Here is a 227,930-nt window from a genome sequence, read left to right as displayed (position 1 = left end):
CCTTCTTCGCGTGTCCCGGCGGGCAGTGATAGCCGCCGCGATCGTCATGGCCGCGATGGCGCTGATGATCTTCCCAGTCGCGGCGTTCCCAGTAGCGGCGGCCGTCCCAGTAGCGGTCGCCATGCCAGCCGACGATGACCGCAGGCGCCGGGGCGACCATGACGGGCGCAGGCGCGACGACGACCGGCGCGGGCGTGCCGATATTGACGTCGACGTTGACGGCATGAGCGAGGCTGGACAGCGAGAGTCCGAGGCCGGCGAAGGCGAGGGCGATCAGCGAGCGTTGCATGTTCTTTTCCGTGAGATCGTTGTGAAGAGGCCGGCGCGACGCGATGGAAGCGAGGGGGGCCGTTCCACCGGGGGAAACGCCGCGCCGACGAAATGCAGTGTGCTGGCGTGCGACGGAAAAGGCGAGGCGTGTTTATTACGGCGGGTTGGCGGCCGGCAGGCGCGGGATGCAGGTACCTCGCCGCGCAATTTGACAATGGCGGGCCGCGGGTGTGGACGACCACGCCGCATTGCGCAGCGTCGGCTGCGCGGATTTGACATTCGGCGGCGCGCGGCCGCGAAGCGGGATTAACGGCGCGTTACAAAGTGACGCGCGGCAGGCGGCCGGATCGCGATGCCTGCCGCGCGGGAAGCAGTACGCCGGCCGTCGGGCCGGCTGTCGTCACGGACGGATTACAGATAGAACATCCGGTCTTCTTCGGGCCGCGGCGGATGCCCCTCTTCCTCCGAACCTTCTTCCTCGCCGCTGTCCTCGTAGAACGCGAGCACCGCGTCGAGCACCTGGTCGGGATCGTCGATCACCTGCATCAGATTCATGTCTTCCGGATTGATCAGGCCCATCGGAATCAGTTGGTCGCGGAACCATTGCAGCAGCCCCTGCCAGAACGTGCTGCCGACGAGAATGATCGGCACGAGGCGCGATTTTTTCGTCTGGATCAGCGTGAGTACTTCGGACAGCTCGTCGAGCGTGCCGAAGCCGCCCGGCATCACGATCACCGCATCCGAATTCTTCACGAACGTGACCTTGCGCGTGAAGAAGTGGCGGAAGCGCAGCGAGATGTCCTGGTAGTGGTTGCCGGCCTGCTCGTGCGGCAGCTCGATGTTCAGGCCGACCGACGGTGCCTTGCCGGCGTGCGCGCCCTTGTTCGCGGCTTCCATGATGCCGGGGCCGCCGCCGGAGATCACGGCGAAGCCGGCGTCGGACAGCTTGCGCGCGATCTGCACGGCCAGCTTGTAGTGCGGCGTGTCGGGTTTGAGGCGGGCAGAACCGTAGATGCTGACAGCCGGGCGGATCTCCGACAGGTACTCGGTCGCCTCGATAAACTCTGCCATAATCGTGAACATCTGCCACGATGCGCGGGCCTTCTTGGCCGTCGCGCGTTCTTGATCTGCGAGCGAACGCAGACTCGGAATCACTTTTCTCTTGTTCATAATGCCTGAAGAACGAAATCTGGAAGGTAAGACCCTGCTATTGGTTGACGGTTCGAGCTATCTGTATCGGGCTTACCATGCGATGCCTGATTTGCGTGGCCCTGGCGGGGAGCCGACCGGAGCGCTCTACGGAATCATCAACATGCTGCGCCGTATGCGCAAGGAAGTCAGTGCAGAGTATAGCGCTTGCGTGTTCGATGCAAAGGGCAAGACGTTCCGTGACGACCTTTATGCCGACTATAAGGCAAACCGTCCGTCGATGCCGCCCGACCTCGCATTGCAGGTCGAGCCGATCCACGGCGCCGTGCGCGCGCTCGGCTGGCCGCTGCTGATGGTCGAAGGCGTCGAGGCCGACGACGTGATCGGCACGCTCGCGCGCGAAGCCGAACGGCACGGGATGAACGTGGTCGTGTCGACGGGTGACAAGGATCTCGCGCAGCTCGTGACCGATCACGTCACGCTCGTCAACACGATGACCAACGAGACGCTCGACCGCAACGGCGTGATCGCGAAGTTCGGCGTGCCGCCCGAGCGGATCATCGACTACCTGGCGCTGATCGGCGACACCGTCGACAATGTGCCGGGCGTCGAGAAGTGCGGGCCGAAGACGGCCGTGAAATGGCTGTCGCAATACGACAGCCTCGACGGCGTCATCGAGCACGCGGGCGAGATCAAGGGCGTGGTCGGCGACAACCTGCGCCGCGCGCTCGACTTCCTGCCGCTCGGCCGCACGCTCGTGACCGTCGAGACGGCCTGCGATCTCGCGCCGCATCTCGAATCGATCGAAGCGTCGCTGAAGAGCGACGGCGAAGCGCGCGACCTGATGCGCGACATCTTCGCGCGCTACGGCTTCAAGACCTGGCTGCGCGAAGTCGACAGCGCACCGGCGGAAGGTGGCGGCGCCGATGCGCCGGAAGGCGAGCCGGCACCGGTGGTGGCGGCCGACATCACGCGCGAATACGACACGATCCAGACCTGGGAGCAGTTCGACGCGTGGTTCGCGAAGATCGACGCGGCCGCGCTGACCGCGTTCGACACCGAGACGACCGCGCTCGACCCGATGCTCGCGCGGCTCGTCGGCCTGTCGTTCTCGGTCGAGCCGGGCAAGGCCGCCTATCTGCCGGTCGCGCACCGCGGCCCCGACATGCCCGAGCAGCTTCCGCTCGACGAAGTGCTCGCACGCCTGAAGCCGTGGCTCGAATCGGCCGATCGCAAGAAGGTCGGCCAGCACCTGAAGTACGACGCGCAGGTGCTCGCGAACTACGACATCGCGCTGAACGGCATCGAGCACGACACGCTGCTCGAATCGTACGTGGTCGAATCGCACCGCACGCACGACATGGACAGCCTCGCGCTGCGTCATCTGGGCGTCAAGACGATCAAGTATGAAGACGTGGCCGGCAAGGGCGCGAAGCAGATCGGCTTCGACGACGTCGCGCTCGCGCAGGCCGCCGAATACGCGGCCGAAGATGCGGATGTCACGCTGCAGCTTCATCACGCGCTGTATCCGCAGGTCGCGCGTGAGCCGGGCCTCGAGCGTGTGTATCGCGAGATCGAGATGCCCGTCTCGCTCGTGCTGCGCAAGATGGAGCGCACGGGCGTGCTGATCGACGACGCGCGCCTGCAGGCGCAGAGCACCGAAATCGCGACGCGTCTGATCGAACTCGAAGCGCAGGCGTACGAACTGGCGGGCGGCGAATTCAACCTCGGCTCGCCGAAGCAGATCGGGCAGATCTTCTTCGAGAAGCTGCAGTTGCCGGTCGTGAAGAAGACGCCGAGCGGTGCGCCGTCGACCGACGAAGAGGTGCTGCAGAAGCTGGCCGAGGATTACCCGCTGCCGAAGCTGCTGCTCGAGCATCGCGGGCTGTCGAAGCTGAAGTCGACCTATACCGACAAGCTGCCGCGCATGGTGAACCCTGCAACGGGCCGCGTGCATACGAACTATGCGCAGGCCGTCGCGGTGACGGGCCGCCTCGCATCGAACGATCCGAATCTTCAGAACATTCCGGTGCGCACGGCCGAAGGCCGGCGGATCCGCGAGGCGTTCATCGCGTCGCCGGGCCACCGGATCGTGTCGGCCGACTATTCGCAGATCGAACTGCGGATCATGGCGCACATCTCGGGCGACGCGTCGCTGCTGCGCGCGTTCTCGCAGGGCGAAGACATCCACCGCGCGACGGCCGCCGAGGTGTTCGGCGTGACGCCGCTGGAGGTCAATTCCGACCAGCGCCGGATCGCGAAGGTGATCAACTTCGGGCTCATCTACGGGATGAGCGCGTTCGGGCTTGCGTCGAACATCGGCATCACGCGCGACGCGGCGAAGCTTTACATCGACCGCTATTTCGCGCGCTACCCGGGCGTCGCGCAGTACATGGAAAACACGCGCGCGACCGCGAAGGAGAAGGGTTACGTCGAAACCGTTTTCGGCCGCCGCCTGTGGCTGCCGGAGATCAACGGCGGCAACGGCCCGCGCCGCCAGGCGGCCGAGCGCGCGGCAATCAATGCGCCGATGCAGGGCACGGCGGCCGACCTGATCAAGCTGTCGATGATCGCGGTGGACGACTGGCTCACGCGCGACAAGCTTGCATCGCGGATGATCATGCAGGTGCACGATGAACTGGTGCTCGAGGTGCCCGACGACGAACTGTCGATCGTGCGCGAGAAGCTGCCGGAAATGATGTGCGGCGTCGCGAAGCTGAAGGTGCCGCTCGTCGCCGAAGTGGGCGCCGGCGCGAACTGGGAGGAGGCACACTGACGCACCGCTGCGCGGTTCCCGTTTCCTGCGGCATATTGTTGCAGGGATGCTGAATATCGAGATGGTTTGCTTGTGGTCAACGCGCAAGCTCCCGGACAATGCATGTCGGTCATGTCATTGATGCGGGGCGGCGCGTCCCGTCCCGCGTTCCGGGGGCGGGCGCATCGAAGTGCTTCGAACTGCACATCGATGATGTCCGAACCGGTTAATCCACCGGGCGTGACGAATGCATCGCGTTCGCAGCGTCCGGCGGCAGCAGTTTCGAATCGCAAAGGGGGGAATCAGATGCATCGGATCATCATCGTAGGCGGAGGCGCGGGCGGCCTGGAACTGGCGACGCGGCTCGGCGACCGTTACGGCGCGCGCGGCAATCGTCCCGCGCGTGCGCTTGTCACGCTCGTCGACCGCAATCCGACCCACATCTGGAAACCGCTGCTGCACGAGGTCGCGGCCGGCAGCATGGACCCGTTCACGCAGGAACTCGAATATGCGGCGCAGGCGCGCTGGCACGGCTTCGAGTTCCAGCAGGGCGAGCTGACCGGGCTCGACCGCGCGGCGAAGCGTGTCACGCTGTCGCCCCTCAACGATAGCGACGGCGCGGAACTGCTGCCGGAGCGCGAGCTGGAATATGACACGCTCGTGATCGCCATCGGCAGCACGACCCACTTCTTCGGCGTGCAGGGCGCGCCGGAAAACGCGATCGCGCTCGATACGGTTGGGGAGGCCGAGCGCTTCCGCAAGCGGCTGATCGCCGCGTGCATGCGCGCCGAGCACCAGGCGCCGGCGCCGACCGCACCGGGTGAGTCGGCCGAGCCGCGCATCCAGGTCGTGATCGTCGGCGGCGGCGCGACGGGCGTCGAGTTGTCCGCGGAACTGCGCAACACGGCGCAGGTGCTGTCCGTGTACGGCCTGCACAAGCTCGACCCGCGCCATGACGTCGGCATCGTGCTGATCGAATCGGGGCCGCGGATTCTGCCGGCGTTGCAGGAGCGCGTGTCGTCGGCGACGGCCGAGCTGCTCGAAAAGCTCGGCGTACGGCTGATGCTCAGCGAGCGCGTGACCGAGGTCGCGCCGGGGCTCGTACATACCGCGAGCGGCAAGACAGTACGCGCGGACCTGACGGTCTGGGCGGCCGGCATCAAGGCGCCGTCCGTGCTCTCGCATCTCGACGGCCTCCAGGTCAACAAGCTCGGCCAGCTCGACGTGCGCCGCACGCTGCAGACCTTCACCGACGACAACGTGTTCGCGCTCGGCGATTGCGCGGCATGCGTGTGGCCCGGCAACGAACGCAACGTGCCGCCGCGTGCGCAGGCCGCGCACCAGCAGGCAAGCTTCCTGCTGAAGGCGATCGGCTGCCGGTTCGAAGGGCGGCCGCTGCCCGAGTTCACGTATCGCGATTTCGGTTCGCTCGTGTCGCTTGGCCACTTCAGCGCGGTCGGCAACCTGATGGGCGGGCTGATCGGTGGCAACATGCTGATCGAAGGGCTGTTCGCGCGCTTCATGTACATGTCGCTGTACCGGCTGCATATCGCGGCGCTGCACGGCTATCCGCGGATGATCCTCGACACCTTCGCGCACTGGCTGCGCCGTACGACGCTGCCGCGGGTCAAGCTGCACTGACCGCGCGTTCGCGCTGGGAGCGGGCGGGGAGTGCGCACGTCGTGCGTGTTCTCCGCCCGTTGTTGTTTGCGGCAGCCGGACAGCCGTGCGCGCGCTTGCCGGGCGACATCGCCCGCGCGTTTTTCTTTTCAATTCGCAAGCATCCGGTCGCGCAACGGCGATCGACACACGCAGGCCGCGCCGCGGTCGGAGCGGCCGGATCGATCCGTCGTAATCGAGTCTTACATATCTGACAGTTGACGCCACAACGGATTATTGGGCATCTTGTTCGGGTTTCCGTTTGCGGCGGGGTGCCAACCGCCGCGACATCCGCGCCGCGCGCCGGCGCGATGCCCCGTCATGCCGCAATCGTCGTCGTGACGGCGGCACCCAATCGAGGAGTGCATTCATGTTGAAACCCGAAGTCGACAGCCTGGTCCCCCACGTTCCGTTCTCGCGCCGCAAGTTCATGCAGGCCGCGCTGGGCGGTACCTTCGCGGCGGCCGTGCTGCCCGTGTCGGCGCAGACGGTCACGACCGACAGCACCGGGCTGGACGTCGATACCGTCGAGATCCGCTCGGGCGATTCGAGCGTGCCTGCGTATCGTGCGCAGCCGGCAGGCAAGACGAACCTGCCCGTCGTCATCGTGATCCACGAAATCTTCGCCGTGCACGCGCACATCGCCGACGTCTGCCGCCGCTTCGCGAAGCTCGGCTATCTTGCGATCGCGCCGAACCTGTTTGCGCGGCAGGGCGATCCATCGAAATATCCGACGATCCAGGCGCTCAGCGAGAACATCGTCAGCAAGGTGCCGGACCGTCAAGTGACCGAGGATCTCGACGCGACCGTCGCATGGGCCGGCAAGAACGGCGGCGACCTGTCGCGCCTCGGCGTCACGGGGTTCTGCTGGGGCGGCCGCCAGGCCTGGCTGTATGCGGAGCACAATCCGCACGTGCGGGCGGCCGTCGCGTGGTACGGATTCGTCGAAGGCAAGACCGACGAGATGACGCCGTTCAATCCGGTCGATCACGCGTCGTCGCTGAAGGTGCCGGTGCTGGGGCTGTACGGCGAGAAGGACGCGAACATCACGCAGGCGTCGCTCGCGGACATGCGCAAGGCGATCCAGACGAGCGACTCGAAGCTCGCGCGTGCATCGGAGATCGTCGTGTATCCCGATGCGGGCCACGCGTTCTTCGCCGACTATCGGCCGAGCTACGTGAAGGGCGACGCCGAGGACAGCTGGAAGCGCGCGATCGAGTGGCTCCACAAGTACGGCGTGATGTAAACGGAACGCGGCGGCCGACTGGCCGCCGCTTCGCTTTGCCGGCGCGACGCGCGCCGGATTACGGGTTCGGGCCGGTCGCGACCGGCCGCGACGGATCGGCGCTCCATTCGCTCCACGAGCCGGCATAGAGCGATGCACCGTGCAGGCCCGCGATTTCCATCGCGAGCGCGTTGTGGCACGCGGTCACGCCCGAGCCGCATTGCAGGATCGCGAGATTCGGCTCGGTGCCGGCGAGCACCGCGGAAAATGCTTCGCGCAACTCGTGACCGGACTTGAAGCGGCCGTCCGCCGCAAGGTTGTCCTTGAAGAAGTGGTTGCGTGCGCCCGGAATATGGCCGCCGACCGGGTCGATCGTTTCATTTTCTCCACGATAGCGGTCTGCCGCACGCGCGTCGATCACGATGCGCGCGTGCGACGTCAGGTTCGCGAGCACGGCCGGCGTGTCGACCGTCGATTCGAGCGGTGCCTGCGCACGGAAGTCGCCGTGCGACGGGTGCTGCGTTTCAGTCGTCAGCGGCTGGCCGGCCGCTTGCCAGGCCTGCAGGCCGCCGTCGAGCACGGCGACCGAATCGTGTCCGAGCCAGCGCAGCAGCCACCACAGGCGGGCCGCATACGAGCCGCCCTGCGCATCGTAGGCGACGACCTGCTGGCCCTGCTTCAGGCCGCGATCGGCGAGTGTCGCGACGAGTGCGTCGCGCGTCGGCAGCGGATGGCGGCCGTTGGTGCCTGTCTTGCGGCCCGACAGGTCGCGGTCGAGGTGGAGATATTGCGCGCCGGGAATGTGGCCGGCCGCGTAGGCGGCTTCGCCGGCGCCCGGGTCGGCGAGATCGAAGCGGCAGTCGAGCAGCACGACGCTGCCGGGTGCGGCGGCGAGCCGTTCGGCAAGATTGGCCGCGGAGATGAGCGTGGTGTAGTGGGTGTGTGGCATGACGGCTCCCTGGAGTGCAAACGGCCTGATACCCCAAGTCTAAACAAAAAAAGACGGGCCGAAACCCGTCTTTTCGTCATGCAGGATGCCGTGCGGTGCCGGTTGCGCCGCACCGGCCGTCAGATGTCGCCGAGGTGGCGGCGCAGGAACTCGTGGAAGTGCTGCATGCCGTCTTCCATCGGGCTCTGGTACGGGCCGACCTGCGACTCGCCGCGTGCCATCAGCGCACGGCGGCCTGCGTCCATCCGCATTGCGATCTCGTCATCCTCGACGGCCGTTTCCATGTAGGCGGCGCGCTCGGCCTCGACGAATTCGCGTTCGAACAGCGCGATTTCCTCGGGGTAATAGAACTCGACGATGTTGGTCGTCTTCTGCGGGCCGCGCGGGATCAGCCACGACACGACGAGCACGTGCGGATACCACTCGATCATCAGGCCCGGGTAGTAGACCATCCAGATCGCCCCGAATTCCGGCGGCACGCCGTTGCGGAATTTCAGCACCTGCTCGTGCCATTTCTGGTAAGTCGCGCTGCCCGGTTTCGCGAGTGCGTTGTGCACGCCGACCGTCTGCACGCTGTACCAGTCGCCGAACTCCCACTTGAGGTCGTCGCACGACACGAAGCTGCCGAGGCCCGGGTGGAACGGGACGACGTGATAATCCTCGAGGTAGACCTCGATGAACGTCTTCCAGTTGTAATCGCACTCGTGCACTTCGACGTGATCGAAGTGGTACTCGGAGAAGTCGAAGTGATGCTTCGTGCCGAGGTTGGCGAGGTCGCGCGCGACGTTCCGGCCTTCGGCTTCGAACAGCAGCCCCTGCCAGTTCTGCAGCGGGCTCTTGCCGAGGTTCAGGCACGGCTTGTCGGGGAAGTGCGGCGCGCCGAGCAACTCGCCTTGCAGGTCGTACGTCCAGCGGTGCAGCGGGCACACGATGTTCTGCGTGTGCCCGCGCCCGTTGAGCATGATGGCCTGCCGGTGGCGGCAGACGTTCGACAGCAGGTCGATCTGGTTCGCCTGGTTGCGAACCAGCACGCGGCCTTCCTTCTCGGACGGCAGCGCAAAATAATCCCCCGCCTCGGGCACCATCAACTCGTGCCCGACGTAACGAGGTCCTTTCTTGAAGAGGGTTTCGATCTCGCGCTCGAGCAGCGCCTCATCGAAGTATGCAGTGACTGGAAGCTGGCTGTGAGCCGACTTCAACTGAAGCGCATCGCTCAGATTGGACATTCCCACTCCCGGTGTTAGCGTGAAAGCAGTGAACAACCCAACCATCGAAAAATCGATTTAGGGAAACGGGGAATTATACCCGGTTCGCCCCGCAAGGCTAGGATTAAGTGCCTGATTTGTGTCATTTTTTTGTCGGGCGACAATCGAGAGGCGCACAATGTGTATCGGTGATGGGGCCGGAATATGTGCCCGGGTGCCCAAGTCGTCAGGTCGGAAAATTCTCTTTTGCCGTAGAATGTCCGACTGTTTTGAAATTTGACACCCTCGTCCATGGCGAAAACCGCATCCCCAGGCGCCACGCCGCCCGGTAATGGCACCGAACCGTTGCCGGACAATTACGAGATGGCGCTCTCGGAACTCGAGACGCTGGTTGCCCGGATGGAAGGCGGCGCGTTGAGCCTCGAGGATTCGCTGGCGGCGTATCGCCGCGGTGCGACCCTCGTTGCGTTTTGCCAACAGCAGCTCGAGAAGGTGGAGCAGCAGGTTCGCGTGCTTGACGGCGCGACGCTGAAGCCGCTTTCGTCCGGAACGGCCGCCACGGACAGCGAAGACGACGATCTATGACATTCGAACAATGGATGCGGTCCGTGCTTGACCGTGTCGAGGACGCACTTGGCCACTATTTGCCCGCTGAAACCGCGATGCCTGCGCAACTCCACGAGGCGATGCGCTACGCGGTTCTCGGCGGCGGCAAACGCGTTCGCCCGCTGCTGTGCCATGCAGCAGGCGAACTGACCGGCGCGACGGAAGCGGCGCGCAACGCGGCGGCGGCGGCGCTGGAGATGATCCACGTCTATTCGCTCGTGCACGACGACATGCCGTGCATGGACGACGACGCACTGCGCCGCGGCAAGCCGACCGTGCACGTGCAGTACGACGAGCCGACGGCACTGCTGGTCGGCGATGCGCTGCAGTCGCAGGCGTTCGTTGCGCTGACCGATGCCGATGCGCTGTCGCCGGTGCAGCAGGCGGCGCTCGTGCGCGAGCTTGCGCTCGCGAGCGGCTCGCTCGGCATGGCCGGCGGGCAAGCGATCGACCTGGCGAGCGTCGGCCTCAAGCTGACGCGCGAGCAGCTCGAGACGATGCACCGGATGAAGACGGGCGCACTGCTGCGCGCGGCCGTGCGGATGGGCGCGCTGGCCGGCGAGACGCCGTCGTCGGAAACGATGGCCGCGCTCGATGTTTACGCGGGGGCCGTGGGCCTGGCCTTCCAGGTCGTCGACGATATTCTCGACGTAACGACCGATTCGGCGACGCTCGGCAAGACGGCCGGCAAGGACGCGGCGAACGACAAGCCGACCTACGTATCGATCCTCGGCCTCGAGGCGTCGCGCGAGCTCGCAGCGCAGCTGCGCGCCGAAGCGCACGACGCGCTGAAACCGTTCGGCGCACGCGCACAGCGTCTCGCCGAACTTGCCGACCTGGTGGTGAACCGGGTCAGCTGACGCGAAAGCCCGCCGCCGCGCACACGCTACGGTGCGTGCAAAAGAATGCGGGCGCGTTTGATTTCCTACAATGGAACGACGATGTACGACTTGCTGAAAACCATCGACGACCCGGCGGATTTGCGCCGCCTCGATCGTCGCCAACTTCACCCGCTCGCGGATGAACTGCGCGCGTTCGTGCTCGACAGCGTGTCGAAGACGGGCGGCCATTTGTCGTCCAACCTCGGGACGGTCGAGCTGACGATCGCGTTGCACTACGTGTTCAACACGCCGAACGATCGCATCGTCTGGGATGTGGGCCACCAGACCTATCCGCACAAGATCCTGACGGGCCGCCGCGACCAGATGCATTCGCTGCGCCAGTACGACGGCATCTCGGGCTTCCCGCGCCGCAGCGAGTCGGAATACGACACGTTCGGCACCGCGCACTCGAGCACGTCGATCTCGGCCGCGCTCGGCATGGCGATCGGCAGCCAGCTGAACGGCGACGACCGCTTCTCGATCGCCGTGATCGGCGACGGCGCGATGACGGCCGGCATGGCGTTCGAGGCGATGAACAACGCGGGCGTGTCGGAAGATGCGAAGCTGCTCGTGATCCTGAACGACAACGACATGTCGATTTCGCCGCCGGTCGGCGCGCTGAATCGCCATCTCGCCCGCCTGATGTCGGGCCGCTTCTATGCGGCCGCGCGCGCGGGCGTCGAGCGCGTGCTGAGCGTTGCGCCGCCGGTGCTCGAACTCGCGCGCAAGCTCGAGGAGCACGCGAAGGGCATGGTCGTGCCGGCCACGCTGTTCGAGGAGTTCGGCTTCAACTACATCGGCCCGATCGACGGTCACGATCTCGATTCGCTGATCCCGACGCTGCAGAACATCCGCGAACTGCGCGGCCCGCAGTTCCTGCACGTGGTGACGAAGAAAGGCCAGGGCTACAAGCTCGCCGAAGCCGATCCCGTGCTCTATCACGGCCCCGGCAAGTTCAATCCGGCCGAAGGCATCAAGCCGTCGATCGCGCCCGCGAAGAAGACGTACACGCAAGTGTTCGGCGAGTGGCTGTGCGATGAAGCCGAGCGCGATTCGCGCGTCGTCGGCATCACGCCCGCGATGCGCGAAGGCTCGGGTATGGTCGAGTTCGAAAAGCGCTTCAAGGATCGCTACTACGACGTCGGCATCGCCGAGCAGCACGCGGTGACGTTCGCCGGCGGCCTCGCGACCGAAGGGCTCAAGCCGGTCGTCGCGATCTACTCGACGTTCCTGCAGCGTGGTTACGACCAACTGATCCACGACGTCGCGCTGCAGAACCTGCCGGTCGTGTTCGCGATCGACCGTGCGGGCCTCGTCGGCGCGGACGGCGCGACGCATGCGGGCGCGTACGATCTCGCGTTCATGCGCTGCATCCCGAACATGACGGTCATGGTGGCGTCCGACGAGAACGAATGCCGTCAGATGCTGCACACGGCGTTGCAGCAGCCGAACCCGACCGCGGTGCGCTATCCGCGCGGCGCGGGCACGGGCGTGCCGACGGTGAAGGAATTCACCGAGATCCCGCTCGGCAAGGGTGAAGTGCGTCGCCGGACGTCGCAGCCGGAAGGCAAGCGCGTCGCGATCCTCGCGTTCGGCACGATGGTCGCACCGTCGCTCGCCGCGGCCGAGGAACTCGACGCCACCGTCGCGAACATGCGCTTCGTGAAGCCGGTCGACGCGGCACTCGTGCGCGAACTCGCCGAGACGCACGACTACCTCGTCACCGTCGAGGAAGGCTGCGTGATGGGTGGCGCGGGCTCGGCCTGCGTGGAAGCCCTGATGGAGAGTGGGGTTATCCGACCCGTACTACAATTGGGCCTCCCTGACCTGTTCGTCGATCACGGCGATCCCGCGAAGCTGCTGTCGCAATGTGGCCTCGATGGCGCGGGCATCGCGAAATCGATTCGCGAACGCTTCCTGAACCCGGCGGCCGATGTCGCCGGTCAGGCGAAGCGCGTCGCGTAAGCTGGCGCCGCCTTCGGGCGGTGCGGGTGCGACTGGCGCAACCGGTCTTCATTGATGCGGAAAACATGGGCCTGCGGGCCCATGTTGCTTTTCCGGCTGCCGCATGACGCGGCGTGCGCGTCGTCGAACGCGCGGCTTACAAGGATTGAACAAGAAGATGAACCAGATGAATCCCGCCTTCGTGATGCCCGACGTGCAGAGCACGGTGGATACCCGTCAGATTCCGATTCAGCGCGTGGGCGTGAAGGCGGTCCGGCATCCGTTGACGGTGTGTACCGAAAGCGGCGACGTTCAGCCGACCGTCGGCGTCTGGAACCTCGACGTCCGCCTGCCGGCCGACCAGAAGGGCACGCACATGTCGCGCTTCGTCGCGCTGCTCGAAGAGAACCGCGCGCCGCTGACGGTCGAGCGTTTCCGCGCGATGCTCGCGTCGATGCTCGAAAAGCTCGAAGCCGAGGCCGGCCGCATCGAGGTCACGTTCCCGTACTTCGTGAACAAGACGGCGCCGGTGTCCGGCGTGCAGAGCCTGCTCGACTATGAAGTGACGCTCGCGGGCGAAAGCCGCAACGGCGACACGCGCCTGTTCCTGAAGGTGCTGGTGCCCGTGACGAGCCTGTGCCCGTGCTCGAAGAAGATCTCGCAGTACGGCGCACACAACCAGCGTTCGCACGTGACGATCGATGCCGAACTCGCGGCTGACCTGCCGGTCGAGGCGCTGATTCGCATCGCGGAGGAAGAGGCGTCGTGCGAGCTGTGGGGCCTGCTGAAGCGTCCGGACGAGAAGTTCGTCACCGAGCGCGCGTACGAGAACCCGAAGTTCGTCGAGGATCTCGTGCGCGATGTCGCGCAGCGTCTCGATGCGGACGAGCGTGTGGTCGCGTACGTGCTCGAAGCCGAAAACTTCGAGTCGATCCACAATCACAGCGCGTATGCGCTGATCGAACGCGACAAGCGGCAGGCTGCATAACGCTGCGTCGTTTTGTCGTGCCGATGAAGAAGGCCGCTCGTTTGAGCGGCCTTTTCATTTTCTGGCGTGGGCGTCGCGTTGCGCGGCTCAGCGTGCAAGCGATGCGAGATCCCAGCGCGGCTTTACCGTGAAGGCGTAGTCGGCATTCGCCTGCTCGGGCCAGCGGCCGAGCCGCAGTGCGCCCGCGAGCGCGATCATCGCGCCGTTGTCGGTGCAGAGCGCGAGATCGGGGTAGTGCACGTCGAAGCCGCGCTTGGCCGCGGCAGCCGACAGCGCCGCGCGCAACTGGAGGTTCGCGCCGACGCCGCCCGCGACCACGAGGCGCTTGAGCTTCGTCTTCTTCAGCGCGGCGAGCGACTTCGCGACGAGCACGTCGACGGCCGCATCGACGAAGCCGCGCGCGAGGTCGGCTTTCGCGCGTTCGAGCGCTTCGCCGGACAGCTTCGCCGCTTCGAACTTCTTCATCTGCGTGAGCACGGCCGTCTTCAGGCCGCTGAAGCTGAAGTCGAGATCGCCCGAATGCAGCATCGGGCGCGGCAGCACGACCGCGCCCGGTGTGCCCGTTTCAGCGAGTTTCGACACTTCCGGGCCGCCCGGGTAGCCGAGGCCGATCAGCTTCGCCGTCTTGTCGAACGCTTCGCCGGCCGCGTCGTCGAGCGTTTCGCCGAGCGTCTCGTACACGCCGACGTCGGTCACGCGCATCAGTTGCGTGTGGCCGCCGGAAACCAGCAGCGCGACGAACGGGAATGGCGGCGGCTGCTCGACGAGCAGCGGCGACAGCAGGTGGCCTTCGAGGTGATGGATGCCGACGGTCGGTTTGTTCCATGCGAGTGCGAGCGCATTCGCGATGCTCGCGCCGACCAGCAGCGCGCCGGCGAGACCGGGGCCCTGCGTGAATGCGATCGCGTCGATGTCGTCGCGGTGCGTGCCGCTTTGCGCCATCACTTCCTCGAGCAGCGGCAGCGCGCGGCGGATGTGGTCGCGCGACGCGAGTTCGGGCACGACGCCGCCGTAGTCACGGTGCATCGCGATCTGCGAGTGGAGCGCGTGCGCGAGCAGGCCGCGCTGCGTGTCGTAGAGCGCGAGGCCGGTTTCGTCGCAGGAGCTTTCGATGCCGAGAACGAGCATGGGTGGGGGCGGGGCGCGCTGTATCGAGCGCGCCGCAGGAAGGTCAACGTAACCGGAAAGTATAGCAGGCGAGGGCCGGCCGCCGCTGGCGGCGGCCCGGGCCCGATGCCGGGCAGGTACAATCCGCGCCATGGAAACTTATGACATCGCCGTGATCGGCGCGGGCGCCGCCGGGATGATGAGCGCCGCGGTCGCCGGGCAGCTCGGCCGCCGCGTCGTGCTGATCGATCACGCGCCGCGGCTCGCCGAGAAAATCCGCATCTCGGGCGGCGGCCGCTGCAACTTCACGAACCTGTACGCAGGCCCCGACAACTATCTGTCGGCGAATCCGCATTTCGCGCGCTCGGCGCTGGCGCGCTATACGCCGCGCGACTTCCTCGGGCTGCTCAAGCGCCATCACGTGACCTGGCACGAAAAGCACAAGGGCCAGCTCTTTTGCGACCACGGCAGCGACGCGGTCATCGACGCGCTGAAGCACGAATGCGACGCGGGCGGCGTCGCGTGGCGCCGGCCCGTCGTCGTCGACGCGGTGCGCCACGCGCCGGCCGACGGCTTCACGCTCGACACGCAGCAGGCGGGGCCGATCGGTGCGCGCGCACTGATTGTCGCGACCGGCGGCCTGTCGATCCCGAAGATCGGCGCGACCGACTTCGGCTACCGGCTCGCGAAGCAGTTCGGCCACAAGCTCATCGATACGCGGCCCGCGCTCGTGCCGCTCACATTCGCACCGCAGGACTGGGAGCCGTTCGCGGCGTTGTCCGGCGTGTCGCTCGAAGTGCGCGTGTCGACCGGCGACAAGAAGCGCGGCGGCGAATTCGTCGAGGACCTGCTGCTGACCCATCGCGGGCTGTCCGGGCCCGGCATCCTGCAGATCTCGAGCTACTGGCAGCCTGGCGACCCGATTCGTGTCGACCTGCTGCCGCAGCGCGACACGGTGGCCGATCTGCTCGACGCGAAGCGCACGTCGAAACGCCAGATCGGTTCGCTGCTCGCGGACTGGGTGCCGTCGCGCCTCGCGCATGCGTGGCTCGACACGCATCGCGTCGCAGCCGACGCGCGGCTCGCGGACCTGCCCGACAAGACGCTGCGCCAGATCGGCGATGCGCTGTCCGGCTGGACGCTGACGCCGAACGGCACCGAGGGCTACAAGAAGGCCGAAGTGACGAAGGGCGGTGTCGATACGCGGGAACTGTCGTCGGCGACGATGATGAGCGCGCGCGTACCGGGGCTGTTCTTCATCGGCGAGGCGGTGGACGTCACAGGCTGGCTCGGCGGCTACAACTTCCAGTGGGCGTGGGCGTCCGGCACGGCGGCCGGGCAGGCCGCGGCGGAGTATTCGCGCGGCGCCTGACGCGTCGGGCAAGCCCCGTTTTAGTGGGACCAGGCCCCTGTGTCTTCAGGCAATCGCTCTGCTATACTCGGTAGTCTTTCCCTCCAAACCTTTATTCGTGTCGGATCATGACGATCATTCGCGTTAAAGAGAACGAGCCGTTCGAAGTTGCAATGCGTCGCTTCAAGCGCACGATCGAGAAGAACGGTTTGTTGACCGAACTTCGAGCGCGCGAGTTTTTCGAGAAGCCGACCGCGGAGCGCAAGCGCAAGAAAGCTGCTGCGGTGAAGCGTCATTACAAGCGTATCCGCAGCCAGACGTTGCCGAAGAAGCTGTACTGAATGATTGGGCGCCGCGTGGTTCGCTGAGCGGCGCACCGGCGGTTCCATGCGATCGGGCGTGATGACGGACGATCAAGCGCGATCGGCTAGCCGATCAGGCAGCGAGCCGCCGATGCCGGATTCGAGCAACCCGCTTGAGACACTGTCCCAAGCGGGTTTTTGTGTTGACGCCTGTTCACGGGCGTCGGATTCACGTTTCCATCCCGGGTGAAAGATGAGTTTGAAAGAGCAGATCAGCGAAGACATGAAGGCCGCGATGCGCGCGAAGGAAAGCGAGCGCCTGGCGACGATTCGGCTGCTGATGGCCGCGATCAAGCAGCGCGAGGTCGATGATCGGGTCACGCTCGGCGACGCGGACATCACGGCCGTGATCGACAAGATGATCAAGCAGCGCAAGGATTCGATCAGCCAGTTCCAGGCCGCCGGCCGCGACGATCTCGTCGCGAAGGAGCAGGCCGAACTGATCGTGCTGGGCGGCTACATGCCCGCGCAACTTTCGGACGCCGAAGTGGCGGCCGAAGTCCAGGCGGCGGTCGCGCAAACCGGCGCAGCCGGCCCGCAGGACATGGGCAAGGTGATGGGCGTGCTGAAGGGCAAGCTCGCCGGCCGCGCCGACATGACGGCCGTTTCCGCGCAGGTCAAGGCCGCGCTCACGAAGTAAAACCCGTGCCCGGCGCGCCCAGCGATGCGTGCGCCGGGCGTCGTATTGTCTTTTTTCGCTCGATCCCACGGTGATTCCGCATTCGTTCCTGCAGGATTTGCTGAACCGCGTCGATATCGTCGACGTGGTGGGTCGGTACGTGCAGCTCAAGAAGGGCGGCGCCAATTTCATGGGGCTGTGCCCGTTCCATAACGAGAAGAGCCCGTCGTTTACCGTCAGCCCGACCAAGCAGTTCTATCACTGCTTCGGATGCGGCGCGCACGGCACGGCGATCGGCTTCCTGATGGAGCACGCGGGGCTCACGTTCCCGGAAGCCGTGCAGGAACTCGCGCAGTCCGTCGGGCTGACCGTGCCGCACGAGCCGTCGATGCGTGGCGGCGGTGGGGGCGGGGGCGGCGACTATCCGGCGCCGGTGTCGAAATCGGTCGCGACCGCATTGTCCGACGCGATGTCCGCCGCGTGCGACTACTACCGCAAGCAGTTGCGCGGCGCGACCGTCGCGATCCAGTACCTGAAGAACCGGGGCCTGACCGGCGAGATCGCCGCGCGCTTCGGGCTCGGCTATGCGCCGGACGGCTGGCAGAACCTCGAAACCGCGTTTCCGGACTATCGCGACGAGTCGCTCGTCGAGTCGGGGCTCGTGATCGTCAGCGAGAAAACCGACGCGCAGGGCGTCGCGCGTCGCTACGACCGGTTCCGCGAGCGGATCATGTTCCCGATCCGCAACGTGAAGGGGCAGGTGATCGGTTTCGGCGGCCGCGTGCTCGGCAGCGGCGAGCCGAAGTACCTGAACTCACCCGAAACGCCGCTGTTCAACAAGGGCAGCGAACTGTACGGCTTATTCGAGGCGCGGCTCGCGATTCGCGAGCGCAAGTATGTGCTGGTCGTCGAAGGCTACATGGACGTCGTCGCGCTCGCGCAGCTCGGTTTCCCGAACGCGGTCGCGACGCTCGGCACTGCGTGCACGCCGATTCACGTGCAGAAGCTGCTGCGCCAGACCGACACGGTCATTTTCAGTTTCGACGGCGATTCGGCCGGGCGGCGTGCAGCCCGGCGCGCGCTCGAGGCATGCCTGCCGCATGCGGCAGACAACCGTACGATCCGGTTCCTTTTTCTGCCGACCGAGCACGATCCCGACAGCTATGTGCGCGAGTTCGGCGCGGAGGCGTTCTCCGAACAGGTCGAGCGCGCGATGCCGCTGTCACAATTTCTGCTGAACGAAGCAATTGCCGACAAGGCGCTCGATCAGCCGGAAGGCCGCGCGAAAGCGCTGTTCGATGCGAAGCCGCTGCTGCAGGCGCTGCCCGCGAACGCGTTGCGCGCGCAGATCATGCACATGTTCGCGGACCGTCTCGATATCCCGTTCGAAGAGGTCGCGGGGTTATCCGACGTCGATACGCGGATCGCGGCGCCGCCGCGCCAGGCGCCCGCGCGCAGCGATCGGCGCCGCGTGACGAACAGCGAAAAGCGTGCGTTGCGCACGCTCGTGATGCATCCGCGTATCGCGTCGCAGCTCGACGACGAACAGATTGCGACCCTGCGTGCGTTGCCGCGCATCGGCGAACTGTTCGCCGAAGTCGTCGATCATGCACGTGCGCTGGGCGAGGGCGCGGAGTTCCGGCTGCTGTCGGATGTCCTGCGGGCGTCCTCGAACGGGGCGACTTACGAGGAAATCTTCCGCGAAATTCTGGACTATGATGAAAACGTCCGCGATTTGCTGTTACAGAATCCGGAAGACGAGACGGTGCCCGAGCGGCAGCGTGAACAGGAACGGATCGCGGGGGAGGAGCTGCAGGCGGCGGTGCTCAAGATGCGCTATGACGCCTGCTGCGACCGGCTTGACCGGCTCGCGCGGCAATCCACTTTCACACCCGAGGAACTGACCGAATTGACGGGATTGAACCAGCAGCGAACCGACATGAAGCGTCGGCTCGGGCTGTAGGCGGCCGGGGCGCTTAGAGAGGGCTCCCCAGCGTGCTATAATATAAGGTTTCCAGCGGTTTGTTTTCTAAGCAGAGGCGAGAATCGCGATGGCAAAGACGACAGGCGGAAAGAAAGCAGCAGGCAAGGGCTCGACGGAGCCGACCAAGAAGGTCACAGCGGCCAAGTCTGCTTCTTCCACCAGGACAACGTCTTCAGCCACGTCAGCCCCTGCAGGAAAGAAAACCGCGGCCGGCACTGCTCAGGCTGCGCCGGCGCCGGCAGCCAGAACACGGGCTGCCGCCAGACCCGACTCCGGGCCGGCCAAGCCGGCGGCGAAGCGGGCAAGTGCGAAAAGCGCAAGGGACACGACTGCCGCCGCGGACGAAACGGCAGTACGTACTACTCATGCACCCACGGTTCAACCGGCTGTCGTCCAGCAGCCGCGAGTCGATATAGCCGGTACGGCGAACTCCATGACCAAAAAGCTGAACGAAGTATCCGTCGTTGACGACGCAAATCAGAGCGACGAGCAGCCCGCAGCCGCGGCTGTTCCGGGCAAATCCAAGGTGCGCGATCGTCGCGCCAAGGAAAAGGCGCTGCTGAAGGAAGCGTTCGCGACGAGCACGCCCGGCACGGCCGAGGAGCTCGAAGAGCGCCGCGTGAAGCTGCGCGCGCTGATCAAGCTCGGCAAGGAGCGCGGCTTCCTGACGTACGCCGAAATCAACGACCACCTGCCGGACAACTTCACCGAGACCGAAGCCCTCGAAGGCATCATCGGCACGTTCAACGACATGGGCGTGGCGGTTTACGAGCAGGCGCCGGACGCGGAAACGCTGCTCTTGAACGACAACGCGCCGGCCGCGTCGTCGGACGATGAAGTCGAAGAGGAAGCGGAAGTTGCGCTGTCCACCGTCGATTCGGAATTCGGCCGCACGACCGATCCGGTCCGGATGTACATGCGCGAGATGGGCACGGTCGAGCTGCTCACGCGCGAAGGCGAAATCGAGATCGCGAAGCGGATCGAGGACGGCCTGCGCCACATGGTGATGGCGATTTCCGCGTGCCCGACGACGATCGCCGACATCCTCGCGATGGCCGAGCGCGTCGCGAACGAAGAGATCCGCGTCGACGAGCTCGTCGACGGCCTGCTCGATCCGAACGCTTCGGACACTGCCGATACCGACGGCTTCTCCGCGAAGGAAGCGGAAGCCATCGAGAACGAGGACGAGGAAGCCGAAGAGGAAGAGGAAGAAGAGGAAGCGGAGGAAGATGACGGTGCCGCGCAAGCATCGGCCAACGCCGCCCAGCTCGAAGCCCTCAAGCGCGCTTCGCTCGACAAGTTCTCGCAGATCAGCGAGTGGTTCGACAAGATGCGTCGCGCGTTCGAGAAGGAAGGCTACAAGTCGAAGTCCTACCTGAAGGCGCAGGAAACGATCCAGACCGAGCTGATGACGATCCGCTTCACCGCGCGTACCGTCGAGCGCCTGTGCGACACGCTGCGTGCGCAGGTGGACGAAGTGCGTCAGGTCGAGCGCCAGATCCTGCACATCGTCGTCGACAAGTGCGGCATGCCGCGTTCGGAATTCATCGCGCGCTTCCCGGGCAGCGAGACGGATCTCGACTGGTCCGAGAAGATCACCGCCGAAGGGCATACGTACGGCGCGATCCTGTCGCGCAACATCCCGGCGATCCGCGAACAGCAGCAGCGCCTGCTCGACCTGCAGGCGCGCGTCGTGCTGCCGCTGAAGGACCTGAAGGAAACCAACCGCCAGATGGCGGCCGGCGAACTGAAGGCACGCCAGGCGAAGCGCGAAATGACCGAGGCGAACCTGCGTCTCGTGATCTCGATCGCGAAGAAGTACACGAACCGCGGCCTGCAGTTCCTCGACCTGATCCAGGAAGGCAACATCGGCCTGATGAAGGCGGTGGACAAGTTCGAATACCGTCGCGGCTACAAGTTCTCGACCTATGCGACGTGGTGGATCCGTCAGGCCATCACGCGCTCGATCGCGGACCAGGCGCGCACGATCCGGATTCCGGTTCACATGATCGAGACGATCAACAAGATGAACCGCATCTCGCGGCAGATCCTGCAGGAAACCGGTCTCGAGCCGGATCCGGCAACGCTCGCCGAGAAGATGGAAATGCCGGAAGACAAGATCCGCAAGATCATGAAGATCGCGAAGGAGCCGATCTCGATGGAAACGCCGATCGGCGACGACGACGATTCCCATCTCGGCGATTTCATCGAGGACAACAACACGGTCGCGCCGGCCGATGCCGCGCTGCATGCCAGCATGCGCGACGTCGTGAAGGACGTGCTCGATTCGCTGACGCCGCGCGAGGCGAAGGTGCTGCGGATGCGTTTCGGTATCGAAATGAGCACCGATCACACGCTCGAGGAAGTCGGCAAGCAGTTCGACGTTACGCGCGAGCGGATCCGTCAGATCGAGGCCAAGGCGCTGCGCAAGCTGCGTCACCCGAGCCGTTCCGACAAGCTGAAGTCGTTCCTCGAAGGGAACTGATTTCCGGCGTCTCTCCTGCGAACGCCGCCGGCATCTGCGTGATGCCGGTGGCGTTTGTCTCCTTGGTTCCCTTTGTTGTTACAATGCCGGCCCGGCGTATCTGCCGGGAGCGCGTGTAGCACGCTTCGCTTCTCATCAGGGCCTGTAGCTCAGCGGTTAGAGCAGTCGACTCATAATCGATTGGTCGCGGGTTCAAATCCCGCCGGGCCCACCAGATTCACTTCCAAGGTTATCCAAGGAAATCTGTGCCGTTAAGCATAAAGTGGCCACCTGGGCACGTTATGCTTTATTTCCCGATGGGACGCATTTTGTTTTATCGGGAATCGGTGGTAGCGTCGAACGTTCTGTTCGCGTTGTGCTGCCGCGAATGGACGTAAAAAAGCCGGCCCGTGTGGCCGGCTTTTGCGTTGCTGAGGTACCCGAGGTCGCCTAGCTCACGCCGAGCGCCTCCTTGACCTCCTGAAGTACGTCGATGACGCCTTGGATGCTGCCCGGGATCTTCTTGGGTATACGAACGTTGAGCTCGCACAGGTTGATGGGCTTGCTGTCGGCGAGGATGGTAAAGCCTCTCGTTCACCTTGACGCCGCGCTGCGGAGGAACCTGCCGCAGGCCTTCCCGGTCGACCGGGGGCATGTGGCAATCAGGAAATCCCGGTTGAACTGGATGTGCAGATGCCGTCCGCTCAATCGTGCGCGTCGGTCGGCGTCGGTGTGCTCGGCGGTTCGCCGTGGCGCTAAGCGCCGTGGTTGTAGCAGCGCCATCTGCGAACGCGCAAAACGCGAGCGACCCCACGACCGCGCCGGTTGACTCGGCCACTGCGAAGCAAGCGCAGAAGGCACAGCGGAAAGTTGAACGTAAGGCAAACGGCGCAAAGAAGAATGCGGAATTGAGCCAGTTGGAAAAGAATGGCTACAACCCGGGCGGCGACCAGGTTGACTATCCGCAGAATCTCCAGAACGCGCAAAAGCAAGGCGTTCGACCGGCATCTTCGCCCGCTCCCCAAGGGTATTGGACACAAGCACAGGGTGTCGGTGTCGGCCCGCATTGACGCTGGCAGCATCCACCAAGTCGATCATTTTCCGCTCATTTTTGCCTGTCGGTCGGTCATTTCACTCGTCCTAGTCCACCCGGAGACGCTATCGCGTTTCTCCCAACGCGTAGCTTTGCGCTCAGCCGTCCTCCTTTCAGGCTTGCAAGTTTCTAAACAGCCCGCCCGGCCGCGACTGCCGCTTTGACCCCGTGACTCGATGTCCGCCGGTGGCCCTCGGCTGCGTGAGCGACTCTGTCGAACGGCGAATCTTCTCGACCAAACTGCGCGAATTGGTCATTTTGTTCGTTTGGGTGACCCTATGAAATGACCGAATCGCGCGGATAAGGGTTTTTGTTGGGCGCAAAGTAATAATGAGCCACTTCGCGCGAAGTAAATCTGAGCCACCTTTCAGTACAGTCAGCCTTTTGCGCGCAAAGGCTGGCGATGCTCCAGAAGGAACAGTGGATGCAAATCCATGTGCTCAAAGCCCAGGGCGTATCGGAGCGCGAGATCGCGCGGCGCCTGGGTATTTCTCGCAACACGGTGGCGCGGTACCTGTCGGCCGAGGAAGTGCCTCGCTACAAGCCGCGTGAACCGCGACCAACCAAGCTCGGAACGTTCGAGGCGTACATCCTCGAGCGCATGAGCGCGGCAGCACCCGAGGTCATCGCCGCGCCGGCGCTATTGCGCGAGTTGCGTGCGCGCGGCTACGACGGCCAACTGCGAAGCCTGCAGGCCTTCATGAACGCGCATAAGTCCGTGCCGAAGCCGGATCCGGTCGTGAGATTCGAGACCGAGCCCGGCCGGCAGATGCAGTGCGATTTCGTTGTCTTCCGCCGAGGCACCGACCCGCTTTACGCCTTCACCGCCACGCTCGGCTTCAGTCGGTGGCGCTGGGCACGCTTCACCACCGATGAACGCGCCGAGACGCTGGTCGCCTGTCATCATGCGCTGTTCGAAGCCTTGGGTGGCGTTCCTTGCGAGATCCTTTACGACAACGCCAAGACCATCGTTGTCGAGCGCGATGCATATGGCGACGGTCAACACCGCTGGCACGCCGGCATGCTCGATCTGGCCAAGCGGTACGGCTTCCTGCCCAGACTGTGCCAACCGTACCGCGCGCAAACCAAAGGCAAGATCGAGCGATTCCACCGCTATCTGCGTGGCAATTTCTATGTGCCGCTGGCGAGCCAGCTCAAGCAATCCGGCTTAATGCTCGACGCCGTGACTGCGAACGTCGAGGTGAGTAAATGGTTGCGCGACGTGGCCAACCAGCGAGTGCATCCGGTTACAGGGCTGGCACCCGCGATTCTGTTGGAGCAACGAGAACGGGCTTGCTTGCGCGACATGCCAGGCTACGCGGTGCCCCGATTGCCGGCTCGTGCCGTCGCTCGGCCGCGCGTTGATCCCGCGATGTCGATCCAGCACCCGTTGTCCGTCTACCAGCAATTACTGACCGAGGTGCGCGCATGAACTTGCAGCAGGAACGCATCGACGGGCACTGCCAGAGTTTGAAGCTCGAGGGGCTCATGCACCGATACATCGCTCTGGCCAGCGACGCCGCGGCCAAGCAATGGAGTTTCCTCGACTTCCTCGAGAACGCGCTCGCGCACGAACGAGAGACGAGGCAAGTGCGTTCGCGGCAAACACTGGTGCGCATGGCGGGGTTTCCCGCTATCAAGACACTGGATGACTACGACTACAGCTTCGCCGTCGGGGCCCCACGCAAGACGATCGACGAGCTTGCCACCCTGCGCTTCATCGAGCGAGGCGAGAACGCCGTGTTGCTTGGTCCGTCAGGCGTGGGCAAGACGCACCTCGCGATCGCCATCGGATACGCCGCAACGCAGGCCGGCATCAAGACGAAGTTCATTACGGCGGCGGATCTAATGTTGCAGCTCGAGGCCGCACGCCGACAGGAGCGATACGACGCGGTACTTCGACACAACATTCTCGGCCCGAGGTTGCTCATCGTCGACGAGATTGGCTATCTGCCGCTCTCGGGCGATCAGGCCAGCCACTTCTTCCAAATCGTCGCCAAACGCTACGAGCGCGGTTCAATGATCCTGACCAGCAACCTTCCGTTTGCGCAGTGGGACGAAACCTTCGGCGGCAACACCACACTGACTGCAGCGATGCTCGACCGCATCCTGCACCACGCCCACATCATCCAGATCAAAGGAGACAGCTACAGACTGAAACAGCAGCGCCAGGCCGGTCACGTCTGGTCATCGAAGAAGTAACGACTGGCTCAGTTTTACTTTGCGCGATCAGGCGCGAAGTGGCTCAGATTTCAAATGCGTTTGACAGTTTTCATTGACTGATTTTGTCAGGAATACGGCTAGAATGCACGCATCGATCAATTTTAAGTGATTGAAACGAGCAGGCGTTGACTACTTCGTTTTCGAAGCGGACCGACGTCTACCTGACAGCAGGCTATCAGGACGCGAGCGGGATTGACTCAACGGGCAAGACGGCGACGGCCGCGCTGTGGCCCATGACCGCGTCGAGCAATGACCATCAGGTCGTGGCGGCCATTGGTCTGCGACACAAGTTCTAACCGCTAACAACACAAGGGAAAGATGAAATCAACGTCTTCCCTTCAGCGATGGAGTAAGCATGTCTATTTCGTTCAAAGGAATCGTTCCCGCTCTGATTACGCCGATGACGGCGGACGAGAGCATCGATGAGGACGGCCTGCGCGAACTTATCGAGCGACTCATCGAGTCGGGCGTGCACGGACTCTTTGTGCTTGGCACCAATGGCGAGTTCATTGCGCTGAGCGAAGAAGAGAAGCTGCGCATCGCAAGCATTGCGGTCAATCAAGCCCGTTCGCGCGTGCCCGTCATCGCGGGTACTGGCGCCTACGCCACGCGCGATGTCATCAATCTCAATCAGAAGATGGTCGATGTTGGCGTCGATGCCGTCTCAGTCATTACACCGTACTTCAATGGTGCGACGCAGCTGGAACTCTTCACCCACTACAAGAAGATTGCTGAGGCAACGCCGCTGCCGGTCATGCTCTACACGATTCCGGCCAAAGCCGGCATCACGTTGAGCGTCGATACCGTGCGCCGCCTGTCGGAGATTCCGAACATTCGCGGCATCAAAGACAGCGGTGGCGACTTCGACCGTCTGCTGCAACTCATCAACCTTCGCCGCGACGACTTCGCTGTGTTCACCGGTACGGATTCGATGATTCTCTGGACGTTGATTGCGGGTGGCGACGGCGCGGTGGCCGCGACGACGAACGCTGTCCCCAACGTCGTGATGTCCATCTGGAACAAGTTTCAATCGGGCGATGTCGCCGGCGCACGTGCTGCACAGGAGTCGCTCCGTGCGCTTCGAGACGCTTTCGCGCTGGGTACGATGCCGGTCGTTCTGAAGACTGCGGCGCAGATGCTTGGAATGCCGGCCGGTCCTGCGCGCGCTCCCGCTCAACCCCTTGACGCGAGTGCCCGTGAGCGGCTGTCCCAAGCGCTCTCCATCTACCGTGACGCGCAGTAACTGAAACAGGTGAACAGCATGGCAACTTACCACTTCCAGACGGTCAAGCACATTATTCATGGTGCCGGCAGCCTCAATGAACTCCCCGAAAAGCTGTCGTTGCTCGACACGCCGGTTCAGCGCATCGCGCTCATCACGCAGCCCATCATGGAAGACCTTGGCATCGTCGGTCGCGTGATTGAATTGCTCAAGTCGAAGGAAGTCGAAGTACGCATTGTCCGCGACGTCGAACCTGAGCCGACCATCCAAAATGTAGAGACGGTCTTTAAGGAGCAAATCGAGCCCTTCGCTCCTCAGGCAATTCTGTCCATCGGCGGCGGAAGCGTGCTGGACGCTGCCAAGCTCTTCGCGGTTCGCCTCACAAACGACGAACCGCTGCGAAACTGGCTCGGCATCGATCTCATCAAAAAGCCTGGCGTGCCGATGATTTTGGTCCCGACAACCGCTGGCACGGGTTCGGAGGTTACCCCGAACGCGATCGTGACGCTGCCGGATGAGTCCCTGAAGGTCGGCATCGTCAGCCGTCACCTCCTGCCTCAAATCGTAATTCTGGACGCCGAACTCACTCTCGGCCTGCCGAAGCCCATTACGGCAGCCACCGGCATGGACGCATTCGTTCACTCGCTGGAGTCGTACATCTCCACCAAGGCGAATCCCATCAGCGATATGTTCGCGATGGACTCGATGCGACTGATTGGAGCCAACATCGTTGAAGCGTACGAGAACGGTAATTCGCTCAAGGCGCGTGAGGCAATGATGCTGGGCTCGATGTACGGTGGGCTCGCACTTACCGCTGCAGGTACCGCCGCTGTTCACGCGCTGGCCTATCCCTTGGGTGGCATGTTCAACGTCACGCATGGTGTCGCAAATGCCATGCTGCTCCCGCACGTGATGGCCTTCAATTTAGACGCCATTGAGGACCGACTCGCCAACGTGGCACGCGCTCTCGACCTTGCGACCAAAGCCGAGTCGGACCAGATCGCGGCGCAAAAGTTGATTGACAAGATGGAGGAGTGGACTGCGGCAGTCGAGATTCCTCAGGACCTGCGCAAGTTTGGTGTGTCGGAAGAACATCTCGACGCACTCGCTGAAGCAGCATCGAAGGTGAAGCGCCTTCTTGGCAACAATCCGAAGACACTTACCCTCGACGACATGAAGTCCATCTACAGCCGTCTGCTGCCATGAATTCTGCCACGCACGACCAAGCGCAGCTTCTGATTGTCGCCGATGACCTTTCTGGCGCTGCCGATTGCGCCGTCGCAGGACTTCGGCACGGCTTGCAAGCCATGGTGCTGCTCGACACGAACGGTGCTCCGACTTCAACGGCGAACGTTGAGGTCCTTGCCGTCGACCTGGACTCACGCCGCGCGTCGAAGGAGGAAGCCGCGCAACGTAACGTGGTTGCAGTGAATGCGCTTGGTCGCGTTGGCACGCGGGTCTACAAGAAGATGGATTCGACTGTGCGAGGCAACTTCGCTCCTGAGGTAGCGGCTCTCGTTTCACGTATCGGAATGGCCGTTTTCTGTCCTGCTTACCCGGTAGCCGGTCGCACCACGCGTGACGGGCGTCAGTGGGTACGAGGCGTTGCAGTCGAGGAAAGCGAGTTCTGGCGCAATGAAGGCATTTTGGGCAAGGCAGACCTCGTTGCAATGCTGTCCGGTGAAGAACTTAAGGTGGGTCACATTTCAATCGACGCAGTCCGCATTGAGGCCGATGCGCTCGCGAGGCAGATGAAACAGATGCAAATGGATGGCGTGCAGGCCGTCGTTTGCGATGCGGAAACGGACGACGACCTGCGGCTTATCGCTTGTGCGTCTGCTCAGCTCGAGAAAGTCTTTTGGGTTGGGTCGGCCGGTCTCGCGTCGGCGGTGATGGACGCATTGAAGCTGAGCCGACACGCTTCTGAAGTGACGAAAAGCGACGAAGCAACGGGTGGCCCGGTACTCACCGTAGTGGGCAGCATGTCGAGCGTGTCGCATGCTCAACTGGACTGTCTGAAGGCGAATGCTGGCGACAACCTTCTCGCTCTTGAAGTTGCCACCTCCGCGCTCGAAACGCTCGATGCCGACTTCACGACGGTTGTATGTGAAGCGCTTCGTCGAGGACAACATGTCGTGGTGTCGTTAAGTCAAACGAACCGGGGCGATGTGAATGATGGATTGCGCTTCTGCGGGCGTCTTGCTTCCTTGCTGGCTCCGGCTGTGCCCATTGCCGGGGGAATCATCGCTACCGGTGGAGAGACGGCGCGTGCGCTTCTCGGCGAAGCCGGCGCAAGTGCCCTGCATGTCGTTGAAGAAATTGAAGACGGTATGCCTCTTCTCGCGTGTCATCTTGGTGGGAGAGCGCTGCCGGTAGTTACCAAGGCGGGTGGCTTTGGCCAACCCGAGTCACTCTACAACGCATGGCGTTGGCTCGCTGATAAAAGCAAGACGGCCAATACGGCTCAAGCAAACGTGTAAAGGAATCCAGCTATGAACAACCGTCCCATTATCGGCATCACCATGGGCGATGCAGCCGGTGTCGGTCCGGAAATCATCATGAAGAGCCTGGCTCACGCCTCGGTGTACGAGCAATGCCGCCCGGTAGTCATCGGTGACGCCGCTCGCTTGCGTGATGCCGGCCGTCGAGCCGGCGTAAGTCTGGACGTGCGGGCAATCAATGAGCCGTCTGAGGGCCAGTTCAAACACGGCGTTGTCGATTGCATCGACATGAAGCTGATTCCGGCGGACCTCCCGTATGGAAAACTTTCGTCTGTAGCGGGCGACGCCGCGTATCAGTACATCGCCCGTACGGTCGAGTTGACCACCAAAGGCGAACTCGACGCCATCTGCACGGCGCCGCTGAACAAGGAAGCTCTGCACGCTGGCGGCCACATTTTCCCTGGACATACTGAAATGCTCGCTCACCTGACGGGCATCGAAGAAGTGTCAATGATGCTTGTCGCGCCCAATCTACGAGTCATTCACGTGACGACGCACATCGGTCTGCTTGACGCGATTCGCAAAATTGAACCGGGCCTTGTCCAACGCACGATTGAGCGCGCTCATGAAACGCTCGTACGTGCCGGCATCTCGAATCCGTGCATCGGCGTTTGCGGCATCAATCCTCACGCAGGCGAGAACGGTCTCTTCGGGTACGGAGAGGAAGAGGAAAAAATTATCCCGGCAGTGAAGGTACTCCAGGAGCGCGGCTGGGATGTGGAAGGTCCTCTTCCTGCCGACACCTTGTTCTTCCGCGCCGGCCGGGGCGACTTCGATGTGGTGGTTGCGATGTACCACGACCAGGGACACGGACCGGTCAAGGTCATGGGCCTGGAAGCAGGCGTGAACGTCACCGTTGGCTTGCCCGTCATCCGCACTTCGGTGGACCACGGCACCGCGTTTGACATTGCTGGGACGGGTATCGCTGACGAACGCAGCATGCTGGAGGCGTTCAAGCAGGCTCTTGAACTGGCTACCCGACGCACCGAGCAATCACCGGCGACCAGCGACATGTGAACGTTTGGCGAAAGACACGCAAGGACAAAGCACCGAGCGACACCGGCAGGAACATGCCGGGTGGCTCAATGCAACCTGACGCGCATCAACCGAAGGCTATTTGGAGACAAGCTATGACCACCTTCAGTTACTGGGATACCGCCATCATCATTGGCATGGTCGTCGCCTATATTTTAGTTACTAGCCTGCTCAGCATTCGTCTGCGCAGCAAGAATACCGGCGAGTTCATGGTGGCGGGGCGCTCGATGCCTGCGGTGGTCGTCGCCATCCTGCTGATGTCGGAGTTCATCGGTGCGAAATCGACGGTTGGAACGTCGCAGGAAGCGTTTTCAGCGGGTATGGCTGCGTCTTGGTCAGTCGTTTCGGCGTCAATCGGCTTCCTTTTCTTTGGCCTTTTCATGGCCAAGCGCCTGTATTCATCGGGCGAGTTCACAATCTCCGGTTTTATCGCGAAGAGGTATGGCAAAGGCGCAAAGCTGGTCGTTTCAGCCATCATGATTTATGCACTCTTCCTTGTGAATGTGGGCAACTATGTCAGCGGTGCCGCAGCAATCTCCACTGTCATGCACATCGACCTGACCACGGCTGCAATCATCACGGCAGTTGTCAGTACCATCTACTTCGTCTGGGGCGGCCTGAAGAGCGTCGCCTATCTGACGATTATTCATAGTGCCGTCAAGATTTTTGGTATCGGGATTCTGGTGGCTGTGGCCTGGAACCTCTCCGGCGGCATCAAGCCGATGGTGCAAAGCATGCCCGCGCACTACTTCACGTGGTCCGGCTCGCTGTCGGGCGGTACGATTGGTGCATGGATTATTGGTACGGCCGGCGCGATTTTCTCGACGCAGTTTATTATTCAAGCCATTTCCGCGACCAAGAGTCCTGAAGGCGCGCGCGCTTCTTCGTTGATGGCAGCATTCCTGTGTTTGCCCATCGCACTGGCGCTCGGCTTCCTTGGCGTGACCGCCAAGTATCTGTACCCGAACATCAAGAGCCTGTATGCGCTGCCGGTGTTCCTCCAGCACATGAACCCCGTCCTGGCAGGCATCGTCACGACCTCGCTTGTAGCGTCAATCTTCGTGAGCGTCTGCACGGTCGCACTCGCAATCGCCTCGCTGATTGTGAAGGATTTCTATGTGCCGCGATTCAACCCCTCCCCGGAACTTGAGTTCCGTATGACGCGCTGGATTTCCTTGGCGGTCGGTTTCCTCCCGCTGGTCTTCGTCCTGTTCGCTCCGAAAATTCTCGCGCTGTCGTTCTTCACCCGTGCACTTCGCCTGTCTGTGTCGGTTGTTGCGCTGATTGGTATCTACATGCCGTTCTTCAGTGGCAAGCGTGCCGCAATCTGGGGCCTGGTGCTCGCCACGCTCGCTACGACGGCTTGGTACCTGCTTGGCAACCCGTTCGGCATCGACAACATGTATGTCGCACTTGTCACGCCGGCAATCGTCCTGGTCTTGAGCAAGCTCCTGTTCCACGGTGCATCAGAAGATTCAGACATCCAGAACAAGCGTCTCACGCATCGTGAATCGCACTGACCGCAAAGAACATCGGATATACATCATGAACTCGAGCAGGATTGAGAATGCCAACACGGCCCAGGACAATTGCGTCCGCACGGCCTACGCCGACGCAGAACGAAAGGAAGCTTTCCTCCCGACTTCTTGCGTCCAGAACCACGCCGCGAATCTGCATAGCCTCGACAACGGCGACTTGCTGTGCGTGTGGTTCGGCGGCACGCAGGAAGGTATCCCGGACGTATCGATTTACATGTCGCGTTTGGCAGCGGGGACTGAGGAATGGTCGGCGCCCCTGAAGCTCTCGGATGACCCGACGCGCTCTGAACAGAACCCCGTGCTCTTTTCGGCACCCGACGGTCGCCTGTGGCTAATCTATACAGCGCAGTTGTCCGGGCATCAAAACACCGCAATTGTCCGCCGTCGAGTCTCGACGGACGGCGGTTACACGTGGGGTCCGGTCGAAACGCTGTTCGATAGTCCGGGAACCTTCGTCCGGCAACCGATTATCTTTCTCGAAAGTGGCACCTGGATTTGTCCCGTCTTCCAGTGCCGCACGGAACCGGGCGAACGCTGGGTCGGCAACAACGACGTCAGTGCGGTCATGGCGTCCGATGACCAAGGTGCGTCGTGGACGCTGCATGAGGTCCCGGAGAGCGTCGGATGCGTTCACATGAACGTCCATGTTCTGCAGGATGGCTCACTCTTGGCGCTCTACCGCAGCCGCTGGGCCGACTTCGTGTACTCGAGCCGCTCGACGGACGGCCGAAAATGGAGCACTCCGCAGCCCACCGAGGTTCCGAACAACAACTCGTCTGTTCAATTCACGGTGTTGAACAACGGTCATCTTGCGCTCGTTTTCAACGAAAGCGACGCATCGCACAGCAAGGAGCGTCGGGCTTCTCTGTATGACGACATCGAGGATTCGGAGGACAGCGGTGAGTTGCGTGACCAGAAGGCCTCCGAGCGCGGAACCGCATTCTGGGGCGCGCCTCGCGCACCGATGTCTCTTGCAATTTCCGAAGACGGTGGCAAAACATGGCGGCGTCGGCGCAATCTGGAAATCGGAGACGGTTATTGCATGACGAACAACTCCGCTGACCAGCGCAATCGCGAATACTCCTACCCGTCCATCGTGCAATCAAAAGACGGCGCGCTGCACATCGCATTCACGTGGTTCCGCCAGAAGATTAAGTACGTATGCATCGACGAATCGTGGGTTCGCGGTCGATGAGCCTTTCCGGCGCAAATCGACAGTCGCCAGGGGGAGCGGATAAACTTGGTGGTCAGGCCGCGCGAACGCAAGCGCGAACTCGAATCGACCAAGAATACACGCACATGAAAGTGACCAAGCGCCGGGAGGCGATGCTGCAGGCAGTGTTGGGTGGGATGACGGACGTTGCGACGCTATGCGAGCACTTTGGTATGTCGGAAGCAACTGTCCGTCGCGATTTGCGCGCTCTTGCAAGCGACAACCGTATTCTTCGCACGTACGGCGGTGCTGCTGCGGTCGGCTCCCACGAGCGTGAGCCGTCGCTCGAAGAGCGCCGAGTCAGTTCTCAGGTGCAGAAGGAAGCGATTGCACAAGCGGCAAGCACGTTCGTCGAAGATGGCGACACGGTGTTCCTGGACGGTGGGACAACGACGGCGGCCCTTGCCCGACTGCTGTCCGGCCGGACCACGGTGCATGTCGTGACTAACAATCTCTTGGTGGTAGGTCCACTTGTCGCATCGGGAGTGAACGTGACGGTTATTGGAGGCGAGGTTCGGTCGACGAGCATGAGCACGCTTGGGCCGCTGGCGCAACTTGCACTAAGCCGTCTTAGTGTCGACAAGGCGTTCTTCGGCGCTGACGGCGTGGTCGCTGAACTCGGTTTGTGCGAGGCAAGTAGCGAGCAGTCGTATTTGAAGGAATGCGTGATGCGACAGGCGGCCCATCTATTTGTCCTGGTCACTGCCGACAAGCTTGGACGCGCAAGTCAGCAACACTGGACTCCATTGGAACGCAGCTGGACGCTAATTACTGACGATGCGGCGCAGCATGAGCAACTCGAACCATTCCACGCCCTAGAGCGCATCACCGTTCGCGCAGTCACTGTCAAACCTGCAACCTCAACTGACGGGTCTTTGCCGGTCCAATAGCAGCGGGAGCCATCGTGGATACATCGGAGCAGTCTAGCGCCGCATTGCGTCATGCAGTAGTGACCGGCGCCTCCTCGGGCATCGGCCGGGCAATCGTTGAGCGTCTGCTGTCTGACGGTTGGCGGGTAACTGGACTCTGCCGGTCGCAGGTTGCCGAGACCAACGATGCTTTGAGAATCGTCCCGGTCGACATCACAGACTTCGACGCGCTCGCGTCTGTCTGCGATGAACTCGGTCCGGTGGACGGGTTGGTGCATGCAGCGGGGTTTATGCGCACGGCACAGCTTGGTCACCTGTCAACCGACGATGCGGCGGGGATGTGGCGCCTGCACGTCGAGTCTGCGATGTTTCTCGCCGACCGGTTGATTGCCAGGATGCCAGACGGTGCGCGGATTGTATTAGTCGGTAGTCGAACTGCAAACGGCGCTGCTGGACGTAGCCAATATGCCGCGACCAAGTCGGCTTTGATTGGCCTGGCCAGGTCTTGGGCGGCAGAATTGGCGCCGCGTGGCATCACCGTGAACGTGGTGGCCCCAGGCGCCACGGACACCCCGTTTCTTCGCGATCCTGGGCGTGCCGCAACGCCGCCGAAACTACCGCCGATTGGACGCTTCATCGCTCCTGAAGAGGTGGCGGCGCTCACGACTTTCTTATTGAGCGAAAGCGCAGGCGCAATCACCGGACAACAAGTCGTTATGTGCGGCGGCGCTTCTCTTTAAGTTTTCCCGCAGGTCCTTGACGACGTAAAAGAACTTTCGAATCTTATCTGGCCCTTTGCGCGAGGTCGGAGGCATTCTCACGAGATCTCGCCATGAAAATCGTTGAAATCCGAGAGACCAATGAGCTGATAGATGCGCCCGGACTGCGTCTGGCCTCGCAAGGTGAGACGGTCGAACGTAACGACCTCGGAACTGACGCGACCCGTGAAATCTCGCTCGTCGGCGCCGACGAAATGCCGGGTTCCGCCATCATTCTCCAGCATGCTCCACTGGAGGAGCGAAACGCCTGGTTCGTCATTCACCGGGACGATTTTCCAGATAGGAATGATCCTCTCCTGTTCTCCGTCGAACTACCGACATGGGGGCGTGGTCCCCGGCACCGATAGCTCATCAGCATCGAACTGGAGTTCATGTTATTCGGAATCGCGCCACGTTAACGGCACGCATGCAGAAAACCCGTGATGGCTTCATGCATCGCGGGTTTTTCTTTGTGTGGATGCGCGCCCGCATCGATCTCCACCCTGAACATTTCCGCAAGCGTTTCTGCCGCGAGCGACAGCGGAATCCGATTCGCCTGCTGCACATAGGACTCAACGGCGAGCATGCCGGCCGGGCATGTCGCATCACCGCCATCGGGAAAATACGGAGAGGGTGCCGTGCCGATGGCAATCGAAGTATGCTGTGGCGCGGCACGGCCGGTGCGCGATGCCTGTCGGGCGCTCGGGCCGCCGACGAGCCCCGTGATCCATCCGGTGGCCAGAATAAACAGACAGACTTCGCCGGGAGTGGGGCGGCCATCATGATCATGCTGCGTTCGTGGGGTGCGATTCTTTCGTTGCTGGCGCTCGTTGCATGCGCCAGCCTTCCGCCGCAGGCCGATCGCGCGCCGACGCATGCGTTCACCGACACGGAAAACACGCGGCTGGGCGCTGCGTTCCGCCAGCAGGCCGGCACGCATCCGGGGCAGGACGCGTTTCATCTGCTGACCGATCCAGTCGACGCGCTGGATGCGCGCGTGCTGCTTGCCGATCGCGCAGACCGGTCGCTGGATCTTCAGTACTACATCTGGCACGACGACCTGACCGGGCATGAACTGGCCGACGCGATCATTCGTGCGGCCGATCGTGGCGTCCGCGTCCGCGCGCTGCTCGACGATCTCGGCACGAACGCGGACGATCGCAAGCTGCTCGAGATCAGTTCGCATCCGAACATCGAGATCCGGCTCTTCAATCCGGTTGCCACGCGCCGGTTCAAGAAGATCGGCACGGTGTTCGAGTTCTCGCGCATCAATCGGCGCATGCACAACAAGGCGATGATCGCGGACAACCAGGCGGCGATCGTCGGTGGCCGCAACATCGGCGACGAATACTTCGGCGCGTCGTCGATGCTGGAGTTCGGCGATCTCGATGTCGTCGTCCACGGTCCGGTCGTGAAGAACATCTCGACGGAATTCGATACGTTCTGGAATTCCCCGTATGCGTATCCGATCAGCGCGCTGGTCGGGCACGATGCGGCGCCGGGCGGGCTGGACCGCGAACGCGAACGGTTGCGCGACTACCTGAGGGCCATGGAGGACAATCCGTACGTGCTCGAAGCCCGGCAACGGCTCGACCGGATCGTTCATGGGCAGGGCACGGAATTGTCGTGGGGGCATGCGACGGTGCTGTACGACGATCCGTCGAAGATCGCGCACGCGCCGAAGGACAGCGACGGGCACCTGATGCCACAGCTGCGGGCGCTCGTATTGCAGCCCGAACATGACCTCTTGATCGTGTCGCCGTATTTCGTGCCGGGCAAGGACGTCGTCGAGCGGCTGCGCACACTCACGGCGCGCGGCGTGCGCGTGACGGTCCTGACCAACTCGCTCGCGTCGACCGACGTGGCGGCCGTGCATGCCGGCTACCGGCGCTACCGAAGCGCGCTCGTGGCGGCCGGTGTGCGGCTTTACGAACGGCGGCCATCGGGCGACAAGAGCATTTCGAAGCAGGTCATCATCGGGTCGTCGCGCGCGTCGCTGCATGCGAAGACCTACGTGTTCGACCACAAGAGCATTTTCATCGGGTCGATGAATCTCGATCCGCGCTCGCTGAACCTCAATACGGAGATCGGCGTTTACTGCGAGAGTCCGGCGATTGCGTCCCAGGTTGCCAACGATCTGGAATCGCGACTCGACCGGATCGCGTGGCGTGTCGAGCCGAGGACCGATCCGGCGGGGAAAGGGCGGCTCAAGTGGGTTCAGACCGATGCGGACGGGAAAGTCACCGAACTCGATCACGAACCGGAAGTTTCGGCTGCGCGGCGGATGGAAGTCTGGTTTCTCGGGTTGTTTCCGATCGAATCGCAACTGTGAGCGACGATGCGGCGTGCGACGCTCAGCACTGCGTGCGGCCGTGCTTCTCGATGACGGCCGCGAACTGCATCGTTGCTGCCTCGATCGTCGCGTCGCCCAGCCCGGAATACCCCAGCACGAAGCCGTTGTACCGGCGGCCGTCGCGCTTGCCGGTGCAGCCGAAAGCGCACCGGCACTCGATGCGAGGCCGATCAGGAGGCGCCTGAATCTGCCGCTGGCCGTTTCACTCCGGGCGATGCTCGCGCGACTCGTGCGGCGGATGCGATTGAGCAGGGTGTGGATGCGGCGCGGGCGCGTGCTCGGGCGCCGGTTGCCGCGGCGGCGCCGCCGCGTGTTCCTGCTGCGGCGCTTCGTTGCGTTGCTGCATCTCCTTGTGTTGTTGCTGCGCTTCCGCGTGTTGTTGCGCCTCCGCGCGTTGCTGCTGCTGAGCCTCGTTGTGTTGTTGCGCCTCCGCGCGTTGCTGCTGCTGAGCCTCGTTATGTTGTTGCGCTTCCACGCGTTGCTGCTGCTGAGCCTCGTTGTGTTGTTGCGCCTCCGCACGTTGCTGCTGCTGGGCCTCGTTGCGTTGCCGTGCCTCCGCACGTTGCTGCTGTTGTGCCGCGTTGCGTTGCTGCATCTCTTCGCGTTGCTGCTGCTGCGCGGCCGAATGGTTTTCCTGCGCGGCGCGTTCCTGCTGCATTGCCTGCTGCCGCTCCTCGTGCATCGCGCCGGGCGGATGCTGCGCCGGTGCTTCGGCATGCGGCGCGTTCGCGCGGTTCTGCGCGAAGCCTTCCGGCGCCGGCCGGACGCCGGGGCGCGTGTCGTTCGCTGCGAAGTGCGGCATCGTCATCGGCGCGGCGCCCGGGCGTTGCTGCATGGCCTGCCCGCGCATCGGCTCCGCACCCGGCGGCATCGCGTTGCGTTCGATCGTCGTATTGTTGGTGACGTTGCCGCCGTAGTTGTTCGTGATTCGCGTGTTATGGATATTGGTGATGTTGTTGATCACGGTGGTCGACTTCGACACGTACGTGGTGTGGTTGTACACCACGGCCGGGCGTTGCCAGCCGCCGTTCCAGCGCGGGCCGTCCGGATGCGGCGCGCCCCAGTTCATGCCCCATGCATGCCAGCCCCAGTCGTGGTGCCCGAAGATCGCGGCACCGACGGCGATGCCGACGCCGAACGTGATCACGCCGGCCGTAACGACTTCGCCGGTGCTGTATGCGGGCGGCCGATACACGTAGCCAGGGTAGGACGACACCGGCTCGCCGTAGACGACAGTCGGGTTGTACGACGGGACGTAGACAACGTCGGGCTGCGCGGATTCGATCTCGATCGCCTGCGCGGGCGGCGGCACGATCGCCGGCCCGGCGTAGACCACGGGCGCGTCGTTGGTCGGCGTATAGCCGGTCGGCGCGGCCTGCGCGACTTGCGTGACCCGCATCTGGCCTCCCGAGCGGAGATGGCCGGACGTCTGCGCGCGCTGGCGCATCACCTGGATCGCGTTCATCACGTCGGTCGGATCGTTGTAGTACGCCTGGCCGAGCGACGTGGCCCAGGCCGGGTTCGATGCCATTTGCGACAGCACCGCAGGGAACGCGGTCAACCCCTTGACGGACGGATCCCACGGTTGCGTATCGGCGGCAGTCGCGAGTGCCGGTCCCTTCAACGACGGATTCTGCGTAACCCAGGTATTGGCGGCCGTCACCTGGTCCGGATACGTTGCACCCGCAAGCACCAGTGCGACGAGCTTGTCGGGGAACAGCGCGATCGGCGAGACCATCTGGTAGAGCTGGTCGGCAGTCGGCGGCGTGTAGGCGACGGGTGTCGATGCGGGCTGCGCCGCGGAGGCTGCGCTCGCGTCGATGGCCGGCGCTGCGGCGCTGCTGTCGTTGTTCTTGTTGCAGGCCGACAGGCCGAGCAGCGACACGATGATGGACGACGCGATCAGCGTTCTGACGGGGCGGCAGTGTGCACGTGTGTTGTTCATGTAGTTCGCTCGGTGTTGTGGCGGCGTTGGCAGGCACGCGGGCCGCAAGGTCGTGTTCGCATGGGCGTTGTCCCGCGACGAATCGATATATTCTGTTAAACGCACGACACGCGCGGAAGGTGTCGGGGTGTTATGTAACAGTGTGTGTGCCTTGCAGTCCGTAAGCAGGCGGGCGCCGGCCGGGTAAGCGACATGAAAGTTGCTTGCGCAACGATTGAAAGGTGAATGGGCGCGTCGCCCGCCGGATGCTGCTCCGCGAGATGCCGCTGAATGCAGAAAACCCGCGATGGCTTTGCAGCCTTCGCGGGTTCTTTTACGCGGATGCATGCGGTTCCGGGCGCCCGGAACCGCGCCGATCATCGTTCCATCAGCGCGCGAAATCCGATGTGCTCTGGATGAACGCGTTCAGCTTCGAGATGTTCACGCTGCCGAAGCCCGTCGTCGCGTCCCAGCCGGCCTTGGCCTTGTAACCATAGGTGCCGCTGCCGTTGTTGCCGGACGTGACGTCGTGCAGCAGCGCTGCGTTGGCCGGGAAGTACTTGTAGATGCTCGACGCAGGGAACCCGAGCGCATTGTTGTTCGCCGACTGCAGCCGCGCCCAGATGCCCGTGAAGATCGGCGCAGCGAGGCTCGTGCCGCCTTCGTTGTTCAGATAGCCCGAGCCCCACAGCGTGTCGGACGTCTGGCCGTTCACGACGAGGATCGCGCCGGTGCGCAGGTCGGCATCGAAGCCGACGTCCGGCAGCGCGCGCTTGGTCGACCCGGTGAGGCTCGACGATTGCCACGACGGCGCGGCCTCGTACTTGCTGTACCCGCCGCCCGTCGACCACACGGTGCCCGGCTGCCAGCTCGGATCGTTCCAGACGATCTCGCTGTTGTACGCATTGGTCGACGTATTGGTGAACAGCGTCGTGCCGCCCACCGAGATCACGTACGGCGACGTTGCCGGCTCGCTCACCGTGTAGGTCGAGCGGGACGGCGTGCCGCTCGCGCATTCGTACGCACCGTGGTCGCCGGCGGATACGGAGAAGGTCTGCCCCTGCGCGACCGCCTGCTTGAAGATGGTGTCGTCGGTTGCCTGCGAGCCGGTGCTGTTCGCGGACGATTCGCACACGCCGAGCGACACGTTGATCACCTTCGCGAGGTTGTCGGTCACCACCTTGTTGTACGCGGCCGTGATCGCGGTCAGCGTCATCGACGGCGCGGCGTAGAACACGACCTGCTTCACGCTGCCGCCGGCCGAGCCGACGATCGACTGGCTGTCGAGGTTCCATTCGACGGTGCCGGATGTGTCGGTGTACGAACTGCCGGCAGGGCCTGTCTGCACGATGGTGCTGCTGATCGTGCCGAGGCCGTTGTTCGCGGCGAAGGTATTGAGGTCGCTCACCGTTTGCGACAGGTCGCCTTCGGAGATGATGCCGACGGTGGTTTGCGAGGCCGTCGGTGTACCGTCGCCGCCGTAGATCGACGAAAATTCGGTCGGGTTGTGCGGCACCGCCGAAGCGCCGGCCGGGATCGTCAGGTTGCTGGTGTTGCCTTGCGGCTTGCTGCCCGCGCCCGTATGCATCAGCTCGACGTTCTGCAGGCCCAGCACCGCGCCCACGATGCCGCCGATCGCGTTCGGAACTTGCGCGGCGTCGGTATTCGCATAGACGCTGCGGCCGTTGCGCGTGAAGCGCTTGAGCGTCGTGCGGAACGCGGACTTGATGGTCGCCGCGGTGCCGGACGCGGATACCAGCAGGCGGTTCGGCGCGACCACGATATTCACGAAGCCTTCTTTGCGCAGGTGCGCGACGACGGACGCGACCTGCTGGTCGGTTGGCGCATATTGCGCCGCGAACTGCGCCGGCGTGAGGAACTGCCGGTAGTGCGGCGAGCCGGGCGTATGCAGGTCGCGCAGGTACTGGTCGAGTTGCGCGTCGTTGCGCAGGTTCAGCCCGAGCACGATGTCCACCGACTCGCCGGGCGCCATTTCGATTGCCGCGGCTGCAGCGGCGGCCGTGCTCGCGGCAGGCGCGCCGGCAGCGCCGCTTTCACTCTGCTGCACGAGCGGCAGGAAGCCCTTGGTGCGCGTTTCCGTCCAGCCGGCTGCCGGTGCGGCGTGGGCGGTCGCCATGCCGAACGAAGCGGCCGCGGCGGCTGCGCATGCGAGCTTGACGATGCGAATGTGCTTTTGTTTCTTGTCTGCAACCTGATTCATTTGAATTACCCCTCCGGTTGAACATCGAACGGCACGAACAACAACGGTCGACAGCGGTGCGGGTCGTGCACCGCCGTTTTCTGTCGCACGCGTGCGGATGGCACGGACGCGACAGGGCCTTTCGCCCGATCCGGAAAGGTGGTTTTGCTCCGGGGGCGAAATACGGAAAACGCGGTAACGGGAGGGCTGCGCCGCGCTGCGGGGCAGCCGCGCCGGACATGACGCGGGCGGGATTGCTAGAGCAACAGCTTCGTTATCCTGCTCATTTGATTCGATCCTTCGGCCCGCTGCCGGATGGCAGCCGTCCAATGAGATGCATCGGGATGTTGCATGCGCCGGCGCGCAAACGACACAGCCGGCGGCGAGCACTTCGGTGCGGCGGAAGCGAAAAAACGTAGTGCGGAATCGATTGCGTGGTTTGCAATTCGTCAGATTGCTTGCATCGGACGGTATCAAGAACGAAAGCGGAGTGTCAAACTTTTTTTGATTATATGAAACAAAATTAAATCGAATAAGGCGCAATGTTTTTGAAAAGATCGGCAGTATTTTGTAATTTTCAAAACTGCCACCGCAGGTAATGCCGGAGGCGATTCGCCGATCATTTCTGATTTGTCCTGTAATGAGCGATCGTTATCGAGGAAACGCTCGAATTGCCGACGCGTGCCGGGGATGTCGAATTCGAGAACGGCTTGCCGGCTGCACGCACCGTTGCATGTCACGACGGTTGCTTCGGTCGCAGATCGAATGTCAGCGCGTGCGGTTGTTCGGCGACCTGAAGGTCGTCGACGAGCCGGAACAGCTCGTCGACACGGTGAAGCAGGGCTTCGCGCGACGATGCATCTGCTTCGGTGGCGAGCCCCTTGATCTCTTCGAGCCGGGTTTCGAGTTCCGCGAGCGGGGCGAGCAAATCGCTGCTACCGCTGGCGGCAGCGGCTGTCGCATTGAACGAAGTCGTGTGTTTCAGTTGAACGGTCATGGCATTGAAGTCTTCGATGAATCGCGACATGTCGGTCGGGCAGTCGTCGCGGGAAACCGCGTGCGCCGAAGGATCGCCGGCGACGCTGCGGCCGGCGCTTTCCGCCACTGAGTCGAGCGACCCGAGCGTGCGGCGAATCAGCCTGAACAGGTCGAACGCGGCCGCCAGCAGGCCGAGGAACAGCGTCGTCGCGAGCACGAGGTACGTGGGGATCGTTGCGTCGAGCGGCAACGCAAACGGCTCACGCAATGCGTCGATGAAGAATGCAACGGTGCAGGCAATCAGCATGACGACGATCGTGCTCAGGCCGATCGCCTGCCCGATTTGCCGGCCCGGCCTTGCCGGCACGCTCATTGCGCGCCCCGCAGCCGGTAGCCGACGCCGCGCATCACTTCGGGCATGCCCGGCGCGCCGGCCTGTTCGAGCTTCTTGCGCAGCCTGCTGATGTGGCTGTCGACCGTGCGCTCCAGCGCACTCACGTCGGCCATGCACGCGTCAAGCAGTTCGCCGCGCGTGAAGACGCGGCTCGGCGATCTCGCCATGTGCGCGAGCAGCCGGAATTCCGTCAGCGTCAGCGTAATCGGCACCTCGGCGGATTCCGTTCGCACGCGGGCCAGATAGCTGTCGGTGTCGATCTCCAGGCCGCCGACGCGAAGCATGCGCGCGGTCGGCGGCGTGCCCGACCGGTGCAGGATCGCGCGAAGCCGCGCGACGACTTCGGCCGGGTTGAACGGCTTGACGATGTAGTCGTCCGCGCCGGAGTGCAGTGCCTGCAGCCGGTCGAGGTCGCGGTCGAACGCGGTGACGACGACGACGGGTGTATTGCCGCGCCGCCGAAGCTCGGCGAGGACGTCCCAGCCGTTCTTTAGAGGCATCTTCACGTCGAGCAGGATCAGGTCGGGCTTCAGGTGCGGTTGCACGTCGAGCACCGCTTGCCCGTCGGCCACGCGGTAGGTGCGAAAGCCGTCATGCGTCAGATACGCGTCGAGGATGTCCGAGATGTCGGGCTCGTCTTCTGCAATCAGTATCAGGGAATTCGTCATGGAGTTTGCCGTGCGATGTCGAACAATCGGGGCAGCCCGTTGCCGGGCTGAATCGTGCTGTTCCGTCCCGCTGCTGCGCGGGACGGAACAGCGCCCTTCGTTCAGTTCTGCACCATGCTCTTCGACGGCGCGACGTCCGTTTCCGTCAGGCCGCCGCCGAGCGCCTTGTACAGCGCGACGGCATTGCCGAGCTCGCTGCGACGCAGGTCGAGCAGCGCCTGCCGTGCCGAGTAGAGCTGCCGTTGCGAATCCAGCAACTCCAGCCGTCCCTCGACGCCCGCGCGATAGCGCAGGTTCGACAGGTCGGTGCGGCGTTCGGCCGAGCCGACCACGCGCGTCTGCGCTTCGATCTGGCGGCTGAAGGTTTCGCGCCCGGCGAGGCCGTCGGCCACTTCGCGGAACGCGGTCTGGATCGAGCGTTCGTATTCGACGACCGCGCTGGACTTGCGCACTTCCGCGAGACGCAGTTCGGACCGCAGCCGGCCGCCCTGGAAGATCGGCACTGTGACCTGCGGCGCGAAGCTCCACACGCGCTGGCCGCCGTCGAACAGGCTGCCCATCGCAGGGCTGAGGAAACCGATCGACGACGTCAGCGACAGGCGCGGAAAGAACGCGGCGCGCGCGGCACCGATGTCCGCATTCGCGGCGACGAGGTTCTGTTCGGCCTGCTGGATATCCGGCCGACGGAACAGCAGCTCGGACGGCAGGCCGGCCGGCAGTTGCGTCATCACCGGCTGACGCTCCAGCGGCAGCGCATCGGGCAGGTCCTTCGGCGGCTCGGTGCCGAGCAGCAGGCGCAGCGCGTTGCGCGCCTGCTCGACGGCACGCGTGCGCGCTTCCAGATCGGCGGTGGCGCTCGCGACCTGGCCTTCGGCCTGCGCGATGTCGACGCCGCTCGCCTGATGCGCTTCCTTGAGGCGGCGCGCGAGATCGAGCGACTGCTGCCAGTCGCCGAGCGTGCGCTCGGACAGCTGGCGCTGCTCCTGCGCGAGGCGTTCCGCGAAATAAGCGTCCGCCACCGCGCCGACGAGCGAGATCTGCACCGCGCGGCGGCCATGATCGGTCGCGAGGTAGCGCGCGAATGCCGCATCCGACTGCGACTTCACGCGGCCGAACAGGTCGATCTCGAACGCGCTGATGCCGACGTTCACGCCGTACTGGTTCTGCGTTGTTTCGAACAGCGGTGGGTTCGACTGTGGGTCGGCCGCCGTGCGCTGGCGCGTGAAGCTCGCGCCGGCGCCGATGGACGGCAGGTGCGCGGCGCGCTGGATGCCGTACTGCGCTTCGGCGGCATCGACATTCAGCGCCGCCAGGCGCAGGTCGCGGTTGTTGTCGAGCGCGATCTCGATCAGGCGCTGCAGGCGGCGGTCGCCGAACATCGTGCGCCAGCCGAGATCGGCCGCGTTCGCGTGCTGGTCGGCGGCAGCGGCGGCCGTGTAGGCCGTCGGCACCGGCATGGCGGGCCTGACCAGCGTCGGCGCCAGCGAGCAGGCCGACAGGGCAAGGACGAGGGGAAGAATAAGCAATCGCATGGCATCAACCTTCTTGTCCGTGAATCGGGGCGGCGGGCTGCTTGCGGGAGGCCCGCCATGCGCCGATGCGCTCCTGGATACTCATCACGAACACAAAGAAAACAGGAACGAAGAAAATGGCCAGCACCGTGGCAGCCACCATGCCGCCGAACACGCCGGTGCCGATCGCGTGCTGCGTTTCGGCGCTCGCGCCGGTCGCGATCATCAGCGGCACCACGCCGAGGCCGAACGCAAGCGAGGTCATCAGGATCGGGCGCAGGCGCAGCTTCGACGATTGCACGGCTGCTTCGATGAGCCCCTTGCCTTCCTCGCGCAACTGCTTCGCGAACTCGACGATCAGGATCGCGTTCTTCGCGGACAGGCCGATCACGGTGATCATCCCGACCTTGAAGAACACGTCGTTCGGCAAGCCGCGCAGCAGCACCGCGCCGATCGCGCCGACCAGGCCGAGCGGCACCACCAGCATCACCGACAGCGGGATCGACCAGCTTTCATACAGCGCGGCGAGCACCAGGAACACGACGATCATCGACAGCACCATCAGCATCGGCGCTTGCGACGCCGACTGGCGTTCCTGCAGCGACTGGCCGGTCCACTCGACCGCGAAGCCCGGGGGCAGTTGCGCGGCAAGACGTTCCATCTCGATCATGGCGGCCCCGCTCGAGTAGCCGGGCGCGGCGGTGCCCGAGATGCGCGCGGACGGGTAGCCCTTGAAGCGCACCATCTGCAGCGGCGTCTCGGCCCACACGGGGCGGACCACTTCGGACAGCGGCACCATGCCGCCGCCCGTGTTGCGCACGTAGAGCTTCATCACGTTGTCGATCTGCATCCGCGACGGCGCGTCGGCCTGGATGATTACCTGCTGCATGCGGCCCGCGTTCGGGAAGTCGTTCACGTAGGTCGAGCCCATCGCGGCCGACAGCGTGTCGCTGATGCTCGCGAACGACACGCCGAGCGCTTCGGCTTTCTGCCGATCGATTTCCAGACGGATGCTGGTGCCCGGCGGCAGGCTGTCCGGGTAGACGCCGGTGACGATCTTGCTTTGCGCCGCGAGTTCGAGCAGCTTCGTTTCGGCGGCCTTGAGCGCCGCGGTGCCCTGGTTCGCGCGATCCTGCAGTCGCATCGTGAAGCCCGAGCTGTTGCCTAGTTCGTCGATCGCGGGCGGCATCAAGCTCATCACCATCCCCTCGGTCACGCCGGACATCGCCTGTTGTGCACGCATCGATTCGTCATAGGCGGTCGCGCCGTTGCGCGCGTCCCAGTCCTTCAACACGCTGAAGTTCAGCGCCGCGTTCGGCCCCGATCCGGAGAAGCCGTAGCCGATCACCGAGACGTTCGACTTGATCGACGGCCGCGACTCGAGATGCTTCTCGAGCGTCTTGACGACGTCGATCGTGCGTTCGGTCGTCGAATCCGCGGGCATCAGGAAGCTGGTGATGAAGTAGCCCTGGTCTTCCTCGGGCAGGAACGACGACGGCAGCGTGCGGAACCCGATCACGAGCGCGCCGCAGATCGCGACGAACAGCAGCATGACGCGGCCCGTGCGGCCGACCAGCCGGCCGACGCGGGTTTCGTACCATTGCGTCAGGCGATCGAAGCGGCGGTTGAACCAGCCGAAGAAGCCGCGCTTCTCGTGATGGCCGGGTTCGAGCGGCTTGAGCATCGTTGCGCACAGGGCGGGCGTCAGCGTCAGCGCGAGCAGCGCCGAGAACAGGATCGAGACCGCCATCGACAGCGTGAACTGCTGGTAGATCACGCCGACCGAGCCGCTCGCGAGCCCCATCGGAATGAACACGGCGGTCAGCACCAGCGTGATGCCGATGATCGCGCCGGTGATCTCCTTCATCGCCTTGATCGTCGCCTCCTTCGGCGACAGGCCTTCCTCCGCCATCAGGCGCTCGACGTTCTCGACGACCACGATGGCATCGTCGACGATGATGCCGATCGCGAGCACCATGCCGAACATGGTCAGCACGTTGATCGAGAAGCCGGTCGCCAGCATCACCGTGAAGGTGCCGAGCAGCGCCACCGGCGCGACGATGGCCGGAATCAGCGTGTAGCGGACGTTCTGCAGAAACAGGTACATCACGAGGAACACCAGCACCATGGCTTCGAGCAGCGTGTGCAGCACCTTCTCGATCGAGATCTTGACGAACGGTGAGGTGTCGAACGGAATCGAGTAGCTCATGCCGGACGGCATCGACTTGCTCAGTTCCGCGAGGCGCGTGCGCAGCGCGTCGGCGGTCTTGACCGCATTCGCGCCCGACGACAGTTGCACGGCCGCGAAGGTCGCGGGCTTGCCGCCCTGGCGGCTCAGGTAGGTGTAGGACTGCGAGCCCAGTTCGACGCGCGCGACGTCGCCCAGCACGACCTTCGAGCCGTTGGCGTTGGCGCGCAGCACGATTGCGGCGAACTGCTCGGGTGTCGTCAACTGGCCCTGGGCGGTCAGCGGCACGGTGACCCGCTGGCCCGGCAGCGCCGGCGACGCGCCGAGGCTGCCCGGCGAGATCTGCACGTTCTGCTGCGCGACCGCGGCGGTCAGGTCGGTCATCGACAGGCCATAGGTGATCAGCTTGTTCGGATCGACCCAGATGCGCATCGCGCGCTCGGAACCGAACAACTGCACGCGCCCGACCCCTTCGGTTCGCCGCAGTTCCTCGACGATGTTGCGCGCCATGTAGTCGCTGAGTTCGGCTTCGCTGAAGCGGCCGTTGGCGGACTGGAGGCTGACGAACATCAGGAAGCCGGACGACGCCGATTCAACGATCAGGCCGTTCTGGCGCACCGCAGATGGCAGGCGCGGCTCGACGGCCTTGATCTTGTTCTGCACGTCGACCTGCGCGAGCGCCGGGTCCGTGCCGGGCTTGAAGGTCACGGTGATCTGCGCCATGCCGGAGGTGTCGGCCGACGACTCGAAGTAGAGCAGGTTCTTGACGCCCGACAGTTCCCGCTCGATGAGGCTCAGCACCCCGTCGCTCATGGTCTGGGGCGTCGCACCCGGATAGGTGGCGTAGATCGTGACGGACGGCGGCGCGACCGTCGGATAGCGTGCGATCGGCAGTTGCGGGATCGCGATCAGCCCCATCAGGATGATGAAGAGGGCGATCACCCACGCGAACACCGGACGCCGGATAAAGAATTGAGCCATGATGCAGTGGTCCCCTCGATTCAGCGCGCAGCCGCGGTCGTTGCCGCGTCAGGCGACTTCCAGTCGGTCGCGGTCACGGCCGCGCCGTCGGTCAGGCGCTCCATCCCTTCGACGACGACCTTCTGGCCGGCCTGCAGGCCGGACTGGATGCGGTAGCTGCGGTTCGTCAGCTCGCCCACCTCGACGGCCTTCAGATGCGCATGCCCCTTTGCGTCGAGCACCCACACCTGCGGTTTGCCGTCTGCGCGCACGACCGCCTGCTGCGGTACCGTCAGCGCGTTCGCGTAGTGCGCACGCGGAATGCGGGCACGCACGTACATCCCCGGCAGCAACTGGCGCTTCGGGTTGTCGACCAGCACGCGCAGCAGCACGTCGCCGGTGCCCGGGTCGACGTTGACGCCCGAGAACAGCATGCGGCCCTTCACGTCGTAGCGCGTGTCGTCGCCGCGCAGCACGTCGACCGGCAGGCCGTTGCCCGAGGCTTCCGGCTGTGCCGCGAGTGCGCCGCGCAGCGATTCGAGCGATGCAGCCGGCTGGCGCACGTCCACGTAGACCTGGTCGATCTGCTGGATCCGCGCCATCGGCTGGCTGTCGCTGCTCGACACCAGCGCACCTTCGGTCACGAGCGCCTGGTCGATGCGGCCGGCGATCGGCGCTTCCACGGTTGCGAATTTCAGGTCGAGCTGGCGGCGCGCGAGCGTCGCGCGGGCCTGTGCGACGTCGGCGGCGGCCTGGTCGCGTTGCGACACGGCGTCGTCGTATACCTGGCGGCTGATCGCATCGGCCTCGACGAGCGGCTTGAAGCGCACCGTCTGCACCTTCGCGCGCTCGAGCGCGGCCTGCGCGCGCTGCAGCGACGCGGCGGCCGTGTCCATTTCGGCCTTGAACGGCGCCGGATTGATCTGGAACAGCGGCTGGCCCATGCGTACTTCGGTGCCTTGCTCGAACAGCCGGCGCTGCACGATGCCGCTGACCTGCGGCCGGATCTCGGCGACCCGCACGGCCGCGACGCGGCCCGGCAGGTCTTCGCTCACGTCGAGGCGCGAGGCTGCCAGGGTCATCGCCGCAACCGGGGTGGCCGGTGCGGCGGCCTGCTGTTCGGCGGGCCCGCAACCCGCCAGCATTGCCGCCACCAGCGCGCAGACGGCGCCGTAGCAGCATCGTTTTTGATTCTTCATAGCGACTCCAGGAAGCGCAGGCAGCCCACTGCCTGCTTTGACGGGTCGGAGTCTGCGTTGGATAGTTGGCGTCTTTTATGCGGAAAGATGGAGATTCGATGGAGCGGGCGAAAGGCGCGGAAATGCGGGTGTCGGCGGTCCTCGCAATGCTCGGACGAATGGGCGCGGCGCTGTATTCCCGCTCGATGCGCGCGACGGATCGTGCCGGTTCGTCAAGACCGAGCCGGCGGGGCGGGAGTGGACGCTGCTGAGTGCCGTGCGCGGCGAAAACCTCGAAATGATGCGGCTCGCGCCTTTCTTCGCGCGGTACGGGATCGAACATCCAGACCCGGAGCGGATCGCCTTCTATCGACTGCTCGACGAGTTCTTCTGAATCCGCAGGTGTTCGCGGGCGGCACGCGCGATCGTTTCCTTGTACCGCGCAGGCACCATCAACCTGCGTTCGCCTGCCACCCGAGCCCGAGGCTCTTCTGCAGCGATACGTAGTCCTTGATCAGCTCGGCTTGCCCGGCGATCACGTTCTGCTGCGCGGACAGCGCTTCGCGTTGCGTATCGAGCAGGTCGATCATCGATGCGACGCCCGCGCGATAGCGCTCGTCCATCAACGAACGGGAATGCACGGCCGACGTCTGCACCTTCGTCAATGCGACGACGTGCTCGCGCTGGTGCCCGTAGCGCTGCAATGCCGTGTTCGCGTCCTGCAACGCGCCGAGCACCGCCTTCTGATAGTTCGCTTGCGCTTCGTCGCGCGACGCTTCGGCCGCGCGCACCGCGCCGCGTGTGCGCCCGAAGTCGAGAATGTTCCATTGCAGGTATGGCGCACCGACCCACGTGAAGTTCTGCTTGCGGAACAGATGGCCCGGGTCCGTCGCGCTGAAGCCGAGATCGCCGAGCAGGGTCACCTTCGGGAAATAGTCGGCGACATGCTCGCCGATCTGCGCATTGCTCGACGCGAACCGGCGTTCGGCCGCGCGAATGTCGGGGCGCTGCTTCAGCAGCGCGGCCGGATCGCCGATCGCGACGCTGCCCGGCAGCGTCGGCAGCGGCGCGTCCGGTGCCGACAGCACCGCGTCGAGCGCACCCGGCGCGCGGCCCGTCAGGATCGCGAGCCGGTCGAGCGATTCCGTCACTTGCGCGTCGAGAGGGATCAGCGACGCACGCGTGGTTTCGACCTGCGTCGTCAGGCGTTCGATGTCCACATCGGCCGCGACGCCGCGCGCGCGGCGCTGCTGCGTGAGTTCGAGCATGGTCTGCTGCAACCGGGCGGTGCGTTGCGACAGTGCAAAACGCTGCTGCTGGTCGCGCAGGTCGACATACGCGTTCGCGACTTCGGCCGCGATCGACACCTGCGTATCGGCGAGATCGGCGTCGACCGCTTCCGCCTGGGCGGACGCGGCTTCGACCGCGCGGCGCGTGCCGCCGAACAGGTCGATTTCCCAGGTCGCGTCGAAGCCTGCCGAATAGAGCTGCAACGGCCCCGAGCCGCCCAGCGACGGGGACGTGCCGCTCGACGGGTTCGAACCGTTCGACGGCAGCAGCGAACCGAGCGCGCTGACGTCCGGCTCGCGCATGCGGATTGCCGCGACGGTGGCCAACGATTTCGGCAGCTGGGCCGCGCGCTGTTGCGAGAGCTGCGCGCGCGATGCGCGCAATCGTGCCTGCGCGGCGTGCAGATCGGGGTTGTGCGCGAGCGCGGCGGCGATCAGCTCGTCGAGCTGGCGATCGTTCAGCGCGTGCCACCACGCGCTCGGCGCGGGTGCGCCGGTGTCGATGCCGGATGCCGGCGCGCGCACGAAGGTCGGTGCATCCGGCGCGGCGGGCGCGCCGCGGTAGTCGGGGCCGACCGTGCAGCCGGCGAGCAGGCACGCGGTCGCGCACAGCGTGAGCGCAGGGCGGCGGGGCAGGGAGAAGGGTTTCATTGCGTAAGACGGTTCAATGGCCGGACGACATCGGCTGCGGCCCGCGCGGCGTTCTCAGCAGAAGCGCGAGCGGCACGCAGGCGAGCAGTGCGAGGCCCAGCAGATAAAAGGTTTCGGAATAGGTCATCACGACGGCCTGGATCTGGATCTGCTGCGCCAGCTGGCCGAGCGCGCGCATGTTCGAATACGCGAGGTCACCGGTGTGCGCGAACCAGTTGGCCGCATAGGCCGACAGCCGGTCCTGCCCGATCAGCGAATTCGCGGTCACCGATTCGCGGAGCGCGGCCGTATGGAAGGTCGTGCGCCGGTCGATCACGGTGCCGATGATCGCGAGCCCGATCGAGCCGCCGAGATTGCGGGCCATGTTGTAGAGCCCGGCTGCATCGCCCGAGTCCTCGCGCGCGACGGCCGCCATCGACGCCTGGTTGAGCGGCATCATCGCGAGCATCTGCGCGACGCCGCGGATCAGTTGCGACCACACGAAGTCGTGGCCGACGCTCTGCGCGGTCAGGCTGATGTCGAGCATGCAGCTCAGGCAGAACAGCAGCAGCCCCGAGATCACGAGGATGCGGAAATCGACCTTGCCGAGCAGGCGCGGCAGGATCGGCATCACGAGAAAGGCCGGCAGCCCCGACAGCAGCATGATCGCGCCGGCCTGTTCCGCGTTGTAGCCGGCGACGATCGCGAGGAACTGCGGCAGCAGGTAGGACACGCCGTACAGCCCGGCGCCGACCGCGGACACGATCACGATCACGCTCGCGTAGCGCGGGTTGCGCATCAGCGACAGCCGCATGATCGGCCGCTTCGCGAAGCGCTGCGACAGTGCGATCAGGATCATCCCGGCGAGCGACACGACGCTCAGCGTGACGATCATCTGCGATTCGAACCAGCGTTCGCGCTGGCCTTCCTCGAGCACGACGGTGAGCGAGCTCAACCCGATCGCGAGGCCGGCGATCCCGAGCCAGTCCGCGTTGAAGAACGCGCGCCATTGCGGGCGGTCCGACGGCAGCCCGAACACCAGCAACGCCATCAGCAGCAGGCACACGGGCAGGTTCAGGAAGAAGCACCAGCTCCAGTTCACGTTCTCGGCGAGCCAGCCGCCGAGCACCGGGCCGAACAGCGGACCGAGCAGCACGATCAGGCCGAACAGCGTCATCCCGACCGGCAACTGCGACAGCGGCAGCCGCGTGCGGATGATGGTCTGCGCGGTCGGGATCAGCGCACCGCCGGTGAAGCCCTGGCCGATCCGGCCGGCGATCATCATCGGGAGCGAATGCGACCAGCCGCACATCATCGAGAACGCGATGAAGAGTGCGGAGTTCGTCAGCAGGAAATTGCGCAGCCCGAACACGCGCGTGAGCCACGCGGCGAGCGGGATCATCACGATTTCCGACATCAGGTAGCCGGTCGAGATCCACGTGCCTTCGGTGCCCGTCGCGCCGATTTCGCCCTGGATCTGCGGCAGCGCGGAGTTCGTGATCGAGATGTCGAGCGTCGCCATCAGCGCGCCGAGCGCGCCGGCCGCGACCGCGATCCAGTCGGTCACGCTCGCGCGGCCTTCGTGCGGCGGCGCGGGCATCGTGGCGGGGGTATCAGCCATGGCGCGTCTCGTCGCGGGCCGAACGCGTATCGACATCGACCGTCACCGACAGCCCCGGCAGCAGCATGCGTTGCGCGCGAGCGTTCGCGGCGAGGCGGATGCGCACCGGCACGCGCTGGACGATCTTCGTGAAGTTGCCGGTCGCGTTCTCCGGCGGCAGCAGCGCGAACTGCGCGCCCGTGCCGGGCGCGAAGCTGTCGACGACGCCGGACAGCGTGCCGTCCGGCAGCGCGTCGACATGCAGTGCGACGGGCTGGCCGATGCGCATCTGGCCGATCTGCGTTTCCTTGAAGTTCGCGACGAGGTAGATCGAGTCGACCGGCACGACGGTCAGCAGGCGCGTGCCGGGCTGCACGTACTGGCCGACGCGCACCGTGCGATCGCCGACGCGGCCGCTGAGCGTGCTGCGCACGATCGTGTTGTCGAGATCGAGTTGCGCCTGCGCGGCGCTGGCCTGCGCGGCCTCGAGTTGCGCGCGCGCCTGCTGGCGCTGCGCGGTGAACGACGCGATCTGCGTGCGTGCGGCGGCAATCGACGCGTTGTTCGCGGCGAGCGTCGCGAGCGCCTGATCGCGCGTGCTCTTCAGGTCGGCGACGCGTTCGTGCGTTTCGGCGCCGGTCGCCGCGAGCGGCGCATAGCGTGCGTATTCGTCGCTCGCGTGCCGTGCGTTGATCTGCGACACCTTCGCCTGCGCGTCGGCCTGTTCGAGATTCGCGTGCTGCTGGCTGATGTCGGCTTCGGCGCGCGCGATATCTGCGCGGCGGGCGTCGACAGTCGCGAGCGATTGCGCGAGCGCGACCTTGTACTGGCGGACGTCGAGCCGCACGAGCGGATCGCCGGCTTTCACGGCCTGGTTGTCGCGCACATAGACGTCGGTCACGTAGCCGGCGACTTTCGGCGCGGCGGTCATGCTGTCCGCCTGCAGGTACGCGTCGTTGGTGCTTTCGATGAAGCGGCCGACCGTCCACCAGCGGCCGAGCCAGACGGCGCCGCCGATTGCCGCGAGCACGGCGGCGACGAGCAGGATACGTCGTTTCGATCGGGTGGTTCGCGGCGTTGTTTCGGTTTTCTGACGATCTGCTTTCTGTGGCGGGGCTTGCGTCGTCGACATGCGGGTATCCAATTTATTCCAAGTGGAAGAATTATTCCAGTTGATAAAATTGTGTCAAGTAGAATGTCGGTCGATCGAATGACGAGGAAGGCATGAACGAAGCGAAGAAGCTGCGCCGTACGTCGGCGGGCGGCTACGCGCGCGGCGACGAAACGCGCCAGCGGATCATCGAGGCGGCGATCGAGCTGTTCGGCGAGCGCGGGTTCGCGGGCGCATCGACGCGCGAGATCGCCGCGATGGCCGGCGTGAATGCCCCGGCGCTCCAGTACTACTTCGAGAACAAGGAAGGCGTTTACCGCGCGTGCGTGGAGACGATCGCCGAACATGGCTGGGAGGTGTTCGCGCCGGCGGTCGGCCATGCGTGGGCGATGCTCGATGCGGACGCGGACGTCGACGTGCTGATCGACGCGTTCATCGGGCTGCTGCGCGCGCTGTCGGACCGGATGTTCACGGCGCCTAAGACGATGAACCAGCGGATGTTCTTCGTGCGCGAGCAGGGCGGCCAGGAGCCGGCGAGCGCGAGCGAAATCCTGATGAAGCGCATGCGCAAGCCGCTCAACGACGTGAGCGCCGAACTGATCGGCCGCATCTCGGGGCGGCCGGCCGACGATCCCGTCACGCTATTGCGCGCGCTGAGCCTGTTCGGGCAGCTCACGGTGTTCCACATCGCGCAGCGTTCTGCGCTGCAGTTGCTCGAATGGGACGCGTTCGACGGCGAGCGTGCCGTGCTGCTGATCGAGACGATCGCCGACCAGACGCGCGTGCTGCTCGAGCAATGGCACGTGCAACGCGATGCGTTTGACGTCGGCGCTGAAGCTGGTGCGAAGCGAGGGGCGAAACGCAAGGCGACGCCCGTAGCGAAAAGCGCTCGGCGCGTGAAAAAAACCGCTGCGCGTTGAGCGCGGCGCGTCGTCAGCGCCGGCCGGTCAGCCCGGCTTGCGCTGCGGTTCGCCGGGCGACGGCGGCCGGGCAGCCGTTTCGGCGGCATTGCCGTTACTGTCTTGGCTGTCGCTTTCGCCGTTGCCGACAGGCCGCGATCCATTCGCGTATGCGACGAGGCTGCGCTGCGGATTGGCGATCCGGATGCCGCGTTCGCGGAACGTCTCCGCGATCCGCCGGTTGAATTCACGCTGCACGCTCCAGCGCGTCGAGTCCGTGCACTGTATTTGCCCCGCCAGCGCGAGCGCCGCGCCGTCGACCTGGTCGACGCCCCAGTAGCTGAAGTCCGACAGGATGCCGTCGTGATACTTCGGATCGTCGCGCAACGCGGCGCCGATTTCCTTCAGCGTCGAGATCGCGCGATCGAGGTCCTCGCCGTAAGCGATGCTGACCTTGACGGCTGCGTTGCCGAGCCCGCGATTCGTGTTGTTGACGGTCGTCACCGAACTGAACGGGATCGTGTACAGCGACCCGTCGCCCGCGCGCAGCCGCACGGTGCGGATCGACAGGTATTCGACCGTGCCCGACACGCCGGCGAGCGTGACCCAGTCGCCCACCTGCATCGCGTTTTCCATCAGCAGGAAGATCCCGGTGATGAAATCCTGCACGAGCTTCTGCGAGCCGAAGCCGAGCGCGACGCCGAAGATGCTGGCGCCGGCAAGGAGCGGCCCGATGTTCACGCCAAGCTCGCTGAGGCCCGTCAGCACGACGACGAGCGCGATCATCACGAACAGCAGCGAGCGCAGCATCGGCAGCAGCGTTCGCAAGCGCGCCGCGCGCACGAGATTGCCTTCGTGCGTCCATCGCTGCAGGCGGCGTTCGATTGCGATGTTCGCGGCTTCCCAGACGACGAGCGCGACGATGGCCGCGATCGCGATCGTCACCAGCGCCGATGCGAGCCGGTGGCCGATCGTGCCGGTCTCGAACGCGCGGAAGATCGGCACGCCCCAGATCTGCAGCAGCAGCACGACGGTCACGATGCCGATCGCGCCTGACACGATCTGGCGCAGCAGCGGGTAGTAGCGGTAGGCGTGCAGATGGACGAGCGTGCGGTCTTCGTCGCGGCCCTGGAACAGCCGCGCAAGCGCACCGAACACGACGATCGACACCATCCGCATGGCGATCATCACGGCGATCGAGCGGCCGCCGAGCGAGATCAGCACGCGGTAGCCATTGTGGACGTCGAGCGCCCACACGAACCACAGCGCCATCACGATGAATACCGAGACGGGCGCCCATGCGTCCGCGAGCGCGTTGCCGGCCACCGCGAAGGTCGGGCGGTCCGCGCCGGCTGCGCGGATCCGCGCGGCGACCGGCCGGCGGCACTGGAGGATCAGAACCGAGATCATCACGTGCCCGACGAGCGCGACGGCTTTCAGCAGCGCGACATGGCCGGCCTCGCTGAGGCCGAAGTTCGCGGCAATCTCGACTGCCGCCGTGCAGGCGCCGACCACGATCACGATCCGCGTGATCGAGCGTTGCGCGAAGTCGGCCCATGCATCGCTGATATGCAGCAACCGCAATTGCCGCGCGTCGGGCTGGAAGAACAGCCGGCTGACGATCGTGACGAGCCGGCAGATCAGGTAGATGTCGATCAGCGCTTCGAGCGCGGCTTCGATCGGTGAGCCTGCATCGCCGATTACCGACATCGTCAGGCTCGCGACACCGACGAACACGAGCAGCGGCACCGCGCGCAGCGCGAGACTGACGAGCGCGCGCGGCATCCGGTGCAGCAGCGTGGTGTGGCGCCGCGCGTGGCCGTGGTCTTGCGATGAGGCTGGCGCGGCGTCGGGCGGGTCGGACGTGTCCGGCGGCGGCGCGTTGTCGTCGTCGGGTGTGACGGAATCGGGCGCGGTGCGGCGCGACGTGTCGGCGCGCCGTGCGGCCACCGCGGCCAGCGCGCGCCGCAGCAGCCGCTTCGCGAACCATTCGACGAGGAGCGCGGGCACGAGCACGGCGATGATGATCCAGATCGCATGCGTGAGATCCGCGCGCTCGTCGGCGCGCACCAGCCTGTCATGCCACCAGCTTCCCACCGAGCCGACATCGAGCAGTGAGCGCAGCGATTCCTTCAGCGCGCCGCCGATTTCGGTGGTCCAGCGCGACCCCTGGCGGACGAGCATCGACGCGAGCCCGTTCGACGTGAGTGCGGTCGGGGCCGCGGCAGCCGACGCGCCGCTTGCTGCGGCCGCTTCGCTTGCGGCGATTGCAGGCGCGCTCAACGCGCCGACGGCCGCGATCGCGCGCAGCGTCGTTTCGACCTGAGCGCGATCGCGCGGGTTTTCGAGCACGTCGAGTGCCTGCTGGGCCTGTTGCGGCGTCAGCGCGGGCGCGGTGCCGGAGGCGGCCGACGCAGCGGCCGGTGCGGGAGCGGCCGCGTGGGCGGCCGAGACGATGGCTGCAAGCAGCCATCCGAGGAGGAAATGTCGCATGAGTAGGCATGCGGGCGCGCATTGGCGCGCGGCCCGCCGGGCTGAACGATGGACGGAAGTTAACATGATCGCGATCGGAACCGAATAGTTCCGTCGACTAATATTCGAATCGGGCATACGCGAGGCGGCACGGGCGTTTGCGGCCCGTTCGCGTACGCATGTATCTGACGCAGACTGGAGGCAGTCCGGTAGATGGGCATGTCGTTGTTGTCGGGTCGTAAGGTACTTGTAACGCCTGCTTGCCGGCGATGGCGAGCGGCGCGTCGTTACGTGAGCGTTCGCTCGCTCATGAGCGACGGACGCATCGCATCAGATGGATTCGGATTCCTGACGAGTCACGCTTGCCCATCGTGAAAAACCGGCAGCACGTGCTCGGCGATTTCTTCGATGACCGCGCGCACGGGCCGGTCCGATCCCGGATTCAGCGTGACGTGATGCGTGCCCGCCGCGCGCATGTCGCGCAGGATGTCGACCAATGCGCGGCGCCCGGTTGCATAGCCGAGCGGCAACGCCGTGGCCGGCGCATCGGGATGCGTGGCGAGGTCGAGCCGCATCGACACGCCGAACGCGCGAAAGTCCGGCGACGCGAGCCGGTCGACCGCCGCGCGCCACATCGAATAGCGTGCGCGCTGCGTGTCCGGATCGCGGTGGTACGTCATCCAGCCGATCGAGTGCCGTGCGATCCAGTCGACGCTCTGTCCGCCCGAGCCGACCGCGAGTATCGGCACGGCGTCGTCGCCGCGCGGCAGCAGCGTGAATTCGGGCGCGTCGGGCGGCGCTGCGTCGGGCAGCACGCGTGACGGCACATCGAGTGCGGCTGCGACGACGTCCCAGTGCGCGCGGTACCGGTCGCGCCGCGTTTCCGCGTCGACGCCGAAGGCCGCATATTCGGGCGGCCGATCACCGGAGCCGAGCCCGAGGATGAAGCGTCCGCCCGACAGCGTCGCGACCGACAGCGCGCCTTTCGCGATATGCAGCGGATGACGCAGCGGCAGCACGATTGCGCCGCTGGCGAGTGCGATCCGGCGCGTGCGCGCCGCCAGTGCGCCGAGCAGCACCCACGGGTCGAGGTGGCCGACCGGGTCGGGATAATCGGCGCTGTTCAGCGGCACGTCGCGAATCCACAGCGCGCGAAAGCCGAGCGTATCGGCAAGCGCCGCGAGTTCGAGCTGTTCGTTGAAGTCGGCGACGATATCGCCGCTGCGAAGCAGCGGAAGCGTAAGGCCGATCGACAGCCGCCCGGCCGAAAAGATGCGATGCGCGACGTCGGGGCCGGCGGGGGCGGGCGTGGTCATGTCGAATCCTTGGAGGCGTTGCAAAGCGAACGCGCGCCGGTTCGTGCGCGCGCGGCGTTCTGTGTCCGAATGCTAACGTGTTTGCGCAACGAGGAAGAAGGCGGCATGCGCCGAACCCGGCGCTATGCGATCCGCAACGTCATGCCGCGCAGCGCGAGGCCGAGGCGGGACGCCACGCGTTGCGACGCGAGGTTGTCGCGGTCGGTGCTGTAGAACAGCGTGCGCGTTTGCAGCGACGGCAGCCGCGACCACGCGGCGGTGACGGCCGCCGCGAGGCCGCGCCCCCGAAACGCGGGGGCCGTCGCGAGACCCAGTTCGGCACCGATATCGGACAGCCGCGCGGCGAACGCGACCGACGCGACTTCTCCGTCGACGATGGCCGCGCACCACGGCGCCCACAGATCGGCAGCGCTTCGAAAACCCGTCGAGAACAGGCCTTCGGGCATCCCGTGCGCGGACAGCGATTGCAGCAGTTGCCGGCCTGCGTCGCTGTCGCCGTCGATCAGCGCGATGCGCGCGTCGGTGTCGAAACCGAGCGCGTGCGGCAGTGCGTAGACGAGGCCAACGTTCCAGTGCGGAACGGGCGCGAGCATCGCGAGATAGCGTTCGAGATGCACGGGCTGCATGCGGTTCGCAAACGGCGGTTCGCTGTCGGCCACGCGCGCCAGTTCGTCTGCAATGTGGTCGGGCACGTCGGCGCGTACGCCCGACAGGTTGCCGTCCGCGCATCCGCCGAGCCAGAAGCGCGGCCCGGGCGAGCAGTCGGGATCGTTCTCTCGTTCGATCCGGCGATCCGGGCGCAGCCGGAACAGCGTGCGGTAGTCGATATCTAGCCAGTCTTTTGCGTCGGACATGTGTCGAGTACGGGGTTCCGGTCAGGGGCGGGGAGCCGCGCGAAGGATGCAAGGCCAGGCGCGCGCGTTCGGTCATGCGTGCGCCGCCACTGTCGGGCGATTGTAAGTCGATCGGCGGCGGCGCGCAGATGCAACGCCGTGATGGCCGCCCGGGCCGTGCCCGAACTGCGCGATGGCAGGCCCGGCCGGCCGGCGTCGATCGGGCGGGTCATCGTCCGTGTTTCAGTTTCGAAACATTCGCGCTTCTTGCCGGTGCGCAATGCGCGTCGACGGCATTCGGAGGCCCGTGTGGCCTTGCGGCGCGACGCATGGTGCGCTCCTTGCATATCTGTACGAGCCGTGAGCGCGATCGCGGGTGCAGTCGGTCCGGCGATCGCTTCAGTGGGTCGGACGTATCGAAGACGGGGACAAGACAATGAAAAGAGACCGAATCGCAACGTATCGTGTTGCAAACATGAATCGCCGACCTGCCAGGGTATTCGCTTCGCCGTTGATCGCGGCGACGTGAGCGCGCGGCTTTCCGTTCCATCCGAGCAATCGGGTTCGTTCTGAACGACGACGTGCATGTGTGACGCACGAGGCCGACTGGAGCCAGTCGGCCGTCGGGGATGAGCCGCGAACGCATGCGGATGGCCCGGCCCGGATCCCGGATCGTCATTCCGCAGCGCGCAACGAGAGTCGTCGCGCGGCGTATTCGTTCGCGCGCCGTGCATGGCGTCGGCGCGACGGGCATGAACCGGATCGCACCGGAAAGCCGGCGGCGCAACGATGCGCGCGACATCGCGGAACACGCGTAGTCCAGGGGAAGCGTTCGCCGGCCGCAGCGTGGCGGACGCCGCAAAATCGTGCTGTCAGTTGATCCACTACCCCGATGGATCAATTGTTGAAGCGCCCATCGCCGAGCGGCGAATGGGCGTCTTTTTTTGTGCGCCGGTTTGTCACGCGGGCCTTCCGCCCGATCGCGCGGCGTTCTGTATCATGTGCTGGCGTGCCTGGCCGCCCGTGCGGGCGCACGGCCTGCCGGCGCGCCCGATCACGCGTTGCCAACATGAACGATAAAGCCTTGCACGACCCCTCATCCGCTGACGTCGATCCGGCCGCGCTCGATGCGCTGCACACGTTCGTCGAGCGTCATCCGCATCTGCTCGTGCTGACCGGTGCGGGCATCAGCACCGATTCCGGCATTCCCGGCTATCGCGACCGCAACGGCCAATGGATGCGCTCGCCGCCGATCCAGCTCCAGGAATTCCTCGGCTCCGATGCCGCGCGGCGACGCTACTGGGCGCGCAGCATGATCGGCTGGCCTGTCGTCGGCCGCGCGCAGCCGAACGGGTCGCACGTCGCGCTGGCGCGGCTCGGCGGCGCGGGCCGGATCGAGCGCCTCGTCACGCAGAACGTCGACGGCCTGCACCAGCGTGCGGGCAGCGGCGACGTGATCGAACTGCACGGCGGAATCAACGGCGTAACGTGCCTCGCGTGCGGCGCGCATCATGCGCGCGCGACGATCCAGGCCGTGCTCGAAGCCGACAATCCCGAACTGCTGGGCGCGCAGGCCGAGCCGGCCGCGGATGGCGACGCGCACCTCGAATGGGCCGCGCTCGATACGTTCCGCATCCCGGGGTGCCCCGCGTGCGGTGGCCTGCTGAAGCCGGCGGTCGTGTTCTTCGGCGAGAACGTGCCGCGCGAGCGCGTGGCGCTGGCCTCGCAGGCGCTCGATGCGGCCGATGCGCTGCTCGTCGTCGGCTCGTCGCTGATGGTGTATTCCGGCTACCGCTTCTGCGTGTGGGCGCAGGCGCAGCACAAGCCGGTCGCCGCGCTCAATCTCGGCCATACGCGCGCCGATCCGATGCTGACGCTGAAGGTCGAGGCGCGCTGCGCACCCGCGCTCGACGCGCTGACTGCGCGGCTGGGTCTCACGGGCCACGCACCGGAGCAGGCATCGTGACCGGCGCGACGCCTTCGCCCGATCCGTCCGCGCGACTGTCGGCGCCGGCGGCCGAACGCAATCGCGGGCCGATCCTCGACGTATTGCGCCGCGTGCTGCCGGCCAGCGGCAGCGTGCTCGAAATCGCGAGCGGCACGGGCCAGCACGTCGTCCACTTCGCGCAGGCGCTGCCGGGCCTGCGCTGGCAGCCGAGCGATCCCGATGCGCAGGCGCGGCGTTCGATCGCCGCGTGGATCGCGCATGCGGGCCTCGCGAACGTCGCCGGGCCGCTGGCGTTCGACGTGCGCGACGCGTCCTGGCCGGTCGACGCACTCGACGCGATCGTCTGCATCAACATGATTCATATCTCGCCGTGGGCCTGCACCGACGCGCTGTTCGCGGGCGCGTCGCGTCTGCTGCGGCCGGGCGGCGTGCTGTTTCTGTACGGCCCGTATCGTCGCGAGGGCCGGCATACGGCGCCGTCGAACGAAGCATTCGACCTGCAGTTGCGAAGCCGCGATCCGTCGTGGGGCGTGCGCGATCTCGAGGCCGTCGTCGCGCTCGGCCTCGATCGCGGGCTCGACTGCATCGAGGTCGTCGAGATGCCGGCGAACAACCTGAGCGTCGTGTTCCGGCGGCTTCCGCACGCGGAGCAATGACACGCAAGCGCGCATCGCTGCCGGGTTTCCACTATCCTTTCGCCTGTGCGCGCGGCCCGGGTCGGGTCGCGCCCCGTTTTTTCCGGAGAATTGACTAATGGGCAAACAAGCAATCGGTGTGATCGGGCTCGCGGTGATGGGTCGCAATCTCGCTCTCAATATCGAGAGCCGCGGTTACGCGGTGTCGGTGTACAACCGCAGCCGCGAGAAAACCGACGAACTGATCGCCGAATTCCCCGGCCGCAATCTGGTGCCGACCTTTACGCTCGAAGCGTTCGTCGCGTCGCTCGAAACGCCGCGCCGGATCCTGATGATGGTGAAGGCAGGCGAAGCGACCGATGCGACGATCGCATCGCTCAAGCCGCTGCTCGAGAAGGGCGACGTGCTGATCGACGGCGGCAATACGCACTTTACCGACACGATCCGCCGCAACCAGGAACTCGCGCAATCGGGCCTGCACTTCATCGGCACCGGCGTGTCGGGCGGCGAAGAGGGCGCGCTGCGCGGCCCGTCGATCATGCCCGGCGGCCAGCGCGACGCGTATGACCTCGTCGAGCCGATCCTCAAGCAGATCGCCGCGAAGGCGCCGTCGGACGGCGAGCCGTGCGTCGCGTACATGGGCCCGGACGGTGCGGGCCACTACGTGAAGATGGTCCACAACGGCATCGAGTACGGCGACATGCAACTGATCGCCGAAAGCTATTCGGTGCTGAAGGACGTCGCGGGCCTGACCAACGACGAACTCGGTGCGGTGTACACCGAATGGAACCAGGGCGAGCTCGACAGCTACCTGATCGAGATCACGTCGAAGATCTTCGGCAAGAAGGACGAAGAGACCGGCAAGCACCTCGTCGACGTGATCCTCGATCGCGCCGCGCAGAAGGGCACCGGCAAGTGGACCAGCCAGAACGCACTGGATCTCGGCGTGCCGCTGCCGCTCATCACCGAGTCCGTGTTCGCGCGCGTGCTGTCGTCGCTGAAGACCGAGCGCGTCGCGGCCAGCAAGATCCTGTCGGGCCCGGCCGCCGCGCCGTTCGACGGCGATCGCGCCGCGTTCGTCGAAGCGGTGCGCCGCGCGCTGTACCTGAGCAAGGTGATCTCGTACGCGCAGGGCTTCGCGCAACTGCGCACGGCGTCCGAAGAATACGGCTGGAACCTCGACCTCGGGACGATCGCGAAGATCTTCCGCGCGGGCTGCATCATCCGCGCGCGCTTCCTGCAGAAGATCACGGACGCGTACGCGAAGGATCCGGCGCTCGCGAACCTGCTGCTCGATCCGTACTTCAAGGACATCGCCGCGAACTACCAGGCGTCGCTGCGCGACGTCGTGGTCGCCGCGGTGAAGGCCGGCGTGCCGGTGCCGGCGTTCGCGTCGGCGGTCGCGTACTTCGACAGCTACCGTTCCGAGCGGCTGCCGGCGAACCTTGTGCAGGCGCAGCGCGACTTCTTCGGCGCGCACACGTTCGAGCGCACCGACAAGCCGGGCAGCTTCCACGCGAACTGGTCGTAACTCGCCCGCGAGGGCCGCATTGTTGCGAAAATCTATTCTTTGAGTAGGGTTTTTCTGTCCCGGATGCCGACATTGTTGGCTCCGGGGAAACAGTGTTTTCGTTCTTTCATGGTTTTCCCTAGGTGCTCCCGGGACTAAACTCTGTTCCATCGCTGCAGACATGGTGTGTGCGGCGGAGCAAAAAAATCCCGGAGGTAATCATGAAATCGCTGATCGCAACGTTCGCTGCAGCTGCTGTCCTCGCCGTTCCCGCCGTCTCGTTCGCCCAACAGAACGCACCCGTCACCCGTGCGCAGGTGAAGGCCGAGCTGGTCGCCGTGCAACAGGCCGGCTACAAGCTGGGCAGCGACCGTACGAACTACCCGGAAGGCATCCAGGCTGCTGAAGCCCGTGTGAACCCGCAACAGAACGTCGCCGCCGCCGACACGACCGGCTATGGCGCGCAACCGGCCGCCGCGCAGGAATCGGGCGTACCGGCCGCGGCAAAGACCGGCTGGCAAGTCAAGCGTATCGCTGACGGCGCACCGGTCTACAAGGGTCGTTAATGGCACGGCCGCCTTGGCGGCCAGATCCGACCCCCTGTAGTACAAACAGCCCGTCGTTCCGCCATGCGGAACGACGGGCTGTTTTCATTGGCGGCGCGTGACGCGCCGGCGGTCAGTGCAGCGGGCGCCTGCCGCGCCCGATATCCCGGAACAGCGCTTCGGCCGGTTCCAGCACCTGCAGCCACGTTTCGTCGTAGCCGCTCAGCGTGTCGAGCGCGTCGCGCAGCCGTTCGATGGCGAGGACCGGCAACTCGACGCTGTGGCGCGTGGCGCCCGTCAGGTGCGCGACGCTCGCCAGCTGGACGAGCGCATCGGCCGCTTCGGCGACGTCGGTCGCGAACAGCAGGTGCCGGTTGAGCAATTCGACCAGGCCGCTGGAACCGGCGAAATCGTCGGCGTTGAGCTGCACGGAAAGAAACGTCGCGTTGTTCATTGTCATGCTCCTCGTTGTCGTTGGATCGCGCTGCGCATCACCGAGTATAGGCGGCGATCGCGGCGGGGCGGTGACGGGGCCGACGCGGCCGGGGCGAATGCGGCAAGATCCGCCGGGCGGCCCGCGCGGCGCGGCTCGCAGGCCGCCGGCACACCCCTGCGGCGGCGCAAGATTGTTGCCGGATCAGGCGCCTGTCGCGGTCCTGACCGCGACAAATGGTATCTTTGCCGATCGGAACGATGTGCGAAAGGGGCCGGTGAGCCCGTTCGCGCCGACGTTCCGCTGTGGAAACTGACGGCCGCGAGAGCGGTCGGATACTGGTTGATCCGGCCGTACGGCCGGACATCGTGCGTCGCGCGCCGGAGGGCGGTGGGCGGCGCCACGACGCAAATCCGGGAGGACCCTTGAGAGAAAATATTCCCATCCATGACGCGCTGACGCGCTGGCTGCCGCAGGCGGCGCTCGTCGCCGCGGCCGTCGCGCTGTCGGGCTGTACGATGACGCCGTGGACCGACAACTGGCAGCCGGCGCGCCAGTCGACACCGATGTCGGCCGCAACGCCGGGCGTGATCGCCGGCTATTACCGCGTGAACCCGGGCGATACGCTCGCAGGCATCGCGGGCGCCTACGGGCAGCGCGTGCAGGACCTGGCCAGCTGGAATCACATGGCGCCTACCGATGCCGTGTCGCCTGGCCAGGTGCTGCGCGTCGCGCCGCCGCCCGCCGCGACGTCGCTCGGGCAGTCTCCCGCGGCGGCCGCGCAGCCGGGCTCGCTCGCATGGCCGGCCACGGGTGTCGTCGCGGCGCCGTTTACGGCCGGCAAGACGCGCGGCCTCGTAATCGCCGCATCCGGGCCCGACCATTCGGTGCGGGCCGCGGCGAACGGGCGCGTGGTTTATGCCGGGTCCGGCGTCAAGGCCTACGGCCCGCTCGTGATCCTGAAGCACGACAACGGGCTCATCACGGCCTACGGGCACAACGGCAAGCTGCTTGTCAACGAAGGCGACGCGGTGCGCCAGGGCCAGCCGGTCGCCGAGATGGGCACCGACGCGAGCGGCCGTTCGACGTTCGAGTTCGAAGTCCGCCAGAACGGCAAGGTCGTCGATCCGCTGAACTTCCTGCCGCGCAACGGCGGCTGACAACCCGCACCGCCACGTGTGCGCCGGGCGGCGCACACGCTCCCGCCTTCGTCCGCCTTCAACCTTCCTTGAGCGTCGCGGTGCCGGACTGTCTCGCGTGATTGCCGAGCCAGCGGATGCCCAGTGCGAGCGCCGCCGCGCCGAGCGCGATCAACGAGCACTGGATCGCGACCGGCAGGTAGCCGTGCGGCCGCGGATCGACGAACGGGTAGGGATACCAGTTCTCCAGCGCGCCGCGCACGAGCGTATAGCCGAGATAGACGACCGGAAAACCGAGCCACGCGAACGCGCTGCGCCGCGGGATCGGCGAGCGCGGCTCCACGTACAGCCAGTCGCACAGCATGACAACCGGCACGATCCGGTGCAGCACCCAGTTGTTGAACGCCGGTGTGATGTGGCGCAGCGCATCGAGCCGCGCGAGCAGGAGTTCGTACACGATCGCGGTGATCAGCACGTACAGCACGGCGGCGCCGCGCATCGATTCGTAGCGGGCCGAGCCGGGGCGCGCGATGCGCCAGAGCCCCGCGGCCAGCATCGCGGCCGCATAGAGGCTGCTCAGTTGCGTGAAGTAGCTGAGGAAGTTACCGAGATGAAAGTTCGGCAGGCGCCAGTAGTCGGCGACACTGTGCAGCGTGGTGGACACCGCGAGCAACGCGGCGGTCAGCCGGTAGGCCGCAACGAAGAACGCTTTGCTCATGATGCCCGCGCGCCGTCGCACCAAAGCTTCATCGTGCCACAGCCGTCCGGGCGCGCGATGCGGATTTTCCATATGCCGGCCACGCGCGTTGACGATTCGTCGGATATTTGAGCGCATCGCACAAAACCGGACGCCCGTGCGGCTACAATCGTGGCAGCTCTGCCGGGTGCCGGCCGGTTGCGGCATGCGCCCCTCCCCGCATACAACACGAGACCACGCATGAGAAACATCCTCGCGAAACAGACGCGCTACAGCTCGCCCGCGATCTTCTTCCACTGGGCCATCTTCCTGCTGGTGGCGCTGGCCTACCTGGCCATCGAGATCCGCGGGCCGAAAGGCAGCGACAGCCGTGTGTTTTGGATGAACGTGCACCTCACCGCGGGTACGTTCGTGCTCGTGCTGTCGGTGCTGCGCGTGCTGTGGCGGGTCGTCAGCCGCGTGCCGCAAGCCATTCCGCAGGCGGCGCTGCTGCGCTGGCTCTCGAAGCTCGCGCATGTCGCGCTCTACGTCTTCATCATCGCGCAGCCGCTGCTCGGCATCATGATGATCAACATGAGCGGCAAGCCGGTGTCGCTCGACTGGCTCGGCGTGTCGTTCACGCTGTTCGGCCCCGACAAGGCGCTGCAGCCGACGATCAAGGGAGCACACGAGCTGATCGGCAACGCGTTCTACTTCGTGATCGGCCTGCATGCGCTGGCCGCGCTCTACCATCATTTCGTCCGGCGCGACGACGTGCTGCGACGCATGGCGCCCTGATCGCCGCGCTCCGCAAGCGCACGGCAGGCGGGGGCGCATGGTTGTGTTGACAACCATGCGCCCCCGGTCCGTTTACCGTCATGTGCGGCTGGTCAGCGCGGCGAACATTCTGTAACATCTCGGCTGTTTTTACATTCCGCTTACTTGCCGCCGCGCATGCTGCACCGACATCGTCACCTGACCGCCTGGCTTGGCGTGCTCGCGATCTGGTTCGCGATCGCGGCGCCGCTGGTGTCGCAGTGGCGCATCGCACAGGCGGCCACGCCCGACGCGATCGTCTGCAGTGCAGAGCATGGCGCGCATCGGTCGCCCGACGCGGGCCGCATGCACGATCATGCGCTGCATCTCGATGCGTGCGGCTACTGCGGCTTCTTCGCACACAGTCCAGTGATCGGCGCGCCTGCCGCCGCGTCGTTCGGTTCCGTTTCCGTCGTTTCGGTTTCCGCCGCCGCGCCGCTTGCCGTCGCGGCGCGCGCCAACCGCTATCCGCGCGCGTATCCACGCGCACCGCCCGAGCGCGCCTGACGCGCTTTTTTCCGTTCTTTCCACCGCCGATATCCGTGCGGCCCGTCGCGGCCGCGTGGAGGGCGTCACTCGGGCTTTCGATCATGACCAATTTCCAGTTGCGTGCGCCGCGGGCGTCACGCAATGCCTGTGCGCGGCGCGTGCCGCGGATGCTGAAACTTACCGTTCCCGCGCTGGCTGCGGGCGCCATGGCGGCGAGCGCCGCCGCGGCCGAAACGGCGCGCGCGGCCGGCGCGCCTGCGGACGACGCGGCCCTGCTGCTGCCGCCCGTCGAGGTCGTCGCGTCGCCGCTGACGACGCCGCTCGTCGTCGTCACGGACCCGAAGGCACCGCGCCAGCCGCTGCCCGCCAGCGACGGCGCGGATTACCTGAAAACGATCCCCGGCTTCACGTCGATCCGCAGCGGCGGCACGAACGGCGACCCCGTGCTGCGCGGGATGTTCGGCTCGCGGCTGAACATCCTGGCGAACGGGATGCCGACGCTCGGCGCATGCCCGAACCGGATGGATGCGCCGACTTCGTACATCGCGCCGGAAAGCTATGACAAGGTCACCGTCGTGAAAGGGCCGCAGACCGTGCTGTACGGCCCCGGCGCGTCGGCCGGCACCGTGCTGTTCGAGCGCGTGACGCCGCGTTTCGAGCGTCCCGGCATGCGCTTCGACGGCAGTCTGGTCGGCGGGTCGTTCGGCCGCAACGACCAGAACATCGACGTGACGGCCGGCACGCCGGACGTCTATGGCCGCGTGACCGCGAACCACGCGCATTCGCAGGACTACAAGGACGGCAACGGCAACACCGTGCCGTCGCAGTGGGACAAGTGGAACGCCGATGCGGCGCTCGGCTGGACGCCCGACGACCACACGCGCGTCGAGCTGACCGCCGGCACCGGCGACGGCTATGCGCGCTACGCGGGCCGCGGGATGGACGGCGCGCAGTTCCGCCGCGAGACCTTCGGCCTGTCGTTCGACAAGCGGCATCTCGGCGACGTGCTCGACCGGATCGAGGCGCGCGTGTACTACAACGAAGCCGACCACGTGATGGATAACTATACGTTGCGGCAGCCCGACCCGACCAGCAGCATGCCGATGCGGATGGCGGCCGACGTGCGGCGCCGCACGTTCGGCGCGCGCGCGGCCGTGACGTTCCGTTTCGGCGACGCATTCAAGCTCGTGACGGGTGTCGACGCGCAATCGAACCGGCTCGATTCACGCTCCGCGATGGGGCGGCAGAACTATGGCGACCAGCCGTGGGATGCGCAGGCGACGATGTGGAACGCGGGCGCGTTCGGTGAGCTGACGTGGTATGCGAGCGACGTGTCGCGCGTGATCGGCGGCGCGCGCATCGACTATGCGAGCGCACGCGACAAGCGCGCGACGACGAGCGGCATGATGACGAGCAAGCCGAATTCGACCTTCGACGACGATCGAGCGCGCGTGCTGCCGAGCGGCTTCGTGCGCTACGAGCGCGATCTCGCGTCGCTGCCCGTCACGTGGTACGCGGGGATCGGCCATGCGGAGCGCTACCCCGACTACTGGGAGCTGTTCTCCGCGAAGCGCGGGCCGGCCGGTTCGGTCAACGCGTTCTCGGCGGTGCAGCCGGAAAAGACCACGCAGCTCGACATCGGCGCGCAATACAAGAGCGACCGGTTCGATGCGTGGGTGTCGGCATATGCGGGTTACGTGCAGGACTTCATCCTGTTCAACTACGCGGCCGGCATGATGGGCCCGACCACGCAGGCGACCAACGTCAACGCGCAGATCATGGGCGGCGAAGCAGGCGTGGCGTGGCGGCCGGTTGCGCCGCTGCGCGTCGAGACGTCGCTCGCGTATGCGTGGGGGCGCAACGTGGCGAGCGGCGACCCGCTGCCGCAGATGCCGCCGCTCGAGGCGCGCATCGGGCTCGAATACACGCGCGGCGCATGGTCGGCCGGCGGCCTGTGGCGGATCGTTGCGCCGCAGCATCGCTATGCACTGAATGAGGGCAACGTGGTCGGCAAGGACTTCGGCCCGAGCGCCGGATTCGGCGTGCTGTCGCTGCATACGCAATACAACGTCAGCAAGACCGTGCAGATCTCGGTCGGCGTCGACAACGTGCTGAACAAGGCCTACACCGAGCACCTGAACCTCGCCGGCAACGCGGGCTTCGGCTATCCGGCGAACGTGCCGGTGATGGAGCCGGGCCGTACCGCATGGCTGCGCGTGAGCGCGAAGCTATAGCGCGTGGCGCATGTGCGTTGCAGCATGCGCGTGCATGAACGCGGCCCCGCCCGAACGGGCGGGGCGCGTCAACCGATTAGAGAACCGTGTCTAGTCAGGGCGCAAACGTTCGCAACTCGTGATTCACTCCCGCATTCGACGCACACGGCGCCCGCGCGGCCCCGTGCGCGTCGATCCGATCACATTCGCACCGGCAGCACAATAATCAGGAGAACATGCATGGCCAGATCGATGCGTTCCAGGGTGGTGGCAGGGGCAGTGGCATGCGCGATGAGCGTCGCGCCGTTCGCGGGGACGACCGCGGTGATGACGCTCGCGACGACGCGCGCGGCGATGGCGGCGACCGCGCCCGCCGACAACTACGCGGCGACGCGTTATCCGATCATCCTCGTGCACGGGCTCACGGGCACCGACAAGTACGCCGGCGTGCTCGAGTACTGGTACGGCATCCAGGAAGACCTGCAGCGGCATGGCGCGACCGTCTACGTCGCGAACCTGTCGGGCTTCCAGAGCGACGACGGCCCGAACGGGCGCGGCGAACAGTTGCTCGCGTACGTGAAGACGGTGCTTGCCGCGACGGGCGCGACCAAGGTCAATCTCGTCGGCCACAGCCAGGGCGGGCTGACGTCGCGCTATGTCGCGGCCGTCGCGCCCGATCTCGTCGCGTCGGTGACGACGATCGGCACGCCGCATCGCGGCTCCGAGTTCGCCGATTTCGTGCAGAGCGTGCTCGCGTACGATCCGACCGGGATTTCGTCATCGGTGATCGCCGCGTTCGTCAATGTGTTCGGCATCCTGACGAGCAGCAGCCACAACACGAACCAGGACGCGCTCGCCTCGCTGAAGACGCTGACGACCGCACAGGCCGCCACGTTCAACCAGAACTATCCGAGCGCGGGCCTTGGCGCGCCGGGCAGTTGCCAGACCGGCGCGGCGACTGAAACCGTCGGCGGCAACACGCATCTGCTGTATTCGTGGGCCGGTACGGCGGTCCAGCCGACGATCTCCGCGTTCGGCGTCACGGGCGCGGTGGACACGAGCACCATTCCGCTCGTCGATCCGGCGAACGCGCTCGACCCGTCGACGCTCGCGCTGTTCGGCACGGGCACGGTGATGATCAACCGCGGCTCGGGCCAGAACGACGGGCTCGTGTCGAAGTGCAGCGCGCTATACGGCAAGGTGCTGAGCACGAACTACAAGTGGAACCATATCGACGAGATCAACCAGCTGCTCGGCGTGCGCGGCGCGTATGCGGAAGATCCGGTCGCGGTGATCCGCACGCATGCGAACCGGCTGCAGCTCGCTGGCGTGTAATCGATGACGGCACGTGAAGGGCGCGCGCCGCTGGCGCGGCGCGCTGTGGTCTACGGTGTCGTGGGGCTGGCGGCGATCGCCGGCGTCGCGATGTGGAGCGGTGCGGGATGGCATCGCGGCACGGGTGGTGCCGGCGAGCCGCCGGATGCGGTAGCGGCAGGCGGCATGGCTGCCGCACCGCCGCAGGCGGCCGTGCCCGCGAGCGCGGGCCTGCCGTCGTCGCTGGCCGGTTCCAGCGCGCCGCGGCTGCCGCTCGATGCCGGCGGCCATCTTGCGAAGTCGCGCGCGGTGCGCGATTTCTTCGACTACTGCCTGACCGCGCAGAGCGACCTGAGCGCGGCCGCGCTCGATGCGTTCGTCGTGCGCGAGATCGCCGCGCAGCTCGACGGCACGGTCGCGCAGGCCGAGGCGCTCGACGTGTGGCACCGCTATCGCGCGTATCTCGACGCGCTCTCGAAATTGCGCGATGCCGGCGCGGTCGACAAGTCCGACCTGGGCGCGCTGCAGCTTGCACTCGACCAGCGCGCGTCGATCGCGTACCGCACGCTCGGCGACTGGAGCCAGCCGTTCTTCGGCGCGGAGCAGTGGCGGCAGCGCTACGATCTCGCGCGGCTGAAGATCTCGCAGGATCGCACGCTGACGGATGCGCAGAAGGCCGAGCGGCTCGCGGCGCTGGAGCAGCAGATGCCGGCCGACGAACGCGCCGCGCAGCAGCGGGTCGACCGGCAGCGGGCCGCGATCGACCAGATCGCGCAATTGCAGAAGAGCGGGGCGACACCCGATGCGATGCGCGCGCAACTGACGCAGACGCTCGGGCCCGAGGCCGCCGCGCGCGTCGCGCAGATGCAGCAGGACGACGCATCGTGGCAGGGCCGCTACGCGGACTATGCGGCGCAGCGTGCGCAGATCGAGTCGGCCGGCCTGTCGCCGCAGGATCGCGACGCCCGGATCGCCGCATTGCGGCAGCGCGTGTTCACGAAGCCCGGCGAAGCCGTGCGCGCGGCGTCACTCGATCGCGGGGCGGGCAGCGCGCAGTAACGCGGGCGGCGCTGCGTATGACTAACCCTATGCCGCGCGCGTGACGTGCTGCGGCAGATGTTGCTCGATGGTATTCGCGAGCGTGTCGAAGGCGGGGCCGATGCCTTCGTGCGCGACGCACGCATAACCGAGCAGCAGGCCCCGTCGCGCCGTGTCCTGGCGGCTGTAGTAGCTGGTGAGCGGGCGCACGATCACGCCCGCGTCGAACGCGCTCTGCGTGACCGCGCGATCGTCGCAGGCGTCGGGCAGGCCGAGCACCAGATGCAGGCCGGCCTCGTCGCCCATCACGGGCAGCGCATCGCCGAAACGCGCGCGGATCGCGTCGATCATCAGTTGCCGGCGCTCGCCGTACAGCGTGCGCATCCGCCTGACGTGCGAAGTCAGGTGGCCGTCCATGATGAATTCCGCGAGCACGGCCTGCTGCATCAGCTGGCCCTCGCGATACAGCTCCGACAGCCCGGTGCGGAAAGTGTCGACCAGATGCTCGGGCACGACCATGTAGCCCATCCGCAGGCCCGGGAACAGCATCTTGCCGAGGCTGCCGACGTAGATCACGCGGCCGCCGTCGTCGAGCCCCTGCAGCGATGCGAGCGGGCGGCTGCCGTAGCGGAATTCGCTGTCGTAGTCGTCCTCGATGATCCAGCAGCGGTGCTGGCGAGCGTATTCGAGCAGCATCCGGCGCCGCGCGAGGCTCATCACCATGCCGAGCGGGTACTGATGCGACGGCGTGACGAGCACGAGCCGCGGCGGATGCTGCATGTCGCTGGCACTCGGGTCGAGCCCTTCCTGGTCGACCGGCACCGGCGCGAGCGTGAGGCCGGTCGCCTGCAAGACGCTGCGCACGCCCCAGTAGCACGGTTCCTCGACCCACGCACGATCGCCGATGTCGGACAGCAGCCGCACCGCGAGATCGATCGACTGGTGGATGCCCGTCGTGATGATCACCTGGTCCGGCGAGCATTTGACCGAGCGCGCGACGCGCAGGTAATCGGCGAGCGCGCGCCGCAACGGCCGGTAGCCGCCGCCCGGCGCATAGGTCAGCAGCTCGGGGTTCGCTTCCTTCCACAGCCGCGCCTGCAGGCGGCTCCACGTGCGGCTCGGAAATTCCGACACGTCCGGCACGCCCGGCATGAATGCGCCCCACTGGCGCCGCGACACGCCCGCGTGCTCGATCAGTTGCCGGCCGCGCATCGACAGGCTGCCCTGCGCGTCCGGCAGCGGCGACTCACCGGCGTCGGACGGCGGCGGCGCGGCGCCCGGCACGCGGATCGCGGCGGCGTCCGGCCGCGTATCGGCCACGTAGGTGCCGCTGCCGGTCGTCGTCAGCACGTAGCCTTCGGCCGTCAACTGGTCGTACACGTGCAGCACGGTATTGCGTGCGATCGACAGGTCGGCCGCGAGCGTCCGCGAACTCGGCAGTTTTGTTCCTGGCCCCAATTCACCGGTCAGGATGGCCTGCTGCATCTGCTGCAGCAACTGCCGGTACATCGGCTCGGACGAACCGCGGTCGAGGCGGGTGGAGAGCCAGTCGGCGAGGATCACGGTATCCAAAGTGGTCCTACTAGTAATATTGAAATGGTTCCCTATTGTAGAACCGTGGGCGCCGTATAGTGGCTCGCATCTTGAAAACAATTGTCGCGAAGCAAGGGTCTGTTTACATATGGAACGCACATGCGAATGCCCGAAATCGCTCGGAGGGCAAGAAGTGAGGAGCGCCGTTTGGCCGAGCCAAACAAGCGACGAGCGACGCCGCCATACGGGCGATTTCGGGCATTCCCGTGACATGAGTTTTTTATTTGGGGTTGCCACGAGAACGGCCGCTCGCCGCGTTGCGCTCCTTGCGAATACGTCAGTATTCGCGGCGTCCCGCGCCTCGCGAGCGGCCGTTCTCGTGGCAACGCATGCGCGTTCCATATGTAAACAGACCCTGGGGGACAGCCACGATGAAGTCCGATGATGTGATCGTCAGCTTTCGCGGCGTGCGGAAGACCTACGACGGCGAGACGCTGGTCGTCAAATCGCTCGACCTCGATATCCACCGCGGGGAGTTCCTGACGCTGCTCGGGCCGTCGGGCTCGGGCAAGACGACCTGCCTGATGATGCTCGCCGGTTTCGAATTCCCGACCGGCGGCGAGATCCGCCTCGACGGCGAGCTGCTGAACAACGTGCCGCCGCACAAGCGCAACATCGGCATGGTGTTCCAGAACTACGCGCTGTTCCCGCACCTGACGGTCGAGCAGAACGTCGCGTATCCGCTGACCGTGCGCAAGCTGCCGGCCGCCGAGCGCGTGGAGCGCGTCGCGCACGCGTTGAAGATGGTGCAGATGGAGCGCTTCGCGAAACGCTATCCGGCGCAGTTGTCGGGCGGCCAGCAACAGCGCATCGCGCTGGCGCGTGCGCTCGTGTTCGAGCCGAAGCTCGTGCTGATGGACGAGCCGCTCGGCGCGCTCGACAAGCAGCTGCGCGAACACATGCAGTACGAACTGAAGGCGCTGCACGAAAAGCTCGGCGTGACCTTCGTCTACGTGACGCACGACCAGGGCGAGGCGCTGACGATGTCCGATCGCGTCGCCGTATTCGACAAGGGCATCGTGCAGCAGCTCGACACCGTCGACCGCCTGTACGAATCGCCGTGCAACGAATTCGTCGCGAACTTCATCGGCGACAGCAACCGGCTGCGCGGCACCATCGCGCGCGTCGACGGCGAATTCTGCGAGTTCCGGCTCGACGACGGCACGAAGCTCGTCGGCCGTCCCATCGGCGAAGCGGCCGAGGGCGCGTCGGCCGTCGCGTGCATCCGCCCCGAGCGCATGAGCCTCGCCGCGCACGGTGCGAACGGGCACGCGAACGGCACCGCCGCCAACCGGCTGACCGGCGAGGCGCGCAGCCTCATCTATTTCGGCGATCACGTGCGCATGCGCTGCGCGTTGCCGGGCCAGGACGAATGCTTCGTGAAGGTGCCGCTCGGCACCGGCGCGCTCGACGCGTTCTCGCCCGGCGCGCCGGTCTCGCTCGCGTTCGCGCCCGAACACCTGCGCGTGTTCGCGTGAGCATGGTTTCCCCGATTTTCCGCAGCACGTCGTCAACAACAACTGCCCACTTCCACCACCAGAGGAGAGGAACCACCATGAACCGAGCAAGCTTTACTGCGCGTCGCACCGCGCTGGCACTGGCGCTCGCCGTAGTCGGCGCATCGGCATCGGCCGCCGAGCTCACGGTCGTCAACTTCGGCGGCGCGAACGGCGACGCACAGAAGGCCGCGTTCAACCAGCCGTTCGAGAAGTCGACCGGCAACAAGGTCACGGCCGTCGAATACAACGGCGAGCAGGCGAAGGTCAAGGCGATGGTCGAGGCGAAGCACGTCAACTGGGACGTGGTCGAAGTCGAATCGGGCGACCTGAACCGCGGCTGCGACGAAGGGCTGTACGAGAAGCTCGACTGGTCGAAGATCGCGAAGAAGTCCGACCTGATTCCGGAATCGCCGCAGGTGTGCGGCGTCGGCTTCTTCGTGTGGTCGACGGCGCTGTCGTACAACGCGGACAAGCTGAAGGCGGCACCGACCGGCTGGGCCGATTTCTGGAACGTGAAGAAATTCCCCGGCAAGCGCGGAATGCGCAAGGGCGCGCGCTATAACCTCGAATTCGCGCTGATGGCCGACGGCGTCGCGACGAAGGATGTCTACAAGGTGCTCGGCACGAAGGCCGGCCAGGACCGCGCGTTCAAGAAGCTCGACGAGCTGAAGCCGTACATCCAGTGGTGGGAAGCGGGCGCGCAGCCGCCGCAGTTCCTCGTCGCCGGCGACGTCGTGATGTCGACCGCGTACAACGGCCGCATCGACGCCGCGCAGAAGGAAGGCAAGAACCTGAAGGTCGTGTGGAACGGCAGCATCTACGACCTCGACTACTGGGCGATTCCGAAGGGCTCGCCGAACAAGGCGCTGGCCGAGCAGTACATCGCGTATTCGCTGACGCCGAAGCCGCAGCAGGCGTATGCGCAGCACATCGCGTACGGCCCCGCGAACATCGCGGCGATCAAGTCGCTCGACGCGAAGACGCTCGCGAACCTGCCGAACTCGCCGGCCAACGGCAAGAACGCGGTGCTGGAGGACATCGGTTTCTGGACCGACCACAGCGACGAGCTCGAGCAGCGCTTCGCCGCGTGGGCGACGAAGTAACCGTTCAGGCATCCTGATGTAACTGGCCGCGCGATGCGTCGATTGCGTCGCGCGGCCTTCCACCGGATCGTGCCCGGCCGGAGACAACCGTTGAATACGATGACGATCGCTTCCTCCTCGCCGTCGACAGCCGCGCTCAAGCGCGAGCTGAAGGCCGCCGAGGCCCGCAAGCGCACGATGGCATTGCTGCTGGTCGCGCCGCTCGCGATTTTCCTGCTGCTGATCTTCGTCGTGCCGATCGGCACGCTGCTCACGCGCGCGGTGCAGAACCCCGAGATCGCAACCGCATTGCCGAACACGATCGCCGCGCTGTCAGGCTGGGACCGTAAGGCGCCGCCGGCCGACACCGCGTATGTGGCGCTCGCGACCGACATGACGAAGGTGGCCGACAGCGAGGCGATGGGCGCGCTCGCGCGGCGCCTGAACACCGAGATTCCCGGCTATCGCTCGCTCGTCGCGAAGACGGCGCGCGCGATGCCGCTGAAGGGCGATAGCGATGCCGCCGGCGCGGTGCTGACGCCCGCGCAGACGCGCGAGAAATTCATCGCGCTCGATTCGCGCTGGGGCGACGTCGCGTACTGGCAGTCGATCGCGAAGAACGGCAGCCAGGTGTCGCCGTTCTACCTGCTCGCCGCGCTCGACCACAAGCAGGACGGCTTCGGCCACATCGTGCAGGCCGATCCCGACCAGTCGATCTACCTCGCGATCTTCGGCCGCACGTTCGTGATCGGCGTCGCCGTCACGCTGTTCGCGCTGCTGCTCGGCTACCCGCTCGCGTACTGGATTTCGACGCTGTCGGAACGGCGCGCGAACCTCGCGATGATCCTCGTGCTGATTCCGTTCTGGACGTCGGTGCTGGTGCGTGTCGCCGCATGGATCGTGCTGCTGCAGAGCGAAGGGCTCATCAACACGGCGCTGATCGGCAGCGGGCTGATCTCGCATCCGCTGACGCTGCTGTTCAACCGCGTCGGCGTGTATATCTCGATGACGCACATCCTGCTGCCGTTCATGATCCTGCCGCTCTACAGCGTGATGAAGTCGATCCCGCCGACCTACCAGCGTGCGGCCGTGTCGCTCGGCAGCCACCCGTTCGCCGCGTTCTGGCGCGTGTACGTGCCGCAGACCTACCCGGGCGTCGGCGCGGGCGCGCTGCTCGTGTTCATCCTCGCGATCGGCTACTACATCACGCCCGCGCTGCTCGGCGGGCCGGGCGACCAGATGGTCAGCTACTACGTTGCGTACTTCACGAACGTGACGATCAACTGGGGCATGGCGTGCGCGCTCGGCGGGCTGCTGCTCGCGGCAACGCTCGTGCTGTACGCGGTATACGGGCGCTTCACGCGCACGAACGTGAGCCTCGGCTGAGCGCCGGGCACAGGAAAACGCACGGAAACGGGAAGGGATGTCGACCATGAAACTCGCCAGGCCGCTGTTCGCGCCGCACATGTCGTTCGTCGAGCGCGCGTGGTACGTCGCGCTGCGCGTGCTCGTCGTGCTGACGCTGCTGTACCTGATCCTGCCGGTACTCGCGATCGTGCCGCTGTCGTTTTCGTCGAGCACGTTCCTCGTCTATCCGATCCCGGGCTTCTCGATGCGCTGGTACGAGAACCTGATCGCATCGGACGAGTGGCGGATGGCCGCGAAGAACAGCTTCATCGTCGCGCCGTCGGCGACTGTCGTCGCGACCGTGCTCGGCACGCTCGCCGCGATCGGTCTCACGAAGGCTGACTTCCGCGGCAAGGGGCTGCTGATGGCCGTGCTGCTGTCGCCGATGATCGTGCCCGTCGTCGTGGTCGGCGTCGGCATGTACCTGTTCTTCGCGCCGCTCGGGCTCGCGAATACCTACACGGGGCTGATCGCCGCGCACGCGGCGCTCGGCGTGCCGTTCGTCGTGACGACGGTCGCCGCGACGCTGCAGGGCTTCAACCAGAACCTCGTGCGCGCGAGCCTGTCGCTCGGCGCGAATCCCGTGTCGACCTTCTTCCGCGTGACGCTGCCGGTGATCGCGCCGGGCGTGATGTCGGGCGCGCTGTTCGCGTTCGCGACGTCGTTCGACGAGGTCGTCGTCACGCTGTTCCTCGCGGGCGCGGACCAGACGACGCTGCCGCGCCAGATGTTCACCGGCATCCGCGAGAACATCAGCCCGACGATCGCCGCGCTCGCGACGATCCTGATCATCTTCTCGACGAGCCTGCTGCTTGCGCTCGAGTGGCTGCGCGGGCGCAATGCGCGGCGCGCGGTGACCTGACGCGTCGGCCTGCGCCGCCTGCGTCGCCGCGCGCCATGCACGGCGACGCGCCTTCTTTCATTTTGCTGACTGACGAAGCGGCCGGCTGCACGTTCGATGCGGCTCTGCAACAATACGGGGCGCGGCGGCGTGCGTTCCGTGCGGTGCGACCGGAACGCCGCCGCGAGTCCAATCCGCGACGCGGCGTGCGCGTCGCTCGTCAGCCGAGCCTCATCTTGTCCGAATTCGCTTCCCCCGCCGGCGCCCGTGAGCCGGCCGTCAACTGGCGCGCGATGTCCGCCGTGCTGCTGGCCGTCGCGCTCGCGACGCTCGACACCGCGATCGCGAACACCGCGCTGCCCGCGATCGCCACCGACCTGCATGCTTCGCCGGCCGCGTCCGTGTGGATCATCAACGCGTACCAGCTCGCGATGGTCGCGACGCTGCTGCCGTTCGCATCGCTCGGCGACATCGTCGGCCACAAGCGCGTGTATATCGCCGGGCTCGCGGTGTTCACGCTCGCGTCGCTCGGCTGTTCGCTCGCGTCGACGCTGCCGCAACTGACGGCCGCGCGGATCGTGCAGGGCTTCGGCGCGAGCGCGATCATGAGCGTCAACGTCGCGCTGATCCGCGGTTTGTTTCCCGCACACCGGCTCGGGCGCGGCGTCGGCTTCAACGCGCTCGTCGTCGGCGTGTCGTTCGCGGTGGGGCCGACGATCGCGTCGCTGATCCTGTCGGTCGCCGCGTGGCCGTGGCTGTTCGCGGTGAACGTGCCGCTCGGCGTGTTCGCGCTCGCGGTGGCGATTCCGTCGCTGCCGCAGACGGCGCGCGGCAAGCATGCGTTCGATCCGGTCGCCGCGCTGTTCAACGTGATCACGTTCGCGTCGCTGATCTTCGCGCTCGGCGAATTCGCGCAGCGCGGGCCGCTTTCCGTGGTGTTCGCGGCCGCCGCGGTGGCATTCGCGTTCGGCTGGCTGCTGATTCGCCGCCAGGCCGGACACCCGGCGCCGATGCTGCCGGTCGACCTGTTTCGCCGGCCCGTGTTCACGCTGTCCGCGCTGACGGCCGTGTGCGCGTTCGCCGCGCAGGGGCTCGCGTTCGTGTCGCTGCCGTTCTATTTCGAAACCGTCCTGCATCGCAGCGCGGTCGAGACGGGCTTCCTGATGACGCCGTGGTCGGCGATCGTCGCGTTCGCCGCGCCGATCGCGGGGCGGCTGTCGGATCGCTACCCGCCCGGCCTGCTCGGCGCGATCGGGCTCGCGTTGCTGAGCGCGGGCATGGTGTCGCTCGCCGCGCTGCCGGCGACACCGGACGTGTTCGACATCGGCTGGCGGATGATGCTGTGCGGCGCGGGCTTCGGCTTCTTCCAGTCGCCGAACCTGAAGGCGCTGATGTCGAGCGCGCCGCCCGAACGCAGCGGCGGCGCGAGCGGGATCATCGCGACCGCGCGGCTGATCGGGCAGGCGACAGGCGCGGCGCTCGTCGCGCTGTCGTTCGGGATCGCCGGGCGCCACGGGCCGACGCTCGCGCTGATGCTCGGCGCGGGCTTCGCCGGGGCCGCGAGCGTCGCGAGCGGGCTGCGGCTGTTTGCGCCGTCGCATCGGAACGGTGCGCCGGCCATGCCGGAGCGCGTGAAGGAGCGGGCGACGGAGTAGGGTCGTGCGCGATCGCGGCACACGCTGACGACGCTACGACGATCACGGGAAAGTCACTCACGAACCGGCGCGCGACCAACCATCGCCGCGCACCGGCCGTCACGCATCGCTCAGAACCCGCCCGACTTGATCAGCTGGTTGAGGTTCGCGATGTTCAGGCTGCCGAAGCCGGTCGTCAAATCCCAGCCGGTGCCTGCGGTGTAGCCATACCCCTGATACCCGTTGTTCCCCGACACGACGTCATAGCGCACGAGCGACGGGTTGGACGGAATCGCGCGATACAGGTTGCTGGCCGGGAAACCGAGGCCCGTGCCGTTCGCCGCGAGCAGGCGCGCCCAGAAGCCCGTGAAGATCGGTGCGGCGAGGCTCGTGCCGCCGATCTGCTGCAACTGGCCGTAGTTGTAGATGTACGCGCCCGTGCTTTGCGCGGCGTCGAACGCGACGTCCGGCAACTGGCGGTTGCTGCCCGACTGCCACGACGGCGCGGGCAGGATCGTGCTGACGCCGCCGCCCGTCGACCACAGCTTGCCGTTGCCGTCGAGCCCTTCGTTCCATACCGTCTCGTTCGAGAATGCGCCCGCCGACGTGGTGTAGAGCGTCGTGCCGCCGATCGCGAGCACGTGCGGCGACGAAGCCGGCCACGACACCGTGTAGTTCGCGCCGTCCGGATAGCCGCGGTTGTTGCACTCGTACACGCCTTCGTCGCCCGACGATACCGAGAACGTCTGGCCTTGCGCCGCGGCCGTCGTGAAGATCTGTTCCTCGGCGTCGATCGTGCCGTCCGCGTTCGCGTCGGTCTCGCACCAGCCGAGCGACACGTTGATCACCTTCGCGGTGTTGTCCGACACCGCGCGGTTGAACGCCTGCGTGAGGCCCGTGTTGCCGGCGGCGTTGAGGTCCGCCATGTAGAACACGAGCTTGCCGACCTGGCCGCCGGCCGAGCCGACGATCGACTGGCTGTCGAGATCCCATTCGCCCTGGCCGCTCTGGTCGTCGCTGTAGCTGCCGCTCGTACCGGCGCCATTGGTCTTGACGGTCTGCGTCGAGACCGTGCCGTAACCGTTGCTCGATGTGAACTGGTTCAGGTCCTGCACCGTCTGCGACACGCCGCCGATCGTGATGATGCCGACGGTCACGCCGGCCGCGGTCGGCACGCCGGTCGCGTTGTAGAGGCCCGGGAATTCCTTCGGATAGTGGCCCGTCGCCGTGCCGGCCGCGAGGGCCTGCGGCTTTGCCACGTTGCCGATGCGCAGCATCGGCCGCGCGCGCGCGACGCTCTGCAGCCCGAGCACCGAGCCGACGACGTCGCCGAGCGCGCGCGGCACCTGTGCGGTCGACGCGTTGGCGAAGCCCGAGCGGCCCGCGTACTGGAAGTGCACGAGCGACGTGTTGAATGCGGTCTTGACCGTGCCGGCCGTGCCGCGCGCGGACACCAGCAGCCGATTCGGCGCGACCTCGACGTTCACGAAGCCGCTCTTGTGCAGATAGTCGACCACCGACTTCACCTGCGCGTCGGTCGGCGCGTAGCTGGCGAGGAACTGCTCGGGTGTGAGGTACTGGCGGTAATGCGCGCTGCCGGGCCGGTTCACGTCGCGCGCCAGTTGCTTGAGCTGCGCGGCGTTGCGCAGCTTCAGGCTGACGACGACGTCGGTCGTTTCGCCGGCCGCGAGTTCGAGCGACGGCGCCGCGCTGCGCGCCATCAACTGCGGGCCGGTCAGAAAGGCCTTCGTGTGGGTATCGACCCAATCCGTCGTCGCGTGCGCCGCGCCGGCGGCGAGCACGAGCGGCCACGCGCACGCGAGGCGGCGGGGCGACGGAAGGGGACGGGCAAACCAGGCGTTCCTTTTCATCGGGAGTCCTTTTTTAGGAGAGGCGACGTTACTGGAACCCCCGGCCCTTGTGGGGCCGCGAGCGGTGACGAGCGTAGGGCGTCGGTGCCGTTCGGGTAGCTGCCAGTTTCCATAGCTGTCAGTTCTGACATCGGCGCCTGCGCACGCATGCGTTGCGTCGTACGCGCAAGCGATGGCGGCCGCGGCGAACGGAACCGGTTCGCGGCACGACGGCGCGACAATGCGCGACGTTCGCACGCACGAGTTGTTCGTTGCGGCATCGGAACGTGCGCGATCGCGGAGCGGATCGACGCGCGACCGGATGGCAGGTGATCAGACGTTGCCGTATGCCGGGTCGCACTATGTGGTCAAACGAAGCGACACGGCAGGAACGGATGCACGCGTGCACAACAAAAGGGTCGGCCGAGCGCAAACCTTTCCCGAACTGTGGAACAGCGCGCCGCGCAGTCTTGCAGGCGGCTTTCGGATCGGATGGCGCGATTGCCGATTAGAGGAAGCGCTCGAATTCGAAGGCGGGCACGAGCCGGTGCGGCGGACGCGATGCCCGCGCAAGATCGAACGACGTCGTTCGCGAAATTCCCCCCTTGACTCTCGCCGATCAGCGGATATCCTTCAATCCATAACCATCGGGTTATGGATTTGGATATGCAGAACGCTCACGACATGCTTTTCAGGACACTTGCCGATCCGACGCGCCGCGCGCTCTTCGAGCGACTGTGCGCGGACGGCGAGCTGACGGTTGCCGCGCTGACGGCCCATGCGGGCGTCTCGCAGCCGGCCGTTTCGAAGCATCTCGGCGTCCTGAAGCAGGCCGGGCTCGTGAGCGACCGCCACGAAGGCCGGCAGACGCACTACAGCGCACAGCCGCAAGCGCTGGCCCCGTTGATCGACTGGACAAGCCAGATGGCCGGCTTCTGGCAGAACCGGTTCGACGCCCTCGAAGATCTGCTCAAAAGGATGGATCAATAATGAATCAAGCCACTGCCGAAACGCGCTCCGTCGTCGTCGAACGGGAGCTGCCTCATCCGCCGGAAAAGATCTGGCGCGCGCTCACGCAACCGCACCTGATCGAGGCGTGGCTGATGAAGAGCGACTTCGAGCCCGTCGCGGGCCGCGCATTCAGCTTTCGCGCGGACTGGGGCTCGGTCGATTGCACGATCCTCACGATCGAGCCGCACCGCGCGCTGTCCTATACGTGGGCGGCGCACGGGCTCGAAAGCATCGTGACGTGGACGCTCACGCCGACGCCGGCCGGCACGCACCTGCGCATGGAGCAGGTCGGCTTCCGCCCCGACCAGGAGCAGGCGTACCGCGGCGCGCAGTATGGCTGGGTACGGTTCTTCGAATCGCTCGAACAGGTGCTGTCGCGTCCCGACGAAGGCACGGAGGCCCGCGCATGAGTGCAACGGACCTCACACCGTCGGCGCGCATCGATGCGCTGATCGCAGGCATCGCCGACTGGCGCGGCAAGACCTTCGCCGACGTGCGCCAGACGATCCTCGCTGCACAAGCGGGCATCGTCGAGGAATGGAAATGGATGGGCAGCCCCGTCTGGTCATGCGACGGGATGATCGCGGTTGCGAACGCGCACAAGGGCAAGGTGAAAGTGACCTTCATGCACGGCGCACAGCTCCCCGATCCGGACAAGCTTTTCAACGACGGCCTCGACGGCAATGCGCGACGCGCGATCGATCTGTTCGAAGGCGACAAGCTCGACAAGCGGGCGTTGAAGAACCTCGTGCGCGCGGCGATCGAATACAACCGCACGCACCTGAAGAAGAACGCGCGAGGGGCGGGCGCGAAGGCGCGCGCGGACAAGGCGGCGTAAGGCCGTATAAAGCGCGGGCGAAAAAATGCCCGACACGAGGTCGGGCATCCAAATCGGCCGCAACCGCCGCGAGGCGGCTGCGGCACCTGCAAAAGCAGGGCGCTTACGCTGCGAGCAGCGAGCGCAGCACGAACGGCAGGATACCGCCGTGCTTGTAGTAGTCGACTTCGATCGGTGTATCGATGCGCAGCAGCACTTGCACGCGCTGCGTTTCGCCGTTCTTGCGGTTGATCACGAGCGTGACGTCCTGCTGCGGCTTGAAATCGTCGCCGAGGCCTTCGATGTCGTACGTCTCGTCGCCGGTGATGCCGAGCGACTGGATGCTGTCCGCACCCGTGAACTGCAGCGGCAGCACGCCCATGCCGACCAGGTTCGAGCGGTGGATGCGCTCGAAGCTGCGTGCGACCACGGCCTTCACGCCGAGCAGTTGCGTGCCCTTCGCGGCCCAGTCGCGCGACGAGCCCGTGCCGTACTCTTCGCCCGCGAACACGACGGTCGGCGTATCGGCGGCGACGTACTGCATGGCTGCGTCGTAGATCGACTGCTGTTCGCCGCTCGGCTGGTGGATCGTCAGGCCGCCTTCGACGCGCGTGCCGTCTGCCTTCGCCGGGATCATCAGGTTCTTGATCCGGACGTTCGCGAACGTGCCGCGCATCATCACGTCGTGGTTACCGCGGCGCGAACCGTAGCTGTTGAAGTCGGCCTTCTGCACGCCGTTTTCCTTCAGCCACTTGCCTGCCGGCGAGTCTTCCTTGATCGAGCCTGCCGGGCTGATGTGGTCGGTCGTGACCGAGTCACCGAAGATGCCCAGTGCGCGCGCGCCCTTGACCGTCGGGATCGAAGCGGCCGGTTCCATCGAGAAGTCGTTGCCGAAGAACGGCGGCTCGGCGATGTACGTCGACTTCGGCCAGTCGTAGACCTGGCCCGATTCGCCCTCGATCTTGCTCCAGAGGTCGCCCTTCTTGGTCAGCTTCGCGTAGTTGTCCTCGAACTTCTTCGGATCGAGCGCGAACTTGAGCAGCGCGTGGATTTCATCGCTCGTCGGCCAGATGTCGCCGAGGTAGATGTCCTTGCCGCCCTTGCCCTGGCCGACCGGCTCGGTCATCAGGTCGCGCGTGATGGTGCCGGCGATCGCGTATGCGACGACGAGCGGCGGCGACGCGAGGAAGTTCGCGCGGATGTTCGGGTGGATGCGTGCTTCGAAGTTACGGTTGCCCGACAGCACGGCGGCCGCGACGATGTCGTTCGTCGTGATCGCTTCGTTCAGTTCCGGCGTCAGGTCGCCCGCGTTGCCGATACAGGTCGTGCAGCCGTAGGCCGCGACTTCGAAGCCGAGCTTCGACAGGTACGGCAGCAGGCCCGTCTTCGTCAGGTATTCGGTGACGATGCGCGATCCCGGCGCGAGCGACGTCTTGATGTGCGGTGCGACGGTCAGGCCGGCTTCGACGGCCTTCTTCGCGAGCAGGCCGGCAGCCAGCAGCACGCTCGGGTTCGACGTGTTCGTGCACGACGTGATCGCGGCGATCAGGATGTCGCCGTTCTTCACGTCGACGCCGTTGCTCGTCGTGTACTGCGCGTTCAGGTCGTCCGCCTTCTTCGCGAAGCCGTTGTCCGCGACCGGCTTCGAGAACAGGTCGGTGAACGTCGACTTGACGTTGCCGATCTCGATGCGGTCCTGCGGGCGCTTCGGGCCGGCCAGCGACGGTGCGACCGTCGCGAGATCCAGCGTCACCGTCTTCGTGTAGTCGATGTCGCCGGCCTTCGGAATGCCGAACAGCTTCTGCGCCTTGAAGTAGTTTTCGAACGCGGCGATTTCCGCCTTCGTGCGGCCGGTGCCTTCGAAGTAGTCGATCGTCTTTTCGTCGACCGGGAAGAAGCCCATCGTTGCGCCGTATTCCGGCGCCATGTTGCCGATCGTTGCGCGGTCCGGCAGCGACAGCGACTTCGTGCCTGCGCCGAAGAACTCGACGAACTTGCCGACGACCTTCTCCTTGCGCAGCATTTCGGTGATCGTCAGCACCAGGTCGGTGGCCGTCACGCCTTCGCGCAACTTGCCCTTCAGCTCGACGCCGACGACGTCCGGCGTCAGGAAGTACACCGGCTGGCCGAGCATGCCGGCTTCGGCTTCGATGCCGCCCACGCCCCAGCCGACCACGCCGATGCCGTTGATCATCGTCGTGTGGCTGTCCGTGCCGACGAGGGTGTCCGGATAGTAGACCGTGCCGTCTGCGTCCTTCTTCTTGTGGACGCCGCGCGCGAGGTACTCGAGGTTCACCTGGTGGACGATGCCGACGCCCGGCGGCACGACCTTGAACGTGTCGAATGCCTGCATGCCCCACTTCATGAACTGGTAGCGCTCGTTGTTGCGCTGGAATTCCAGTTTCATGTTCAGGTCGAGCGCGTCCTTCTGGCGGAAGTAGTCGATCTGGACCGAGTGGTCGACGACGAGATCGACCGGGACCAGCGGTTCGATCTTCTTCGGGTTCTTGCCCGTGCGCTCGGCGACGCCGCGCATGGCCGCGATGTCGGCGAGCAGCGGCACGCCCGTGAAGTCCTGCAGCACGACGCGCGACACCACGAACGGAATCTCGTCGACGCGCTTCGCGGTCGGCTTCCAGTTCGCAAGCTGCTCGATGTGCTCTTCGGTGATTTTCTTGCCGTCGTAGTTGCGCAGCACGGACTCGAGCACGATACGGATCGACACCGGCAGGCGTTCGATCTTCGTCTTCAGCTCCTTGCCGAGATGCGGCAGCGAGTAGAACTTGCCTTTGCCGGAACCGCTGTCGAATTCCTTGAGGGTCTTGTGGAGATTGTGGGCCATGGTGATTTTCCTGGGTTTAAGGCTAGGAAACAAAGAGTCCTGTAGATGACGGCTATATCACATACAAGTCGACGTACTCATTGACCGGCATCGCTTCGAGCTTTGCCTGATCCAGCGACACGTCGAGAATCGCTTGTTGCTGCTTGGCCGGGAAACGGCGGGCGAGGTTGGTCCTGAACTTCTCGACCAGGAGCGGGATGCCGTCGGCGCGGCGTCGCTGATGGCCGAGCGGATACTCGACCGCCACTTCGGCAAGCTTCGATCCGTCCGTGAACTCGATCGTCAGCGCATTCGCGATCGAGCGCTGGTCCGGATCGTGGTAATCCTTCGTGAACTGCGGATCCTCGACGCACACGGTTTTCGCGCGCAGTGCGTCGATGCGTGGGTCCGCTGCGGCCGAATCTTCGTAATCGGCCGCGGTCAGCCGGCCGAACAGCAGCGGCACGGCGACCATGTACTGGATGCAGTGGTCGCGGTCGGCCGGATTGGCGAGCGGGCCCTGCTTGTCGATGATGCGGATCGCGGCCGCGTGCGTGCGGATCGTGATCCGGCTGATCTCGTCGGTCGAGCGGCCCGCCGCGGCGAGTTGTGCGTGCAGCTGCAGCGCGGCCTCGGCGGCCGTTTGTGCATGGAATTCGGCGGGGAACGCGATCTTGAACAGCACGTTTTCCATCACGTACGTGCCGTACGGGCGCTGGAAGCGGAACGGCTGCCCGTTGAACAGCACGTCGTAGAAGCCCCAGGTCTTCGCGGTGAGCGCCGACGGGTAGCCCATTTCGCCCGTTTTCGCGATCAGCGCGAGGCGCACCGCGCGGGAGGTGGCGTCGCCGGCCGCCCATGATTTGCGCGAGCCCGTGTTCGGCGCGTGGCGGTAGGTGCGCAGCGCGTGGCCGTCGACGAACGCGTTGGACACCGCATTGATCAGCTCGTCGCGTGTGAGCCCGAGCAGCCGGCCGACGACGGCCGTCGACGCGACCTTCACGAGCAGCACGTGGTCGAGCCCGACCGCGTTGAAGGAATTCTCGAGCGCGAGGCAGCCCTGGATCTCGTGGGCCTGGATCATCGCGACCAGCACGTCGCGCATCGAAAGCGGCTTCCGGCCGGCCGCGACGGCCGTGCGGGAGAGCCAGTCGGCCGTCGCCAGGATTCCGCCGAGATTGTCGGACGGATGACCCCATTCGGCGGCGAGCCAGGTGTCGTTGAAGTCCAGCCAGCGGATCATCGCGCCGATGCCGAATGCGGCCTGGACGGGATCGAGCTGGAAGGACGTGCCGGGCACCTTCGCGCCGTTCGGCACGATCGTGCCGGGCACGACGGGGCCGAGCAGCTTGGTGCAGGCAGGGTAGGACAGCGCCTCGAGTCCGCATCCGAGCGTGTCGATCAGGCAATGACGCGCCGTCTCCAGCGCGAGCGCGCTGTCGATGCCGGTGTTCAGCACGTAGTCGACGATATCGACGAGTACCGTATCCGGAGCAGGGCGGACGTTGGAGACCGGGGCGGACATCGAGGGGCCGAGGGGAGCGCGCTTAGTTCGTTGCCGGCTTCAGCTCGTTCGATTGCGTCGGCGCCGGCGTGCCTTGCGTCATTTCCGGCGTCACGCACTCGTCCGCGAGGCGTTCGCCGCCGTTCGCGTCGGAGAACAGCATTGCCTTCGACGGGATCACGATCAGCTTGAAGCCTGCTGCCGGATCGTAGAACGTGTCGGCGCCCGTCGTCGTGGCCTGACGCGGCAGCTTGTAGTTCTTCTTCGCCCAGTGAACCGTGACGACCTGGTCGCGCTTCATGTCGCCGGCGAGGTCGAACGACAGGCCATCCTTGCAGGTCCACTTGACCGCGCCGTCCGGCACCGTATCGACCTTGGCTGCGGCACGCGCCTGGGCCTTCTTGCTGCGCGGAATGATGCGCTTGGCCGGCGCCGGGCGCTTGGCCTTCTTCGCGGTCGTGGTGGTCGTGCCCTGGGCAAACGCGCTCGGAGCCGACACCAGCATCGTGGCGGACAACGCGCCGATGGCGGTAGCGATCAGGAGTTTCTTCATGGAGTCAGAACCTTTCGATAATCAGTTGACAAGGGCCGGAAATCGAGAAACTGCCGGCCGGTTTGAAACTGCACGCGCCCCGAAAGCGCGCAGCGGCCGCTATTTTCACCTATTTGGCCGCGCATATATCAGGTTTTCGGGCTCCGTTACGTTTTTTGTCGTTTCGCAAACCTCTGTCTGGTTCGCGCGCTTGCGAATGCATGAAACCGCGCGTATCGGCTGGCGGCGCGCGCTCACGGCGTGTCGCCGGCGGCCGGGCCGAACAGCGGTGCGGCCTCGGCCGGTACGGGCTGGCCGGTGGCCCGCGCGCGGCGCAGCACCGACCAGTAATAACGATAACTTGCGCGATCGTGCAGCGTATCACCGTGGCGCGTCGGGCCCCAGTTGGCGGCCTGCGCGGCCAGCAGGATCTCGGCGGCCAGCGCGACCTCGTCGGTGCGGGGCGCGAATGCGTCGACGATCGGGCGGATCTGCGCGGGGTGGATGCTCCACATCCGCGTGAACGCGAATTCGTCGCGCGCGCGGCGCGCATCGCCGGCGACGACGCTCATGTCGCGCACCTCGGTCGTCACGTTGTGCGACGGCGTCTTGCCGTGCGCGTGGCAGGCCGCGGCGATTTCCAGCTTCGCGCGGCGCACGAGCGGGTGTTCGAACTGGCCGGGCGAGCGCATCGCGGAATCGGGAATCGCGCCGTGGTGCGCGGAGACGAAGTCCATCAGCCCGAAGCTCAGCGTGCCGACCGTCCGCAGCGCGGCGAGGGCGGCAGCCTGCGCGAGCGCGCCGTGCGTCTCGACCAGCACGTCGACCGGGATCGGCTGCACGATGCCGAGCTCGCGGCGCGCGCCCTCGATGAACGCGGTCATTTCGGCCGCGTCGGCGGCGTTCGCGATTTTCGGGAGCGTGATGTAGGCGGGCGCGCGCGCGGCGCTCAGCACGATGCGCACGTCGTCGCGCCAGTGCGGGTGGGAAAAGTCGTGGATGCGTACGCCGACGCGGCCGAAGCGGTTCTCGGCGCTGCCGAGCAGTTCGGCGACGAGTGCCGCATGCGCGGCTTCCTGGCCGACGGCCGCGCCGTCCTCGCAGTCGAGCGTGATGTCGAACACGGGGCCCGTTTCGGCTTGCAGCGCGAGCGACTTGCGCATCAGCTTTTCGCTGCCCGCGTAGTGATCGCAGCATGGCAGGATCGCGGGCGGGGGCGCCCCGTCGTACAGCACTTGTGCAGGAGTGAGCGAGGCCATCTCTTCGACGTCAGGGAAGCGGGTCAACGTGGAGAAAATCGGATTCGGGCGCGTTCTGGGCCGGTGCGCGGCGAGCGCGGGGCGGCAAAACGTGCACGGATCGGATCGGTCGGCAGGGCCGGCGGCATGCCGGCCGGTGCCAAACCGGGCGGCCCGAGGGCCGCCCGGCAAAGACGTCTGATGCTTAGTTCTTCAGCAGGTGGGCGACGCCATCGCGCTCTTCGAGCAGCTCGGCCAGCGTACCGTCCATCTTCTCGCGCGAGAACGCGTCGATTTCCAGGCCTTCGATGCGCTTGTACTCGCCGTTTTCGCAAACGACCGGCACGCCGTAGATGATGTCTTCGGGGATGCCGTACGAGCCGTCCGACGGGATGCCCATCGTGACCCACTTGCCGTTCGTACCGAGCACCCAGTCACGGACGTGGTCGATCGCCGCGTTGGCTGCCGACGCTGCCGACGACAGGCCGCGCGCTTCGATGATCGCCGCGCCGCGCTTGCCGACGGTCGGGATGAACGTGTCGCGGTTCCACACGTCGTCGTTGATCAGCTTCAGCATCGATTCGCCTTCGGCGGTCGCGAAGCGGAAGTCGGGGTACATCGTCGGCGAGTGGTTGCCCCACACGGCGAGCTTCTCGATCGATGCGACCGGCTTGCCCGACTTGGCTGCGAGCTGCGACAGCGCGCGGTTGTGGTCGAGGCGCAGCATGGCCGTGAAGTTCTTCTTCGGCAGATCCGGCGCCGACTTCATCGCGATGTACGCGTTCGTGTTCGCCGGGTTGCCGACGACCAGCACCTTCACGTCGCGGCTCGCGACTTCGTTCAGCGCAGCGCCCTGAACCGTGAAGATCTCGGCGTTCGCCGACAGCAGGTCCTTGCGCTCCATGCCCTTCGAGCGCGGACGTGCACCGACCAGCAGCGCGACGTCGGCGTCCTTGAATGCAACCTTCGGATCGTCGGTGATCACGACGCCCGCGAGCAGCGGGAACGCGCAATCGTCGAGTTCCATCACGACGCCTTTGACGGCGGCTTGGGCTTGCGGGAGGTCGAGCAGTTGCAGGATGACCGGCTGGTCCTTGCCGAGCAGGTCGCCGTTCGCGATGCGGAACAGCAGGGAGTAAGCGATTTGACCTGCGGCGCCGGTGACGGCAACGCGCTTTGCGGGCTTAGCCATTGAAAATCTCCAGGACGGGTGAAGCGTTGGACGCTAGCGAAAACGCCATTCTATGCGCGTTGTGCGTAGCGTTGCATTGAAGCAGGGCGGAGGACTCGCGATGGCAGACGCGGTGAACCTGGAGACGGCCGTGGCACGTAGCCGGGGACGCGCTCTTTGCACCCGCGAACCCTTGCTCGACCGGGAGTGTAGGAGCCGTGAAGCCCAATGTCAACGGTATCATATGTCTTATATAAGACAGATGTTTTGCGGAAATTGAGTGGACGAAAAAGTGCGGTTTGTGATGAAATGCGCGCCATGACATCGAACCAGGCGAATACCGCGAATCAGACCGGCGCAGGCGGCCCAGGGCAGCCGGGTGCGGGCGATCCCGCACCTTCGCCTGCGGCATTGCCGTCGCCGACGTTCAGCCCGTTGTACCAGCAGATTAAGTCATTAATCACGCAAAGTCTCGAAACCGGCGAATGGAAACCGGGCGAGATCATCCCCAGCGAAGTGGAGCTCGCGGCCCGCTACAAGGTCAGCCAGGGCACCGTTCGCAAGGCGATCGACGAGCTGGCCGCCGAAAACCTCGTGGTTCGGCGGCAGGGCAAGGGCACTTTTGTTGCAACGCACAATGAGGATCGCGCGCAGTTTCGCTTTCTGCGCCTCCTGGCCGACGACGGTGCCGAGCACCCGCACGTGAGTCGCCTGCTCGAATGCCGGCGCCTGCGCGCGCCGGCCGAGATCGCGCGGCAGCTCGACCTGAAGCCGGCCGATCCCGTCGTGCAGGTGCGCCGCCTGCTGGAGTTCGAGAAAGAAGCGACGGTGCTCGACGAGATCTGGCTGCCGGGCGCGATGTTCCGGGGGCTCACGTTCGAGCGGTTGAGCGAGTACAAGGGGCCGCTCTACGCCATGTTCGAGACGGAGTTCGGCACGCGGATGATCCGCGCGACGGAGAAGATCCGCGCGGTGGCGGCGGAGCCGGCGGTCGCCGACCTGCTGCACGTGCCGGCGGGTTTTCCGCTGCTGTCGGTCGAGCGCGTGTCCTATACATACGGCGACCGGCCGGTGGAAGTGCGGCGCGGCTGGTATGTCACAACCGGGTACTACTATCAGAATGACTTGAGTTGACGATGGTTCGGCTCAGGCCGCGTGCCTTCGCGTTTCCCACGCTCGCGAAGCACGTTTCGGGCCGCCTTTGTTCTAGTTCGCGCAACTATCCAGAGCAGACTTTCGCTGCAGCGCGATATAAAAAGGCGCTAAAATCGCGGATTAGTGTGACAACATAGTAGGGGTCTAGCATGACTGACGCAGTAAGAAAGCCGAGACCGGAATACCGGAACATCGGATTCGGCGATATCACGATGAAATATCGCATGCCGCTGGCGGCGATATTGTCGATTCTCCATCGAGTCAGCGGCGCGCTGCTGTTCCTGTTCCTGCCGTTCCTGCTGTTCCTCTTCGACCAGAGTCTCACCTCCGAGCTCAGCTTCGAAGTCTTCAAGGTTTTCCTCTCCAACATCGTCGTCAAGCTGATCGTCCTCGCGTTGTCCTGGGCGTTCTTCCACCATTTCTGCGCCGGCATTCGCCACCTGCTGATGGACGTCAACCACGACGCCGTCACGAAGGAAGGCGGCAAGCGGACGGCAGTCGTCGTCTTTGTCGTCTCGATCGCGCTGACGATCGCCATGGCACTCAAACTGTTCGGAGCATTCTAAGAAAATGGCAGCCAACAACCGAATCGGCTCGAAGCGCCTCGTCGTCGGCGCACACTACGGCCTGCGCGACTGGCTTGCGCAGCGTATCACCGCCACGATCATGGCAGTCTACACGGTCATTCTGCTCGTCCTGTTCTTCGGCGCGCACGACTTCTCGTACGAAGGCTGGGCGTCGATCTTCTCCGCGCAATGGATGAAGCTCGCGACCTTCGTGATGCTGCTTTCCCTCTTCTACCACGCATGGGTCGGCGTGCGCGACATCTGGATGGACTACGTGAAGCCCGTCGGTGTGCGCCTGCTGCTGCAATCGCTGACCATCGTCTGGCTGCTCGCATGTGCGGGCTACGCCGCGCAGATTCTCTGGAGAGTTTAAAGAATGGCTGCAATCAAAACTTCCCTCCCGCGCCGCAAGTTTGACGTAGTGATCGTCGGCGCGGGCGGCTCCGGCTTGCGCGCGGCGCTGCAACTGTCGCGCGCGGGCCTGTCGGTCGGCGTGCTGTCGAAGGTGTTCCCGACCCGTTCGCACACGGTGGCCGCGCAGGGCGGCATCGGCGCGTCGCTCGGCAACATGAGCGAAGACAACTGGCACTTCCACTTCTACGACACGATCAAGGGCTCCGACTGGCTCGGCGACCAGGACGCGATCGAATTCATGTGCCGTGAAGCGCCGAACGTCGTGTACGAACTCGAACACATGGGCATGCCGTTCGACCGCAACGCGGACGGCACGATCTACCAGCGCCCGTTCGGCGGCCATACCGCGAACTACGGCGAGAAGCCGGTCCAGCGCGCATGCGCGGCTGCCGACCGTACCGGTCACGCGCTGCTGCACACGCTGTACCAGCAGAACGTCGAGGCGAAGACGCAGTTCTTCGTCGAATGGATGGCGCTCGACCTGATCCGCGACGCCGATGGCGACGTGCTCGGCGTGACGGCCCTCGAGATGGAGACGGGCGACGTCTACATCATGGAAGGCAAGACGACGCTGTTCGCGACGGGCGGCGCAGGCCGGATCTTCGCGGCATCGACCAACGCGTTCATCAACACCGGCGACGGCCTCGGCATGGCTGCGCGTTCGGGCATCGCGCTGCAGGACATGGAGTTCTGGCAGTTCCACCCGACCGGCGTGGCCGGCGCGGGCGTGCTGATCACCGAAGGCGTGCGCGGCGAAGGCGGCATCCTGCGCAACGCGAACGGCGAGCGCTTCATGGAGCGCTATGCGCCGACGCTGAAGGATCTGGCGCCGCGTGACTTCGTGTCGCGTTCGATGGATCAGGAAATCAAGGAAGGCCGTGGCGTCGGTCCGAACAAGGACCATGTGCTGCTCGACCTGTCGCACATCGGCGCCGAGACGATCATGAAGCGTCTGCCGTCGATCCGCGAAATCGCGCTGAAGTTCGCGAACGTCGATGCGATCAAGGAACCGATCCCGGTCGTCCCGACGATCCACTACCAGATGGGCGGCATCCCGACCAACATCCACGGTCAGGTCGTCGGCACGTCGCGCGATCACAAGGAACCGGTCAACGGCTTCTACGCAGTGGGCGAATGCTCGTGCGTGTCCGTGCACGGCGCGAACCGCCTCGGCACGAACTCGCTGCTGGACCTTGTGGTGTTCGGCCGTGCGGCCGGCAACCACATCGTCGAGCACGTGAAGAAGCAGAAGGAACACAAACCGCTGCCGGCCGATGCAGGCGAATTCTCGCTGGCGCGCCTGGCCAAGCTCGACAAGTCGACGGCGGGCGAATACACGCAGGACGTCGCGAACGACATTCGCTCGACGATGCAGAAGCACGCAGGCGTGTTCCGCACGTCGGAACTGCTGAAGGAAGGCGTCGATCAGATGGCCGATCTGGCGGCGCGCGTGGAAAGCATCCACTTGAAGGACAAGTCGAAGGTGTTCAACACCGCGCGCGTCGAAGCGCTCGAGCTCGCGAACCTGATCGAAGTCGCCCGCGCGACGATGGTGTCGGCGGAAGCGCGCAAGGAAAGCCGTGGCGCGCACGCCCACAGCGACTACGAACACCGCGACGACGAGAACTGGCTGCGCCACACGCTGTGGTACAGCGAAGGCGATCGCCTCGACTACAAGCCGGTTCAAATGAAGCCGCTGACGGTCGAATCCGTGCCGCCGAAGCCGCGCACGTTCTAAGCCGAGTCAAAGGAATCCGAAATGGCAAAACGCATTTTTGAAGTCTACCGCTACGATCCGGACAAGGACGCAGCGCCGCGCATGCAGACGTACGAGCTCGAGATCAAGCACGAGCGCATGCTGCTGGATGCACTGATCAAGTTGAAGGCGCTGGACGAGACGCTGTCGTTCCGCCGTTCGTGCCGCGAAGGCGTGTGCGGTTCGGACGCGATGAACATCAACGGCAAGAACGGTCTCGCGTGCCTGACGAACCTGAACGACCTGCCGCAGAAGATCGTGCTGCGTCCGCTGCCGGGCCTGCCCGTCGTGCGCGACCTGATCGTCGACATGACGCACTTCTTCAACCAGTACCACTCGATCAAGCCGTACCTGATCAACGACGCGCCGCCGCCGGAGAAGGAACGCCTCCAGTCGCCGGAAGAGCGCGACGAGCTCGACGGCGTGTACGAGTGCATTCTGTGCGCGAGCTGCTCGACGTCGTGCCCGAGCTTCTGGTGGAACCCGGACAAGTTCGTCGGCCCGGCCGGCCTGCTGCAGGCTTACCGCTTCATCGCGGACAGCCGCGACACGGCCACCGGCGAGCGTCTCGACAACCTGGAAGACCCGTACCGTCTGTTCCGTTGCCACACGATCATGAACTGCGTCGACGTTTGCCCGAAGGGCCTGAACCCGACGAAGGCGATCGGCAAGATCAAGGAACTGATGGTTCGCCGCGCGGTTTAAGGCCGGGTTGCAATGAGCGACGATTCGCATCAATCCGACCCGCACCGCCGCGCGCGCCTTCGCTGGCGCGCGCGGCGGGGTCTGCTGGAGAACGATCTCGTCTTCGAGCGTTTCTTCGGCAGATACGAGCATGACCTCACCGATGCAGACGTAGGCGCGTTGTCGCGCCTGCTCGATCTGAGCGACAACGACCTGATGGACTTGCTCCTAGCGCGCAAGGAACCAGAGGGCGACCTAGACAGCCCGGATATTCACCGGCTGTTGGAGATGCTGCGCAACGTGTAACGCGTTACGCCCGTTATCGAATCCCGTTTCTTTATTTCGATTGAGGATGTGCCATGACTCCGTCTGATGTTAAAGCCACGCTATCGTTCAGCGACAACTCGCCGAGCGTCGAAATGCCGATCTACAAGGGCACCATGGGCCCGGACGTGATCGACATCCGCAAGCTGTACGGCCAGACCGGCAAGTTCACGTACGACCCGGGCTTCATGTCGACGGCAGCTTGTAATTCGGCGATTACGTACATCGACGGCGACAAGGGCGAGCTGCTGTACCGCGGCTACCCGATTGACAACCTCGCGCAAAACGCGGACTTCCTCGAAAGCTGCTACCTGCTGCTGAAGGGCGAGCTGCCGAACGCCGCGCAGAAGAAGGAATTTGTCGACACCGTCACGAAGCACACGATGGTGCACGAGCAGATGCACTTCTTCTTCCGTGGCTTCCGCCGCGACGCGCACCCGATGGCGGTGCTGGTGGCGGCCGTCGGCGCGCTGTCGGCGTTCTATCACGACTCGCTCGACATCAACGACCCGCGTCACCGCGAAGTGTCGGCGATCCGCATGATCGCGAAGCTGCCGACGCTCGTCGCGATGGCGTACAAGTTCAGCATCGGCCAGCCGTTCGTCTATCCGAAGAACGAACTGTCGTACAGCGCGAACTTCATGCACATGATGTTCTCGAACCCGTGCGAAGAGTACAAGGTCAACGACGTGCTGGTTCGCGCGCTCGACCGTATCCTGATCCTGCACGCCGATCACGAGCAGAACGCATCGACGTCGACGGTCCGCCTGGCCGGTTCGTCGGGCGCGAACCCGTTCGCATGTATCGCCGCCGGTATCGCGTGTCTGTGGGGCCCGGCGCACGGTGGTGCGAACGAAGCCGCGCTGAACATGCTCGAGCAGATCGGTTCGCCGGACAACATCCCCGAATTCATCAAGCAGGTGAAGGACAAGAATTCGGGCGTGAAGCTGATGGGCTTCGGCCACCGCGTGTACAAGAACTACGACCCGCGCGCGAAGCTGATGCGCGAGACGTGCTACGAAGTGCTGACCGAACTGGGCCTGCACGACGACCCGCTGTTCAAGCTCGCGATGCAGCTTGAAAAGATCGCGCTGGAAGACGAATACTTCGTGTCGCGCAAGCTGTACCCGAACGTCGACTTCTACTCGGGCATCGTCCAGCGCGCGCTGGGCATCCCGACGTCGATGTTCACGTGTATCTTCGCGATGGCACGTACGGTCGGCTGGATCGCACAGTGGAACGAAATGATTGCCGATCCCGAGCAGAAGATCGGCCGTCCGCGCCAGCTGTTCATCGGCGATGCCCCGCGCGAAGCGAAGCCGATCAACGCACGTTAAGTCGTGCGCGGCGCGAACGGCCTTGACGGGCCGTTTGCGTCGAGCGGCTCGCATCGTCACGACACCCCGACGGGTCATCCCGCCGGGGTGTTTTCATTTGCGCGCCGGATCGGCGCGGCGCTCCAGCGACGGCGGCCGCATGTCGAGCGCCGGCGCGTCGTCGTCGGGTGCGTGGCCGTGCTGCAGGAAGAACTGGCGATACGCGCCCGGCGTCATCCCGCGCGCGGCAAGGAACTGGCGGTTGAAGTTCGCGGCATTCGGAATGCCGCAGCGCGCGGCCACCGTCGCGATCGGCCAGTCGGTGCCGACGAGATGACGGCACGCGTGCGCGAGCCGCAGCCGCTGCACGTAGCGGCCGACGCTTTCGCCGAGATGCCGGACGAACAGGCGCTGCAGCGTGCGTTCGGACATGTGCGCGGCAGCGGCGAGTGCATCGATGCGCAGCGGTTCGTGGAAGTGCCGGTCGATCGCGTCGAGCACGCGATCAAGGCGCTCGGCTTCGGGCGCGGGAGCGTCGGCGGGCGGTATCGTGCCGCCGGGCCGGTCGTACGCATGCGCGGTGGCGAGCGGCTCGCCGCCGGCTTCCGCGAGGTCGGCGAGCGTGTCGAGTGCGGCCGCGAGCCGCGCGCGCGGCGACGGATCGAGCAACTGCGGCAGCCGTGCGCGCATCGCGCGGGCCGCGTCCGCGTCGAAGCGCAGGCCGGGCGCCGCGCGCCGCAGCAGCGAGCGCAGCGGCGCGTATTCGGGGCAACAGTCGGCAAGCCGCCGCACCCAGTCGCCATCGAACCAGACGACGAGCGCGACTTCGGGCGCATCGCGATCGATGCGCGCGTTCGACGACCAGGTATGCGGCAGGTTGGGCGGCACGAGCACCAGATCGTCGTCCGCGTAGCGCGCGACGTGATCGCCGATGAAGCGCTGGCCGCGGCTGTTGAGCGTCAGCGTCAGTTCGTATTCGGGATGGCGATGCCATTCGAACGGGATGCGTGCGAGCTGGCGGTGATACACGCGGATCGAACAGCCGGGGGCGAACGTCACGTGCTCGTACTGCGGTTTCATCGCGGCCTCCGGCGAGGGCAGGCGCCGCGCCGTGGCATGATCGTGAGCGATCGTCACAACGGAGCGATGCCATGTTTTCACATGTTTGCGTGGGCGTCAGCGACACCGCGCGCGCCTACGATTTCTACGCGCCGCTTTTCGCGGAACTCGGGCTGCGCCTGAAGTTCCGCGAGCCGGACGGCTGGTCGGGCTGGATGCCGGCCGACGCCGACCGGCCGCTGTTCTTCTTCGGCCAGCCGCTCGACGGCCGCGCGCCCGAACCGGGCAATGGCCACACGATCGCGTTCGCTGCGCCGACACGCGCGCACGTCGATCGCTGCCACGCGCTCGCGCTGCGGCGCGGCGGCGCCTGCGAAGGGCCGCCGGGACTGCGGCCGCACTACCACCGCGACTACTACGGCGCCTATTTCCGCGACCCGGACGGCAACAAGCTCTGCGTGGTCTGCCATCATCCCGGGTAACGCACGTTTGTCAGGATTGTATCGATAGTTGGCCGGATCGAGGTGATGGCGGCCGTGCGCCGGCCGTATGCTGACAGCACATCACGACACGCTTCAGCGAGGAGACCACGATGCAACTGACGATAGACGATTTGCCCGCCGCGATCCGCGCGGCGAAAAGGGCGCTGCGCGCCGGCCTGCCCGGTTACGCGGCCACGTTCCGCGAGCTGGAGGGCGACATCGCGCGGCAGGTCGACGCGATCCGGCGCACGCACGCGCATGGCCGCGACGTGATTCCGGTGGTGCCGTTCGCGGATATCGCAGGCGGGACGGTCGATCTGCACGCAATTGCCGCGATCCGCACGCATGGCGCGGTCGTGATTCGCGGCGTATTCGACGCGCGGCAGGCGCGCGACTGGAACGACGAGATCGGCGCATATCTGGAGTCGAACCGCTTCGCCGACCGGCTGCAGGCGCGCGCCGAGGACAGCTATTTCGGCAACCTTGCGTCGGGCAAGCCGCAGATTTACGGTGTTTACTGGTCGAAGCCGCAGGTGGCCGCGCGCCAGTCGCCTGCACTCACGCAGGCGCGCGTGTTCCTGAACCGCCTGTGGCGGCATGCGGACGGCACACGTACGCATTTCGATCCCGACCAGGTGCCCGCTTACGCGGACCGGATTCGCCGGCGGCCGCCGGGTTCGACGTCGCTCGGGCTGTCGCCGCACGTCGACGGCGGCTCCGTCGAGCGCTGGCTCGGCGCGAACTTCCGCCAGGTCTACCGTCACGTGCTGGCCGGCCGCTGGCGCGATTACAACCCGTTCGATGCCGCGTTCCGTCCCGACGTCGAGGAAATTCCGTCGCCGGCCGTGTGTTCGATGTTCCGCACGTTCCAGGGCTGGACCGCGCTGACGCCGCAGGGGGCCGGCGACGGCACGCTGCAACTGATCCCGGTGGCGAACGCGATGGCCTATGTCGTGCTTCGCGCGCTGCAGGACGATGTCGCCGACGACGACCTGTGCGGCGCGCGTCCGGGCCGTGCGCTGTCGATCCGGCCCGAATGGCACGCGCTGCTGCTCGACGCGCTGGTGCCGATCCCGCACATGGAGCCGGGCGACGCGGTGTTCTGGCACGGCGACGTCGTGCATGCGGTCGAGGATGCGCATCGCGGCAGCGGCGACAGCAACGTGATGTACATCGCGGCCGCGCCGGGTTGCGCGAAGAACGACGCGTACCTGCGGCGCCAGTTGCCCGCGTTCGCGCGCGGCGAGAGCCCGCCCGATTTCCCGGCCGATCATTTCGAGGTCGAATTCGACGGGCGTGGCGGGGAAGGCGATCTCACGGCGCTCGGCCGCTCGCAGATGGGGTTCGGGTCCGGCGTGTGACGTGCGCGCCGCGCGCGAAAGCGGCCGTTCGCGATGCGGCGAACGGCCGTCTGCCGAATCCGCTGCCTGCTGCGCGCAATTCGACGCAATCGGCTGTCGGCGCAGCCGAAATCGACACGAATTGCACAATTTGGCTTCCGATAATGGTCCGGACACAACGCAGCTGCCCCGTGCGCCGCACGGGTGTGGCGATGACCATGGAGAAGTCGATGCAATTCACGCAAGCGATCGTTCGCCGTCCCGCGCCGTCCTGTGGCGCAGGCCTGACCACTGCCGAACTCGGCGCACCCGACCACGACAAGACGCTCACGCAGTTCCACGCGTATTGCGACGCGCTGCGCACGCTCGGCGTCGAACTGACCGAACTGCCGCCGCTGGACGCGTTTCCCGATTCGCACTTCGTCGAGGACGTCGCCGTCGTGACGCCGGAATTCGCGGTGATCACGCGCCCCGGCGCGCCCGCTCGGCGCGGCGAGACGGCGCACATCGAAGCGGCGCTCGCCGCGCATCGTGACCTGCTGCCGATGCAGGAAGGGCGTCTCGACGGCGGCGACGTGATGCTGGTCGGCAAGCGCTTCTACATCGGCCTGACGGGCCGCACCGACGCGGAAGGCATCGCCGCATTCGAATCGCTCGTGTCGCGCTACGGCTATTCGGTCGTCGCGGTGCCGGTGGGCGCCGGCCTGCACCTGAAGTCGGTCGTCAACGCGCTCGGCGACGACACGCTGCTCGTGACCGAAGCGCTGGCCGCGCATCCCGCGTTCGCCGACTATCGCCGGATCGCGATCTCGGCCGCCGACGAATACGCGGGCAACACGCTGCGCGTGAACGGCACGCTGATCACGCCGGCCGGCTATCCGCGCGTGCACGATGCGATCGCGTCGCTCGGGCTGCCGCTGCACGTGATCGACACGAGCGAATTCCGCAAGATGGACGGCGGCCTGACCTGCCTGTCGCTGCGGTTCTAGCCGATTGGCGCGCGGCCGCTTCGGCCGGATAATGTGGCCCCCGCGCGGAAAAGGAGACGTTCCGCGCACCAGCCACGACCCGACCGGAGCGAACGCGGATGACCGACAAGAAGATGCAGCTCGACAAGATCGATCTCCGGATCCTCGACATCCTGCGCACCGACGCCCGGATTTCATACCGGAAGCTGTCGGAGCTCGTGAACCTCACGCCGCGGCCCTGCCAGGCGCGCGTGGAGCGGCTCGAGGCGCTCGGCGTCATCGAAGGCTACCGTGCGGTGATCAAGGCGCCGCGCGCGACCAAGCCGATCGTCGTGATCGCGCAGATCGTGCTGGCCGACCACGGGCGTTCGCAGGCGCCGTTCGAGGACGAGATGCGGGCGAATCCGGCCGTGCTCGATTGCTGGCTCGTCAGCGGCACGTTCGATTTTCTCGTGCGGCTCGCGTGCGAGGATCTCGACGAGTACCGGCGGATCGCGAACGTGTGGCTGGAAAGCCCGCGGTTCCGGATCGAAAAGATCGTGACGACGGCTGAACTGCAGGCGATCAAGCGCAGCGTCGTTTGACGCGCGGGCCGGGAAGGCCCGGTTTCGATGCGAATGACCAGGTCGAACGATTTGCATTCCGAATCAAATCAGACGAACCAGAATCCAATCAAGGTGAACACTATGGATGCTTTGCAAGCGGCAGCGGAGACGGCCGCACCGTCCGGGACGACGCTGAAGCGCCGTCTGCAGGGCCGCCACATCGCGATGATCGCGATCGGCGGTTCGATCGGCACGGGGCTGTTCGTCGCGTCGGGCGCGTCGGTCGCGCAGGCGGGGCCGGGCGGTGCGATCGCCGCGTATCTCGCGATCGGGATCATGGTCTACTTCGTCGTCACGGGGCTGGGCGAGATGGCGGCGCTGATGCCCGTGTCGGGCTCGTTCGCGATCTACGGCGAGAAGTACGTCGACGAAGGCTTCGGCGTCGCGCTCGGCTGGACCTACTGGTATAGCTGGGCCGTGACGATCGCGATCGAGCTGGTCGCCGCGCAGATCGTGATGCGCTACTGGTTTCCCGCCGTGCCGGGCGTGTGGTGGGGCGCGGGCTTCCTCGTGCTGATCTTCCTGCTGAATACGCTGTCGGTGCGCGGCTTCGGCGAATCGGAGTACTGGTTCTCGCTGATCAAGGTCGTCACCGTGATCGCGTTCATCGCGGCCGGGCTGTTGATCGCGGCCGGTATGCTCGGTAGCGGGAATCCGGTCGGCTGGCACAACTTCACGACGGGCGATGCGCCGTTCGTCGGCGGCGTGCACGCGATGCTGAGCGTCGCGCTGATCGCGGGATTCTCGTTTCTCGGCACCGAGCTGGTCGGGATCACGGCCGGCGAATCGGAGAATCCGCGCAAGACGATCCCGCGCGCGGTGAAGCAGATTTTCTGGCGGATCATGCTGTTCTATGTGTTCGCGATCTTCGTGATCGGCCTGCTCGTGCCGTACACGGACCCGAACCTGCTGAAGAGCGACGTGACCGACATCGGCGTGAGCCCGTTCACGCTGGTGTTCAGCCACGCGGGCTTCCCGCTTGCCGCCGGCGCGATGAATCTCGTGATCCTGACGGCCGTGCTGTCGGCCGGCAATTCCGGCACCTACGCGGCGACGCGGATGCTGTACAACCTCGCATCGGAAGGGCGCGCGCCGGCGATGTTCGCGACGCTGTCGCCGGGCGGCGTGCCGCGCAACGCGCTGTACGCGACGATGGCCGTCGGCGGGCTGTGCTTCCTCACGTCGCTGACCAACAATCAGGGCATCTATCTGTGGTTGCTGAATACGGTCGGCATCACAGGCTTCATCGCATGGCTCGGCATCGCGGTCTGCCATTACCGGTTCCGCAAGGGGTTCCTGAAGCAAGGCTACCGGCTCGATCAACTGCCGTATCGCGCGAAGTGGTTCCCGTTCGGGCCGTTGTTCGCGATCGCGATCTGCATCGTGATCTCGCTCGGGCAGGATTACCAGGCGTTCTTCGCAGCCCGCGTCGACTGGATGGAGGTGCTGTCGATCTATGTGTGGATTCCGCTGTTCGTCGCGATCTGGTGGGCGTATCGCCGCGCGCGCAAAAGCCGGTTGGTGCGCTACGAGGAGATGGAGATCGGGCCGTGGCTGACGCGCTCGGTCGAGGCCGTCGACGCGGCGGCCGCGCAGCACGGGCAGCCGCACTGATCGCTCGCCCGCGAATACGCGGCAACGGGAGCCGGCTGCAACGCGCGGCCGGCATCGATGCAACTGCCGGTGCGGCCACGTGCGCAATAATACCGGCAGCGCTGATGCTGCCGTGGGCGATCGCGGCGTTCTTCGCGATCGTGACGAGAGGCGCGGACCTTGCCCGCGTTACTTGTCCAGCTCCGGATAGTGCCGGAAGATCCCCATGTCGTTGAACGGGATGCGGCGTTCGGACTCGAGATAGCGTGCGACGGGCGGATGTTGCGCGACGCGGTCGTGCAGGCCGACGAGTGCCGCGACCTGCCGCTCCGCGCGCTTCATCGCCTTCGGAAATGCATAGCGCAAGCCCTCGATCAGCTGGAACATCGACAGGTCCGCGTAACTGAGCGCGCTGCCCGCCATATAGCCGCTCTTGTGCGAATTCTGTTCGAGCACGCGATCGAAATAGCCGAGGAATTTCGGCAGCCGATTGTCGAGGAAATCGGCCGCGCGCTCGGCGGCTTCCGCTTTCTGGTCCTCGTAGTACAGGCCGCTTCCGATCGGATGATGCGTGTCGTGGATCTCGGTGATGAAATCGGCGACGGTCAGCTGGATCTGGTGCACCCACAGCCGGCCGGCTTCGTCGTCGGGCGCGAGCCCGAGCCGCGCACCGAGAAACAGCAGGATGTTCGCGGTTTGCCCGACGACGAGATCGCCGGCTTTCAGGAACGGCGGCGCGAACGGCACGCATTCCGCCTTCGTGCTGTCCATCATGCGCATCATCGCCGACACACCCATCCCGCGCCCCGATTCGCGCGCGACGTCGACATAGTCGGCTTCGGCTGCCTCGAGCGCGAGCCGAACGTATTCGCCGCGGCCCTGGATCTCGGGCCAGTAATAGAGTTCATATCGCATGTTGTTCTCCTGTCCGCTGAACCGGATGCGGCCGGCTTCGTGACGACCGGGCGGCCGTGCGTCGCCGGTTGCGAATAGACAGTCTAGAAGATCTTGCGAAAAGTGCTGCGTGCATCACGCATCGCGTTCACCGCCTTCCGGGCCGTAGAAGAACACCCATGTCGAGAAGTCGCTGGAGAAGCCGACGAAGCGATGCTCCGCGTGCGCGGGGACGAACAGCGCGTCGCCGGCCGCGACGTCGCACTCGCGTCCGTCGACGACGAAGCGCGACGTGCCGGTGGCGATCACGTAGACCTCGTCGCGGGTATGCGGCGTCTGCTGGTCCTCGATGCGCGGCCGGTACAGCTCGACGTCGAGCGTGCCGTGGCGAAACAGCGTCGTGAACAGCGTGCCTTCTTCATCGAGGCGCGCGAGCGATTCGTTCAGGCCGAGCTTCATCGTCGTGTGCTCCGGGTCCGGTCGTGGGAACGTGGGTTGCGCCATCGTATCGCGAAATCCGGAGATCGACGTTCAGCGCGCGACGATGTGCGCGAATCACATGCTCGCCACCGATGAAACGGTGGCTGCGTGCGCCCGCCATGGATGAAACGTATTCGTCCATCGGTGAAACGGCGTGACGATCGCCCGCGTTTGATCGACAGGTTCACTGCAATTTAATAAACGCCCACTACGATCCGGCATCGTCAATCGACAGATTCGCATGTCGACTCTGCCGTCGGCCGCCCAATCGCGCGACTCGCCCGATTGCCATTTCCCGTGAACCCGCGATTTGCGACGCTGCGATCCGCTGCCGGCGTTGTTCGCATCGCATCAATTCGTATTTCTGATGAATCTGATTCCGTCGACTTCTTCACGCAGAAAATTTCTTGCCGCCGCGCCTGCCTTTGCGGCGGCACCGCTGCTGAGCGCATGCGGCGGCGACGACATCACGTCGGCGCCGATCACCGATGCGGCGCTTGCCGCACAGATGTCCGCGAAGCTGAATGCACAGCTCGGCGATGCGGCGACGGTCAATGCGATCGTGCCGGTGTTGACCGATGTCGGCTTCACCTGGGACCTGCCGACGGCGCCGGCCGCTCAGGTCGGCGCGATCGTCGCGTACAGCTTCGGCAATCGTCCGAACGCGGCGAGCGGCAACACGTCGAGCACGGGCGGCAACCAGTCCGCGCTGCCCGATCCGGGGCCCGTCAACGAGGCGCTCGCGGATGCCGTGTACCGCATTCGCCAGTTGAAGCCCGTCAAGGTCTACGCGCAGTGGGAAATCGCGCGCTTTCTCGTGTCGAAATACGGGATGGGCACCGACGTGTTGTCGTCGATCGAACCGGTGATCGCGAGCGACGGCTCGATCGTGTACCTGAGCACGGCAGGCGTCGCGGCCGTGGCCGTGTCGCGCGCGGGCGGCGCGGCCGCAATGGGCACCGTCGCGGTGGTCGGCCATCGCGACCATGCGAAGCGCTGCATCCAGACCTCGCAGCAGGCGGGCATGAAGGCGGCTGCCGTCGCCGAGGTGCCGCTCCCGACGATGTACGACCCGCAATCGGGCCAGCCGTGGACGCGCAACCGCAGCCTGTATCTCGTGCACGACATGTATGCGCAGATGCTCGGCCGCGCGATGGCCGCGACGATGCAGGCGTTCCCGAAGGGCTGACGCCTTCCGCTCCCCACTCGAATCCCATGACCATGAAGACCCGCCGCCATTTCCTGACTTCCACTTCGGTACTTGCCGCGTCGTGCGCCGCCGCTGCGCCCGCTTTTGCGAGCGATGCCCCCGTTTCCGATGCGGAACTGCAGCGTCAGATGCTCGGCAAGCTGATGAACGAGCTGAACGACCGCGCGGCTGCCGCCGACGAGACCGGTTACCTGTTCGATACGTTTTTCTCGTGGACGCCGCCGACCGTCGAGGCTGCCGGCGTCCACACGATTGCCGCGTTCAGCTTCGGCAGTCGCGCCGCACCGGTGCCGGGCCCCGTGAACGAGGCGATTGCCGACGCCGTGTTCCAGCTTCGGCAGAAGGTCGCGGCGCCGATCTTCGCGCAGCAGGAAGTCGCGAGCGTGCTCGCGTCGAAATACGGGCTGACGGCCGGCGTGACGTCGATCGCGACGCCTGCCGCGATCGCCGGCAGCCCGATACCGACGCCCGACGGCGTCGCCTCAGCGATCGTCCGGCAGGCCGGCTCGGCCGCGGCGCTCGGCAAGGTCGGGGTCGTCACCCATCGGGATCAGGCGTCGATCGCCGTGCGTGTGTCGAATGCAGCGGGGATGCAGGCGGCGGTGCCGGCCGGGCTGGCGCTGCCGTCCGTCTACGACACGTCCGCTCAGCAGCCGGCGATGCGCCGCCGCGATCTCTACCTGATGAGCAACGCGGGCATGCAGCTAGGCATGCTGCGGCTCGACCTGATCGCCCGCGAATATCCGAACGGGTGAGCCGCCGTCTCCGTTTGCCGGGTAATGCCGATACAGGTATTGGCACTACCAGCCAAACCACTGTTTTTAATGGGTTTTTTCTCGCCCGGCCTGCGCCGCGGCGCGTTCTGCGTGGCATAATCGACCGCATCCGCAAGGCTTGAAGTCACAACGACCCCGCATACCCATGGCACAGACTCTCTACGACAAACTGTGGAATACCCACGTGGTCCACACCGAGGACGACGGCACGACTTTGCTGTATATCGACCGTCAGCTGCTGCATGAAGTCACGAGCCCGCAGGCGTTCGAAGGGCTGAAGATCGCGCAGCGTCCGGTGTGGCGCATCAGCGCGAACCTGGCCGTATCGGACCACAACGTGCCGACGACGGACCGCAGCCACGGCATCGCCGATCCCGTCTCGAAGCTGCAGGTCGACACGCTCGACGCGAACTGCGATGCATTCGGCATCACGCAGTTCAAGATGAACGACCTGCGCCAGGGCATCGTCCACATCATCGGGCCGGAGCAGGGCGCGACGCTGCCGGGCATGACGATCGTGTGCGGCGATTCGCATACGTCGACGCACGGCGCGTTCGGCGCGCTCGCGCACGGCATCGGCACGTCGGAAGTCGAGCACGTGCTCGCGACGCAAACGCTGTTGCAAAAGAAGAGCAAGAACATGCTCGTGAAGGTCGAGGGCGCACTGCCGCGCGGTTGTACCGCGAAGGACATCGTGCTCGCGATCATCGGCAAGATCGGCACGGCCGGCGGCACGGGCTACGCAATCGAATTCGGCGGCTCGACAATCCGCGCGCTGACGATGGAAGGCCGCATGACCGTCTGCAACATGGCGATCGAGGCTGGCGCGCGCGCGGGCATGGTCGCCGTCGACGATACGACGATCGATTACCTGAAGGGCCGTCCGTTCGTGCCGACCGGCGCGGAATGGGATCAGGCCGTCGAGTACTGGCGCCAGTTCAAGTCGGACGAAGGCGCGCAGTTCGACCGCGTGGTCGAGTTGAATGCGGCCGAGATCGTCCCGCAGGTCACGTGGGGCACGTCGCCGGAAATGGTCACGTCGATCGACGGTCGCGTGCCCGATCCCGAGCGCGAGAAGGATCCGGTCAAGCGCGACGCGATGGAGCGCGCGCTGGCCTACATGGCGCTCGAGCCGAACACGCCGATCGAAGCGATCAAGGTCGACAAGATTTTCATCGGCTCGTGCACGAACGCGCGAATCGAAGATATTCGCGCGGCCGCGTATGTCGTGAAGAAGCTGAACCGTCGCATTGCGTCGAACGTGCGGCTCGCGATGGTCGTGCCGGGCTCGGGCCTCGTGAAGGCGCAGGCCGAGCGCGAAGGGCTCGACAAGGTGTTCACGGACGCCGGTTTCGAATGGCGCGAGCCGGGCTGCTCGATGTGCCTCGCGATGAACGCCGACCGGCTCGAGCCGGGCGAGCGCTGCGCGTCGACGTCGAACCGCAACTTCGAGGGCCGGCAGGGCGCGGGCGGTCGCACGCACCTCGTGAGCCCCGCGATGGCAGCGGCCGCGGCGATCGAAGGTCACTTCGTCGACATTCGCCAGCTGGGGTAACGCGTGACGGCATCGAAGGTTGTTGCGCGGCTGGTTGCCGCGCTGGCGCTTGCGGGGCTGGGCTTCGGTCTTGCGGGCTGCAACACCGTCCAGGGCTTCGGGCAGGACGTCAACTCGGCCGGCAGCGCATTGAAGCGCGCCGCGGAGTGATGTTTCCCGCCGAGAATTTGTCGATGTGCGCCGGCTGAACGCCGGCCCTCCAACCGGATAGACGGATCATGGAAAAATTCACAGTACATACCGGCGTCGTGGCGCCGCTCGATCGCGAGAACGTCGACACCGACGCGATCATCCCGAAGCAGTTCCTGAAGTCGATCAAGCGCACGGGCTTCGGTCCGAACGCATTCGACGAATGGCGTTACCTCGATCACGGCGAGCCGGGACAGGACAACTCGAAGCGTCCGCTGAATCCCGACTTCGTGCTGAACCAGCCGCGCTACCAGGGCGCATCGGTGCTGCTCGCGCGCAAGAACTTCGGCTGCGGCAGCTCGCGCGAGCACGCACCGTGGGCGCTGCAGCAGTACGGCTTCCGCGCGATCATTGCGCCGAGCTTCGCGGACATCTTCTTCAATAACTGCTACAAGAACGGTCTGCTGCCGATCGTGCTGACCGAGCAACAGGTCGATCACCTGTTCAACGAGACGGTCGCGTTCAACGGCTACCAGCTGACGGTCGATCTCGACGCGCAGGTCGTGCGCACGGGCGACGGCCGCGAGTATCCGTTCGAGATCGCCGCGTTCCGCAAGTACTGCCTGCTGAACGGCTTCGACGACATCGGCCTCACGCTGCGCCACGCGGACAAGATCCGCCAGTTCGAAGCCGAGCGGCTCGTGAAGCAGCCGTGGCTCAACACCAAGCTGGTCGGCTGATATCGCCTGTCGGGCGGGCGCGCTTTCGGCGCGTTCGCCGGCCTGCCTCCATAACCTACCCAGTCAGGAATTACGCATGAAGATTGCAGTGCTGCCCGGCGACGGCATCGGTCCGGAAATCGTCAATGAAGCGGTGAAGGTGCTGAACGCACTCGACGAGAAGTTCGAACTCGAACAGGCGCCGGTCGGCGGCGCGGGCTACGAGGCGAGCGGTCATCCGCTGCCCGACGCGACGCTGAAGCTCGCGAAGGAAGCCGATGCAATCCTGTTCGGCGCTGTCGGCGACTGGAAGTACGATTCGCTCGAGCGCGCGCTGCGCCCCGAGCAGGCGATCCTCGGCTTGCGCAAGCATCTCGAGCTGTTCGCGAACTTCCGCCCGGCGATCTGCTATCCGCAGCTCGTCGATGCGTCGCCGCTTAAAGCCGAGCTCGTCGCGGGCCTCGACATCCTGATCGTGCGCGAATTGAACGGCGACATCTACTTCGGCCAGCCGCGCGGTGTGCGCGCCGCGCCGGATGGCCCGTTCGCCGGCGAGCGCGAAGGCTTCGACACGATGCGCTACTCGGAACCGGAAGTGCGCCGCATCGCGCACGTCGCGTTCCAGGCGGCACGCAAGCGTGCGAAGAAGCTGCTGTCGGTCGACAAGGCAAACGTGCTCGAGACGTCGCAGTTCTGGCGCGACATCATGATCGACGTGTCGAAGGAATACGCGGACGTCGAGCTGTCGCACATGTACGTCGACAACGCGGCGATGCAGCTCGCGAAGGCGCCGAAGCAGTTCGACGTGATCGTCACCGGCAACATGTTCGGCGACATCCTGTCGGATGAAGCGTCGATGCTGACGGGTTCGATCGGCATGCTGCCGTCGGCGTCGCTCGACAAGAACAACAAGGGCCTGTACGAGCCGTCGCACGGTTCGGCGCCGGACATCGCGGGCAAGGGCATCGCAAACCCGCTCGCGACGATCCTGTCGGCCGCGATGATGCTGCGCTATTCGCTGAATCGCGCGGAGCAGGCCGATCGCATCGAGCGCGCAGTGAAAACGGTGCTCGAACAGGGCTACCGCACGGGCGACATCGCGACGCCGGGCGGCAAGCAGGTCGGCACGGCGGCGATGGGCGACGCAGTGGTCGCGGCGCTGTAAGGCAATGCGGCAATAACGTAGAAAGGGCGCGAACGGGCCGTAAAATCGGCCGGTTCGCGCGCGGTTGGCCGTTGTGCGGGCAACCGGCTTTGTGTAGACTCGAATGATGGCGCTGATTTCCCTGATCTCCCCGGTCCTGAAACTCCACGGCAACATTGCCCGTGCGGGTGCGCGCGCCATCGTCATCACGAAAACCATTACCACGAAAACGATCATTAAACGCTGATCGTCCGTCGTGCCCGCCTTTTTCCCCGCGCGGTCACAGCGGGGACGGAAATGGCGGGGAAGCTCCATCAAAGGGTTAGTCATGAACGTAGGTCTCGTAGGTTGGCGCGGCATGGTCGGCAGCGTGCTGATGCAGCGCATGCAGGAAGAGGGCGATTTCGACCTGATCGAACCGGTGTTTTTCAGCACCAGCAACACAGGCGGGAAGGCGCCGTCGTTCGCGAAAAACGAGACTACGCTCAAGGACGCGACCAACGTCGACGAGCTGAAGAAGTGCGACGTGATCATCACGTGCCAGGGCGGCGACTACACGAACGACGTGTTCCCGAAGCTGCGCGCGGCCGGCTGGAACGGCTACTGGATCGATGCGGCTTCGTCGCTGCGGATGAAGGACGACGCGGTCATCATCCTCGATCCGGTCAACCTCGACGTGATCAAGGACGCGCTCGTCAAGGGCACGAAGAACTTCGTCGGCGGCAACTGCACGGTCAGCCTGATGCTGATGGCGCTCGGCGGCCTGTTCCGCGAGAACCTGGTCGACTGGATGACGGCGATGACCTACCAGGCCGCATCGGGCGCGGGCGCGCAGAACATGCGCGAACTGCTGTCGCAGATGGGCGCGCTGCACGGCGCGGTGCAGGAACAACTCGCCGATCCGGCTTCCGCGATCCTCGACATCGACCGCCGCGTGCTGGCCACGATGAACAGCGACGCGATGCCGACGAGCCAGTTCGGCGTGCCGCTCGCGGGCTCGCTGATTCCGTGGATCGACAAGGATCTCGGCAACGGGATGTCGAAGGAAGAGTGGAAGGGCGGCGCGGAAACCAACAAGATCCTCGGCAAGCCGGCCATGGGCGAGCCGGGTTCGATCCCGGTCGACGGCCTGTGCGTGCGGATCGGCGCAATGCGCTGCCACTCGCAGGCGCTGACGATCAAGCTGAAGAAGGATGTGCCGCTCGACGAGATCAACGGCATCCTCGCATCGGCGAACGACTGGGTGAAGGTCGTGCCGAACGAGCGTGAAGCGTCGATGCGCGACCTGTCGCCGGCGAAGATCACGGGCACGCTGACGGTGCCGGTCGGCCGCCTGCGCAAGCTCGCGATGGGCGGCGAATACCTGTCGGCGTTCACGGTCGGCGACCAGCTGCTGTGGGGCGCGGCTGAACCGCTGCGCCGCATGCTGCGCATCCTGCTCGACAAATAAGCCCGCTTGCCTGTCCGGCCCGCGGGCCGGGCTGCACAAGATTACGCGTCGCGTCGGCCTTGAAGACATCAAGGCGGGCGCGGCGCGTTTTTCATGCGTGGCTGGCCCGCGGGATTTGTTTTTGATTGGCGGCCGTTAATCCATTAATCGCAGGCGGCGTGGATTGTCGAGCGACCGGGCCCGATTTGGCGGTCGAGGTTCTACGTGTGACCCCGGCGTGTGGAAGCCCGCCCGGCGAAAGCGCGAAAGCCGCGTCATTCGTTCCGGATGCGATGTTGTCACGACGACTTTCATCAATTGGGGCCGCGTTTTTCAATCAATCTGGCGCGCTGGCTGCAGCGTGCAGACCCGTGCGTCGGCTCGACGCGATCGCCCGGCGCGCCGATGCGCGAGCGCGGCCTGCTGCACCCGCCGGCGACGAATTCGGCCCGAACCCGATCGCGTGAAGTAAACTACGCGGTTACGACGCACAGACCCGCCGAAAGCGTCGCGTTCCGCGCGACGCTTTTGCATTTCTGCGGCAAATTTATTGACGCTTCCAACCGCGAATCCGAGCCGCGCCCGTGCGCGGCGATAGAGCCAACGATGTCCCGAATTTCCTTGTTTCCGCGTCAGTCCCGTCTGTCGCGCGCCGTGCGTGGCGCGCTGGCGATCCTGGCGCTCGGCGCAGCCGCGTCGGCCTGGGCGGCCGACACCGGCGAACTGCCGGCGTCCGCTGCCGGCGGCGCAGCGCCGCTTACCGTGACGGTCCAGCCGGGCCAGTCGCTGAACGACATCGCGAAAGCGGCCACGCAATCGCACGATCCCGGCGTGCTCGCGCGCGCCGGCCGCGCGCTGTTCGACGCCAATCCGCAGGCGTTCATGAAGCGCGATGCGAGCCGCCTGAAAGTCGGCGCGACGCTGACCGTGCCCGCGCTCGACGCGACAGGCGCGGCGCTCGCGCCGGCCGGTGCATCCGGTGCATCCGGCGCGACGGCAGCCTCCGCGCCCGTCGCTGCATCGGGCGGTGCATCGGGCGGTGCATCGGGCGGTGCGGCGGTCGCGCAGCATGGCGCGTCTGCGCCGCATCCCGGGTCGGCCGTGCAATCCGCGCCGGTGGCGCCGGCCGTGCATGCGGCTCCGGTGAGCGGCGCGAGCGTTGCTACGGCTACGGCTGCGGCTGCAGCTGCGGCTGCGGCTGCGGGGGCTTCGGCTTCGGCTTCGGCTTCGGCTTCGGCCGCGCACGGTGCGTCGGCCGTCGAAAGCATGCAGCCGGCGGCGCCCGCTGCCGGTGCAAGCGGTCCGCATGTATGGAGCGGCTCGATCCAGTCGGCGCCGTCGTCCGCAAGCGAGGCCGCGGTCCAGCCCGCGCCGGGCAGCCAGGTTTCGGGCGCGAACGAACCGGCCGGCGCGGCACCCGTCACGGGCGCGTCGCAGACGCGGCCGTCGAGCCTGCAGCAATTGCTGGCGCTGAAGAACCGCGTGCTGATGGAGTTGCAGAAGCACGGCATCGGCAAGCCGGCCACGACGAACGACGTCGCGCCTGCGCCTGCTCCGGCGCCCGCCGCGCCGCGTCCGGCCGCGAACGATGCGGGTGCGTCGGCTGCTGCGTCGACGGCAGTCGAGGCCGCGTCCGGCGTTGCCGCCAGCGCGGTGCAGCCGGCATCGGCGCCCGCGCAACCGGTCGCACCCGCGGCGGCGCCTGCGCGCGGTACCGAGCAGATGGACTGGCGTCCGGCCGCAGTGGCTGGTGCGGCCGTGATCGTCCTCGCGGCCGGCTTCGCGTGGCGCAAGCGCCGGAAGGGCCGGCGTACTGACGATACGGGTACAGCGGCTGCCGCTGCCGCAACGGGCGGCGCCGCAGCTGCAGAAGCCGAAGCCACACCGTCCGTCGAACGCGAACTGCCGATCCGGCCCGAGATGCCGGTCGCCCGTGACGCGGCTTCCGACATGAGCATTGCCGCGGCGACTGCCGCAGCGGCGGAGACGGTCGAGACGCCTGATGCGGATACAGAGCCGGCGCCGGAGGTGACAAAGCCGCATGACGGGCAGCCGGAATTGCCGTCTGCCCACGCCGCAGTACCGCCCGCAGGCGAGGTGGCTCCGGCTCCGCACGACGCAGAACCGGTAGAAAACGCCGCTGTCGACAAGCCGGCCGAGACGCCCGCCGCGCCTGTGGCGGCCGAAGCACAGCATGCGGCACTGATGCAGAACGCAATCAGCGCACTCAGCAGCCTCGACATGCCGCTGCCGCCGCGCACACCGGACGAGCCGTCGCTGGCGGCGGACGAGCCGGCTGCGCGGGCAGGGCAGTCCGATACCGGTAAAATCGCAACTAACGGTCAAGCCGCCCCGCGCCCGCCAATTGGCTCGAGCGATCCGGCCCCGGAACATCCGGCCGACCAGGACGACGAGTTCGATTGGGATCCGGACGCGGCGACGCCCGCCGGCCACGCGGGCAGCCCGTCCGCGACGTCGTCGCTGCCGCCGCTCGGCGGTGCGCAGTTCGGCGCGCTGAAGCTCGATTTCGATCTCGATCTGCCGTCCACGCCGGGCGCTGCGTTGCCCGCGCTGACGCCGGACGAGCTCGCGCGCATCGCACGCAACAAGCTCGACCTGGCGGCCGAGTACGTCGAACTGGGCGACCTGTCCGGCGCGCGGACGCTGCTGCAGGAAGTGGTCGACGCGAACGACGCCGCGACGCGCGACGATGCGCGCGCGCTGCTCGCGAAACTGGCGGACGAGGCGTGATGCGGATCGCGCTGGGCATTCAGTACGACGGCGCGGCGTTCTGCGGCTGGCAGGCGCAGCCGCACGGCAAGACCGTGCAGGATGAGCTCGAGCACGCGCTGGCCGAGTTCGCGCGGGTGCCGTTGCATACGACGGTGGCCGGGCGGACCGACACGGGCGTGCACGGGCTCGGGCAGGTCGTGCACTTCGACACGGACCTCGATCGCGACGATTTCTCGTGGGTGCGCGGCACCAACGCGTTCCTGCCGTCGACCGTTTCGGTGCAATGGGCGAAGCCGATGCCGGAGACGTTCCACGCGCGTTTCTCGGCGTTCGAGCGCACCTACTACTACGCGCTGTACGTGCACCCCGTGCGTTCGCCGATGCTGGCCGGGCGCGCGGGCTGGATCCATACGCCGCTCGACGACGACGCGATGCGTGCCGCCGCCGCGCACCTGATCGGCGAGCGCGACTTCTCGTCGTTCCGGTCGTCGGAATGCCAGTCGAAGACACCGGTCAAACACCTGTACCAGATCGACGTGCGGCGCGCGGGCCATTTCATCCATTTCCGCTTCCGCGCCAACGCGTTCCTGCACCACATGGTGCGCAACCTGATGGGCTGCCTCGTCGCGGTCGGGCGCGGCCGCTATCCGGCCGACTGGGTCGTCGACGTGCTGGCCGGGCGCGACCGCAGCCTCGCGGCGCCCACGTTCATGGCCGACGGGCTGTACCTCGCCCACGTCGGCTACCCGGCGGAATTCGCCGTCCCGCCCGCGCAGCTCGGCAGCGTGCCGTGGAGCGGCGTCTGGGCCGATCTGGACCCTCAATCATGACGGATCACGCCGTTTCTCCTCCGACTTCCGCCGCGGCGGGCTTGCCGCCGCGCACGCGCATCAAGCTGTGCGGGCTGTCGCGTCCCGAGGACGTGCTGCACGCGGCGGCGCTCGGCGCCGATGCGATCGGCCTCGTGTTCTACCCGAAGAGCCCGCGCGCGGTGACGATCGCGCAGGCGGCCGAACTCGCGCGCCTGGCGCCGCCGTTCGTGTCGGTGGTCGGGCTGTTCGTGAACGCGACCGAAGCCGAGGTCGAGGCCGTCGTGCGCGACGTGCCGCTCACGCTGCTGCAGTTCCACGGCGACGAGACGCCGGAGCAGTGCGATGCGCTCGGCCGCGCGGCACGCGTGCCTTGGCTGCGCGCGGTGCGCGTCGGCCCCTCGACGCAGCCGTCCGATTTGGTAGAATCGGCTCTTCATTATTCGAAAGCGCGCGGCCTCCTGTTCGACACCCTTGTGCCGGACTACGGCGGTAGCGGCAAGGTCTTCGATTGGTCTCTTATTCCCGCAGAGCTCGCGCGTCGGGCCGTTTTGAGTGGTGGCTTGAACGCGCAAAACGTCGGTGATGCGATCCGCCAGCTGCGCCCGTTTGCTGTCGATGTCTCGAGTGGCATCGAAGTGGAGGGCGCGAAGGGCGTGAAGGATCACGCCCGAATGGCGGCGTTCGTGCGCGCGGTGCGCGAAGCGGACGCCGGGTGATGCAAGCCGGTGCGGCCCCGAAAGCGGGGCGCATCGACCGATCGAGAGAGACACCATGTACAACCTTCCTGATGATCGCGGCCACTTCGGCCCGTACGGCGGCGTGTTCGTCGCCGAGACGCTGATTCACGCACTGGACGAACTGCGCGCAGCGTATGAAAAATTCCAGAACGATCCCGACTTCGTCGCCGAATACGAGCGCGAGCTGAAGCATTTCGTCGGCCGTCCGTCGCCGATCTACCATGCGCAGCGCTGGAGCGAGACGCTCGGCGGCGCGCAGATCTACCTGAAGCGCGAAGATCTGAACCACACCGGCGCGCACAAGATCAACAACGTGATCGGCCAGGCGCTGCTCGCGAAGCGGATGGGCAAGAAGCGCGTGATTGCCGAGACCGGCGCCGGCCAGCACGGCGTCGCGACCGCGACGATCTGCGCGCGCTTCGGGATGGAATGCATCGTCTACATGGGTTCCGAAGACGTGCGCCGGCAGGCCGCGAACGTCTACCGGATGAAGCTGCTCGGCGCGACGGTCGTGCCGGTCGAGTCGGGTTCGCGCACGCTGAAGGACGCGCTGAACGAGGCGATGCGCGACTGGGTCACGAACATCGAGAACACGTTCTACATCATCGGCACGGTCGCGGGCCCGCACCCGTACCCGATGATGGTGCGCGACTTCCAGCGCGTGATCGGCGACGAGTGCAAGGTGCAGATGCCCGAGCTCGCCGGCCGGCAGCCCGATGCGGTGATCGCCTGCGTCGGCGGCGGCTCGAATGCGATGGGCATCTTCTATCCGTACATCGACGACCAATCGGTGCAGTTGATCGGCGTCGAAGCGGCCGGCGACGGCCTCGACACGGGCCATCACGCGGCGTCGCTGATCGCCGGTAGCCCGGGCGTGCTGCACGGCAACCGCACGTACCTGCTGCAGGACGACGACGGCCAGATCATCGAGACGCATTCGGTGTCGGCGGGCCTCGACTATCCGGGCGTCGGCCCCGAGCACGCCTGGCTGAAGGACAGCGGCCGCGCGCAGTACGTGCCGATCACCGACGAGGAAGCGCTGAAGGCGTTCCACGATTGCTGCCGGATCGAGGGGATCATTCCCGCGCTCGAGTCGAGCCACGCGATCGCGTATGGCGTGAAGCTCGCGCCGACGTTGCCGAAGGACAAGATCCTGCTCGTCAACCTGTCGGGCCGCGGCGACAAGGACATGCACACGGTCGCCGAGCGATCGGGCATCGAACTCTGACCCCGACCGATGCGTGACCTGATCGAAGAACCGGGCGGTGGTGCCGCGAGCGAGGCGGAGGCGATTCAGCCTGCCGCCGCCGTGCTGCGCGCGCTGCCGTCCGGTATCGAACTGCATAACCGCGATTTCCTGACCGATGCCGCGCACCTGCCGGATGCGTCGATCGACCTGATCGTCGCCGATCCGCCGTACGGGCTCGGCAAGGACTACGGCAACGACTCGGACAAGCGTTCGGGCGACGACTTTCTCGCGTGGACGCGCGCGTGGCTCGAGCTCGCGATTCCGAAGCTCAAGCCGAGCGGGTCGATGTATATCTTCTGCACCTGGCAGTACGCGCCGGAAATCTTCAGTTTCCTGAAGACGAAGCTCACGATGGTCAACGAGATCATCTGGGACCGTCGCGTGCCGAGCATGGGCGGCACGACGCGCCGTTTCACGTCGGTGCACGACAACATCGGCTTTTTCGCGGTTTCCAGAGCGTATTACTTCGATCTCGATCCGGTCCGCATCCCGTACGACGCCGACACGAAGAAGGCCCGCTCGCGCAAGCTGTTCGAAGGCAGCAAGTGGCTGGAGATGGGCTACAACCCGAAGGACGTCTGGTCGGTCTCGCGCCTGCACCGGCAGCACGCGGAGCGCGTCGATCATCCGACCCAGAAGCCGCTGGAAATCATCGAGCGGATGGTGCTCGCAAGCTGCCCGCCGGGCGGCCGCGTGCTCGATCCGTTCATGGGCAGCGGCACGACCGCGGTGGCCTGCGCACGGCAGGGGCGCGACTTCGTCGGCTACGAGATCAACGAAAGTTATTGTGCGATCGCGCACGAGCGCGTGAGCGCGCTCGCCGCGCAGGCATGCGCGTGAATCGCGCCGCCGCATCGCCGAACTCTTACTTTGTATGGGACCGGAGTAAGCGCTAAAGCGCCAACTCCGGATCGACATAGGAAAATTGCCATGTCCCGTATCCAGCAGACCTTTGCCGCGCTCGCCGAACAAGGCCGAAAGGGCCTGATCCCGTTCATCACGGCCGGCGACCCCGATCCCGCCAGGACCGTCGAATTCATGCACGCGCTCGCCGAAGGCGGCGCGGACGTGATCGAACTCGGCGTGCCGTTCTCGGACCCGATGGCCGACGGCCCCGTGATCCAGCGCTCGTCGGAACGCGCACTCGCGCGCGGCGTCACGCTGAAGAGCGTGCTCGCCGACGTGAAGCGCTTTCGCGAAACCGACCCCCAAACCCCCGTCGTGCTGATGGGCTATGCGAACCCGATCGAGCGGATGGGCGTCGACGCGTTCGCGGCCGAAGCGCAGGCGGCCGGCGTCGACGGCGTGCTCGTCGTCGACTATCCGCCGGAAGAGGCGGGCGTGTTCGCCGAAAAGATGCGCGCCGCGCAGATCGATCCGATCTTCCTGCTCGCGCCGACGTCGACCGACGAACGCATCGCCGACGTCGGCAAGATCGCGAGCGGCTACGTGTACTACGTGTCGCTCAAGGGCGTGACCGGCGCGGGAAATCTGGATGTTTCGAGCATTGCGGGTAAAATCCCGGCCATCAAGTCGCGCGTGCCGGTTCCGGTGGGCGTCGGCTTCGGCATCCGCGACGCCGAAACGGCGCGCGCGGTGGCCGAGGTGTCGGACGCCGTCGTGATCGGCAGCCGCCTCGTGCAGCTGCTCGAAAGCGCCGCGCCGGAAGGCGCAGCCGCCGAGCTGAAGGCATTCATCGCCGAGCTGCGCGCCGCGCTGGACGGCGCGGGCAAGACGGCCGCATAAATAACAGATGAAAGCGGGCCCGGGCGCATGTCGCCCGACCCGCCACGGAACAGGAAACCATACGATGAGCTGGCTCGACAAACTGCTGCCGCCGAAGATCAAGCAGACCGATCCGAAAAGCCGCAAGGGCATTCCGGAAGGCCTGTGGGTCAAGTGCCCGTCCTGCGAGGCCGTGCTGTATCGCAACGACGTGGACGCGAACCTGCACGTGTGCCCGAAGTGCGATCACCACATGCGCATCGGCGCGCGCGAGCGTCTCGACGGGCTGCTCGATCCGGAAGGCCGCTATGAAATCGGCCAGGAAATCGTGCCGGTCGATACGCTGAAGTTCAAGGACAGCCGCAAGTATCCCGATCGTCTGAAGGAAGCGATGGACGAGACGGGCGAGACCGACGCGATGGTCGTGATGGGCGGTGCGATCCACACGCTGCCCGTCGTCGCGGCCTGTTTCGAATTCTCGTTCATGGGCGGCTCGATGGGCTCGGTCGTCGGCGAGCGCTTCGCGCGCGGCGCGCAAAACGCGCTCGAGCAGCACGTGCCGTTCATCTGCTTCACCGCATCGGGCGGCGCGCGGATGCAGGAAAGCCTGCTGTCGCTGATGCAGATGGCGAAGACTACCGCGATGCTGACCAAGCTCGCCGAAGCGAAGCTGCCGTTCATCTCGGTGCTGACCGACCCGACGATGGGCGGCGTGTCGGCAAGCTTCGCGTTCCTCGGCGACGTCGTGATCGCTGAGCCGAAGGCGCTGATCGGCTTCGCCGGCCCGCGCGTGATCGAGCAGACGGTTCGCGAGAAGCTGCCGGAAGGCTTCCAGCGCGCCGAATTCCTGCTGACGACGGGCGCGATCGACATGATCATCGACCGTCGCAAGATGCGCGACGAGATCGCGCAATTGCTCGCGCTGCTGCAGCGCCAGCCGGCCGACGCGCTGGCCTGAGCGCAGAAGGTGTGAACCGCGCGCGTCGCCTGGCTTCAGCGTCAGGCGGCGCGCTTCGTTTTTTGGCGTAGTGGCGGTACCGATTCAGATTTGATCCGATGAGCACTTTTCCCACTCTCGACGCGTGGCTCTCGCACCTCGAACGCGCACACCCGGTCGGCATCGACATGGGCCTGACCCGCATCGGGCAGGTCAAGGCGGCGCTGCAGTTCGAATTCGCATGCCCCGTCATCACGGTCGGCGGCACGAACGGCAAGGGCTCGACCTGTGCGTTCCTCGAGACGATCCTCGTGCGCGCGGGCTACAAGGTCGGCTGCCACACGTCGCCGCACCTGCTCGAATTCAACGAGCGCGCGCGCGTGAACGGGCAGAACGTCACCGATGACGAACTGCTGCCGCACTTCGAGGCCGTCGAAGCCGCACGCACGTCGCTGCCCGAGCCCGTGTCGCTCACGTACTTCGAATTCACGACGCTCGCGATCCTGCATCTGTTCGCGTCGCGCGGGCTCGACGCGGTGATCCTCGAGGTCGGCCTCGGCGGCCGGCTCGATGCGGTCAACATCATCGATGCCGATTGTGCGATCGTCACGAGCATCGACATCGACCACACCGAATACCTCGGCGATACGCGCGAGAAGATCGCGTTCGAGAAGGCCGGGATCTTCCGCGCGGGCAAGCCGGCGATCTGCGGCGATCCGGCCGCGCCGCAGACGCTGGTCGACCACGCCGAAGCGATCGGCGCCGACCTGTGGCTCGTCGGCCGCGACTTCCGCTACGAGGCGCAGCCGGGCTCGGAGCGCCAGCAATGGAGCTACCTCGGTCGCGAGAAGCGCTATCCGGCGCTCGCGTATCCGGCGCTGCGGGGCGCGAATCAACTGATCAATGCATCGGCCGCGCTGGCCGCGCTCGAGGCGCTGCGCCCGCTGCTGCCGGTGTCCGCGCAGGACATCCGGCTCGGGCTCGCGAACGTCGAGCTGCCGGGGCGCTTCCAGGTGCTGCCCGGCAAGCCGGCGATCGTGCTCGACGTCGCGCACAATCCGCACGCGGCGGCCGTGCTCGAACAGAATCTCGGCAACATGGGCTTCTTCCCGTACACGTACGCGGTGTTCGGCGCGATGCACGACAAGGACATCGACGGCGTGCTGCGGCACCTGAAGGGCGAGATCGATCACTGGTGCGTGACCGACCTGCCGCTGCCGCGCGCGGCCTCAACGGAGCAGCTCGAAGCTGCGCTGCGCAAGGCCGGCGTGGAGGAGGGCCCCGATTCGAGCGTGACGCGTTACGCGTCGCCCGCAGAAGCGTTTCGCGATGCACTAAAAAGAGCATCCGAGAATGATAGAATCGTGGTTTTCGGCAGTTTCCATACGGTTGCCGGCGTGCTGGCCTACCGTAAATCGCAGCAACACTGACTGACGGGCAGTTTCGGATTCAGCCATTCATGGGAATTTTCTCCTTCGGCAAAAAAGACGACGACGCGCCTACGCGGCGCGGCGGTCGTACCGGGGCCTCCCGGAACGTGCGCACGGAGCGCACTGAACGCGTCGAGCGACGCTCGCGCCGCACCGAGCGTCCGGAATCGGACGCACTGCTCCTCGATCCGACCCTTCCAGAAAAGCAGCGCGCGCGCCGTCGCCTCGTCGGCGCGATCGCGCTCGTCGTGGGTGCCGTGATCGTGTTGCCGATGGTGCTCGATTCGCACCCGAAGCCGGTGACGGACGACATCGCGATCGACATCCCGAACCGGCCCGCGCACCAGGCGGTCGCGCCGCGCGACGACGCGTCCGACGTGCAGGCGGGCGTCGCGCACGACGAGCCGCCGGCGTCCGATGCCACCGTCGCGGCAGTCCCGGCGCCTGCGCCGAAGGCGGCCGACAAGCCAGCCGCGAAACCCGATACGACGACCACGGCGAGCGTGACGCCGCCGAAGCCCGCACCGAAGCCGGCCGCCCCCGCGGCGAAACCGGCCGCGCCGAAGCCTGCGCCCGCAACCGTCGCGAATGCCGACGTCGCAAGCCCGGACAGCGGCGACGCATCGTCGCCGTCGTCGCCGGCCGGTGCGCGCTTCGCGGTGCAGCTCGGTTCGTTCAAGGATGACGCGACGGCCCGTTCGTGGGCCACCAAGTTGAAATCGGCGGGTGTGCCCGCATATGTCGAGCATCGCAAGCAGGCGGACGGCAGCACGGCTACACTGTTGCGTGCGGGCCCGTTCGCGGATCGCGCGGCGGCTTCCGCCGCGATCGCGAAGGTGCGAGATGCCGGGCTGACGCAGTAACGCACGATGCTGACGGCTTTCGACTACGCTGTATTGGCGGTGATCGTGTTGTCGGCGCTACGCGGTGCGTGGCGCGGCTTCGTCTCGGAGATTTTCGGGCTGATCGGCTGGATCGCGGCGATCGTGATCGCGGGCCGCTACGTCGGGCTGGTCGTGCCGTACATTCCGGCGAATTGGCCGGGCGGCGCGCTGACGCAGTGGGTGATCGCATTCGCGTTGCTCGTGATCGGCGTCGTGCTGGTCGCCGGCGTCGCGAACGCGCTGCTGTCGCGGATCGCGCAGGCGAGCGGCCTGGGCGGCGTCGACCGCTCGCTGGGCATGATGTTCGGGCTCGTCCGCGGCGGCGTGCTGGTGGTGCTGCTGGTCGCGGCGGCCGGGCTGACCGAGCTGCCCAAACAGGATTTCTGGCGCAATGCGCTATTGCGTCCTTTCGCCGAGCAGGGCGTGCACGAGCTGAAGCAGCTCCTGCCCGACGGCATGGCCCAGTACGTACGCGTGTGACGACGCGGCCGGGCAGGACGTAACCGATTTTGTCATCTTGAAGGACATGCCATGTGCGGCATCGTAGGTGTTATCTCCCAATCCCCGGTCAACCAGCTGATCTATGACAGCCTGCTGCTGCTGCAGCATCGCGGTCAGGACGCGGCGGGCATTGCGACGGTGGACGGCAGCAATTTCCACATGTACAAGGCGAACGGCATGGTGCGCGACGTGTTCCGCACGCGCAACATGCGCAGCCTGCCCGGCACCTACGGCATCGGCCAGGTGCGCTACCCGACGGCCGGCTCGGCGTCGAGCGAAGCCGAGGCGCAGCCGTTCTACGTGAACGCGCCGTTCGGGATCATCCTCGCGCACAACGGCAACCTGACGAACTGGCAGCAACTGAAGGACGAGATGTTCCGGATCGACCGCCGGCACATCAACACCAATTCCGACAGCGAAGTGCTGCTCAACGTGTTCGCACACGAGCTGCAACTGTCGACGACGGACCTCGAGCTCGATCCGGCCTCGGTGTTCAAGGCTGTCTCCGGCGTCCATCGCCGCCTGCAGGGCTCGTATGCGATCGTGTCGCTGATCGCCGGCTACGGCCTGCTCGCGTTCCGCGATCCGTTCGGCATCCGCCCGCTCTGCATCGGCAAGCTCGAGACCGAGCACGGCACCGAGTGGATGGTCGCGTCGGAGTCGGTGGCGGTCGAAGGCATCGGTTTCGAATTCGTGCGCGACGTGCGGCCCGGCGAAGCGATCTTCATCGACCCGGCCGGCAACTTCCACAGCCAGCAATGCGCGGAGCAGCCGACGCTGAATCCGTGCATGTTCGAATACGTGTACCTCGCGCGTCCGGATTCGTGCCTCGACGGCGTGCCGGTCTACAACGTGCGCCTGCGCATGGGCGACTATCTCGCCGAGAAGATCAAGCGCGAGCTGCCGAACGTGCCGATCGACGTCGTGATGCCGATTCCCGATTCGTCGCGCCCGGCCGCGATGCAGGTCGCAGCGAAGCTCGGCGTCGAGTATCGCGAAGGCTTCTTCAAGAACCGCTACGTCGGCCGGACGTTCATCATGCCGGGGCAGGCCGTGCGCAAGAAGTCGGTGCGCCAGAAGCTCAACGCGATGAGCATCGAGTTCAAGGACAAGAACGTGCTGATCGTCGACGATTCCATCGTGCGCGGCACGACCTCGCACGAAATCGTGCAGATGGCGCGCGATGCGGGCGCGAAGTCGGTGATCTTCGCGTCGGCGGCGCCGCCCGTGAAGTTCCCGAACGTGTACGGCATCGACATGCCGACGCGTGGCGAGCTCGTCGCGCACGGCCGCACCGACGACGAAGTCGCGAAGATCATCGGCGCCGACTACCTGATCTACCAGGACGTCGACGACCTGCGCCGCGCGGTGCGCGACATCAACCCGAAGCTCGAACATTTCGAGGCGTCGTGCTTCGACGGCAACTACATCACCGGCGATGTCACGCCCGAGTATCTCGACAGGATCGAGCGCGCGCGCCTCACGCCGGCGTCGCAGGCCGATCGCGACACGGCCGGCGACACCGAGCGCTCGCAGATGAACCTGCAACTGTCGGTCGAGTGACACCGGCGTACGCTTTTGCACGAGCGTGATAGGATGTGGCCTTGCGTCGATTTGATATCAGCTTGCGGACGCGGGGCCCTTTCCCCAAACAGCTAAAGCGAAGGCCGGCGACAGCCGGCCCGAGTCGATCGCTGTCGTACCGCCCCGAAGCCCGCTGATGCCGACGCATAGCGGGCTTTTTGTTTGGTCTGGTTTGCGCGACACGCGCGGCCATCGAATACGGAAAACGGAACATGGACGACTCCCTCAACTTCGACACGCTCGCGGTGCGCGCGGGCACGCTGCGCAGCGACTTCAACGAACACTCGGAAGCGCTGTTCCTCACGTCGAGCTTCTGCTTCCAGAGCGCGGCCGACGCGGCCGAGCGCTTCGCGAATTCGGAAGACTATTTCACCTATTCGCGCTTCACGAACCCGACCGTCACGATGTTCCAGGAGCGTCTCGCGGCGCTCGAGGGCGGCGAGGCGTGCATCGCGACCGCGTCGGGGATGGCCGCGATCATGTCGGTCGTGATGGCCGCGCTGCAGGCGGGCGATCACCTCGTCAGCTCGCGCAGCCTGTTCGGCTCGACGCTCGGGATGTTCTCGCAGATCTTCAGCAAGTTCGGGATCACGACGACCTTCGTCGATCCGACCGACCTGAACGCGTGGCGGGAAGCGGTGCGCCCGGAAACGAAGATGTTCTTCCTCGAGACGCCGTCGAACCCGCTGACCGAACTCGCCGACATCGACGCGATCGGCAAGATCGCGAAGGCCGCGAACGCGCTGTTCGTCGTCGACAACTGTTTCTGCAGCCCGGTGCTGCAGCAGCCGCTGAAACTCGGCGCGGATGTCGTGATGCACTCGGCGACGAAATTCCTCGACGGGCAGGGCCGCGTGCTCGGCGGCGCGCTGGTCGGCTCGAAGGAATTCATCATGGGCAAGGTGTTCCCGTTCGTGCGCAGCGCGGGCCCGACGCTGTCAGCATTCAATGCGTGGGTGCTGCTGAAGGGGATGGAGACGCTGTCGCTGCGCGTCGAGAAGCAATCGGCGAACGCGCTGGAGATCGCGCGCTGGCTCGATTCGCATCCGGCGGTGGCGCGCGTGTTTCACCCGGGCCTCGAGTCGCACCCGCAGCATGAACTCGCGAAGCGTCAGCAGAAGGCGGGTGGCGCGATCGTATCGTTCGAGCTGAAGGGCGACACGCCCGAGCAGCAGCGCGCGAACGCGTGGCGCGTGATCGACAGCACGAAGCTGATCTCGATCACCGGCAATCTCGGCGACACGCGCACGACGATCACGCATCCGGCGACCACGACGCATGGCCGCATCACGCCGGAAGCGCGCGCGGCGGCGGGGATCAGCGAAGGGCTGATCCGGTTGTCGGTCGGCCTCGAGGATGTGGGCGATCTGCGCAACGATCTCGCGCGCGGTCTGGGCGGTTGAGCGACGCCGTCATTTCGCCCCGTCAACGACAACGGGCCGCCTGCAGCGCAGGCGGCCCGTTGTCGTTTTTGCTTGAAACCATCCGGCGCACCGCGTTCGCGCCTGCGCTGCCGGTTCAGCCGGTGAGCCCGTGCGGCGCGTCGCGCATCGCATCCACCATCCACCGCAAAGTTTCGTCGAGCGGCGTGACGGGCAGTTCGCCCACCGCGCGACGCAGCTTGTCGCGCGATCCGCTCAGGCTTTTCACCTCGTTGTGCCGCACGAAACGCGGATCGATCGTCACGTCGATCACGTAACCGGCGATACGCGACAGCATCGCCAGCACTTCCTTCAGCGAATACGCGCGCTCCGAGCAGACGTTGAATGTCTCGCCGGCCAGCGCGGTTTCGACCAACTTCAGATAGGCGGCCGTTACGTCGCGCACGTCGGAGAAATCGCGGCTCACGTCGAGATTGCCGAGCGAGATGCGCGGGGCGTTGCGCGCGTAGTGCGCGACGAGCTTCGGCAGCAGATACGCATCGCTCTGGCCGACACCCGTGTAGTTGAACGGCCGCGCGATCACGATCGGCAGCCGGTCGGCCCACAGCTTCGCCGCATATTCCATCGCAAGCTTGCTGACCGCGTAGTCGTTCGCGGGGGCGGGCGGGACGGTTTCGTCGAGCACGCCGGCCGTCGAATTGCCGTAGATGTTCGCGCTGCTCGCGAGCAGCACGGCCGACGGGCGGCGGTCGAGGCCCGCGAGTGCGGCCAGCAGGTTGCGCGAGCCGACGATGTTGACCGCATAGGTTTGCGACGGCTCGTCCTGCGCGACATGCGCGCGCGCGGCGAGATGCACGACCGCATCGGGTCGCGCGTCGGAAGCGGCCGCACGCATGGCATCCGCGTCCAGCAGGTCGACGGGTACCAGCGTGCAGTTCGCGAACACCGGATCGTCGGACGGCGGCGCGCCGGGCGCGACCGTGCCCCAGACTTCGTAGCCGGCCGCTGCGAGGCGTTCCGCCATGTAGCGGCCGGTGAAGCCCGTCAGGCCCGTGACGAACGCACGGCGCGACGGGCGTCCGGTTTCAGAACGTGTCATGGTGAAGATTCCGCGTCAAATCCGCTTCGACCATCATCTGGCAAAGTTGTTCGAGCGTCGTCCCCGGCACCCAGCCGAGCTTGGCTTTAGCCTTGTCCGCGCAGCCGATCAGCAGGTCGACCTCGGCGGGGCGGTAGAACTTCGGGTTGATTTCGACGAGCACGTTGCCCGTAGACGCATCGAGGCCGCGTTCCTGCTCGCCCTTGCCGGTCCATTCGATCTGGTAGCCGGCGGCCGCGAATGCCATCCGCACGAAGTCGCGCACGGTCTCGGTGCGGTTGGTCGCGAGCACGTAGGTGTCGGGTTCGTCGGCCTGCAGCATCCGCCACATCCCTTCGACGTATTCGAGTGCGAAGCCCCAGTCGCGCTTCGCGTCGAGGTTGCCGAGCTCGAGGCGGGTCGCCTTGCCGAGCTTGATCTTCGCGACGGTGTCGGTGATCTTGCGCGTGACGAACTCGCGGCCGCGCAGCGGCGATTCATGGTTGAACAGGATCCCGCTGCTGCCGAACAGGCCATACGACTCGCGGTAGTTCACGGTCATCCAGTGCGCGTACAGCTTCGCGACGCCGTACGGGCTGCGCGGATAGAACGCGGTGGTTTCCGTTTGCGGGATCGCCTGGACCTTGCCGAACATCTCGGACGTCGACGCCTGGTAGAAGCGCGTCTTCGGGCTCACGACGCGGATCGCCTCGAGAAGGTTCAAGGGGCCCAGGCCCGTCACTTCGGCGGTGGTCGTCGGCTGGTCGAACGACACGCCGACGAAGCTCTGCGCGGCCAGGTTGTACAGCTCGTCGGGCTGCGTGCGTTCGAGCAGGCGCAGGCTCGAGCCGGCGTCGGTCAGATCGTGCTCGACAAGCGTGAGATTCGGGTGCGTGTCGACGCCGAGCTCGGCGATGCGCCAGAAATTCACCGAACTGGTGCGGCGGTAGGTGCCCGTGACCTCGTAGCCCTTGTCGAGCAGCAGTTTGGTCAGGTAGGCGCCGTCTTGCCCCGAGATCCCGGTAATGATGGCCTTTTTGCGAGTTTGGCTCATGGCGTTGTCCTAGTCGAAGCGATAGAGAAAATCAGGCGGTCGTGCTTGCGGCGGCCGGCAGTGCGCGGCGTGCGGGGCCGCGCGTCAGGCGCCGTTCGAAGCCGTACCAGCTCAGGGTCGCGTAGGCGAGCGTGATCGCGAGTGCGAGCGCGGCCGTGACGAAGCGGTTCAGGTGCAGCGGCCACAGCGCATACAGCACGCTCAGGTGGATCAGGTACACGGTGTAGCTGACGGTGCCGACGTAGACGAGCATCGGGTTCGTCAGCACGCGCTGTACGATGCCGCGCCCGCGCAGCGCGATCACGACGATCGACGTGCACAGCAGCAGCGAGATGCTGTAGAGCGCCGCATTCGACAGCGGCGTGTTCGCGGCGCGAAAGCGCGGGAACGACAGGTGCAGCCAGCCGAGGATCGCGAGCGACACGAGCGCGCCGACGATCGCGAGCGGATAGAACGGCTCCAGCGCGCGCCGGTCGCGGCGCAGCACGATCGCGAGCAGCGCGCCGGCCGCGAGCAGGTCCATCCGGAACGGCGTCAGGTAGTAGATCGGCCAGAACGAATCGAACCACGGCGTCGCGATCGCGCGCAGCACCGGCGCGGCGACGATCAGCGCGGCGGCGACCCACAGCAGCGCGCGCTCCGAGCACCACAGCACGACGAACGGCCAGAAGATATAGAACTGCTCCTCGACAGCGAGCGACCACAGCACGTTCAGGCTGTCGTGGCCGATGCTGCCGAGCGACAGTCCGATATTGGTCGAGAAGAACGCGAACCACGGCCAGTGCGGCAGCCAGCTCGCGCCGAACAGGATCGTCGACGCCACCAGCAGCAGCACGTACGGCGGCAGGATGCGGCGCACCCGGCGCGCGTAGAAGTGGCTGAAGTACGACTGCCCGCGCGCCTTGCGCTCGAGCAGGATGCCGGTGATCAGCAGGCCGCTCAGCACGAAGAACAGATCGACGCCCATCCACAGCGGCGCCTTCAGCGCGTGCTGCAGGAATACGGCGCCCACGGCGATCGCGCGCAGTCCGTCGAGCTGCACGATGCGGCCGTGTTGTGGCGGGGCCAGGTCGGCGGGTCGCGAAATGCTCGTCATCGCGCCGCTCCTTCGCGACGCGCGGCGGGGGCCGGGGCGTGTCGCACATCCGATGCGTGAACGTAATGCATGCCTTTAAATGAAATATCGAATCGAAAACGATTCTAGGGAAAAGAAATCGGCAAAAAAACGCGCGTCATTTATCTGACGACAAACATTCAAATGCCGATTATTCCGGTCGAAGAATGAAAGGTGGGTGCCCGGGCTGCCGCGACAGGCGGCGCGAGGCGGCATTTTCTACGGAACGATGAGTGAAATGCGGTCGTTATTGCCGTTTCCGGGCGCCTTTTCCCGCCTGTTCCGGTTCGATATTTCAGGCGGAAACATCCCCAAATATTTCCAAATTTCTTGTGATTATTTTTGCTTGTAACCTGCATCGCGACGTTTGAAACCCATTTAGCGACAGGGTGCGCCGGCGGCAGTCCGCGACGGCGCCGGTCGCTTCCGCATCAAGTCTGGAGAAGCGCATTGCGACGTCTGATTCTGGTTGGCATGACGGTATGCGCGGCGCTGCTGACGAGCGCCGCACCGGCCGAAACGGTGTTGCCCGCGACGACGTCGTGGATCGGCAACACGTCCGGCTATGGCGACGGCAGCTGGACGCAGATCGATATCCGCGCGATCGCGGTGACGCCTGAAGGCAAGGTGTATACGAATGCGCCCTGGGACGAAAGCGGGGCCGAAGCAAGCGTCTACCAGGACGGGAAGATGCTCGGCTTCGCCGGCGGCACGCACGGCTGGGGCAACCTCGGCGGCAACGCGATCGCCGTGAACAGCAAGTATGCGTATGTCGCGATTGGCGTCGGCAACGAGCGCGGCCACCTTCAGTCGCCCGGCATCTGGCCGGACAAGGGCAAGCAGTGGTTCGGCATCTCGCGGCGCACGATCGGCGACATGAAGCAGCCCGCGCCGTTTCGCGCGGCGCCGCAGGTGGCGCCGGGCGGGCGTGCCGATGCCGGCCGCGCGCGGATGGCCGCGAGCTTCATGATGCTCAACGAGGTGCCGGCCGCCACGCGGCCGGAAGTGGGCGAACTGAAGGCGGAAGTCGGTGGCCTCGCGGCCGACGACAAGACGCTGTTCGCGACGAATCCGTCGCATGACGAAGTCGACGTCTACGACGCCGAGACGATGCAGAAGAAGGGCACGTGGAGCGCGCACGAGCCGGGCCGCATCGCGCTGGCGGGCGACGGCACGCTGTGGCTGCTCACGGACACGATCAACGGGCCCGCGCACCTCGTGCACGTGCGCGCGGACGGCCGCAAGCTCGACGACGCACCGGCGCTGCCGGAAGGCACCGACGCGGTGGACGTGGCAGTCGACACGAAGGGGCGCGTGCTCGTCGCGGATAACGGGCCGCGCCAGCAGATCCTGATCTTCTCGAAAGGCGGCAAGGGCTATGCGCAGTCCGGCACGCTCGGCGAGCGCGGCGGCATTTTCGCAGGCCCCGTGCCGGGGCGGCCGGGGCCGCAGCGCTTCAACGGGCTGACGGGCGTCGGCGTCGATCGCGCGGGCAACGTCTACGTGTCGATGAACGGCATCGGGCCGCGCCACGACACGATCGGCGCGGGGCTCGGCGCGGTGCTCGAAAGCTACACGCCTGACGGCAAGCAGCGCTGGCAGGTGCAGGGGCTGCTGTTCGTCGACGGCGCGTGGCTCGACCCCGCGCGGCCGAACAGTGTGTACACGGGCAACAAGCGCTTCGAGCTCGACCTGTCGAAGCCGCCGGGCCAGGACTCGAAATACGTCGGCTTCCTGTCGAACCGTTTCAAGTATCCGGACGACCCCGTGTTCCATACGGACCAGTGGCCCGGCATGCCGATCGCGCGCCGCGTCGATGGCCGCACGTTCCTGTACCTGACCGACATGTACGCCGATCACCTGAAGATCTACCGCTTCGACGCGAAGCGCGATGGCGAGGTCGCGATTCCGTCGGGCCTGATCGCGGGCCGCGCGCGGCCGGTCGACAAGGTGCCGAACAAGCCGCCCGGCGGCGACTGGCTGTGGCGCGACGCGAACGGCAACGGCCGTCTCGATGCCGACGAGGCCGAGATCAACACGACCGGCAAGGCGAAGGCAGGCGGCTGGGGCTGGTGGGTCGATACGAAGGGCGACATCTGGCGCACGAGCGACGTGCGCGGCATCCACCGTTTCCGGTACGGCGGCGTCGACAAGGCCGGCAACCCGATCTACTCGTACGACAAGGTCACGACCTACCCGATGCCGCAGCCGTTCACGCAGTTGCGCCGCTCGATCTACGACGCGCAGACGGACACGCTGTACGTGACCGGCTATACGGCCGAAGCACCGCCGCAGCCGGGCATCAACAAGGAAGTCGGCCGCGTGCTGGTGCGCTTCGACAAGTGGTCGACCGGCTCGCCGGTCGTGCGCTACTCGGTCGCGCTGCCGTGGCAGCTCGACGCGAAGCCGATCCTGGACCTGATCGGGATCACGGTCGAGGGCCGCTACATCTTCACCGTGGAGCCGGTCGGCAAGATCCACGTGTACGACAAGGACACCGGCAAGGAAGTGGGCGTGATGAGCCCGGGCACCGAGGTCGGCAAGGCATCCGGCTGGGTCGACGTGCCGTTCGGCATCAGCGCGTTCCGGCGCGAAAACGGCGAATACCTCGTGTTCGTCGAGGAAGACGCGCGCGGCAAGGTGCTGATGTATCGCTGGAAACCGTGACGGGCGGCGCGCCGTCGTCGTCGCCGTCACACAAGGCATAAGCATGGACAAAGGCATACTCAAGAACGTTTCGATCAACTTCATCGGGCTGATCCTGCCGACCTTCGTGTCGCTGGTGACCGTACCCGCGTATATCCACGCGCTCGGCGTCGAACGCTATGGCGTCGTCAGCCTCGTGTGGACGCTGATCGGCTATTTCGGGATCCTCGATCTCGGGATGAGCATGGCCGCGCAGAATCACATCTCGAAGGCGCTCGCGAGCGGCAACGACGACGAAAGCGCGCGCGTGTTCTGGAGCGCGTTCTGGCTGAATCTCGGCACCGGCATCGTGGGCGGGCTGCTGATCTATTTCGGCGCGTTCGTCTACACCGCGTATTTCACGAAGGTGTCGGCCGAGATGCAGCACGAGGTGTATCTCGCGCTGCCGTGGCTCGCGCTCGCGATTCCGCTGGCGAACGTGTCGTGGGTGTTCGCCGGCGCGATCAACGGCGCCGAACGGTTCGGCGTGTTCAACACGAACCAGACGATCGGCACGTTCCTGTTCCAGTTGCTGCCGCTCGGCGCCGCGTGGTGGATCGCGCCGAATCTGCAGACGGTGCTCGCCGCGGCAGTCGTCGCGCGCCTGATCGCGGCGGTGATGCTCGGCCACGCGAGCATCAAGGTGCTCGGGATCCGGCGCATCGATCCGCCGCAGTGGGGCACCGCGAAAGGGCTGTTCAACTTCGGCGGCTGGATGCTGATCGCGAGCACGACGAGCATGATCGCCGACACGCTCGACCGCGTGATGCTCGGTGCCGGCATGGGCGCGAAGTTCGTCACCTACTACACGGTGCCGCAGAACCTCGTCACGCGCCTGAACATGCTGCCGAACGCGCTCGTGCGCACGCTGTTTCCGCGCCTGTCGGCGGTCGGCCGCGACCACGCGGATACGCTCGCGCGCCAGTCGCTCGAATTCCTGAACGGCGTGTTCACGCCGGTCGGCATCGTCGCGATCTTCGCGCTCGCGCCGTTCCTCACGTTGTGGGTCGGCGCCGACCTGGCCGCGCATTCGGCGCCGGTCGGCCGCGTGCTGGTGATCAGCGTATGGCTCGTCGGCCAGGCGAGCGTCACGCGGATCCTGATCCAGTCGCAGGTCAACCCGGCCCGCGCGGCGATGGCCGGGCTCGTCCAAATGCCGTTCTTCGTCGGCGGCCTGTGGTTCGGCATTCATCACTTCGGGCTGATCGGCGCGGCGGTGGTCGTCGCGGCGCGCGCATTCGTCGACTACGGCGTGCTGCTGTACCTGTCGGCGATCCGGATGCGCGCGATCGTGCTCGACATGCTGGCGCACCTTGCCTTCCTGCTCGCGAGCCTGTTTCTGGCGCAGGCGTGGACGGGGCTCGGCGAGTCGATCGGCATGTGCGCGGTCGTGCTGGTACTGAACGTCGCGTGGTCGCTCACGATGACGCCGGGGCTGCGCGCGCTCGTGCGCGACCTGTTTGTCCGTCTCAATGCGAGGAAAACCGTATGAATCGCGATCTGGCGGAACACGCCGTATTGAATCTCGCCACGGCCGATGCTGCCGTGGCCGAAGCCGGCAATGCCGCCGCGCTGCGCGGGCCCGTGCCGGCCGAGCGGGCCGGTGCGCGCCATCCGGCGCGCACGCTGCGCGTGGCAATCGTCCACGACTGGCTCGTCACCTATGCCGGTGCCGAACGTGTGCTCGAACAGATCGTCGCGTGCTTTCCCGACGCGGACCTGTTCAGCCTCGTCGACTTTCTCGACGACCGTGCATTCGTGCGCGGCAAACCGGTGACGACGTCGTTCATCCAGAAGCTGCCGTTCGCGCGCACCAAGTACCGCAGCTACCTGCCGCTGATGCCGCTCGCGATCGAGCAACTCGACGTGTCGGAGTACGACCTCGTGATCTCGAGCAGCCACGCGGTCGCGAAGGGCGTGCTGACGGGGCCGGACCAGGTGCACATCAGCTACGTGCATTCGCCGATCCGCTATGCATGGGACCTGCAGCACCAGTATCTGGAGCAGTCGAACCTCACGCACGGGCCGAAATCGCTGCTCGCGCGGATGATCCTGCACTACATCCGCAACTGGGACACGCGCACCGCGAACGCGGTGGACGGCTTCGTCGCGAACTCCGCGTTCATCGCGCGGCGCATCCGCAAGGTCTACCACCGCGACGCGGCGGTGATCTTCCCGCCGGTCGACGTCGACGCGTTTTCGCTGAACGCGGCGAAGGACGATTTCTACCTGACCGCGTCGCGGATGGTGCCGTACAAGAAGATCGACCTGATCGTCGAGGCATTCTCGAAGATGCCCGAGCGCAAGCTCGTCGTGATCGGCGACGGCCCCGAGATGCAGAAGATTCGCGCGAAGGCCGGCCCGAACGTCGAGATCATGGGCTACCAGCCGTTCGCGGTGCTGCACGACCGGATGCGGCGCGCGAAGGCGTTCGTGTTTGCAGCCGAGGAGGATTTCGGAATCTCGGTCGTCGAAGCGCAGGCATGCGGCACGCCGGTGATTGCATACGGCAAGGGCGGCGCGCTCGAAACCGTGCTCGACCCGCAATCGGACGCGAACCCGACCGGGCTGTTCTTCGACGAGCAGACGCCGCACGCGATCGTCGCGGCCGTCGACGATTTCGAGCGCGCGCCGCAACGCTTCACGCCGAACGCATGCCGCACGAACGCGGAGCGGTTTTCCGCCGACAAGTTCCGGCGGCGCTTCCTCGACTATGTGGAGGAAGCGCTGCCCGGTTCGACCGCGCAGCGCGGTGCAGCTGTCGCGCCGATGCCGGCCGCGCGCGGCCCTGCGACGCTCGTGCTCGACCAGAGCGGCGTGCTCGGCGGCGCCGAACTGTCGCTGCTCGAGATCATGAAGCACATGCGCGCGAACGCCGACGTGCTGCTGTTCGACGACGGCCCGTTCCGCGCGGCGCTCGACGAGATCGGCGCGCGCGTCGACGTGGTCGACCAGGGCGCGCTCGCGGGCGTGCGCAAGCAGGGCGGCGTGTCGGCCGGCGCATTGAAACAGCTCGTGCGGCTCGTGCGCGACGTCGCGCGGCGCGCGCGCCGCGCCGAGGTGATCTACGCGAACACGCAGCGCGCGATGGTGGTTGCCGCACTCGCCGGGCGGCTCGCGCGCAAGCCGGTGGTCTGGCACCTGCGCGACATCGTCAGCACCGACCATTTCGGCAGCAAGCAGTTGCTGGCGATCAAGGTCTGCGCGCGGCTCGGCGTCACGCGCGTGATCGCGAACTCCGACGCGTCCGCGCAGGCGTTCCGCGCGCTGACGGGCTTCACGCCGCAGCACGTCGACGTCGTGTTCAACGGTATTTCGGCCGAGCCGTTCGATGCGCTGGAAGGCGTCAGCCAGGCCGCGCTGCGCGCGCGCCTCGGGTTGCCCAAGGATGCGTGGCTGGTCGGGTCGTTCAGCCGTCTCGCGCGCTGGAAGGGGCAGCACCTGCTGCTGGAGGCCGCCGCGCGGCATCCCGACATGCACGTGGTGCTGGTCGGCGCGCCGCTGTTCGGCGAGGACGAATACGCGGCGCAGCTGCACGAATACGTCGCGCGGCACGGGATGGACGAGCGTGTGCACTTCCTCGGGTTCCAGCGCGACGTGGCCGCGTGCATGACGGCAGTCGACGTCGTCGCGCACACGTCGATCACGCCCGAGCCGTTCGGGCGCGTGATCGTCGAGGGGATGCTCGCGCGCCGGCCGGTCGTCGCGGCCCGCGCGGGCGGTGTCGTCGAGATCATCGAGGATGGCGACAACGGGCTGCTCTGCGAGCCGGGCGACGCGACCGCGCTGGCCGATGCGCTGGATACGCTGAAGCGAGACGGCGCGCTGCGCGAGCGGCTCGTCGCGAGCGGGCGCGCGACGGCGGTGCGTCGGTTCGGGACCGAGACCTACGTGCAGCGGGTCGAGAAGATCCTCGCGGATACGGCGAAGGCCGCGAAGGCGAAGAAGCAGTCGTAGCCGGCGGCGCGAGCCGGCGGGAAACGAGCCCCCATGCGGCATGGCGCTGCGTGGGGGCTTCGCTTTTCAGCGCGTGTACTTTCGGGCGAGTGGCGGGCAGGTGGTCGCGTGCCGCGTCGGGTGCGAGATCGACCGGTCGTCGTTTCGATCGGGATTGCGCGGCTCGCGAGCGGTAACGCGACGCCGAGGCAGTCGTGTTGGCGGAAACCGGCAAGGGGCGGCCAACGCGGGCCGTAGCGCGGTCGGATAGCGGTGGGCCGCACATCCCGCTCAACCCTGCGTTCAACCGCGCTCCGGCCATGAAAAAGCCCCCGCGCAGCGAGACGCCGCGCGGGGGCTCCGGAATCGGACCGGCCGGGTCAGGCGGCCCGCTCGGGCGCCGGCGTGACGACGCGGGCGGTGCGCGTCGGCTTGAAGCTGGCCGACCACGTCATCGCGGGCCGTTCGAACATCCGGTAGAACAGGTAGGCGACCGGGATCGCGGCGGCCATGAACGCGAACGACGGCCAGATCGACAACTGCAGTTCGGAGTGGAACAGTACCGAGCCGAGGCAGACGAACAGCGGCAGGTGGATCAGGTACAGCGAGTAGCTGAAGTCGCCGAACCAGCCGAGCACGCGCAGCGGCGGCGTCGGACGCGGCGGGCGGGCGAGCGCGCGGTACAGGAAGCATGCGAAGCCGGCCGACCACAGCTGGAACGCGCCGTACTGGCCGTAGTGGAACGCACCGCAACCGGCGGCCAGCAGCACGGCGGCCGCGACGTACCACGCGCGCGACGGCACGGCGGCCGCGCCGCGCGCCTGCTGCGCGCGCACGTCGGCGATCCACGCGCCGATCGTCCAGGACAGCCAGTACGACGTGAAGAACTGCAGATCGTGCCGTTCGAGCAGCCACGCCGACGCGACGTTGACGAGCGCGACCGCGGCCACGACGGCCGGCATGCCGATGCGCCGGCGCAGCGCGAACAGCAGCGGGTAGATCGCGTAGAACTGTACTTCGAGCGACAGCGTCCACAGCGCGCCGTTCGACCCGTACGTATAGCCGGCAACGCCCTGCAGCGAGAACAGGTTCACGAGGAACGCCGTGATGCCGATGTCGCGGATCTTGTGGCTGACGGGCTCGATCTGCAGGCTGACCGCGTCGAGCGCGAGCGTGAACAGCAGCGCGGCGAGCAGCACCGGGTAGATGCGCGCGAACCGGCGCGCCCAGAAGTTCGGCGCGTCGAGCCGGTAGGCGGGATCGGCCGCGAACTTGAGCGCCGCGTTGCGGTGGATGCAGTAGCCGCTGATCACGAAGAAGATCGGCACGCCGGCCGAGCCCCACGCGAACGGGAAGGTCAGGTAGCCGGCGATCGCGCTCGGGTTCAGCGCATGACCGTAAGCGTGATGGAAGCTCTGCATGCCGACCCAGACGACCTGGCGGCAATGGAAATAGGCGACGAGCAGCGCTGCGAAGCCGCGCATCGCGTCGATCACGTGTTCCTTGTGATCGGCGACGGGCGGCGCGGTCAGAGACGATCCGCTGAAAGCTTGCATGCGATTCGATTCCTTGCGACGGATGGAGGGAAGTCTGGATCCCATCGTAATCCGCAAGAATTCGATCAATGAATAAAAAAATACCGCCGCGTATTAACGGTATTCCGCATGATGGTTTTATCCGGATCTGAAAGCGGTTTCGCAGGCGCCTCAAATTATTTGCCGATTTTTTTCTGATAGTTTGAAGCTCCAGATGATTGATGCAAGGAGCGGCAAGATGGACATGCATTGGATCGCGAGCGCGGCAGTACTGCTGGTCATGGCCGTGCTGTCGGCGTACCGCGAGGCGCTGAAGAACGAGCCGATTCGCCCGGGTCTCGAACGGGGCGGTGTGCCCTATATCGAGGAATTCGAATCGTAAGAATTTGTATCCGGAAAATCGGTAATTTGTTTCTGCTTCGGCAATCGGTCCGGCAATATCGACCGAGTTGAAAGGATTATATTTTTTCTGGAATCATTGGGCAATCGTCCATATCGAAAATGAGCGGAGTGGAATTGGCAGTACCGTCGATTCTCGATATGCCGTTCGGAAAAACATCGCGCCGGGTCGCTGGTCGACGCGGCGCAGTCAACGCAATCAGGATGCGAACATGTTGAAAGTCACCAAGGCCGTGTTCCCCGTTGCCGGTCTCGGCACGCGGTTCCTCCCGGCTACGAAGGCGAGCCCGAAGGAAATGTTGCCCGTCGTCGACAAGCCGCTGATTCAATACGCGGTCGAGGAAGCGATCAACGCCGGTATCACCGAGATGATCTTCGTCACCGGGCGCAGCAAGCGCGCGATCGAGGATCACTTCGACAAGTCGTACGAGATCGAAGCCGAACTCGAGGCGCGCGGCAAGGACAAGCTGCTCGATCTCGTGCGCAGCATCAAGCCGAGCAACGTCAATTGCTTCTACGTGCGCCAGCCGGAAGCGCTCGGTCTTGGCCACGCTGTGTTGTGCGCGGAAAAGCTCGTGCACGGCGAGCCGTTCGCGGTGATCCTCGCCGACGACCTGCTGCACGGCGAGCAGCCGGTGCTCAAGCAGCTCGTCGACGTGTTCGACCACTATCACAGCTCGGTGATCGGGGTCGAGACGATCCCGCGCGAGGACAGCCGCTCGTACGGCGTCGTCGAAGGCCGAGAATGGGAAGAGGACATCATCAAGCTGTCGGGCATCATCGAGAAGCCCGCGCCCGAGGATGCGCCGTCGAACCTCGGCGTGGTCGGCCGCTACGTGTTCATGCCGACGATCTTCGATCACCTCCGCAAGCTCAAGCCGGGTGCAGGCGGTGAACTGCAACTCACCGATGCGGTCCAGTCGCTGCTCGCGAACGAGCAGGTGCTCGCGTATCGCTACTTCGGCACGCGTTTCGACTGCGGCAGCAAGATCGGCTATCTCAAGGCAACCGTCGAGCTCGCGCTCCAGCATCCGGAAGTGAGCCGCGAATTCGAGGCGTACCTGCGTACCTGCTTGCCCGCGCTGGCTGCTGTCGCCTAAGCAGCCGCGCGCTCCGTCGTTTCAGGTGGTGGTTGTTCCGTTGGCCCCGGCCGCTCAGGCGCCGGGGCATTTTTGCTTTTGCGGGTGCGCGATCGTGGTGCGAGCGGTCGGCGTGGCCGGCGTGTCGTGTCGGGTTCGCATGGCGAGTGGTGCCGTGTGTGGAGCAGGGCGCGCCGGCGCGGTCTGGCGCCACGCCTGAAGCCGGTGCCGAAGCGCTCTCCCGGGCGAGCGGATCAGCGGTTCCTTTGGCGCGATGCACATTGACGCGCGTGCTGGCGTCGGTCCACCGGTGTCGGTTCATCACGCAGCGCCGCTGCGCGTCAGCTTCTCGACGCTGTCGATATCACGGCTTTCCCGTGTATTTCCCGCTCCGTCTTTTCCGCGCCTGCGTGGCGCTCAACGCGCCGACGTGCTCGGCCGTGCGACGAAGTGCCGAGCCAGCTTCTCGGCGATCGGCTTCTTGAAGTCGAGCAGCCGCTTTTCGAGATAACGCCAGGACAAGTGCGCGAGCAGCACGGCGAGCGAGAATTGCAGCATCTCGGGCAGCGCGTCCCGGACGATTTCCGGCATCGGCACGTGCGCGAAGCGCGCGGGCAGCACGCCGAAGCGCGCCGGAATCAGGTTGTGGAACAGGTAGAAGCCGTAGCTGATCGTGCCGAGATAGACGAGCGGCGCCCAGTCGAGCAGCGACACGACGGGATGCTCGGGTTCGCTGACGATCCACAGCATCAGCGCGCCGAGCGACGCGGACAGGCCGAGATCCGCGAGCCCCGCGACCGCATCGGGCAACGCCGTGCACGCGGGCAGCACGAGGAAGAACACGACGCCTGCCGCGCCGAGCCAGCCGGGCGGAACGCGGCGCACGGCGGCCGGGCCGTGATCGGCGAGCGCCATCGCGCCGACGCCGCCGAGCGCGATCAGCGCGAAATTCCACGGGGAAAACGCGTAGATCAGCACCGGCGACGCGTCCGACAGATAGAGCGCGAGATGCGCGACCGCGCACAGCGCGATGGCTGCGATGCCGAGCGCGACGTGTCGCGCGGCGGGTACCGCGAGCAGCGCGAGCGGCGCGATCAGATAGAACTGCTGTTCAACCGCGAGACTCCAGAAGTGCGACGTGGAGCCCGGCCAGCCGTCCTTGACGACGCCGATCCAGTAATTCGACAGGAACACCGCGTGCCACGCGAGGCCGAGATCGACACCGCGCTGGTAGACGAGCGCGTGCGAGATCGCGAGCGCGGCGAGCAGCAGGTAGTACACGGGGAAGATTCGCAGCGCGCGCTTCGCGAGGAACAGCGCCAGCGCGTGGCGGCGCGTCATCGTGCCGCGCTCGACCGCGTGGCGGTTGCGATGCAGCTCGCCGACGATCAGGAATCCGCTGATGAAGAAAAACGTCCACACGCCAAGCTTGCCGACGTCGACGGCAAGGACGTGGCCCTTGTGGGACAGGAAAACGAGGATGACGGCGAGGGCTCGCAGGCCGTCGAGTCCTTTGACGTATCTGGCTTCGCGCATGGAGGAATCCGGGCATTGAGCGAGGCCAGTATAGGTGCGCAAATATCGAACGTAATTCGCGTTCGGGCACATACGTGAAGGCGTTTTTTGATGCTGGAGCGTCGGCGAAGTCGGTCGCGCGCAACAAAACCTGCGGGAAACCCCGCAAAAACGCATAAAAGTACTGCACGAAGCGTCAAGGCGCTTGTAGAATCCGGCGTTGAAGCGCGCGCATTGCACGCTTCGTGTATCCAACGAACGACCACACCTGGTAGGAGAAACATGGCGACTTCCGCAAAAAAGGTGGCCAAGAAGGCTGCCGCACCGGCCAAGAAAGTGGCTGTCAAGAAAGTAGCGCCGGCAAAGAAAGTAGTGGCGAAGAAGGCTGTCGCGAAGGCGCCTGCTGCTCCGACGCCGCTGAAGGACAAGTTCACGAAGGCATCGCTCGCAACGCACATCGCTGAGCGCGCAGCCGTGGAAGTGAAGGCAGTCAAGGCAGTGCTCACCGCACTCGAGAACGTCGTGCTGGGCTCGGTCCACAAGAAGGGCGCAGGCGAGTTCACGCTGCCGGGCCTGCTGAAGATCACGGCACAAGTCGTGCCGGCGAAGAAGAAGCGCTTCGGCAAGGATCCGTTCACGGGCGAAGAGCGTTGGTTCCCGGCGAAGCCGGCCAGCGTGCGCGTGAAGGCACGTGCGCTGAAGAAGCTGAAGGACGCGGCTGCGTAATGCCGCGTAACGGCTGCCGATTGCATGTCGGCAGCCGTTACGATGTCCAACGATCCCCGTACGCGAAAGCGTGCGGGGATTTTTATTGCGCTGCGCAAATTGTGCGGCAGCGAAGAGGCGAAGCGGTGGCGATGTCCGGTTCGACGCATGACGTGCGACGCATGACGTGCCGCGCACGCGCAATGCCGAACGGCAATCTTCATCCGCGCTTGCCGTTTTTCCGCCACTGCCCGCCACTGCCCGCCGCTCTCGCTGCGCTCGTTGCGTGCGCATCGTGAGGTTCGTGCATCGTAACTGAATGCGTCCCGGCCGAAATCGCCGGACAGGTGGCCGCCGCGCGCGCCGCGATCGAGCAGCATCTCGGCGCGACGCTGGAAGCGATCCACCTGTTCGGATCGGCGCTCGACGGCGGCTTGAAACCGCGCAGCGACATCGACCTGCTGGTGACCGTGGCGGTGCGGCTCGACGAACCGGCGCGGCGTGCACTGATGTCGGACCTGCTCGCTGCGTCGGCGTCGCCCGGTTGCGCAGGCGGCGTGCGCGCGCTGGAGGTCACCGTCGTCGCGCACGATTGCGTGGTGCCGTGGCGTCATCCGAAGCCCGACGCGCTGCTTCAATTCGCCGTGCCCGCATAGGCAGCCTTCAGCGCGGCGGCGTCGAACTTGGTCATCTGCATCATCGCTGCGGCCACGCGCGCCGCCTTGACCGCATCGCGGTCGGCCATCATCGGAATGAGTTCTTCCGGAACGATCTGCCATGAGACGCCGTAGCGGTCCCTCAGCCAGCCACAGCCGTCGGCCGTGCCGCCGTTGTCGAGCAGCGCGTTCCAGTAGCGGTCGAGTTCCGCCTGATCGCCGCAGTTGACCAGCAGCGAGATCGCATGGTTGAACGACTCCGTGCGCGGGTGGCTCATCGCGATGAACGGCTGCCCGAACAGCTCGAATTCGACCATCCGGGTGCCGTCGGTGCCGGACACCGACGTGACGCGCACGACGCGCGAATCCGGAAAGATGCCTGCATAGAAGGCCGCTGCTTCTTCGGCTTCCGTCGAGTACCAGAGAAAAGGCGTGATCTTCTGAATCGTCATGGCGAATCTCCTGTCTGTATTGGCCGGGGTGCAAACCGCGTGCCGACATCGAGACGACGAACGACTGCCGCCGAAATCGACCCGTGGGGACGAATGGACCGTTGCAGCAGATGAACGGCGCCGGCAGTGCGGATGGTAGTCGCCCGGCGGAGAAACGGCGACCTGTCCGGGCATCCGGAACGGCATTGCCGGCGCTTTGCAGCCGCCAGGCGCGGCTGCTGGCCGGATGGCGCGCCCTTGGGCTCAGGCTCCAGTTGCGGGCCCGCGCAGGCGCTGCCGGCTCGCTGGAGACGGACGAAAAAAAAGCCAGCCACGGCCGAAACCGATGACTGGCTTTCCAGGTCGGCGGCAAGGCGTCGGAGACGCCATGCACGCCGGATACGTCGTTTTTAGAACTTGTGGCGCAGGCCGAGGGCGACCAGTTCTTGCGACTTCGTGCCGGCGATGCCGTACGAGCCGATCGATGCTTGCGCTGCCGACGTCGTGCCGTCGGTGTTGAGTTGCGTGCCGCTCGCGTGCTGGTAAGCGCCGACCAGGTAGATGTCCGTGCGCTTCGACAGCGAGTAGTCCGCGCCCAGCGAAGCCTGATGGTACTTGGCGTTCGTGTTGCCGCTTGCCTTCGTGTACGAGTAGCCGACGCCCAGCAGCAGCGGCGGCGTGACCTGGTACGTCACGAAGCCGCGGCCCGTGTTGTACTTCTCGGTCGAACCGAAGCCCGACGATGCGTCCGGCTTGTACTGCGCGTTGCTGTAGCCGAGGCCGAGCGTCACCGGGCCGATTACGTACTGGCCTGCGACTTGCGCGATGGCGATCGACTTCGCCGAGACGTAACCCTGGTTGATCGGGCCGTCGATGATGTTGTCCGACGTCGTCGAACCCCAGCCCGTGCGGATGCCAGCAGCCGTCGGCGTCGGGTTGTTCGCGTAGAAGTAGCCAGCAGCAACGCCGACCGGGCCGTTGTTGTATGCAGCTGCGACCGACCAGGTCTGGCCTGCGCCCGTCTTGCCTGCGACGCCGCCGAGGGCGTACATGGCTTCAGCCTGGAAGCCGGCGAACACCGGCGACGTGTACTTGATCGCGTTGCTGACGCGCAGGCTGTTGTCGTTGTTGTCGACGTCGCCCGGCGTTGCGAACGTGCTGCCGAAGTAGTTGTCTGCCGTGACTGCCTGGACCAGATCGACGACCGGGTCGTACTGGCGGCCGAGCGTCAGCGTGCCGTACTGGTTGCTTTGGAGGCCGACGAATGCCTGACGACCGAACATGCGACCGCCCTGGTTCAGGTGGCCCGTGCCCGGATCAAAGCCGTTTTCCAACTGGAAGATCGCCTTCAGGCCACCGCCGAGGTCTTCTGCGCCTTTCAGGCCGAAGCGGCTGCCTTGCAGGTTGCCCGACAGCATTTGCCACGCGTTGTTGCCTTTGCCGTCATTGCCGTGAACATAGGCGATCGACGTGTCGATCACGCCGTACAGCGTCACGCTCGATTGAGCGTGAGCAGCGCCAGCGGCGCCCAGCAGGGCGAGCGAGAGGGTCGAGAGAGCGAGTTTCTTCATCGTTGAGTTTCTCCACGCAAGTGATTCATCGTTATTTGTTGCGGATTGGAGAATAGCTCAGTGCCATAGACGCAAGAAAGCTTAAAAAATAAAGTGTCTCGAAAAGGTAACAGAGTGAAAAAGTCTATATATATCAAGCACATCAACGACTGTTCCTGTTTTTGAAATAGTTGACAATTGCTGCGGTGCGATTGTTTCAATAGCTGATGCGTATTGCAGCAGACAGCCCGTTTCGGCCCGTTGAAGCACGGAAACGAGAGCTTGCAAACGTTTGCGGTTGCAGCAACGAACGTGCCGGCATGCAAAGAACGCGTCAACGCCGCGCGAATGCGCGGCGGACAGCGTGGTTGCAAAGAGGCGGGCGGTGTGCGAGGCCATGCCGCGGCGCGCGCGAGGCCGGTGCGCGGCCGTTTTGCGGAGGGTGGGTGAATCAGTCGTCGCGCAAGCGGTCGGCGGCGCGATCGGTTTGAGCGGGCGCGGCCGGTGCGATGCCGGCGGGCCGATGCGCGTTGCCGCGGGCCGCCGCGAATTCCGCGCCGAGCAGCAGCACGACCGCGGAGAAGTACAGCCACATCAGCAGGACCGCGAACGATCCGGCCGCGCCGAACGCGCTCGCCGTGCCCGCATGCGCGAGGTACAGCGCGAACAGCTTCTTACCGCCGGAGAACAGGATCGCGGACACAACACCGCCGATCGCGGCGTCGCGCCACGCGACGCGCGCATCGGGCAGGAACTTCATCAATGCGGCGAACGCGCCCGCGAGTACCGCGATGCCGACGAAGAACTGCACGAGGTTCGTGACGACGACATACGGCGAATTGCCCAGCAGCCATGTGCCGACAAACGTGATCGCGGTGTCGAGCACGAGCGACACGATCAGCAGGAACGCGACGCCGAGCACGAGCCCGAACGAGATCAGCCGCACGCGCACGAGCCCGAGCATGCTCGACCAGCGGTTTTCGGTGGCCGGCCAGATCACGCTGAGCGCGGCGCTGAGCGACGCGAAGGTGGCTGACGCGCCGATCGCGAGCGCGGCGAACGAGATCAGCGTCGCGATGCTGCCGCGCTCGCCCGCGCGGTGCGCGTTCTGCACGATCGTCTGGATGCTGGCCGCCGCGTCGTCGCCGATCAGCTGGTGCGCCTGTTCGAACACCTGGCCGCGCGCGGCATCGTCGCCGTAGAACCAGCCGGCCACCGCGATCACCATCACGAGCATCGGCGCGAGCGAGAACGCGGAGAAAAACGCGATGCCCGCGGCCATCGCGGAGCAGCGGTCGGATGAGAAGCGCTTGAACGCGGTGAGGGCCCAGTTGGCCTGTCGTTGAGCAAGACGGGTTGCTTCGGAAGTGATCGGTCGTTTCATGACGGTTCGGTTGCGCGCGGAACGCGGATCATCGTGGGTAATCAGACAATTCGGTATTGATCCGAACATTCGATCATAGTTGCTTGAACTGTCTATACTTCCTTTCAGTTTCACCCCCAACCCCACCCCACAATAACGCCGAGACCGCCATGCTACAAATGTCACGGCGCCAGTTCCTGAAGGTGACGGCCACGTCGCTTGCCGGATCGAGTCTTGCCCTGATGGGCTTCTCTCCGTCCGAAGCGCTTGCCGAAGTCCGACAGTACAAGCTGGCGCGCACAGTCGAAACGCGCAACACCTGTCCTTACTGTTCAGTGGGTTGCGGCATCCTGATGTACAGCCTCGGAGACGGTGCGAAGAACGCGCAGCCGAGCATCATCCATATCGAAGGCGATCCCGATCACCCTGTCAATCGCGGCACGCTGTGCCCGAAGGGCGCGAGCCTGATCGACTTCATCCACAGCCCGAGCCGCCTGACGCACCCCGAGTACCGGGCGCCCGGCTCGGACAAGTGGGAATCCATCTCGTGGACCGATGCGCTCGACCGGATCGCGAAGCTGATGAAGGCCGATCGCGACGCGAACTTCGTCGAGACGGCGGAAGACGGCTCGAAGGTCAACCGCTGGCTCACGACCGGCATGCTGGCCGCGTCGGCGGGCAGCAACGAGGTCGGCTACCTGACGCACAAGGCTGTCCGCAGCCTGGGAATGCTCGCATTCGACAATCAGGCGCGTGTCTGACATGGCCCGACGGTGGCAGGTCTTGCCCCGACGTTTGGCCGTGGAGCGATGACGAACCATTGGGTCGACATCAAGAACGCGGACGTGATTCTCGTGATGGGCGGCAATGCAGCCGAGGCCCATCCATGCGGTTTCAAGTGGGTAACGGAGGCGAAGGCGCACCGCAAGGCGCGGTTGATCGTCGTCGACCCGCGCTTTACGCGTACGGCCTCGGTGGCCGACTACTACGCGCCGATTCGCACCGGCACCGACATCGTCTTCCTGGGCGGTGTCATCAACTATCTGCTGACGAACGACAAGATCCAGCATGAGTACGTGAAGAACTACACGGACTTCTCGTTCATCGTGCGCGAGGATTTCGCGTTCAACGACGGCATCTATTCCGGCTACGACGCGGAGAAGCACGCGTACCCGGACAAATCGAGCTGGGACTACGAGCGCGGCGACGACGGCTTCGTGAAGGTCGACCCGACGCTGCAGCATCCGCGCTGCGTGTACAACCTGCTGAAGCAGCACTACGCGCGCTATACGCCGGACATGGTCCAGCAGACCTGCGGCACGCCGAAGGAGAAGTTCCTGAAGGTGTGCGAGATGCTCGCGACGACGGCCGTTCCCGGCCGCGCCGGCACGATCCTGTACGCGCTCGGCTGGACGCACCACTCGATCGGCTCGCAGATGATCCGCACCGGCGCGATGGTGCAGCTGCTGCTCGGCAACATCGGCATCGCCGGCGGCGGGATGAATGCGCTGCGCGGCCACTCGAACATCCAGGGGTTGACCGACCTCGGGCTGATGTCGAACCTGCTGCCGGGCTACATGACGCTGCCGATGCAGGCCGAGCAGGATTTCGACGCCTACATCAAGAAGCGCGTGCAGCAGCCGCTGCGGCCGAACCAGTTGAGCTACTGGAAGAACTACAAGGCCTTCCACGTCAGCTTCATGAAGTCATGGTGGGGCGATGCGGCGACCGCCGAGAACAACTGGGGCTACGACTACCTGCCGAAGCTGGACAAGCAGTACGACCTGCTGCAGGCGATCGAACTGATGAATGCCGGCAAGATGAACGGCTACATCTGCCAGGGCTTCAACCCGCTCGCGGCGGCGCCTTCGAAGGTGAAGACGGCCGCGGGGCTCTCGAAGCTCAAGTGGCTCGTGATCATGGATCCGCTCGCGACCGAGACGTCCGAGTTCTGGAAGCATCACGGCGACTACAACGACGTCGATGCGTCGAAGATCCAGACCGAGGTGTTCCGTTTGCCCACCACGTGCTTCGCGGAGGAAAACGGCTCGCTCGTGAGTTCGAGCCGCGTGCTGCAATGGCACTGGAAGGGCGCGGCGCCGCCGGGCGAAGCGCGCAGCGATCTCGAGATCATGTCGGGGCTGTTCCTGCGCATGCGCAAGATGTACCAGACCGACGGCGGCAAGTATCCGGACCCGATCGTGAACCTGACCTGGCCGTACGCGAATCCGGAAAGCCCGACGCCCGAAGAGCTCGCGATGGAGTACAACGGGAAGGCGCTCGCCGATCTGCCCGACCCGAAGGATCCGGCCAAGACGCTCGTGAAGAAGGGCGAGCAGCTGGCCGCGTTCGCGCAACTGAAGGACGACGGCACGACCGCGAGCGGCTGCTGGATCTTCTGCGGCGCATGGACGCAGGCCGGCAACCAGATGGGGCGGCGCGACAACTCGGATCCGACCGGCATCGGCCAGACGCTGAACTGGGCGTGGGCCTGGCCGGCGAACCGGCGGATCCTGTACAACCGCGCATCGTGCGACGTGAACGGCAAGCCGTTCGACCCGACCCGCAAGCTGATCGGCTGGAACGGCAAGGCGTGGACGGGCCCCGACGTGCCGGATTTCAAGGCGGACGAACCACCCGAGAACGGGATGGGGCCGTTCATCATGAACCCGGAGGGTGTCGCGCGCTTCTTCGCGCGCGCGGGGTTGAACGAAGGTCCGTTCCCCGAGCACTACGAGCCGTTCGAGACGCCGCTCGACGCGAACCCGCTGCACCCGAACAACCCGCAGGCGCTGAACAACCCGGCCGCCCGCGTGTTCCCGGACGACCGCGCGTCGTTCGGCAAGGTGTCGGAGTTCCCGCACGTCGCGACTACCTACCGGCTGACCGAGCATTTCCACTACTGGACCAAGCATGCACGGTTGAATTCGATCATCCAGCCCGAGCAATTCGTCGAGATCGGCGAAGACCTCGCGAAGGAAGTCGGCGTCGCGCATGGCGAGCGCGTGAAGGTGTCGTCCAAGCGCGGCCACATTGTCGCGATCGCGCTCGTCACGAAGCGGATCAAGCCGCTGACGGTCGACGGCAAGAAGGTCCAGACGGTCGGCGTCCCGTTGCACTGGGGCTTCAAGGGTCTGACGAAGCCCGGCTATCTCGCCAATACCCTGACTCCGTCCGTGGGTGACGGCAACTCGTACACACCGGAATTCAAGTCGTTCCTGGTGAAGGTCGAAAAGGCGTAAGGGGAAAGAGATGGCATTGCAATCGCTGGATATCAAGCGCGTCTCGGCCACCACAACGCCACCGCCCACGGTGCGCGAACCGGTGACCGGGAGCGTCGCGAAGCTGATCGACGTGTCGAAGTGCATCGGCTGCAAGGCATGCCAGACGGCGTGCATGGAGTGGAACGACCTGCGCGACGAGGTCGGCACCAACGTCGGCGTGTACGACAACCCGGCCGACCTGACCGAGCACTCGTGGACGGTGATGCGGTTCTCCGAATACGAGAACCCGGCAGGCGACCTCGAATGGCTGATCCGCAAGGACGGCTGCATGCACTGCGAGGATCCGGGCTGCCTGAAGGCGTGTCCGTCGCCGGGCGCGATCGTGCAGTACAACAACGGGATCGTCGATTTCCACGAGGAGAACTGCATCGGTTGCGGCTATTGCGTGACCGGTTGCCCGTTCAACGTTCCGCGGATCTCGAAGAAGGATCATCGCGCGTACAAGTGCACGCTCTGTTCCGATCGCGTCGCGGTCGGCCAGGAACCGGCCTGCGTGAAGACCTGCCCGACCGGCGCGATCGTGTTCGGCACCAAGGAGGACATGAAGCAGCATGCGGCCGAGCGGATCGAGGACCTGAAGGAGCGCGGCTTCGAGCATGCGGGGCTGTACGACCCGCAGGGCGTCGGCGGCACGCACGTGATGTACGTGCTGCACCATGCCGACCAACCCTCGCTGTACCACGGGCTGCCCGACAACCCGTCGATCAGCCCGATGGTGAAGCTGTGGAAGGGCATCGCGAAGCCGCTCGCGGTCGCCGGCATCGCGCTGACGGCGCTCGCCGGGTTCTTCCACTACGTCCGGGTCGGTCCGAACGAGGTGAGCGAAGAGGAAGAATCGGCCGCGCGCGACGAGGCGCGACGCATCAAGGAGGACGCGAAATGAAACACGACGACCCCAACCTGATCGTCCGCTACTCGGCGAACGAGCGCACGAACCACTGGATCACCGCGATCACGTTCGTGCTGCTCGCGCTGTCCGGGCTCGCGCTGTTCCATCCGTCGATGTTCTGGCTGACCGCGCTGTTCGGCGGCGGCCAGTGGACGCGGATCCTGCATCCGTTCGTCGGCCTCGTGATGTTCGTGTCGTTCGCGATCCTGGTGGTGCGCTTCTGGCACCACAACGCGCTCGACGCGGACGACCGGCAGTGGCTGAAGCAGATCGGCGACGTGCTGACCAACCAGGAAGACAAGCTGCCGCCCGTCGGCCGCTATAACGCCGGGCAGAAGCTGCTATTCTTTACGTTGGTGGCGTGCCTGCTGCTGCTGCTGTTGTCGGGGATCGTGATCTGGCGGCGCTACTTCTCGTTCTACTTCCCGATCGGGGTGATCCGCGCGGCGGCCGTCGTGCATGCCGTGGCGGCCTTCGTGCTGATCGCGAGCATCATCGTGCACATTTACGCGGCGTTGTGGGTGAAGGGCTCGATTGGCGCGATGGTGCGCGGCACCGTCACGCTGGGCTGGGCACGCAAGCATCACCCGAAGTGGTTCCGTGAAAGCGTGAAATAACGCACCGGAGCGGGGCGGTTCGCCGATCGCGGCGGGCCGCCCCGTCAACCGTCGGAACTGCCTGAAGCGCCGATCTGTCGGCGCTTGTTTATTTGGAAGACATATTTGTGACACAACGCATTCTCGAACCGACCGAGATCTCGGCACTCGATCATTCGGCCATTCCGCGCTTTCGCCTGCCGGAGCGCGCCACCGCGTTTTCGGCGCGCGCCGCGCGGCTGCGCAAGCTTGCCGACCTGAACCCGATCAGCGGCTACCTGCGGCTGATGGCCACCGTCGCCGACGCGCAGCACGCGACGCTGCAGACGCTGGACCTGCCGCTGCCGTCGCAGGAAGCGATCGCGCGCGCGCAGCAGCATTCGATGCCGCTCGTGCCGGCGCTCGACGGCGAGCGCGATCCGCGCTGGCGTGCCGTGCTGTACGAACTGCTCGACCGCGTCGACGGCGCCGGGCTCGTCAACCCGTCGCTCGCGAAGCTGCTCGACCGGCTGCGCCTGATGGCGCCTGCCGAACTCGACGCGCAGGCCGATGCGATCCTCGCGCTGCGCTTCGCCGAAGTCGACCCGGCCACTGCGCCGTTCCTGATGGCCGCGCTGCAGGTTGTCTGGACCGATCTCGCGAGCCGCGTCGCGCCGGCCGAAGTGCCGTATCTCGACCAGCCGGGGCTGTGCCCCGTGTGCGGCACGCATCCGGTCGCGAGCGTCGTGCGGGTCGGCGGCCAGTTCCAGGGCTACCGCTTCCTGCAGTGCGGGCTGTGCACGACCGAGTGGCACATGGTGCGCACGAAGTGCTCGCACTGCGACTCGACGAAGGGCATCGCGTATCACGGGATCGAGGGTGGCAGCGAAGCCGTCAAGGCCGAATCGTGCGACGAATGCAAGACCTATCGCAAGATCGGCTATCAGGAGAAGGATTACGAGTTCGAGCCGCTGGCGGACGATCTCGCGAGTCTCACGCTCGACCTGCTGATGAACGAGGCCGGATACCAGCGCAGTTCGCCGAACCCGCTGCTGTGGCCGGATGTCTCGCGGGAAGCGGATTGACGGCAGGGAGCCGGGGGCGGTGCGCGAGCGCCGGCTTCGGCCGGCTGCGAAGCACGTGACTGGAGCCACTACTACGTGACCGAACCGGGTGTGAATGAACTGAATGCCGTGCTGGCGCGGGTGCCGTCGGTCGAGCGCGTGCTGTCGTCGGCACCGCTGCAACCGCTGCTCGCCGACTACGGCCGCACGCGCGTGCTGAACGCCGTGCGCGCCGAGCTCGAACGCTGGCGTACCGCCGCGCAGCACGATCCGGAGGCGGCCGAACCGCTCGACGAGCCGCGTATTGCCGCGGCCGTCGCGCGCACGCTGGCCGCGCAGAGCGCAGGCGCCGTGCGCGCCGTGTTCAACCTGACCGGCACCGTGCTGCACACGAACCTCGGGCGCGCGTTGTTGCCCGACGACGCGGTGCGTGCGGTGGTCGACGCGCTCACGCGGCCCGTCAACCTCGAATTCGATCTCGCCACGGGCCGCCGCGGCGATCGCGACGACCTGATCGACGATCTGCTGTGCGAACTGACGGGCGCGGAAGCCGCGACCGTCGTCAACAACAATGCGGCGGCCGTGCTGCTGACGCTGTCGGCGCTCGCGGCGAAGCGGGAAGTCGTCGTGTCGCGCGGCGAGCTGGTCGAGATCGGCGGCGCGTTCCGGATTCCCGACATCATGAGCCGCGCAGGCGCCAAGCTGCGCGAGGTCGGCACGACCAACCGCACTCATCTGCACGACTACGCGAACGCGCTCGGCCCGCGCACGGCGCTGCTGATGAAGGTGCACTGCAGCAACTACGCGATCAGCGGCTTCACGAAGGAGGCGACGCTCGCCGAACTCGCGCCGCTCGCGCGTGAGCACGGGCTGCCGGTCGCCGTCGATCTCGGCAGCGGCACGCTCGCCGACCTGTCGCAATGGGGCCTGCCGCACGATACGACCGTGCAGGAAACTGTCGCCGCCGGCGCAAACGTTGTCACGTTCAGCGGCGACAAACTGCTCGGCGGGCCGCAGGCCGGCCTGATCGTCGGCGATCGCGCACTGGTCGCGAAGATCAAGAAACATCCGCTCAAGCGCGCGCTGCGCGTCGGCAAGCTGACGCTCGCGGCGCTCGAGCCCGTGCTGCGTCTCTACCAGGCGCCCGAATTCCTGCGTGACCGGCTCACGACGCTGCGCCTGCTGACGCGCCCGCAGCGCGAGATCGCCGAGGCCGCCGAACGCGTGCGTCCGGCGTTGCAGGCCGCGCTCGGCAGCGGTTTCGACGTGACGGTCGAGCCGGTGTTCAGCCAGATCGGCAGCGGCGCGCTGCCGGTCGACCAGTTGCCGAGCGCCGGGCTCGTCGTGCGTACAGCGGACGGCAAGCGCGGCGGCCGCGCGCTTGCGCAGCTCGAGAAACGGCTGCGCGAATGGCCGAGGCCAGTGATCGGCCGCGTTGCCGACAACGCGCTGCGGCTCGACCTGCGCTGCCTCGAAAACGCCGATGAAGCAGCGTTCGTTGCGCAATGCGCGCCGGTCGCGGGGCCCGCTGCATGATCGTCGGTACCGCGGGACACATCGACCACGGCAAGACGACGCTTGCGCGTGCGCTGACGGGCGTCGACACCGACCGGTTGAAGGAAGAGAAGGCGCGCGGCATCTCGATCGAACTCGGTTACGCGTATACGCCGCTCGACAACGGCGACGTGCTCGGCTTGATCGACGTGCCGGGCCACGAGAAACTGGTTCATACGATGGCGGCCGGCGCGTGCGGGATCGATTTCGCGCTGCTCGTGATTGCCGCCGACGACGGCGTGATGCCGCAGACGCGCGAGCATCTCGCCATCCTGCAACTGCTCGGCGTCATGCACGGCGCTGTCGCGCTGACGAAATGCGATCGCGTCGACGCCGAGCGCGTCGACCAGGTGCGCGACGAGATAGCCGCATGGCTGCACGACTCGACGCTGGCCGGTGTGTCGATCTTCGAAACCCGTGCGACGGCCGCGGACGATCCGGGCGTCGCCGCGTTGAAGCGTCACCTGGCCGACGCGGCGATCGCATGGCGTGCGCGCCGCGACGACGGGTTGTTCCGGCTCGCGGTCGATCGCGTGTTTACGCTCGCGGGGCAGGGGACCGTCGTGACGGGCACTGCGTTCGCCGGCCGGGTGAAGACCGGCGAGACGCTCGCGGTCGTGCGCACGGGCGGCGCGGCGCGTGTGCGCAGCATTCATGCGCAGAACCGGGCGGTCGATACGGGGCACGCGGGGGAACGCTGCGCGCTGAATCTGGCGGGCGTCGACAAGGCCGATATCGAGCGCGGCGACACGATCGCCGATGCGCGTCTGATCGCGACTTCGCCACGCCTCGATGTCGAGCTGACGCTGCTCGAGGACGCGGGGCTGACGCTCACGCACTGGGCGCCGCTGCACGTGCATCTCGGCACGCTGCATCGCGTCGCACACGTTGCGTTGCTCGACGGCGATACGCTCGCGGCCGGCCAGCGGATGCGCGTGCAACTGGTGTTCGACGAACCGGTGTTCGCGCTGCCGGGCGACCGGTTCATCGTCCGCAATCCGCAGGCGACGCACACGGTCGGCGGCGGCCGTGTGCTCGATCCGTTCGGGCCGGCGCGGAAGCGCCGCACGCCCGCGCGCCGCGCATGGCTCGATGCGCTTGCCGCGTGGCTCGACGAAGGGCGCCTCGACGCGCTGCTCGCGCAGGCGCCGCTCGGCATCCCGCGCGCGATGCTCACGCATCTCACCGGTTTTGCGCCGGACGCGTTGGCGCTGCCGGACGACGCACTGGCGATTGGCCAGCGCGATGGCGCGTCGAACGACGGCACGGTGATTTCGCAAGCGCACTGGCGTGCGCTGCAGACGCGGGCGATCGACACGCTGCGCACTTATCACGAGCGCATGCCCGACGAGCAGGGGCTCGACGCGGCGCGTTTGAGGCGGATGGCCGCGCCGCTCGTCGGCGATGCGCTGTGGCGTGCGCTGGTCGACACGCTGGTCGATGACGGTGAAGTCTCGCGAAGCGGGCCATGGCTGCATCTGCCGTTGCATTCGGTGAGTTTCGATGCGCGCGAGGAAGCGCTGGCGCAGCAACTGCTGCCGCTGATTCATGCAGGACGCTTCGATCCGCCATGGGTGCGCGACCTGGCCCGCGATACGGGCGCGGCCGAAGACGCGGTGCGCACGCTGCTGCGCAAGCTCGCGCGGCGCGGCGACGTGCACCAGGTCGTGCGCGACCTGTTCTATCACGCGGACGTCGCACGCGAGCTGGCGGAACTGGTCGCGCATCTCGCGCCGTCGCACGGCGGCGGGCTCGATGCTGCGACGTTTCGCGACGCGACGGGGCTCGGCCGCAAGCGCGCGATCCAGATTCTCGAGTTCTTCGATCGGGTTGGGTATACTCGCTTCCACCGCGATCTTCACTTCCTGCGGCCTGACAGCGGTTGGGTGGGTATTCAGGCGTAGGCGCTCGCTGTTCTTTTTGTTCTGTTCCCCGAGGAAGGCATTCGTATCCGGTGGTACGGCTGGGCTTCAAACCCGGTTGGGGGTGTCAGACACTCCCGGGTAGGTTCGACTCCTGCTGCCTTCCGCCCGTCAAGGCTTCCGGGCTATTCCGACCTCTTCCGCAAACTTCCGCTAGATCACTGATTTTAAAGTGATTTATGGGTAACGGCGTGCTTGCGGCTACCGTTGACGTCCCGCACAATTTCCTCACGAAGTATGGGTAGCGATGTGGGTTTGTGGGTAGGGAGGACAACATGGCTGGACGACAGTTGCATCGACTCAGTGCGCTGCGGGTCGCGAAAGAGGTGACGCCGGGGCATTACGCGGATGGCGGTGGCCTCTATATGCAGATCGCGGACAGCGGGGCGCGCTCATGGGTGTTCCGGTTCAAACTGAACGGTCGCATGCGGGAGATGGGGCTGGGTCCACTCTCGCGAGTTTCTCTAGGCGAGGCGCGGAAACTGGCCGCCGGGTACCGCGATATGGTCAGGGACCTGATCGATCCCATCCTCGCGCGGCGTGAGCAGCAGCGAAGGCAACTGCTCGACATATCGCCGGATGCCAACGTGACGTTTCGTGAAGCAACTGAAGCGTTTATCCGCACGCACGAACCCCAGTGGCGAAATCGCAAGCATGTTCAGCAGTGGGGTAACACGCTCAAAAAGTACGCGTATCCGGTGATCGGTGAGGTTCGGGTGCGCGACATCGACACCGCGATGATCGTGCGGATCCTTCAGCCGATCTGGACGAAGAAGGCGGAGACCGCGCGCCGCGTACGCGGCCGCATCAAGGCGATTCTCGACGCTGAGACGGTGTTGGGTCATCGCATCGGCAGCAACCCAGCACGATACGTTGACCATCTGCAACTTGTGTTGCCACGGTCGAAGAAACGCTCGCAGGTGAACCACCATCCTGCACTACCCTGGGAGGACTTGCCAGCGTTTATCCGCGAGCTTGAGCAACGTCCCCGGCGTGCGGCGCGTGTGTTGCATCTGCTCATCCTCACGGCGACCCGCACGAACGAGGTGCGTTTTGCGCGTCCGGAGGAGTTTGACCTCGCGGCCCGCACATGGTCAATTCCTGGTGATCGTACCAAGAGCGGCCGACCGCTTCGCGTACCGCTTTGTGACCGCGCTGTCGAGATCGTGCGCAGCGCATTGCCCAAGGCAAAATACGGTTATCTGTTCCCGGGTTGCAAGGAGGGGCGTCCGTTGTCGAACATGGCGATGCTGACGCTTCTGAGGCGTATGTCGCGACACGGAATCACCGTACACGGTTTCCGGTCGACGTTCCGCGACTGGGTTGCTGAATGTACGGACTATCCCGATTCGCTCGCAGAGGAAGCTTTGGCTCACGTCATCGCATCTCAGACAGTGGCAGCCTACAGGCGTCGCGACCAACTCGAGCGTCGGCGCCTGATGATGGCAGACTGGGGACTTTATTGCGGAAGCCAGCGTGAGAACGTTGCGACGGTTAGGGAGCCTGTGCCGCAACCAGTTGCTGCCTAGATGTCCTCCGGAAATGCGGCAAGCCTTCACCACTGTGTGCCGCTCGCGATCAGTTGCTCTGGATGCTTGACGACCAGTTCTCCACGTGATTGAGCCAGAAAAGTAGGTCGGTGTGAAGTGCGACCGATGATATCTCGAAGAGATTGTCGAGTTGATGACGTATCTTCGATGCGCATGGTATCTCGTTAAGTTCGGATATTCCTGCCGTCTTCCATGATTTGGTTTAAAAGGACTTTGCTAGAAGCCCGTTGGTCCTACTGATGGGGGCAGGTCACGTCAAATGCCGAATCGTCACTTCCGCTTTTTTGTGTTTAGTTGGCGATTGTGCCCGAATGATCGAAGCCGAATTTCAAGGGGCGGCGCGCAAAGCCAGATATTTTCTCGCGGTGGATGCGTGATTCAAAGAGAAATCATTTGCGGCTATGCATCGAGCTCGACGGACGCCGGATTGAGGGGCCAGAATTTGGTTCATCTGAGGTATCAACACGATGTCGGAAGCCGAGTCGCAGCGCATACGTGCATAGCAGGAGGTTGAAGAAGCGGGGGGCGTCTCCAATGTGGAACTGATGTTAGCGGATCGGGATCAATTGCCCTGGCACAGCTCGGTGCGTTGTCAGCGGGGGCCTCCAGCCGATAAAACTGGGGCCCTGGCGGCGACGCAGAACAATCGATCGTTAAGCCGTAGTGAATCAGTCCGCGATCAAGAAACGCTCACGTTTCTTGCCCTTGATCCACGAGGGTTCGCGGCCACGCCCGCTCCACGTCTTGCCCGTCTTTGGGTCTTGATACTTTGGTGTCGCGGGTTGACTGCCATTCCCACTACGTGCGCGCTTACGGCCAAAGATCTGTTCCGGCGTGAGGCCGTACTCTTCGACACGTGCACGAACTTCTACAAGTACAGTCTCTAGTTCGGCCTGCCTAGCTTCTTCCGCTTGCGCCAGCAGTGCTTCAGCCTTGGCTTTCAGCTCATGATATGTTGCCATTCTTCGCTCCGCGTGTTTAACAGGCTGTTGAAGTATCCCCCTCGTGACGCGACGGTAGCTTTCCAAACAGCTACTGCGCCGATTTGGGGGTGTCGATTTGATGCTGGATTTCCTTAATTCGGGCCGATTCGATGTCGTTTCCTCGCCGACTTTCGCCTCTATGCCGCTTTCGCCGCGAGCGTTCGCATGCGCGTGAGGTTGTAGGCCGCCTGCGTCAGCAAGAACAACTGCTCGACTCGCTCTCGCCCTCGACACATGACCTGCCGTATCCGGCCAATCGTCTTGCCCCAGCCAAACACCTGCTCGATACGTTTGCGCTTGCGCTGACTGATGGCGTAGCCCGCCCAGCGTGTCGTGCGCCCGTCGATGGCCGAGCCGCCCGCGCGCGCGTCGTTTTGGGCGACATGTGGGGTTACGCCATTGGCGCGACACGTCGCGACGAATCCCGCCGTGTCGTAATTCTTGTCGGCACCCACCGTAATCGGCCTCTCGGCAAGGCGCGCCGCGTCGGCAAGCATGTCGGCCGCCGCATCACGTTCGGCCGTACCGTTGGCCTGCGTCACTTGCGCGTTCACCACCAGGCCATGCCGGTTGTCCGTCAGCACGTGCCCCATATAGCAAAGCATCGCGCCGGTGTTGCGACTCTTGCGGAACAGCCTGGCCTGACTGTCACTGCTCGATTCATGCGTTTCGTTGCTGCGCTTCTCGCCGTGCCAATCCTCGCGCCGGCGAACTCCGCCCTTGGGCGGCGTATCGTCGTCGGACTTGCTCTTTCGCACGAAGCTTTTATGGCCCGCCCACGCCTGAATCAACGTGCCGTCGACGCTGAAGTGCTCGCCCGAGAGATGACCGCGTGCCTGCGCCGTCTCCACCGTCTCGTTGAACAAACCCACGATGACATCGTGCGCGAGCAGTCGGTCGCGGTTCTTGCTGAACGTCGAGTGGTCCCACACCGCATCGTCCATCGCCAATCCGACAAACCAACGAAACAGCATGTTGTAGGAGATTTGCTCCATCAGCATGCGCTCGCTGCGAATCGAATACAGCACTTGCAGCAACAACGCGCGAATCAGCTTCTCAGGCGCGATGCTCGGCCTGCCGCCTTTCGCGTCGCTCTCGTACATGCGCGCGAACACACCATCCATGCGCTTCAGAGCCTCGTTCAGCCAGAGGCGAATCGGCCGCAGCGGATGATTGGCCGGCACGAAGTCATCGAGCTTCGCCATCGTGAACATCGTCTCCGTGTAGCCGTCCGCTCCGCGCATCGTTTCGCTCTCAGTGTTGGTCGATTCCTTGTTTCAACGTTTACCCCTCCCGCTCGGATGACGCCTGCGGGAGGTACTTCAACAGCCTGCTAGTTGGAAATAACCTCAGTTATGCAAATCCATATGCGTTAGACGAAGCTACAGACGCAACTAGAGCATGGGTGGAGGATGTCGTCCATCAAGCAAGTATTACTGGATATAGATATGGAAAGGGACGTGCGGTTCATGTGCATGGGACAACGCAGGGCCTAATGCCTTCTAGGCCAGATCCCTATTCCATAGAGATCCCAGATTCATACAATCAATAATCTGTTGAGAGTGTTATGAAAAAAGTCATTTTTTTTGTTTTTTTATTGTTGCCTTTGAGTTCGTTTGCCGAGGCGTGCATTGGCGGCGGGAATGTTTATGATGATTTGTCTTGTGCGGATCGCGCCCTGGATACATCAAAAAAGGAACTTAATTCAATTTACCAAAAGATATACGCATCCACGCAATACAAGGATGAGTTTGATAAATCACAGAAGGCTTGGCTTAACTATAGAGAAAAGCAATGCAATGGGTATATTGCGGCCGAGGCATCGCAATCTCAAGGCGCTGGACCTGGTCTAATTACGAAAGATTGTCTCGTCACAATCACTAAGCAGCGAGTAGATTATTTGAAAACTCTTCTCGTGAAATAGAAATTTAATATGATGAATTTAATTCGTGTCGGGGACGATACCGACCACGGAGGCAAGGTCGAAACGGGTTCCACGTCGATGCGCTTCGATGGACGCTACGTCGCCCGCAAGGGCGACCATGTGTCGTGCCCGCAGCATCCCGAAGTTTCACCTAACGTTATCGAGGAGGGCGATTCGTCGATGACGGATGGCGGCATCCCGATCGCCCGACACGGCCATCGGGCGACGTGTGGCTGTCACCTGATTTCGAGCCTCGTCTGAACCTCGAATCGCCCCACACCGGGGGCGCTTTGACTCTCTCGCATTTTTCCGGTTAGGTCTCTCTAGACCCAGTATGCCCTTGCCTTGTGCCCCCAAAATATTCCTATTAAAAATCAATGTTTTGCTGACTGCCCACCAGATCAGTGCTGTTTCGTCCGCCGGTACCAGCGATCGGGCGCTGCATCTCTTCAATGGAGTGGCAGTGTGAACGTGGGTGTGCAGTCAGGCCCGTCGGCTGGACGAGGGTGAGGGCTGATCGACCGAACTGCCCGGAAGGATTCGCTTTGAATACAGCGAGACCGGGAAGCTGAATATGCCGCGCAGGACGATGCCTTCCAGATGCGTCGGCGCGATTCGCCGAAGCCGGCCTGACTCCATTGGTCGGCCTCGCACTGCTTCAAGGCTCTTCAGGGCGTGTTCGATGTGAGTGGTGTTCCACGCCGTGAGGATGTTCGACAGCAATGTCAGTGCCGACGAAAACTTCGCCGGAGCGACGCGCCGAACACTATCTGTGGCACACCCGGCGGGCGCGCTTGATATGTGTCAACCACGCCCTGCGATGCGGCAATACAGTCAACATCAACGCCACACGTATTGCGGTGCGTGATTCAGATCCTCACATGTGCATTGAACCTGGCCGTACGAGGCGTTGGCGATGAAACTGGGATTTTCGGTTGTTGCCTTACTGCTCACGCTGAGCGCTTGTGTCGGAGAAGAGCAGAGCAGCGCATTCAGAACGTCGGAAACGCAATTGCTTGCAACGCGCCGGACTGCGTCACTGCAGTGTGCGACGGAATCGGAATGCGACCGCGCTTGGAATCTCACACGGCACTACATCGAAGATCATTCGTCAACCCGAATCACGCGGTTCGATACGGATCTGATCGAAACAGCGCAGCCGTATCTGCCTGGAAAACTCTATCTCTGGGCATCTCGTGTTGCGTCGAGCGACGGAAGCTCGGTGATCCGGCTCAAGGTTATGTGCAAGGGCATGTACGGCAGCGATGGCGGTCCAGGTTGGCAATACCAGGCATGTGCGTCGAAAATCCTTGCAATAGAACGAGGCTTCCGATCGTACGAGAACCAGTTGTCGGTGCCGGGAACGTCGACGCCATCGGGCATGCCACTTCGATAGCGACCCGGCTCTCTAGATTCGTCAGAGACGTTTTCGGCGCAACGTAGTGCGATTGGTATTCGCACTCGCTTGTTCGTATCGTTTTGCGGGTTGCAAGCTATTCCCCTGCGCTTTCAGACCGTTGACCTTGGTCAACGCAGAATCCCCGTAAGCGCTGATGATGAAGACAAATCCGAACGCCACAAGCGCGATTGTTCATCCAGCGAGGTTCGTATGTACACGAAGATCATGGTCGCCGTAGATGGTAGTGGCTCATCGAAACAGGCGCTCGACGAAGGCGTGAAGTTGGCCAGAATGTGCGGCGCGCGTTTGTTCGCCGTTTTCGTTGTCGACAAATCCATCCTGATCACTTACGCCGGACGAATGGATCCGGACGCGTTGATCGACGAGGTCCGACGGGATGGCGTAGCGGTCTTGCGAGCAGCCGAGCGGTCGATTTCGCGCGCAGCAGTGAATGGCGATACGGAAATCGTTGAGACGGACCTCGGTCAGGATATCGCCGATCGCCTGCACCGTTATGTCGTCGATCGTTCGATAGATCTGGCCGTGATCGGCACGCACGGACGGCGCGGTGTACGGAGACTGGTGCTCGGCAGTGTCGCCGAGCGTTTTCTGCGTGGATCGAGTTGCCCGGTCCTGCTCGTACGCGGCGACGATGCCGCACATCCTGCCGTTGCGGCAGCTTAGCGTCGGCTGGCGGTGAAGTGGCAGGCCGCCGGGCGGCACGACCCAGGTGACGCCCCGCAAGCCGATGCCGGTCAGTGAGCAACCTGTGCAGGTGATCATCATGCAAATATCTTTTCCTTCCGAAAATCCCGCGTACTGCGGCCAGAATCCGGCGCTGACGTTTCCGGCGCTGGTCGAAGGCCGCCGTGTGCCTTGCGCGATCACGGCGGAAGCGCTGGAAGATCACTTCCGCGCGGCATCACCTCGAGAGCAGGATCTCGTGGTCGCTTTTTCCCGCCATCGTCCCGCCATCGAGCGCGCGGCACGCCGCCTGCTCGAGGAGGTCGGCGGTCGGCCAATACTGCTCCACAGCGGATTTTTCCGGTTCTGCACCTGACCGCCTGCTGCCATTGACGCGTATCAAGCCCGTGCCGGTGCGGGCGGGTACGCTGGATTCCGAAAGATCATTCGTCCCTTGCGCGGCAAGCAGTGTCGCGCCAATCCGGTCTTCATCACGGCTCTGCGCGGGCGGGACGAGAGCGCAGGCCGTATGTCAGCCGTTCGAGGAGTGCGAACCATGAGCAATCTCACGCATTACGATCCGTTTTTGATCGAACCAGTCTCCGACCTGTTTCAGGGGCTGTTCAGGCCACTGCGCGGCATGGCGATGACGACCGAACCCGATCTTGCGTCGATGAAGATCGACGTCACGGAAAGCGATGACGCCTATAAGGTCAACGCGGAACTGCCGGGTGTCGCAAAGGACGACATCGACGTCCAGGTGACGGGCCGGACCGTCTCGATCAATGCAAAGATCGAGCGCAACAACGAGCAGAAGGAAGGTGAGCGTGTGATCAGGCGCGAGCGCTACAGCGGAGCGATCAGTCGCTCGTTCTCGCTGTCCGGCGAGATCGACGACGCGAACGCGACGGCAACGTATCAGGATGGCGTCCTGTCGCTGACGCTGCCGAAGAAGGCGCCGGTCGGACAGAAGAAGCTGACGATCAGCTGATCGGGCGACAGGCAACGGGCGATGCAGGCGGGCACCGCCCGACGGGAGTAATCGGCGCGCGGAGCGATCCGCGCGCTGTTTCATCGAGGCGGGCGGGCCGAAGGGTTTCGCCGGATGCCCGCTCACCCATTCGATACCGCACCGTCAGCCCGGTAGCCGACGGTCTGCGCGAGGATAGGAAGCTCGTCCTCGTTCAACCGGAGCGCGTCGGCAAGTGCGCGGTGGTTGATCCAGCCGCGAACGACGGTTCCGAGACCGGCCGCCGCACAGTAGAGCGAAACGTTCTGTGCGATGGCTCCGGCCGCGATTGCCGAGAACACATCGCGTTGTGGCGGCGGTATGTCGAGTATCGCGGACGCCCGGACGACGAAGACGAGATCCAGCGGGGCGCGTCCGACGAAGTCCTGATAACCCGTCAGGTTGCGTGCATCGACCGCGTGCTTCAGCACGAGTCGATGCGCAGGCGCGTCGTAACGATAGACGCCATACGGCAGCGCGACATAGACGTCGATTTCATTGAATGCATGCGCAGACGGTGCCGTACGACCGCCGCTCGCCGGCCGGTTGACGCCGTCCGCGGCCCACAGCAGCGTGCCGAGCGTCGTGGGCGGGAGCGGCGTGGCGGCGAACTCGCGCGAACTCATCCTTGTCGAGAGTGCCGTCATCAATGGCGTGCCGCCATCGAGGCGTGGATGCGGCAAATCGATGATTGCCGGCGATTCGCCTTGTGGCGGCGCCGGCAGTGCCGGAGGCGCCGGCGAATAGGCCAACAGTTGCTGTTCCGTCATTCGAGTCTCCTTGGCGCATGGCTGCGCGTGCGTGAAAACGTCGCGCATCGACGATCTCACGATAAGGCGACCGGGTCGCGTCGGCTTGACCTCTGTCAAGCGGCGCATCCGCAAGACGTCCGTTGACCTGTATCAGCGATCCGGGCCCGCGTGTGTGCAAATCTGGCTGCATGCGGTGGATAGGCGCGCCGCGGCTCACGGGAGTGCTGGCGATGAAAACCGACAAGCAGTTGAAGAAGGACGTTCAGGATGAACTGGAGTCCGACCCGGCGATCGACTCGACACGTATCGGTGTCGAGGTAGCCGACCGGATCGTGACGCTTTCGGGCCACCCGCCAAGCTACGCGGAGAAACTGGCGATCGAGCGCGCGGCGAACCGCGTGGCCGGTGTCAAGGCGCTGGTCGTCGACATGACCGTGCACCTGGAGAACGACGACGTCCGGACCGACGAGGACATCGCCAACGCAGTGCGTTCGGTCCTGCACTGGACGGTCGGACTGCAGGACGACGCCATCAAGGTGCAGGTCGAACACGGCTGGATCACGTTGTCCGGCAAGGTCGAGTGGGCATACCAGAGCCATCTGGCCGTGCGTGCGATTTCGCAGATGCGCAGCGTGACCGGCGTGACCGACCACATCGGTGTGCAGGGTGCGGCGGACTCGGCCGACATCGGCGGAAACATCAAGCGCGCGATCATGCGTCACGCGGAGCGTGAGGCGAATCACATCGCGATCGAGGTCCGCGACGGAGCCGTGCGGCTCTCCGGCAAGGTCGGCTCGTTCTCCGAGCGCAAGGCCGTGCGCGGTGCCGCGTGGTCCGCGCGGGGCGTGCGTGCCGTCATCGACGACCTGGATGTCGAGTGAACCTGGTCAATGGCAACCGGACACGAAGTCCACGCGGATGAAGGAGGGAAGTCAGATGGCACTTTCAGGCGAGGTGCACAACGCGGACTGGTCGGTGGCGATCGAGACGATCGCCGCCGAAACGGGCGGCTATCATTGCAGGATCCATATCACGCTCGCGTCCCCGGACGGCGCATGCGAGCGGACGTTCGCGCATGACAGGGCCCATGTCTCCGAGCGTGAGGCCGCGGTCGAAGGGCTGCGAGCCGGGATGACATGGATCGAGATGAAGAAATCGAACACCTTCACGGTCTGAATCGCCGGCTGTCGCGGGCGTATCGCATCGACGATTGGCGCTTCCTCTGTCACGCGATGCGATGCGCACCGGATGTCACATGCATTCATGTGGCTAGCTTTGTTCACCGGCGCGCACATGTTCGTTTTGTCGCTGAACATGATGCGCGACGGCGTCGGTCACGGTCGGAAAGAAGCTGGCTGGTCCGAATACGTCGAACAAGCCGTAAGCGCGCAGGCGATCCTTCACAGGCCCCTTCATTTCCGCGAAATTCAGCGCGATTCCTTGCTCACTGAGTTCCTCGCGAAGTGCCACGAGCCTATCCGCGGCGCTGACATCGATATCGGTGACAGGCTCCGCCGCGACGACGATTCGATCGACCGGGCTTGCCGACCGCGCGAGCGCGGCGCGCAGATGCTCGCAGAAGATTTCGACGTTCGCATAGAAGAGCGGGGCATCCCAGCGAAACAGCACGAGCCCCGGTGTTTGCACGGCGTCCGGATGTCGCGCGATGTCGTGATAGCCGCGCACGCCCGTCAGCCGGCCAAGCACCGCATCGTACGGATGCCAGGCCCGCCAGACGAATGACAGTAGCGACAGCGCACTGGCGAGCAGGATGCCGGGTACGACACCCATGCCGATGACGCCTGCAAAACACAGCACCGAAATCAGGCATTCTCCACGGCGCATTCGGTACAGTCGGACGACGCTGCGGACGTCGGCGATGCCGAAGGCAGCGTAGATCACGACAGCGGCCAGTGCCGCGCGCGGGACGAGCGTCAGCAGCGTCGGCGCGGCAATGAGCAGTATCGCGATGCAGGCCGCCGCGACGAGATTCGTGACCTGGCTTTGCGCGCCCGCGGCAATCGCGACCGGTGTGCGCGACGCGCTGCTGCTGACCGCGCAGCCCTGCATCACGCCGGCCAGCAGATTGGCGGCACCCAATGCAACCAGTTCCTGGTTGCGGTCCGGCGTGTCGCCTGCACGAGCGGAAAGGGCGCGCGACAGCATGCTGATGTCGGCGAACGACACCAGTGCAACGGCGATCGCGCCGGACGCGAGCGCCGTCACGTCGGCGAGCGAGACCGCCGGAAGATGGGGTGCGGGCGTGCCGGCAGGCAACGCACCGACCGTCGCGATCCCGTGCAACGGTGACACGCGTGCGGCCAGGGTCGCCGCCAGCACGGCGATCAGCACGCCGGGCCACCGCGGCATCAGGCGCTTCATCACCGAGATCGCCGCGAGAGCGCCCACGCCGAGCAGACAGGCATCGGTAGAAAACCGGTGCTCGACGAGCGCTCGCACGATGTGAGGCAGGCTGGAGAACACGTCGTTGCCCGGTACAGACATGCCGAACAGCTCGGGCAGCCTGCCCACTGCGAGGGCGATGGCGATCCCGTTCAGGTAACCATACTGGATCGGGCGCGACAGCAGGTCGGTGACGAAACCGAGGCCGAGCGTACCGAGCAGGATGCAGATCGTGCCGGCCGACAGTGCCAGCGCGCCGGAAAGCGCGATGGCCCGCTGCGGATCATGGCCGGCGAGCGGTGCGATGGCCCCGGCAATCAGCGCGGCCAGTGCGGAATCCGGGCCAAGGACGAGGATCCGGCTCGGGCCGAGCACCGCATAGGCGAGCAACGCGGCGATCGATGCGTAGAGCCCAGTGACGGCGGGCAGGCCGGCCGCCTGCGCATAGCTCATGCCGACCGGCACCAGCACCGCGGAGAGCGCCAGGCCCGCATAGAGGTCGCGCGCGAGCCACGCGCGCCGGTAGTTCGCGAGCAGCGCGATTCCCGGGAGCAGTCGGGCGACGCGTTGGGAAAGGGGCCGGTTCATCACGGCTTCATCAGGGAGAAGTCCGGGCGAAAAGGATGGCTTGCTGCGGCAAGCGCGCGTTCATCGGGAGGCGGCCAGCCCCGGACGATGCACGAAATGGCGGTGCGCGCGGGGCCATCGCGTCAGGCGACGGCGCCGATGCGGTCGAAACGGACAGGGGTGCCGCGGCGCGACACCACGACGATTCGGCATCACGCCGCCTTGAGCGCCGAAAGCTGCAGCGCCTGTGCGAAACGGGCCAGCGTGGAGATCGATCCCGTCACACTTTCGTACCGCTCGCGTCCGATCTGTCCGTCGAGTATCACCAGCATGCCGGCTTCGCGGGCGAGCGCGACGAGCGCCTGCGTGTCGAGTGCGGCCGTGTCGGCCTGGCTGACGGCCCGGTTGCCCGATTCGGAACGATAGATGGCGTGTGGCATGACGTCTCTCCTGATGGCCCGCGACCGGTGTACCGTGCAGCCGGTATCCGTGATTTCAGTATCGTTGTCACGCCCGTGCGATTCAATCGGCGTGTCCTGAAGCTGCGGTAGGAATCGTGCAAATGCCGTCGGCAGATTCCTACACGACACGCGGCTTCGGTGAAGCGGTGCGACGTGCCGGCCGCTTGGCGCGACGCCGCGCATACCAGCATCCGATCGCGCGCCAGATGTCGGCAGCGGACTCGCAATAGGTGAACAGGTCGAGGTCACGGCGATCGATCATCCCTTCGTCCGCGAGAAACGCCAGGTCGACCGCACGGCGCCAGTACGCTTCGCCGACGAGTATGACCGGCAGCGGTGCGATCTTGCGCGTCTGCAACAGCGTCAGGACCTCGAACAACTCGTCGAACGTGCCGTATCCGCCGGGGAAGAATACGGCCGCTTTCGCGCGCTCGAGCAGGTGCAGCTTGCGAATCGCGAAATAGTGAAACCGGAAGCAGAGATCCGGCGTGATGTACGGATTCGGCGCCTGTTCCCGCGGTAGCTCGATATTGAAGCCGATGCTCGGCGCGCCCCGCTCGTAGGCGCCGCGGTTGGCGGCCTCCATGATGCCCGGGCCGCCGCCGGTGACGACGGCGAGCCGCGCGGCGCGTGTGCACCGGTCGGAGCGGCCGACGATGCGCCCGAATTCGCGTGCGACGCGGTAATACACGCTGTGTTCGACGAGCCGGCTCGCGACCGTGACGGCACGACGCCGGCCCGCGTCGTGCGGACGCTCGGCGAGCAGGCGGTTTGCTTCGTCCAGCCGCGCGTTCGCTTCTGCCGGAGAAACGATGCGCGTGCTGCCGTAGATCACGACGGCATGACCGATGCGTTCGTGCTGCAGGCGCTCCTCGGCTTTCCAGTAGTCGAGTTGCAGCCGGATGCCGCGCATGCCCGCGCGCTGCAGCACGGTCGCATCTTCGTCGGCAGGTGTGCAGTTCGGGCCGTTGGCGAGTCGGCGTGCGCGACGCTGGACGCGCTGGGTGCCGTCGTTGCCGATGAGCGCATCTGGCCGCGTGCGTAGCCGTTTGCCGCTCGCCTGCGCGAGCGTCGCGTCGGGTGCGGTGCGGCGGCGGGTGCTGCGTTGCGCCAGGCCGGCAGGAACGCGTTTGGCTACGGTCGACATGAGCGGAAGGGCGGCCGGGCGATCACTGGCTCAGCACCCATTGCACGAGCTGATGCGCATCGTCGGGAGGCAGCGGCCCGCCGCGATCGACGGCCGACGGCATGGGCGTATCTCCCCAGTGCGCACGGCCGCCGACGCGCAGCTTGCGCTCAAGTTCGCCGGCGGCGTTCGGAACACCGCGGTACCGTTGCGCGATCTGGTGGAATGAAGGCCCGAGGAACGGCACGTCGGACGTATGGCAGAACATGCAGTGCTGCGCGTTGACGAGTTCGGTCGGTTCGGGCACGGCCGTCTGCGCGGCAGCCATACCGGCCGTCGCGGCAATCAGGCAGAAGGCGGAGCAACGCATGACGTTCATGTTTTTTTCCTCGTCCGGATCAGAGGCGGCGTACCGCGTAACCGGGTACGATCAGGCGATCACTTCGTCGAGCGGGCGACGGGGCGAATGCGGCGTATGCGGGCCGCGCCCGACACGCAGCAGCAACTGCGGCTCGCCGCGAAGCCCTAGCATGTGGCACAGGTTGGCGCGCAACCCGGCTGTCTCGATCGGCTGATTCAGGTACGACGCCGTATAGCCCGCGCGCGTCGCGACGAGCAGGATTCGCTCCAGCGCTTGGCCCGCGGCGAGCCACGCTTCGCGATCGTCGCGCACGGTCGCGATGCAGACGATCAACGGTGATGCACCGACGAGTTGGTGATGCAGCGCGGCCAGCCCGTTGCCGAGATCGAACGTCCGTACCGCCATCGTCAAGACCGGCGCTGCGAAGTCCAGCAACGTCGGCACACCGGCCGCGAATGCCGGCATGCCGTCGACGTGCCGGCGCGGATCGATCCAGCTCGCCAGTTCGCGCCGGAAGCGCGGATCCGCAAACTGCTGGTGATCGGCTTCCGCGACCAGTTCGGCGACCCGTGCGCGATGCGCGATCGAGTCAACGCAGGCGACGTCGGCACCTTCCGCGACGCCGGCTGCGGTTAGCTCATGCTGGATCTCGTCCGGAACAGTCGTCGATTCGAAAGGCGCGCGCGTCGTGACACGGTCCGGAATCGCGTCGAACAGCGCGCCGAGGGCTGCGTCGGAGTAGCCGTCGTTGCAGACCCGGACCAGCGCAAGGAGATTCGGGTCGACTTCGGAAGGAAACGTGCTGATGGTATGAGCGAGCCGGGCGTGATTGAGCGCGACACGCAGATTGAGCAATGCCGCGCCGCAACTGATGATCAACTCGCGGTCGAACGGATCGACCACCGGTAAGGCACGCACGCGGTCTGCGCAGACCGCGATCGTGGTCCCGTTGACGAGGAACCGCCACGGCTGGGAATTGTGGCTGGATGGAGCCAGTACGGCATAGCCCAGCAGCGACCTCAAGTGATCGCCGGGATGGGTGCTTGCGGCAAGTGGGGGAACGGATATCATTCGGGGATCTCCAGGTAGCCAACCGGCGGCATGACGTCCTTTCATCGTGTCAGCAACCGTCCGGCGGCCGTTGACGCACGTCAAGCGCCTGTCAACGGGTCGTACGGATGCGGCGCATGGCGACTAGCCTTGGAAGGCGAAGCGCGCGAGGAGGCGAGCATGCTTGCGATGATGTTTGACGGCACGACACCGAATTTGCGCGAGGCGCGCATGCCGGACCCGGTGCCCGCGGCGGGCCAGTTGCTGATCGACGTGCATGCATGCGGTGTATGCCGGACCGATCTCCACGTCGTCGACGGTGATCTCGCGCATCCGAAGCTGCCGCTGATTCCGGGGCACGAAATCGTCGGAACGGTGCGCTTGCTCGGCGAAGGCGTGACGGGCTTTTCCGTCGGCGACCGGGTGGGCGTTCCATGGCTCGGATCGACGTGCGGGCATTGCGCGTATTGCGCATCCGGGCGGGAAAATCTGTGCGACAGCCCGGGATTCACCGGTTATACGATCGACGGCGGCTATGCCGAGTGCGCCGTCGCCGACCATCGGTATTGCGTGCATCTGCCGCAGCGCTATTCCGATCTGGAAGCCGCACCGCTGCTGTGTGCCGGCCTGATCGGTTATCGGACGTTGCGAATGGCCGGCAACGCTCGCCGGATTGGCATCTACGGTTTCGGCGCGGCAGCCCATCTCGTCGCCCAGGTGGCGCATCGCGAAGGACGGAAGGTGTTTGCGTTGACGAAACCCGGAGATACCGTGGCGCAGCAGCTCGCGTTGTCGCTGGGTGCGGTATGGGCTGGCGGCAGCAACGAAACGCCGCCGGAGACACTCGATGCCGCGCTCATTTTCGCGCCGGTGGGCGCACTGGTGCCGGTCGCGCTGCGCGCAGTCGACAAAGGCGGGATCGTCGTGTGCGGCGGCATTCACATGAGCGACATCCCGACCTTTCCCTACGCGTGGCTTTGGGGCGAGCGTCGCATCGCGTCGGTGGCCAACCTGACGCGTGCGGATGCGGTCGAATTCATGCGGATCGCCGATGCCATGCCGCTGCAGGTCGAGGCAGTGCGCTACGCGCTGACCGATGCGAACCGCGCACTCGACGACTTGCGCATGGGGCGTGTGTCGGGTGCCGCCGTGCTGAGCATGCGGGGCTGATCCACTCGACGCGCCCGCAGTGAGGTCAGATCCGCCCGAGGCTTTCCGAATCGACGATGCGAATCTGCTTGCCTTGCGCCGCGACGAGCCCCTTGTGCTGGAACTTCGACAGCATGCGGCTGACCGTTTCGAGCTTCATCCCGAGATAGTCGCCAATCTCGTCGCGCGTCATCCGCAGCACGAATTCCGCGGCCGAGTAGCCCCGTGCCTTGAAGCGCGTGGAAAGATTCAGCAGGAACGCAGCCACGCGCTGCTCGGCGGTCATCGTGCCGAGCAGCAGCATCAGCGCGGATTCGCGGACGATTTCGCCGCTCATCATCTGGTACACGTGATGTTGCATCGGCCGCACTTCGCGGCACATCTGCTCGAGCTGGCCGAACGGAATGATGCAGACGGTGCTGTCCTCGAGCGCGATCGCATCGCCGTTGTGGTGCCCGGTGTGCACGCCGTCGAGCCCGAGCGATTCGCCGACGATCTGGAAGCCGGTGATCTGCTCGTCGCCGTCGCGGTGCATCACGATGGTCTTGAACGACCCGGTTCTTACCGCATAGATGCTGTTGAACGCGTCGCCCGCGCGGAAAAGCGTCTCACCGCGTTTGACGTGGCGCGTCGTGCAGATCATTGCGTCGACGCGTGCGAAATCATCTGGTGAAAGGTCGGATGGCATGCAGACGGTACGCAATGCGCACGTCGAACAGCGGGATGTGGCGCGCTTCGGCTGGTCCGCCCGGTTGACGGAATGCAACGGGATGAACGGGCGTAACGGCATGGTCGTCGAGACATCGGCATTGCTTTGCATGATCGGCTCCAGTTGGGGGCAGCGGCGAGCTCCCGTGGGGCGGGGTCGCGCTGGCCGTTGTTCCGGCGGCTTTGGTCTCTGCCGCCTTCCTGATGGGAGCGCCACACCGGGCAGGCCGGGAGACCGGTACGCCAGTCTCGACGATGATGCTGCCTTTGCTCCGGGAGGCACGCGTGATTGCTTTTCTTGATCAGGAGTATGGATGTTGCGCGACGTCAAGAAAATCAGCAGGCATTGAAGATGTGGTAGGAGACGTGGAAGTGCTGTAGGGCATTTCCTACAGGGGTGAGGCATCTTGTCGCGATCGTCATTGCAGGGGGCGAGCGCATATCGCGGCGACGAGAGCCGTCAGCTTGCGGTCAGCAACGCAGTGGCAATGGGCGGAGATCCCATTGACCTGACTCAATGCCTGTGGCGACGCCAGGCACTATGTTCAGTAACACGCGACACCGCGTAGAGGCATCGGACGCCGGTACTGCGGGCGCGTGTCGCGGAATCGATTCCGACCTCTGGAGGAAACCGAAAATGGACGAAGAGCGTGTCATCGTCGATGTGATCCAGGTCGAGCGGTTTCGCTTCCGCGTCGAATTTCCGGACACGGCCGCACCGGCTCTTCTCACCGACGAACTCCAGCCGCTCGGTGACGGACGCGCGCCGAATCCGGTCCGGTTACTGGGAGCAGCAGTCGCGAACAGTCTTGCCGCCAGTCTTGTGTATTCGTTGCAGAAGTATCGCGACGATCCACACCCTGTTACCGCGCACATCGACATCGAACTGATCCGCAATGCGGCGGACCGGTTGCGGGTCGGAAGCATGGCGGTCGAACTGCAGGCCGGAAAGAAATGGGGGGAACTGGCGCATGCCGCTCGCGCGCTCGCACAGTTCGAGGAGTTTTGTACCGTGACGGAGAGCGTTCGTCACGGCATTACGGTGACGGTGAACGTCACGGATATCGATGGCCAGCAGCTTGGCGCTGCCCGGTCCGCACGCGCAGTTGCAAGCCGCTAACGCGGCCGGGGAAGAGTGCTCGCCGGAGAACACCAACTAACAGCCTTGGCGCCATCAGATTTCGTCCGGGTCGTCGAACAGCTTGTGGCGCATCGCATAGCGCACGAGCGCCGTGTCGTTCGGCATCTGCATCTTCTCGAGGATCCGCGTCTTGTACGTGCTGACGGTCTTGACGCTGACGCAAAGCGCCTGCGCGATTTCCGAAATCGACTGGCCGGTAGTGACGCGCCGAAATACGTCGAACTCGCGATCCGACAGGCGCTGGTGCGGCAGGAGATCGGTCGGCTCGTTGAGACTCTGCGCGAATTGCTCGGCCATGGTCAGGCTGACATAGACGCCGCCGGCCGCGATCTTGGTCAGTGCCGCGACCAGCTCGGCGCTGGCGCTCTCCTTGGTCATGTAGCCGGACGCACCCGCACGGAACGCGCGTACCGCGTATTGCTGCTCGGCATGCATCGTCAGCACGAGGATATGCAATGCCGGTTTCTCGTCCTTGATCTGCTTGATGAGTTCGACGCCGTTCCGGCCGGGCATCGACAGGTCGAGCACCAGCACGTTCGCGGCCGTGTCACGCACGAGCGCGATCGTGGAAGCACTGTCGCGCGCTTCGCCCGCGACCTCGAAACCGCTTGCGCTCTGCAGGATGTGCCGCAGGCCGTCCCTGACGAGTGCGTGGTCGTCGGCGATGAGTACCCTGATCATGACAGCACATCTCCTTGCTGGATGGCGTGCAGTGGCAGCGCCACCGTGATCGTGAATCCCGCGCCCGGCCGGTTGTCGATCGTCACCGAGCCGTCAAGCATATGCGCGCGCTCACGGATGCCGATCAGGCCGAACGAAGGGCGATCGTGCACGTCTTGGTCGCTCTCCGGCACGCCGTGACCATTGTCCGCGATGCGTAGCGTGCAGTAGCCGTCTTCCATTTTCAATGCGAGCTTCACGTGCGTCGCATCGGCATGCCGCGCGACGTTGGTCAGCGCTTCCTGCACGATGCGGAACAGCGTGGTGGCCCCGGCGCTGGTGAATGCGCTATCGATGGGGGCGATGTCCCGGTCGACCGTGATCCTGTAGCGATGCGTGAAATCGTTTGCAAGCCATTCGATCGCCGGGATGAGACCGAGGTCGTCGAGCATCACCGGCCGCAGATCGGCGGCAATGCGCCGAACCGACGCAACGGTCGAATCGATCAGGCGATGCAAGCCGCCCAATTGCTCGCGCACGCCGGTGTTGGGGGCGACAACGCCCGCCAGCCCCAGCTCCACGGCGGAGAGATCCATCTTGAGCGCGGTGAGTTGCTGTCCGAGGTCGTCATGCAACTCGCGTGCAATCCGCGTTTTCTCTTCCTCGCGCACGTTCTGCAGATTGGCGGACAGGTCGCGCAGTTCCTCGCGCGACTGCTTGAGGGCATTTTCCGCTCGCACCCGCTCGGTGACGTCGCGCAACATGACCGTGTACAGCTTGTCGGTGCCGTCGCGAATCTGCGATATCGACGCCTCGATCGGAAACTCCGTGCCATCGCTACGCAAGCCGAACAGCACGCGTTGTCGCCCCATCTGGCGCTCCGACACACCCGTCACACCGAATTTCTCGACGTGGCTGGCATGCGCGGCGCGGAAGCGCTCGGGGATGAAGCGGGAGAGCGGCGCACCGATCGCCTCCATCGCCGAGACGCCGAACACGCGTTCGGCGGCCGGGTTGAAGATCACAATCGTCTGACTTTCGTCGATGGTAATGATGGCCTCCATCGATGACCGGATGATGCCCATCATCCTGGCCTCGGTGGGTTGGCTGTCGCCGGCGGGCGTAGCGGGGAGCGTTCGCTTCGCGGCGACCTGCTGCACAAGCGCGGCAAGTATCAGCGATAACGCGATACCGGCCAGCAGCACGGCCATCGCGGCCCCGAACATGTCGGTGCGCGGCGCGCTGTAGCGCAGCGAGAGCGGCGTGCCGCCGAACATCAGCGAATCGGTTCGCCTCAGTGCATCGTGGGCGCCAGTGGCGTCGTCGGCGCCGAAGCCGCCGGAATACACGGGCGCAGCCGGATTGTCGGCCGCGATTTCCATGCGCAGCCGATCGAGCACGGACGGATCGACGAGGCGCTCCGGATCGAGTGCGGCGTAGACGTACCCGGTCACGATCGCATGCCGTGGCCCGGAGGACATCCCGTCTTCAGAGTTCGCATAAATCGGCAAATACAGCGTCAGCTCCGTGCGGGCGATCGTCGTATCGGTGCTGTCCTGGATCGCATTCGCGGCCAGCGCGACCTTGCCGGTCTCGGCCGCCCGCTGCAGTGCCCGTCGGGTCGCCTGATCGTCGTCGGCGGCGCTCGGCTCGATTCTCCCGAGACCGCGGACTGGCGACTGCAAGCCGTCCAGATTGAGACTGGCGACATAACGGCGCCACGCGTCGCCGGATTGCGGCGCTGCCAGCGCCGAAGCGAAGCTGCGCGCGCCGCGCAACACGGCAGCGGCGCCGAGGAGGCTGCGCCGGAGGTCGGCGGTCGCAAGCGTCGCAGTTTGCTCGAACCGTGCCTGGGCGGCCTCCTGCATCCGGTTCTGTAGCAGTCGGCTGGCGACGAACGATGCTGCCAGGCCAAGCGCCAGCGTCAGCAGCGCCGCCACGGCTGCGTATCGCGCGGGCCGGATCCGGGGCGGAGCTGGTCCGGCCTTGAAGGAGGGTGTATTGACTGTCATTGCCAATCATCCTGACGGATTTCGCCGGCGGCCGGCTTGCGGCGAGCCGGACGCGAGGCACGAAAAGCGGGGCGTGCCGGAACTGCGATGTCGCCCGAAATTGTGCGCGCTTTGCCGACGTTCGCCAATCGGGACCGATGCGTACGGCTGCCGCCCTGCGTGCTTGACCGGTGTCAACGGAAAGGCTCTCGTCGGGCCCAGACTGGTTTAGCAATTCGATCGAAACCCGACGACACCAGGGAGGCGTCATGTATGAACGAATCTTTGCAGCACTCGACGGCAGCCGCAGTGCGCGGCTCGCGCTTGACGAGGCGATCTCGCTCGCCCGAGAATCGGGCGGCCTGATCGTCGCCGTGTGTGTGGTATCGGATGCGCCAAGGCTGACGGATGTCGACAGCGGCTATATCGACCAGCGCGACCCGGCGGGACTGGACGCGGACAAGGCCGCGATCGCAGTCGCGGACGCCGAAACCGCATTCCGCCTGTGTGGCGTACGCGGGACGGCGCAAACGATTGACGCGTGCGGCGAGGATGTATCGTCCGTGCTGGCGCGAGCCGCAACCGAATGCGATGCAGATCTGATCGTGATGGGCACGCATGGTCGTCGCGGCGTTCGCCGGGCGTTGCTCGGCAGCGTCGCCGAATCGCTGGTGCGTACCGCGGACCGACCGGTGCTGGTCGTGCGGGAGGGGCCGGGCGCGTGCACAACCGTGTTGTGACAAAGTCACGGGGCAGCCGTAAGCGGCTGCCCCGTATTCGCTAGCTCAATGAGACAGCAGTACCGGCACCGTCATCGTTTCGAGGATCGTGCGCGTCGCACCGCCCAGCACACGTTCGTGCATGCGGGTGTGGCTGTACAGGCCCATCACGAGCAGATCCGCATGCAGGTCGGTCGCCCGGTTCAATAGCGTCGCACCCACGCTGACCGAGCGTTCGCGCGGTGTCGTCGAGAACGACGCGCGAACACCGTGTCGTTCGAGATACGCGGCGACGTCGACGCCCGCCGGCGTCTTGTCCGGATCGGGTTGCCCGCGGGCGACCGTCTCGACGTTGACGAAGCGCGCGCGGGCGAGCAGCGGCAGCGCGTCGGCCATCACGCGAGCGGCTTCGCGTCCGCCATCCCAGCCGATCAGCACGTTCTCGCCGAACGTTCGCACGTCGCCCGCGTAGGGCACGACGATCGCCGGACGGCCGCTGCCCATCACGACATCCTCGACGAAATGGCGAGCCACGTAGGTCTTGCGGTCGTCGGGGTCTTCCTGGCCCAGCACCAGCAGATCGGCATGGCGCGCATGCAGGACCGCAGCGGCGGTCGCTTCGCCCGACGGCGCCTGCCACTCGACGCTGCGGCCCGCGCGTTCGGCGGCCATGAGGAATTTCTCCTCGGCATCCTTGCGCCGCTGCTCGCACAGACGTTCATAAACGGCAAGCTTGAGCGGTTCATCGGGTCGTCGCAACGGTTCGAAGAGGTCCTGGCAGACCACGTAGAGGCCGATCAGGTGCGCGTTCCAGCGCCCCGCGAGTTCGAGCGCGAGGTCGACACGCGTGGTGCAGCGTTCGCTATCGTCGAGATGGACGAGCAGGGTCTTGTAGCTCATGACGGCTCCTTTTCGGTTGATGCCGCAGTGGTTTCGGCGCTCGCCTTCGATGCGCCGCTCGCCGGAATCATCAGGACCGGGCACGTGGCCTGACGCAGCACGCGCTCGGCCACGCTGCCGAGGAACAGGCGCTGAAAACCGCGCCGGCCATGCGTGCCCATCACGATCAGGTCGGCTTCGATCTCGCCGGCAAGAGTGACGATCCGGCGCGGAATGTCCTCGCCCGCCGGCGCAACGTTGGAGATCTGAGGCGTGCCGGCGACGTCGCGCGCTTTCATGCGTCTCGCCGCGTCCTCCGTGACGCGCAGCCCCTCTTCGCGGAATGCGTCGATCAGGATCGACGGGTCGTATCCGTACATGTCGTAGGCCGGCACCAGGAAATCGACGACGTAGACGGGGGTCAGCCGCGCACCCGTTTCCGACGCGAGCGTCAGCGCGGCATCGAGTGCGCGGGACGACGTGTCGCTGCCGTCGAGCGCAACCAGAATGTTCGAGTACATGGCGTTTACCTTGAACGGATGTCGATGGAATCATCATCGACGCGTGCGCGTCGATCGCGCTGATCTGGATCAAGCGTCTCGACCGCTGCGAAGCACGCGGGCCGCGGCGCGCGCCGCGATCCAGGCTTCGTTGGTCGGCTCGACAACGACCGTGACCGCGCTCGACGCGGACGACACGACATGCGCATCGGCCGCATTCGCGCCAGCGTCTATTTCAATGCCGAGCCAGCCGAGCGACGCGCAGATCCGCTCGCGCAATACCGCGGAGTGTTCGCCGATGCCGGCCGTGAAGACCAGCATGTCGATGCCGCCGAGCAGTGCGGTCAGCGCGCCCGCTTCACGCACGATGCGATGGACGTACAGTGTCAGCGCATCGCGCGCCAGCGCGTCGCCGGCCGCCTCGCACGCGAGCAGCACACGCGGATCGCCGGACGCGCCCGAGACGCCCTTGAGCCCCGACTCGTGATACAGGAGGCGGCCCAGTGCGTCGCCCGACAGCTTCCCGACCTCGAGCAGGTAGAGCACCACACCGGGATCGAGCGTCCCGCAACGGGTGCTCATCATCAGTCCGTCGAGCGCCGAGAAGCCCATGGTCGTCGCGACACTGCGGCAATCGTGCATCGCGCACAGGCTTGCGCCGCTGCCGAGGTGGGCGGCGATGACGCGGCCGTGCGCACGCGCGCCGAACAACTCGTCGAGTGCGACGGCCAGATATTCGTACGAAAGGCCATGGAACCCGTAGCGACGCACACCCCGGTCGAACCACGCGTGCGGCAGCGGCAGCAACTGCTCGGCGCGCGGCAGCGTGCGATGGAACGCCGTGTCGAACACGGCGATTTGCGGAACGTCCGGAAACGTGTCGCGCAGCACCTCGATCGCGTCCAGGCTGTGCGGCTGATGCAACGGCGCCAGCGGCGTCAGCGTGCGAAGCGTGTCCAGCACTTCGTCGTCGACGACCACCGGCTCCATATACCGCGCACCGCCGTGGACGACCCGATGCGCGATCGCGCCCAGCGCGATATGCGGCAGCTGCACGCGTATCCACAGCGCGATTTGCTCGAGCACGGCGCGATAGGGATCGCCCGCGACCAGCGGCAGCGAACCGGCCGGTTCGGCATCGAAGCGGATCGACACGCTGTTGCCGGTCTCGACCGCTTCGCCCTCGTGCAGCGGCCGCCGCGCGGGATCGCCATGTGGCGGGAACGCAAAGAGCGCGAACTTCACGCTCGACGAACCGGCATTGACGACGAGCAGCGCGAGCGTACGCATCGGCCGGCTCAGTGCGACATCAGCACCGGCAGCGTCATCGACGCCAGCACCGTGCGCGTGGCGCCGCCCATCACCAGTTCACGCCAGCGCGGATGGCCATAAGCGCCCATCACGAGCAGATCCGCGCCCGTTTCATAAGCGCGCGACAGCAGTGTGTCGCCAATTGACGCGCCGACGCCGGTATCGATATCGAGCACGTTGACGTCGGGCGCATGGCGCGCAAGCATCAACGCGGCGTCGGCCGCCGGAATGCGCGTGGTCGCGGCTTCCGAATCACCGTCGACCACGGCGACGACCGTCGTGCGCTTCGCATGCTCGAGAAAGGGGATCGCATCATGTGCGGCGCGGACGGCTTCCCGGCTGCCGTCCCACGCGACGACGACCCGTTCGCCGATCGACGGGAATTCTCCGGTGTACGGCCAGAACAGCACCGGACGGCCTGCGGACAACACGAGGTTCTCCGGAAACTGGTCATCGATATAGGTCTCGGGATCGTTGGGGTCGCTTTGACCGGCAATCACGAGGTCGGCAAGGCGCGCGGCGCGCGGCACGGCGACATTGGCGCGCTCGTCCGCGCAAACCCAGGCCGACGGCACTTTCGCGCGTGCCGTCTCCGCGTGGAACAGGCGTTCCAGCGCGGCAAGCCGTTCGTCGCGCTGTTCGCGGTGCTCGCGGAAATAGTCGGCGGAACCGGCCATCACGTAGAACGAATGCGGTTCCGGCGTGTAGACGGCAAACAGTCCGGTCAAATGCGCACCGAAGCGCCGGGCGAGACGCAACGCGAACTCGAGGCGCGAATGCGCGCGGGCGCTCGTATCGAGGTGCACGACCATGCTTTTGTAGCTCATCGGAATCGCTCCATCGACGGGTGATCCGCCTGTGCAATCCAGTCTACGAAGCAGGCTCTCCGCGCGCTTGACTCAGATCAACGGCAGCCGTGCGCCATGGCCGCACAGTGAAGCGGTCGCGATGCCGACCCGGGCGGGCGGCACGAGGCGGATGCCAACCCATTGATGGGATCGAACGAGGGAAGACGATGAGCACCGACGCTTTGACGACACCGAATGACGTTTGCCGCGCGGAATGCGATCTCGCGTTGCGCATGGTCGCGCTGAACCGCGACCGGCAGCACGAATGGCATGCGCTGGCGGGGCGATGCATCGAACGGGACCGTGACGCGCTGCGCCGTCTGCAGCAGGCGTTCGCCGAAACGAACGCGTGGACAGCTTTCGGCGAAACCACCCGGCAGGTGATGCGCGACTACGCGATCGCAAGTGTCGCGATCTGGCAGGACGCCACCGAGCTCTGCATGCGCGAGCAGTACGAAGGCGCCGGCGTATGGCGCACGTGGTTGCGTGAATACGGCGCCAACGCGCTGTCGCGCTACCAGACCGACTGGTTGCCCGATTTGGGGCGACTGGCCGTGATCAACGAGGCCAGCATGCCGTGGAGCGACTGGATGGCGGCATTCGAGCGCGGGATCACGGACGTCGTCGGGGCCAACGACGGCATACCGAATGATGCCCGTCGTCTGGCCGGTATCGATGGCGAACGGGAGCACGATCATGTCCGCTAAGCGCGTTGCGTTCGTCACGGGCGGAATGGGCGGCCTTGGCGCCGCGATCAGCCGCCGCCTGCACGAAGCCGGGATGACGGTGGCGGTGTCGCATTCGGAACGCAACGACCACGTCGCGACGTGGCTCACGCACGAACGCGAGGCGGGTCGCACGTTTCATGCGTTCGAGGCAGACGTTGCCGACTACGATTCGTGCCAGCACTGCGCGGCACGCGTGCTGGCCGAGTTCGGGCGCGTCGACGTGCTCGTCAACAACGCCGGGATCACGCACGACGCCACTTTCGTGAAGATGACCAAGAGCATGTGGGATGCGGTGCTGCGCACCAATCTCGACAGCATGTTCAACATGACGAAGCCGTTCGTGCCCGGCATGATCGACGCCGGCTTCGGGCGGATCGTGAACATCGGTTCCGTGAACGGTTCGAGAGGCGCCTTCGGGCAAGCGAACTACGCGGCCGCGAAGGCCGGCATCCATGGCTTCACGAAGGCGCTGGCGCTCGAGCTCGCACGGCACGGCGTGACGGTCAACACGGTTTCGCCCGGCTACCTGGCCACGGCGATGCTCGAGTCGGTGCCGAAGAACGTGCTCGATACGAAGATCCTGCCGCAGATTCCGCTCGGGCGTCTTGGCGACCCCGACGAAATCGCCGCGCTCGTCGCCTTCCTGTGCTCCGACGCGGGGGCATTCGCGACCGGGGCGGAATTCGACGTCAACGGCGGGATGCACATGCGATGAAAGCGTCCGTCATGCGCGCACCGCTCCCGCACGAATCGACGCAGCGATCGGGCAGGGAAGAGCAGCACGCGAGCCCGGCCGAATGCGTGCGGGCCCAGACGACCGCGGCCGAACAGTGGAACCGCGCGGCTCATGCGAACGTTGCCGCGATGACCTTCGGGCTGTCGCCCGTGTCGCTGGCGCTGGCCATGCTCGACTGGAGCGCGCATCTGGCCGTGTCGCCGGGAAAGTGCTTCGGGCTCGCGATGCAGGCGTGGCTGGCGGCAGCCCCATCGACCGCGGACAAAGGCATGGCGGACGAAGCGGACGCAAGCGGGCTGGCCGTGCATGCGGGGGAGGCCGATCCGCGCTTCGCCGCGCCCGCGTGGGCCGGCTGGCCGTTCCGTACCTATCGGGACGGCTTTCTGGCAATCCAGCGCTGGTGGCGCGACGCGACACGCGGCGTACCGGGCGTCGAGCGCCACCACGAGGAACTGGTCGGATTCGTCGCGCGTCAATGGCTCGACGCGTGCTCGCCCGGCAATTTCCTGGCGACCAATCCGGTCGTGCTCGACGCGACGATGCGCAGCGGTGGCGCGAATCTCGCGGCAGGCATCCGGCACTGGCTCGACGACGCGAACGCATTGCTTGATCGTGCTGGCGGCACGCGTGCCCATGACGCGTGTGCCTATCTGCCGGGGCGCGACGTGGCAATCACGCCCGGCAGGGTCGTATGGCGCAACGCATTGTGCGAATTGTTGCAGTACGACCCGACGACGCCCCGCGTTGCGCGCGAGCCGATCCTGATCGTGCCGTCGTGGATCATGAAGTACTACATCCTCGATCTGCAGCCGCACAATTCGCTGATTCGCTTCCTGGTCGATTCCGGCTACACCGTGTTTGCCGTGTCGTGGCGCAACCCGGGCGCGGAAGCGCGCGACCTCGGGCTCGACGACTATCTGCGCGACGGGTGCATGGCGGCGCTCGACGCCGCACGGTCGATCTGCGGCGAAGCCGTCCACGCGGTCGGATATTGTCTCGGCGGCACGCTGCTGGCGATCGGCGCGGCAGCGCTCGCGCGCGACGGGCGGCAACACGAAGCATTGCGGTCCATGACGTTGCTGGCGGCCCAGACCGACTTCAGCGAACCCGGCGAGCTTGGCCTTTTCATCGACGCCAGCGAGCTGTCCGCACTCGACGCGCTGATGTGGCGGCAGGGCTACCTGGACGGCGCGCAAATGTCCGCTGCGTTCGAACTGCTCAACGCACGCGACCTGATCTGGTCGCGCATGATGAGCGAATACCTGCTCGGCAAGCGCACGAAGCCGAACGACCTGATGTCGTGGAATGCGGACACCACGCGCATGCCGTATCGCATGCATTCGGAATACCTGACGCGGCTCTTCCTCGACAACGATCTCGCGGCCGGCCACTACTGCGTCGACGGGCGGCCGGTCGCGTTGTCGGATATCGGCGTGCCGACGTTCGTGGTCGGGACCGAGCGCGATCACGTGTCGCCCTGGCGCTCCGTCTACAAGCTCCATCTGCTCACGCACCACGCGCTGACCTTCGTGCTGACGGCCGGCGGCCACAACGCCGGCATCGTGTCGGAACCCGGCCATCCGGGACGCCACTATCGCTGCGCGACCCGCGAGCCCGACGCGCCTTACCGTAGCCGGCACGACTTCGTGAGCGAGACGCCTGCGGTTAACGGATCGTGGTGGACGTGCTGGCGCGACTGGTTGCACGCGCGGTCGTCGGGCGAGGTGCAGGCGCGCACGCCGGACGCCGGACTCGCCGCGGCCCCTGGCGCCTACGTGCTCGAGACATGAACGGGAACATGCCTCCGGATACGTCCGACGGCGCGTGCCTGCCCGGACTGTCGCCGCGCGCGGACGGCGAGCTGCCGTCGCTGATCGCGCGTGCATGCAACGCGTCGCCGCTCGTGATCGCCGTCGTGCATCCGTGCGATGTAACCAGTCTCGGTGCGCTTGCCGCGTTAAGCGCTTCACCATTGGGTGGATTGATCGAGCCGCTGATCGTCGCGCCGCGCGAGAAGGTATTGCGCATGGCGGACGAGGCGGGCGTCGATCTTGCCCGATGGATGATCGAAGATGTGCCGCATAGCCATGCGGCAGCGGCCCGCGCGGTCGAACTCGCGGCAGCCGGCCACGCCGGCGCGCTGATGAAAGGCAGCCTGCATACGGACGAGCTGATGGGTGCGGTCGTCGCGGCGGAATCAGGTCTGCGCACGGACAAGCGCATGTCCCACTGTTTCCTGATCGAGACGCGGGCGTATCCGCGGCCGTTCATCCTGACCGACGCGGCGGTGAACATCGCGCCGGACCTCGCGCAGAAGGCGGCCATTACGCAGAACGCCGTCGACGTCGCGCATGCGCTGGGCGTTGCCTGCCCGCGGGTGGCCGTACTGTGCGCGGTCGAAACCGTCAATCCGGCGATGCGCTCGACGCTCGATGCCGCGGCACTGGCGAAGATGGCTGAACGCGGCCAGATCGCGGGGGCAATCGTCGACGGCCCGCTCGCATTCGACAACGCGATATCGCAGCGGGCGGCACTCGACAAGGGGATTGATTCGGCGGTTGCCGGCCGCGCCGACATCCTGGTCGTTCCCGATATCGAAGCGGGCAACATGCTCGCGAAGCAGCTCGAATACCTGGGTGGTGCCGCCAACGCGGGCATCGTCGTGGGCGCGCGCGTACCGATCGTGCTGACGAGCCGCGCCGACAGCGTCGCCGTCAGGGTCGCTTCCTGTGCGCTGGCGGTGCTGCTGGCGCAGGTTCGGCGCGCATCGGCCCCGCCTGCCTGCGAAGGCGAAGCAGGGACGGTCGGCATGCGCCAGTTGTGATGAATGAACGGGTAACCCTTTCGACGGAGGAATAGCGATGAAAGCACTCGTCTACCACGGGCCGGGGCGCAAGGCGCTCGAACGGCGGCCCATGCCGGAACTGCAGTCGCCCACTGACGCGATCGTTCGCGTGACGCGCACGACGATTTGCGGTACAGACCTGCACATTCTCAAGGGTGACGTACCGACGTGCGAACCCGGCCGCATTCTCGGTCATGAAGGGGTCGGGGTCGTCGAGCAGGTCGGCGCCGCGGTCGACTCGCTGAAGCCGGGCGATCACGTGCTGATTTCATGCATCACGTCGTGCGGCCGCTGCGAATACTGCCGCCGGGGACTGTATTCGCACTGTACGACCGGCGGCTGGATCCTCGGACACCGGATCGACGGGACGCAGGCCGAGTACGTGCGCATCCCGCACGCGCAGACGAGCCTGTACCCGCTTCCGGCAGGGGCGGACGAGGACGCGCTCGTGATGCTGTCGGACATCCTGCCGACCGGGTTCGAATGCGGCGTGCTGAACGGCAAGGTACAGCCGGGCTGCACGGTCGCGATCGTCGGCGCCGGCCCGATCGGGCTGGCGGCATTGCTGACCGCGCAGTTCTACTCGCCGGCGCAGGTCATCATGATCGACCCGGACAGCAACCGGCTCGACATCGCGCGCCGCTTCGGCGCAACCGAATGCTTCGACGGCCTAACTGGCGACCCGGTTGCGGAAGTCATGAAGCTGACCGACGGCGTCGGCGTCGATTGCGCGATCGAGGCGGTCGGCATTCCGGCGACGTTCGAGATGTGCACTTCGCTCGTGGCGCCGGGCGGCGTTGTCGCGAACGTCGGCGTGCATGGCGTCAAGGCGGACCTGCACCTCGAGAAGCTGTGGGATCGCAACATCTCGATCACGACGCGGCTCGTCGACACGGTCAGCACGTCGATGCTGCTGAAGACCATACGCGCCGGGCGCCTCGATCCGAAGCGCCTGATCACGCACCGGTTCTCGCTCGACGATGTCGAGCGTGCGTACGACACGTTCGGCCGCGCGGCGGAAACTCATGCGCTGAAAGTCATCATCGAAGTGGGCTGATTACCGGGTGGCGGGAGCCGACATACGATGTTCGGTTCTCGCCGCGCCCGGCCTGCGTCCACTGGCGCGGCCGTCAGGATGAAAGCGCGACCGGCTCATGCATGTCGCCGGACTCGACCTCGTCGAGATCGACGCGCTGTGCGTAGGTCGGCACTTCGCACGGCCAATGCAGCCTCTCCGAGATGCGCCGCCGCAATGCATCGGCCGCGGCCGGTTCGCCGTGCGTGATGAAGGTCCGCACGGGGGCGCGCTGCATCGTGCCGAGCCACTTGAGAATCTCTTCGTAGTCGGCATGCGCGGAGAGTGTCGTGATCGACTCGATCTGTGCGCGCACGCGGACGTACTCGCCGTGAATCTTCAGCGTCGGCTCGTGTGCGGCCAGCGCCGCGCCGCGCGTGCCGGCGGCCTGGTAGCCGACCAGGGCGATCGTGTTGCGCGCATCGGGCGCGTAGCGGCTCAGGTGATGCAGCACGCGTCCGCCCGTCGCCATGCCGCTTCCGGCGATGATGACCATCGGCCCTTGGTGTTCGGCAATCGCCTTTGACTGGTCGACCGATCGGATCATCGTTGCCGCGTGGCCGAGCGCGTTCGCCTCGGAAAGGGTCAGGCGGTGTTCGAGGATATGGTGGCGATAGATCTCGGTCACGTCCGTCGCCATCGGGCTGTCGAGAAACACTGGGACGCGCGCCATGCGGCCGGACGCTTTCAGGCGTGCGATGTAGTGCAGAATTTCCTGCGCGCGGCCGACGGTAAAGCAGGGCATCACGACGACTCCGCCCCGCGCGAAGGTCTTTTCGAACACCGAGGCCAGCTCGCTCTCGGGATCCGAGACCGGATGCAAGCGGTCGCCGTACGTCGATTCGACGACCAGGTAGTCCGCATGAGCGGGCGGCAGCGGCGGGTGCATGATCGGGTCGTGATACCGGCCGAGATCGCCCGAGAACGCGAGCACCTTGTGATTCCAGTGCATCACGACGCTCGCCGCGCCGAGAATATGCCCGGCCGGCAGCAGACGGAACGACAGGCCGCCGCCCAGCGAGGTGCACTCGTCGAACGCGACGGGCGTCAGCAGGCGCAGCGCGCGCTGCGCGTCGTCCACCGTGTAGAGCGGTTGCGCCGGATGATGCTTCGAGTAACCGTGCCGGTTCGCGAAGTCGGCTTCTTCCTCCTGCAGCCGCGCGCTGTCGCGCAACATGATGTCGCAGAGTTCGGCCGTCGCCGCCGTGCAGTACACCGGCCCGCGATACCCTTCGCGCACCAGTACTGGAAGATAGCCGGTATGGTCGATATGCGCGTGGGTGAGAACGACCGCGTCCAGCGTGTCGGGTGCAAGCGGCAACGGGGCCCAGTTGCGCAGCCGCAGATTTTTCGTGCCCTGGAACAGGCCGCAATCGACCAGAACGCGCCGGTTGCCATGCTCGACCAGATACTTCGAGCCGGTCACGGTTTCGGTCGCACCGAGAAATGTCAGTTTCATGGATCGTCTCACTGGGAGTCGAGGGAGCAGTGAGTCGATTACATCGCGAACGCGCGTACGATGGTTGATGGAAATCAGGGATTGCCGCATCCCTTTTCCGGTCGGGCGAGGTTCGCAAGCAGGGTGCCGTTCTGGAGGTTTGACGTCAATCAACCCCTGGGCTGGGCGGCAGCACGATAGTGGCCCTGTGCGCGGATGCAGTGTCTTGACCCCGCTATCCGCGCATGCCATGCGCGTCATGCGCGGCGGCATCACGACGCTTTCGGGACGAACACATCATGACGTTGATTGCCAATCTGGACGGTGCCCGGACCTGCTACCGACTGTGCTTCGTCCGCACGCCATGGGCGTGGTTTACGTGCTTGCCGCTCGATCTGCAATGCGGCGAGAGCTGGGCGGACGTGCCCTACCAGGACGTTGCGAAGCCGCCGTACAGCGATTCGCGCGCCCAACTGCTGCGGGTTGCGTTCGACGCGCCGCGTCTGTTGCCGCCCGAGGCCGGGCGACATGGGCATGCGTGGAGCGTCGAGCAGATCAACCGCGGCGCGGCGCCGTGGCTGCGCAGCGAGGATTTCGTCGATGCGATGACGCTGGCCGTTCCGGCCGGGGCGACGCTCGGCGCATTCGTCGAGACGATCGAGGCCGCCGGCGGCACCGTCTACGGCCCGCTCGGCTGGGCGGAGCTGCCGCCTTGGCAGCGGCCCGACATCGTGACGCAATCGGGCTGAACGCCCGCGCCACGACGTTTCAGCCCGCGTCGCCCCAGCCGCCGCCGAGCGCAACATAGAACGCGACCGTGTCCTGCAGCCGCTGCGCGACCGCCTGCAGCCAGGCAATACGCGCCTGATGATATTGCACGTCGGCGACGAGCAATTGGACGTAGCCGGCGATCCCCGCGTCATAGCCGGCCTGCGTGAGCTTCAGTGCATCGCGGGCCGCCGCCATCGCGCGTGCCTGCGCGTCGAGCGCCGTCGCATCGTTCGCGAGCGCACGCAACGTGTCGGCCACCTGCGAGAGCGCCGACAGGACGACCTGCCGATAGGATGCGTCGGCTTCGTCATACGCGTCCTGCGCCGCGCGCCGCTGGTGCCATAGCGTGCCGCCGTGAAAGAGCGGCGCGGTGAGTCCGGCGCCGACACTCCACGCGCGGCCGGCCGGCGCGAACAGCTTGCCGGCGACGATACTGTCGAACCCGCCCGACGCGGACAGCGTGACGTTCGGATAGAGCGCGGCCGTCGCGACGCCGACCTGTGCGCTGGCCACGTGCAACTGCGCTTCCGCTTGCAGGATGTCGGGCCGGCGGCGCACCAGCGACGACGGCGCCGTATCCGGCAGGCTGGCGGGCAATTCGATCCTGTTGAGCGACAGGTCGGGCGTGCGCCAGTCGACCGGGTAGCGGCCGGTCAGCAGCGCGAGTAGATCGTCGGCCTGCGTGCGCTTCTGGTCGAGCGCCGGCAGCGTCGCCTCGAGCGATGCCCGCTGCGATTCCAGCGTCAGCACCGCGACGTAGGCCGCCGCGCCGGCCGTCACCTGCGCGTGCGTCAGGCGAATCTGCTCGTCGAGCAGGCCGACCATTTCGCGCGTTGCGGCGGCCTCGTCGCGATAGGCCGCGCGCGCGATCATCGTATTGACGACGTTGGCGGTCAACATCAGGTAAGCGCCCGCCAACGCCTGGCGCTGCGCGTCGACGTCGGCCGCCAGCGCTTCGACCTGACGCCGTTCGCCGCCCCACAGGTCGAGCGTGTAGCTGACCGTTGCCGACAGCGTGAACAGGTTGAAGATCGACGCCGGCAGGGCCTGGCCGGTGCGCAGCGGCGCATAGCGTTGACGTGCCGCGCCGGCCTGTGCATCCGCCTGCGGAAAGAAGATCCCCTGGCCGGCCCGCAGCGCGTGTTCGCTGCGCCGCAGCGTCGCCTCGGCGAGATCGAGCGTCGGACTGCCGGTCAGTGCGTCGCCGACGGTCGAGTCGATGTCGCGGCTGCCGAAGCGCGTCCACCAGTCGCGTGTCAGTGTCGTACCGGCCGACAAGGCCTGCGTGTGATCGCCAACGGTCCACGCGCCGGATGCCATGCCCGGTTCGTCGGTCGGCACGAAGCGCGCGACGCGCGGCGCGGGCGGACAGACGAAGTCGGGCCCGACCATGCACCCGGCGAGCAGCGTGGCGATCGCCAGCGCGCCCGTTGCATGGCCCAGCGCATGCCCGCGACGGGCCAGGTTATTTGCCTGCAACGTAGACATCGACGATCTGCCCGGGGAACAGCCGCACATTCCTGTTCGGCACGATACGGAAAATCACCGGCAGCACGCGCACGTCGACGCGTTCGGTGCGCTGGTCGGACAGTTCGATCTTCGGCGTGACGTACGGCTGCACGCGGACGAACTGAAGGTCGGCCTCGACCGACGTGCCGCGCACGAACATATGCGCTTTCAACGCATGCAGATCGGGCAGCTGGTGGATCAGGATTTCGTCGATGTAGCAGCGCACCTGCAGGCGGTCGACCGGCGTGCCGAGCACCGCGACGGGTGCGTTACCCTGGGTATAGGTGTCGTAGAGTCCCTGCGAAGTCAGGTACGACCCGACGGCCGCGTTCATTGCCAGTACGGTGCCGTCCGCCGGCGCGTGCAGCGTGTAGCGGGCGAGCAGTGCGGCAGCCGCGTCGGCCGCGCGCCGCAACGCGATGGCTTGCGCCTCCTGGTTGCGCACGTCGTAGCGCCACGCGCCGGCTTTCGTCAGACGATACTGCCGCGTTGTTACATCCAGGTTGGCCGCCGCGACGCGCACGGCGTTCGCGGCCGTGTCGAGCGCATCGCGGCTGACGGCCTTCGGGTCGATGTCGTACGCGCGCCGCTGCTTGTCGTACTGATCCTGTGCCAGCTTCAGGCTTGCCTGGGCGGCCGTCGTCTGCGCGCCGGCCACGTCCAGCACCTCCCGGCGCGGCTGCGCCTTCAGCTCGTCGAGCAGGGCGGCTGCCGCGTCGGCCTGTGCCGCGAGCTGGGCGGCCGTTGCGCGTTGCACCGAGTCGTCGATCGTCAGCAGCGGGTCGCCGGCCTTCACCGGATCGCCGTCGTGCACGAGGATGCGCGTCACCGCGCCCGATACGTCCGGATAGACGTTCACGTTGGCGCCGGCCGGCTGCTCGCTTTCGACGATGCCGTTCGCATAGACGCCGCGCACGTACGGATTGGCGGCCGGCTTGAACACCGGCGGCTGCGGTGGCTCCTGACGGCTGTAAACCCACGCGGCGACGAGACTCGCCAGGAAGCCGAGCAGGGCCGCCGCGAACACGAGCCTGTGTTTCATCGCGCACCTCTGCGGTCGATGCCGTTCAGCTTGCCGTCTTCCATCCGCAGGATGCGATCCGCGTACTCGAAGATCCGCGCGTCGTGCGTGACGATCACGATGCAGCGCGTGTCGCTCAGCACCTTGTGCTTGACGAAGTCGATGATCATTCGCCCCGTGTCGCCATCGAGCGACGCGGTCGGTTCGTCGAGGATCAGCAGATCGGGCTTGCTGACGATCGCGCGCGCGATCGCCACGCGTTGCTGTTCGCCGCCGGACAGCTTGACGGGCGGCAGGTGCGCACGATTCCGGAGGCCGACGACGTCGAGATAGTCGAGCGCCTCTTTCACGGCTTCGTCCCATGGCCGGCGTTTCAGGATCAGCGGGATTGCAACGTTCTCCGCGGTCGTGAGCCTCGGGAACAGGTGGTAGTCCTGAAACACGAAGCCGATCCGGTTCAGCCGGAAATCGGCGATCGCGTCGTTCGGCTGCGCCCATAGATCGACGCCGTCAATCGACACCGAGCCGGATTCCGGCCGCAGGATCCCCGAGATCACGCTGAGCAGCGTCGTCTTGCCGCTGCCGGACGGTCCGACGATCAGCAGCATCTCGCCGAAGCTGGCTTGCATCGACACGTCGCACAGGGCCTGCGTGCGCGCTTCGCCGTCGCCGAACCATTTGCTGACGCCGCGTGCATCGATCGCGATGTTCGACATCGTCAGCCCCGGAAGATGTCGAACGGTTCGATGCGCAGCACGCGTCTCACTCCGAGATAGCTCGATAGCGTCGCGATCACGACCACCATCCCGAACGCGAGCGACAGGTTGCCGAACGTGATGAGCGCCGCGTAATCGGGAATCTGCAGCTTCGCGAGACTGATCATCAGCACGCACAGGCCGACGCCGATTCCGTATCCCGTCAGCGCGGTGAACGTCGCCTGGAAAAGAATCATCGTGACGAGTTCGCGGCTTTTCGCGCCGATCGCCTTCAGCGCGCCGAACTTGTCGAGGTTTTCGAGGATGAAGGCGTAGAACGTCTGACCGGAAATCGACAGTCCGATGATGAAGCTGATGATCGTCATCAGCATGATGTTGGTGCCGAGCCCCGTCTCGTACTTGTAGAAGCGCGCGATCTGCGCGATGAATTCGTCGCGCGTATACGCGAGATACCCGAGCGACTTCACGACGGCCTTGATGTGCGCGATGTCCGCATCCGACTTTGGCTCGACGAGGATGTATGAGGTCGTGAAGCGCGGCGACGGAATGTAGCGGATCGCGCGCGCGTACGTGGTGTAGAGCGTCGGCGTGCCGAACAGCCCGCTCGCGGCAACCTTCGCGATGCCGACGATGACGCCGCGATGATCGTTCAGCTCGAAATCGGTGCCGACGGACGGATGCTCGAGCTTGCGAAACTCGGTGTCGTCGATCGCAATGAACCCGTTTTCCGCGTAGATGTCCTCGATCCGACCCTGCAGCATCGTCGGGCGGCCGAGCAGGCTGGCGTCGTCGAGGCCGACGACCGTCACCGCCTGGTAGGTGCCGGAGCGCAGCTTGACGAGTGCGGCGCCCGAATAGAGCGGCACCGCGTACTTGACGCCATCGATGCTGCGCACGGCATCGAGCACGTAGTCGGGCATGCCGATGCTGTTCGCGATCGTCTTCACGGCCGGGTCCATCACCCAGACCTTCGCGCCGATATTGATGACGGACGCCGACGATTTGTTCAGGATCCCGGCGAACAGCGAGGTCATCTCGATCATTAGCAGCACCGAGAACGTGATGCCGACGGTCAGCGCGGTGAACTTCGCGCTGTCGTTGACGAGCAGCTTGAACGCAAGCTTGAGGATGCCGTTCATGATGTCGACTGCAACGGGGCCGGGCGTGTCACGGACGGTCGCCCGGAGTGGGGTTCAGCAACGCGACGAACGCGAGGATGCTCGAGATCAGCGTGACGATCGAGTACCTGAAAACCCGCTCATCGGACAGCATCCCGTGCACGATGCCGAACAGCGAGGCAAGCGCGATGAACACGCTTAGCGTCGCAAGAACGATTCGGTATTGCTTTCGGATCATGACGGGCTCCCGGGAAGCGTTCGTGTTGCCACGGCTTTCGCAGCGTCTGGCGTCATGATCGCGTGGCGCTCTGCCGCACGGTTGATCTGTATCAACGGACAAATTCGGCCGTCGCACGCCCGACGACCGCGGCGGCAAGCCCGGTGTTGATTGATCCTCGTCAAGCCGCCGGCGTCGCCGTGCGTGATGCTGAATCCGGTGCGGCACGCATGCGGTCGCAAACCTTGCGATCGACACGGGCCGACGGGAGACCGACATGAAGTCCGATGCAGCACTCAAGCAGGATGTCGAGCAAGCGCTGTTCTGGAATCCGGCGATCGATGCGCGCCGGATCGACGTCGACGTACGCGACCGGATCGTCACGTTGCGCGGCACGGTCGACAGCTGGGCCCAGAAACTCGAGGCGCAGAAGACGACACTGCATGTCGCGGACGCGCGGGCGCTAGTGCTTGAGCTGAACGTTGCCCCGCCGGAGAATGCCTGCGCGGACCAGGAGTTGGCGATCGCGATCACGTTCGCGCTCGGCTGGCAGGAGGCGTTACGCGATCACAAGATTCGCGTCGAGGTCGATCACGGCTGTGTGACGCTCGACGGCGAAGTCGATCATGCGTTCCAGAGCCGTGCGGCGGAAGCGATGGTGAGCCGGATGATCGGCGTCGTCGGCGTGGCGAATCGCATCCAGGTGCGTACCGACCATACGGTGCCGGACGTCGGAACCCGGATTGCCGAAGCGCTCGCCCGTCGCGCGCAGCGCGAATCCGCGGGGATTTCGATCGAGGCAACCGACGGCATTGTCACGTTGACGGGCACGGTCGCATCGCTGGCGGAAAGGCGTGCCGCGTGCGGCGCGGCGGGGTCGGTCAGGGGTGTTCGCGAGGTCGTCGACCGGCTGACCGTTGCCTGACCGGCGTGCCTACACGGTCCACTATCAGGGAGAAGCAGCGATGAACCGTTCTAATTCCGTCCCCGGCCGAAATTTCCTGCGCCGCGACAAGCGCATGCAACCGCATACGAAGGACAGCTATCGCGATCCGAAGCGGCCGAAGGGCGACCGGATCTGCGAAGGCTGCGGCGCCGTCTGCGACGAGGGCCGCTGGACCTGGTACGCGACCCCGCTCGACCGGCGGCAGCTCGAATGCCCGGCCTGCAAGCGCATGCGGGAAAACGCACCGGCAGGCGAGCTGGTATTGCGTGGCGACTACCTGCGCGCACACCGGTCGATGATCCTCGACCTGCTCGAGCGACAGGCTGATCTGGAGACGAGCGAACACGCGCTCGAACGCATCATGGAGATCGAGAAATCCCGCGATGCGCTCATCGTTCGGACCACGGGCGTGCACATGGTGCGACGCCTGGGTGAGGCGTTGCTGCACGCGCACCACGGCGATCTCGCGCTCAACTATCGCGACAGCGAAAACGTGCTGCGAGCGGAATGGAAGCGCGACGCTGCATGAGCGGGCATTTTCCCGTCCTGCAGGCTCGATCCCATGAAAAAGTCATTCGACTACTCCGGGCTGCTGATCCCGATCGCCTTCGCCGTGCTGATCGCATTTCAACTGCTATCGGCCCGGCCGGCGACGACATCGATTTCGTACAGCGACTTTCACCGTCTGGTCGACGCGCGGCTCGTCGACGATCTCGAGATCGGGCAGGCGTCCATCTCGGGCGTGCTGCGCATGCCCGAAGCCGCCGCGCCGCTGCAGGCCTCCGACGCGCAGGCCGTGACGAAGGCCGGCGCGCCGTGGCGCTTCACGACGAACCGGGTAGCCGACGACCATCTGGTTGCCGATCTGACGGCCGCCGGCATCCGCTATCGCGGGATGCCGGATTCGGGCTGGATCGAGACGCTGGCGACGTGGGTGTTTCCCGTGATCATGCTCGTCCTGCTCTGGAATTTCATGATGCGCAGGCCGGGCGGGATCCGGGACCTGAGCGGCATGGGCAAGAGCCAGGCCCGCGTCTATGTGCAGCAGGAAACCGGCATCACGTTCGACGACATCGCGGGCATCGACGAGGCGAAGGCCGAGTTGCAGCAGATCGTCGCATTCCTGCGCAGTCCAGAACGCTATCAGCGGCTCGGCGGCAAGATTCCGAAGGGCGTGCTGATCGTCGGGGCGCCCGGTACCGGCAAGACGTTGCTCGCGCGCGCGGTGGCTGGCGAGGCGGCCGTGCCGTTCTTCTCGATCAGCGGCTCGGCGTTCGTCGAGATGTTCGTCGGCGTCGGCGCGGCGCGCGTGCGCGATCTCTTCGAGCAGGCCCAGCAGAGTGCGCCGTGCATCGTGTTCATCGACGAGCTCGATGCGCTCGGCAAGGCACGCGGCGTCGGTTTGATGTCGGGCAACGACGAGCGCGAGCAGACGCTCAACCAGCTGCTCGTCGAGATGGACGGCTTTCAGGCCAATTCGGGCGTCATCATCATGGCCGCGACCAACCGGCCGGAGATCCTGGATCCCGCACTGCTGCGCCCCGGGCGTTTCGACCGGCACATCGCGATCGACCGGCCGGACCTGACCGGACGAAAGCAGATCCTGGCCGTGCACACGAAGCGCGTGAAGCTTGCCCCAGAAGTTGACCTGGCCGAACTGGCGCAGCGCACGCCAGGCTTCGTCGGCGCCGATCTCGCGAACGTCGTCAACGAAGCCGCGCTGCATGCGGCCGAACTTGGCAAGCCTGCGATCGGAATGGCCGATTTCGACGAGGCCATCGATCGTGCGATGACGGGCATGGAGCGCAAGAGCCGCGTGATGAACGAACAGGAGAAGCGGACCATCGCGTACCACGAATCGGGGCACGCGCTCGTTGCGCAAAGCCGCGCGCACTGCGATCCCGTGAAGAAGGTATCGATCATTCCGCGTGGGATCGCGGCGCTTGGTTACACGCAGCAGGTGCCGACCGAGGACCGCTATGTGCTGCGCAGGAGCGAACTGCTCGACCGGCTCGACGTGTTGCTCGGCGGGCGGGTGGCCGAGGAAATCGTGTTCGGCGACGTCTCGACCGGCGCGCAGAACGATCTCGAACGGGCGACCGCGCTGGCGCGTCACATGGTGATGCAGTACGGGATGAGCGAGAAGGTCGGTCTGGCGACGCTCGACGATGGCGCCATCCAGGGCGGGGCGCCGGGCGTGTGGACGCCGGGCGATGGCCACTGCAGCGAGCACACGGCGCAACTGATCGACGAAGAGGTGCGTGCGCTGCTCCAGGATGCGCATGCGCGGGTCACGTTGACGCTCGGCGAGCACCGCGATGCGCTCGAACGGATCGCGCGCAGCTTGCTGCAGCACGAATCGATCGATCACGACATGCTGGTGGCGCTCATCACGCCGCCGGACGATGCCGGCGAGGCGCCCCGGCCGGCGGAAACCGACACGGAAACGACCGCGAGCGCCTCCGACTGAAAGAGCGATTGCCGGTATCGCGCCAGACGCTTGCCGCCAGCCGTCGGGTCGCTCAACAGCCGATGCAGACCGGGCCGTCGCGCCGCGCGTGCGCTTCGTCATCGGTCACGACCGACGCGAGCCGCGGATCGGGCCGGAAAACCGTGATTCCCTTGAGCCCGTCGCGCCAGGCCTGGAAGAATAGCGCGTCGACCTCCGCGAGCGAACACTGACCAGGCATCGTCACGGTCTTCGAGATGCCGGCGTCGACGCACGGCTGCAGGGCCGCGAGCATCGCGACATGATCGGCCGGCGCGATATCGGCAGCTGTGACGAAATAGCCCGGCAGCTTGACGCTATCGCCATGCAGTTCGCGAAACAGCCGGTAAGCGTGATTCTCCGCACGAAACGGCCGGACCCGCCCGTCCGCGGTGCGGACCATGCGACGCTGCGTCCAGCCGACGGCCGGCTCGATCCCGTTCGAACAGTTGTCGCAGAACGCGAGGCTCACGCTGCCGGCCGGCGCGAACGACAGCAGATGGCTGTTGCGCAGCCCGTGCCGCGCGATCGCGTGATGTACCTTCAGCGGCAGGAGCATGCGGCGCGCGGGGCTGGCCAGATAGGCGGCCGGGTCGTAGGCCGGAAACACGCCGCGCTCGGCGGCAAGCGCGGCCGATGCGGCAAACGCATGCTCGCGCATCGTCAGCACGATCCCGCGTGCAAACGCGCGCGCTTCCGCGCTGTCGTAGCGCAGCCGCAGCATCGTCAGCGCGTCGCCCAGCCCGGTCACACCGACCCCGATGCGGCGCGTGCGCCGCGCCTCGTGTTCGTGCGCGGCGAGCGGCCACGCGGTCAGGTCGAGCACGTTGTCAAGCATGCGGACCTGGATGCGTACCGCGTCAGCGAGCGTCGCGAAGTCGAAGCGCGGCTTGCCGTCTGCACCGAACGGGTGGAGCACGAACCGCGACAGGTCGATCGGTCCGAGCACGCAGCTGCCGTAGGACGGCAGCGGCTGCTCGCCGCACGGGTTCGTCGCGTCAATCCGTTCGTGCTCGCGCAGCGGATTCGCGTCGCGGATCGTGTCGAGGAACAGCAGCCCGGGTTCGGCGCTGTCGCGCGCAGCGTGGACGATCGCATGCCAGAGCGTGCGGGCCGGCACCGTCGCGTAAAGGTAGCGTCCGTCCGGCCGCCGGGGCAGTGCGCCGGATGCGCAGCCGGGCGGTGCGTGATGGACGAGCGCCCACGGCAGGTCGTGCAGGACTGCCTCCATGAACGCATCCGTGACGCCGACCGACAGGTTGAACGTCGGCCAGCGCGAGCGTCCCCGCTTGGCCGCGACGAATGCGACGAGGTCCGGATGATCGCAGCGCAGCACACCCATTTGCGCGCCGTGGCGCGGGCCGGTGAACGGCAGCGCCCGGCACATCGCATCGAAACGGTCGATCGCCGCGCATGCGCCGCGTCCGGACGACAGGCGTCGTTCGTACGCGTCGGCGGGCGGCACCGGCGAGAAGTCGTAGCCGATGCCGCCGCCCATCGACAGCGTGACGCGTGCGTCGTCGAGCGCATGCGCGAGCGCCGTGTCGACGGTCTGCACGGGGGTGTCGGCCGGAATCGCGAGCGGATGGACGAAGCAGTTGACCATCGTCCCGCCGTTGTCCGCGCCGGCATTCGCGAGGATGCGGCCCGCGCCGATCGCGCCGCGCTGCAGGTTCAGGAGGAACGCGCGCGCCACCGGCGCACGGAGGTCGGCTGGTTCGGCGAGCGACAGTGCATGGGCGACGCGATGGAAGACGGCCGCGCGAGACGTTTCGCCGGGCTGCGCGTAGCGTTCGGCGAACACGGTGGTGCAAAGTGGCTGCTCGTCCATGGCGGGGCTCGGCAACGATGAATAATTCACTGTAAGAGCCTGCCTGGACGTGTCGTTGATCGAGCGCAACCGGGCGCCTTCGCGGCTTGGCTTGACGGTGGTCAACGCCGTGACTGGCGTCGAACGTAAGGTGGAGCCACGGTCGGCACGCATCGGTTGCCGGGGAGCGCCGCGCCGGCGTTCGTCGCGCAAGCCGGCGGATCGCGCCTGCCATCGACTGCGAGCGTCGCACCATGTCCGATATCGTTACTGTCACCGTGAATCCGGCCGTCGATGTCGCGACGTCGGTCGAGCACATCGTCGATACGCACAAGCTGCGCTGCGCACGGCCGCGGCGCGACCCCGGCGGCGGCGGGATCAACGTCGCCCGGACCATTCACCGGCTCGGCGGCGACTGCGTCGCGCTGTACCTGGCCGGCGGGCCGACCGGCGACGTATTGACGCTGCTGCTCGAAGCCGAGCGCCTGCCGGCGGTGCGCATCCGGATCGCCGGCGAGACGCGCGAGAACGTCTGCGTGACCGAGACCGCGACCGGTTGCGAATACCGCTTCGTGATGCCGGGGCCGTTGGTCACAGAGGCCGAGTGGCGCGACTGCGCGGCCCGCATCGATGCCATGCAATCGGCGCCACGCTATCTCGTGCTGAGCGGCAGCCTGCCGCCCGGCGCGCCCGACGACCTGTATGCGACGCTCGCGCGGACGGCCAGGGCAAGGGGCAGCCGGGTGGTCGTCGACGCGGCGGGCCGGGCGCTGCAAGCGGCCCTCGAGGCCGGCGTTCATCTCGTGAAGCCCAGTCTCGGCGAACTGAGCGCGCTGGCGGGCGAACCGCTCGACGACACGTCGGCGTGTCGGAAGGCGAGCGAACTCGTGGCACGAGGGCAAGCCGATATCGTCGCGCTGACGCTCGGCGCGCGCGGCGCATGGGTCGTCACGCGCGATCGCGTGCTGCGCCTGCCCGGCAGGCCGGCAGCGGTATGCAGCACGGTCGGCGCCGGCGACAGTTTCGTCGGCGGCATGGTCTGGGCGCTGGCGCGCGGCGTGCCGTTCGACGATGCGTGCCGTTACGCGCTGGCGGCATCGGCCGCATCGGTCGAGCATCCGGGGACGGCACTGTGCACACGCGACGATGTCGAACGGATTCATGCCGAACTGGTTGCGCAGGCAAGCTGACGAGCAAGCGGCCGGACGCGTGCACGCATCTCGTTGATGCGCGATCGATCGTTGATCTGGCTCAGCGGGTGCCGCGCCGCGATCACGAAAAATGGGGCAGTCATTTCACGAGGTCCGCCATGGCCTTTCGCCTGATCGTCTGTCTGCTCCTGCTGTCGTGTGTGCTGCCGGTTTCGTCCGCCGACGTCGCGACCGTCGATTCTCCACCGCAGCGTGTGCTGATCCTGGTCTACCACCGGTTCGCGACCGCACGCGTGGATTCGATGACGGTGCGTACCGAAACGTTCCGCAACCAGCTGCAGGCGATCGAGGCGAACGGCTACCGCATCGTGCCGCTCGCCGACGTCGTGCGCTGGCATGACGGCCAGGCCGATGCCATGCCAGCGCGAGCGGTCGCGATCACTGTCGACGACGGTCATCGCTCCGTCTACGACGTGCTGCGCCCATTGCTGGCCGCCCATCCGATGCCGGTCACGCTGTTCATCTATCCGTCGGCCATCTCCAACGCCAGCTATGCGATGACATGGGACCAGTTGCGCACGCTCGGGCAGTCCGGCGTGTTCGACATCGAGTCCCACACGTACTGGCATCCTAATTTCCGCACCGAGCGCGCCCGACTCACGCCGGACGACTACCAGCGCTTCGTGTCGTTCCAGTTGAGCCGGTCCCGCGAACGGCTCGAGTCCGAAACCGGCCAGCCGGTCCGGATGCTGGCCTGGCCGTTCGGCATCCATGATGCGCAGACCGACCAGCTGGCCGCTCGCGAAGGCTACGTCGCGGCATTCACGCTCGACGCGCGCCCCGTTCGTATCACCGACCCGGCAGTGGCGCTGCCGCGCTATCTGATGACGGACGCCTGCGACACACGATGCATGAACGGATTGCTGAGAACCGCCGGGGGAAAGCCGTGATCGAACGCCTGATCGTCTGTCTGCTCGTTTCGCTCGCCGGATTCGCGGCCCGGGCGGCGCCCGTCACGATCACCGTCGTCGACGCGACGAACGGGCACCCTCTGGCCGGCGCGATCGGCCACGCGGCGGGCGTGAACCGGACCGCGGATCGCGACGGCGCGTTTTCACTGGAGATCGACGCGGCGGGTACACGCCTGAGCGTGCGTGCGCCGGGCTACGCGCGAACCGAAGTCACGCTCGCGCCAGCCGATGTCGCGCATACGATCCGGATGACGCCGGTGCGTCCGAAAGCCGTCTATCTGTCCGCTTACGGCGTCGTGGACCGCACGCTGCGCGAGGCGGCGCTGTCTCTCCAGGACAAGACGGCGATCAACGCGCTCGTGATCGACGTGAAGGGCGACAGCGGCGCGACGCCATATCGAAGCCTGGCGCGCGAAATCTCCGGTGCCGCGAACAATGTCTCCGGTGCCATCGTTCATCCGCCTGATCTGCCGGAGCTGCTGCGGACGTTCCATGCGCGCGGTCTTTACCTGATTGCCCGCATCGTCGTGTTCAAGGACGACCCGCTGGCTCGTGCTCATCCCGAGTGGGCCGTGCGCGATGCAGCCGGCGAGATCTGGCAGGACCGCGAGCATCAGCGCTGGATCGATCCGGCATCGCGCGCGGCATGGCAACACAATTTCGACGTCGCCGACCAGGCTGCCCGCATGGGTTTCGACGAAATCCAGTTCGACTACCTGCGCTTTCCCGACGCCAACGGCCTCCGGTTCGCCGAGCCCAATACCGAGGCCAACCGGGTCGCGGCGATCTCGGGATTCCTGACCGGTGCGCGCGAACGGCTGCGACCGTACAACCTCTACATGTCGGCCGACATCTTCGGGTACGTCTGCTGGAACGCCGACGACACCGCGATCGGACAGCGGCTCGACGCGCTCGGACCGGTCGTCGACTATGTGTCACCGATGCTGTATCCGTCCGGCTTCACGTGGGGCCTGCCCGGCTGCCGGAAGCCGACCGAGCATCCGGGCGAGATCGTGTCGCGGTCGCTGGCCGAGGCGAAGCGCCGGACCGGGCTGGACGGTGTCCGGTTTCGGCCGTGGCTCCAGGCGTTTCGCGACTATGCGTTCGATCACCGGCCGTTCGATGCCGACGAGATCCGCGCACAGGTCGACGCGGCCGATGCAGCGGGCACGGACGGCTGGATGCTGTGGAATCCGCGCAATCGCTACGATCCTGCCGCTTTGCCGCGCTGAGCGGCAGGTGCGGACCGGCACGAACGTGCAGTAGTCGAATCGATCATGCCGTGGAATGACGCGTGTTATCCGCCTTCGATGCGGAATCTGCCGCCGCCGGTTCGCGGCAAGGCGATCGATATCGCCAATGCGCTGCTGCGGCGGGGACGTACCGAGGGCAGCGCGATCCGCATCGCGATCGCGCAGGCGAAACGGTGGGGCGTGCGCATGGCGTCTTTTGGGGGGCGCGGACGACGGTCAAGTTGACGAATGATTGAACGACGGCCCTGCCATCGATACTAGGCCATATACCGTGCCAGGCAGTCGCGCCCGGTCGTCGCCGGATGCAATCGCGCGGCCAGAACGCACGCCATCAGCATGACGGCGACCGCAATGCCGTGTACCGGGTTGCGCAGACACGACGCGACCTGCTCGCTCCGCCCGACACCGAACAGGCACCACAGGCAGAAGTGCTCGCAGTTGTTCGTGAGCAGCCGGTATTGGCATTCGCCAAGACGCGATGCCGCGCGGCGCGCGGCTTCCGTTCCAACGTACAGCGTGCGCGCGTGTCGGATGACCGCGAGCCCGAAACCGGCACGGAAGCCGTCCAGGGTGACGACCTCGACCGGACCGCCGCTCGCGTGGCGTGACCATCCAGCGTAGTGAATTACGTTGCCGTCGCCAATGTAGATCCCGTGATGCGCATAGCCGGGGCGGCGGGTCACGAGGTGGGCACCGATCGGCGGTTCGCCATCCAGCATGGCGTCGTCGGCGTGCGCTGCGGTCGGATCAATCATCGCCAGCTCCTCGGTCCTGCGGCAGCGGGGCGGAAGAACCGCGTACCGGCCGCGAAACACGTTGTATCCTGTCACGTCTCCAGTATTGGTAGTGGGGCCGCGCGGGACAATCAGCGTGGCCTGAGCTTGCTGTCCGACGTCGGGCCACCGTGTCGGAAATTTCCGACGGGCCGTGCAATATCCGCTGACAGCCGTCACGAACGATTGCGCCGGCCGGATGCTGTTTCCCCCGTGTTTTCAGGCTTGCCGTGCCGCTCGGGCAGATGGGGCGCGATGACTGTTTCGCCGGGGCCCGTCCGGCTTCGTTCGGCTTCGACAGGCGCGCACTTGACTTGAGTCAACGGGAAATCGACGTTCCGCGCGACGCTGACATCGTCGTCGACGCGAATGCGCGACGTCACCGCACGCGACACGTTCCACGATCGGACGGGCGGCATCGCAGCCATGCGTGCTCAATCAGGAGAGTGAAGATGTGGACCGGAACCGTGAAGATGCTGCTGCTGGCAACCTGCTTGCTGAACGTCGGTGCGAGCGCGCTGGCTGAAACGTCGCCCGAGCCGATCGAGCGGAACGGTGTCGCGTATATCACCGGCGGAATCGGTCAGGACGAGGTCACCGCGTTTCGCGATGTCGCCCCGCGATACAACCTGCGGATCACGTTCGCATCGAAGAGGGGCCATTATCTTTCCGATGTCGATGTCACGCTGTCGTCCGGAAAGTCGACGATTCTCGACGCGCACACGAGCGGCCCGTTCCTGTTCGCCCGCGTGCCGCCGGGGCGATATACCGTGTCCGCGCACGACAGGGCCGTTCAGGAAGTTCGGCACGTCGTCGTACCGGCACGGGGGGCCGTCGATGTGCGCTTTTACTGGCACGACCCTGAACGGCACGGCGCAATGCGTCTGTGTGCCGAGTGTTCCGGATCGCAGCAGCATCCGGTCCGCTAGCCGCGCGCTAGGTCAGGACCGGCGAGGGGGCGAACTGACGATGCCGCAGCCGATCGCGGATTTTGACGCCGTCGACGCAGTGGACATCCGCTCGCAGGTCGACACCGCCGATGCTGCCGGCACGAAGGAATGGATACAGTGGAACGCGCTCGATCGCTACGATCCCGCTGCGCTACCGCGCTGACCGGCACGCTGCTGTTCGCGCTTGCGTCAGCCGGTGCGCACGCGGAGCCCGACACGGCCGTGGCGCAGCATCAGGCCGCCGTGATCGACGAGGCGATCGCCGCCGAGATCGCCGACGGCCATCTTGCCGGCGCGGTAGTCGTGACGGGCGATGCGGACGGCGTGCGGGTGCGCGTCGCGCGCGGCCTGCGCGTGACGGGTGAACATGTCGAGGCGATGACGGCCGATACCATCTTCGATCTCGCGTCGCTGACCAAGCCGGTGGCGACGGCGGTCGCAATCATGCAGCTCGCGGAGCGCGGCATGCTGAGCCTCGACGCGCCGGCCGCGCGCTACTGGCCCGCGTTCGGTGCGCACGGCAAGGCCGGCATCACGATCCGCCAGTTGCTCGCGCATGTGTCGGGGCTGCCGGCCGGTGTGTCGTCGTCCCGGGCGCTGCGCAGCCGTGCCGCCGTGCTGGCCGACATCGTCGCGATGACACCCGGCGCGCCGGCCGGCACACAGGTGCGCTACAGCGACGTCAACTACGTGGTGCTTGGCGAGATCGTCGAGCGCGTGTCGCACCGGCCGCTCGACGCGTGGTGCGCCGCACATGTGTTCGCGCCGCTCGGGATGGCGAGCACCGCGTTCCGGCCACCGCCGCCGCTGTTCGCGCGCGTGGCGCCCACTACCGTTCGCGATGGCCGTCTGCTCCGGGGGAGCGTCCACGATCCCGTCGCGGCCGCGATGGGCGGCGTTGCCGGCAACGCAGGCCTGTTCGCGAGTGCGGACGATCTGGCGCGCTTCGCGCGCATGCTGCTGAACGGCGGCGCGCTCGGCGCGGTGCGCGTGCTGGCGCGCCGCGGCGTCGCCGCGCTCGAGACGCCTGCCACGCTCGATGCGGAAGGCGACCTGCACACGCCAGGCTGGGCGGTCGGGCCGCCGCTCGTCGCGAACCGCTACCGGTTGCCGCCGGTCGGCGCGCTGCAACACTTCGGCTATACGGGCACGACGCTGTGGATCGATCCCGTGACGCGCCGCTTTGCGGTCGTGCTGACGAGCCGGCTGTATCCCGACGAAGCCGGCACGGCGATGCCATTGCGCTCGCTCGTGCTCGGCATCGTATCGAGCGAGGCCGCGCCCGTGACGCCGTCACAGATTGCGACGCGCGTGCCCGCGATGGCGGCGGCCATCGCGCAGGCCGGCCGGTTGCCGGTGTCGCGCGGGCCGGTGCTGGCCGGCATCGACGTGCTGGCGGCAAGCGGCTTCGCGGCCGTGGCCGGCAAGCGCATTGCGCTCGTCACGAACCGCAGCGGGTTCGACCGGTTCGGCCGGCGAACGGTCGACTTGCTCGCGCAGGCGCCCGGCGCGCGGCTCGTCGCACTGTTCGCGCCCGAGCATGGGCTCGGTACCGACGTCGACGAGACGTTCGCCGACACGATCGACGCCGCGACCGGTGTGGTCATTCACAGTCTCTACGGCGATCGCCGCAGGATCGCGCCCGCGCTGCTCGCCGACGTCGACGTGCTGGTGATCGACCTGCAGGACGCAGGCTTACGCTTCTTCACGTACCTGGCCACACTTGGTTACGCGCTCGAGGCCGGCGCCGCCGCGCATCGCCCGGTGCTCGTGCTCGACCGCCCGGACCCGCTGGGCGGCGATACGTTCGGCGGCCCAGTGGCCGATGCCGGGCCGGCCACGTTCACCGGCTATTACCCGTTGCCGCTCCAGCCCGGCATGACGCTCGGCGAACTGGCGCGGCTGTTCAACGACCGCCTGCATATCGGCGCGGCGCTGACCGTGGTGCCGATGGCGAATTACGTGCGTGCGATGCGCTTCGGCGATACCGGGCTCGGCCGGGTGCCGCCATCGCCGAACCTGCGCGATGGCGCCGCGTTGTCGCTGTACCCGGAGACGGGGCTCATCGAGGGAGCGGCGGTCAGTGTCGGGCGCGGCACCGAGACACCGTTCGGCGTGGTGGGCGCGCCGTGGATCGACGGGCGCATCCTCGCGGTCGATCTTCGCGCGATGCAGCTGGACGCGACATTCTCGCCGGTTCGCTTCGTGCCAGCGGAGGGGCCGTATCGCGGCAGGTTGTGCGAAGGGGTGCGCATCGAACGGCCGCCCGGCGCGGTGCGGCCGGGCGAGATCGGGCTGGCGCTCGCACTGGCGCTGCACCGGCGTTATCCGGCGCAGTTCCGGATCGATGCGATACGTGCATCGGTCGGCTCGCGCGAGGTGGCCGACATGCTGGAAGCGGGGCGGTCGCTTGACGATATCGAACGTGTCGTCGATGCGCAAGATGCTGCGTTCGCGCACGAGCGCCCGGCGTTTCTGCTGTACTGAATTCGCACCGGCGCGCGTATTCCGGATCGGCCGGGCAGCCGGCAGTGTTCGTTCGCCAGGCCGCACACACGGCCAGTACGTTTAGTACTGTCAGGAATCCGCCCGAACATAAACGCATCGATCAGGAGGATCGCGACGCGGAAATCCGTTCATTTCGCGCGCTTTGCCCGCAGTGCCCTTTGCGGCGCGGTGTTGTTTGCCAACATTGCCGGCGCACATGCCGATCACCTGACCAGTAGCCGGACGGCTACACGCCGCAGGCAGGCGAGGGCGCAATGTCGTCGCGAGGTCAACAGTTGTTCACGTCTCGACATGGGCGCGACCGGAATTGCGCGACCTGTCATGGCAGCACGCCGACCGGCGCCGGTCGGCACGTCGTCACTGGCAAGACCATCGAGCCGCTCGCTCTCACGTTCAATTCCGCCCGGCTCACGGATGAGGCAAGGACGGAAACTACTGGCTGGCAGCGCCGTTTCCGGGGTCGCAAGGCTGGCCATGCATGTAGCCCGGACCCATGCCCATACCCATGCCTTGCCCCCGATGCATGCCCCTCATGGGGGGAACATCCGGCAACTTGATGCCGCGCGCCTTCGCACGTTTCTGCATCTCAGCGTGGTGCTCGTCACGTATTTTCTCGCGCTCGGCGTCCGACGCCGCACCGCGCATACGGGTATGGTATTCATTCCGCTCGACCGGCGTCATCAGTTGACTACCGTAGATCATGCCGCCCGATTCGATGGCGGGACCACGAGTGGACTGACCTGGCTGGGCATCGGCCAAACAGGCCGTCATCGCGATCGCGACGCCGAGCAAGCACGTAACGGTGAACGTATTCGCTCTGGACATGACAGTCTCCAAGCCGTTTGCATGTGCTCCACCGTACACAGAAGGGGCGGTCGATCCTTTGCCTCAGATCAAGTACGCCGTGGTGAGCGTCAATACCATCGAACTACGCTGGAGATCACACTGTTGCCAACCGTGCGTCGCATCATTCCACGTCACCGTGTCAAGGCGTGATGCGCCGACTTGATCCCCTCATTCCGGAGTTACCCAGCCATGTCGAATTCACTGCGCTATCGTGAAAGAACCGCGGAGGTCGCCGAGCAACTGCGCAAGCTTCGGCAATCGCAGCCAGAACTCGTGTCCGCCTTCAGTGCGTTGGGCGCGGCCGGTACCGAAGATGGCGCGCTGACGAAGAAGACCCGCGAGCTGATCGCGTTAGGCATCGCAATATCATGCCGATGCGACGACTGTATCGGTTTCCATATGCAATCGCTGATCAAATTGAAGGCGACACGTGAGGAGGTCGAGGACGTCGCGGGTGTCGCCGTCTACATGGGCGGCGGCCCGTCGATGATGTATGCGGCACATGCCTTGATGGCGTTCGAGGAGCTTTCGATCTAAATGTCGATGTTCGGTCGTGCTGGAGCACCATGCGTCCCGGCCGCTTCTTGATCCGATCGCCGCCCTGATCGTGAAAAAAAACGCCACTTTCGGTTGGGACGCATTACATGGCTTGATGGATCGGGCGGCCGACGCCGAAGATGTGCAGGCGATCCGCGCGACGCTGCGTACGACACCGGACGTGCGCGACCTGCGCACGCGAAAGACGGGCGATCTGATCCTTGTGGACGTGCATCTCGACATCGACGCCGATCTCACCGTTGCGCGAGGGCACGACATCGCCGTCAACGCGCGTGCTCGCGGGATGAGGCATCACCGTGTCTTGAACGCGATGCCGCACGACGATCCCCGCAAGCGGGAAAGCGTCGCTGGAGTCACGTCCGAGATTCGAGGTCGGTAGGGAAGAACGGGTGGCCGACTGGCCGTTCAAAACGTCGCGTGCGCTGGTGTCATTCAGAGATGTGCGGATGATGGCCGCGACGGAACGTCAATCGACGTTCGTTGACGAGGGTACGCCAATCGAGTTTCATCAACGCGAAGACGAGGCCGAGCAAGACCAGTTGCGTGATGACGAAGTATCCGCCGAGGTAAGTGCCTTCGAGTTGAGATTCCACGTCCAGCCGGGTGGACGCAAAGCGGCCGAGGTGCGCCCAGATCGCATAGGTCGTTGCGCGACCGACGAAGAACGCCGCCGCGATGATTTTGAGTGGTAACCCGGAAAGTCCATATGCGATGAAGAGATAGTTCGACGGAAGCGGGCTCAATGCATAGAAGAAGAACGCGCCGGCGGTCAGTGTCCTGTGCTGTTGCAACCAGTGCGTGGCGATGTCGACATTCTCGCGATCGGATTCCGGCATCCAGCGGGACCGGACGAGCGATCTTGCGAAGGTAGCCAGAATGACGCGGCCCGTTGTGGCCGCGCCTGCCGCTACGACGGCAAAAATCAGCGGATTTCCGTCAGGCAGATTGAACCCGACCCACGACATCGCCATCCAGGTGGGCGGAGCGAACGCCGGCATGAGATTCAGCAGAAGAATCAGCAAAAAAAGCACTGCCAGCGTCAGCACGATACCGACTCCAGGTCATCTGGTACCACGTTTCAATTTTGCTGAAGAAAGGGGGCGACGACTTGACTCACGTCAAGCAAGACGCCGTGCCGGCATTTCGCAGGCGGCACGTCGTCCTGACCCATGTCAACGGTCGAACCGCGGCGTTTCCTAGACTGGTGCCACGCCGTCTGCAACCGGAATCGGACGCAGCGAACACGTCCATGCACGGCGATCGGAAATATCGTCATGTCTCGAATACCCTGGTCGATCGATCTCGTGTTGCTGGTCCTGGCGGCCGTTACGCTTGCCGGAGGAGGCATGTGCGTTGCGGTCGGTCTGCCATCGCTCGCGCGAGTCGTATGGCTGCTTGGTACGTTGCCGGTCTTGCTCGCGTTGACGGTTTCCCTTGCAAAGGCCGTGGCGAGGCGGCAGGCCGGCATCGATGTGCTCGCATGGCTGGCGATCGGGCTGGCGATAGCGCTCGATGAGACGCTTACTGCCGCGGTGATTGCGTTAATGTTGGCAAGCGGGCGGACGCTGGAGCAGTATGCGCAAAACCGCGCGCAATGCGAGATGACCGCGCTGCTCAGCCGTGCCCCTCGGCAGACAACCCGGTTCGAGAACGGTGAATGGCGTTCTATCGCGCTGGAAACCGTCCTCCCCGGTGACCGACTGCTCGTACGAAGCGGCGAATTCGTGCCGGTCGACGGTACGTTGACCGACGACGCGGAACTGGACGAATCCATGCTGACAGGCGAGTCATCCACTCAGCGGCGACGCTCCGGGGAAAGCGCATGCAGCGGCGTGGTCAACGCCGGTGCTCCGTTCGAAATGGTCGCCCGTACGACCGTCGGCGACAGCACGCTTGCGGGCATCGTCCGCATGGTCGAGCGTGCGCAACGCGAGCGCAGTCCGTCCGTACGTCTCGCGGATCGCTACGCCGCATTCTTTGTGCTCGTTTCGTTGCTCGTCGCGGGCATCTCCTGGTTGCTGACCGGCGAGGTCGCACGTGCGCTTGCCGTACTCGTCGTGGCCACGCCTTGTCCGTTGATTCTCGCCGTACCGGTCGCAATTGTTTCCGGTATGTCGCGTTGTTCGAAACGCGGTGTCCTAGTCAAAGGCGGAGGCGCACTGGAACGTCTTGCACAAGCAACGATTCTCTTCTTCGATAAGACGGGGACGCTGACGGCAGGGCGGGCACGTATCGTTGCGATCGAATGTGGTGCGGGTGTCGGAACGGACGATGTGCTGCGTTTCGCGGCCTCATTGGCTCAAGCTTCGGGTCATGTCATTTCGGATGCGCTGACGGTCGCCGCGCGGGAACGTCGCATCAGTCTGTCTCCGCCGTCGGCCGTCATTGAAACGGCCGGCGAAGGCGTCACCGGCTGGGTCGATAACAGGTCTGTCGCGATCGGCAAGTTCGGATACGTCTCTGCCCGCTCGACGATTGCGCCTTGGAGCGACGCCGTTCTAAGGCGGGTCGGCAGCCAAGGCGGGGCCGCTGTATTCGTCGGTGTGGATGGCGCCATGATCGGCGCGATTCAAATGGCCGACCAGGTACGGCTGGAAACGCCGAGGGCATTGCGGCTGCTGAAACGTGAAGGCGTCGAGCGCCTCATCATGTTGACTGGTGACCGGCGGGACATTGCTCAAGCCGTTGGCGAGCTGTTGGGTGTCACCGATGTGCGCGCCGAGCAAGCGCCAACGGACAAGCTTGCCGCAATTCAGGCAGCTCGCAAGGAGGGCGTGACGATCATGGTCGGCGACGGTGTGAACGATGCGCCAGCGCTGGCGGCGGCCGATGTCGGTATCGCGATGGGGGCGCGAGGGGCGGCCGCGTCTTCCGAAGCGGCCGACGTGATACTGCTGGTGGATCGGCTGGATCGACTCGTGGACGCGATGCGTATCGCACGACGCTCGCGCCGGATTGCGCTCGAGAGCGTGGTGACCGGCATGTCGTTGTCGGTTGCCGCAATGACGATTGCGGCGGCGGGATTCCTGCAGCCGATTGCCGGTGCGGTGATTCAGGAGGTCATCGACGTCGTCGTCATCGTCAATGCGTTACGCGTGTTGCTGGTTCGCCAGAGGTTGACGGACGCTCGGCTGACCGATGTCGATGTCGAGCAACTCAAGCGCGAGCACACGGCATTGTCGCCACTGCTGGACCAGATCAGGGACCTCGCGGATCGCATACCGAAGCTATCCGGGGTAACCATGACCAACGAGCTTGCTCAGGTCATCGACTCGCTGGAAGAGCGGCTGCTGCCGCACGAACGAGCCGACGATCTCGACGTCTACGCGCGCCTTGCCCCGCTGCTCGGTGGCGAGGACCCGCTTGCAGCGATGAGCAGCGCACACCGGGAGATCTTCAAGATGGTCCGATCACTCAGGCAGATGGTCACGGACATGCCGCATGACGAACCGGACACCATGCAGGTGCAGGCGATACAACGTTTGCTGTACGGCCTGGAAGCAATCGTACGCCTGCATTGCGCTCAAGAGGAGGAGCTGTTCCACGCAGTGGGAACAGATGCGTGACAAGGAAGCGCGTCACGCACGAGGCGAGTTCACGAGAAGGACCGGCGTCTTCGTGATCCGCGCGACGCGTCCGGCAACGCTACCGACAATCCAGCCCGTGATACCGCGCCGTCCATGCGTACCCATGACGATCATGTCCGCATTCCATTCGATAGCTTCGTGCACGATTGCGTGAGAAACGTCTGCGCCAGTTCGATCCGTTTGAATCAGATGCGACTGTGGCTGTCCGGTTGCACCGTCGAGTATGGCAGTGGCTTCTTGCAGTGCACGATTTCCTTCGGCGAGCAACGCACCTTCCAGTGTCGCGACTGGGACGAAGTCACCCAATGATACGGCGCGATCAAGCACGTATATCGCGCGGAATTCGGTGTCAGGTTTCGAGACTTGCAACCCGACTCGCAATGCGTGGAGTGCAAGAGGGCTTCCGTCGACGGCAAACAGCATCCGACGCGGCAGATGCTCGGCAACCGACGCGAAACCTTCCGGAACGATGAGCAGCGGACAACAAATAAATTTGCCGAGTGGCCCGGAAATCGTTCCTTCGATCCATCTGAGCAAGCCATGATGCTGACGTGCACCGACGATCAGGAGTTCGGCCTGCCAGGCTTCCGCACTTTCGACCAGCGCATGCACGATATCCCCGCCATGATTGGACAGATCGATGCATTCCGTGTCGATGGTGATGTCGTCGCGCGCCATTGCGTTTTTGGCGCGCGACAGAGAGTCGGATGCATCTTTGTGCAATTCGTCGCGCGCCGCTTCGAGAAACGCCGTGGTTTGGGATCCGAGCGAGACGAGTGTTCGCGGATTTTCCGCAACGCTGACGATGTGTACCGATGCATGCGATGGAACGAAGCATTTGGCATACGCGAGTGCATGAGCGGATGCGGTGGAACCGTCGATTGCGATCAGTACCCGTTGGGGAGCGGGGACTGCCTGATAGGGTGAAGTGCTGATGCTCATGAATATCTCCCGGTGACAACCGGCGGTCGTGCATACGGCAATTTTTCACACGTACGGTCTTTGCCGATTTGACCGTTGTCAAGCACCTTCGTCTTCACGGTGCCGCAGGATGATGGCGCGATCGCGACTCACCGATTTTACGCGCCGAGCGACCGGGGAAGTGCGCATTTGGACCGTTCGTGCGCGTGGCAGTTGCCACGTTGGCGCAAGAAACTGGGGGCCGAATTGATCCGGACGAATCGCGGCGTCGGCTACGTGGTGGAGAAAGCGTCGTGATGCGCTCGATCCGTCAACGGCTGACCTTGCTGCTGCTGTCAGGTGTCGTGGTGGTCTGGGTGTATTCGCTGGTCTCGAGCTACCGCCAGGTGATTCACGAGGCTGAGGAATGGGACGAAACCCGCGTCGAGCAGATCGCAAGAGCGTTCGTCGCGCTCGATGTGTCCAATCTCCCGGTTTTTGCGGACATCGTCCTCGGTTCGTCCGAAGACGACGACGGCGACTATGATGCGTCGCCGCGAAGGCTGTATCGGGTGAGCGACACCGATGGACGCATCCTGGCGGCCAGTCCGGGGCTGACCTCGCTCGATACGCCGGTGTTTCCCGCTGCGTCATCGAGCCCGATCCGGTTCAGCAATCCGAAGTGGCCGCCTACGTGCTGACCGATGCCGCGCGTGGCCGGACCGTGCGGATCTTCGAGCAACGCACGCACCGTTCGGACTTGTCCGCAGAGGTTGCGCGCAGCGTCGCCCGACCGCTCGCATTCGCGTTGCCCGTGCTGGCCGTGTTGATCTGGCTGGCGATCGGGCGCAGCCTGACGCCGCTGCGGACGCTGTCCGAGACGATCGAGGCACGTTCGCTCGACTGCCACGATACCATCGGAACGAAGGGCATTCCCGACGAAGTGCGGCCGCTGATCGCGGCACTCAATACATTGTTGCAACGTCTGCGCTGCTCGCTCGATCGTGAACGCGCGTTCACCCGCGACGCGGCACATGAACTCAAGACGCCGCTTGCCGCGCTCAAGGTACAGGCGCAGGTGGCACTCACGGCGCGTGATCCGGACCGTCAGCGGCGCGCGATGCAACGAGTCGTCGAGGGCGTCGACCGGAACACGCATCTGGCGGATCAGTTGCTTGCACTGGCGCGACTTGACTAGACGGTACCGATGCCCGGCGAGGACGTCGATCTCGCGCGCCTGGTACAGGTATGCGTGAACGATCACCAAGCGCGCGCGGATCGCAAGCGGATGTCGCTGACATCGCGCTCCAACGGTCACACCATCGTGCACGGCTCCGCCGACATTGATCCGCGTCCTGCTAGACAACCTCGTCGATAACGCGATCAAGTATGGTCGCGAGCAGGGGCGCGTCGAAATCGCAACGTGGCAGGATGCGGACACGATCTGCCTCCAGGTACGCGACGACGGCCCGGGCGTCCCTGGTGAAAATCTATCTAGGCTGCACGATCGCTTCTTCCTGGGCGAGGATCACGGCGAAAGCAGCAGCGGACTGGGGCTGTCCATCGTCGCGCGAATCGTGGCAAAACTTGGTGGGAGTTTCGCGTACATCGAAGGGCTGAATGGAATGGGATTTGGCGTCCGTGTCACGTTTCCCATGTCGGCGTGACCTGGAATCTACGATATGGTGTTCGACGCTCCGCGTGCATCGGGTACGCGATGCGCAGCATTGCAGAAACACCAGTTCGAATGGCGGCTTCATTGACTGATCCGTCGATAGTTGGCGAATACCTGCTGGGGACCCGACGTGCCAGCGTCATTACGATTGCCATTCAAAGTGTGGCGACTTGCAGGGCGGCATCGAACGTGATCACCAGCCCCGAGCACAGGACACCGAGCGCCATGTTCGCGAGCCAATGCTCGGCGTCGGGATGCTTGCCTGCCCATGCTGAAATAAAGAACAGCCCGTCGAGAATCACCTGCAGTACAAATAGGAACAGCATCAGCGTGAACTCGTAGCCGGCCTGCGGCAGTTGCGCGAAATGCCAGCCACGCCGGCTCACTCAATACCCGATCCGGTAAACCTCGTAGCCGGCCAGTGGCGGGGGCAACACGTAGGAAACGAAGTAAGTCGGCAAGATCACATGCCGAAACTCGGGAAGGAAATGATGTCCAGTCTGCATGGTTGGCTCCCAGCCTGAAAGTGGGGATTGGAATGATGCGATGAATCGTGCCCGCAGTGCACCGGGTTGGATCGACTCGCGCAGGCATGGCGAGGGATGCTTCCGAGGGTGAGGAATTGCGAAAAATATCTCGAGAAGAGGGGAAGAGATTTTTGCGTTGGCGAGCCGCACTACAGTGGGCCCCACGCGCAAGTTTGAAGGTCACCGATACGGAGCATAGAGATGATCCTTTTACGGAAATCGGGCATTGGGCCTGTCCTCCGGGCCCATCTCGCGAGTCCCCGCGTAGTGGGCCCTCCGTACGTCGCACGATGCAATGATTTTCTAAATTGGATACTTTTTCGATCATTTTTCCTCGGCCCGCAGCCTCCAGATCGGGAGTTTGATGCGGGCCATCGGTAGAAGTACGCATCCGGTTCAAATTTACGTTGACGAAACGGCGTTTCGTCATATTCTGAAAAATATTGTAAAAAAGCGCCGACGGCGCAATGCCCGCTTCGGTGCCAACAAGATCGGATGCAAACCCATCGAGAAGAACGACGAAGGGGACAACATGGTCAACCGGATCAGAGTGTATTGCCTTGCCTTGTTTGTACTGGCTGCGGCGGCGCTGTCGTTTTCCCCCGAGGCCATGGCAGTGCCGGCATTCGCGCGGCAAACCGGGCTCGCCTGCGTCGCGTGTCATGTCAGCTTCCCTGAGTTGACACCCTTCGGCCGCTTCTTCAAGTTGACCGCTTACACGCTTTCCAACAAATGGACGATCCCGCTCGCCGGGATGGCCCAGATATCGCAGACCAACACCCGAAGCATCAACAACACTAATTACGACTTTGCCCGCAATCAGGACGTCGTGCTGCAGCAGGCCAGCCTCTTCTACGGCGGGCGGATCGCTGGTCCGGTCGGGGCGTTCGCGCAGTGGACGTATGACGGGATCGCACACCACAGCGGGATAGACAATACGGATATCCGCGCTGCAGGACATTTCACGCGCGATGATGTCGATTTCATCTACGGCGTCACGGTCAACAACAATCCGACTGTCTCCGACGTCTGGAACACCACACCGGCATTCGGCTTCCCATATACCTCAAGCAGCATTTCTCTCACGCCAATCGCAGGTACGCTTATCGATGGTGGCCTAGCGCAGCAAGTCGCCGGCATAACAGCCTACGCTTTCTGGAACCGCACCATCTACGCGGAGTTTGGCCTTTATCGTACGGCCGATCAGATGTTTTCAGTGTTTCGGACCGGCCAGGACACTGTTACACCCGGTGGCGTCAAGCGACTGAGGGGCGCCAATCCGTACTGGCGGGTTGCTTACAATCGTGAGTTCGGACCGCATTCTCTCGAGGTGGGCACCTTCGGCATGGTCGCGGATGTCTATCCGGACAACACCATCCCGACCACCCCGACCGATCGTTTCACCGATTTCGGCCTGGACGCCCAGTACCAGTATCTGACGCTGTCACATGCATTCACAACGCAGATCGCATTCATTCACGAGAAGCAGGACTGGAGCGCAAGTTTCCCAAGCGGCGGAATCGGTGCGGGACCGACGCCCACCAATCCGACGGACCACCTGAATACCCTCAAGCTCAAGGCGTCCTATTACTACCAGCGCAAGTACGGTGCGACGCTGGGGTACTTCTCGACGACAGGCAGTGCGGACATGGGGTTGTACGGCGCCGTTCCAGTGACAGGCAGCGCCAATGGCCTGCCCGATACGCGGGGCATTATTCTCGAGCTCGACTACCTGCCGCTTCCGCAAGTGAAGCTGTCCGTGCAGTACACGTGGTTCCTCAAGTTCAACGGCGCGCGTTTCAACTACGACGGAAGTGGACGGAACGCCAGCGATAACAACACGCTGTACTTGCTCGCCTGGCTTGTTTTCTGACCTGCGAGGTAACTCATGCGCACTCTATCCTCCCTGTCGGGCGCGGCTCTGAAGAAGCGGCTTTGCTTGCCGATCTCGCTGGTCACTTTGTTTGCAGTCTCGGCGATCCTTGTCGGGTTGCCATCGACTACCCGGGCCGAAGATGGCGCGCGGCTTGCCGGCCAGCTTTGTGCTGCGTGTCACGGGGTACACGGCCATAGCGAGTCACCGATATTTCCTCGGCTGAGCGCCCAGACACCGGAATATCTTACTGCGCAGCTAAAAGGGTTCCGTGAACATGCGCGCGGCGAGACCGATGCCCGTTCGTACATGTGGGCAATCGCATCGCAACTCGACGATGCCACGATCGCATCGCTGGCCGAGTATTACTCGCATCAGGAGCCGGTGCGCGGTGCGCCTGGCGATGCGGCGTTGATGGCGAAGGGGCAGGAAATCTTCGAACATGGCGTGCCTGATCGCGGAACCGCGGCGTGCGCGTCATGCCACGGTGCAGAGGGCCAGGGAGTCGGTCAGTTTCCGCGCCTTGCTGGTCAGCACAAGGAGTATCTGCTTCGCCAGATTGACGTCTTCAGGAACGGCACGCGCGCGAATGCGCCGGTCATGACGGCAGTCGCGCACACCCTTGACTCAGATGAAGCGAAAGCCGTTGCCGAATGGCTCGAGTCCCGCTAACCGTCGAGGCAAAAGTGCGCGGACCGACCATGTCATCCGGAATGAGATGCTCGCGATTTCGGTCGGCCGCTGGCTAGCCCCGCAGCACTTGCGCTATAGGCCGTACTGCAATGCCAGGTCGAAGCCGATTACAACTAGCGAGCAGCCGAGGCCGGCCAGGAGATTTGCGACCCGATGTTCAAAATCGTGGTTGCGGCTAATCCACGCCGCAATCAGGAAAACGCATTCAAAGCCGACCTGAAGCGCAACGAACACAAGCATCAACAGGAACTCATAGCCCATGAACCGGAAGTTCATGAAGTTCATTCCGTATTCGGCGATCCACCTGCCCACTCTGAGAACCTCATATGCCAGCAACAGGATCGGAAAGACATAACTGGCAACGTAGGTGGGCACACTTGCGTGCCGTAGTTCAAGATGAAAGTGGCGAACGGCTTGCATATCCCCTCCTACGTCGACTTCTGGTACTCAATAAATGCTTTCTTGAACGGCACGGTGCCAGTTCCTGCTGACCCGCATTTGTATCAGGTCGGCCGTCCGTCGATCGATGCAACAGAGCGTTTAGCTTTCCTCATCCGGGATGGTGTTGACGATCATCGAGAGTAATTTTCCCAGATCATGTTCAAGCTTTGCCCCATCGAACGGATCGCGATTTGCTCCAAAGGCGGCGTCGATCTCTGCCCAGTCCTCCAATGTCAACAGACGCTTGGCGGCCGGCAAAATCAAAGTCTCTTCCAGGCACCGGTGGTCCGCATAGAACTCCGCATAGTCATCCATCAGCGCGCCCAGCGTACGAAGTGCAGAGGCACCCTTCAACTCATACCGGGTTAGCGCGTGTTCCAGATTTCTCAATTTCATGTCGCCTCGATCGTGCTGAGACTCCAGTTCATCAAGGACGCTGTCAAACTCATTGGTCCGCTCCCTCAATGGCCTGAACAGGTAGCGATCCTCTTTAGGATGGTGTACCTGCTGAGGGTATTCTCGGATGTAGTAAAGCATTGCCCGAAACACCATGAGGCCCGAAACGGGGGCACCTGCGACCAGCAGATGAACAAAGCGCCGCATGCCCTCGATCACGGTGGACAACTGGTCGTGCTCATGGAGGATGACGGTTATGGCACTACGCGACCCGACCGACGTCATCTCAAACTCCGCACCGACAAATGAAACTCATTTGCGAATCGACTTACTGCCTCACCCCGACAGCAAGCGCGAAAGCCTGTTTCGATACTTCAATCTTGGTCATCCGCCGCTCGACATCAAAGTGCTCCAACACCACGGCGTTGATGGAGATCAACGATCTGTGTGAACGTCGTGCGTGGCCCATGAGGTTTGCGCTGGTCGACCAGGTAAGTTGGCATTGAGAAAACCGATGACACGGTAGCGGGTGGTTGACCGGCGATACCGGCGTCGACTTCGCCCGTATCAGGCCCTTGAAATTAGGTGCGGCTTAAACGGGCCGTGACGCCGGCTCAGGCCGCGTCAGCCTCGGCGGCAACATTGAGTCGCTCGCAGCGCGCAGTCGCTGAAGGTGCCTCGTGAAGCTGCCGCCTTTGTCCGAAAAGCGATTGTCCGAACCTTCATTTCTTAATTTCGCTGTCGATCTGATGGTAAGCGCGGGAAGCGCCGGCTTGGCCCTCAGATAGCAACCATCTGATCTTGAACCAATATTTATTGGGGCCATTCCGCTAGGCCTTATGCAGTCTGGATTGCTCTAACCGGAAAATTGTGCGGAAATCAAGGTCACCCCTGTTCGGGTTCCGCATCCTCACGCGAAATCAAATGCGCGTTGGTCCGCCGATACTTGCGCGCCCACTCGGCACCAAGGACATCGTCGGAGAACACGACGCCCGGCGCAATCTGAACAAGCTGGCTCATCGGCAGATCCTCCTAAGCGGACTGAACGTCGAAGTGCGCAGCAGCGTAGCGCGCGCTGCAGTTCCACACTTCGACGCCGTCACGGGTGAACGTAGCGCATCCATCTTTTACGATCATCTCTGCGCGCGGAAATACGTCGCCATGCCCGTTTGCCACGGCAGCAAAGACTGTCCGCTCACGACACGTCGCCCAGTATTTCCCATCAGGTAACGATGGCGACATCGCGCTCAACCGTCTATCGGGCTTACTGTTCGATCAAAAACCGATCGCGGTTCTTCGCGCCCGCAATCCATTGGGGAGCCTTGCCACGCCCGCTCCAGGTCGCGCCGGTCTTCGGGTCTTGATACTTCGGCGAGATCGGCGCCCGCGTGTTCGTCGCGACCACACGGCGCCGCCCGAAAAGTTGCTCGGCCGTGATCCCATATTCGGCGATCTGTTCGCGCATTGTCATGATGATGCTGTCGAGCTCGGTGAGCCGTGCTTCTTCCGCTTGCTGTGCCAGTGCTTCAGCTTGAGCCTTGAGTTCGAGATAGGTAGCCATGAATGAGCAGGGATTTCCTGTAGAGAATTGGCCAGTGGGCAGAATACCCCTGGGTAAAGGGGGAGCTTTGATTTCGATGCATTTTACCGGGGATAGCAATCTAGGCCTGACAAGGCATTGCACTCAGCCCCCAATATTATATCAAATAAAATCAATAAGTTCTTGACTGGCCTTCCCGTCGCTTCACCCTTCCGTGTAACTTTTGGTGGCCCTTGTACATCGGGACGCGTGCGACCAACACCAATTTCGATATTCCCGATTCCCGCCGACGCGAAGAATACATGGGTGACCACATAGGCAAGCTGCGGGTGCGTACAAAGCTCCTGCCTTCACCGATAGGTCATCTTTGCGCTGGTCTGTCGATTGGGAAAGTGATTGTCGGTCGCAGAATCGGCGAAGCGCTTTGACATCAGGGTTCGCGAGGCCCGGGAGTAGTGAGTTCCAGCAGGTTATTTGTCCGCTGGCCGGCACTCCAGGAAGAAAGTCCGTCAGCTCGCGGAGTTGGCGAGCGCGTTCTGGTCAACTATCGTGAAAGAGAAGGCCACTTGATCCCGATGAACAGTACGATCTTCGCGAAATTCCGTCTGGTCGGGTAGCGTCGATTCAACCCTCTCGGGAAAAATCTGGCGCGTGCAGTCGGTGTTGAAGAGTGCGCCACGAACCCATGTATGGGGGGCAGCCATGATCGAGAAGGTCAACGGCCTACCGGACGGAGTCGCGGGATTCGTTGCGACGGGGCAGGTCACAAGGCAGGACTATGAAGACGTGTTGATTCCGGCGATGGAAGCGATGCTTCGCAAACACGCCAAGGTACGTTTGTACTATGAACTGGGAATCGATTTCACCGGCATGGATCCAGGCGCGGCTTGGGAGGATTTCAAGCTTGGCGTTCAGCACATCACGCAATGGGAACGCATTGCCGTGGTGACGAACGTCGAATGGGTCCGATTTGCGTTGGCGGCGTTTCGATTCGTGATCCCGGGGGAAATACGGGTATATGCAAGTAGCGACAAAGTGGCGGCACAGGCGTGGATCATCGAAAGCAAGTCCGCGTGATGCCACATGCGCTCGATGACACTGGCTTATGTGGAACGAGGGGCTCGATCCGTCGAACTGGATATACTAAGCTGCCGCCCTCGCAAAGGGCCGTGGGGATGCTTGGCACCAACGTTTCGAACTCGGCTGATCTATGGCCCTCGGTCAGCTAGAACCAAACTAGACCCAACGACGCGTCGGGTTGAAAGAGTGCGGCGGACGAATGAGCCGTCCGATCTCAACTCGTTGTCACCAGATCCGCCGGGGGTGCCGTCACCCTACGGCAGCAAATCACACGTTGGTCGCCAAGGCATTCGAGTTGTCGTTCTGTTGCCATCAAGCGCTCACCAAAGGGATGCCGCAGGTGGTCAAGGGAGCTAAGAACCTATGCGCTGCGCCGCGTAGGTTCTGCTCTTGTTCGCGCCTATCCGGTACACAAATTGGTCTCGACGATCGCCTCGTATTTGTCCATCGCACCAGGAGGGCTGTTCGCTCCATCACTGGCGATCGGTGCCGGGGATCGGCGCCACGTTGCACGTGCCATTTTCGGAGACGAAGCGTCCAATACGAATCGGATTCCTAATGAGTGGCGACCTACACTTGTTATTTCTCCGCTGGCACCTGCCCTCATTGAAAGCAGGGAATACCTATTCTTCACGCCGTCCCTGTATGATGCGCTACCACCCCGGACACGGCCAGTGATTTTCACATACGCGTCCATATCGCATGCTTTGGGGGCGGCTGCGGTGTGGTCAGCTACCCGCCGCCCGAGTATGTCAAGGTTGCGCCTCACCACGTTCATCCTGTCCGATCAGCAACTCGATCGGCGACAAAAACATATAGCGCGGGACGTCGAGATTCTGCGGCGCGGGCTTGTCGCGGAAGACCCGCCCCGCGAGATCGTACGTCGATCCGTGGCATGGGCACAGGAAGCCGCCAGGCCAGTCGTCGGGAAGGTTCGGCTGGGGTCCCGACTGGAAGCGCGGAATCGGAGTGCAACCGAGGTGCGTGCAGACGCCGACCACGACGAGTATGTTCCGGTGATCGGTCCGCGAGCGGAAGGCATTCTTGCAATAGTCCGGCAACGGTATTGAAAACGGATGAGATGAGTCGGGATCAGCCACCATCGAGGTCGCTTTGATGACGCCATCAAGCATCGCATCAGTTCGATTGACGATGAACACCGGCTTGCCACGCCACGCAACCGTCAACATCGCGCCTGCGGACAATTGACTGATATCGACTTTGACCGGCGCGCCCGCGGCCAGTGCGCTGTCGGGCGGCGACAACGAGTCCATGAAAGGGATAGCTGTCGCGACGCCGCCAAGGCCGCCCACGACGGACGTCGCAATGAGCCATCGCCGTCGATTAACGTTCACAACGACGGATTCAACCGCTTGTTCATCCATCGTAGCTCCTTCTAGACCGGAATGCTTTAAGCCTTCAAGTCCAAGTGCGCTCGCGGAGAAGCCTGAATGACAGTCCGTTTAGGCTTCTCCAATATTGACCTACATCGTCCAGACGAACACGGCGTGGAGATGCGAGGGCGCGTGCACGTCGAAGCTTCGCCGCTTTATCTGATCGTTGTACGTTGCCGTTACGGAATAGTGCCCGTCCGGCAGCGACACGAGCAGGAATGGTCCCGTGGTCACCGTCGAGAGGACTGTCTTGGCATGTGCGTCGGTGATCTGGACAGGAATGTCTGCCAGGTAGTCGTTGCCACCTCGCGTGCGGCCGGCGAACTCCAGGACCAGCGAATACTTACCCATCTCCTGCTTGATTGCAGTCGATTGATCGCTGCCGATCCCGCCCGACAGATAGGCGATCTTGCCCGCGTGTTCGGGCGGTGGCAATGAAGCCGGCTCAGCGGCCAGCACGCTCCCGGTCGCAGCGACAAGTACGATTACTGCTACGTGAAACGCTAAGTTGGATCGGTATTTCATCGCTACCTCCGCAAATATGCTCCATGAAGAAGCACTTGTATCGAGTCGAGTTCAACTCGCTTCCATGGTCACGAACATTCGTGTGCCGTGGCGTTCAACGAGAAGCGCCACGGCCTGCTTGGCATGCGCGATTTGCTCGAGAAATTGGGCAGTGCTCGATACCGAGGTGTTATCGACCTTCAAGATGATGTCACCCGGCTCGATTCCGGCGAACGCTGCCGATCCGCTGCTTTGCTCGACGCGGACGCCTCCCTGAATGCCTGTCGTGCGACGCTCGTCGCGCGTTAGATTGCGCACGGTCAGACCGTACGTGTCGGCCGATCCCTGGCTTCTCGCAACGACGGAAGCGTCATTGGTATTCACGGCCGCCAGGGTGAGCGCGGTATGGTGCATTGCATGAGCGCGCCAATAGGACAATTCGATCGCTGTGCCGGGGCGCATGTCGGCAACCGTCACGGGTAATCGAATCGAGTCCGGCACTGCCGCGCCATTCACGCCGACAATGATGTCACCTGCTCGCAGGCCTGCTTTTGCAGCGGGGCTACCTGCGTCGACCGACGTGACGAGCGCGCCGTTCGGTTTCGGCAACCCGAACGAAAGGGCAAGCGGGCCCGTCACCTCTTGGACCGAGATTCCCATACGTCCATGTTCAGCCTTGCCATGCAGTTTCAACTGCCGTTCGACCTTCATCGCCTCGTCGATCGGTATCGCGAATGCGAGGCCTTGGTAGGTATTACCGTTGTCCGGCGGTGGTGTTTCGATACCGATGACTTCGCCCTTGAGGTTCAGGAGCGGACTGCCGGCGTCGCCGGCATTTTCCGTAAGATCCGTCTGGATCAACGGAACATACGATTGATCGGGAAGCAGGCGGGAGGTGTTGCTCACAATACCTCGCTCGATCGAGTTTCCAAGTCCATAGGGAGAACCAATCGACGCGACCCATTCGCCAGCTTTGACAGTGGACGCAGATCCGATCTTGGCGACCGGCAGCCCATTTTCGGGAATTTTCAGCAGAGCTACGCCGCTTGCCGGATCGCTGCCGATCACCTTGGCCCGGTACGTCCGACCGTCCGCTAGGGTGACCGATATTTTCGATGCGTGAGCAACAATGTTGCTTGCATTCGTGAGGATATCGCCGTCCGCTGTAATGATGAAACCGCTTGCATGCTGCGCAGCCAACTTACCTTCGACATCCGTATGGCTCGGCGGGAACTGCTGAAAATATCGGAGGAATGGGTTGTCCTCGGGGCCGCGCGGTGGCCACAGCTGTTTCAAGTCGGACGTGCCACTGCTGCTTGAAATACTGATCGAGACCACGGCAGGACCCTGGGTCCGTGCCATGTTCTCGAAGTCGCTGACGATCCCAGGATAGGGACCTGTGAATGAGGTTGCAGTGGGGGCGCTCGGAACAGCCGCGTTCGTCGCCAAAGACGTATGCGGCGTTTGTGCCATACAACCCGCGGATAGTGCTGCGGTGACCAAATTAGCGAGCGCGAACCGCTTGAACACAATGTTTGCCATGACGCTACTCCCGCCGCGCGATCCCGAACATTGCACGTCACGTGCGCAACTTGCAGGATGACCGCTTCACTACGCGACAATTCAAGCGTAGGTGGGGAAGATTAAGGCGCGCTTAACGTAGTGACCTTTATATCCATGCAATTTGCTGGTGAGGATAATCTAGACTCGCACGGCGTTTCTGACTGTCCCCAATAAATGATCGATCTAGATCAAATGGTTGCTGTCCGGGCGCCAAGCCGGTGCTTTCCGGGCTTACCATCAGAAAAATAGGAAAAAGGAAGATGAGCTGGCGGATAGTCATGACTATCTGCCAGCTCATTTGAGGGAAATTTGGATTGCGTTGTCAGCCGCTTTCACCGCGAATCTTGTGCCCGTGGCAGCGTTCCTCAGGGCAATTCACGCTTGCACATTCGGCCGTCCATTTTTAGTATGCGGAAACCACACGCGAAACCAGCACGCAAGTTTGCGTAGCGAGGAGACCCATGCAACCCCGGACAGCGGCCCCGTTTACCATCGTGGTGGTCGCAATTGTGATTGCCTGCGCGCTGATGGGCTTGTGCGTGCTGCAACTGCTTCAGAGCCGAAACGACGCACGCGAGCGCGCCAGCGAAACCTCGCGCAATCTCGGTCTGATGGCGGAACGCGATATCGAGCGAAACTTCGAGCTCTACGACCTATCGTTGCAAGCGCTGATTCATGGTCTGCAACAGCCCGACGTGATGGCGGCAACACCGGCTGTGCGGCGCGACGTACTGTTCGATCACGCGATGACCGCGCAATTTATCGGCTCGATGCTGGTGCTCGACGCCCACGGCAACATCATCCTGGATTCCGCCAATGACGTGCCGCGCCGGGGGAATTTTTCGGATCGCAAGTACTTTACGGTCCATCGTGACAATCCGAAAGCAGGACTCTATGTCAGTGACCCATTCGCTTCGCGCCTGCGCGGCGGCAAACTCAGCATCGCGCTGTCGCGCCGGATTTCGAACCCGGATGGTTCGTTTGCTGGCATCGCGCTGATCGCGATCAACCTCGAGTATTTCCACCAGCTGTTCGCCGGCCTGTCACTAGGGCAGCGTGGCTCGATCTCTCTGATCGGCGAGGATGGCATCATGGTGATGCGTCAACCATACAATGTCGGCATCGTCGGCCGCGACATCAACAAGGCGGCAACGTTTCGGCGGTTCCAGACCGCACCGGAGGGGGCGTTCTCGGAAACAGCGTCGATTGATGGTGTTCGCCGCCTCTATTACTTTAAGCATCTCCCGAAGCTGCCGCTGATCATCATGGTTGCGGAAGCGGAGCAGGACATCTATGCGAAGTGGCGCCAACGCGCCTTGACGATCGGCGCACTGGTGGTGACCTTCGGCGCGGCCTTCATCGTGCTCTCCACCGTGCTCGGCGCGCAACTGCGACGTCGGATGCGAGCGGAGTCCGAGCTCGTGCTGCTTGCACGCACCGACGGTCTCACCGGGCTGAACAACCGTCGCAGCTTTGGAGAAGTACTGGACCGGGAGTGGCGTCGGGCGCGGAGGGCGCGTTCCGTTTTCTCGCTGCTGTTCGTCGACGTCGACCGCTTCAAGGCCTACAACGATACCTACGGGCACCAGGCCGGAGACGAGGCGCTCGCTGCGGTCGCGCGCTGCATCGGCGAAAACATCCGGCAGCCGATCGATACTGCGGCCCGCTATGGCGGGGAAGAGTTTGTCGTGCTGCTCCCCGATACGTCGCAGATTGGAGCCACCCAGATTGCCGAGCGGATTCGTGCGGCAATCAACGAGCTGGCACTCGAGCACGCCGGAAGCGAATACGGACGTGTGACCGCCAGCATTGGCTTGGCGAGTTGGCTGCCGGATCAAGACGATGAACCCGGTGCGGTGATCAAGGCGGCTGACGAGGCGCTGTACTATGCGAAGGCAACCGGCCGAAACAAGGTTGCAGCTTTTGAGTCTCAAGCGTGACAGCGCCCCGGCCTGGCACTCCGAGTTCTTTTATATAAGCGTGCGACGCGCTATTGCGGCGCCGGTCGCAGGCGATGGCAAATTCGCGAGATCGGCTTGCGAATCATCCTATCGAGGTAAATCGAGACTCCAGCACCTCAGTCGAAGGTGTGGTCGTGGCTTGCTCGACACCTGTGGCTTGAGCTGTCGCGGGAGGCAGAGAAGTCGGTATCGGAAGCGCGAGCGGGAGCGGATATGCGGGTCGCGAACGGGGATACCTCAAGGAAGCCGTCTAATGGGAGGCTGGAGGCAACATTCGAGGCGGTAGATTTACAGAATCCCGTGTCGATCGACTACCATCGAAAGCGGTCGCCTACCAACCGGGAGTGCGTACCCCAGCCATCCGGGTGATACGTGACGCTTGGGATATAGACCGGACCAGAAGCCGACTCGCTTGCCCACCCGTGACGGGCTGTCGGTGTGAGACTTGGCGACAGCAGCGGGTTGCCCACACGGAGGATCTTCCGCGCAGGAACAACGACGTGGCTGGCCGTTCCCGTATGTGGGCTTATCGAATGGCCGGGCTGTACGACGACCAGGGCGATCAGCATCGGTATCGAAATGCCGTTCACTTCTCCTCACCTAGATCGGATGATTCGGGTCAATCCATGTTGCGATCGGAGTAGCAATTGATGAAAGCACTTTGCACTACCCTTCATGCGCGCCTATATTTTAGGTCACATGATGACATAATTCCAGAAAACCCCCGGCGTTTCTGGAGTTTGTAATGGCAGCGAGCAACCGAAGGGCTGGCGGAGCCGCCACGAAGCACGACCTCGAGCAGTTGTCCGAATTCCGTTATCGGCTGAGGCGCTTTCTGCGTTTCTCCGAGGAGATGCTGCGTACCGAGGGGCTGACACCGTTGCAGTACATGTTGATGTTGCACACCTGTGCATTTCCTGACCGATCATGGGCGACCGTGGGCGAGATTGCCGAGCGGCTACAGGCATCGTCGCATGGCACGGTGGCGCTGGTCACGCGCTGCGAAGCGGCCGGGCTCGTCAGGCGCCAGACGAGCCAGCATGATCGAAGGCAGGTGGAGATCCATCTGACGCAAAAAGGGGCGGATTGTTTGCGCAAGGTCGCGGCTTTGCACAAATCGGAAATTCAATCGTTCGGCTGGGCGTTCCAGGACGTCACGGATACGAACTGAACGCCGCGACGTCGACGTTCGCGGTATGAGTGACAAAGTGGTGAACGCAATCGGCCGCCGTCGCGGCCGGCAGAGGGGGATAACGAACACACATGCAGCAGGGGGAGGTCGTTTGCAAGGAGTGGGAAATGAGCACGACCTCGAGCCTCAATCTGGAAGGCAAGCTCCGGCGTGACGCCGGGATCATCGGGCTGCTGTTCGCCAGCACGACCAGCATGGTCGGTTCCGGCTGGCTGTTCGGCGCCTATCACGCATCCCGGATCGCCGGGCCGCTAAGCATCGGTAGTTGGGTCCTGGGTGCGATCATCATCATGCTGATTGCACTTTGTTTCGCGGAACTGGCTGCGCTGTTTCCTCGCAGCGGCGCGCTCGTGCACATGAGTCACGCGAGCCACGGCGCGGGACTGGGGCGCATCTGGTGCGGACTTCTGTTTCTCGCTTATGTGCCGGTCCCGGCAGTCGAGGCGGAGGCGATCGTCACCTACGCGAACAACTATCTCCCGTGGTTCATCCAGCCGGGAAGCGCAGGCCTGTTGACGGCGATCGGCTTCATGGCCTGTGGCGGGCTGCTCGGCATCATGGCCCTGCTGAATCTGATGGTGATCCGCTGGCTGCTGAGCGTGAACTCCACCATTACATGGTGGAAAGTGCTCGTGCCGCTTCTGACGATCGCCGGCCTGCTCGGGGCAAGTACGCACTGGGGTGTGATGCAGGCCGCACCCGACAGTTACCATGTGTCGGGCATGTTCACCGCACTGCCGGCCGCGGGCATCGTCTTCAGCTATCTCGGCTTTCGGACTGCGATCGACCTCGGCGGCGAAAGCGCCAATCCGCATAGAAACATCCCGCTGGCCGTGATCGGCGCGGTGCTTCTCGCCGCTGTCATCTACATCCTGCTTCAGGTGGCGTTCATCTATGCGCTCGCGCCGGCCGACCTTGCCGATGGATGGAACAACCTCAGCTTCAAGGGCGAGATGGGGCCGTTCGCCGGGCTCGCCGCAACTCTCGGCATGGGCTGGATGGCAACGCTGCTCTACATCGACGCGTATGTATCGCCCGGGGGAACCGGACTGATGTATGTCACGGGCGGCTCGCGCATCCTGTTCGCGGCGGGTGAACTGGATGCCGGCCCGCGTATGCTGACGCGGCTGAATGCCAACAGGATTCCGTGGGTCGCCGTACTGATCATGTGGGCAGTCGGTGTGCTGTTCCTGCTGCCGTTTCCGGCCTGGCAGCAGATGGTGAGCTATATCACGTCAATTACCGTTCTCACGTATGGGCTGGGGCCCATCGCGCTGCTGGTTCTGCGGCGCAACATGCCTGAACTGCACCGACCGTTCAGGATGAGTGGAGCCGGGTTGATCGCGCCGGTCGCATTCGTCTGCAGCAATCTCGTCATCTACTGGACCGGCTTCAAGACCAACAACTTCCTGTTCTCGCTTGTCGCAATCGGCTTTGTCCTCTACGCGCTTCACCACCACGTCGTCGCGCGCCGCAGCCCTCGAGACTTCGGCTGGAAGCATATCGCATGGTTGCTGCCCTGGTTTGGCGGGCTGTGGCTGTTGTCCTGGCTGGGTGGAATCGGCGGTGGCCTGGGCGTGATCGGATTTGGCTGGGACATTCTGCTGGTCGCCATCTGGAGCGCGGTTGTGCTTGCACTGGCCATGCGCAGCGCGCTCGATGCCGGGGAGACGTCGGAGATGATGGAGCGCATGAACGAGACCAGTTGAAGGATCCCTTGGGTTGAAGCGGAGCACGCACATTCGACAGGAACCGGACCATGGCATCGGAATCGACAGGACGAGACAGCAACGCGGCCGGTGACCTCACGTCGATGCGGGTGGAAACCGGCCGCGTACAGCGTTCGACGCAAGCCGAGGACGACGCGTCGCCAATCGACATGTACCGGCTGAGTTGCCTGGGGATTGTGGTTGGCGTCGTGACGGGAATCGGCGCCGTGGCATTTCGCAGCCTGATCGGCTTTGTGCACAACACCTTTTTCCTCGGCCAGGTCTCAAGCGCATATAACGCGAGCGCCTTTACGCCGCCAGCAGTTTGGGGGGCGTTCGTCATTCTGGTGCCGGTAGTCGGCGGTCTGATCGTCACCTGGCTGGTTGGCACCTTTGCGCCGGAGGCGAAGGGGCACGGCGTGCCCGAGGTGATGGACGCGATCTACTTCAAGCGCGGCGTGATTCGCCCTGTCGTTGCCGTCGTGAAATCGCTGGCGTCTGCATTCGCAATCGGGACGGGTGCCGCGGTCGGCAGGGAGGGACCGATCATCCAGATCGGTTCTGCACTCGGCTCGACGCTCGGGCAGGCAGTCAGGATGAGCGCTGGTCAGCGCATCACGCTCGTGGCGGCAGGCGCAGGGGCCGGAATTGCCGCGACGTTCAATACGCCGATCGGCGGTGTCCTGTTCGCGACCGAACTGATGATGCCGGAAATCAGCGTGAACACGTTCCTGCCCGTCGCACTGGCGACCGGCACGGCGACGTTCGTCGGGCGGTTATTCTTCGGCAGTGCGCCGGCGTTTCTGGTGCCAGCCCAGTTGGGTGCGATTCCCGATCGCCCTGGCAGCGTGCTGACGCTCCTGCTGTATGCCGTGCTCGGCATCGTTACGGGCGCCGGCGCGGCACTGTTGACCCACGGGCTCCATTATGCGGAAGACACCTTCGAGCGCATTCCCGGTCGTTATGTACGTCACGCGCTGGGGATGTTGATCGTCGGGGTGACGATCTACTTGCTGATGCGCTTCGCCGGACATTATTACGTCGAAGGCGTGGGCTACGCGACAATTCAGGCGCTGCTTTACGGTCAGCTTGGCGGATGCATGTTTCTCATATTGCTAGCTCTATGCAAGACCCTCGCCACGTCGATCAGCCTGGGTTCGGGATCCTCCGGCGGTGTCTTCTCGCCATCGCTGTTCATCGGAGCAGCATTGGGCGGGGCGTTCGCCGCATTCGTCCAGGCGGTGCTCCCGGCTGCGCCCGTGAGTGCCCCTGCATTCGCGATGGTCGGAATGGGCGCGATGGTGGGAGGCGGTACCGGTGCGGCCATGACGGCGGTCGCGATGATCTTCGAGATGACCCGCGACTACGACATCGTGCTACCGATGATCATCGCGGTTGCGGTCAGTCTCGCGACCCGGCGCCTGCTTTGCCGGGAAAGCATCTATACGCTCAAGCTGGTCCGTCGCGGTCACGTCATTCCCAGCGCGTTGCATGCCAACATGTTCCTCGTCCAGAACGCTGCGCAAGTGATGGAAACCGATGTGCTCGTGCAGGACGCCGACGTGCTCTTCCGCGACATTCTCGGCAATCTGGATGGACCGCCATTCCGCCATGTGGTCGTGACTCGGTCGGGCCGAATCGAAGGCGTGCTCCGCATCAATACCGGGCTGCGACGCGCCATCTCTCACGATCATCCATCGGTGACGCTCGGTGCTCTCGCTCAACACAATTTCATTGTCGTCACGCCGAACGAAGCGGCGTTCGACGTGATCAGCCAATTGCGCCAGAAACACGCAACCATGGCGGTCGTTGTGACCCGGCTCGAAGCGAACGGCACGTTGGAGGTCGCCGGCGTGATTGCCAAGGAGCACATTGCGGATGCGGTGGCGAGCAGCATCAGGATCTTTCCGGAGAACCGGTGCGTGGATAGCAGGAGGCGGCCGGAACCGCCGCATCCTGACAACTACGTGCCGACGCGGGCCGACGTGCATGCCGGCAAGGAGGTTCCGCATGAAACTGAGCGTTGAACTGGCCGTGCTGCGTCGGCGACTTGCGGTTGCCTTGCACCTCGATCAATGGAAGGAGGTATTGGCCGGAAATCTGGACGATGAGGCGAACCACGATCGCGAGTGGGTCATCGTCTACCGAACGGCGAATGGATATTGCTGCCTTTACAGGGGGAAGCCGATCGCGTTCGACGAACTCTCCGACGTGCAGTCCTGGTCCGGCGAGATGGATGTCCGGACGTACTTCATGGGCTTGTGATCACGATGTCGATGACGATCCGTTCCCGCCCGAAATCTGTGGCGAGGGCGGGCCCCGCCACAGCGACGCTTCATCGATACACGATGTCCGCGCGACGATTCTGGGCCCACGACGCTTCGTCATGGCCCAGTGCAACTGGCTTCTCCTTGCCGAAACTAACCGCCTCGATCTGTGAGTCCGGTACGCCGAGCGTTTCCAGCGTGCGAAGCACGGCCTGCGACCGGCGTTCACCCAATGCGAGGTTGTACTCGCTTGTGCCACGTTCGTCGGTGTTCCCCTGAATCCGAACGTGCCGGCTTGGATGAAGGCGCAGATAGTCGGCGTGCGCCTGCAGTTGCGACTGGTATTCAGGTTTTACTTCATAGCTGTCGAAATCGAAATAGATGCTGCGTTTCGCGAGCGGACTGTTGGGGTTGTTCAGCTCGTCAGCCATGGTCGAAGGCGTGCCGATCGCCTGACCATTTGCAGCGCTCTGATTCATCATGCCGGTGGTGCCGGACGTCTTGGTTGCGGAGTGGCACCCGCCGAACAGTACGAGCACCAACACCACCGCATATCGCATCAAGCCTTTCATTACTGGTCTCCCGAAGGATGTGCTCAACCGAACTGAATGCGTCGCGGATCCTTGGAACAGGCGACAGCGCAGCTGCCGGAAAGCGCAGTGACCTTCGCTGTTCTTTTTTGTGTGCGACGGGATTTTGTAACCTGATTGCAGGGTGATCCGAAAGATTTGCGTGGATGGACAGCTAGTGGCAGGGATCACATCATGTAGCGTAGGAGAAATGTCACATCATGACTAGTTGGCGTGCTACGATGCAGGAATTCTGCAGTATTGTG

204 protein-coding genes, 2 tRNA genes and 5 pseudogenes (1 of these 211 cut by a window edge) are annotated in these 227,930 nt (G+C 65.1%); 133 read left to right on the top strand and 78 right to left on the bottom strand.

Translation table 11 applies throughout. The features are described 5' to 3' along the window. Positions 1-289, bottom strand: partial view of a hypothetical protein gene (locus tag CUJ89_RS27920; protein ID WP_114180538.1) — the 5' portion only. It extends 11 nt beyond the left edge of the window; the window shows 289 of its 300 coding nt (coding positions 1-289); the start codon lies at positions 287-289; its stop codon lies beyond the left edge, outside the window. Between the two features lie 392 nt (positions 290-681). After that, positions 682-1,440 carry a TIGR00730 family Rossman fold protein gene (locus tag CUJ89_RS27915; protein ID WP_114180537.1) on the bottom strand — a complete coding sequence of 253 codons (759 nt, stop codon included), beginning with the start codon at positions 1,438-1,440 and terminating at the stop codon, positions 682-684. Between the two features lies 1 nt (position 1,441). Here CUJ89_RS27915 and polA point away from each other — a divergent pair, with 1 nt between their 5' ends. From polA to CUJ89_RS27900, 3 genes are all read left to right on the top strand, one after another. Continuing rightward, positions 1,442-4,195, top strand: coding sequence for a DNA polymerase I (gene polA / locus CUJ89_RS27910; protein ID WP_114180536.1), 2,754 nt, complete (start codon positions 1,442-1,444; stop codon positions 4,193-4,195). Positions 4,196-4,480: 285 nt separating this feature from the next. Beyond that, complete coding sequence (locus CUJ89_RS27905; RefSeq protein WP_114180535.1) at positions 4,481-5,815, top strand: NAD(P)/FAD-dependent oxidoreductase; 1,335 nt, start codon at positions 4,481-4,483, stop codon at positions 5,813-5,815. A 388-nt stretch (positions 5,816-6,203) separates the two neighbouring features. Next, positions 6,204-7,079, top strand: coding sequence for a dienelactone hydrolase family protein (locus CUJ89_RS27900; RefSeq protein ID WP_114180534.1), 876 nt, complete (start codon positions 6,204-6,206; stop codon positions 7,077-7,079). 58 nt (positions 7,080-7,137) lie between these two features. Here the strand turns inward: CUJ89_RS27900 and CUJ89_RS27895 are convergent, their stop codons facing one another. Beyond that, a complete protein-coding gene (locus CUJ89_RS27895; protein WP_114180533.1) occupies positions 7,138-8,007 on the bottom strand; it encodes a sulfurtransferase in 870 nt (289 codons plus the stop codon). A gap of 119 nt (positions 8,008-8,126) precedes the next feature. After that, positions 8,127-9,233, bottom strand: a complete 1,107-nt coding sequence (locus CUJ89_RS27890; protein ID WP_114180532.1) for an aromatic ring-hydroxylating oxygenase subunit alpha — start codon at positions 9,231-9,233, stop codon at positions 8,127-8,129. Between the two features lie 270 nt (positions 9,234-9,503). Between CUJ89_RS27890 and CUJ89_RS27885 the strand changes: the two genes are divergently transcribed. The 4 genes from CUJ89_RS27885 to folE2 all read left to right on the top strand — a co-directional run bounded on the left by CUJ89_RS27885 (position 9,504) and on the right by folE2 (position 13,631). Further along, complete coding sequence (locus CUJ89_RS27885; protein ID WP_114180531.1) at positions 9,504-9,797, top strand: exodeoxyribonuclease VII small subunit; 294 nt, start codon at positions 9,504-9,506, stop codon at positions 9,795-9,797. Then, positions 9,794-10,678 (top strand): polyprenyl synthetase family protein, encoded by an 885-nt coding sequence (locus tag CUJ89_RS27880; RefSeq protein ID WP_114180530.1) that lies wholly within the window; start codon positions 9,794-9,796, stop codon positions 10,676-10,678. Before CUJ89_RS27885 ends, CUJ89_RS27880 begins: the two co-directional genes overlap by 4 nt. Positions 10,679-10,759: 81 nt before the next feature. Continuing rightward, positions 10,760-12,664, top strand: a complete 1,905-nt coding sequence (dxs, locus tag CUJ89_RS27875; protein ID WP_114180529.1) for a 1-deoxy-D-xylulose-5-phosphate synthase — start codon at positions 10,760-10,762, stop codon at positions 12,662-12,664. Between the two features lie 157 nt (positions 12,665-12,821). After that, a complete protein-coding gene (folE2, locus tag CUJ89_RS27870) occupies positions 12,822-13,631 on the top strand; it encodes a GTP cyclohydrolase FolE2 (RefSeq protein WP_006486446.1) in 810 nt (269 codons plus the stop codon). Positions 13,632-13,718: 87 nt separating this feature from the next. On the opposite strand, the gene tsaD is transcribed toward folE2, so the two are convergent. Beyond that, positions 13,719-14,759, bottom strand: coding sequence for a tRNA (adenosine(37)-N6)-threonylcarbamoyltransferase complex transferase subunit TsaD (tsaD, locus tag CUJ89_RS27865; protein ID WP_114180528.1), 1,041 nt, complete (start codon positions 14,757-14,759; stop codon positions 13,719-13,721). Between the two features lie 130 nt (positions 14,760-14,889). On the opposite strand from tsaD, the gene CUJ89_RS27860 reads away from it, so the two are divergent. The 18 genes from CUJ89_RS27860 to CUJ89_RS37860 all read left to right on the top strand — a co-directional run bounded on the left by CUJ89_RS27860 (position 14,890) and on the right by CUJ89_RS37860 (position 34,338). After that, positions 14,890-16,110 (top strand): NAD(P)/FAD-dependent oxidoreductase, encoded by a 1,221-nt coding sequence (locus tag CUJ89_RS27860; protein WP_114180527.1) that lies wholly within the window; start codon positions 14,890-14,892, stop codon positions 16,108-16,110. 107 nt (positions 16,111-16,217) lie between these two features. Continuing rightward, entirely contained in the window at positions 16,218-16,430 is a 213-nt protein-coding gene (rpsU, locus tag CUJ89_RS27855) for a 30S ribosomal protein S21 (protein ID WP_006751743.1), read from the top strand. Between the two features lie 214 nt (positions 16,431-16,644). Then, a complete protein-coding gene (locus CUJ89_RS27850; protein ID WP_114180526.1) occupies positions 16,645-17,091 on the top strand; it encodes a GatB/YqeY domain-containing protein in 447 nt (148 codons plus the stop codon). A gap of 70 nt (positions 17,092-17,161) precedes the next feature. Further along, positions 17,162-19,033 carry a DNA primase gene (gene dnaG, locus CUJ89_RS27845; RefSeq protein WP_114180525.1) on the top strand — a complete coding sequence of 624 codons (1,872 nt, stop codon included), beginning with the start codon at positions 17,162-17,164 and terminating at the stop codon, positions 19,031-19,033. Between the two features lie 88 nt (positions 19,034-19,121). Next, on the top strand, positions 19,122-21,539 hold the full coding sequence (rpoD, locus tag CUJ89_RS27840) for an RNA polymerase sigma factor RpoD (protein ID WP_114180524.1): 2,418 nt from the start codon (positions 19,122-19,124) through the stop codon (positions 21,537-21,539). Positions 21,540-21,677: 138 nt separating this feature from the next. Next, a tRNA-Ile gene (locus CUJ89_RS27835) sits at positions 21,678-21,753 on the top strand. Between the two features lie 1,261 nt (positions 21,754-23,014). Then, positions 23,015-24,043, top strand: a complete 1,029-nt coding sequence (gene istA / locus CUJ89_RS27820; protein ID WP_114175274.1) for an IS21 family transposase — start codon at positions 23,015-23,017, stop codon at positions 24,041-24,043. Then, the gene (istB, locus tag CUJ89_RS27815; RefSeq protein ID WP_114175276.1) at positions 24,040-24,813 is read left to right on the top strand and encodes an IS21-like element ISBcen13 family helper ATPase IstB; all 774 of its coding nucleotides are present in this window, start codon (positions 24,040-24,042) and stop codon (positions 24,811-24,813) included. The genes istA and istB overlap by 4 nt, the downstream gene beginning before the upstream one ends. Before the next feature lie 146 nt (positions 24,814-24,959). Next, on the top strand, positions 24,960-25,130 hold the full coding sequence (locus tag CUJ89_RS27810) for a hypothetical protein (protein WP_415859047.1): 171 nt from the start codon (positions 24,960-24,962) through the stop codon (positions 25,128-25,130). A gap of 59 nt (positions 25,131-25,189) precedes the next feature. Next, positions 25,190-26,077, top strand: a complete 888-nt coding sequence (dapA, locus tag CUJ89_RS27805) for a 4-hydroxy-tetrahydrodipicolinate synthase (RefSeq protein ID WP_114180522.1) — start codon at positions 25,190-25,192, stop codon at positions 26,075-26,077. Between the two features lie 18 nt (positions 26,078-26,095). Then, entirely contained in the window at positions 26,096-27,262 is a 1,167-nt protein-coding gene (locus CUJ89_RS27800; RefSeq protein WP_114181596.1) for an iron-containing alcohol dehydrogenase, read from the top strand. Beyond that, entirely contained in the window at positions 27,259-28,536 is a 1,278-nt protein-coding gene (locus CUJ89_RS38675; protein WP_236654979.1) for a four-carbon acid sugar kinase family protein, read from the top strand. The genes CUJ89_RS27800 and CUJ89_RS38675 overlap by 4 nt, the downstream gene beginning before the upstream one ends. A 12-nt stretch (positions 28,537-28,548) precedes the next feature. Further along, the gene (gene pdxA, locus CUJ89_RS38670; RefSeq protein ID WP_236654978.1) at positions 28,549-29,574 is read left to right on the top strand and encodes a 4-hydroxythreonine-4-phosphate dehydrogenase PdxA; all 1,026 of its coding nucleotides are present in this window, start codon (positions 28,549-28,551) and stop codon (positions 29,572-29,574) included. A 113-nt stretch (positions 29,575-29,687) separates the two neighbouring features. Then, positions 29,688-31,112, top strand: a complete 1,425-nt coding sequence (locus CUJ89_RS27790; protein ID WP_114180521.1) for a sodium:solute symporter family protein — start codon at positions 29,688-29,690, stop codon at positions 31,110-31,112. A 25-nt stretch (positions 31,113-31,137) separates the two neighbouring features. After that, the gene (locus CUJ89_RS27785) at positions 31,138-32,325 is read left to right on the top strand and encodes a sialidase family protein (RefSeq protein WP_114180520.1); all 1,188 of its coding nucleotides are present in this window, start codon (positions 31,138-31,140) and stop codon (positions 32,323-32,325) included. Between the two features lie 104 nt (positions 32,326-32,429). Next, complete coding sequence (locus CUJ89_RS27780; RefSeq protein WP_114180519.1) at positions 32,430-33,233, top strand: DeoR/GlpR family DNA-binding transcription regulator; 804 nt, start codon at positions 32,430-32,432, stop codon at positions 33,231-33,233. Positions 33,234-33,247: 14 nt separating this feature from the next. Next, a complete protein-coding gene (locus CUJ89_RS27775) occupies positions 33,248-33,952 on the top strand; it encodes an SDR family NAD(P)-dependent oxidoreductase (RefSeq protein WP_114180518.1) in 705 nt (234 codons plus the stop codon). 92 nt (positions 33,953-34,044) lie between these two features. Further along, the gene (locus tag CUJ89_RS37860; protein WP_152036671.1) at positions 34,045-34,338 is read left to right on the top strand and encodes a hypothetical protein; all 294 of its coding nucleotides are present in this window, start codon (positions 34,045-34,047) and stop codon (positions 34,336-34,338) included. Between the two features lie 47 nt (positions 34,339-34,385). Here the strand turns inward: CUJ89_RS37860 and CUJ89_RS38975 are convergent, their stop codons facing one another. After that, a complete protein-coding gene (locus CUJ89_RS38975) occupies positions 34,386-34,556 on the bottom strand; it encodes a hypothetical protein (protein ID WP_161556565.1) in 171 nt (56 codons plus the stop codon). 195 nt (positions 34,557-34,751) lie between these two features. Between CUJ89_RS38975 and CUJ89_RS27765 the strand changes: the two genes are divergently transcribed. Next, positions 34,752-36,302: a phospholipase D family protein gene (locus CUJ89_RS27765; RefSeq protein ID WP_114180516.1), complete on the top strand. Its 1,551-nt coding sequence runs from the start codon at positions 34,752-34,754 to the stop codon at positions 36,300-36,302. 223 nt (positions 36,303-36,525) lie between these two features. Here CUJ89_RS27765 and CUJ89_RS27760 read toward each other — a convergent pair whose 3' ends face one another. From CUJ89_RS27760 to CUJ89_RS27705, 10 genes are all read right to left on the bottom strand, one after another. Next, a complete protein-coding gene (locus CUJ89_RS27760) occupies positions 36,526-38,268 on the bottom strand; it encodes a DUF3300 domain-containing protein (RefSeq protein ID WP_114180515.1) in 1,743 nt (580 codons plus the stop codon). Between the two features lie 367 nt (positions 38,269-38,635). Further along, positions 38,636-40,468 carry a protease pro-enzyme activation domain-containing protein gene (locus CUJ89_RS27755; protein ID WP_114180514.1) on the bottom strand — a complete coding sequence of 611 codons (1,833 nt, stop codon included), beginning with the start codon at positions 40,466-40,468 and terminating at the stop codon, positions 38,636-38,638. A gap of 715 nt (positions 40,469-41,183) precedes the next feature. After that, positions 41,184-41,642, bottom strand: coding sequence for a hypothetical protein (locus tag CUJ89_RS27745; RefSeq protein ID WP_236654975.1), 459 nt, complete (start codon positions 41,640-41,642; stop codon positions 41,184-41,186). 152 nt (positions 41,643-41,794) lie between these two features. Beyond that, complete coding sequence (locus CUJ89_RS27740; RefSeq protein ID WP_114180512.1) at positions 41,795-42,487, bottom strand: response regulator; 693 nt, start codon at positions 42,485-42,487, stop codon at positions 41,795-41,797. A 101-nt stretch (positions 42,488-42,588) separates the two neighbouring features. Beyond that, complete coding sequence (locus CUJ89_RS27735) at positions 42,589-44,019, bottom strand: efflux transporter outer membrane subunit (RefSeq protein WP_114180511.1); 1,431 nt, start codon at positions 44,017-44,019, stop codon at positions 42,589-42,591. A gap of 4 nt (positions 44,020-44,023) precedes the next feature. Then, positions 44,024-47,167 (bottom strand): efflux RND transporter permease subunit, encoded by a 3,144-nt coding sequence (locus tag CUJ89_RS27730; RefSeq protein WP_114180510.1) that lies wholly within the window; start codon positions 47,165-47,167, stop codon positions 44,024-44,026. 20 nt (positions 47,168-47,187) lie between these two features. Then, entirely contained in the window at positions 47,188-48,345 is a 1,158-nt protein-coding gene (locus CUJ89_RS27725) for an efflux RND transporter periplasmic adaptor subunit (protein WP_114180509.1), read from the bottom strand. A 431-nt stretch (positions 48,346-48,776) separates the two neighbouring features. Continuing rightward, a complete protein-coding gene (locus tag CUJ89_RS27715) occupies positions 48,777-50,264 on the bottom strand; it encodes an efflux transporter outer membrane subunit (protein WP_114180508.1) in 1,488 nt (495 codons plus the stop codon). 13 nt (positions 50,265-50,277) lie between these two features. Next, a complete protein-coding gene (locus tag CUJ89_RS27710; protein WP_114180507.1) occupies positions 50,278-51,864 on the bottom strand; it encodes an MDR family MFS transporter in 1,587 nt (528 codons plus the stop codon). Beyond that, positions 51,857-52,975, bottom strand: coding sequence for an HlyD family secretion protein (locus tag CUJ89_RS27705; protein ID WP_114180506.1), 1,119 nt, complete (start codon positions 52,973-52,975; stop codon positions 51,857-51,859). Before CUJ89_RS27705 ends, CUJ89_RS27710 begins: the two co-directional genes overlap by 8 nt. Positions 52,976-53,067: 92 nt before the next feature. Here CUJ89_RS27705 and CUJ89_RS27700 point away from each other — a divergent pair, with 92 nt between their 5' ends. Beyond that, positions 53,068-53,874: a CerR family C-terminal domain-containing protein gene (locus CUJ89_RS27700; protein ID WP_114180505.1), complete on the top strand. Its 807-nt coding sequence runs from the start codon at positions 53,068-53,070 to the stop codon at positions 53,872-53,874. 27 nt (positions 53,875-53,901) lie between these two features. On the opposite strand, the gene CUJ89_RS27695 is transcribed toward CUJ89_RS27700, so the two are convergent. The 3 genes from CUJ89_RS27695 to CUJ89_RS27685 form a co-directional block, all read right to left on the bottom strand. Further along, complete coding sequence (locus CUJ89_RS27695) at positions 53,902-56,346, bottom strand: mechanosensitive ion channel family protein (protein ID WP_114180504.1); 2,445 nt, start codon at positions 56,344-56,346, stop codon at positions 53,902-53,904. 335 nt (positions 56,347-56,681) lie between these two features. Further along, a complete protein-coding gene (locus CUJ89_RS27690) occupies positions 56,682-57,641 on the bottom strand; it encodes an LLM class oxidoreductase (protein WP_114180503.1) in 960 nt (319 codons plus the stop codon). 122 nt (positions 57,642-57,763) lie between these two features. After that, entirely contained in the window at positions 57,764-58,495 is a 732-nt protein-coding gene (locus tag CUJ89_RS27685) for a GNAT family N-acetyltransferase (RefSeq protein WP_114180502.1), read from the bottom strand. A gap of 1,048 nt (positions 58,496-59,543) precedes the next feature. On the opposite strand from CUJ89_RS27685, the gene CUJ89_RS27675 reads away from it, so the two are divergent. The 4 genes from CUJ89_RS27675 (at position 59,544) to CUJ89_RS27660 (ending at position 63,133) form a co-directional block, all read left to right on the top strand. After that, entirely contained in the window at positions 59,544-60,440 is an 897-nt protein-coding gene (locus CUJ89_RS27675) for an NAD-dependent protein deacetylase (protein ID WP_114180501.1), read from the top strand. Beyond that, the gene (locus CUJ89_RS27670) at positions 60,437-61,078 is read left to right on the top strand and encodes a DUF938 domain-containing protein (RefSeq protein ID WP_114180500.1); all 642 of its coding nucleotides are present in this window, start codon (positions 60,437-60,439) and stop codon (positions 61,076-61,078) included. The genes CUJ89_RS27675 and CUJ89_RS27670 overlap by 4 nt, the downstream gene beginning before the upstream one ends. Positions 61,079-61,175: 97 nt before the next feature. Beyond that, positions 61,176-62,588, top strand: a complete 1,413-nt coding sequence (gene gndA / locus CUJ89_RS27665) for an NADP-dependent phosphogluconate dehydrogenase (protein WP_114180499.1) — start codon at positions 61,176-61,178, stop codon at positions 62,586-62,588. Between the two features lie 200 nt (positions 62,589-62,788). Then, complete coding sequence (locus tag CUJ89_RS27660) at positions 62,789-63,133, top strand: DUF4148 domain-containing protein (protein WP_114180498.1); 345 nt, start codon at positions 62,789-62,791, stop codon at positions 63,131-63,133. Between the two features lie 112 nt (positions 63,134-63,245). Here CUJ89_RS27660 and CUJ89_RS27655 read toward each other — a convergent pair whose 3' ends face one another. Continuing rightward, positions 63,246-63,566 (bottom strand): hypothetical protein, encoded by a 321-nt coding sequence (locus CUJ89_RS27655; protein WP_114180497.1) that lies wholly within the window; start codon positions 63,564-63,566, stop codon positions 63,246-63,248. A gap of 404 nt (positions 63,567-63,970) precedes the next feature. Between CUJ89_RS27655 and CUJ89_RS27650 the strand changes: the two genes are divergently transcribed. Beyond that, on the top strand, positions 63,971-64,705 hold the full coding sequence (locus CUJ89_RS27650; RefSeq protein WP_114180496.1) for a peptidoglycan DD-metalloendopeptidase family protein: 735 nt from the start codon (positions 63,971-63,973) through the stop codon (positions 64,703-64,705). A gap of 58 nt (positions 64,706-64,763) precedes the next feature. On the opposite strand, the gene CUJ89_RS27645 is transcribed toward CUJ89_RS27650, so the two are convergent. Continuing rightward, positions 64,764-65,402 carry a Pr6Pr family membrane protein gene (locus tag CUJ89_RS27645; protein ID WP_114181595.1) on the bottom strand — a complete coding sequence of 213 codons (639 nt, stop codon included), beginning with the start codon at positions 65,400-65,402 and terminating at the stop codon, positions 64,764-64,766. 219 nt (positions 65,403-65,621) lie between these two features. On the opposite strand from CUJ89_RS27645, the gene CUJ89_RS27640 reads away from it, so the two are divergent. The 5 genes from CUJ89_RS27640 (at position 65,622) to CUJ89_RS27615 (ending at position 71,251) form a co-directional block, all read left to right on the top strand. Beyond that, positions 65,622-66,158, top strand: a complete 537-nt coding sequence (locus CUJ89_RS27640) for a cytochrome b (protein ID WP_114180495.1) — start codon at positions 65,622-65,624, stop codon at positions 66,156-66,158. 156 nt (positions 66,159-66,314) lie between these two features. Beyond that, positions 66,315-66,683: a DUF2946 domain-containing protein gene (locus CUJ89_RS27635; RefSeq protein WP_114180494.1), complete on the top strand. Its 369-nt coding sequence runs from the start codon at positions 66,315-66,317 to the stop codon at positions 66,681-66,683. 83 nt (positions 66,684-66,766) lie between these two features. Further along, positions 66,767-68,899 carry a TonB-dependent copper receptor gene (locus CUJ89_RS27625; protein ID WP_114180493.1) on the top strand — a complete coding sequence of 711 codons (2,133 nt, stop codon included), beginning with the start codon at positions 66,767-66,769 and terminating at the stop codon, positions 68,897-68,899. Positions 68,900-69,118: 219 nt separating this feature from the next. Then, a complete protein-coding gene (locus CUJ89_RS27620; protein ID WP_114180492.1) occupies positions 69,119-70,213 on the top strand; it encodes an esterase/lipase family protein in 1,095 nt (364 codons plus the stop codon). 3 nt (positions 70,214-70,216) lie between these two features. After that, positions 70,217-71,251, top strand: a complete 1,035-nt coding sequence (locus CUJ89_RS27615) for a lipase secretion chaperone (protein WP_114180491.1) — start codon at positions 70,217-70,219, stop codon at positions 71,249-71,251. Between the two features lie 27 nt (positions 71,252-71,278). Here CUJ89_RS27615 and CUJ89_RS27610 read toward each other — a convergent pair whose 3' ends face one another. Continuing rightward, a complete protein-coding gene (locus CUJ89_RS27610; protein ID WP_114180490.1) occupies positions 71,279-72,802 on the bottom strand; it encodes a PLP-dependent aminotransferase family protein in 1,524 nt (507 codons plus the stop codon). A 392-nt stretch (positions 72,803-73,194) separates the two neighbouring features. On the opposite strand from CUJ89_RS27610, the gene CUJ89_RS27605 reads away from it, so the two are divergent. The 5 genes from CUJ89_RS27605 to CUJ89_RS27585 all read left to right on the top strand — a co-directional run bounded on the left by CUJ89_RS27605 (position 73,195) and on the right by CUJ89_RS27585 (position 79,307). Next, complete coding sequence (locus tag CUJ89_RS27605) at positions 73,195-74,301, top strand: ABC transporter ATP-binding protein (protein ID WP_114180489.1); 1,107 nt, start codon at positions 73,195-73,197, stop codon at positions 74,299-74,301. 77 nt (positions 74,302-74,378) lie between these two features. After that, entirely contained in the window at positions 74,379-75,425 is a 1,047-nt protein-coding gene (locus CUJ89_RS27600) for an ABC transporter substrate-binding protein (RefSeq protein WP_114180488.1), read from the top strand. A gap of 99 nt (positions 75,426-75,524) precedes the next feature. Further along, on the top strand, positions 75,525-76,790 hold the full coding sequence (locus CUJ89_RS27595) for an ABC transporter permease (protein WP_201752415.1): 1,266 nt from the start codon (positions 75,525-75,527) through the stop codon (positions 76,788-76,790). Positions 76,791-76,836: 46 nt separating this feature from the next. Further along, the gene (locus CUJ89_RS27590; protein WP_047901362.1) at positions 76,837-77,673 is read left to right on the top strand and encodes an ABC transporter permease; all 837 of its coding nucleotides are present in this window, start codon (positions 76,837-76,839) and stop codon (positions 77,671-77,673) included. A 215-nt stretch (positions 77,674-77,888) separates the two neighbouring features. Then, complete coding sequence (locus CUJ89_RS27585; protein WP_114181594.1) at positions 77,889-79,307, top strand: MFS transporter; 1,419 nt, start codon at positions 77,889-77,891, stop codon at positions 79,305-79,307. A gap of 110 nt (positions 79,308-79,417) precedes the next feature. Here the strand turns inward: CUJ89_RS27585 and CUJ89_RS27580 are convergent, their stop codons facing one another. Then, positions 79,418-81,157: a protease pro-enzyme activation domain-containing protein gene (locus CUJ89_RS27580; RefSeq protein ID WP_114180486.1), complete on the bottom strand. Its 1,740-nt coding sequence runs from the start codon at positions 81,155-81,157 to the stop codon at positions 79,418-79,420. Between the two features lie 645 nt (positions 81,158-81,802). Here CUJ89_RS27580 and CUJ89_RS27570 point away from each other — a divergent pair. Genes CUJ89_RS27570 through CUJ89_RS27560 form a run of 3 tightly spaced genes read left to right on the top strand, consistent with a single transcriptional unit; the run spans position 81,803 to position 82,985 of the window. Continuing rightward, entirely contained in the window at positions 81,803-82,126 is a 324-nt protein-coding gene (locus CUJ89_RS27570) for an ArsR/SmtB family transcription factor (RefSeq protein ID WP_041493622.1), read from the top strand. Further along, complete coding sequence (locus tag CUJ89_RS27565; RefSeq protein ID WP_114180484.1) at positions 82,126-82,557, top strand: SRPBCC family protein; 432 nt, start codon at positions 82,126-82,128, stop codon at positions 82,555-82,557. The genes CUJ89_RS27570 and CUJ89_RS27565 overlap by 1 nt, the downstream gene beginning before the upstream one ends. Continuing rightward, entirely contained in the window at positions 82,554-82,985 is a 432-nt protein-coding gene (locus tag CUJ89_RS27560; protein WP_027782597.1) for a DUF1801 domain-containing protein, read from the top strand. The genes CUJ89_RS27565 and CUJ89_RS27560 overlap by 4 nt, the downstream gene beginning before the upstream one ends. Before the next feature lie 103 nt (positions 82,986-83,088). On the opposite strand, the gene acnA is transcribed toward CUJ89_RS27560, so the two are convergent. The 5 genes from acnA to CUJ89_RS27535 all read right to left on the bottom strand — a co-directional run bounded on the left by acnA (position 83,089) and on the right by CUJ89_RS27535 (position 90,251). After that, a complete protein-coding gene (gene acnA / locus CUJ89_RS27555) occupies positions 83,089-85,806 on the bottom strand; it encodes an aconitate hydratase AcnA (protein WP_114180483.1) in 2,718 nt (905 codons plus the stop codon). Positions 85,807-85,858: 52 nt separating this feature from the next. Further along, entirely contained in the window at positions 85,859-87,310 is a 1,452-nt protein-coding gene (locus CUJ89_RS27550) for a bifunctional 2-methylcitrate dehydratase/aconitate hydratase (RefSeq protein ID WP_114180482.1), read from the bottom strand. 22 nt (positions 87,311-87,332) lie between these two features. Further along, positions 87,333-87,842, bottom strand: a complete 510-nt coding sequence (locus tag CUJ89_RS27545) for a hypothetical protein (RefSeq protein WP_114180481.1) — start codon at positions 87,840-87,842, stop codon at positions 87,333-87,335. 233 nt (positions 87,843-88,075) lie between these two features. Further along, positions 88,076-89,080 (bottom strand): HpcH/HpaI aldolase/citrate lyase family protein, encoded by a 1,005-nt coding sequence (locus tag CUJ89_RS27540; RefSeq protein WP_114180480.1) that lies wholly within the window; start codon positions 89,078-89,080, stop codon positions 88,076-88,078. 184 nt (positions 89,081-89,264) lie between these two features. Further along, on the bottom strand, positions 89,265-90,251 hold the full coding sequence (locus tag CUJ89_RS27535; protein ID WP_048250518.1) for a malate dehydrogenase: 987 nt from the start codon (positions 90,249-90,251) through the stop codon (positions 89,265-89,267). Positions 90,252-90,539: 288 nt separating this feature from the next. Between CUJ89_RS27535 and CUJ89_RS27530 the strand changes: the two genes are divergently transcribed. The 7 genes from CUJ89_RS27530 to gltA all read left to right on the top strand — a co-directional run bounded on the left by CUJ89_RS27530 (position 90,540) and on the right by gltA (position 96,466). After that, positions 90,540-91,364 carry a GntR family transcriptional regulator gene (locus CUJ89_RS27530; protein WP_114180479.1) on the top strand — a complete coding sequence of 275 codons (825 nt, stop codon included), beginning with the start codon at positions 90,540-90,542 and terminating at the stop codon, positions 91,362-91,364. A 170-nt stretch (positions 91,365-91,534) separates the two neighbouring features. Continuing rightward, positions 91,535-91,951 (top strand): succinate dehydrogenase, cytochrome b556 subunit, encoded by a 417-nt coding sequence (gene sdhC / locus CUJ89_RS27525; protein WP_114180478.1) that lies wholly within the window; start codon positions 91,535-91,537, stop codon positions 91,949-91,951. 4 nt (positions 91,952-91,955) lie between these two features. Then, on the top strand, positions 91,956-92,324 hold the full coding sequence (sdhD, locus tag CUJ89_RS27520) for a succinate dehydrogenase, hydrophobic membrane anchor protein (RefSeq protein ID WP_034180015.1): 369 nt from the start codon (positions 91,956-91,958) through the stop codon (positions 92,322-92,324). A 3-nt stretch (positions 92,325-92,327) separates the two neighbouring features. Further along, a complete protein-coding gene (gene sdhA / locus CUJ89_RS27515) occupies positions 92,328-94,103 on the top strand; it encodes a succinate dehydrogenase flavoprotein subunit (protein WP_114180477.1) in 1,776 nt (591 codons plus the stop codon). Between the two features lie 21 nt (positions 94,104-94,124). Further along, positions 94,125-94,826 (top strand): succinate dehydrogenase iron-sulfur subunit, encoded by a 702-nt coding sequence (locus tag CUJ89_RS27510; RefSeq protein WP_114180476.1) that lies wholly within the window; start codon positions 94,125-94,127, stop codon positions 94,824-94,826. A 12-nt stretch (positions 94,827-94,838) separates the two neighbouring features. After that, positions 94,839-95,111: a succinate dehydrogenase assembly factor 2 gene (locus tag CUJ89_RS27505; protein WP_114180475.1), complete on the top strand. Its 273-nt coding sequence runs from the start codon at positions 94,839-94,841 to the stop codon at positions 95,109-95,111. Positions 95,112-95,164: 53 nt separating this feature from the next. Further along, positions 95,165-96,466 (top strand): citrate synthase, encoded by a 1,302-nt coding sequence (gene gltA, locus CUJ89_RS27500; RefSeq protein ID WP_114180474.1) that lies wholly within the window; start codon positions 95,165-95,167, stop codon positions 96,464-96,466. Between the two features lie 93 nt (positions 96,467-96,559). Here the strand turns inward: gltA and CUJ89_RS27495 are convergent, their stop codons facing one another. Next, on the bottom strand, positions 96,560-97,525 hold the full coding sequence (locus CUJ89_RS27495; protein WP_114181593.1) for a helix-turn-helix domain-containing protein: 966 nt from the start codon (positions 97,523-97,525) through the stop codon (positions 96,560-96,562). Positions 97,526-97,596: 71 nt separating this feature from the next. Between CUJ89_RS27495 and CUJ89_RS27490 the strand changes: the two genes are divergently transcribed. The 5 genes from CUJ89_RS27490 (at position 97,597) to CUJ89_RS27470 (ending at position 102,513) form a co-directional block, all read left to right on the top strand. Further along, positions 97,597-97,986 (top strand): VOC family protein, encoded by a 390-nt coding sequence (locus CUJ89_RS27490; protein ID WP_114180473.1) that lies wholly within the window; start codon positions 97,597-97,599, stop codon positions 97,984-97,986. A 110-nt stretch (positions 97,987-98,096) separates the two neighbouring features. Continuing rightward, positions 98,097-99,347 carry a DUF1479 domain-containing protein gene (locus CUJ89_RS27485; RefSeq protein ID WP_114180472.1) on the top strand — a complete coding sequence of 417 codons (1,251 nt, stop codon included), beginning with the start codon at positions 98,097-98,099 and terminating at the stop codon, positions 99,345-99,347. A gap of 209 nt (positions 99,348-99,556) precedes the next feature. Beyond that, positions 99,557-100,315, top strand: a complete 759-nt coding sequence (locus CUJ89_RS27480) for a dimethylarginine dimethylaminohydrolase family protein (RefSeq protein WP_114181592.1) — start codon at positions 99,557-99,559, stop codon at positions 100,313-100,315. Positions 100,316-100,413: 98 nt separating this feature from the next. Further along, positions 100,414-100,878, top strand: a complete 465-nt coding sequence (locus CUJ89_RS27475; protein WP_114180471.1) for an Lrp/AsnC family transcriptional regulator — start codon at positions 100,414-100,416, stop codon at positions 100,876-100,878. A 102-nt stretch (positions 100,879-100,980) separates the two neighbouring features. Then, positions 100,981-102,513 (top strand): amino acid permease, encoded by a 1,533-nt coding sequence (locus tag CUJ89_RS27470; protein WP_114180470.1) that lies wholly within the window; start codon positions 100,981-100,983, stop codon positions 102,511-102,513. A 168-nt stretch (positions 102,514-102,681) separates the two neighbouring features. Here CUJ89_RS27470 and CUJ89_RS27465 read toward each other — a convergent pair whose 3' ends face one another. Together CUJ89_RS27465 and CUJ89_RS27460 are read right to left on the bottom strand one after the other, a co-directional pair. Beyond that, the gene (locus tag CUJ89_RS27465; RefSeq protein ID WP_114180469.1) at positions 102,682-103,407 is read right to left on the bottom strand and encodes a glutathione S-transferase; all 726 of its coding nucleotides are present in this window, start codon (positions 103,405-103,407) and stop codon (positions 102,682-102,684) included. A gap of 114 nt (positions 103,408-103,521) precedes the next feature. Beyond that, positions 103,522-103,845, bottom strand: a complete 324-nt coding sequence (locus tag CUJ89_RS27460) for a cupin domain-containing protein (RefSeq protein WP_114180468.1) — start codon at positions 103,843-103,845, stop codon at positions 103,522-103,524. 388 nt (positions 103,846-104,233) lie between these two features. Here CUJ89_RS27460 and CUJ89_RS27455 point away from each other — a divergent pair, with 388 nt between their 5' ends. From CUJ89_RS27455 to CUJ89_RS27360, 20 genes are all read left to right on the top strand, one after another. Beyond that, a complete protein-coding gene (locus CUJ89_RS27455) occupies positions 104,234-105,055 on the top strand; it encodes a hypothetical protein (RefSeq protein ID WP_114181591.1) in 822 nt (273 codons plus the stop codon). Positions 105,056-105,087: 32 nt separating this feature from the next. Continuing rightward, positions 105,088-105,831 (top strand): Tat pathway signal protein, encoded by a 744-nt coding sequence (locus CUJ89_RS27450; protein WP_114181590.1) that lies wholly within the window; start codon positions 105,088-105,090, stop codon positions 105,829-105,831. Positions 105,832-105,997: 166 nt separating this feature from the next. Next, entirely contained in the window at positions 105,998-107,407 is a 1,410-nt protein-coding gene (gene leuC, locus CUJ89_RS27445) for a 3-isopropylmalate dehydratase large subunit (protein ID WP_114180467.1), read from the top strand. A gap of 3 nt (positions 107,408-107,410) precedes the next feature. Then, entirely contained in the window at positions 107,411-107,557 is a 147-nt protein-coding gene (locus CUJ89_RS27440) for an entericidin A/B family lipoprotein (RefSeq protein WP_114180466.1), read from the top strand. A gap of 68 nt (positions 107,558-107,625) precedes the next feature. Further along, the gene (gene leuD / locus CUJ89_RS27435) at positions 107,626-108,276 is read left to right on the top strand and encodes a 3-isopropylmalate dehydratase small subunit (RefSeq protein WP_114180465.1); all 651 of its coding nucleotides are present in this window, start codon (positions 107,626-107,628) and stop codon (positions 108,274-108,276) included. A gap of 76 nt (positions 108,277-108,352) precedes the next feature. Further along, positions 108,353-109,420: a 3-isopropylmalate dehydrogenase gene (gene leuB, locus CUJ89_RS27430; RefSeq protein WP_114180464.1), complete on the top strand. Its 1,068-nt coding sequence runs from the start codon at positions 108,353-108,355 to the stop codon at positions 109,418-109,420. Positions 109,421-109,526: 106 nt separating this feature from the next. Further along, a complete protein-coding gene (locus CUJ89_RS38660; protein WP_047901343.1) occupies positions 109,527-109,646 on the top strand; it encodes a hypothetical protein in 120 nt (39 codons plus the stop codon). Between the two features lie 81 nt (positions 109,647-109,727). Beyond that, positions 109,728-110,849: an aspartate-semialdehyde dehydrogenase gene (gene asd, locus CUJ89_RS27420; protein ID WP_114180463.1), complete on the top strand. Its 1,122-nt coding sequence runs from the start codon at positions 109,728-109,730 to the stop codon at positions 110,847-110,849. Between the two features lie 585 nt (positions 110,850-111,434). Further along, positions 111,435-113,579, top strand: coding sequence for a FimV/HubP family polar landmark protein (locus CUJ89_RS27415; protein ID WP_114180462.1), 2,145 nt, complete (start codon positions 111,435-111,437; stop codon positions 113,577-113,579). Beyond that, on the top strand, positions 113,579-114,391 hold the full coding sequence (truA, locus tag CUJ89_RS27410) for a tRNA pseudouridine(38-40) synthase TruA (protein ID WP_114180461.1): 813 nt from the start codon (positions 113,579-113,581) through the stop codon (positions 114,389-114,391). The genes CUJ89_RS27415 and truA overlap by 1 nt, the downstream gene beginning before the upstream one ends. Then, on the top strand, positions 114,388-115,089 hold the full coding sequence (locus CUJ89_RS27405; protein WP_114180460.1) for a phosphoribosylanthranilate isomerase: 702 nt from the start codon (positions 114,388-114,390) through the stop codon (positions 115,087-115,089). Before truA ends, CUJ89_RS27405 begins: the two co-directional genes overlap by 4 nt. A gap of 55 nt (positions 115,090-115,144) precedes the next feature. Next, positions 115,145-116,338, top strand: a complete 1,194-nt coding sequence (gene trpB, locus CUJ89_RS27400) for a tryptophan synthase subunit beta (protein ID WP_114180459.1) — start codon at positions 115,145-115,147, stop codon at positions 116,336-116,338. A gap of 9 nt (positions 116,339-116,347) precedes the next feature. After that, entirely contained in the window at positions 116,348-117,199 is an 852-nt protein-coding gene (locus tag CUJ89_RS27395; RefSeq protein ID WP_114180458.1) for a DNA-methyltransferase, read from the top strand. 90 nt (positions 117,200-117,289) lie between these two features. Next, complete coding sequence (gene trpA, locus CUJ89_RS27390) at positions 117,290-118,105, top strand: tryptophan synthase subunit alpha (RefSeq protein WP_114180457.1); 816 nt, start codon at positions 117,290-117,292, stop codon at positions 118,103-118,105. Between the two features lie 64 nt (positions 118,106-118,169). Beyond that, the gene (gene accD / locus CUJ89_RS27385; protein WP_114180456.1) at positions 118,170-119,042 is read left to right on the top strand and encodes an acetyl-CoA carboxylase, carboxyltransferase subunit beta; all 873 of its coding nucleotides are present in this window, start codon (positions 118,170-118,172) and stop codon (positions 119,040-119,042) included. A gap of 98 nt (positions 119,043-119,140) precedes the next feature. Continuing rightward, a complete protein-coding gene (folC, locus tag CUJ89_RS27380) occupies positions 119,141-120,451 on the top strand; it encodes a bifunctional tetrahydrofolate synthase/dihydrofolate synthase (RefSeq protein WP_114180455.1) in 1,311 nt (436 codons plus the stop codon). A gap of 29 nt (positions 120,452-120,480) precedes the next feature. Next, positions 120,481-121,314 carry an SPOR domain-containing protein gene (locus CUJ89_RS27375; protein WP_114180454.1) on the top strand — a complete coding sequence of 278 codons (834 nt, stop codon included), beginning with the start codon at positions 120,481-120,483 and terminating at the stop codon, positions 121,312-121,314. Positions 121,315-121,320: 6 nt separating this feature from the next. Further along, a complete protein-coding gene (locus tag CUJ89_RS27370; protein ID WP_034179985.1) occupies positions 121,321-121,815 on the top strand; it encodes a CvpA family protein in 495 nt (164 codons plus the stop codon). Positions 121,816-121,866: 51 nt separating this feature from the next. Beyond that, a complete protein-coding gene (gene purF, locus CUJ89_RS27365; protein ID WP_114180453.1) occupies positions 121,867-123,399 on the top strand; it encodes an amidophosphoribosyltransferase in 1,533 nt (510 codons plus the stop codon). Positions 123,400-123,632: 233 nt separating this feature from the next. Further along, positions 123,633-124,823: an O-succinylhomoserine sulfhydrylase gene (locus CUJ89_RS27360; RefSeq protein ID WP_114180452.1), complete on the top strand. Its 1,191-nt coding sequence runs from the start codon at positions 123,633-123,635 to the stop codon at positions 124,821-124,823. A 115-nt stretch (positions 124,824-124,938) separates the two neighbouring features. Here CUJ89_RS27360 and CUJ89_RS27355 read toward each other — a convergent pair whose 3' ends face one another. Genes CUJ89_RS27355 through CUJ89_RS27345 form a run of 3 tightly spaced genes read right to left on the bottom strand, consistent with a single transcriptional unit; the run spans position 124,939 to position 128,030 of the window. After that, positions 124,939-125,901, bottom strand: coding sequence for an NAD-dependent epimerase/dehydratase family protein (locus CUJ89_RS27355; protein WP_114180451.1), 963 nt, complete (start codon positions 125,899-125,901; stop codon positions 124,939-124,941). Further along, positions 125,888-126,934: a GDP-mannose 4,6-dehydratase gene (gene gmd, locus CUJ89_RS27350; protein ID WP_114180450.1), complete on the bottom strand. Its 1,047-nt coding sequence runs from the start codon at positions 126,932-126,934 to the stop codon at positions 125,888-125,890. The genes CUJ89_RS27355 and gmd overlap by 14 nt, the downstream gene beginning before the upstream one ends. Positions 126,935-126,965: 31 nt before the next feature. Further along, complete coding sequence (locus CUJ89_RS27345) at positions 126,966-128,030, bottom strand: acyltransferase family protein (protein WP_114180449.1); 1,065 nt, start codon at positions 128,028-128,030, stop codon at positions 126,966-126,968. Between the two features lie 492 nt (positions 128,031-128,522). Between CUJ89_RS27345 and CUJ89_RS27340 the strand changes: the two genes are divergently transcribed. Genes CUJ89_RS27340 through CUJ89_RS27330 form a run of 3 tightly spaced genes read left to right on the top strand, consistent with a single transcriptional unit; the run spans position 128,523 to position 134,690 of the window. Continuing rightward, entirely contained in the window at positions 128,523-130,715 is a 2,193-nt protein-coding gene (locus tag CUJ89_RS27340) for a hypothetical protein (RefSeq protein WP_201752414.1), read from the top strand. Between the two features lie 43 nt (positions 130,716-130,758). Continuing rightward, positions 130,759-132,225: a flippase gene (locus CUJ89_RS27335; protein WP_114180447.1), complete on the top strand. Its 1,467-nt coding sequence runs from the start codon at positions 130,759-130,761 to the stop codon at positions 132,223-132,225. Then, entirely contained in the window at positions 132,222-134,690 is a 2,469-nt protein-coding gene (locus tag CUJ89_RS27330) for a glycosyltransferase family 4 protein (protein WP_201752338.1), read from the top strand. Before CUJ89_RS27335 ends, CUJ89_RS27330 begins: the two co-directional genes overlap by 4 nt. Positions 134,691-135,049: 359 nt before the next feature. Here the strand turns inward: CUJ89_RS27330 and CUJ89_RS27325 are convergent, their stop codons facing one another. Next, positions 135,050-136,225, bottom strand: a complete 1,176-nt coding sequence (locus CUJ89_RS27325; RefSeq protein ID WP_114180445.1) for an acyltransferase family protein — start codon at positions 136,223-136,225, stop codon at positions 135,050-135,052. Positions 136,226-136,442: 217 nt separating this feature from the next. On the opposite strand from CUJ89_RS27325, the gene CUJ89_RS38355 reads away from it, so the two are divergent. Beyond that, complete coding sequence (locus CUJ89_RS38355; RefSeq protein ID WP_006479318.1) at positions 136,443-136,586, top strand: hypothetical protein; 144 nt, start codon at positions 136,443-136,445, stop codon at positions 136,584-136,586. A gap of 229 nt (positions 136,587-136,815) precedes the next feature. Beyond that, entirely contained in the window at positions 136,816-137,703 is an 888-nt protein-coding gene (gene galU, locus CUJ89_RS27320; RefSeq protein WP_114180444.1) for a UTP--glucose-1-phosphate uridylyltransferase GalU, read from the top strand. 396 nt (positions 137,704-138,099) lie between these two features. On the opposite strand, the gene CUJ89_RS27315 is transcribed toward galU, so the two are convergent. Next, on the bottom strand, positions 138,100-139,218 hold the full coding sequence (locus CUJ89_RS27315; protein ID WP_114180443.1) for an acyltransferase family protein: 1,119 nt from the start codon (positions 139,216-139,218) through the stop codon (positions 138,100-138,102). A 261-nt stretch (positions 139,219-139,479) separates the two neighbouring features. Between CUJ89_RS27315 and CUJ89_RS27305 the strand changes: the two genes are divergently transcribed. Beyond that, positions 139,480-139,923, top strand: a complete 444-nt coding sequence (locus CUJ89_RS27305) for an HU family DNA-binding protein (protein ID WP_114180442.1) — start codon at positions 139,480-139,482, stop codon at positions 139,921-139,923. 287 nt (positions 139,924-140,210) lie between these two features. Further along, positions 140,211-140,519, top strand: a pseudogene (locus CUJ89_RS27300) (nucleotidyltransferase domain-containing protein); the annotation flags it as partial. 17 nt (positions 140,520-140,536) lie between these two features. Here CUJ89_RS27300 and CUJ89_RS27295 read toward each other — a convergent pair. The 4 genes from CUJ89_RS27295 to CUJ89_RS27285 all read right to left on the bottom strand — a co-directional run bounded on the left by CUJ89_RS27295 (position 140,537) and on the right by CUJ89_RS27285 (position 143,923). Beyond that, positions 140,537-141,010: a VOC family protein gene (locus CUJ89_RS27295; RefSeq protein ID WP_114180441.1), complete on the bottom strand. Its 474-nt coding sequence runs from the start codon at positions 141,008-141,010 to the stop codon at positions 140,537-140,539. Positions 141,011-141,399: 389 nt separating this feature from the next. Further along, complete coding sequence (locus tag CUJ89_RS27290; protein ID WP_114180440.1) at positions 141,400-142,560, bottom strand: porin; 1,161 nt, start codon at positions 142,558-142,560, stop codon at positions 141,400-141,402. 81 nt (positions 142,561-142,641) lie between these two features. Continuing rightward, on the bottom strand, positions 142,642-142,938 hold the full coding sequence (locus tag CUJ89_RS37855) for a hypothetical protein (protein WP_152036670.1): 297 nt from the start codon (positions 142,936-142,938) through the stop codon (positions 142,642-142,644). 52 nt (positions 142,939-142,990) lie between these two features. Further along, positions 142,991-143,923, bottom strand: a complete 933-nt coding sequence (locus tag CUJ89_RS27285; RefSeq protein WP_114180439.1) for a YihY/virulence factor BrkB family protein — start codon at positions 143,921-143,923, stop codon at positions 142,991-142,993. Between the two features lie 149 nt (positions 143,924-144,072). Here CUJ89_RS27285 and fdnG point away from each other — a divergent pair, with 149 nt between their 5' ends. The 8 genes from fdnG to CUJ89_RS27245 all read left to right on the top strand — a co-directional run bounded on the left by fdnG (position 144,073) and on the right by CUJ89_RS27245 (position 154,719). Continuing rightward, positions 144,073-147,144: a formate dehydrogenase-N subunit alpha gene (fdnG, locus tag CUJ89_RS27280; protein ID WP_114180438.1), complete on the top strand. Its 3,072-nt coding sequence runs from the start codon at positions 144,073-144,075 to the stop codon at positions 147,142-147,144. A gap of 10 nt (positions 147,145-147,154) precedes the next feature. Continuing rightward, complete coding sequence (gene fdxH, locus CUJ89_RS27275; protein WP_114180437.1) at positions 147,155-148,069, top strand: formate dehydrogenase subunit beta; 915 nt, start codon at positions 147,155-147,157, stop codon at positions 148,067-148,069. Continuing rightward, on the top strand, positions 148,066-148,692 hold the full coding sequence (locus CUJ89_RS27270) for a formate dehydrogenase subunit gamma (RefSeq protein ID WP_059599523.1): 627 nt from the start codon (positions 148,066-148,068) through the stop codon (positions 148,690-148,692). Before fdxH ends, CUJ89_RS27270 begins: the two co-directional genes overlap by 4 nt. A gap of 107 nt (positions 148,693-148,799) precedes the next feature. Then, positions 148,800-149,735 carry a formate dehydrogenase accessory protein FdhE gene (fdhE, locus tag CUJ89_RS27265; protein ID WP_201752337.1) on the top strand — a complete coding sequence of 312 codons (936 nt, stop codon included), beginning with the start codon at positions 148,800-148,802 and terminating at the stop codon, positions 149,733-149,735. Between the two features lie 75 nt (positions 149,736-149,810). Further along, positions 149,811-151,250 carry an L-seryl-tRNA(Sec) selenium transferase gene (gene selA / locus CUJ89_RS27260; protein WP_114180435.1) on the top strand — a complete coding sequence of 480 codons (1,440 nt, stop codon included), beginning with the start codon at positions 149,811-149,813 and terminating at the stop codon, positions 151,248-151,250. Beyond that, entirely contained in the window at positions 151,247-153,172 is a 1,926-nt protein-coding gene (gene selB / locus CUJ89_RS27255; protein WP_114181589.1) for a selenocysteine-specific translation elongation factor, read from the top strand. The genes selA and selB overlap by 4 nt, the downstream gene beginning before the upstream one ends. 32 nt (positions 153,173-153,204) lie before the next feature. Beyond that, positions 153,205-153,297, top strand: a tRNA-Sec gene (locus CUJ89_RS27250). A gap of 168 nt (positions 153,298-153,465) precedes the next feature. Then, entirely contained in the window at positions 153,466-154,719 is a 1,254-nt protein-coding gene (locus tag CUJ89_RS27245; RefSeq protein ID WP_114180434.1) for a tyrosine-type recombinase/integrase, read from the top strand. Between the two features lie 689 nt (positions 154,720-155,408). On the opposite strand, the gene CUJ89_RS27240 is transcribed toward CUJ89_RS27245, so the two are convergent. Together CUJ89_RS27240 and CUJ89_RS27235 are read right to left on the bottom strand one after the other, a co-directional pair. Continuing rightward, entirely contained in the window at positions 155,409-155,702 is a 294-nt protein-coding gene (locus CUJ89_RS27240; RefSeq protein ID WP_114180433.1) for an H-NS family nucleoid-associated regulatory protein, read from the bottom strand. 158 nt (positions 155,703-155,860) lie between these two features. Continuing rightward, entirely contained in the window at positions 155,861-156,967 is a 1,107-nt protein-coding gene (locus CUJ89_RS27235; RefSeq protein WP_114180432.1) for an IS5 family transposase, read from the bottom strand. Positions 156,968-157,290: 323 nt separating this feature from the next. Here CUJ89_RS27235 and CUJ89_RS27225 point away from each other — a divergent pair, with 323 nt between their 5' ends. Together CUJ89_RS27225 and CUJ89_RS27220 are read left to right on the top strand one after the other, a co-directional pair. Then, positions 157,291-157,647: a lysozyme inhibitor LprI family protein gene (locus CUJ89_RS27225; protein WP_114180431.1), complete on the top strand. Its 357-nt coding sequence runs from the start codon at positions 157,291-157,293 to the stop codon at positions 157,645-157,647. Positions 157,648-157,656: 9 nt separating this feature from the next. Further along, entirely contained in the window at positions 157,657-157,908 is a 252-nt protein-coding gene (locus CUJ89_RS27220; RefSeq protein ID WP_114180430.1) for a PAAR domain-containing protein, read from the top strand. Positions 157,909-158,130: 222 nt separating this feature from the next. On the opposite strand, the pseudogene CUJ89_RS27215 reads toward CUJ89_RS27220, so the two are convergent. Continuing rightward, positions 158,131-158,451: pseudogene (locus CUJ89_RS27215) on the bottom strand (Tn3 family transposase); the annotation flags it as partial. Between the two features lie 112 nt (positions 158,452-158,563). On the opposite strand from CUJ89_RS27215, the gene CUJ89_RS27210 reads away from it, so the two are divergent. The 4 genes from CUJ89_RS27210 (at position 158,564) to CUJ89_RS27195 (ending at position 160,721) form a co-directional block, all read left to right on the top strand. Then, the gene (locus tag CUJ89_RS27210; protein ID WP_114180428.1) at positions 158,564-159,043 is read left to right on the top strand and encodes a hypothetical protein; all 480 of its coding nucleotides are present in this window, start codon (positions 158,564-158,566) and stop codon (positions 159,041-159,043) included. A 213-nt stretch (positions 159,044-159,256) separates the two neighbouring features. Then, entirely contained in the window at positions 159,257-159,730 is a 474-nt protein-coding gene (locus tag CUJ89_RS27205; protein WP_114180427.1) for a universal stress protein, read from the top strand. A gap of 100 nt (positions 159,731-159,830) precedes the next feature. Beyond that, positions 159,831-160,106: a DUF1488 domain-containing protein gene (locus CUJ89_RS27200; RefSeq protein WP_114181588.1), complete on the top strand. Its 276-nt coding sequence runs from the start codon at positions 159,831-159,833 to the stop codon at positions 160,104-160,106. A 180-nt stretch (positions 160,107-160,286) separates the two neighbouring features. Further along, entirely contained in the window at positions 160,287-160,721 is a 435-nt protein-coding gene (locus CUJ89_RS27195; protein WP_114180426.1) for an Hsp20/alpha crystallin family protein, read from the top strand. 122 nt (positions 160,722-160,843) lie between these two features. Here the strand turns inward: CUJ89_RS27195 and CUJ89_RS27190 are convergent, their stop codons facing one another. After that, positions 160,844-161,509, bottom strand: a complete 666-nt coding sequence (locus CUJ89_RS27190) for a nitroreductase family protein (protein WP_114180425.1) — start codon at positions 161,507-161,509, stop codon at positions 160,844-160,846. 212 nt (positions 161,510-161,721) lie between these two features. On the opposite strand from CUJ89_RS27190, the gene CUJ89_RS27185 reads away from it, so the two are divergent. Beyond that, positions 161,722-162,372 carry a BON domain-containing protein gene (locus CUJ89_RS27185; RefSeq protein WP_114181587.1) on the top strand — a complete coding sequence of 217 codons (651 nt, stop codon included), beginning with the start codon at positions 161,722-161,724 and terminating at the stop codon, positions 162,370-162,372. Positions 162,373-162,427: 55 nt separating this feature from the next. Further along, complete coding sequence (locus CUJ89_RS27180; RefSeq protein WP_114181586.1) at positions 162,428-162,667, top strand: hypothetical protein; 240 nt, start codon at positions 162,428-162,430, stop codon at positions 162,665-162,667. A gap of 93 nt (positions 162,668-162,760) precedes the next feature. On the opposite strand, the gene CUJ89_RS27175 is transcribed toward CUJ89_RS27180, so the two are convergent. From CUJ89_RS27175 to CUJ89_RS27155, 5 genes are all read right to left on the bottom strand, one after another. Continuing rightward, entirely contained in the window at positions 162,761-164,482 is a 1,722-nt protein-coding gene (locus CUJ89_RS27175) for a SulP family inorganic anion transporter (RefSeq protein WP_114180424.1), read from the bottom strand. A 191-nt stretch (positions 164,483-164,673) separates the two neighbouring features. Continuing rightward, the gene (locus CUJ89_RS27170) at positions 164,674-164,901 is read right to left on the bottom strand and encodes a hypothetical protein (RefSeq protein ID WP_114180423.1); all 228 of its coding nucleotides are present in this window, start codon (positions 164,899-164,901) and stop codon (positions 164,674-164,676) included. Between the two features lie 139 nt (positions 164,902-165,040). Further along, on the bottom strand, positions 165,041-166,069 hold the full coding sequence (locus tag CUJ89_RS27165; RefSeq protein WP_114180422.1) for an LOG family protein: 1,029 nt from the start codon (positions 166,067-166,069) through the stop codon (positions 165,041-165,043). A 22-nt stretch (positions 166,070-166,091) separates the two neighbouring features. After that, positions 166,092-166,427 carry a c-type cytochrome gene (locus tag CUJ89_RS27160; RefSeq protein ID WP_114180421.1) on the bottom strand — a complete coding sequence of 112 codons (336 nt, stop codon included), beginning with the start codon at positions 166,425-166,427 and terminating at the stop codon, positions 166,092-166,094. Between the two features lie 51 nt (positions 166,428-166,478). After that, positions 166,479-167,480: an Acg family FMN-binding oxidoreductase gene (locus CUJ89_RS27155; protein ID WP_114180420.1), complete on the bottom strand. Its 1,002-nt coding sequence runs from the start codon at positions 167,478-167,480 to the stop codon at positions 166,479-166,481. A 159-nt stretch (positions 167,481-167,639) separates the two neighbouring features. Between CUJ89_RS27155 and CUJ89_RS27150 the strand changes: the two genes are divergently transcribed. Beyond that, positions 167,640-168,629, top strand: coding sequence for a zinc-dependent alcohol dehydrogenase family protein (locus CUJ89_RS27150; protein ID WP_114181585.1), 990 nt, complete (start codon positions 167,640-167,642; stop codon positions 168,627-168,629). Positions 168,630-168,654: 25 nt separating this feature from the next. Here the strand turns inward: CUJ89_RS27150 and fnr are convergent, their stop codons facing one another. Continuing rightward, entirely contained in the window at positions 168,655-169,428 is a 774-nt protein-coding gene (gene fnr / locus CUJ89_RS27145) for a fumarate/nitrate reduction transcriptional regulator Fnr (protein ID WP_114180419.1), read from the bottom strand. 525 nt (positions 169,429-169,953) lie between these two features. On the opposite strand from fnr, the gene CUJ89_RS27140 reads away from it, so the two are divergent. After that, complete coding sequence (locus tag CUJ89_RS27140; RefSeq protein ID WP_114180418.1) at positions 169,954-170,436, top strand: OsmC family protein; 483 nt, start codon at positions 169,954-169,956, stop codon at positions 170,434-170,436. A gap of 54 nt (positions 170,437-170,490) precedes the next feature. Here CUJ89_RS27140 and CUJ89_RS27135 read toward each other — a convergent pair whose 3' ends face one another. Both CUJ89_RS27135 and CUJ89_RS27130 read right to left on the bottom strand, forming a co-directional pair. Then, positions 170,491-171,138 (bottom strand): response regulator transcription factor, encoded by a 648-nt coding sequence (locus CUJ89_RS27135; protein ID WP_114180417.1) that lies wholly within the window; start codon positions 171,136-171,138, stop codon positions 170,491-170,493. Beyond that, complete coding sequence (locus CUJ89_RS27130; protein ID WP_114180416.1) at positions 171,135-173,129, bottom strand: PAS domain S-box protein; 1,995 nt, start codon at positions 173,127-173,129, stop codon at positions 171,135-171,137. The genes CUJ89_RS27135 and CUJ89_RS27130 overlap by 4 nt, the downstream gene beginning before the upstream one ends. 248 nt (positions 173,130-173,377) lie before the next feature. Between CUJ89_RS27130 and CUJ89_RS27125 the strand changes: the two genes are divergently transcribed. Further along, positions 173,378-173,848, top strand: a complete 471-nt coding sequence (locus CUJ89_RS27125) for a universal stress protein (protein ID WP_114180415.1) — start codon at positions 173,378-173,380, stop codon at positions 173,846-173,848. A gap of 45 nt (positions 173,849-173,893) precedes the next feature. On the opposite strand, the gene CUJ89_RS27120 is transcribed toward CUJ89_RS27125, so the two are convergent. From CUJ89_RS27120 to CUJ89_RS27105, 4 genes are all read right to left on the bottom strand, one after another. Beyond that, a complete protein-coding gene (locus CUJ89_RS27120) occupies positions 173,894-174,727 on the bottom strand; it encodes a universal stress protein (protein WP_114180414.1) in 834 nt (277 codons plus the stop codon). Continuing rightward, entirely contained in the window at positions 174,724-175,227 is a 504-nt protein-coding gene (locus tag CUJ89_RS27115; RefSeq protein WP_114180413.1) for a universal stress protein, read from the bottom strand. Before CUJ89_RS27115 ends, CUJ89_RS27120 begins: the two co-directional genes overlap by 4 nt. A 69-nt stretch (positions 175,228-175,296) precedes the next feature. Further along, entirely contained in the window at positions 175,297-176,496 is a 1,200-nt protein-coding gene (locus CUJ89_RS27110) for an acetate/propionate family kinase (RefSeq protein WP_114180412.1), read from the bottom strand. 8 nt (positions 176,497-176,504) lie between these two features. Next, entirely contained in the window at positions 176,505-177,344 is an 840-nt protein-coding gene (locus CUJ89_RS27105; protein ID WP_114180411.1) for a universal stress protein, read from the bottom strand. Between the two features lie 188 nt (positions 177,345-177,532). Between CUJ89_RS27105 and CUJ89_RS27100 the strand changes: the two genes are divergently transcribed. From CUJ89_RS27100 to CUJ89_RS27080, 5 genes are read left to right on the top strand one after another with little or no spacing between them, the layout of a single operon-like run. Next, the gene (locus CUJ89_RS27100; protein WP_114180410.1) at positions 177,533-178,072 is read left to right on the top strand and encodes a hypothetical protein; all 540 of its coding nucleotides are present in this window, start codon (positions 177,533-177,535) and stop codon (positions 178,070-178,072) included. After that, the gene (locus CUJ89_RS27095) at positions 178,062-178,808 is read left to right on the top strand and encodes a beta-ketoacyl-ACP reductase (RefSeq protein WP_114181584.1); all 747 of its coding nucleotides are present in this window, start codon (positions 178,062-178,064) and stop codon (positions 178,806-178,808) included. Before CUJ89_RS27100 ends, CUJ89_RS27095 begins: the two co-directional genes overlap by 11 nt. Beyond that, positions 178,805-180,619, top strand: a complete 1,815-nt coding sequence (locus tag CUJ89_RS27090) for a PHA/PHB synthase family protein (protein ID WP_114180409.1) — start codon at positions 178,805-178,807, stop codon at positions 180,617-180,619. The genes CUJ89_RS27095 and CUJ89_RS27090 overlap by 4 nt, the downstream gene beginning before the upstream one ends. Then, positions 180,616-181,653, top strand: coding sequence for a bifunctional enoyl-CoA hydratase/phosphate acetyltransferase (locus CUJ89_RS27085; protein WP_114180408.1), 1,038 nt, complete (start codon positions 180,616-180,618; stop codon positions 181,651-181,653). The genes CUJ89_RS27090 and CUJ89_RS27085 overlap by 4 nt, the downstream gene beginning before the upstream one ends. Positions 181,654-181,690: 37 nt before the next feature. Beyond that, entirely contained in the window at positions 181,691-182,731 is a 1,041-nt protein-coding gene (locus tag CUJ89_RS27080) for a zinc-dependent alcohol dehydrogenase family protein (RefSeq protein WP_114180407.1), read from the top strand. Between the two features lie 73 nt (positions 182,732-182,804). Here the strand turns inward: CUJ89_RS27080 and CUJ89_RS27075 are convergent, their stop codons facing one another. After that, entirely contained in the window at positions 182,805-184,208 is a 1,404-nt protein-coding gene (locus CUJ89_RS27075; RefSeq protein ID WP_114180406.1) for an MBL fold metallo-hydrolase RNA specificity domain-containing protein, read from the bottom strand. A gap of 278 nt (positions 184,209-184,486) precedes the next feature. On the opposite strand from CUJ89_RS27075, the gene CUJ89_RS27070 reads away from it, so the two are divergent. Next, entirely contained in the window at positions 184,487-184,936 is a 450-nt protein-coding gene (locus tag CUJ89_RS27070; RefSeq protein WP_114180405.1) for a hypothetical protein, read from the top strand. A 19-nt stretch (positions 184,937-184,955) separates the two neighbouring features. Here CUJ89_RS27070 and CUJ89_RS27065 read toward each other — a convergent pair whose 3' ends face one another. The 5 genes from CUJ89_RS27065 to CUJ89_RS27045 are packed head-to-tail and all read right to left on the bottom strand — an operon-like array spanning position 184,956 to position 189,560. Then, on the bottom strand, positions 184,956-186,446 hold the full coding sequence (locus CUJ89_RS27065; RefSeq protein ID WP_114180404.1) for an efflux transporter outer membrane subunit: 1,491 nt from the start codon (positions 186,444-186,446) through the stop codon (positions 184,956-184,958). Further along, complete coding sequence (locus CUJ89_RS27060) at positions 186,424-187,509, bottom strand: HlyD family secretion protein (RefSeq protein ID WP_114180403.1); 1,086 nt, start codon at positions 187,507-187,509, stop codon at positions 186,424-186,426. Before CUJ89_RS27060 ends, CUJ89_RS27065 begins: the two co-directional genes overlap by 23 nt. Then, entirely contained in the window at positions 187,506-188,210 is a 705-nt protein-coding gene (locus tag CUJ89_RS27055; RefSeq protein WP_201752412.1) for an ABC transporter ATP-binding protein, read from the bottom strand. Before CUJ89_RS27055 ends, CUJ89_RS27060 begins: the two co-directional genes overlap by 4 nt. Continuing rightward, entirely contained in the window at positions 188,207-189,343 is a 1,137-nt protein-coding gene (locus CUJ89_RS27050; protein WP_114180401.1) for an ABC transporter permease, read from the bottom strand. Before CUJ89_RS27050 ends, CUJ89_RS27055 begins: the two co-directional genes overlap by 4 nt. A 28-nt stretch (positions 189,344-189,371) precedes the next feature. Next, positions 189,372-189,560 carry a DUF2964 family protein gene (locus CUJ89_RS27045; RefSeq protein ID WP_114180400.1) on the bottom strand — a complete coding sequence of 63 codons (189 nt, stop codon included), beginning with the start codon at positions 189,558-189,560 and terminating at the stop codon, positions 189,372-189,374. Between the two features lie 256 nt (positions 189,561-189,816). Here CUJ89_RS27045 and CUJ89_RS27040 point away from each other — a divergent pair, with 256 nt between their 5' ends. From CUJ89_RS27040 to ftsH, 3 genes are read left to right on the top strand one after another with little or no spacing between them, the layout of a single operon-like run. Next, the gene (locus CUJ89_RS27040; RefSeq protein ID WP_114180399.1) at positions 189,817-190,464 is read left to right on the top strand and encodes a BON domain-containing protein; all 648 of its coding nucleotides are present in this window, start codon (positions 189,817-189,819) and stop codon (positions 190,462-190,464) included. Positions 190,465-190,504: 40 nt separating this feature from the next. Continuing rightward, positions 190,505-191,014 carry a BCAM0308 family protein gene (locus tag CUJ89_RS27035; protein WP_114180398.1) on the top strand — a complete coding sequence of 170 codons (510 nt, stop codon included), beginning with the start codon at positions 190,505-190,507 and terminating at the stop codon, positions 191,012-191,014. Between the two features lie 33 nt (positions 191,015-191,047). Beyond that, positions 191,048-192,955, top strand: a complete 1,908-nt coding sequence (gene ftsH, locus CUJ89_RS27030; RefSeq protein WP_114180397.1) for an ATP-dependent zinc metalloprotease FtsH — start codon at positions 191,048-191,050, stop codon at positions 192,953-192,955. Positions 192,956-193,007: 52 nt separating this feature from the next. On the opposite strand, the gene CUJ89_RS27025 is transcribed toward ftsH, so the two are convergent. After that, positions 193,008-194,804 (bottom strand): adenosylcobalamin-dependent ribonucleoside-diphosphate reductase, encoded by a 1,797-nt coding sequence (locus tag CUJ89_RS27025; RefSeq protein ID WP_114180396.1) that lies wholly within the window; start codon positions 194,802-194,804, stop codon positions 193,008-193,010. A gap of 233 nt (positions 194,805-195,037) precedes the next feature. On the opposite strand from CUJ89_RS27025, the gene CUJ89_RS27020 reads away from it, so the two are divergent. The 4 genes from CUJ89_RS27020 to CUJ89_RS27005 all read left to right on the top strand — a co-directional run bounded on the left by CUJ89_RS27020 (position 195,038) and on the right by CUJ89_RS27005 (position 198,383). Then, positions 195,038-195,973, top strand: a complete 936-nt coding sequence (locus CUJ89_RS27020) for a 1-phosphofructokinase family hexose kinase (protein ID WP_114180395.1) — start codon at positions 195,038-195,040, stop codon at positions 195,971-195,973. A 119-nt stretch (positions 195,974-196,092) separates the two neighbouring features. Next, positions 196,093-196,884: a polysaccharide deacetylase family protein gene (locus tag CUJ89_RS27015; protein ID WP_114180394.1), complete on the top strand. Its 792-nt coding sequence runs from the start codon at positions 196,093-196,095 to the stop codon at positions 196,882-196,884. Next, entirely contained in the window at positions 196,881-198,137 is a 1,257-nt protein-coding gene (locus CUJ89_RS27010) for a putative glycoside hydrolase (RefSeq protein ID WP_114180393.1), read from the top strand. Before CUJ89_RS27015 ends, CUJ89_RS27010 begins: the two co-directional genes overlap by 4 nt. A gap of 45 nt (positions 198,138-198,182) precedes the next feature. Next, on the top strand, positions 198,183-198,383 hold the full coding sequence (locus CUJ89_RS27005) for a hypothetical protein (RefSeq protein ID WP_114180392.1): 201 nt from the start codon (positions 198,183-198,185) through the stop codon (positions 198,381-198,383). Between the two features lie 32 nt (positions 198,384-198,415). Here CUJ89_RS27005 and CUJ89_RS27000 read toward each other — a convergent pair whose 3' ends face one another. Together CUJ89_RS27000 and CUJ89_RS38350 are read right to left on the bottom strand one after the other, a co-directional pair. Beyond that, positions 198,416-198,913, bottom strand: coding sequence for a lecithin retinol acyltransferase family protein (locus CUJ89_RS27000; protein ID WP_114180391.1), 498 nt, complete (start codon positions 198,911-198,913; stop codon positions 198,416-198,418). A gap of 194 nt (positions 198,914-199,107) precedes the next feature. Beyond that, entirely contained in the window at positions 199,108-199,314 is a 207-nt protein-coding gene (locus CUJ89_RS38350) for a hypothetical protein (RefSeq protein WP_201752426.1), read from the bottom strand. Positions 199,315-199,383: 69 nt separating this feature from the next. Here CUJ89_RS38350 and CUJ89_RS26990 point away from each other — a divergent pair, with 69 nt between their 5' ends. From CUJ89_RS26990 to CUJ89_RS38655, 4 genes and pseudogenes are all read left to right on the top strand, one after another. Beyond that, positions 199,384-199,860 carry a carboxypeptidase regulatory-like domain-containing protein gene (locus CUJ89_RS26990; RefSeq protein WP_114180389.1) on the top strand — a complete coding sequence of 159 codons (477 nt, stop codon included), beginning with the start codon at positions 199,384-199,386 and terminating at the stop codon, positions 199,858-199,860. 40 nt (positions 199,861-199,900) lie between these two features. After that, the gene (locus CUJ89_RS38075) at positions 199,901-200,044 is read left to right on the top strand and encodes a hypothetical protein (RefSeq protein ID WP_161556562.1); all 144 of its coding nucleotides are present in this window, start codon (positions 199,901-199,903) and stop codon (positions 200,042-200,044) included. Continuing rightward, complete coding sequence (locus tag CUJ89_RS26985) at positions 199,990-202,368, top strand: serine hydrolase (protein WP_201752336.1); 2,379 nt, start codon at positions 199,990-199,992, stop codon at positions 202,366-202,368. The genes CUJ89_RS38075 and CUJ89_RS26985 overlap by 55 nt, the downstream gene beginning before the upstream one ends. Before the next feature lie 275 nt (positions 202,369-202,643). Then, a pseudogene (locus CUJ89_RS38655) lies at positions 202,644-202,814 on the top strand (DUF1924 domain-containing protein); the annotation flags it as partial. A gap of 7 nt (positions 202,815-202,821) precedes the next feature. Here the strand turns inward: CUJ89_RS38655 and CUJ89_RS38650 are convergent. Next, entirely contained in the window at positions 202,822-203,214 is a 393-nt protein-coding gene (locus tag CUJ89_RS38650) for a hypothetical protein (RefSeq protein ID WP_236654973.1), read from the bottom strand. Between the two features lie 210 nt (positions 203,215-203,424). Between CUJ89_RS38650 and CUJ89_RS26970 the strand changes: the two genes are divergently transcribed. Together CUJ89_RS26970 and CUJ89_RS26965 are read left to right on the top strand one after the other, a co-directional pair. Next, complete coding sequence (locus CUJ89_RS26970) at positions 203,425-203,772, top strand: carboxymuconolactone decarboxylase family protein (RefSeq protein ID WP_114180386.1); 348 nt, start codon at positions 203,425-203,427, stop codon at positions 203,770-203,772. Positions 203,773-203,812: 40 nt separating this feature from the next. Further along, a pseudogene (locus CUJ89_RS26965) lies at positions 203,813-204,172 on the top strand (cation diffusion facilitator family transporter); the annotation flags it as partial. A gap of 49 nt (positions 204,173-204,221) precedes the next feature. Here the strand turns inward: CUJ89_RS26965 and CUJ89_RS26960 are convergent. Beyond that, positions 204,222-204,839, bottom strand: coding sequence for a hypothetical protein (locus tag CUJ89_RS26960; protein ID WP_114180385.1), 618 nt, complete (start codon positions 204,837-204,839; stop codon positions 204,222-204,224). 228 nt (positions 204,840-205,067) lie between these two features. Between CUJ89_RS26960 and CUJ89_RS26955 the strand changes: the two genes are divergently transcribed. Continuing rightward, the gene (locus CUJ89_RS26955; RefSeq protein WP_114180384.1) at positions 205,068-207,359 is read left to right on the top strand and encodes a heavy metal translocating P-type ATPase; all 2,292 of its coding nucleotides are present in this window, start codon (positions 205,068-205,070) and stop codon (positions 207,357-207,359) included. A 12-nt stretch (positions 207,360-207,371) separates the two neighbouring features. On the opposite strand, the gene CUJ89_RS26950 is transcribed toward CUJ89_RS26955, so the two are convergent. Further along, the gene (locus tag CUJ89_RS26950) at positions 207,372-208,322 is read right to left on the bottom strand and encodes a universal stress protein (RefSeq protein ID WP_114180383.1); all 951 of its coding nucleotides are present in this window, start codon (positions 208,320-208,322) and stop codon (positions 207,372-207,374) included. Positions 208,323-208,397: 75 nt separating this feature from the next. On the opposite strand from CUJ89_RS26950, the gene CUJ89_RS38645 reads away from it, so the two are divergent. Next, on the top strand, positions 208,398-208,598 hold the full coding sequence (locus CUJ89_RS38645) for a hypothetical protein (RefSeq protein WP_236654972.1): 201 nt from the start codon (positions 208,398-208,400) through the stop codon (positions 208,596-208,598). Beyond that, positions 208,598-209,947, top strand: a pseudogene (locus CUJ89_RS26940) (ATP-binding protein). Before CUJ89_RS38645 ends, CUJ89_RS26940 begins: the two are co-directional and overlap by 1 nt. Before the next feature lie 163 nt (positions 209,948-210,110). Here CUJ89_RS26940 and CUJ89_RS26935 read toward each other — a convergent pair. Further along, on the bottom strand, positions 210,111-210,341 hold the full coding sequence (locus tag CUJ89_RS26935; protein WP_236654971.1) for a hypothetical protein: 231 nt from the start codon (positions 210,339-210,341) through the stop codon (positions 210,111-210,113). A gap of 751 nt (positions 210,342-211,092) precedes the next feature. On the opposite strand from CUJ89_RS26935, the gene CUJ89_RS26930 reads away from it, so the two are divergent. Together CUJ89_RS26930 and CUJ89_RS26925 are read left to right on the top strand one after the other, a co-directional pair. Continuing rightward, positions 211,093-212,355, top strand: coding sequence for a cytochrome C (locus CUJ89_RS26930; RefSeq protein ID WP_201752411.1), 1,263 nt, complete (start codon positions 211,093-211,095; stop codon positions 212,353-212,355). Positions 212,356-212,370: 15 nt separating this feature from the next. After that, on the top strand, positions 212,371-213,027 hold the full coding sequence (locus CUJ89_RS26925; RefSeq protein WP_114180382.1) for a c-type cytochrome: 657 nt from the start codon (positions 212,371-212,373) through the stop codon (positions 213,025-213,027). A gap of 93 nt (positions 213,028-213,120) precedes the next feature. Here the strand turns inward: CUJ89_RS26925 and CUJ89_RS26920 are convergent, their stop codons facing one another. The 5 genes from CUJ89_RS26920 to CUJ89_RS26905 form a co-directional block, all read right to left on the bottom strand. Further along, complete coding sequence (locus CUJ89_RS26920) at positions 213,121-213,468, bottom strand: hypothetical protein (protein ID WP_114180381.1); 348 nt, start codon at positions 213,466-213,468, stop codon at positions 213,121-213,123. Positions 213,469-213,588: 120 nt separating this feature from the next. After that, the gene (locus CUJ89_RS26915; protein WP_114180380.1) at positions 213,589-214,170 is read right to left on the bottom strand and encodes a hemerythrin domain-containing protein; all 582 of its coding nucleotides are present in this window, start codon (positions 214,168-214,170) and stop codon (positions 213,589-213,591) included. A 600-nt stretch (positions 214,171-214,770) separates the two neighbouring features. Then, entirely contained in the window at positions 214,771-214,905 is a 135-nt protein-coding gene (locus CUJ89_RS38890; RefSeq protein WP_265341765.1) for a hypothetical protein, read from the bottom strand. A gap of 12 nt (positions 214,906-214,917) precedes the next feature. Next, entirely contained in the window at positions 214,918-215,127 is a 210-nt protein-coding gene (locus CUJ89_RS38640) for a hypothetical protein (protein WP_114180379.1), read from the bottom strand. 22 nt (positions 215,128-215,149) lie between these two features. Next, entirely contained in the window at positions 215,150-215,446 is a 297-nt protein-coding gene (locus CUJ89_RS26905; RefSeq protein WP_114180378.1) for an H-NS histone family protein, read from the bottom strand. A 681-nt stretch (positions 215,447-216,127) separates the two neighbouring features. Here CUJ89_RS26905 and CUJ89_RS26900 point away from each other — a divergent pair. Beyond that, complete coding sequence (locus CUJ89_RS26900; protein ID WP_114181582.1) at positions 216,128-216,502, top strand: STAS/SEC14 domain-containing protein; 375 nt, start codon at positions 216,128-216,130, stop codon at positions 216,500-216,502. 755 nt (positions 216,503-217,257) lie between these two features. Here the strand turns inward: CUJ89_RS26900 and petA are convergent. From petA to CUJ89_RS26885, 3 genes are all read right to left on the bottom strand, one after another. Next, on the bottom strand, positions 217,258-217,890 hold the full coding sequence (gene petA / locus CUJ89_RS26895) for a ubiquinol-cytochrome c reductase iron-sulfur subunit (RefSeq protein ID WP_114180377.1): 633 nt from the start codon (positions 217,888-217,890) through the stop codon (positions 217,258-217,260). A gap of 99 nt (positions 217,891-217,989) precedes the next feature. Continuing rightward, entirely contained in the window at positions 217,990-218,424 is a 435-nt protein-coding gene (locus CUJ89_RS26890) for a carboxypeptidase regulatory-like domain-containing protein (RefSeq protein ID WP_114180376.1), read from the bottom strand. 51 nt (positions 218,425-218,475) lie between these two features. After that, positions 218,476-219,945: a trypsin-like peptidase domain-containing protein gene (locus CUJ89_RS26885; RefSeq protein WP_236654970.1), complete on the bottom strand. Its 1,470-nt coding sequence runs from the start codon at positions 219,943-219,945 to the stop codon at positions 218,476-218,478. A gap of 482 nt (positions 219,946-220,427) precedes the next feature. Here CUJ89_RS26885 and CUJ89_RS26880 point away from each other — a divergent pair, with 482 nt between their 5' ends. The 5 genes from CUJ89_RS26880 (at position 220,428) to CUJ89_RS26860 (ending at position 227,093) form a co-directional block, all read left to right on the top strand. Next, a complete protein-coding gene (locus tag CUJ89_RS26880; RefSeq protein WP_114180375.1) occupies positions 220,428-221,906 on the top strand; it encodes a sensor domain-containing diguanylate cyclase in 1,479 nt (492 codons plus the stop codon). 766 nt (positions 221,907-222,672) lie between these two features. Continuing rightward, on the top strand, positions 222,673-223,098 hold the full coding sequence (locus CUJ89_RS26875; protein ID WP_114180374.1) for a MarR family winged helix-turn-helix transcriptional regulator: 426 nt from the start codon (positions 222,673-222,675) through the stop codon (positions 223,096-223,098). Between the two features lie 128 nt (positions 223,099-223,226). Continuing rightward, positions 223,227-224,828: an APC family permease gene (locus tag CUJ89_RS26870; RefSeq protein WP_114180373.1), complete on the top strand. Its 1,602-nt coding sequence runs from the start codon at positions 223,227-223,229 to the stop codon at positions 224,826-224,828. A 50-nt stretch (positions 224,829-224,878) separates the two neighbouring features. Then, the gene (locus CUJ89_RS26865; protein ID WP_236654969.1) at positions 224,879-226,855 is read left to right on the top strand and encodes a chloride channel protein; all 1,977 of its coding nucleotides are present in this window, start codon (positions 224,879-224,881) and stop codon (positions 226,853-226,855) included. Then, the gene (locus tag CUJ89_RS26860) at positions 226,839-227,093 is read left to right on the top strand and encodes a hypothetical protein (RefSeq protein ID WP_114180372.1); all 255 of its coding nucleotides are present in this window, start codon (positions 226,839-226,841) and stop codon (positions 227,091-227,093) included. Before CUJ89_RS26865 ends, CUJ89_RS26860 begins: the two co-directional genes overlap by 17 nt. 70 nt (positions 227,094-227,163) lie before the next feature. On the opposite strand, the gene pal is transcribed toward CUJ89_RS26860, so the two are convergent. Then, positions 227,164-227,667, bottom strand: a complete 504-nt coding sequence (gene pal, locus CUJ89_RS26855) for a peptidoglycan-associated lipoprotein Pal (RefSeq protein ID WP_114180371.1) — start codon at positions 227,665-227,667, stop codon at positions 227,164-227,166. Between the last annotated feature and the right edge of the window lie 263 nt (positions 227,668-227,930).

The sequence above is a fragment of the Burkholderia pyrrocinia genome (genome assembly GCF_003330765.1).
GTDB classification, from domain to species: domain Bacteria; phylum Pseudomonadota; class Gammaproteobacteria; order Burkholderiales; family Burkholderiaceae; genus Burkholderia; species Burkholderia pyrrocinia_B.
This window is presented reverse-complemented; position numbering and strand designations above follow the sequence as displayed.

Coding starts and splice junctions, on each gene's coding strand:
- CUJ89_RS38660 (WP_047901343.1), top strand. CDS start 109,527: ATGGCGCTGATTTCCCTGATCTCCCCGGTCCTGAAACTCCACGGCAAC.
- CUJ89_RS27900 (WP_114180534.1), top strand. CDS start 6,204: ATGTTGAAACCCGAAGTCGACAGCCTGGTCCCCCACGTTCCGTTCTCG.
- trpB (WP_114180459.1), top strand. CDS start 115,145: ATGTACAACCTTCCTGATGATCGCGGCCACTTCGGCCCGTACGGCGGC.
- CUJ89_RS27615 (WP_114180491.1), top strand. CDS start 70,217: ATGACGGCACGTGAAGGGCGCGCGCCGCTGGCGCGGCGCGCTGTGGTC.
- CUJ89_RS27485 (WP_114180472.1), top strand. CDS start 98,097: ATGCAACTGACGATAGACGATTTGCCCGCCGCGATCCGCGCGGCGAAA.
- CUJ89_RS37860 (WP_152036671.1), top strand. CDS start 34,045: ATGAAAATCGTTGAAATCCGAGAGACCAATGAGCTGATAGATGCGCCC.
- CUJ89_RS27315 (WP_114180443.1), bottom strand. CDS start 139,218: ATGCGCGAAGCCAGATACGTCAAAGGACTCGACGGCCTGCGAGCCCTC.
- CUJ89_RS26955 (WP_114180384.1), top strand. CDS start 205,068: ATGTCTCGAATACCCTGGTCGATCGATCTCGTGTTGCTGGTCCTGGCG.
- CUJ89_RS27340 (WP_201752414.1), top strand. CDS start 128,523: ATGACGGTATGCGCGGCGCTGCTGACGAGCGCCGCACCGGCCGAAACG.
- CUJ89_RS27625 (WP_114180493.1), top strand. CDS start 66,767: ATGACCAATTTCCAGTTGCGTGCGCCGCGGGCGTCACGCAATGCCTGT.
- CUJ89_RS27560 (WP_027782597.1), top strand. CDS start 82,554: ATGAGTGCAACGGACCTCACACCGTCGGCGCGCATCGATGCGCTGATC.
- folC (WP_114180455.1), top strand. CDS start 119,141: ATGAGCACTTTTCCCACTCTCGACGCGTGGCTCTCGCACCTCGAACGC.
- CUJ89_RS27730 (WP_114180510.1), bottom strand. CDS start 47,167: ATGGCTCAATTCTTTATCCGGCGTCCGGTGTTCGCGTGGGTGATCGCC.
- CUJ89_RS27160 (WP_114180421.1), bottom strand. CDS start 166,427: ATGAACGTCATGCGTTGCTCCGCCTTCTGCCTGATTGCCGCGACGGCC.
- CUJ89_RS38890 (WP_265341765.1), bottom strand. CDS start 214,905: ATGAGCCAGCTTGTTCAGATTGCGCCGGGCGTCGTGTTCTCCGACGAT.
- petA (WP_114180377.1), bottom strand. CDS start 217,890: ATGGATGAACAAGCGGTTGAATCCGTCGTTGTGAACGTTAATCGACGG.
- CUJ89_RS27190 (WP_114180425.1), bottom strand. CDS start 161,509: ATGACGGAACAGCAACTGTTGGCCTATTCGCCGGCGCCTCCGGCACTG.
- CUJ89_RS27125 (WP_114180415.1), top strand. CDS start 173,378: ATGTATGAACGAATCTTTGCAGCACTCGACGGCAGCCGCAGTGCGCGG.
- CUJ89_RS27375 (WP_114180454.1), top strand. CDS start 120,481: ATGGGAATTTTCTCCTTCGGCAAAAAAGACGACGACGCGCCTACGCGG.
- CUJ89_RS27295 (WP_114180441.1), bottom strand. CDS start 141,010: ATGACGATTCAGAAGATCACGCCTTTTCTCTGGTACTCGACGGAAGCC.
- CUJ89_RS27035 (WP_114180398.1), top strand. CDS start 190,505: ATGAACCGTTCTAATTCCGTCCCCGGCCGAAATTTCCTGCGCCGCGAC.
- CUJ89_RS27850 (WP_114180526.1), top strand. CDS start 16,645: ATGAGTTTGAAAGAGCAGATCAGCGAAGACATGAAGGCCGCGATGCGC.
- CUJ89_RS27070 (WP_114180405.1), top strand. CDS start 184,487: ATGACGTTGATTGCCAATCTGGACGGTGCCCGGACCTGCTACCGACTG.
- CUJ89_RS27150 (WP_114181585.1), top strand. CDS start 167,640: ATGCTTGCGATGATGTTTGACGGCACGACACCGAATTTGCGCGAGGCG.
- CUJ89_RS27005 (WP_114180392.1), top strand. CDS start 198,183: ATGCCGTGGAATGACGCGTGTTATCCGCCTTCGATGCGGAATCTGCCG.
- CUJ89_RS27015 (WP_114180394.1), top strand. CDS start 196,093: ATGGCCTTTCGCCTGATCGTCTGTCTGCTCCTGCTGTCGTGTGTGCTG.
- CUJ89_RS27755 (WP_114180514.1), bottom strand. CDS start 40,468: ATGAATCAGGTTGCAGACAAGAAACAAAAGCACATTCGCATCGTCAAG.
- CUJ89_RS38650 (WP_236654973.1), bottom strand. CDS start 203,214: ATGTCCAGAGCGAATACGTTCACCGTTACGTGCTTGCTCGGCGTCGCG.
- CUJ89_RS27025 (WP_114180396.1), bottom strand. CDS start 194,804: ATGGACGAGCAGCCACTTTGCACCACCGTGTTCGCCGAACGCTACGCG.
- CUJ89_RS27480 (WP_114181592.1), top strand. CDS start 99,557: ATGCAATTCACGCAAGCGATCGTTCGCCGTCCCGCGCCGTCCTGTGGC.
- CUJ89_RS27235 (WP_114180432.1), bottom strand. CDS start 156,967: ATGCGCGGAGCGGACGGCTACACGGAGACGATGTTCACGATGGCGAAG.
- CUJ89_RS27175 (WP_114180424.1), bottom strand. CDS start 164,482: ATGAACCGGCCCCTTTCCCAACGCGTCGCCCGACTGCTCCCGGGAATC.
- CUJ89_RS26930 (WP_201752411.1), top strand. CDS start 211,093: ATGGCAGTGCCGGCATTCGCGCGGCAAACCGGGCTCGCCTGCGTCGCG.
- CUJ89_RS26985 (WP_201752336.1), top strand. CDS start 199,990: ATGGATACAGTGGAACGCGCTCGATCGCTACGATCCCGCTGCGCTACC.
- CUJ89_RS27690 (WP_114180503.1), bottom strand. CDS start 57,641: ATGACCACGCCCGCCCCCGCCGGCCCCGACGTCGCGCATCGCATCTTT.
- CUJ89_RS27620 (WP_114180492.1), top strand. CDS start 69,119: ATGGCCAGATCGATGCGTTCCAGGGTGGTGGCAGGGGCAGTGGCATGC.
- CUJ89_RS27020 (WP_114180395.1), top strand. CDS start 195,038: ATGTCCGATATCGTTACTGTCACCGTGAATCCGGCCGTCGATGTCGCG.
- CUJ89_RS27130 (WP_114180416.1), bottom strand. CDS start 173,129: ATGACAGTCAATACACCCTCCTTCAAGGCCGGACCAGCTCCGCCCCGG.
- CUJ89_RS27565 (WP_114180484.1), top strand. CDS start 82,126: ATGAATCAAGCCACTGCCGAAACGCGCTCCGTCGTCGTCGAACGGGAG.
- CUJ89_RS27790 (WP_114180521.1), top strand. CDS start 29,688: ATGACCACCTTCAGTTACTGGGATACCGCCATCATCATTGGCATGGTC.
- CUJ89_RS27180 (WP_114181586.1), top strand. CDS start 162,428: ATGGCACTTTCAGGCGAGGTGCACAACGCGGACTGGTCGGTGGCGATC.
- CUJ89_RS27600 (WP_114180488.1), top strand. CDS start 74,379: ATGAACCGAGCAAGCTTTACTGCGCGTCGCACCGCGCTGGCACTGGCG.
- CUJ89_RS27495 (WP_114181593.1), bottom strand. CDS start 97,525: ATGAAACCGCAGTACGAGCACGTGACGTTCGCCCCCGGCTGTTCGATC.
- CUJ89_RS27415 (WP_114180462.1), top strand. CDS start 111,435: ATGTCCCGAATTTCCTTGTTTCCGCGTCAGTCCCGTCTGTCGCGCGCC.
- CUJ89_RS38640 (WP_114180379.1), bottom strand. CDS start 215,127: ATGTCGCCATCGTTACCTGATGGGAAATACTGGGCGACGTGTCGTGAG.
- folE2 (WP_006486446.1), top strand. CDS start 12,822: ATGAACCAGATGAATCCCGCCTTCGTGATGCCCGACGTGCAGAGCACG.
- CUJ89_RS27220 (WP_114180430.1), top strand. CDS start 157,657: ATGATGAATTTAATTCGTGTCGGGGACGATACCGACCACGGAGGCAAG.
- CUJ89_RS27095 (WP_114181584.1), top strand. CDS start 178,062: ATGTCCGCTAAGCGCGTTGCGTTCGTCACGGGCGGAATGGGCGGCCTT.
- CUJ89_RS27890 (WP_114180532.1), bottom strand. CDS start 9,233: ATGTCCAATCTGAGCGATGCGCTTCAGTTGAAGTCGGCTCACAGCCAG.
- CUJ89_RS27635 (WP_114180494.1), top strand. CDS start 66,315: ATGCTGCACCGACATCGTCACCTGACCGCCTGGCTTGGCGTGCTCGCG.
- truA (WP_114180461.1), top strand. CDS start 113,579: ATGCGGATCGCGCTGGGCATTCAGTACGACGGCGCGGCGTTCTGCGGC.
- CUJ89_RS38675 (WP_236654979.1), top strand. CDS start 27,259: ATGAATTCTGCCACGCACGACCAAGCGCAGCTTCTGATTGTCGCCGAT.
- dapA (WP_114180522.1), top strand. CDS start 25,190: ATGTCTATTTCGTTCAAAGGAATCGTTCCCGCTCTGATTACGCCGATG.
- CUJ89_RS27710 (WP_114180507.1), bottom strand. CDS start 51,864: ATGGCTGATACCCCCGCCACGATGCCCGCGCCGCCGCACGAAGGCCGC.
- polA (WP_114180536.1), top strand. CDS start 1,442: ATGCCTGAAGAACGAAATCTGGAAGGTAAGACCCTGCTATTGGTTGAC.
- sdhD (WP_034180015.1), top strand. CDS start 91,956: ATGGCAGCCAACAACCGAATCGGCTCGAAGCGCCTCGTCGTCGGCGCA.
- selB (WP_114181589.1), top strand. CDS start 151,247: ATGATCGTCGGTACCGCGGGACACATCGACCACGGCAAGACGACGCTT.
- CUJ89_RS27530 (WP_114180479.1), top strand. CDS start 90,540: ATGCGCGCCATGACATCGAACCAGGCGAATACCGCGAATCAGACCGGC.
- CUJ89_RS26925 (WP_114180382.1), top strand. CDS start 212,371: ATGCGCACTCTATCCTCCCTGTCGGGCGCGGCTCTGAAGAAGCGGCTT.
- CUJ89_RS26860 (WP_114180372.1), top strand. CDS start 226,839: ATGAAACTGAGCGTTGAACTGGCCGTGCTGCGTCGGCGACTTGCGGTT.
- CUJ89_RS27545 (WP_114180481.1), bottom strand. CDS start 87,842: ATGAAGAAACTCCTGATCGCTACCGCCATCGGCGCGTTGTCCGCCACG.
- CUJ89_RS27705 (WP_114180506.1), bottom strand. CDS start 52,975: ATGTCGACGACGCAAGCCCCGCCACAGAAAGCAGATCGTCAGAAAACC.
- CUJ89_RS27360 (WP_114180452.1), top strand. CDS start 123,633: ATGGACGACTCCCTCAACTTCGACACGCTCGCGGTGCGCGCGGGCACG.
- CUJ89_RS37855 (WP_152036670.1), bottom strand. CDS start 142,938: ATGGCCTCGCACACCGCCCGCCTCTTTGCAACCACGCTGTCCGCCGCG.
- CUJ89_RS26880 (WP_114180375.1), top strand. CDS start 220,428: ATGCAACCCCGGACAGCGGCCCCGTTTACCATCGTGGTGGTCGCAATT.
- CUJ89_RS27460 (WP_114180468.1), bottom strand. CDS start 103,845: ATGAAGCTCGGCCTGAACGAATCGCTCGCGCGCCTCGATGAAGAAGGC.
- CUJ89_RS27765 (WP_114180516.1), top strand. CDS start 34,752: ATGATCATGCTGCGTTCGTGGGGTGCGATTCTTTCGTTGCTGGCGCTC.
- gltA (WP_114180474.1), top strand. CDS start 95,165: ATGACTCCGTCTGATGTTAAAGCCACGCTATCGTTCAGCGACAACTCG.
- istA (WP_114175274.1), top strand. CDS start 23,015: ATGCTCCAGAAGGAACAGTGGATGCAAATCCATGTGCTCAAAGCCCAG.
- CUJ89_RS27085 (WP_114180408.1), top strand. CDS start 180,616: ATGAACGGGAACATGCCTCCGGATACGTCCGACGGCGCGTGCCTGCCC.
- CUJ89_RS27140 (WP_114180418.1), top strand. CDS start 169,954: ATGGACGAAGAGCGTGTCATCGTCGATGTGATCCAGGTCGAGCGGTTT.
- CUJ89_RS27115 (WP_114180413.1), bottom strand. CDS start 175,227: ATGTACTCGAACATTCTGGTTGCGCTCGACGGCAGCGACACGTCGTCC.
- CUJ89_RS27185 (WP_114181587.1), top strand. CDS start 161,722: ATGAAAACCGACAAGCAGTTGAAGAAGGACGTTCAGGATGAACTGGAG.
- CUJ89_RS27470 (WP_114180470.1), top strand. CDS start 100,981: ATGGATGCTTTGCAAGCGGCAGCGGAGACGGCCGCACCGTCCGGGACG.
- CUJ89_RS27305 (WP_114180442.1), top strand. CDS start 139,480: ATGGCGACTTCCGCAAAAAAGGTGGCCAAGAAGGCTGCCGCACCGGCC.
- leuD (WP_114180465.1), top strand. CDS start 107,626: ATGGAAAAATTCACAGTACATACCGGCGTCGTGGCGCCGCTCGATCGC.
- CUJ89_RS27785 (WP_114180520.1), top strand. CDS start 31,138: ATGAACTCGAGCAGGATTGAGAATGCCAACACGGCCCAGGACAATTGC.
- CUJ89_RS27090 (WP_114180409.1), top strand. CDS start 178,805: ATGAAAGCGTCCGTCATGCGCGCACCGCTCCCGCACGAATCGACGCAG.
- CUJ89_RS27895 (WP_114180533.1), bottom strand. CDS start 8,007: ATGCCACACACCCACTACACCACGCTCATCTCCGCGGCCAATCTTGCC.
- CUJ89_RS27075 (WP_114180406.1), bottom strand. CDS start 184,208: ATGAAACTGACATTTCTCGGTGCGACCGAAACCGTGACCGGCTCGAAG.
- CUJ89_RS27100 (WP_114180410.1), top strand. CDS start 177,533: ATGAGCACCGACGCTTTGACGACACCGAATGACGTTTGCCGCGCGGAA.
- CUJ89_RS27105 (WP_114180411.1), bottom strand. CDS start 177,344: ATGAGCTACAAAAGCATGGTCGTGCACCTCGATACGAGCGCCCGCGCG.
- CUJ89_RS27580 (WP_114180486.1), bottom strand. CDS start 81,157: ATGAAAAGGAACGCCTGGTTTGCCCGTCCCCTTCCGTCGCCCCGCCGC.
- istB (WP_114175276.1), top strand. CDS start 24,040: ATGAACTTGCAGCAGGAACGCATCGACGGGCACTGCCAGAGTTTGAAG.
- CUJ89_RS27135 (WP_114180417.1), bottom strand. CDS start 171,138: ATGATCAGGGTACTCATCGCCGACGACCACGCACTCGTCAGGGACGGC.
- CUJ89_RS27465 (WP_114180469.1), bottom strand. CDS start 103,407: ATGCGATATGAACTCTATTACTGGCCCGAGATCCAGGGCCGCGGCGAA.
- CUJ89_RS27915 (WP_114180537.1), bottom strand. CDS start 1,440: ATGAACAAGAGAAAAGTGATTCCGAGTCTGCGTTCGCTCGCAGATCAA.
- CUJ89_RS26905 (WP_114180378.1), bottom strand. CDS start 215,446: ATGGCTACCTATCTCGAACTCAAGGCTCAAGCTGAAGCACTGGCACAG.
- CUJ89_RS38075 (WP_161556562.1), top strand. CDS start 199,901: ATGCCGCAGCCGATCGCGGATTTTGACGCCGTCGACGCAGTGGACATC.
- CUJ89_RS27540 (WP_114180480.1), bottom strand. CDS start 89,080: ATGGCCTCGCTCACTCCTGCACAAGTGCTGTACGACGGGGCGCCCCCG.
- CUJ89_RS27590 (WP_047901362.1), top strand. CDS start 76,837: ATGAAACTCGCCAGGCCGCTGTTCGCGCCGCACATGTCGTTCGTCGAG.
- CUJ89_RS26990 (WP_114180389.1), top strand. CDS start 199,384: ATGTGGACCGGAACCGTGAAGATGCTGCTGCTGGCAACCTGCTTGCTG.
- CUJ89_RS27660 (WP_114180498.1), top strand. CDS start 62,789: ATGAAATCGCTGATCGCAACGTTCGCTGCAGCTGCTGTCCTCGCCGTT.
- acnA (WP_114180483.1), bottom strand. CDS start 85,806: ATGGCCCACAATCTCCACAAGACCCTCAAGGAATTCGACAGCGGTTCC.
- CUJ89_RS27120 (WP_114180414.1), bottom strand. CDS start 174,727: ATGAGCTACAAGACCCTGCTCGTCCATCTCGACGATAGCGAACGCTGC.
- CUJ89_RS27880 (WP_114180530.1), top strand. CDS start 9,794: ATGACATTCGAACAATGGATGCGGTCCGTGCTTGACCGTGTCGAGGAC.
- CUJ89_RS27155 (WP_114180420.1), bottom strand. CDS start 167,480: ATGATATCCGTTCCCCCACTTGCCGCAAGCACCCATCCCGGCGATCAC.
- CUJ89_RS27475 (WP_114180471.1), top strand. CDS start 100,414: ATGACCGACAAGAAGATGCAGCTCGACAAGATCGATCTCCGGATCCTC.
- CUJ89_RS27605 (WP_114180489.1), top strand. CDS start 73,195: ATGAAGTCCGATGATGTGATCGTCAGCTTTCGCGGCGTGCGGAAGACC.
- CUJ89_RS27290 (WP_114180440.1), bottom strand. CDS start 142,560: ATGAAGAAACTCGCTCTCTCGACCCTCTCGCTCGCCCTGCTGGGCGCC.
- CUJ89_RS27905 (WP_114180535.1), top strand. CDS start 4,481: ATGCATCGGATCATCATCGTAGGCGGAGGCGCGGGCGGCCTGGAACTG.
- fnr (WP_114180419.1), bottom strand. CDS start 169,428: ATGCAAAGCAATGCCGATGTCTCGACGACCATGCCGTTACGCCCGTTC.
- CUJ89_RS27210 (WP_114180428.1), top strand. CDS start 158,564: ATGAAACTGGGATTTTCGGTTGTTGCCTTACTGCTCACGCTGAGCGCT.
- CUJ89_RS27060 (WP_114180403.1), bottom strand. CDS start 187,509: ATGAAACACAGGCTCGTGTTCGCGGCGGCCCTGCTCGGCTTCCTGGCG.
- CUJ89_RS27050 (WP_114180401.1), bottom strand. CDS start 189,343: ATGAACGGCATCCTCAAGCTTGCGTTCAAGCTGCTCGTCAACGACAGC.
- asd (WP_114180463.1), top strand. CDS start 109,728: ATGAACGTAGGTCTCGTAGGTTGGCGCGGCATGGTCGGCAGCGTGCTG.
- CUJ89_RS27170 (WP_114180423.1), bottom strand. CDS start 164,901: ATGCCACACGCCATCTATCGTTCCGAATCGGGCAACCGGGCCGTCAGC.
- sdhC (WP_114180478.1), top strand. CDS start 91,535: ATGACTGACGCAGTAAGAAAGCCGAGACCGGAATACCGGAACATCGGA.
- CUJ89_RS27335 (WP_114180447.1), top strand. CDS start 130,759: ATGGACAAAGGCATACTCAAGAACGTTTCGATCAACTTCATCGGGCTG.
- CUJ89_RS27080 (WP_114180407.1), top strand. CDS start 181,691: ATGAAAGCACTCGTCTACCACGGGCCGGGGCGCAAGGCGCTCGAACGG.
- CUJ89_RS27780 (WP_114180519.1), top strand. CDS start 32,430: ATGAAAGTGACCAAGCGCCGGGAGGCGATGCTGCAGGCAGTGTTGGGT.
- CUJ89_RS27040 (WP_114180399.1), top strand. CDS start 189,817: ATGAAGTCCGATGCAGCACTCAAGCAGGATGTCGAGCAAGCGCTGTTC.
- leuB (WP_114180464.1), top strand. CDS start 108,353: ATGAAGATTGCAGTGCTGCCCGGCGACGGCATCGGTCCGGAAATCGTC.
- CUJ89_RS26900 (WP_114181582.1), top strand. CDS start 216,128: ATGATCGAGAAGGTCAACGGCCTACCGGACGGAGTCGCGGGATTCGTT.
- CUJ89_RS27490 (WP_114180473.1), top strand. CDS start 97,597: ATGTTTTCACATGTTTGCGTGGGCGTCAGCGACACCGCGCGCGCCTAC.
- CUJ89_RS27535 (WP_048250518.1), bottom strand. CDS start 90,251: ATGGCTAAGCCCGCAAAGCGCGTTGCCGTCACCGGCGCCGCAGGTCAA.
- CUJ89_RS27355 (WP_114180451.1), bottom strand. CDS start 125,901: ATGACACGTTCTGAAACCGGACGCCCGTCGCGCCGTGCGTTCGTCACG.
- rpoD (WP_114180524.1), top strand. CDS start 19,122: ATGGCAAAGACGACAGGCGGAAAGAAAGCAGCAGGCAAGGGCTCGACG.
- CUJ89_RS27270 (WP_059599523.1), top strand. CDS start 148,066: ATGAAACACGACGACCCCAACCTGATCGTCCGCTACTCGGCGAACGAG.
- CUJ89_RS26920 (WP_114180381.1), bottom strand. CDS start 213,468: ATGCAAGCCGTTCGCCACTTTCATCTTGAACTACGGCACGCAAGTGTG.
- CUJ89_RS27715 (WP_114180508.1), bottom strand. CDS start 50,264: ATGAAACCCTTCTCCCTGCCCCGCCGCCCTGCGCTCACGCTGTGCGCG.
- CUJ89_RS27595 (WP_201752415.1), top strand. CDS start 75,525: ATGACGATCGCTTCCTCCTCGCCGTCGACAGCCGCGCTCAAGCGCGAG.
- rpsU (WP_006751743.1), top strand. CDS start 16,218: ATGACGATCATTCGCGTTAAAGAGAACGAGCCGTTCGAAGTTGCAATG.
- CUJ89_RS27065 (WP_114180404.1), bottom strand. CDS start 186,446: ATGTCTACGTTGCAGGCAAATAACCTGGCCCGTCGCGGGCATGCGCTG.
- CUJ89_RS26915 (WP_114180380.1), bottom strand. CDS start 214,170: ATGACGTCGGTCGGGTCGCGTAGTGCCATAACCGTCATCCTCCATGAG.
- CUJ89_RS27735 (WP_114180511.1), bottom strand. CDS start 44,019: ATGCGATTGCTTATTCTTCCCCTCGTCCTTGCCCTGTCGGCCTGCTCG.
- CUJ89_RS38975 (WP_161556565.1), bottom strand. CDS start 34,556: ATGCTCGCCGTTGAGTCCTATGTGCAGCAGGCGAATCGGATTCCGCTG.
- CUJ89_RS27700 (WP_114180505.1), top strand. CDS start 53,068: ATGAACGAAGCGAAGAAGCTGCGCCGTACGTCGGCGGGCGGCTACGCG.
- ftsH (WP_114180397.1), top strand. CDS start 191,048: ATGAAAAAGTCATTCGACTACTCCGGGCTGCTGATCCCGATCGCCTTC.
- CUJ89_RS27325 (WP_114180445.1), bottom strand. CDS start 136,225: ATGCAAGCTTTCAGCGGATCGTCTCTGACCGCGCCGCCCGTCGCCGAT.
- accD (WP_114180456.1), top strand. CDS start 118,170: ATGAGCTGGCTCGACAAACTGCTGCCGCCGAAGATCAAGCAGACCGAT.
- CUJ89_RS27885 (WP_114180531.1), top strand. CDS start 9,504: ATGGCGAAAACCGCATCCCCAGGCGCCACGCCGCCCGGTAATGGCACC.
- CUJ89_RS27110 (WP_114180412.1), bottom strand. CDS start 176,496: ATGCGTACGCTCGCGCTGCTCGTCGTCAATGCCGGTTCGTCGAGCGTG.
- sdhA (WP_114180477.1), top strand. CDS start 92,328: ATGGCTGCAATCAAAACTTCCCTCCCGCGCCGCAAGTTTGACGTAGTG.
- CUJ89_RS26875 (WP_114180374.1), top strand. CDS start 222,673: ATGGCAGCGAGCAACCGAAGGGCTGGCGGAGCCGCCACGAAGCACGAC.
- CUJ89_RS27370 (WP_034179985.1), top strand. CDS start 121,321: ATGCTGACGGCTTTCGACTACGCTGTATTGGCGGTGATCGTGTTGTCG.
- CUJ89_RS27205 (WP_114180427.1), top strand. CDS start 159,257: ATGTACACGAAGATCATGGTCGCCGTAGATGGTAGTGGCTCATCGAAA.
- CUJ89_RS27330 (WP_201752338.1), top strand. CDS start 132,222: ATGAATCGCGATCTGGCGGAACACGCCGTATTGAATCTCGCCACGGCC.
- pal (WP_114180371.1), bottom strand. CDS start 227,667: ATGAAAGGCTTGATGCGATATGCGGTGGTGTTGGTGCTCGTACTGTTC.
- gmd (WP_114180450.1), bottom strand. CDS start 126,934: ATGAGCCAAACTCGCAAAAAGGCCATCATTACCGGGATCTCGGGGCAA.
- tsaD (WP_114180528.1), bottom strand. CDS start 14,759: ATGCTCGTTCTCGGCATCGAAAGCTCCTGCGACGAAACCGGCCTCGCG.
- galU (WP_114180444.1), top strand. CDS start 136,816: ATGTTGAAAGTCACCAAGGCCGTGTTCCCCGTTGCCGGTCTCGGCACG.
- CUJ89_RS26950 (WP_114180383.1), bottom strand. CDS start 208,322: ATGAGCATCAGCACTTCACCCTATCAGGCAGTCCCCGCTCCCCAACGG.
- CUJ89_RS27450 (WP_114181590.1), top strand. CDS start 105,088: ATGAAGACCCGCCGCCATTTCCTGACTTCCACTTCGGTACTTGCCGCG.
- CUJ89_RS27860 (WP_114180527.1), top strand. CDS start 14,890: ATGGAAACTTATGACATCGCCGTGATCGGCGCGGGCGCCGCCGGGATG.
- CUJ89_RS26885 (WP_236654970.1), bottom strand. CDS start 219,945: ATGGCAAACATTGTGTTCAAGCGGTTCGCGCTCGCTAATTTGGTCACC.
- gndA (WP_114180499.1), top strand. CDS start 61,176: ATGGGCAAACAAGCAATCGGTGTGATCGGGCTCGCGGTGATGGGTCGC.
- CUJ89_RS38355 (WP_006479318.1), top strand. CDS start 136,443: ATGGACATGCATTGGATCGCGAGCGCGGCAGTACTGCTGGTCATGGCC.
- CUJ89_RS27645 (WP_114181595.1), bottom strand. CDS start 65,402: ATGAGCAAAGCGTTCTTCGTTGCGGCCTACCGGCTGACCGCCGCGTTG.
- CUJ89_RS27455 (WP_114181591.1), top strand. CDS start 104,234: ATGAATCTGATTCCGTCGACTTCTTCACGCAGAAAATTTCTTGCCGCC.
- CUJ89_RS27505 (WP_114180475.1), top strand. CDS start 94,839: ATGAGCGACGATTCGCATCAATCCGACCCGCACCGCCGCGCGCGCCTT.
- CUJ89_RS27195 (WP_114180426.1), top strand. CDS start 160,287: ATGAGCAATCTCACGCATTACGATCCGTTTTTGATCGAACCAGTCTCC.
- CUJ89_RS27405 (WP_114180460.1), top strand. CDS start 114,388: ATGACGGATCACGCCGTTTCTCCTCCGACTTCCGCCGCGGCGGGCTTG.
- CUJ89_RS27245 (WP_114180434.1), top strand. CDS start 153,466: ATGGCTGGACGACAGTTGCATCGACTCAGTGCGCTGCGGGTCGCGAAA.
- CUJ89_RS26970 (WP_114180386.1), top strand. CDS start 203,425: ATGTCGAATTCACTGCGCTATCGTGAAAGAACCGCGGAGGTCGCCGAG.
- CUJ89_RS26870 (WP_114180373.1), top strand. CDS start 223,227: ATGAGCACGACCTCGAGCCTCAATCTGGAAGGCAAGCTCCGGCGTGAC.
- CUJ89_RS27225 (WP_114180431.1), top strand. CDS start 157,291: ATGAAAAAAGTCATTTTTTTTGTTTTTTTATTGTTGCCTTTGAGTTCG.
- CUJ89_RS26865 (WP_236654969.1), top strand. CDS start 224,879: ATGGCATCGGAATCGACAGGACGAGACAGCAACGCGGCCGGTGACCTC.
- pdxA (WP_236654978.1), top strand. CDS start 28,549: ATGAACAACCGTCCCATTATCGGCATCACCATGGGCGATGCAGCCGGT.
- trpA (WP_114180457.1), top strand. CDS start 117,290: ATGTCCCGTATCCAGCAGACCTTTGCCGCGCTCGCCGAACAAGGCCGA.
- CUJ89_RS27345 (WP_114180449.1), bottom strand. CDS start 128,030: ATGACGAGCATTTCGCGACCCGCCGACCTGGCCCCGCCACAACACGGC.
- CUJ89_RS27045 (WP_114180400.1), bottom strand. CDS start 189,560: ATGATCCGAAAGCAATACCGAATCGTTCTTGCGACGCTAAGCGTGTTC.
- fdxH (WP_114180437.1), top strand. CDS start 147,155: ATGGCATTGCAATCGCTGGATATCAAGCGCGTCTCGGCCACCACAACG.
- CUJ89_RS27675 (WP_114180501.1), top strand. CDS start 59,544: ATGAACGATAAAGCCTTGCACGACCCCTCATCCGCTGACGTCGATCCG.
- CUJ89_RS27285 (WP_114180439.1), bottom strand. CDS start 143,923: ATGAAACGACCGATCACTTCCGAAGCAACCCGTCTTGCTCAACGACAG.
- purF (WP_114180453.1), top strand. CDS start 121,867: ATGTGCGGCATCGTAGGTGTTATCTCCCAATCCCCGGTCAACCAGCTG.
- CUJ89_RS26890 (WP_114180376.1), bottom strand. CDS start 218,424: ATGAAATACCGATCCAACTTAGCGTTTCACGTAGCAGTAATCGTACTT.
- CUJ89_RS27000 (WP_114180391.1), bottom strand. CDS start 198,913: ATGATTGATCCGACCGCAGCGCACGCCGACGACGCCATGCTGGATGGC.
- CUJ89_RS27655 (WP_114180497.1), bottom strand. CDS start 63,566: ATGAACAACGCGACGTTTCTTTCCGTGCAGCTCAACGCCGACGATTTC.
- CUJ89_RS27725 (WP_114180509.1), bottom strand. CDS start 48,345: ATGAAGAATCAAAAACGATGCTGCTACGGCGCCGTCTGCGCGCTGGTG.
- CUJ89_RS27200 (WP_114181588.1), top strand. CDS start 159,831: ATGCAAATATCTTTTCCTTCCGAAAATCCCGCGTACTGCGGCCAGAAT.
- CUJ89_RS27695 (WP_114180504.1), bottom strand. CDS start 56,346: ATGCGACATTTCCTCCTCGGATGGCTGCTTGCAGCCATCGTCTCGGCC.
- CUJ89_RS27240 (WP_114180433.1), bottom strand. CDS start 155,702: ATGGCAACATATCATGAGCTGAAAGCCAAGGCTGAAGCACTGCTGGCG.
- CUJ89_RS27800 (WP_114181596.1), top strand. CDS start 26,096: ATGGCAACTTACCACTTCCAGACGGTCAAGCACATTATTCATGGTGCC.
- CUJ89_RS27740 (WP_114180512.1), bottom strand. CDS start 42,487: ATGACGAATTCCCTGATACTGATTGCAGAAGACGAGCCCGACATCTCG.
- dxs (WP_114180529.1), top strand. CDS start 10,760: ATGTACGACTTGCTGAAAACCATCGACGACCCGGCGGATTTGCGCCGC.
- leuC (WP_114180467.1), top strand. CDS start 105,998: ATGGCACAGACTCTCTACGACAAACTGTGGAATACCCACGTGGTCCAC.
- CUJ89_RS27165 (WP_114180422.1), bottom strand. CDS start 166,069: ATGTCGACCGTAGCCAAACGCGTTCCTGCCGGCCTGGCGCAACGCAGC.
- CUJ89_RS27510 (WP_114180476.1), top strand. CDS start 94,125: ATGGCAAAACGCATTTTTGAAGTCTACCGCTACGATCCGGACAAGGAC.
- CUJ89_RS27760 (WP_114180515.1), bottom strand. CDS start 38,268: ATGAACAACACACGTGCACACTGCCGCCCCGTCAGAACGCTGATCGCG.
- CUJ89_RS27640 (WP_114180495.1), top strand. CDS start 65,622: ATGAGAAACATCCTCGCGAAACAGACGCGCTACAGCTCGCCCGCGATC.
- CUJ89_RS27570 (WP_041493622.1), top strand. CDS start 81,803: ATGCAGAACGCTCACGACATGCTTTTCAGGACACTTGCCGATCCGACG.
- CUJ89_RS27395 (WP_114180458.1), top strand. CDS start 116,348: ATGCGTGACCTGATCGAAGAACCGGGCGGTGGTGCCGCGAGCGAGGCG.
- CUJ89_RS27550 (WP_114180482.1), bottom strand. CDS start 87,310: ATGTCCGCCCCGGTCTCCAACGTCCGCCCTGCTCCGGATACGGTACTC.
- CUJ89_RS27685 (WP_114180502.1), bottom strand. CDS start 58,495: ATGTCCGACGCAAAAGACTGGCTAGATATCGACTACCGCACGCTGTTC.